Genomic DNA, 222,942 nt, shown 5'->3' on the forward strand with positions numbered 1-222,942 from the left:
AACAATGCCCTCGCCAGACATCTTAAAACTTCTTTGACCAAGACTTATGAGGAATTAATTACCTCAAAGAATATTCTTGATCCTCCTCTGATATCGGTAGGTAGTCCTTTTGAAAATCCGGTTGTTCTAAACAGAAACGACGCCGGTGGAGATAGAGGAATTTGGGATCAAGAAGAGGTATTTGGGAAATGGGCAGTTAGTATAGAAAAAGGGTCTTATATAGCACGTTTTAAATTTATTAAAGCTGTAGATGGGGGTGGTAAAATGATTTTACAAACTGGTAGTAGAATTTATCAGCAAAAAGTTAGTGATCAGGAAACCGATATGATAGTTATGGAAAAGCTAGATTTAGAAAACATGGAAGCCGATCTTATCCCTTTCTATTCAGTTAATAACAAACGAATCTTTCCTTTCTGGGTAAGTTTGGAGAGGATTCATTAGTTTCTTATTCTCTACCGAAGTACGCTTATAGTTCCAGTCCAAATTATATTATAATTAGTAAATAACTGATTCAAAAATACAATGAAAACTAGAAATATACTTGGGTTATTATTTTTTGCCATTGGACATTTTACTGTATTAAATGCCCAAGAAGATCCGGCCCCTGCAAATAACAATGAAGATATAGCTAAAAAATTGGCTAACCCCATTGCCAGTCTGGTTAGTGTTCCTTTTCAGAATAATACCGATATTGGTATAGGACCAAATAACGGAAGCAGGAATACAATGAATTTTCAACCTGTATTTCCAATAGCTTTGAATGAAAATATCAACCTAATTACACGTATGGTATTGCCGGTTATTGCACAATACAATATAACTAGTGTGGGTTCGTCAGAATTTGGTCTTGGAGATGCCGTAATCAGTGCATTTGTTAGTCCAAAAAACTCTAAAAATGGACTTACATGGGGCGCAGGCCCTGCCCTCCTAGTGCCAACCGGTACAAACGAATTTCTAAGTTCTCAGAAGTTTGGTATCGGACCCACCGCGGTGGCCCTTTATCAAATCAACGATATCACTTTTGGTGGTTTAGTAAATCAAATTTGGAGTGTCGCCGGAAATAGCAACAGAACTGATGTAAGCAGCCTATTTTTTCAACCCTTTTTTGTTTATAACTGGAAAAGTGGTGCCGGCGTTGGAGGTAATTTTGAATTAACACAGAATTGGTCCGGAAACAATACTACTCTGTGGTTTAATCCTACGATAAGTGGGATTACATCTCTTGGAACCCAAAAAACACAATTTGCCGTAGGACCACGATTTAATCTAATTGCTCCGAATAACGGTAGGGCCGATATTGGCTTTAGAGCCGTGGTTATTTTTGTTTTTCCTAAATAATACTATGTTTTATATGAAAAAACTACTTCATTCAAGATCCAAATTAACCTATTTGTCTACTTTTTCTTTAGTCTTTGTTTTTCTTGCCACTGTTGTTTTCGCTTCCGCACAGCAACCAAAAGATTGGATCGCAGAAAGCAATCAAAATACGGAAGTACTCTTAATGGTATTGGCTAAGCACAATCCAGAATCCGCAGCGAACTTCGGAATAGACGGCTTTGATGAGGAAATAAGTGACCTTACAAAGGGGTATAGGGAGAGAGCGCTCGCTGACGAAGAGAACACAAAAGTGCATTTACTTAAACAGTTAAAGGAAACCACAGATGTGAATGTCAAGGAGGATCTTCAGATACTACTTGGTAGCATCAATAGTTCCATAGAAGATTACGGATTACAGAATAAATACCTCTTACCCTACCACAATGTGGCAAATAATGTTTACGACGGCCTTCGAGGTTTATTGGAAGATAGGATTCCAACAGAAAGGAAAAAGGCTAGCCTTATTCGACTTAAGAAATATGTGGGAAACATGGACGGCTATCAACCAATGACGGAATTAGCAAAACAAGAAATGCAGCATGAATGGGATAGAGAGAATAATCGAGTAGCACCTTTTAAAACAGAAATAGAGCGCGACTTGCAAACTGCAGATGAGTATATCAAAGAGATTGAAGTTTTATTTAAAAAATACAATCTAAAAGGCTACGAAAAGGATTATCAAACACTTGTTTCTCAAATAGCAGATTACAACCAATATATTAAAGAAGAAATACTTCCCAAGGCCCGTATAGATTTTAAGCTACCTCCCGAAATTTATGCATTTAACTTAAAAGAGTATGGTATAGATATGCCTATTGAAGAATTGCAAAAAAGAGCCATGGTTTCTTTTAAAGAGCTTCAGACTCAATTACAGGTTTTGGCCAGACAAATTGCACTTCAGAAAAACTATGCCTCTAGTGATTATAGAGATGTGTTAGTTGAACTTAAAAAAGAACAACTGGATAGTTCAGTAATTTTAAGCGTATATCAGGATAAAATAAAGGAAATTGAAAAGATAATAAGAGATCAGAGCATTTTGAGTCTCCCAGATCGCGATATGGTTATTAGGTTGGCAACACCGGCAGAAAGTGCTGCAGCGCCGGCACCTTTCATGAGCCCACCTCGCCTCATTGGTAATACGGGGGAATATGGAGAATTTGTCCTGCCTCTAAAATCAACAGGAGGTAAGGCAGGTAATTCACTGAAAATTGATGATTTTACTCATATAGCCGCTTCCTGGGCACTCACTGCCCATGAAGGCCGACCAGGTCATGAATTACAGTTTACGGCCATGGTAGAACGAGGAGTCTCTCAAGCCCGAATGATATTCGCCGCAAATAGTGTAAATATCGAGGGTTGGGCTCTTTATGCAGAAGAAGTCATCCAGCCATATTTACCGCTTGAAGGACAATTTATGACCCTGTGGAGTAGGTTAGTTAGATCGGCAAGAGCCTTTTTAGACCCAGGCCTAAATTTAGGCATCATAAGTACTGAAGAAGCTCGCTATATTCTTCAAAAAGAAATTCAACTCTCCGAAGCCTTGGTACGCTCTGAACTGGAGCGTTATAGATTCAGGGCACCAGGGCAGGCAACATCTTATTTTAATGGCTATTTGAGAATGATGGAGCTAAGAAGTGCAACAGAATTGGTCTTGGGAGAAAAGTTTAACGAATTGGAATTTCATGATTTTGTCCTATCCCAAGGTCTTCTCCCCCCTTATTTAATAAAAAAAGCTGTAGAGGAAAGCTTTATTCCAAATTACATTGAATAATTAATTCTTATCTAAAATGCATCCGTTAGTTTCTGTCAATTGGCTTATTAAAAACTTAGATAACCCAAAACTCGTACTCCTTGAGGCTGGGATAGACGTAGGCAGCTATTATCAAAAGAAAGGAATTAAAGGCAGAAGGTATTTCGACTTGAAAGGTAGATTTCAAGATCCAATAAGTCTCTTGCCAAATACCATTCCAAATCCAAATGATTTTGAAGAAAATGCAAGGCTACTGGGTATTAACAAGGATAGTATTATTGTTGTTTATGACACCCAAGGGATTTATTTTAGTCCAAGAGTATGGTATTTATTTCGCATTATGGGACATAAAGAAGTGGCCGTATTAGACGGGGGACTACCAGAGTGGTTGCGGCAGAACCTACCCTTAGAAGAAATTACTAAAAAGAGCCAAAGTAAGGGGTCCTTTACCGCAAATTTCCAAAAAGACCTCCTAAGGTCCTATGCCGCCATTGCAGAAAATGTAACTTCCAAAAAAGAACTCTTAATAGATGCCCGATCTGAAGGAAGATTTAAAGGTACAGAAGAAGAACCTAGAAAAGGTCTGAGAAGTGGAAACATTCCTAACTCTTTTAATTTGCCATATACCAAAGTATTGCAAGATGGAAAGTACAAATCCATAAAAGAAATTAAACCACTTTTTACCAAATTTGAAAGTAAAGGTAAACCTTTGGTATTCACCTGTGGTTCTGGAATAACCGCCTGTATAATAATGCTAGCTGCCGAACTAGTAAACAATACCCCTAAATCCGTATTCGATGGTTCTTGGACGGAATGGGCAAGCAAAAAAGCAAACGGAAATTTATAATGAGAACAAACACATTTCTTTCTCTCCTAGTTTTACTACTGTGCTCTTATTTGGGATTACCCCAAAATTCCATGGAGGTTGAAGCAGATTCTAAGTCGTTACCGGCTAAAGTAGGATCCAAGCCTAGTCTTGTCATTTTGGGTAATGTACAAGACGCAGGATCTCCACATATTGGCTGTAAAAAGTCGTGCTGTGAGACATTATTTTTAAAACCAGACGCAAACAGAAAGGTAGTATCGCTTGGCCTTATAGACCCTATTAATAACAAAAAATTTCTATTTGATGCAACACCTGATATTACAGAGCAATTAAAACTTTTGAAGACTTATCTTCCCTTATCTGAAAAAGAAACTCCGGATGGTATTTTTCTTACGCATGCTCATATAGGGCATTATACCGGCCTGATGTATTTTGGTAGAGAAGCCCTTGGCGCAAAAGAAACGCTGGTATATTCCATGCCTAAAATGACGAGCTTTTTACAAAATAATGGACCATGGAGCCAATTGATAGATTTAAAGAACATTAAACTAAAAACAATTGCAGATCAGGAAGTGATAAAATTGAACTCTGAGCTAATAGTGATTCCCTTTCTCGTTCCTCACCGGGATGAATATTCCGAGACTGTAGGCTATAAAATAGTAGGACCAAACAAATCAGTTTTATTTATTCCCGATATTGACAAATGGTATAAATGGGAAAAGAACATTAGCAGCGAAATTAAGAAAGTAGACTATGCATTTTTAGATGCAGGATTCTACAGTGAAATGGAAATAGACAATAGAGATATCTCCGAAATTCCTCATCCAACAGTTTTAGAAAGCATGGAATTATTTGATAAACTACCCTTAAAAGAAAAAGATAAAATATGGTTTATACATATGAACCATACCAATCCTATGTTGAATTTGGAAAGCCCGCAAAGCAAAGTGGTTTTGGACAAGGGCTATCATATTGCTCGTATCAGAGACCGTTTTACCCTTTAGTACTTTGCCCTGTAGGTTTTAAGGAGGGTCTTAGACAATTCTGTTTAAAGCCTCTAACATAAGCTTATTCCCTGTATCTGGTTTTTCTGTAAGGAGTAATGGGGTAATTATACCAACAGCATCTTTCACCATTGTAAATGATTGGGTGACATTTTCTGTAGATACTTCTGCCTTAGCTATGCGTTGCTGCGTACCGTATCTAGCCATCCCTATGAAGTGATTTAACAATAGACTCTTGTCTTTGTTAAGTCCTGCCAGAATGGAACAGGTCTCTTCAGCATACTTGTCTCCCCTACTAATATATTCAAAGAAAGCCTTTCGAAGATCTGGATTATACACCACTCCGTATAGACCATCTGCCAAGATATTGGTAGTCTGAGTACCTAAATGCCTTGTGTTATAAAATTTCTCAATTGCCTTCCCCAATTTCCTTTTATTCGTAAAATCCGCAACATTCTTTAGATTGTCTATAAGACGTAACACATCATTAAAAGCAGCTGTCATTCCTCCTCCAGTTAAGGGGTGCCTCATATTTAGTGCATCTCCCAAAATAACTCCTCCAGCTTTTAAAACTGGTTTAGCCGGTAGTCTGTGGTTGGGAAAGGTCTTTATCTTCCCTTCTTCTAAAGCTTCTAAAAATGATTCTCTTGCACAAGGAGGTAGGGCTTCACAAAAGGTTTCTTTAAGATATTGCCGAAATAATTTGCCTGTACGTGGTGGTCTTTCTCCTTTAAAATCAATCAGAATCCTCCATTCATTTGAAGTTACAGGATACACTACAATAGGAGGATGATCGCCCATGATTAAATGGCCATGATTGGCGTACGGCATCTCACAATTTTTTAATAGCAAGCCCAAAAAATAACCATTCAATTTTTTGTTAGGAGTAGATAGGATCTCTCTTAAACTAGACAAGGGCCCATCAGTAACAACAGTCAAAGAAGCATATAATTCTTGTACCCTATCGCCTTTCTTCTGAATATACCTGGCACCAATAATTACGTTATTTTTTTCTATAAGTTCTGTTACTGAACCTTCAATTACGGTTACATCCTTCTGCTCCAGGATATGCCGTCGCATATTTTGTAGAAACGCTCCGTTTCTAAAACCATACCCACAGGGTTCTCCTGTATTTGTGGGATAAGGAATTACATAGTCCTGGCCCTCATAAATTATGTCATAACCATATACGGCTTGCGCATCTATATTGTCAATAAAATTAGTGAAACCCATTTCTTGGAGTTTGACTACTCCACCCGGTTGTAATAACTCTCCAATTATTACGTCTCTCTCACTTAAGTCTCTTTCAACAACAGCGATTCTTTTGCCTAACTTGGCCAAATTAGCCGCCATTGCAGAACCGGCAATACCAGCACCAACAATTAGTACATCGTAGTTTGCATCTGACTTTTGTTTGTGATTTTCCATTTGGTTTTCGGCTCTATTACTTATTCATAAATTCCTAAATAATTAAACAAGTTAAAGGCGTATTTTATGGTATAACAAAGATATCTCTTTCCCGTTAATTCTTGAAAAAATAGGGGTATTATTAATAACATCCAATATCTTAACTAAGATAGCTATTTGTTCGCATGCCTAAAACAAAACCTAAAAAGAAAAAGAAGTTTTAAGCTATATTTACCTTTTATAATGCTCTATATTACCTGGGTCTTGACGTATAATTCTCCGAATCATCGACAAACTCCTAAGAATAGTTTCTGTTTAATGAATGAATCCTTAATCTCAAAAATAAATAAGGGTATTGCGAAGTCTTTTCAGTGGATGAGGGAAAATCAGACCGAGGAAGGAACATGGCCCGTGCCCTATGATGGGCCAATGTTTCTATTGCCTCTGTATATTTTTGCCTTGAGAATTTGCAAGAAGCCCATTTCCAGTACCACTCAGAGAAAAATGAGCAATTATATTCTTAGACACCAACTAAGAGATGGAAGCTATGGAATGCATCAAGAATCCAAGTCGGGAACCTTATTTACTTCTATAATTAATTACATCGCCCTAAGATTTCTAGGTCTAGAACCTACAGATGCAGAAGTAAAATATACACTTCAATGGATTCATCAAAAAGGAGGGCCCTTGCAAGCTGCTTCTTGGTGTAAATTCATTTTATCCTTTTTAAATCTTTACTCTTATAAGGGTGTTGCCCCTGTACCTCCCGAATTGTACATGCTCCCCTCTTGGTTTCCTTTTCATCCCAGAAAAATTTCCGGATATGTCAGGATCATCTATTTACCTATGTCCTATTTTTACAGAGAAAAGCTTGCTATTGAAGCAGACAGTCTAATCTTAGCTTTAAGGGAAGAGTTGTATCAGACACCGTATGAATCTATCCATTTTGCCAAATACCGGGGAAATTTTGCAATAGAGGATGATATTGTTCCCGTAACAAAAATTTATAAAATTTCTGTTTGGTGGATTAAACGAATCGACCCACTAATCCCTAGGCACTTTAAAAAAAGGGCACTAGCCCTAGTATACAATCATATCCGCTATGAGGACGAGCATTCCAATTACATAAGACAGGCACCTGTCAATGCAGTCTATAACACCCTAATTCACCATTTTAGAGGAGATACGGTGGAATTAGAAAAGTCTTGGGAGAAACTTCCTCTTTATCTGTGGGAAAGTGAAGAAGAAATTTTAATGCAAGGGTTTACGAATACGTTTACTTGGGATTGCGATTTTTTTCTTCAAACCCTAATGGAAACTCCCAATGCAGAAGACTTAAAAAGAATGGCCTTAAAAACCAGAAAATTTCTTTTAAAAAATCAGGTGCATAAAGAATTACCCAGCGCTTTTAAGTACCATCGGTTACCAAGACAAGGTGGGTGGACCTTTAGCTATTTAGACAATGGCTGGGTAGTTTCCGATTGTACTGCAGAAGCAATAAAAGGACTTTTAGAAACAGAAAGTTATGGTGGTGAAATTCTTACAGATGCAAATTTAGAAATGGCCATCCAATTTGTATTACTACTTCAAGGAAAGGATGGTGGATGGACTAGTGTAGATAAGGCTATTGGAAGTCCAAAACTGGAATGGTTTAATGCCGCTAATGTCTTTGTAGATATTATGATAGATCATTCCTATGTAGAATGCACAGGAAGTATTCTACAATGCTTTGCCACTGTAAAAAAATATCGACCTCATCTTTATACCCCACAAATGGAGGAAGCCAGTGAAAATGCAATAAAATACCTCCTTAACTCACAAAATGCAGATGGGAGTTGGGAAGCCCTATGGGGTTTATGCTTCACCTATGGTATCTGCTTTGTTACTGAAGGACTGAGGATGGCAGGTTTAAAAGAGGATCATGTAGCAATTCAAAATGCCTGTGCTTTCCTTTGGGACTTCCAAAAAGAAGATGGAGGTTGGGGCGAAGCACAAGAATCTGCCTTAGCTAGAAGGTATATTCAAGCAGAGAATAGCGTTGTTGAACAAACAGCCTGGGCCATTATTGCCTTGATTAATGGCGGTTTTCAGAGCGATGAGCGATTGAAAAAAGCCATAAACTGGCTACTGCATCAGCAAGGAGAAAATGGCGATTGGCCAGTACAGCCGATGAGTGGTTTATTTTACAAAACCGTAATGATACATTACAGGAATTATAAGCGTTATTTTCCCTTACTAGCCTTACAAAAATATCGGAAAAATAGTTTCGACTCTTAAGTAAGCCTGAAAATCTAATACTAAGTTTTGCACTAAGGACTTTATACCGTGAAATTGATTATCTTATACTTCCTAAATCAATATTCACCTATACCGTATTAAATTAAAACCAACCCGGATGAAAACTATTTTAATTACAGGATCAAGTAAAGGAATTGGCCTATCGGCAGCTATCACTTTAGCCAGAGCAGGTAATAAGGTATTCGCTTCAATGAGAACTCCTTCGAACGCCTCGGCTTTTAAAAGTCTGATTGAAACAGAAGCCCTTCCAATTACTATTATTAAAATGGATGTAGATTCCGATGCTTCCGTAACAGAGGCTGTAAATCAGATTTTTAAGGAAACCGATAGAGTTGATGTATTGATAAACAATGCCGGTATTGAAAGACATGGCTCTATTGAAGAAATGCCCATAGGTGAAATTCAGGCCATAATGAACACCAACTATTTGGGTGTACTGCGTTGTACAAAGGCAGTATTGCCAAATATGAGAAAAAATAAAAGAGGTCTGATCATTAATGTAGCTTCAGTCGCAGGACATGTAGCCAGTTCCCCATTAGGCGCTTATGCCGCGAGTAAGTTTGCTTTAGAAGCCGTCAGTGAAGCCCTGGCACAAGAAGTGAAACCATTCAATATTAAAGTAAATATTGTAGAACCAGGTATTATTGATACCGATATGGCTAAAAATATCAGCCAACCGGGGGATTCTATTTATCCACAGTCTTTTCGTTTTGCAGGTTTATTCTCCGCCTCTTTAGAAACGCCCACCTCTCCTAGTCTGGTAGCGGATCTTATGTTAGATTTAGTAAACAAGGAAACAGATATCCTAAGACACCCCGTTGGCCCTGACGCTATACCCTTTATTGAATGGAGGGCTTCCATGAGTGACGAAGAATGGGTTAATTGGAATGCCGCAAACGATGACGAATGGTACCAATCTGTGGAAGAAGTCTTTGGTATTAATGCCAGAAGAAAGAACTAATTGCAATCTGTACCTGGTAAGTCAATATGATAAAAGAGAAGTCTCCTGGAATGGCTGTTATCGTTGGCATCGGAGTAGGAACGGCTCTTAGCATAGTTATTAATAAGATTCCCCTCGGTGTTGCAGTTGGTGCTGGTATTGGGGTAGCAATTATCGCCGGCCTCATTTCCTTCACAAAAGATAAAAAGCTGTTTCCGGCGATCGGTTAACTAAATAAGGTATTGCGATTACTCAGAGCAAGACAGTTATTTTGAACTAAAATAGTGTCGCGGTTCGTAATTAGGATATTGAAAGGAGCAGTCTACTTTAAATATTCATTTAGAACATAAGTACCTGCTTTTCTTAGAATCAAAAATACCAATTCGAGATTGGAATTCAATTAAAAGGGTTTTATCTTACTTCCCCATATACAGGTGGGCTTTAATCTACTTGTATAATCTAAAAATTAAATCTTAAGTCTTATGATAAAAACCCTTTCAACCTTACTTTTCACTGGTGTATTTCTAGTTTTTCAAAATGTAATTTCACAAGATTTTTCAGCACTAAAATACAGGGAACTTGGCCCTTACAGAGGTGGAAGAGTTACCACAGTAGCCGGAGTTACCAGCCAACCCAGTACATTTTATTTGGGGTCTACCGGTGGAGGTGTTTGGAAAACAGAAGATTATGGTACTTCATGGAAAAATGTTTCCGATGGATTTTTTAAGACGCCATCAATAGGATCTATCGCGGTTGCGCAAGATAATCCTAACATTATTTATATCGGAACAGGTACCGATGGATATCGAAGTAATCTAATTGAAGGAAAGGGAATGTATAAATCTATTGATGCTGGTAATAGCTGGACTGAAATTGGACTTTCTGATGTGGGGCAGATAGGTGCCGTACGCATAGATCCTAATGATAATAATACCGTTTATGTTGCCGCCATAGGACGGGCATTTACACCCAATAAAGAGAGGGGTGTTTATAAAACTACCGATGGGGGTGAAACATGGAAAAAAATTCTTTTTATTTCAGAGGAGGTTGGTATTTCTGATATTGAATTTATGTCCTCGGACTCTAATGTCCTCTACGCGGCAGCCTGGAAAGCACAAAGAAAACCCTGGACTATAATAAGTGGCGGCAGCTTGGAAGAAGGTGGTATTTATAAATCTATTGATGCCGGTAATTCCTGGACTAAAATTGAGAAAGGCCTGCCCCAAAATCTGATAGGAAAAATAGACCTAGAGGTGTGCCCTGCAGAAAATGAATTGGTCTACGCCTTAATTGAAGCACCTGGTGAGGAAGGAGGATTATTTATTTCTGATAATTCCGCAGAAAGCTTCACCTTAGTGTCTAGTAACAAGGGGATCCGTACAAGGCCATTTTATTATACGAACATAACAATTGACCCTAAAAACCCTGATAAGATTTACGCTATGGCCACAGGCTACTATCGCTCGGACGACCGTGGCAAAAACTGGACTAAGTTATCCGTGCCTCATGGGGACAACCATGATATGTGGATCAATCCAGACAATCCAGACTTGTTTATCCAGGCCAATGACGGGGGTGCCAATGTTACCCATAACGGTGGGAAGTCTTGGTCTACTCAATTCAATCAGCCGACTTCTGAGATTTATCAGGTAGCAGTTGATAATCAATATCCTTATTGGCTCTATGGTGGACAGCAAGACAACTATTCTACCGTATCGGTGCCAAGCATGGCCCCTTATGGGCATCAGTTACCCGGACAAGGATTTATTCTAAATACAGGAGGTTGCGAGACGGGCCCCGCAATACCGCATCCAACAAATCCTGATATAGTCTATTCTAATTGTAAGGGTCGGTTTACAGTGTATAACAAAAAAACTGGTACCGAGAAATCCTATTATGTTGGGGCCTCGAATATGTACGGACATAATCCAAAGGATTTAAAGTTCCGATTTCAGCGTGTTTCTCCCATACACATCTCTCCCCATGACTCAGGCACAATTTACCACACCTCACAATATGTACATAAAACTACAAATGAAGGACTGAGCTGGGAAATTATCTCGCCAGATCTCACGGCTTTTGAAGCCGATAAACAGGTTATATCAGGGAGTCCGATTACCAGGGACATTACCGGTGAGGAATTTTATAGCACCATCTACGCTATCAAAGAATCTTCTATTAAACCGGGTGTCATTTGGGTAGGTGCCAATGATGGTCCAATCCACCTTACAGTTGACGGAGGAAATACTTGGACCAACGTTACCCCAGAGAACCTTCCGCCGGGAGGACGAGTAGATGCCGTTGAACCTTCGCCTCATGACCCGGCTAAGGCATATGCCAGTATTCTCCTATACCAACTTGGAGACAGAAAACCCTATATCTACAAAACAGAAGACTACGGAGAGTCTTGGGTTCTGCTAACCGATGGAAATAATGGTATTCCTGAAGACTATCCGGTGCGTGTCATACGCGAAGATACTCAAAAGGAAGGTCTGCTATTTGCCGGAACAGAATATGGTGTATTTATGTCGATCAATGACGGTGAACTATGGATGCCGTTACAGAATAATATGCCTATAACACCTATAACCGACTTACAAATACACAGAAATGATCTAGTTCTTTCAACCATGGGCAGAGGGTTTTGGGTTTTAGATGACATACAGGTACTGCGGCAACTTACTTCTTATACCTTCAAGGAAACAAAATTGTTTAATTCTAGCCCAACAATAAGGTATAGGTATCCCTCGGGGGCTAAAAACAGTACAATGCCGACCTACCCAATACCCGAAGTACCCATAGATTTTTACTTAGATAAGGCCTCTGATACTCCTGTAGTTTTGGAAATCTTTAATAGTCAAAAAGAATTGGTAAATAGATTTAGCAGTGATAGCTCTTCAGTAAATAGTCCTGAGATACAAAGAAATATGAGTACCGAATTCATGGACGAGCCTATCTGGTACAATTTACAAAATGATCAAAACCTACATCGATTTGGGTGGAATATGAGGTCTAAAGGACCATGGAATATAGAGAAGGATGATCGTTTTAAGAATGGTCCTCTGGTGCCTCCCGGCATTTATTATGCAAAATTAAGTGTAAATGGGAATAGCTACGAAGAACCTTTTGAAATATGGATAGACCCTAAAGTAGCTTCTGCGGGTATTGATCAAGAAATTCTAGAGGAACAATATGCCTTTTTAATTGAAGTAAGATCACTTTTAAACGAAGCCCTGCGCTACGAATCGGAATTAGATTTAAAATTAAGCAACTTAAAAGAATCTGGACAAAGAAAGAATAGAAAAGAAATTGTTGCTATTGAAGATACATTGGGTAAACTAAAAACAAAGGATGGCATATATGAGCAACCCATGCTTTCTGATCAGATCAACTATTTATATAATATGAATAATAAGGCAGATCAAAAGATTGGTAAGGATGCCATAGATAGACTAGCTGAATTAAAACAACAGTTTGCTGATTTAAAACCATAGACTGTCTTTACGCTCTATACACATATATATAAAAAATAAAAACTGGAAAAAATGAAAAATAGAAGAGCTTTTTTAAAAGGATCAACACTGGCCGTTGCAGCCACGGTAGTAAGTCCTATAATTGGCCAGCAGAAAACTAATACAAGTACTTTACAGGAAGATAGCCTATATATGATTGGTCCAAAAAAAGGATATACCCCTGAAATTGGGACACTTCTATCTACTATGGAAATGATGCGTCATTGGCTTATTAGTAGTGTAAAAGATCTCACCGTTAAAGAGCTCGATTTTCAGCTAGATGATACTTCCAACTCTATTGGTGCTATGTTACTCCATTTGGCGGCTACAGAAAAGTATTACCAATTAAATACCTTCGATGAACTAAGTTGGGGTAGCTGGAGTGATACTATCAAAGAAGAATGGGACATCCCAATGAATTTAGGAGAAAATGCCCGAGAAATTATAAAAGGTAAGCCTATTGATTTCTATCTTAACAAATTAGAGGAAGTGAGAAACCATACCAAAGTTGAATTTGCCAAAAGAGATGATAGTTGGTTACAAAAGTCGGTGATTTTCTTTGAAGATAAGCCCACGAACAACTACTGTAAATGGTTTCATGTTTGTGAACACGAGTCTAATCACCGTGGACAAATTAAGTTTATTTCCAAAAGATTCAACGTATAGAAGAATTCCATATTAAGTCTATCTGAAATTTACGTGTGAAATAGAATGGCCTACAATTATAATTTTTTTAAGCATCTAATACTAGGGAGACGTCTGGTAAATGATCCTATTTATTTTAAGACCAAGGAACTTACTGCCATGGAGATCAGCAAAGAACCCAAACGTACCGAAGTCTTAAATTTTTTGTTAGCTTATCTAAAAAGGGACACTACATACCTAGAAATTGGCACCCGAAACACGGCCGATAACTATAAGCAGATTAAGGCTACAAAAAAATACAGTGTAGATCCAGGGGTGGAGTTTTTTGATCCCACAATTGATTTTAAATTAAGCAGTGATGCTTTTTTTAAGCAATTGGATGAAGGAAGTATTTTGTCTAATACAATTAAATTTGATCTGATTTTTATTGATGGACTTCATCTGGCGGAACAAGTACAAAAAGATATTGAAAATGCCTTGCGATACCTAAAAGACGATGGTTTTATTGCCCTACACGACTGTAATCCGCCTACGGAATGGCATGCCAGGGAAAATTATAACTACAGACAAACACCTGCCCATGGTTATTGGAATGGCACAACATGGAAAGCATTTCAGAAGGCTAGGTTTAACCCATCATTATTTTCCTGTTGTATTGATACCGATTGGGGGTTAGGGCTTATATCTAAAAAACATCCGCTTGGAAAAGCAATTGGTCCAAATAATCCTTTTTTTGAATACAACATTTTTGAAAAAAACAGAACGGTAAACTTAAATTTGATGAGTTTCGAGGATTTAAAGAATATACTCCAATAAAAAAAAAGGACGGAAAAAAATATAGTTGGTAACATTCTCTTTCATAGATCGTCTCACAATAAATAACCAGATGACTACACGAAACAAAACCGCTCGCCTTGCAGGATTCCTTTATCTACTGTTAATTCTCTTTGGAATATTCAACCTCATGATAGTTCCATCCAAACTAATTGTATGGAACGACGCCCCAACTACCATTACTAATTTAACCAATTCACTTTGGCTTTTTAAGCTTGGGATAACAGCAGGTATTATAACCTTTCTTTCCTTTTTGGCCTTGGTTTTAGTATTATACAAGCTCTTGCAATCTGTAAACAAAAACCAGGCAATGGTAATGTTGGTTCTGGTAGTGGTAAGCATTCCAATAAGCTTTGTTAATATGCTAAATAAGTTTTCAGTACTAACTCTATTAGAAAATCCATCCTATCTTTCTGGATATTCTTCAGTAGATACTCAAAATCAGATTATGCTGCAACTCAACTATTTTTACAACGGGGTTCAAATTTCTGAAATCTTTTGGGGGCTTTGGTTGTTTCCATTTGGATATTTAGTATATAAATCGGGCTTTCTGCCTAAACTTCTTGGAATTTTCTTAATGGCAGGTTGCTTTGGTTACCTAATTGATTTTTTTGGTGGTCTGTTGATAGATTCTTATTCGGAATATACCATAGCAAATATTATTAGTATTCCCGGTACCATTGGAGAATTTGGCATTTGCCTCTGGCTCTTGATTTTTGGAACCAACAAAATAAAAAGATAGACCCCTAAAATTGACCAATGAATAATTAGTCGATGAAAAGTAAAGGGCCGCCACAGCTGCTTCTATACTGAATATTCAGAAAGCCTTAAGTATATTAGTAGAAATAATCCTAACTATAATGAAATGAAGGGAGTTGTATATTATCAATACGGACCTCCTAAGGTCTTATCCATCGCCTCGGTACCAAAACCTAATCCTAAGTCTGACGAGCTATTGATTAAAGTAAAAGCAACTTCTGTTAACCGAACGGATTGCGCCAATCTTCGAGCCAAGCCAGATATTATGCGCTTAACCATGGGCCTGTTTCGGCCAAAAAATAATATTCTTGGCACAGAATTTTCTGGAGTAGTTGTCCAAAAAGGATCAAAGGTAAAAGGTTTCGATCTAAACGATAGAGTGTTTGGTTTTGATGATGCCGGGCTTTCCTCTTACGCCGAGTATCTTTGCATTGCAGAAAGTAAAGCAGTTGGAGTAATGCCCGATACCACAGATTTTCTGGAGATGGGCTGCTGTCTCGAAGGTGCCCATTACGCCTATAACTTTATCAATAAAGTAGCTTTAAAGTCAGGAGAAAAGGTTTTGGTTAATGGAGGAACTGGAGGAATAGGAACGGCAATGATTCAATTATTAAAACATTATGGGGCCCATATAACGGCAGTCGGAAATACTAAAAATTTAAGCCTTTTAAGACAGTTAGGGGCCTCTGAGGTATATGACTATAAGGTGGAGGATTTTACTAAAGCCAAAAAAAAATACCACTACATTTTCGACTGTGTTGGTAAAAGTTCCTTTGATGCCTGTAAACCCCTATTAAAGGAAGGAGGGGTATATATTTCCTCCGAATTAGGCAAAAATTCTATTAATTTGGGCTTAGCTCTGGTATCCAAGATATTTGGGAGTCTCCCCAATGAAAAGGGTAAAAAGGTAGTCTTCCCTTATCCGCCAAATAAGCGTAGGAGTCTGGAACTAATAAAAAATCTCATCACGGCAAAAAAATTTAGTCCGGTAATCGATAGGGTATATCCAATAGAGGAAATCAGGGATGCCTTTGAATATGTAGAAAAAGGCCTTAAAACAGGAAATGTAGCCATTCTCCTTAAAGAAAAATGAGAATAATTTATAGAAATTCATCTATATTCGGGCTACTATAGAGTTCCTTCAAAATTTAGTTTATACCCAGCTAATTTTCTTCAACAACTTTATCTATCTTTCCAATTAAGAACCAAGTAAAAATACTTTTCATTATTGTCAAGTTTTTTTAACAAACCAACCAGATGATAAAACCAACATCAAGAAAACGTATAGCTTCTATTGATATGCTCAGGGGGTTAGTGATAATTCTCATGGCATTAGACCACGTTAGAGATTATTTCCATGCCGATGCCTTTCTGTTTGAACCAAATGATCTAACACAAACTACAGGAGCCATTTTCTGGACCCGATTTATTACCCATTACTGCGCTCCGGTATTTGTTTTTCTAGCGGGGACATCCGCTTTTTTTGTCGGTCAAAAACGAGATAAACATTCCTTGGCAAAATGGCTTCTAAAAAGAGGTGTTTGGCTAATTATTGCTGAGTTTACGATAATTAAGTTCGCTTGGTTTTTTAAATTAGACTATCAGTTTTTGCATTTCTTGGTTATATGGATTCTGGGTGTCTGCATGATTTTTTTGGCTGGTTTTATTTACCTCCCTAGAAAACTAACTATAGCTCTGTGTCTTATAGGAATCTTTGGTCATAATTTATTAGACAATTATAGCCCTTCAGGAGAATTAGCTTCTATCTTTTGGAATTTTTTACATCAATTTGCCTTATTGGAATATCAAAACACAACTTATATGATAATCTACGTACTTATACCTTGGGTATTTGTGATGCCCCTGGGTTATTATATGGGAGAACTTTATTTACCAAAAGTTGAAACACCTGTAAGGAGGAAAAGACTTATGCAATGGGGTATTGGAATGGTGGTAGTCTTTCTTGCCGTAAGACTTGTAAATATTTATGGCGATCTAGTACCATGGTCAGCTCAGGATTCTTTAAGCCTCACCATCATGTCCTTTTTTAATGTTAGTAAGTATCCCCCATCTTTATTATATCTCCTAATTACCTTAGGACCATCTCTCGTATTTCTTTCTTTGGCAGAAAAATGGAAAGGTAGTTTTGTCGAAAGAATGGTCATTGTAGGACGAGTCCCGATGTTCTTCTATATAATCCATCTATATCTCATACATATATTGGCGCTTTTTGCGGCAATCGCAACAGGATTCAGTGCCTCGGATATGGTCATTGATTTGTGGATCAATATGAGTCCCAACCTTGAGGGGTATGGATTTGGACTAGGTGTAGTCTACCTTTTATGGCTAGTAATTATTATTGCACTCTATCCTCTATGCCGTAAGTACAATGACTACAAGAACAACAACAGAGATAAATGGTGGCTAAGCTACTTTTAAAAAAATTCGCTTATTTTAGTATGGTCTGGCGCAATAATTTTTAAATTCTGCCCCTGTTTCGAACTGTACTTAATTTGAAAAAGATTCTCAATGTAACGCACAACAGGGTCTGGAATTAACTTTAAAGTCAAAGCTATATACTGATGAAAAGCATAACATCCTTTATTAAAACAACGCTAATCGGAGGTATTTTCTTCGTGGTACCTTTAATACTTATAATTATTCTATTGGTTAAGGTAATAGATTTATTGAGATCCGTTGTTGCACCACTTGTTAGTAAAATTTCTATTGAAATAATCGATAGTATTACCTTAGCACGAATCGTATCTTTTATTTTTCTGGTCTTTTTATGTTTCTTGGCCGGGTTATTGGCTAAGACTGACAAAGCCAAACAACTGCAACACTGGATAGAGACAAATGTGCTATCTCTAATACCAGGCTATACCTTTTTTAAGGGCATGGGGGAAGAGGCAATTGGTATGAAATCTGCAAATCTTAGAAAGGTGGTTCTGGTAGATATTGAAGAGGTATGGCAGGTTGGTTTTCTTATGGACAAAATTGATGAGGATTTATACTCCGTTTTTGTTCCCGGCGCTCCAAACCCAAGCTCAGGAGATGTTTTTTTTGTTAGAAAGGAGCGCTTAAAAACGCTCGATATTACGGAGTTAGATGCTATGAAAATTTACAAAAGAATGGGAATAGATTCAAGTAAGATATTATCGGGTTATATAAACCACAATACCTTTTAATCAGCCATGATGTCATTTTCTTTTTTTTAGAAGTATTTATTAAAAACCACTTGTTGATTTATGGATACCTTTCTTTTTGACTCGCTTTCGGCCTACACTACTTTTTTTGCCATAACTTCTTTAATTCTTCTCTTTTATGAGTTAGGGTATCAAATTGCTATTCGACGTTATCTTAAAAAAAATATTAAAGAACCTAGTACGCTTGGTCAAATTTCCGGAGGATTACTTGGTATGTGGGCATTTGTATTGGCCTTTACTTTTTCTATTGTAGCAACCCAGTTTAGATTGCGCAAAGATTTAGTAATGGAAGAAGCAAATGCTGTAGGTACTGCTTTTTTAAGGGCCGATTTGATAAACCATGAGGATGGGACGGCAATAAAAAAAGATCTGGCTAAGTATATTGATATCAGATTGCAGGTTTTAAAAAGTCTAAATGTTAAGGATGCCATCGTACAATCTGTAGAGATTCACAAGAGTCTCTGGGCTAGAATTACATCGGTGGCCGTTGCGAATCCAAACACAAATACCTCCCTCTTAACTCAGGCCATAAATGAAGTAATTGACATCCATGAAAAAAGAGTAACCGCAGGAACTCGCACAAGAATTCCACATAGTATTTGGGTCACGCTTTTTATTATTTCTTTTTTAGCCATATTATCTATAGGGATGCAGGCAGGATTCAATAAGTCTAGAAGATTGCTAATGATTATTCCGCTTATTATGGCATTTGCTGCTCTTTCTACACTAATCGTAGACCTTAACAATCCACAAAGTGGATCCATAAAAGTAGACCAACAGCCTATGCAATCTCTTCAAAAAAGCATCCAAGAAGAGGGGTTTTAAAACAACAATAGTATATTTCTATGCCACCAAGAAGACACAAAAAACACTATATGATTTCAACTTTATTTTTTAGACTTAAAGCACTTATTTTTCTCTTTTTGTTTTGTGGTTCATTAGCCGCCCAGAAACCTCTAAAGGACAGTACCGAAGTTCCCGAACCTAAATCCTTTATCACCCAGCATAAAATCTCTGTCGGCTCTTCCCTGCTTAATTTTGTAGCCAATGCTTCAGAAACCTATCTAAAAGATGACGAAGGAAGTCCCGTCGCGTCTATCTGGACCGTCTCCTATACAAAAAGTAATGTTACCGATCTTACCAAAAGACCAGTAACCTTTGTTTTCAATGGAGGCCCAGGAAGCGCGTCTGTTTGGTTACATATGGGGCTTTTTGGACCACAATTGGTCAAAGTAGATTCTGATGCAAAACAAGACGATGGGGCCGCTCCTTATACTTTAGTACAAAATGAACAGTCCCTTTTAGATGTTTCGGACTTTGTTTTTATTGATCCTGTGGGTACAGGATTTAGTAAGGTAATTGGCAAAGGAGAAGTCTCAGACTATTGGGGTCTAAATGAAGATGCCAGTTCCATAGCTAAGTTTATACGCCTATGGGTTAGCGAGAACAATAGATGGTTATCTCCTAAATATCTTGCAGGTGAAAGCTTTGGTACAACAAGGGCGGCGGCAGTTGCCAACACTCTTGAAAATGACGGACAAAACATGTCATTAAATGGCTTAATTCTTATCTCACAGGCATTAGACTATGCAGGTTCTACCTCAATAGACGACAACATTACCTCGTACCTTACCTATCTGCCCAGTATGGCAGCTACCGCCTGGTACCATAAGAAAGCAGGAATGGGTAAAGATTTGGCTGCCTTTGTACAAGAGGCAAGAGAATTCACCTATAATGAATACGCCCCGGCTCTTCTGAAAGGCAACTATTTGCCCTTAGAAGATTCCAAAGTAATCGCTAATAAACTAAGTTACTTTATTGGACTTAAAGAAGACTATATCCTTCGGTCTAATCTGCGAATACTAATGGGTAGATTTCAAAGAAAACTGTTAGAAGAGGATGGCCTTAGTATTGGAAGATTGGATGGCCGGTTTATGGGAGATGAGGTAGATAAAATAGCAGAGACACCCCGATTAGGGGATCCGGCAAGTTATCAGATTTCTGGGGCATATACCGCTGGGATAAACCACCATTTGTTGAACTATCTTAAAGTGAAAATGGATAGGCCCTACCTGACATCGAATAATCAAATTGGAGAAAAATGGCGATGGAGAACGGTAGCGGACGGCCAATACTGGGAACCGACTCCGGTTAACGTTACCCGGAAATTAGCAGAAACTATGAAGAGAAATTCTGAAATGAAGGTGCTTGTTGCTAATGGTTATTATGATCTAATCTGTCCGTTTTTTGATGCCGAATATACTTTTTCCCGAAATGGAATAAGCTCGGCAAGGGTTAACTTAAGTTATTATGAGACCGGACATATGATGTATGTTCACGAACCGGATTTTATAAAACTTACTAAGGACATACGGGAGTTTTATACAAACCAATAAGCTATTTTGAATAAATACTAATCTTATCTCCGTTACATTATGATGCAAATCCGAAATTATTATCTTTTTATTAGCCTTTTTATCTCTTACCTCAGTTTCTCCCAAACTTCAGAAGCTGAAGTAGCTCAATTAAAGAAAGAAGTACAACAACTTGTTGCATCCAAGTCCAAGATGGCTCAGGTTATGGTAGATAAAGTATTCAGCTTTTCTGAATTAGGTTTCCAAGAAATAGAAACCTCTAAATACTTAACCAGTATTTTAGAAGAAAATGGTTTCGAAATCACCTATGGAATTTCAGGGGTACCCACTGCTTGGTGGGCAAAATGGGGCTCTGGTGGTCCTGTAATTGCCGTTGGAAGTGATCTGGATTGTATTCCTAAAGCATCTCAAAAACCCGGGGTCGCCTATCACGATCCCATTGTAGCTGGGGCACCTGGTCATGGAGAAGGTCATAATTCAGGAACGCCCCTAAATATTGTTGCGGTACTATCTGTCAAGGAAATTATGGAAAGAGAAAAAATCCCGGGAACTCTTATTATTTGGCCCGGAGTTGCCGAAGAACAACTGGGAACAAAAGCTTATTTCACAAGAGACGGCTATTTTGATGAGGTGGATTTATGCATTTTCACCCATGTCTCTAGCAATATGAACGTTTCGTACGGTGCAGCCAGTGGTACCGGTATGATTTCCGTGGAATATACATTTGAAGGAGAATCTGCACATTCAGCCGGTGCTCCCTGGAGGGGTCGAAGTGCTGCCGATGCCGTTGAATTGATGAATATTGGCTGGCAATATGCCCGTGAACATATTCATCCACTAGGAAGATCTCACTCGGTCATAAATAACGGAGGAGACCAGCCCAATGTGGTACCTTCACAGGCTTCTATCTGGTATTATTTCAGGGAAATTACCTATCCCAAAATCATGGAAGTATACGAAAGAGCTAATAAGATTGCAGAAGGTGCCGCCCTCATGACGCAAACCAAAATGACCAGCAAAATATTGGGTACCGCCTGGCCAAGACATTTTAATCAGCCTATGGCAGAAGCTATGTACTCTAATATAAAGGAAGTAGGTCTTCCGGAATGGAGCAAGGAGGATCAGGAACTTGCCAAAGCAGTACAAAGGGAGGTGAATTCTCCCAAAGACACTAATGGTTTGGCACTAAAACTAGACAGCATAAGAGCCCCTTTAAAAGAACCTAGAAGCGGTGGCTCCGATGATATTGGAGATATTTCTTGGAAAGTTCCTACTATAACCTTGAGATTCCCTTCAAATATTCCTGGTTTACAAGGCCATCATTGGTCTAATGCCATAGCTATGGCAACCCCAATAGCCCATAAGGGTGTTGTTGCAGGTGCCAAGGTAGAAGCCATGACCCTCTTAGATTTACTTTTGGTTCCAAGTATTAGAGAAGAAGCCAAAGACTATTTTATTAACAAACAACTAAAAGATCAGGAGTATATCCCCATGGTTGGCCCTGAGGATAAACCAGCAATTTACCTCAACAAGGAAATTATGGAAACCTATACCCCACAGCTCAAGCCATTTTACTATAATGAAAAAAAATACGACAGCTATTTGGAACAATTGGGGATAAGCTACCCCACCCTAAAAAAAGCAAACTAACGTCTAGAATAAATACTAAAAGAACTATTTTTAAATAAAGGAGCTAATGATAAGATCAACAAAATTTAAAATACTCGGCACACTGACCTTGCTTTTCTTTTCTCTTGCAGCATGTAAAGACAAGGCAACAGAAGAGAATACTATAAATTCTAAACTCCCAAAAATTGCCATTGCCGGACTTGCAATTGAGTCTAGCACCTTTTCCCCTGCTACAACAGATGAAGAGGCGTTTCACGCAAGAACGCTTGAGAATGTCTATAGCTTTTATCCATTTATGAGCCCCGATTCTGTAAACAGGAAAAGAGCAGAATGGGTGCCTACCTTAAGAGCCCATGCCCTCCCAGGAGGCATTGTGACACGAGAAGCCTACGAGTCTTTAGTAGAAAAAACATTGCAGATGTTAAGGGAAAACGTCCCCTATGATGGACTCTTTTTTGATATCCACGGGGCAATGAGCGTGGAGGGAATAGAAGACCCTGAAGGAGACTTTATAATAAGGATTAGAGAAGTAATTGGGCAAGAACCAATAATTTCTACCTCGATGGACCTACATGGTAACGTATCTAAACGGCTAGCCGAGCAGTCCGATCTAATTACCTGTTATCGGATGGCACCGCATGAAGATGCTCTCGAATCTAAAAAAAGAGCAGTAGATAATCTACTAGATCGCTTGGAAAAAGGAACTGGGAAACCTCAATATAAGGCTTGGGTTCCAGTGCCTATTTTGTTGCCAGGTGAAAAGACTAGTACAAGAATAGAACCAGGAAAAAGTTTATACGCCATGCTCCCCGCTATTACTGAAGAAAAAGAAATAGTTGATGCTGCCATTTGGATGGGCTATCCTTGGGCAGACGAGCCTAGAAACCATGGTGTGGTAATGGTTACCGGAGACGATAAAGAAAAAGTAGGGGCAGCGGCAGAAAAAATTGCACAGAGGTTCTGGGAAGTAAGGGAAGATTTTGAATTTGTGGCACCAACTGCAACCCTGGATGAGAGCTTTGCAATGGCCCTAAAAAACACCAAAAAACCTTTTATTATTAGTGATATGGGAGACAACCCAACCGCTGGAGGTGCTGGTGATGTTAGCTGGACCTTAAAAGAAATTTTGGCTAGAAATGAGTTCAAGCCTGAGGGAGGTCCTAGTCTTATATATGCCTCCATACCAGGGCCGGAACTTATTGCGAAGGCAGAAAACTTAAATGTCGGGGATCGAATTAAGGCCCCGGTTGGTGCCATGGTGGATAATAGATTTGCAGGGCCTGTTATGCTAGATGGGATTATTATGGCAAAAGAAACCGGCGATATTCACGCTGTAACAGAAATAGTAGTTAGAGTAGGAAGTGTAGATGTTATTGTTACGAAGAAAAGAAAGCCCTATCACAAGGAATCCGATTTTACACACTTGGGGTTAAAACCTCGTGAAGCAGATATTTTAGTAGTAAAAATCGGTTATCTGGTACCAGAATTGTACGATATGCGCGGGGGTTGGATTATGGCCCTTACCCCCGGTGGGGTAGATCAGGATTTGGAGCGGTTAGATTATAAAAACATTAAGAGACCAATGTATCCTCTAGATAAGGATATGGAAGAACCAGATTTAAGTGCACGATTCATTCCCTTATCCAATTAATAATAGGTCTTAAATTACAATTTAAACTATTCTTCAATCGAAATAGCTGGTTACATTTTTTTTGGAAATAAGAATTGTAATTGTAATCGCATTTGCCAATCTCCCCAACCATCTGGTTTCACTGCATTATAATACATTTGCGCATTTGCGTTTATTGGAAGTTTCCCTATTTTAAAAACTTTCCCCCCACCCCCACCAAAAGGTACGATCCATTGCTGACCGTTATCGGCCTTCCAATTGGCCGTTAAAATTGGTGCAGAAACGATGTACCATGCTTTAGGTAAATTATAGTTTACGAAATATTGAAATAAGAATTTATTTTCCCCAACATCTCCAAAGGTCCAGACATTATTAACTACAACTCCCGCAACCCACTTATCAATGGTTGTCAGCGCAACCACAGAAGGACCTAAGCCAAACTCCCCACTGCCGTAGATATCTCTAGACGCAGTAGGTATTTGAAAAGCAGGACCAACACCCCAAGTTATTTTCGAAGCCCTTGTGGGGGAGAGCCAAGCTGTGTAACTGATATCTCCAATCCCTGTTGAGGAACTTATCCCATCTTCCCCATAAGGTTGGGTTATTACAGGGAGAATAATACGATTTATTAAATTTATTCCCTCGCTCAAGCTCACTGGAATCACCGGCTGAATATTCAGGACGTTTTGTGTTCGATTCTCTGGACCAACATTGAAGGTTGTATTATTTTGGAAAGGTAAACTATACATTGCAGCCAATGGGTTTTGGGTTGCTTTTGCAAGCTTTGCTTCTTCAGATAATTCCTCTTCTTTTACTACAGTATCTTCTTGTGCAAAGATTGCTGAATTTATTAAAATACCTAGGATCAATAAAAGCGAACGTATCTTCATAGTTTATATAAATAAAATTAGCATCTTCTTCCTACTTAAGGTCCTTTTTCCTTAAGCTCCTATTTCAGAAGGATATAATATTAAAGAGCAAATAATCCCAGTTTTACTTTAGTATTATATATAATCCATGGATTCATTGCCTAAGAATTAATAGACAATTCCAAATATAATTAACCACTAAAAAAGGAGGTATCCGTGTAGAAGCCCCCTTTTTAGAACCAAAATAAAAATCTTTCTGTTACTTTTTCGAAGCCTTGATCAATTCTTCATTCTTCTTTTTTAATCTCCACTGTGCTCCCATACTTTGCTTTAAATTATCTGGTAAAGCATCCATAGGCACTACTAAATCTCCTTCTACAGGCCATTCATCTAACAACTCTGGCTTGTACCCGACTGGATAGTATTTATCCGGATCTATTTGTTGTTCTCTCACGAATGGTTCTTGGATTTCTTCTCTGGAAGTAGGTGGATGTGGCACTACCAATTGTCCATTGTCAAAATTAAACTGTGGGGCTCTACTATTAGGATAATCCGGTAAAATACCATCTCTTACCCAAACTTTATCTTTGGTCATATTAACCACCACCCCATCTGGCGCCCCAAAGTGATATGGTCCTTTCCAATGATGACGGACTTCCGCTACTGTTTCTTCATTTAAGAAAGGATCAAAATCCATATGGGTAGTCATAAACATTCTGGGCTTAATCTGATTAGCCAAATATCCCGCTGCATAACCCGGAGTATGATGCGTATCAATGGTATATCTGGCCAAGAATGGCGGAACTCCCTGTACTCCCGAATTAATTTCTACCACTTCTGGCTGTAATTCAGTAATATATAAATCCGCACCCTTGGCATATTTTACATCCAACTCACTGGGACGCCCGTCTCCGGTCCAAACTACACTCATACCATTCCAAGTAAGTTTATATCCTGAAGCACCGTCTTTTGCATGAGATCTTTGCCAATGGATAACTTTTACCCCATTCTCTTCATATACTACCCCTCCATTGTCTCTAAAATCAAATTCATTGACTTGAATATCATGTCCTTTCCCTACAGGAAATACACTAAAGGCATCCCTATGCCATCCCAGCATCTTTGCCATTCCGTCTACCATGGTTTTTGTACCGTATTCAGGGGTTCTCCCTGATGGGCCGTGAATTGTCAAGGGTTCGTGCCAACCTCCTGCCCAAGTCCCAAACATCCATAAATATGGTAAAGATCCAAAATGATCTACGTGCAGGTGGGTTATAAAGACGTGCTTAATTTGATTTAATGCAACTCTAGCCGCAACATAGTTAGAGACCGCTCCTTCACCCATATCAAAGACGAAACTATCGCCATTTCCTAGTTCTACAAAAATAGAGGTATTCATCTGTCCAGGTCTTATCATTGGGGCCGTTCCCATAAAGGTTACCCGAATTTCATCTGGCTGCACATCTTCTGTTCCCGGAAACCAGTTGGCTGCACTTTTTAACCAGGGCATAGGCGCCACTCCTTCGAATAAAAGTCCTTCTTTCCATCTTCCGTTGGGAACACCTCCTAAAAGTGCTTTTTGAATATCTTCCTTAGATGAGGGTGGCATAACCTCCTGAGCTTTTGAATTAAAGGATATTCCAAAAATCAAAATCCCTGCCAAAAGGATAAGTTTTACTTTTTTCATTTTCTTAATTTTGTGTTAATAATGTGTAAAGCAAATTTATTTATTAGTTAAAATTTACAACATCAAAAAATCGCAAAAAATTATTATTCGTACCTTATTAGACCATTAACTAACTAGTATGCAATTTGTTTCTGCAGATTTTACCAATTTTGAATTTTTTAGGGAAGCAGCCCTAAACTGGGAGTTAGACTTTCGTTTGCTTTCAAAAGGTGGATTTAAAGCTCATCTTAGCCTATATACCGGAGAATCAATTCAAATTGGGCGCACTTCATTAAATGGAAAAATAGAACAGCATGGGCTTATCCCTAAAGGTTATAGCACTATAGTTTTACCGGCAAATCCAAATATCTCCTATACTTGGTTGAATAAAAAAGTAAATGGGGACCATATTCTAATTTTTCCATACGATGGTGTTTTAGATTCCATTTCTTTTGATGGTTTTGATGTTTTCGTGATTTCCCTGGAATACGATTACTTAATGCGCAGACTAGAAGCCTTAGAATATAAAAATGCCATCGGTCTATTTGGAAAGGAAGAAAAGATTATTAGATCGAATCCTGAATATATTCAAAGTGTCGTAAAGGATTTGGACTGGTTTTTAAGAAACCAAGCACAACGGCCTCAAGAGAAGAAAGACATCCTACTCGAAAGACTTTTCCTGGAAGATTTACTAGATGTGATATACGCCAATTTAGAAAATGAGGACTCCCTCCTTTTCTCTCCCACCATCAAAAAAAGAGATCTAGCCGTTAATACGGCTATTGATATTATACAGTATAATTCAGAAAATACTCTAAACGTAAGAGAACTTAGCGCATTAACCAATGTTAGCCAGAGAACCTTGGAATACGGTTTTATGGAACGCTTTCGAATTACCCCAAAACAATATATCACAGCTCAAAGACATCACATGGTAAAAAAGGATCTAATTTCCGAAGAGTATAGAAATTTATCAATTTTTCAGGTAGCGGCTAAATACGGCTTTTGGCATATGGGACAATTTGCCGCAGATTTTAAAACTCAATTTGGAGTTCTTCCTTCTGTATTAAGAAAAAACTACTTTAAATAAAAAAAGCCTGATTTCTCAGGCTTTTCAGATCAATATAATACTTATTAGATTCCCCCTTTAAGCATGTCTTGCCATTTCTCTAGTTCTTCCCATTGCCCTGAATTGGCCAGGCTAGCCTGTGCAGCCCAGGTATAAGGTTTGTGCACTAAATACTGTGGCCCGGCATCGGACAGAATTTTTTGTAAGGTTTCCTGTGAGGCGGCCGAGAGATCTGCATAATTATTGATTTTGGCTTTATATAGAAGTCCTTGAATTTTCTCTCCTATCCCTTCTATTTTAGTTAAATCTTCCTTGTAAGTCTGTGCTGGTTCTGCGGCTGCAGCACCACCAAATATTTGCTTAAGAAGCCATCCCAAGATTAATCCAAGAATAAACGCTCCTAATAGCCATAGGATCCAGGTCCAAAACACATCAGATCCATCACATGCCATTGTATTCATTTGTAAAAGTTTCATAATTATAAATTTTTTTTAGTTTGTTTCAATTATCTGAATTTCTGCTCTTCTGTTCTGCTGTTGTCCTTCAGGCGTATCATTAGTACTGCGTGGTTCCGTCTCTCCTTTGGAAGCCACTTCAATTCTGCTTGGATCCACTCCTAAACTTACCAGATGATCTTTAAACTCATTTGCGCGTTTTAGGCCTAGTTTCATATTAAATTCTGATCCGCTCGTTGAGTCGGTATGTCCGGTAATAATAACTTTATCGTTAGTATCTTTTAAGAAGGTAGCCAGATCGTTAAAATAAGTTTGCAAGTTGGCATTGTAAACTTCTTCGGCCGTACCGTACTGATAAAATACTATAGTTCTGTCTAACTCTTCAATAATATCATCGTTGCGAGTTACCCACCTATACATAGAACCGTGCATGAGATTAGCTTTTGTGCTTTCACAATCACCTGCAGGTCTCGCATCAACTTCTATTACGTCTAACTCGAGATCATTAGCGAATAAAAGTTTTACCTTCTCTGCTCTTGCCAATCCTTGGCTTTCTGTCTCGCCATCATAGTAAGGGCCAATAATAATTAGGTTCTTACCCGCTTGCTTTAAAGCCAGAATTTCCATTTTCTTATCGGGCCATTGTTCGTTGGTAATTGGTTCATCTGTGGCGCAATCAAAGATTATTGGCCCATAAACCATTACTTCTTCTTCCACTACCGGACAGCAAACGACGGTATTTTTATACCAGTCCCAGCTTAACCAAGCCAGCAGCAAAAAGATTAGAAAAATGATAAAAGCTAGTGTTTTTTTCATTTTGGTTGATTTAAATTAATGTTAGTGTTTAAAATTTAATAGCCTCAGAATATACAAATATTTTGTTAAAATTACACAATGACAGATATAAGTTTTGACTGAAGATCAAGGTGATGCAAAAGATCCTTTGGGAAATAGAATTGGGTTTTCGAGATTTTTAAAAATATTTTTAATCTGAATTATCTCTTAGGTTCATCTCCAATTTATCTTAAAAGCCATCCAGGGATTTAACATATCTTCTTTCTTAAGCGAAGTGTTTTTAGTAATTTTAAGGTCTACTAAGACTTGCGGTATAACTTTTAAATGGGTGCATGGATTTCATAGATTATTATAAAGTACTTGGAGTATCTAAAAAGGCAACAGAAGCTGAGATAAAGAAGGCATATCGTAAATTGGCTCGTAAATATCATCCTGATGTTAACCCCAACGACAAAGAGGCTGAAAAGAAATTTAAAGAAATAAATGAGGCCAATGAGGTCCTGAGCAATGCAGAGAACAGGAAGAAATACGACAAGTATGGAAAAGACTGGAAGCATGCAGAAGAGTTTGAAAAAGCCGAACGCCAGCAGCAGCAATACCAGCAACAGGGCAGAAGCTACCAAAGAGCGGGAACAAACTTTACGGAAGAAGACTTTTCCGATTTTTTTGGGTCTATGTTTGGAGGAGCTGGAGGTGGTCGAAGAAGAGCTTCGTCATTCAGAGGGCAAGATTACAATGCAGAATTACAACTGAGTCTAAAAGACGTTTATAAGACACACAAAAGAACCCTAACGGTAAATGATAAAAACATAAGGCTAACTATTCCGGCGGGAGTGAAGAATGGACAAGTAATAAAAATAAAAGGCCATGGCGGTGAAGGAATACAAGGAGGTCCTAAAGGAGATTTGAATATCACCTTTATTATTCAAAATGATCCAAAATTTAGACGTGATGAGAATAACCTTTATACGACCGTCGATTTAGACCTTTATAAAGCAATGCTAGGGGGTGAAGAAATAATAAATACTTTTGATGGGAAAGTAAAGCTCAAAGTTAAACCCGAGACTTCGAATCTAACAAAAGTAAAGCTTAAAGGGAAGGGTTTCCCGCTCTATAAACAAGAAGGCAAGTTTGGAGATTTATTTATCACCTATAAAATAAAACTGCCTACAAACTTAAGTAACAAAGAAAAGGAGTTGTTTAAAGAACTTTCAAAACTACGATCCAAATGAAGCAGGAAAAATTAATTTCGATACGGCAATTATGCGATCATTATCAAATTGAAATGTCTTTCTTTGAAGCCTTACAGGAAGAGGGACTTCTAAGAATGACCTATGCTAGTAACAATTACTTTCTAGAACAGGATGCTATGCATCGGGCGGAAAAAATAATTAGAATTCACAAAGAATTAAACATTAATGTGGAGGGCATTGATGTTGTTTTTAATCTGCTTCAAAAGGTAGACAACTTACAACAAGAGATGCTTCAAATGCAAAATAAATTAAATCTATACGAAGGAGAGTCCTTCTTTTCCTAATACCTCTATACACAAAAAAATAGTCCTTGGGACTATTTAGTAATTCTTAAATATCACTACATGATCAGAAACAAGCTAAGTTTATTAATTCTAATGCTTACCGTAATTAGCCTGCAACAATTAGAAGCACAAAAATCAAGTATTTATTGGATAAATAGCATTAAAACAGAATGTAATCGAGGTGCTGGAAAGGATATGTGCCTTATGATTCAAAAATCTGAAAATCTTGATCCCGATAAATGGGAGCATTTTTATGCAGATATTGAAGGTTTTGACTACCAGCCTGGTTTTTTCCAAAAAATTGAAGTCCTCGAAGAAAATATTCCTGCAAACGAAGTTGCGCAAGACGTTTCTAGTATTAAGTTTACAGCGGTGCGTAAAATTGAAAAGATAGAAGATCTTATTTGGAAAATTGAAGGGAATTGGAAAGTAGAGAGACTATTAGATAAAAAAATAGACAAACAAGGGCAAGTTCCAAGCTTAGCAATCGATTTAAAAGAGATGACCGTTTCTGGAAGCAATGGATGTAATAATTATACCGGGAGTATTAAATTTATCTCTCCAGATACTTTTACCACAGGGCCGATTGCTTCTACACGAAAGATGTGCCTAGAAATGACCATTCCGGATCGTTTTGACAAATTGTTCTTTATGCCTTGGAACTATGTTTTAGAAGACAAACAGTTAGTAATAAAGGATAAAGAAGGGCAGCAATTAATGGTTTTAAAAAGGTCCTGATAAAGTAACTAAGAACTGCCCTCTATCCGTTGCCATAATTTAGTGCGAAAGAAATATGTTATCTTAGCTTTGAAAAGAATAAATTGTTCCTAACATGCGTTTCTACCCGAAAATCTGTCTTTCCCATATACTTCTATTACTACTTTTCTTAACATCTAACATCGGGTTTTCCCAGGCAGATATTAAAAAACAGGATTCTGCTTTGGTAAAAGAAATCATAGCAATTCCTGTAATAAAAGTTATTCCAAGCATCGAGGAGACTTATGCAGAAATAAAGTTAACGGAGAAGAAGATAATTCCAAAAAAGTCTATTGTTTTAATAGATTCCCTATTCCCCACTCAGGTTAGTCTAATTAAGAAACGTGAGATCGAGGCTAATGAGTTTATTAGTGCCAATCCAAACCGTCAAAAAGTTGAAAATTTAATTGATAAATGGATTGGTTATAGAGAATATTACAAGACATGGTCTAATTCCATTAACGAATACCTGGGTAGAAATGTAATTCTATTTGAGTCGATAATAAAAGAACAAAAAAAATGGGACCTTACTTATGAAAATGCTGTTGAACGCGAGGCTCCTCAGCAGCTTTTATCCAGTATAGAGGATGTAATTATTGACCTTGAACGCCTTAATGAGAAAATTAAAGATCAGAATAATTCATACCTAACCCTAGAGTCTGCAATTAATGATCAGATTGCACTTGTAGATGAGGTTACAGAAGATCTTTTGAGTTTAAAAAATTCTGAGATATACAATCTCTTTACACTGAGGCACCCTCCAATTTGGAAGGTCTCTTTTAAGGTGGCAGAGTCGGATGCCATAAAGGCTGGAGTAGAATCAGTGGGCGAAAACAGCTTACAAATTTGGGAATTAATTAAGACAGGAGAGCAAGACATCTATATTTACTTCTTAATTATTATACTTATCACCCTTGGCATACTCTATTTAAAAAAATCGTTTTTAAAATATGGGTATGAAGAAAATAATAAGGACCTTCTTAATGCAAGGGCAATAGTCGTTGACAATCCAATCTGGGCAATCGTGTTTTTGTCGCTTTTTAGTGCCCTAATATTCTTTAGTAATACGCCAAAACTATTTACGGACATTTTAGTTTTAATAACTCTTATAAGTGCTATTCCTTTAGTTCAGCCTTATATGCATCCGAAATTTAAGTCTATCACCTATTTTGTGGTTCTTACTTTTGTATTAGATTCTTTGAAAACTTATCTATGGTTTTCCTCGCCCCAATATAGACTATACTTACTGTTAGAATCTTTTGCGGTTTTTGCACTGTTATTCTATTATATCTATCCTTATTTAAAAACTAGAAAACTTCCCTTAAATAGATTTGGCACCTTTCTTGTCACCTTAACCCCCTTATTGTATTTTCTGTTAATTGTATCGGTAGTTTCCAATATACTAGGCTATAGTAATCTGGCAGACATTTCCTTAATTCTTTGTACACAGAGTAGCGTACTTACGCTACTGTTTTATGCACTTTTAATGGTCCTAGATGGCATTGGTATAGGTTTTATAAACGACCATTTTAACCAAAAGTCTTCTTTTGATAAAACCAAAAAAATTACCCTAGAGCTCAAAACTTTACAAGTTATACGCATTGTAATTTTTGGCTTTTGGTTGTTCTATTTTCTCAATATGGTGGATCTGTACCGTCCGCTTGCTGATTTTGTAACAGGCATCCTCTCAGAACCTTTTAAAGTAGGGACTATTACCTTTAATATTGGAATAATATTGACCTTTATTGGTATCCTTGCGGCTTCTTTTCTGATAACCAGTTTTGTTTCTTTCCTATTAGACGGAAATGAGGTAAAATTTAATTTCATAAAACTCCCAAAAGGCATTCCTGCAGCTGTTTCCCTGGTTATTCGATATTTTATATTGGCCTTTGGATTTATTTTGGCTTTGTCTGCATTGGGCATTGATTTAAGTAAGTTTAATCTGATGGCTGGGGCTCTTGGACTAGGTATTGGATTTGGTTTACAGACCATAGTATCTAATTTTATTTCAGGAATTATTTTGGTCTTTGAAAGACCCATACTTCCTGGAGATCGGGTTGAAGTGAACAACCTGATGGGTACCGTAAATAAAATAGGTGTCCGGGCATCACATATCACAACTTTTGACGGAGCAGAAGTAGTTGTCCCGAACAATAATTTAATCGCGAATGACCTAATTAATTGGACTCATACAGACAATATAAAACGAATTGAAATTATTGTTGGCACCTCATATAGTTCTGATCCAAATGAGGTACTTAAAGTTTTATTAGGAATAGCAACGGAAAATTCTCAGGTTCTTAAAACTCCTCCGCCCAGGGCATATTTTATAGAATTTGGGGAGAGTTCCTTAAATTTTAGATTGCTTTTCTGGGTGTATTTCGACAACGGTTTACAATGTAGAAGTGATATTTGTGTGGCCATATTTAATCGCTTTCTGGAATTGGGTATTGAAATTCCATTCCCTCAAAGAGTTTTACATATGACCTCTTCAAAGGAGCAAGCTTCTACAGAGCTGCCAATCCCTCCTCAAATTGAAAAAACTTCTTCCGATACAAATAAGCCAACGAAGGATAGTAATACTTCACATGAAGGAAGAGACAAGTCCTCCAATTGGTAAATACCGCAAAGTACTTTTTCTGAACTACCATTCGTAAAAGCAGCTCAGGACATAGTATATCAACGAATAAAAAATAGAAACAAATATATACCGCACGTTGCAGAAAACAGTAAATTTAAGGGATATTATTCGAGCTAAAAATTAAGCCAAACCTTATCCAAAAGAAAGTATTGGCAAATAATTACCAATAATTATTCGCAATGAATGATCAGGACATTTTAAACATTCCTAGTATATTACCACAAATAGAAAGTCTGGCAAAAGAAATAGGCTTTACTATGTCCAGTGATCTGCTCACTGGGAGCCTTTTAAAGGCTTTGGCAGCAAATAAAAAGGGGCCGAATATTTTAGAACTAGGCACAGGTTTAGGGTTTTCACTTTGTTGGCTTCTTGATGGGATGGATAAAAATGCACAGCTAATTAGCATTGATAATGATAATGTCCTAATAGAACATTTAAAGAATGTCTTGCCTAAAAATAATAGAGTAAATATAATATGTGCTGATGCTGCTGTATGGCTTAATGAAAATTCACAGCGTAAATTTGATTTGATATTTGCCGATGCTTGGCCAGGAAAATACAGTCAATTAGAAGAGGTTTTAGACATGTTAAACCCGGGTGGGCTTTATATAATTGATGATATGTTAGAACGAGCTACCTGGCCAGAGGCGCACAAGGCTAGGGCATTAAATCTGATCACAAGATTGGAGGAGAGAGACGACTTAATTGTGACCAAATTAAATTGGTCTACGGGAATAATAATTTGCACAAAAGTGGTGAACAATAATATGTAATATGGCAAGACTGCATCTATTTGAATTTGAAGATCAAAGCTGGTTTCCTAGTTTTCTTAGAAATTACATGACCGATTTTCTTCAATTTCTCTCCAATAAAGTCAAACTATATGGACCAATTATACCCGTACTTCAAAAAATATTAGAGGAAAGTAAGCAAAATTCGATCGTAGATCTGGGCTCGGGTGGAGGTGGTGGTCTAATATGGCTATGTGAAGAATTACAAAAAGATCGTCCAGAATTAAAAATTACACTTACTGATTACTATCCTAATATAAAGGCCTTTGAGTACACCAAAGGTAAAAATAAGGCCTTTGAGTATATCAAAGAACCTGTGGATGCTCGCAGTATTTCTAAAGAACCTTCGGGACTAAGAACTTTATTCTTGGCATTTCATCACTTTAAACCAAAGGATGCGAAACGTATTTTGGAGAATACCGTAATAAACAATACTACAATTGGAATTTTCGAAGCCCAGGAACGGAGTTTTCCGAGTCTCCTTGCCATGTTTTTTTCTCCTATCACTGTGCTATTTATGACCCCATTTATAAAACCATTTAATTTAGGAAGAATCCTTTTTACCTATTTAATACCAATAGTCCCAGTTTGTGTTTGGTGGGATGGTATTGTTTCCTCTCTTCGCACCTATTCGGTGCAAGAAATGAAGGAATTGGTTGCAAATGTTGAAAACCATGAAAGCTATGCCTGGAAGATAGATAGGATTAAATCGGGTCCCGGAATTATATTATATCTAACAGGAGTTCCAAAAGAGAGGTAGTATTATACTTTTCTAAATTAGGAGACCGTCATTTAAACTATGAAGATACACCAAATTAAGACTTCTGTAATAATCCTCTTTGTTGGATTAATGCTATCTGGCTGCTTTTATATAAATGCACAAGAGAAGAAACCAAAAATTGCCCTGGTGTTGAGTGGCGGCGGCGCAAAAGGTATAGCACATATCCCAGTACTTCAAACCTTAGATTCCTTGGGAATAGTCCCGGATATAGTTATTGGCACGAGCATGGGTAGTATTGTTGGAGGACTTTATGCAATGGGTTATTCGGGAGATAGTATTGCAGAAATTTCGAAAACGGCCGATTGGGGTTCCCTCCTAGGCGGCGGCATTTCACTTTCCGATGTTAGTATGGAGGAAAAAAGTGAATTTAATCGCTATTTAGTTAATTTAAATATAGATAAGGGGAAACCCAAGGTAAATGCATCGATCTTACAAGATCAAAATCTTAGAGAATTTATCTCCAATCTAGCTTTCCCTGCCTATAGAATTAATGATTTTGACAAACTTCCAATTCCATTTAGAGCGGTGGCTACTGATATTGTTAATGGTAAAGAAATTATCCTTAAAGAAGGGTCTCTGGCTATTGCAATGAGAGCCAGTATGTCTATTCCAACAATTTTTAAGCCGGTGCCCTATAACAATACCTTGTTAGTAGATGGTGGGGTAATGAATAACTTTCCGACAGACATAGCTAAAAACATGGGCTATGACATTATTATCGGAAGTGATGTAGGAGGAGGAATGGCATCCAAAGATGAACTAGATAATATGGCAACCATAATTTTTCAAACAGGTATGCTCACCAGTAATCTTAAAGTGCCACAAAATAGAGCCAACTGTGATATTCTTATAGACCACGTACCATTTTTAACCTACAGTACAGGAGACTTTAAAAACAGTAATGAAATTTATACCGAAGGAAACAAGGCGATTGCAAATAATCTTGACAATCTAGTAGAACTAGCAGAACGACTTAGTGGGCTCCCAAAGAAAAATATACAACTCCCTCCTAACAAAGGAACATTTACGCTTGACACCTTGATATATGAAAATTTAAGCAAAGAAAATACGGCCATTATTAAGGCCAGATCAAATCTCCAAATAGGAGAAGAATATTCTCCTCAGGATATCATAAATGGAATAAACAAAGCCATGGGTACTAACCTATTCGAAGAAATAAACTTTCGTTCTATAATTGAAAAGGATAAAACTGGGCTAGTCTTAGTAGTCAATGAAAAATCTAATCACCTTCTAAAGGGTTCTTTGCATTTTGATGACTATCGCGGAGTAGGCCTTATTGTGAATTACACCAATAGAAATAGCCTTGGTAAAGCCTCTAGGTTCCTGGTAACTCTAGATATTGCAGAACAACAAAGAGGCAGGGTTCAGTACCAAAAGAATTTTGGTGAAGTAAAAGAATGGTGGTGGAGATCGGAGGCCTATGGAGAACAACTAAAACAGAATATATATATTAACGGAGAGATTGCGGATAACATTAAATACAAGTACTTTCTATACGATAATCAGTTCAATAAAAATTTAAATTCTAACAGCAGTTTTGCAGGTGTTGGTATAAATTATAACTATACCGAAGTGACTCCCACCATAGATCCTGATATTAGTGAAAACATTTTGGCTTTACGGAATTACTTCCTAAACAATATAGAAACTTACGCTCACTTCACTTTCAACAATCTGAATAAGGTGTTTTTTAGTACTAATGGCCGAACAATTTATGCTTCAGCCGGCAGGTCTCTTGTTAATCATGTTAACCTGACTTACGTCGACCCGGAAATACCCAATATTAATGGGCCCACTAATGGATATTTCAAATTTAAACTGAATTACGAAGAAAGACTGCCATTTACGCCTAAACTCACGGGTATAATAGGTGCTAACGCAGGATTTATATTCGAGGATGACCTTAGTGGAGACGACAATTCATTTTCACAATTCGGATATGGGTCGAAATTCTTTTTGGGAGGGGTTAGTGTTAATCCTAATAAGAAAAGCTATTTATTTAATGGACTCCGGGAAGATGAATTAAATGTGAGTCAGTTTATGAAAATAAAAATGGCTGTACAATATTCCCCATTTAATAAGTTTTACCTAACCCCCCATATAGATGTGGCTACCGTTGGATTTGAAGATTTTGACATATTTATCAAAGATGCTTTTTCTCCAAACGGCAATTGGTCTGAAGGTCTCGATACCAGCGCTATTTTCACTACCGGTTTATTACTCTCTTACAATTCAATTTTAGGTCCTGTTCATTTTGACATGTCCTATATAAACGACGTGGATAAATTTAGACTTAGTTTCATTGTAGGAATTCCTCTAAACAGGTCTAATTAAATAGTGAACTGTGTAAAATTCATCAAAATAGGGTAACTTACTCATCGTTTTTTAAGACATTCCTATGAAGCAGCTCAACAGAAGAAATTTTATCAAAAAAACTACCTTATCTGCAGCTGCAGTGACTGCTGCAGGTCTACTTCCAACAAACTTAAATGCACACTCCAATAGACCCTCAACCTCAAAATATATGGGAGGCTTTAAAGCGCCACCTCTAGAGACAATAAAAATTGCGGTTATCGGCGTTGGGGCTAGAGGTCCGGGACATCTGACTCTTTCCGCCTCTCTGGAAGGAACAGAAATAGTTGCTATTTGTGACCTATATGAAGACCTCGTTGTAAAATGGTCCGAAGAAACCAAAAAAATTGGTGAGGGAGTAAGGCATCAGAATATCAAAGGCTACTATGGTGATGAGAATAAGTGGAAAGAAATGCTCTCGGAAACAAAGCCCGATATGGTATTTATTGCAACCAACTGGGCAAACCATGCACCTATGGCTATTGAAGTTATGAAACAAGGAGCCCACGCTTTCGTAGAAGTTCCTTTAGCACTTAATGTTTCAGAACTTTGGGAAGTCGTAGACACATCCGAAAAAATGCAGAAACACTGCATGATGATGGAAAATGTCAACTATGGAAGAGACGAATTACTCTTCCTTAATATGTGCAGACAAGGAGTCATTGGGGAGCTTTTACATGGAGAAGCCGCTTATATTCACGACTTGCGTTTCCAAATGGAAGAAGTAGATCGAGGAACTGGTTCATGGCGAACAGGTCATTATGCCAATAGAAATGGTAACTTGTATCCCACCCATGGCCTCGGACCTGTTGCGCAGTACATGAATCTTGCCAGGCAAGAAGATAATTTTAAAAGTCTGGTATCTTACTCTTCTCCGGCCAAAGGAAGAGCTCTATATGCCCAAAAGCATTTTCCGGAAGATCATAAATGGAATGCCTTAGACTACCAAGGAGGGGACATAAATACGGCTATTGTTAAAACCGATTTGGGAAGAACCATTCTGGTTCAATGGGATGAGACCAGTCCTAGACCTTATTCTCGACTCAATCTGATTCAAGGCACCAAGGGTACTTTAGCAGGTTTTCCTACCCGAGTAGCGCTGGAAGATGGCTTTGAAGAGATTAGTAAAGATCATCACCATTGGATTGAAGGTGAACATATGGCACGACTATATGAAAAATACGACCACCCCCTTTACAAACGTCTCTCGGCTTCCACTAATAATAGCGGGCACGGCGGGATGGATGGGATGATGATTTATAGAATCATCGAATGTTTACACAAAGGCGAGGCCTTAGACCAGAATGTTTACGAAGGTTGTTTCTGGAGTGCCGTATCTCCATTAAGTGAGACATCGGTAGCAGAAGATGGCATGCCTCAAAAATTTCCTGACTTTACCAGAGGCAAATGGAAAGATACACCTCCTTTAGGAATAATTACATAGTTCGTATTAAAGTAGAAAGAAAGCATGTCTAACAGACTAAATCAATTGTTAAAACAGTATAAGGATATTCAAAACGCTAAACTATGGATGGGCGAAAACTATGAACGTAAAATTAAAAAAATCGAGGAAGACAAAATGTTTATTAGGCCCTACCCTAGTCTTCACAGCGTTGCTGAGATTATTGCTCACCTCAATGCTTGGCGAAAGGATGCAATTCTTAAAATAACAAAAGGCGAAGGTGTATTAAAAGAAGAAATGACAGAAAATTGGCCCTCCATGGTGTCATTAAAAGAGAAAGGTTGGCCTGAATTGTGGAGAGAACACCTGCGAGGGAGAGAGGAATTTATACAAAGTTTACAAAATAAAGAAGATTCATTTTTAGAAGAAACCTATTACGATCAGGACTTTAAAGGCCGGTATCCCTATTCCTTCCTGATTGAGGGAACCCTCGCCCATGAAATATATCATTTGGGACAACTAGGAATAGTAATAAAATTAATAAAAGAAAGCGAGCCTTAGACTATGTCCACTGTCTAAAAAACGAAGACAAAAATGAAAATAGTTTTAGAAACAAAAAGATTATTGCTGAGAGAATTTGTATTGGATGATGCCCGGAACATGTTCAATCTCAATAGTGATCCGGAAGTCATTCGCTATACAGGAGATCAAGCGTTTAGATCGGTAGACGATGCGCGACTTTTTATTGAATCGTACAAGGAGTATTCAGATAATGGCTTCGGCAGATGGGCTGTAGTAGAAAAGAAAAGAAGTGTATTTATTGGGTGGTGTGGTTTTAAACGGAATGAGGAGGACTTAATAGACCTGGGCTTTCGTTTTTTTAAAAAGCAATGGAATAAAGGATTTGCCACCGAGGCTGCGAAAGCAACTTTGGCATATGGCTTTGGATCTCTAAATTTTGATAGAATTATTGGTAGAGCTGCAAAAGACAATGTTGCTTCTATAAAGGTCTTAAATAAAATAGGCATGCAGTATTACAAAGTGGACGAATGCCATGGTATACATGATGCCCACTATTATGTAATACATCGAGAAAACTATAAATTATTGGACACAAAATCATAAGTTCCATGAAAGAGGAAGAGGACTATATCAACATTAATAGAACTTCTTGGAATCTCAAAACCGAAGCACACTACCAATCCGAATTCTATGACATGGAGGGATTTCTTAACGGAAACTCTTCTTTAAACACTCTTGATCTAGAAATATTGGGTAGCCTCGCAGGAAAAAGTGTTCTGCATTTACAATGCCATTTTGGTCAGGATACGATTTCCTTAGAACGCTTAGGCGCCAGTGTTACCGGTGTGGACCTTTCTGAAGTTGCTATTGCCAAGGCAAAAGCTTTGGCTGCTTCATTAAACTCCAAGGCAAAATTTATTCAATGTGACCTTTATGACCTACCGCGGCATCTTAACCTAGAATTTGATATTGTGTTTACTTCCTATGGAACCATAGGCTGGCTTCCCGATTTACATAAATGGGCACAGATAATAAACTCCTTCCTAAAACCTAAGGGAAGACTGATTCTTATTGAATTTCATCCGGTGGTATGGATGTTTAATGATAGCTTTGACAAGCTTGCTTATTCTTATTTTAATAGAGGCCCTATCAAGGAAACGGAAAAAGGAACCTACGCGGATAGAGAGGCCGAGATTACCCTAGACTATATAATGTGGAATCATAACTTAGGAGAGGTATTTAGCAGTGTTTTGGCTAATAATATGGATATAGAATCATTTAGTGAGTACGATTACTCCCCATATAACATATTCGATAACATGGTAGAAATAGAAAAGAAAAAGTATGTAATTTCCTCCTTAGAAGAAAAACTCCCAATGGTATATTCATTGACTGCGAGAAAACGGCCTAATTAGGGATGGTTTTTTTTTTCAGTATTCGATGAAGGTCGACTTAGAAAAAATTTTTACGACCAAAAAGGCCTATTGAGATCTTGTAGGCAACATATTCCTTATGCCGGTAATTTTCCATCTACCTTCCCCATAGACAACGATAAAAGTGCTCCACATTTTCCGAATCTTTCCCTCGCTGTTCTCAATTTGGTATCGTGCATCCGCTATCGCCGTTTCTGGATTAATAAGTCGTATTCTTTCAATTTGCAATGTTCTAGTTCCGGGATTATTCGTAGAACTTCGCAGCATACCTTCCATCGATTCTTTTTTGTTAATTCTCCAGGTACCCGAAGAAACCAATTGATCTACCTCAGCAGTTAAAATACTTTCAAGTAAAACGGTATCATTCGTTTTTCTTGCCTGGGAATAGCTATCCACCAGGTCATAAATCGCTTGCCTGTGTTCATGGCTATCCAAAGTATCTTGTGGATATATGAAAGGCATAGTTACATAAGTACATAAAACAAAAAGGAAGCTATTTTTCATAACTGGAATTTATTTGAAGCTATTATCGATGGTCCTATCTTTAATAAAAGTACAACATAAAAAGACTTTTATGAGGTCGCCTAATTCTTATCGGGAAACTAGTCGTTCTTGTAAATAGCAAGTCTTCTATACTTATTCATCAATTCTGTAAAATCGATTCGATAAATATCGGTATCGATACTTTCCGGTGTAAGACTACTAGTGTAGTAGAGCAAACTGTCATTATTTACTAGATTAGGATAAAGGTCACTTCCCGTGGTATTCAATTCAGAAATGTTTAAAGGTTCAGACCAAGTTCTTCCATTGTTGAAACTAATATATAAATCCCCATATGGAGAGAGATTTTCTATTTTTTGAGAAGCTTCAAAAATTATTAGGTCACCCTTTCCGTTTACTTCCAAATTCCATTCGCCAAATTTTGAATTGATGGTATTACCAAGATTAATTGGTTGAACGAATTGCCCATTAAGTTGCTTTGCTATATATAAATCACCCTGACCAAATCCTCCAAGTCTATTAGAAGCAAAATATAAGTTTCCATAATTATCCGTTCGAGGGCTGTACTCCGCTGCCATAGAATTAATTGGTTCTTTCAAACGATAGGATTCTCCCCAACTTCCATTATCCTGTCTTTCGACTACCCAAATATCGGCCGAGGTTCCAACATCTTTCGAGGGCCTGCTCGAAATAAAATATATACTATTCCCGTCCTTGGTAATGTGTGGATCACTATCGTCATAGACACCTGAAAACTCGGCTAATTTTGGTTCTGACCATTTACCTTTGTGCTTAACAGAGGTGTAGATAAAACTTTTCATCTTTCCTTGACCCCATTTATCGCTACTTCTTGCGAAAAAAATTTCCTTTTGAGAGGTCGACATAGAAGAGGAAAATTCAACTTCATCAGTAGAAATATTGTCTTTCTCGAATAACCTTGATCCGATTTCTTCAAATCCCGTTTCTTGAGCTGATAAAATAGAAGCTTGCAAGAGGACTAAATTTACAGCTATCAAGACTCGAATTTTCATCATACAAAGTTGAAGAAGAGTTCTATAATAACACCAAGGACAAAACTTGCTGCGGTAACTATAGTTGATATTCGTTTTAATTTAAAGATATTTTTAAATGCCAGCCATAGACAAAATACGGCACAAATAGAGAGAATAAAATTCGCATAGACAGGCACTATACTTTCGAAAAGACCAATTTGGTCAAAAACAGGATCTAATAATGCCGTAAAGCCAAAAACCGCCAATGCAAAATTTGTCTTTTTATCTCCCACGAACAGATAGTAACCTGCTATTAACAGTTCTACGCTTATAGCTAAAGGCCCAAACTGGTTATAGTATTCTCTCTTAAAATACGGCTCGAAGCCCTGTGGGTATTCTACTTGCCACAAAAAAGCAGCACTCAAGACTAGTGCAACCACAAGAAGTATTAATGCTATTGTTTTTCTTTGTTTCAATAGAATTATTTTAACCGTAATTAAATTAATACTGCATTAAAATACTATTTTATAAAGCGAAATGAATAACAAATCATTAAAACATATAAACATCTCTTATGGTTCAATTTTGTTTTTTGGGAATATAAGCCAGTAATATTTAATACATTTAAGGAACTGTTTAACTGTAAGATGTATCTATATGATTCTAAAACTTGGTGCGGTATTTTCCGATTTGTTTGTTAGATACATGCCCAGTGCCTATGTCTTTGCTCTCATTCTAACACTTATTACAGCACTCTCGGCCTTCTTTTGGGCAGACGCCTCTTTTTTTACAATCCTCAATGCCTGGTATGACGGCTTTTGGACCTTATTGGCCTTTGGGATGCAGATAGTGCTTATTATCGTCACCGCCTCTTGCCTGGCGCAATCGAATATTTTTCGATACCTGATTGAAAAGTTAGTAATACATATTAAGACTCCCATTCAAGTATATTTAAGCGTCTTTATATTCGGGTCTTTGGTATGTCTTTTGAGTTTCGGTATGGCAGTTGTCTGCGCTATATTTGCCAGGGAATTGGCTAGCAGGGTAAAGGGAATAAATTATCCGTTCCTCATTGCCTGTGTATATGCCTCACTCGGAACTTGGGTAACCGGTGCTTCCAGTTCCATTGCTTTGTTACTAAATACTCCTGATAATTTTTTAATAAAAACCGGAGTTCTCACCCAAATCATTCCTACTGGCAAAACACTGGGTTCTACCTTAAATATTTCCATGCTATTAGTAATACTTCTTGTGACTCCAATAGTATTTCTAGTTCTAAGACCCAAATCTTCTAAAAGCAAAGAATTAAATGATTTGCTTATCGAAGAGAGTGCTCAGAAGATCATTTCTATTAAGGAAGAAGCGGAGTCTTATAAGCTTCCTTTCAAAGCAACCAGCGACCTCTTTAATAATACTAATTGGATCCAAGATTTGATCGCTCTATTCGGCCTGATTTATATAGTCAGTTATTTTTATAAGGGAGGATTTAACCTTAATTTTAATATTATAATTTTTGCTTTTCTAATGCTAGGTCTCCTGCTGCATCGCACCCCCATGCGGTATACTGTCGCGATGAAAAGGGCAAGTCAGAATATATCAGGAATCCTCTTTCAGTACCCTTTTTATGCAGGTATTATGGGAATTATTCTTTACTCCGGTCTGGGCAATAAAATTGGCGAAGTACAAAGTGCTATGGCAACATTAAATAACTACCCATTCATGGCCTATATTTCCGGGGGTATTGTAAATTTTGCGATTCCATCGGCAGGTGGGGAGTTCGCCGTAATTGGGCCAAACATTATTCAAGTAGTGCAAAGCCTAGGGACTGATTTACCAACGGAAGAAGTGCAAGCCATGATTGCCAAGGCATCTATGGCTATCGCCTATGGTGAAAGCCTGTCCAATATGCTTCAACCCTTCTATTTATTACTGATTTTACCAGTTATGGCGAAAGGAATAAGAATACAGGCGAGAGATATCATGGGGTATCTAGTGATTCCGTTTATTGTCTTTTTTATAATACAATCTGCGCTTATCTTATGGATTCCTTTATAAACATAGTTCACTATTATATACCTTATTTCAGCAAAATAAAGCTCTTCCTTGTCTTTTTTTTATTGCTGATATTCTTTCCTATTTCATCTCTCGCGTGTTCGGTATTGTATTATGTTGACAAAGAAACTGGGGAAATATATATTGCCAACCATGAAGATTATTGGTATGATACAAAAGCTTATATTCAAATAGAACCCCGCTCTTCCAAAGAACTTGCACGTTTGTGGTACGGTTGGGATGACTTTGCTCAAGGTGGTATTAATGAAGATGGGCTTTTTTTTGACGGGGCTGTAACACCTAAACAGAATCTTTCCTTTATACACAATAAACCAAAGGGTAATTTAGGGGACGATATTCTGGCCAACTGTAGAAACGTTAAAGAGGCACTAATCTATCTAGAAAAGAGAAATATTGCATTAGACAATGCGCATATTATGTTTGGTGACAAAAATGGAGAAGCGGTTGTTGTAGAATGGGTAGAGGGAAAAAGACGCCTTCTTTTTATTGAGAACAATAGACTTATTATGACCAACTTTCTTTTGTCTCATCCTGAAAAAGGTAATTATCCATGCCCGCGATATGCATCCATAGAAAGTAGACTTCAAAAACTTTCAGCCCTCGCACATCCCATTAAACTCCTAGATGTTGGAAATACCTTGGGGCAAGCAGCACAGACCCCACAAAAAGATAAAAATAATCGTATAGGAGGCACTCTTTATTCAACCTTTATACGCCTTTCTACTATGGAGTTTTTTTTGGTGAGTAAACTAGATAATTCTAAAATCACTAAACTCTATCTCGAAAATGAATTTCTAAAAAAGAAGTCACAAAAAATTAGACTTTATCAATAGCAAATGTTTAGCAGAAAGGATCTCCTTAGAACGACTCGCATTACTATTCTTATTTGATTTTGTTAACTTTAAGTTTTGTATAAACTATCATTTTAACTATGTGTTACGATATTAAGGCGAGTCTTGAAGCCCAATTAAAACGAGCACGGCACTACGGAAACGAGCAGGCTATTGAAGAAATAATCGAAAAGCTACTCCCATATTCGGACCTTCCTTCTTATCATGTTTCAGGTTTTAGTCACCCAAGGCTATTTATATATCCGGATAAAACTCCTTACCAACCTATTTTGGCCTATTGGGGCTTGATACCTTCTTGGATAAAAGATAGGTCTCAGGTAAAAAAATATTGGAACAATACTCTAAATGCTAGAGGGGAAACTATTTTCGAAAAACCTTCGTTTCGAGATGCCGCAAAAAAAAATAGATGTTTATTTATTATAGATGGTTTTTATGAGCATCATCATTACAAAGGAAAAACTTTCCCATTCTACGTTAGCAGAAGAGACAATGTGCCAATGAGCCTAGCCGGATTATGGAGTGAATGGATAGATAAAAGTACGGGAGAAGTAGTTACTACCTTTACCATAATTACCACAGAAGCAAATCCACTACTAAGAAAAATTCATAATAATCCAAAATTAAAAGGTCCCAGGATGCCAGTAATTTTGTCCGGGGAAGCAGCAGAAAATTGGTTAAAACCCCTAAATGAACAGGAAGATTCAACCAAGCTTAAAGATCTTTTAAAACCATATCCCGTGGAGGTTTTAAAAGCACATACAGTACAAAGACTCAGGGGACGGAATTATCCGGGAAATATAAAATCTATTACAGAAGAAGTAGAATATAAAGAATTAGATTTCTAACTTTGATTTTAGCTCCAATAAAGGTTTTTGTTCCTAATAGAATAGATAAACCATGCCCGTTAATCGACTTAAGTTAAGAAAATTCAATGGAATGTCTGTATACTTGGCAATGCGACGAGTTAAAGTAATTGCAAATTCAAGGGATCTCAACGCCTTAGAGCTGGTCACTAAGTAGTGATGACATCCGAAGTGTTTAATCCTATTCAATATAAACTACCGTAATTAAACATGCCAAATCACCACAAAAATAATACGGCTCTCTTACTAATTGACATTCAAAAGGGATTAGATGATCTTTCTTTTTACGGAGGAAAAAGGAACAATCCTGATGCCGAAGAAAAAGCGAAAAAAATTCTAGACTATTGGAGAGCCAAAGGGCACTTGATTATCCATATTAAGCATAATTCCACTTCAGTTGCATCTCCACTAGCGAAGGGTAAAAAGGGTAATGCTATAAAAGAAATTGTTAAACCACTACCAAAAGAGATTGTGATAGAAAAAGAAGTCAACAGTGCTTTTATTGAAACATCTTTGGAAAAAATTCTCCTTACAAATAGCATTGAGACACTTGTAATTGCCGGTTTAACCACGGAGCATTGCATCTCCTCTACTGTCCGAATGGGAGCTAACTTAGGCTTTAATTGTGTTGTAATATCCGATGCAACTGCCTCTTTTAATAAAACCAATAAGGAGGGAGAAGAGTTCAGTGCAGATCTTGTCCACAAAGTAAGTTTGGCAAGTTTACAAGGAGAATTTGCCGAGGTCATAAAGGCAGAAGAATTAGTTTCACGTTATAAGGAGTAAACGGTTGTATCTATTTTCTGTAGCTAAAACACATACATTTTAAGGACTACTGTTTTTAGAGGATACCCTGCTTGGGCATACGAAAACATAGTGCATAACGTTAGGATTTAATGAGATTGTTTCCTTTTTTTATGTTTTTCATCTGCGTCTTTAGTTGGGCACAGGATTGGCAAACAGATTTTAACAAGGCTAGGGAATTAGCAGCCGAGGAAAACAAGCCTATAATTTTAGTTTTTCAGGGCTCGGATTGGTGTGCACCTTGCATTAAACTAGATAGAGATATTTGGCAAGATGAGGACTTCATTAAATACGCAAAAAAGAACTATATCATGTTATTAGCCGATTTTCCGCGAAGAAAGAAGAATAAACTCTCTGCGGTACAACAGCTAAGGAACAATAAACTAGCAGAAATCTACAATAAAGATGGTAATTTCCCTCTAGTGGTTATTTTAGATCAAAAAGGTGACGTTTTTGGTAAAACCGCCTACAAAAAAAGTAGCCCAGAAGACTATATCTCACTAATAAACTCTTTTTTACAATAAACATGCGACTCGTCTATCTAGTTTGTTTCAGTCTTTTTGTTTTCCTCGGAAACAGCCAAATTACCTATCGCAAAGACTTTATGGCCATGGGGAGTGGCTTTCAAATTACCGTCATTGCAAAAGACTCCTTAGAAGCGTCCTCTGCAATTGATTTGGCAATACAGGAGATAAACCGAATTGAAAGATTAATTTCTTCTTGGGACCTAAATTCCGAGACCTCTGCAATTAATCATGAGGCAGGGCTTAGACCAACTGAGGTTAGTTCTGAACTTTTTTCACTTATAGAAAGGGCTAATAAAATATCGCTTCTTACCGATGGAGCTTTTGACATAAGCTATGCCTCCATGGATAAGATTTGGAAATTCGATGGGAGTGTCCAAGATATGCCTTCCAAAGAAGAGATTGCGGCTTCCATTTCAAAAGTAGGATTTACTAAAATAATTCTAAACCCTAGTGAAAGAACCGTCTGGTTAGGAGAAAAGGGGATGAAAATTGGTTTTGGCGCCATAGGAAAAGGCTATGCTGCGGATATGGCCAAAAGTCTATTGCAGAATCTTGGAATCTCTTCAGGAATAGTCAACGCCTCAGGAGATATGACCACTTGGGGAAAACAAGTAAATGGCAAAGCTTGGACTGTTGCTATTACAAATCCACTCAACAAAGACAAGGCATTTGCAACCCTACCAATTACCAACGGTGCAGTAGTGACCTCAGGAAACTATGAAAAGTACATATCTATCAATGGCAAACGATACACCCATATAATAGACCCCAGGACTGGTTATCCTTCGTCTGGTTTGCTCAGTGTTACCGTTTTTGCTCCTAAAGCGGAATTGGCAGACGCACTCGCCACCTCTGTATTCGTAATGGGTTTAGAGACGGGCATACACCGAATTAATCAAATCCCTGGAGTAGAATGCATTGTAATAGATGAGAAGGGGCAACTTCATAGCTCTAATAATATTAAAATTGATAAAACATGATAAAAAAGCTATTCATTCTTTTGTGTCTTGCGATGTGTCTTCATAGTTGTGTGGTCGTTAAAGGTTATGAAAAAGTTAATCTAAACGATCCCGATATGGTACTATCCGAAAAAACATCAGATAGAAATATTACCATTTTTCATTCGTATAGAGAAGGTGCCGTCGGTGCCAACGGAGGAAAAACTGGTGGCGGTTGTGGTTGCAACTAATACCATACTAAACAAAATTCAGGTGATTTTTAGACAAGCCCAATCTTACAATCTTTTAATTATAACCTTGTTCTTCTTAGGAGCTAAGGCCCATGCCCAAAATCTACCTGAAAATTCCACGGATTATACTCCTCGGGTTTTAGAGACTACTGAAATAGATTTTTTATCTAGTTATTATTCACAAGATGGTAATAATGCTGCTGTTACTGGAGGCTTGGGAACAGAAGAACTTACCGATGTAACTGCGGCATTTGTAATATCTATTCCACTTAGTGAAGACGATATTCTAACAATAGATACTGGAATTTCTGCCTATACCTCGGCCTCCTCAAGTAATATTAATCCATTTGACAAAAGGCCTGCTGACCCATTTACGGCCGCTACAGGAGCTTCCAGAGACGATACCTGGTACAATCTTACCGCAGCTTATAGCAAATCTTCGGACGATAGGAATACAATTTGGTCCGCAAAGGTCTCCTTTTCTACAGAATACGATTATTCATCTTTTGGATTCGGAGGTAGTTATAGTAAGCTTTTAAACGAAAAAAACACTGAGATATCTATTAACGCCAGTGTATTTTTAGACAAGTGGAATGCAATTTACCCCTATGAACTTCGTCCCTTTGCGCCGGGAGGCTTGGGATTGGATGACTTTCTTTTTAGAGAAAACACCATTACGGGTAATCCAGACTACGACCCTGATTTTACTGTTTTTTCTAATGAAAAAAGAAATTCCTACGCCCTGGGATTAAGTCTCTCTCAGATTATTACTAAAAATATTCAAGGAAGTTTTCTCGTAGATTTCGTTCAGCAAAACGGACTGTTGTCCACACCATTTCAAAGAGTTTATTTTGAAGACGTGGAAGACTCTTTTATTGATAACTTTCATCTAGCAGACGATGTTGAACGCTTGCCAGATAAAAGATTTAAAGTAGCCTTAGGTACTAGGCTTAACTTTTATATCAATGAATTTTTTGTATTGCGCTCGTTTTATCGATTTTATACCGACGATTGGGGGATTACTTCGCATACTGCCAGTCTGGAAATACCAATAAAAATAGTTGATAAATGGACTCTATATCCTGCATACAGGTTCTACTACCAAAGTTCCGTAGACTATTTTGCTTTTTATAACCAGCACAACTCGCAGCAAAGGTATTACACCTCTGATTTTGATCTCTCCCAATACGCTGCAAATCAATATGGAATTGGCGTGAATTATACCGATATATTTACCAAGCTAAGGCTTTGGAAAATAGCTCTAAAAAGTATAGATCTTAGGTACAATTACTACCACAGAAATACTGGTCTTTCCGCTGGAATTATCTCAGGAGGATTAACATTTCAGGTTCAGTAAATAACCCTTTGAGGCAATTGCGGTCTTCAATGCCCAGGAATTTATAAACAAAATCCTATTTCGCGACGTTTACAGAGCGTGTTTCTCTAATTACAGTTACCTTAACCTGTCCGGGATAGGTCATATCCGTTTGTATTTTTTGAGAAATTTCAAACGACAACTGTCCTGCCTTTTCATCACTCACTTTCTCACTTTCCACTATTACACGCAATTCTCTCCCTGCTTGTATGGCATAAGCCTTTTGGACGCCATTAAAAGCAAAGGCAATATCCTCTAAATCTTTTAGTCTTTGGATATACGAATCTAATACCTGTCTTCTAGCTCCTGGTCTGGCACCACTTATTGCATCACATACCTGAACAATTGGCGAAATAAGTGTTTTCATTTCTATTTCATCATGGTGCGCGCCTATTGCATTGCAGACATCCGGTTTCTCTCCGTATTTCTCGGCCCACTGCATGCCTAAAATTGCATGAGGTGTTTCTACTTCGGCTTCGGTATTTGGCACTTTTCCAATGTCGTGCAAGAGTCCGGCTCTTTTAGCTATTTTGGGGTTTAAACCTAATTCAGCAGACATAACGCCGCATAGTTTTGCAACTTCTCTGGAGTGCTGTAAAAGATTTTGGCCATAGGAAGAGCGATATTTCATTCTTCCAACCGCCTTGATGAGTTCTGGGTGCAATCCATGAATACCAAGGTCTATTACTGTTCGTTTACCAACCTCAACTATTTCCTGTTCTATTTGCTTTTCGGTCTTTCTTACAACCTCTTCTATTCTGGCCGGATGAATCCTACCATCTGTAACTAGTTTGTGAAGAGATAATCTGGCTACTTCCCTGCGAACAGAATCAAAACAAGATAGTATTATCGCTTCCGGGGTATCATCCACGATGATCTCTACCCCAGTGGCAGATTCTAAAGCTCTGATATTTCTTCCTTCTCTTCCAATTATTCGTCCTTTTACGTCGTCGGAATCCAGATTAAAAACAGAAACACAATTTTCAACAGCCTCCTCTGTTCCTATTCTTTGAATGGTGTTAATGACAATTTTTTTAGCTTCTTGTTGTGCGGTAAGCTTAGTTTCTTCCATGGTCGCTTGCAGATAGGCCATGGCATCAGATTTTGCTGTTTCTTTGAGAGACTCTAAGAGCTGACTCTTTGCATCTTCCGCCGATAGTCCGGAAATTACCTCCAGTTGTTTTACCTGACTATTGTGTAATTTTTCTAATTCTGATTGTTTTTTCTCGTATAGTTCCAGTTTATGACGGACGTCTTTTAATTTAGTTTCTAGTTGCTCATTAAGCTTTCTGTTTTTTGCCAATTCGCCACTCACTTGAGACTCTTTATCTCTGGTTCTTTTTTCTGATTCTGAGATTTTTTTATTTTTATTGACAATAACCTTCTCATGTTCAGCTTTTAGCTCTAAAAACTTCTCTTTGGCTTGAAAAATTTTATCTTTTTTAATGTTCTCCCCCTCGATTTTAGCCTCCTTCAAAACAGAAAGCGCCTCTTTTTTAGCATTAGAAACCGTCTTGGTGGCCTTTCCTTTTTCTAAGATCTTAGCAATTCCTATTCCAATTACCAAGCCAACAATTGCGGCTATGGCGATAGTAGTAATATCCATAATTTAATCCAATAATTAGTACTTCCTTTTTTGCTACCGTAGTAGCCTTAGTTTTCTTAATTCAATAGCTATCAGAACATCCAAATAAACTGACTACACAGAAGATTTACAAATCTTTCGTCTGTATTAGAACTATATAGAACGTTCATTAAACAAAAAAACCCACATTAGTGGAAGTTCTGTACAAACTCCTATGAACAGGTTTAGGGCTAACAGGTTGATCAAGGATCCTTTACTAGAAGGCCTGCTTTTACAACCTAAACTCACCCTTTTTAAACAAATTAATGTTGAGTTTGTCAAAATTATATACCAATGTGGGCAGTAACTTTATTTTATGTAAAAGAACTTATTTTATGCTAAGTTTAGAATTAACCAATTGATCTAAAGCTTTCAGCCGCTCTGTGACCTCTTTGGTATCTTCACTACTCTCTATGCCTTTTTGTTCAATTTTAGAGGCAAACTGCAAGGCACACATGGCCAAAACATCTTGTTTATCTCTAACGGCATAGTTTTGCTCAAATTTTTTAGCAAGCTGTTCAATATTCTTCGCAGCCTTTCGCAACCCTTCTTCCTGACTAGGGTCGATGGTCAAAGGGTATACTCTATCTGCGATAGAAAGTTTTATTTTTAGCCTTTCTCCCATACTAGTTTTACACTACTCAGCTAATTGCGCAATACAATAGTCCAATTCTCTGATTAATGTATTTATTTTGAGCTTTGCTTCTGTTTTATTGTTCTCACTGCCCAGCATAGAATTGGCAAGTTTTAGCGAATTATATCTCTCTTCCCATTCCGAAATGGAATCTCTGCTTGCTTCGTTGTCTCTTTTTAAATATTCAATCTCCTCCTCTAACTTTACCTTAGTTTTCCCAAGCAACTCAATTTTATGAAGAAGCTTGCTAATTTTGTTTTCCAAGGAGTCAACGATTTCAACCAATTCACTCATTTGTCAATCCAATGCTATTTACACAAAGTTAACATTCCTGAAACGACTGCACAAAAGTTTTAGCATTTATTCTTAAAGCTTCACTTTAAATAAAGGAATATACCCGAAATGGCCGTTGCAAAACCTTATATTTTTCTATTTGTTTGGCTTGCTTTTTTTTGTGTTAGTATCCTATTCTTTAAATTCGCAATAACTTATTAGCTATGAGAATAATTTTAATTGGCTTTCTGTTAATTAATCAGATATTGGTTTTTGGACAGGAAAAATATCCTCAAGACGTTTTTGGGTCCCCCTTAGAAATCCCTCTAATACTTGCTGGCACCTTTGGTGAACTCCGTTCTAATCATTTCCATGGGGGAATAGACATAAAAACCCAACAGCGAGAGGGTCTTCCAATTCAGTCTATTTATGAGGGCACGGTAACTAGAATTAAAGTTGGACTCTGGGGTTATGGAAAGGTAATTTATATTGCACATCCCAATGGCTTTACTTCTGTATATGGTCATCTGCAAAAATTTTCTCCCGAGATAGAGAACTATGTTAAAAACATTCAGTATCAAAAAAAGGCTTACGAAATAGAAGTTTTTCCAGAATATGGAGAACTAAAAGTGTCTAAAGGAGAATTAATAGCATATTCTGGGAATACGGGTGGTTCTTCCGGGCCACATCTACATTTTGAGATACGAAGCAGTATTTCCGAAAAACCTACCAATCCGCTGCTATATGGATACGAAGTTCGCGATGCAACGAATCCGACCCTCTTAGGCCTATATGCCTACCCCATTAGCAAAGGTGCGGTGGTAAACAGTCGAAATTCCAAAACCCAAATAAAGTTCAACAAACAACAAGATGGTTCTTATCTGGCCAATAAGGTAGTGGCTTTAGGAGAAATAGGTTTTGGGATTGAAACCTATGACAGACAGGATTTAGCAGCCAATAAGAATGGAATCTTTTCTGTAGAACAATTGGTAAATGGCAGAACCTATAGCAAATATGTATTCGAGGAATTTTCCTTTCGAGAAACGAGATATATTAATACGCTTATAGACTACGAACACTACAGCAAAACAAACAGGAGAATACAATATTGTTTTCTTCAGCCCGGAAACAAACTCGGTATTTATAAAGAAATATTTGAAGATGGTAAAATTACGGTTCGCCGAGGATTGTCTTATGAAGTGGAAATTGTTATCAAAGACTGGCACAATAATACCGTTAGAGTAAAAATTCCTGTAGAAGGGAAAGAACCCGAGGAGCAAGTGTATAATGAAGACTATAAAACAGCATATTATTTAACCTCCAGGCAGCCCAATAATTATGACTTAGGTGCGGCAAAAGTATATTTTCCACCAAATACGTTTTATGACAACTTCTATCTAGACTTAAAACAAGGAACAGATACTATTCAAATCCACAAGGGTACAGTGCCTGCCCATAAAAGATTTACGGTAACTTTCGATGTAAAAAAGTATTCTTTGAAGGAGAGAAAAAAGATGTTTATTGCCTGGCTAGATGCAAAAGGGAGGCCAAACTATATAAATACCTTTAAAAGAGAAGGTACTTTTTCAGTAAAAACAAGAAATCTTGGGAAATATACTTTGGCAACAGATACCATTCCACCTAAAATACGTCCCAAAAATTTCAAGGAAAAACAATGGTTAAATAACTACCGGTATTTGAGTATCCAAATCTCGGACGATCTGAGTGGAATAGATACGTATTCGGCCACATTAAATGGCGAATGGATTCTAATGGAATACGAGCCAAAAACCAATACACTCACCTATAATTTCGACGATAAAATATTAAATCACACGCAATGTGATCTTAAACTAATCGTTACTGATAACGTAGGAAACACAACTACTTTTAGTAGTAATTTTTTCAGAAAGTAAATATTTGAACTGGCCCAAACTGTTTTTAACTATTTCACTCCTAGGTTTTATAGGTCCTTTGTGGGGTCAAAAAGCTACAGTTACCGGTGTGGTATTAAATGAAAAAAAAGAACCCGTGGCCAATGTAAATATAGAATCCCAAGGGAAGGGGACTTCTACAGACGACACTGGTTTTTATCTTCTTGAGGTTCTTGCGGATATTGAGATTACAATTTCTTTCTCCCATATGGGACATAAAAATGTAATTCTAGAAAATCTAATTCTTACCACCAATGAGACTTTTGAGTTTAACCCGGTAATGAAAACCGATGTTCAACAAATAGATGGGGTAGAAGTTACTGCCACAGGGGAAAAAAGCGTAGAAGGAATTACTACAATCGCAGCCGATTTGGTCCGGAATATTCCCGGGGCCAATGCGGGGGTAGAGAACGTTCTTAAGCTTCTCCCAGGGGTTTCTTCGAATAATGAGCTAAGCACCCAATACGCAGTTAGGGGCGGGAATTATGATGAGAACCTTGTTTATATCAATGACATTGAAGTATATCGTCCTTTTTTAATTCGATCAGGTCAGCAGGAAGGTCTGAGTTTTGTAAACAGTACAATGGTGGAAAGCCTTGAATTTTCTTCGGGAGGATTTCAGGCAAACTATGGAGACAAACTATCTTCCGTACTTGATATAACCTACAAAAGACCATCAGAATTTGCTCTTAGTGTAGATGCCAGCCTTTTAGGAGCCTCCCTTACGGCCGAGACTATTTCTAAAAACAGGAACTTCACGAGCATTACTGGAGCTCGATACCGAAACAATAGTCTACTGGTAAACAGCCAGGACACCAACGCAAATTTTACTCCAATTTTTGCAGATGTACAAACTTTTTTGAGTTATCAATTTAGCTCTAAATTCAATCTTAGCTTTTTAGGTAACCTCTCTCTTAACGATTACCAAAATACCCCATTAACCAGAAGAACCAATTTTGGTACCATTAATAATCCACAGTCGCTTATCGTATTTTTTCAGGGAGAAGAAGATAATACATACGCCACAAGCATGGGCGCCTTCAAGGCAAGTTTTACTCCAAAAGACAATCTTTCCTTAAGCCTTATTAGCTCGGTTTACCATACGGTTGAAGAAGAATTTTCTGATGTTATTTCGCAATATGAACTAGGAGAAATTGATATAAACTTAGGGGACGACAATTCTGGGGATATCAGCTCTACACGAGGCATTGGAACGCAATTCAATCGAGCACGAAATATCTTGGATGCTTTAATTGTAAATGTGGGGCATAAAGGGCTGTACAATAAGGATAACTCCACCTGGGAATGGGGTTTAAAATATACCCACGAAGATATCCGAGATCAAATAAGAGAATCGGAATTTATTGATTCTCTTGGATTCTCCGTTAGACCACCTTTTGAGGAGTTTCAAAATAATCAGCCAGAAGAACCTTTTACTGCCGATATAGAGCCATATACGTCTATTTCTGCCTTGAATTTTGTTACCACAGATAGAGCATCTGCCTACCTGCAATACAGCCGGCGAGTGCAATGGAATTCTAGCAACATCTATTATAATTTGGGTGTTAGAGCGCAATACTGGGTTTTAAGCGGTCAAGGTTTTGATACTAATTCGCAGTTTATTTTTAGCCCAAGGGGACAGTTCGCATTGAAACCAAGCTGGAAAATTGATATGCTATTTAGGTTGGCTGCAGGAATCTATCAGCAACCACCTTTTTACAGAGAATTAAGAGATGAAACAGGCACTATCCAATCTGAAGTGGAAGCGCAAAAATCTGTCCACCTTGTCTTGGGAAATGAATATAGTTTTGAGTTGTGGAAACGCCCTTTTAAACTGGTAAGTGAAGTTTACTACAAAGACTTAACCAAGGTAAATCCATATACTTTAGAGGACGTCCGAATAAGATATGAGGCAAATAACAATGCAGTTGCTTACGCCTATGGCTTTGATTTCAGACTAAATGGGGCATTCGTTCCCGGCACAGAATCTTGGGTGAGTTTAGGTTTTTTAAAAACAGAAGAGAATATAGACAATAGAGGATATATTTCTAGACCATCTGACCAACGTTTTCAACTAGGTATTTTATGGCAAGACTATATCCCTTCTATCCCTAGGCTTAGGATGTATTTAAATCTGGTATATAACACAGGAGTTCCTGGCGGATCCCCAAATTATGCAGATCCTTATGAATTTCAGAGTAGATTAAGAGATTATAGGCGTGCAGATTTAGGTATTTCGTATATTTTTGCAAGCATTAACGATTCTTATCCAAAAGGACATTGGTTACATAGCTTTGAAGAGCTCAACTTAGGTTTTGAAATTTACAACCTATTTAATAATCAAAACGCCATAACAAATACCTGGGTGAGAGATGTGGATAGCAAACAAGAATTTGCCGTTCCAAATTTTATGACTTCGCGTGTTTTTAATATTAAACTGGGCATGCGCTTTTAGAACTAGAAAAATGAAGAAGCTTTTGGTAATTAGTAGTATGTTATTTTTATCCCTACTACAAGCACAGAAGAATGTATATGAAAGTAATAAGTTTGATCTGCTCAGTGCGGATCACAAAATTTTAGCGATTATACCTTTTTTTACCCATTTAGATTTAAAGGAGAATATTGAAAAGGGAGAGGTAAAACGACTAGAAGAAAAAGAAGGTTACGCAGTACAAAATGCTTTAGAAACCTATTTTGGTCTGGGAAAGAAAAAAAAGAAGTTTACGGTTGAATTTCAAAATATAAAAAATACAAATGCCCTTTTAGCTCAGGAAAATATTAGCTACGACAATATAGATACCTATACTATTCATGAGCTATGTGAAATTCTCAAGGTAGATGCCATTGTAAGCGGCAACCTAGATCTAAACATCCTTTTATCTAAAGGAATACCCACAGAATTTAGTTTTCTGGATTATATTCTAGGAGATGCAGATTACGGTCGAATTGGTATCAAAATAAGTGATGGGGACTCTGGTAAGCTTTTATGGAAATACGAAAATAAAATCACTAAAAAATCTGGCAAAAACACTTATGACCTGATTGATAAAATGATGAAAAAGCTAGTCCGAAAGTTTCCTTATGACAAAGAAAGATTGAAACCTAAAAAGGGAGTCTAATCACAAAACTCTTTTAAGGTTTCTAAGACATAGTCTATTTCCTCTTTTGTATTGTATTTTGAAAATGAAAACCTCAAAGAAGGTTTTTTTAAGTCCTCTTCTGAAAGAATGGCATTTAAAACGTGTGATGTACCTGAAGCACCAGACTGGCATGCACTTCCTTTAGAACAGGCAATCCCCTTTAAGTCTAAGTGAAAAAGTAACATCAGCGCTTTTTCCTCACTTATGTCAAGGCAAACATTCACCAAGGTATAAGTGCTCTTGTCTAAATCGCCCGAGTGTCCGTTAAATTGTGCATTCGGTATTTTATTCCCAATTTGCTCAATAAAATAGGTCTTTAAACCGCTTATATATGCCTTTTCTTCTTCCAAATCCTTGTAAGCAGAAACGAAGGCTTCTCTTAGGCCCACAATATTGTGCAAAGCCTCTGTTCCGGCTCTACTACCCCTCTCCTGCGACCCTCCAAGTATTAAAGGGTTTATGGGTAATCCCTTTCTAATATAAGCAAAACCAATGCCCTTTGGCCCATGAAATTTATGCGCCGCAGCAGCCATAAAATCTATAGAAGATTTTTGCACGTCCCATTGAAAGTGACCCACAGACTGAACCGTATCGGAATGTAACAGGGCTCCATGTTCTTTGCACAGCAATCCTACACGATCTATGTCTATCAAATTTCCAATCTCATTGTTTACGTGCATTAAGGAAACCAATTTCTTATGACCCTCTTCTTTTAATAGTTCCTCGAGATGATCCAATTTTGGGTTGCCAAAGCTATCAAGGGAAACATAGCACACTCTGATGCCATATTCTTCTTCCAAACTTTCTACTACATGAAGCACTGCATGATGTTCAATTTTTGATGTAATGATAGTTTTTACACCCAAATCCTTTACCGCCGATCTCAGAACCATATTATCTGCCTCGGTACCACCGGAAGTGAAAACAATTTCTGAAGGATGCGCATTTATAGTTTTCGCAATTTCCTTTCTGGTCTGTTCAATTTCTGTCTTTGCACTTCTGCCAAAGGCATGTGTTGAAGAAGGATTTCCAAAACAATCTGCAAGCGCCTCTTGCATCCTGGAAATTACTTCCCCTCTTAAAGGGGTAGTGGCTGCGTTGTCAAAATAAATCTTTCTCATGGCACAAACTCTATAGAAAATGGCTACAAAAATACTCTAAATAATAATAACCCAGATATAAAATCCCTTTAATAAACTAGGATAAAAGAACTAAATTCATGTAAATTTGACGCATGAAAAAAGTTGTTTTACTAGTCTTACTGAGTATTTCCTTATCCTGCGATGATGGGGATTTAACCATCGAAACTATTGATTTTGATGATGCTTCTATTATGTTTTGCGAATCAAGCACAACTATTGATTCTGACCTTTTTTTTAAACTCAATTCTACAGAATCCTTAATACTCAAATTACAAAGTGGAATTCTTAAGAATGAAGTCTCAGAAGATACAATTGTTAGCAGTGTCCCTTCTCAATCGCAGATAACCTATAGAACATTCTCGGGTACAGTAAGCAAAGATTATTTCTGTGATGATATTCCTCCCTTAGATCCTGTAGTTTTGCAAGAACTAGAAGCAGAGGGTGGAAGTGTAAAAATTTTTACTACACAAAGTGAGACAGACACTACCGTATTTGAACACAACATTAGACTAAGCGCCATTTCTCTGGTAAATGAAAAAGGGGAAAGGTTAACCGACTTACGAATAAATAATTTTGGAACCATTACTACCCAAGAATAATATCCCGGTTAGTTTTGAGTAATATGAATTTCTGTGGCACCCAGGCCATATTTTTGGTAGTCTGCATCATAATATCTCAGTTGCTCGTACCTTCTAAATAAGTAATATAATTCCTCCTTTAATACTCCCTCTCCAACCCCATGAATGAACACAATTTTTGGAATCCTTTTTGCAATGGCAAAATCTAATTGTCTTTTTGCAGTGTCTATTTGGATGTTTAGAATATCATAATTATTTAAACCTTTAGTTGCTGGTACAATTTTATGGATATGCAGATCTATAACCATAGTCGGGGCATTTCTCTCCTTCGGTTTTATTCTTTTGGCACTTTTCCTTTTAAAAGCTTTTTTCTCCTTAAGCGCATTTTTAACGGCATCTTTTCCAATGCCAAAAGAATCCCTATATGTCAGGAGCACTAATTCTTCAGGATTAAAGTGTATATCAAAGCCATCGGAGGTGCGGACTAGTATCTGCGCCTTACCAATTTCTTTTATTATTCCAGTAAGCTTCTCATCCAAGACCTCAACCTGGTCCCCTATCTGCCATAAATGCATGTTTTTGGTTTTAAAACGACTTATTCTTCTTAACTAACAGACCATATCTAATAAAATTATCTAGACCAACTAAATTTACCAAAATTAAGGGCATATTAGTTTTTCAAAGCCAAAAATAGTAGTATTTTACAGAGGAAAAATTTGTATTGGTGAAAATGTTCTATTCTTTGCGTTTTGTATTTTTTGAAGGCAAGATGTTACCTTGCATTAATAAACAAATTCTGGGTTTTGAATGTCCTGGTTGTGGCTTGCAAAGGGCTTTTGCATTCTTAATTGAAGGAGAATTTTTACAAGCCTTCTACATGTACCCTGCGATTTATCCATTAATGCTTTTAATGGCAGTTATTATTATGGATCAGTTTTTCTCCCTAAAATTTGCCAATAAGCTAATCATATTTTTAGCCATTACTGCCGTTGGCAGTATCCTTATTAATTATGCATTAAAATTTATTTAAAACTCTTTAGCCCATGGAACAAGAAAAACTACCAAATATTACACTGGCCATTGTATTGTCTATTCTTTCCTATATCTGTTGTTGTTTTGGAGGTTTACCCGGTGCCTTACTAGCCGGAGTCGGTTATTTTTTGGTAAGAAAGGATGAAAATAAATACATAGAAAATCCCGAAGGATATTCTAATTATAGCCAGCTGAAAACAGCCAAGGTTTTAGCTATTATAGGAATCGTCATTGGATTGCTTTATTTCGCTATTGCTACTTACAATATTTATAAAATGGGTGGTTGGGAAGCCTATATGGAACAAGTAAGAATAATGTCGGAACAATTTCAAGAATAGAATTATATGAGTCAACAACCATTACCCGGTGCCAGTACAGCGCTTACCATGGGAATAATTTCCATAATCGGCGCTATAAGTTGTTGTGGCCCTTTTGCCATAATCTTTAGTATCATAGGTTTAGTAAATGCCAAAAATGCCGATCAGTTATACAAGGAGAACCCACAGAACTATACTGGTTTTGAAAGCGTTAGAACAGGAAGAATCCTGTCTTATGTGGGCATGGCTCTAGCCCTAATCTATCTAGTATTTGCCATTCTTTATTTTGGCGTAATAGTTGCCTTTATAAGTTCGGGAAAAATCTAAAACTAGCTTCTATCGGAAATTAAGAAGGATGCCATGGGCATCCTTCTTAATTTCCAACAGTTATTTTCTTGTATTTTTAGTTGGCAACTTCACTCATGAACTTCAATCGGTATAATCTCAATTCTTCATCCTCATATTCCCCATCAAACTCTTTTTGAGCTTCTTCGATATTATCGGTTTCTGCTTCTAAAAAATAGTCATGTATTTCTTCTTGTTGATCTTCATCCAGGATTTCATCTATCCAATATCCGATATTGAGCTTTGTACCGCTAAAAACAATTTGTTCCATTTCTTTGACCAATTCTTCTATACCCAGACCCTTGGCAGAGGCGATATCATCTAATGGTAACTTTCTATCCACATTTTGTATGATATAGAGTTTTAAGGCAGAATTGGCCCCAGTACTCTTCACCACTAGGTCATCTGGCCGCATAATATCATTATCCTCTACATATTGGGTAATTAGGCTAATAAAGGGTTTTCCATATTTTTTGGCTTTTCCTTCTCCCACCCCATGAATATTCACTAGTTCTTCCATAGAGATTGGATACTTAAGAGCCATGTCATCCAAGGATGGATCTTGGAAAATCACAAATGGAGGCACATCTAATTTTTTTGCCTGTTGTTTTCTTAAATCCTTCAAAAACCTTAAAAGTTTATTGTCTGCGGAGCCTCCGGCATTCTTGGCAGCGGTTACAATAGCATCGTCATTTTCTGCGTTGTACACATGGTCTTTAGTCATCATAAATGCAATCGGTCTATCCAAATAACTAAGACCTTTAGGTGTGAGATGCAAAATTCCATATTGCTCAATTTCCTTTTTCAAATAACCTTCAACAAGGACTTGTCTTATAAGAGCCATCCAATAACCCTTATCTCTTTCGGCTCCAATTCCAAAAAACGGCTTTTCATTTGTTTTATGAGATGCTATCAAAGCATTAGAAGCTCCTGTGAGGGCTAAAACAATTTCCTTGGCCTTGAACTTCTCCTTGGTCCCTTGCACTACCTGAAGCAACTTAATTACGCTGTCTTTTGCCTCTTCTTTTGGTTTAGGATTCCTTGCATTATCATCCATATCGGCACCTTCTCCGGTAACAGCGTCGAATTCCTCTCCAAAGTAATGTAGAATAAACTTTCTTCTCGACATGGAAGTTTCTGCATAAGCCACAATTTCTTGGAGCAGAGCATTCCCTATTTCTTGCTCCGCCACAGGCTTCCCGGACATGAACTTTTCTAATTTTTCAATATCCTTATAAGAGTAGAATGCCAAACAATGGCCTTCGCCTCCATCTCTGCCAGCCCTACCTGTTTCCTGATAATAACTTTCAATACTTTTGGGTATATCATGATGTATTACATACCTAACGTCTGGCTTATCTATTCCCATCCCAAACGCAATGGTTGCTACTACCACATCTACATCTTCCATAAGAAACATATCCTGATACTTAGACCTAGTTTTTGCATCAAAACCGGCGTGATAGGGTACGGCACTAACCCCATTAACCTGTAAAACCTGGGCTAGTTCTTCTACCCTTTTTCTGCTTAGGCAATAAATAATTCCAGATTTACCACTATTCTTTTTTACAAATCGAATTATGTCGGCGTCTACATTTTTTGTTTTAGGTCTTATTTCATAAAACAAATTAGGTCTGTTAAAGGAAGCCTTGAATACGGTAGCATCGCCAATTCCCAAATTTTTAATAATATCTTCTTGTACCTTAGGAGTGGCAGTTGCAGTTAGTCCTATAATGGGGATTCCCTCTCCCAAACGATTAATTATCGCTCTTAGATTTCTATATTCTGGTCTAAAATCATGGCCCCATTCAGAAATACAATGTGCCTCATCTATAGCCACAAATGAAAGAGGTACTGTTTGTAAGAAACTAATATAATCTTCTTTGGTAAGAGACTCTGGAGCAACATATAAGAGTTTCGTTATGCCATCTTGTATATCCTGCTTTACCTCTTTAACCTGGGTTTTGGTCAGGGAAGAATTAAGAACATGCGCCACCCCGGGATGCGAGGATACACCCCTTATCGCATCGACCTGATTCTTCATTAATGCTATTAGGGGAGAGACAACTATGGCAGTGCCGTCTTTAATTAATGCCGGTAATTGGTAACAAAGAGATTTACCCCCACCCGTAGGCATAATTACGAATGTATTTCTATTCTTTAGTATATTTTTGATAACCGCCTCTTGGAGGCCCTTGAATTTGGAAAAACCAAAGTACTTCTTTAGCGCTGCGTGCAGCTCAATCTCATTTAATTCCATTAGATATTTTCGATATGGTTCTCGTTTTTAAGATAACCATTTTTATTGACTTCAATTTAAATATTTACGATTCTTCGGAAAGTAATTGTGCTAATTAATTTTGTTATAGTTTAGAAACTCCTATAAAATAACTTTGTGTAATTTTGTTTTCTTAAATATAATACATTCTTTTAAAAACTATTTCCTAAAGAAATAATAAAACTTTAGTTATAAACACTAAATTTCATTTTGAATTTGAGCAATTCTAAGACAATCTTGGCTAACGCCAAAAGTACGATTCTTTCAGAAAGTAACGCTATTGCTTCACTCGCCAATTACTTAGATGAGGATTTCGCTCAGGCAGTAAATTGTATATATAAGGGCAGGGGTCGTGTGGTAATAACTGGGATTGGAAAGAGTGCCATTATAGCTTCTAAAATTGTTGCTACCTTAAATTCTACGGGTACTCCCGCTATTTTTATGCATGCTGCAGATGCCATACATGGCGATCTGGGTACTATACAGAAAGACGATGTTGTAATATGCATTTCCAAAAGCGGAAATACTCCCGAGATTAAAATGTTGGTACCCCTGATTAAACTTGGAGATAATCCTTTGATAGCAATGACAGGTAATCCCGACTCGTATTTGGGCAAAAAGGCAGATTATATATTAAACACATATGTGGAAAAGGAAGCTTGTCCGCATAATCTTGCACCAACCACAAGTACTACTGCCCAATTAGTGCTTGGAGATGCTCTTGCCATTTGCCTTCTAGATCAAAGAGGCTTTAGTAGCAAAGACTTTGCAAAATATCATCCAGGGGGAACGCTGGGAAAAAAAATGTATTTGAGAGTATCGGACATTATAAACAGTAACCAAAAACCCGTGGTGAGCCCAGAGACAGATGTAAAAAATGTGATCGTAGAAATTTCAGAAAAAATGCTCGGAGTTACTGCGGTCTTAGAGAACGAAAAATTAGTAGGTATTGTTACAGATGGGGATATTAGAAGAATGCTAAATAAATACGATAATATTAATGGTTTAAAAGCTAAGGATATTATGACCCCAAATCCCAAAACCATAACTACAGATGTGTTGGCAATTAAGGCATTAAAAGAAATGCGCGCAAGAGGAATATCCCAGCTGTTGGCAGTAAATGAAAACTCTTATGAAGGCGTAGTTCATTTACACAATCTAATAAACGAAGGAATATTGTAATGGCAGAACTGAGCAAGGACCCAAACGAAATGTCCTTTTTGGACCATTTAGAAGAGCTTAGATGGCATCTAATAAGAGCAACTATGGCCATTGTTATAATTGGCTGTTTAGCCTTTATAATGAAGGACTTTATATTCGACACAGTTATTTTTGGTCCTAAGAAAATGGATTTTCCAACCTATCGTCTTTTTTGTAGAATTGCTACCTCCATAGGGATAGAATCTGCCTTTTGTGCTGATGAACTTCCTTTTACTATTCAAAGCAGAACTATGGCTGGCCAATTCTCTGCGCATATATGGACCTCTATTTGGGCTGGCTTTATAATTGGCTTCCCTTATGTCCTATATGAAATGTGGCAGTTTATCAGTCCTGGCCTCAAAGAGAACGAACGTAACAATTCCAGAGGCTTTATTCTAATAGCCTCCCTCCTTTTCTTTATGGGAGTTTTATTTGGTTATTATGTCGTTGCCCCATTGTCTATAAACTTTTTAGGCACCTATCAAGTAAGTAAGGAAGTCTTGAATGAGTTTGATATAGGCTCTTATATCTCTACAGTACGGGCTTCTGTGATTGCATGTGGGGTTCTTTTTGAATTACCCATAATCATCTTCTTTTTAACAAAAGTTGGTCTTGTTACTCCTGAAATATTAAAAAAGTATAGAAAAATAGCCCTAGTAATTGTACTTATTTTGTCTGCAGTTATTACACCTCCAGATGTTGCAAGTCAGATTATTGTGGCTGTCCCTGTGCTAATTCTTTATCAGGTTAGTATTTACATTTCTAAAATTGTGTTGCGGAAGGAGATGAAAAAAATGAAAAAAGATATTAAGCCACAGTAAAGAATTCTATAAAAATAATTTAAAATTAATCGGAGACATTTGTAATCATAGAAAACTGTTTTTGGTAAATGCATCATAGACCCTTGGTATCCGAAAAATTAATCACCCAATTAAGGCCAATGTATTTGAAGAAAATTTGCAGTTAGAAGTTGGTTAATTTTATTATAATTCTAAGGCAAGCCTAAAAGAATTCTATAGATTTGAAGAATAATATGACTTAATGAAACTAAGAGCAGATAATATAATGAAGGCCTACAGGGGTCGGAAGGTAGTCAAAGGAATTTCTTTAGAGGTTAATCAGGGAGAGATTGTTGGATTACTTGGACCCAATGGTGCTGGAAAAACTACCTGCTTTTATATGATTGTTGGTTTAATAAAACCCAACGGCGGGAAAATATTTCTGGACGAGACCGAAATTACTAACTTTCCTATGTACAAAAGGGCACAAAACGGTATTGGGTATCTTGCTCAGGAGGCATCTGTATTTAGAAAACTTAGTATTGAAAAAAATATTCTCAGTGTTTTGCAATTAACAAAATTGAGTAAAAAAGAGCAATTCATGAAGATGGAATCTCTTATTGAAGAATTTAGTCTGGGGCATATACGCAAAAACAGGGGAGACCTATTATCGGGTGGAGAAAGAAGACGAACAGAAATCGCCAGGGCTCTTGCAACAGATCCCAAATTCATTTTATTGGACGAGCCTTTTGCAGGAGTCGATCCTGTGGCAGTTGAAGACATTCAAAGAATCGTTGCTCAACTTAAGGATAAAAATATTGGCATCCTGATTACGGATCACAACGTCCAGGAAACGTTGGCCATAACGGAGCGGTCTTATCTGATGTTTGAAGGAGGTATTTTAAAATCTGGTATACCGGAAGATTTAGCCGAAGATGAAATGGTTAGAAAAGTATACTTAGGTCAGAACTTTGAACTTCGAAAAAAGAAACTCGACTTCTAATCTTCTACGTTTTTTGTTTCTGCTTTTCTCCAATATTGTATAAGACAGAGCTCAATATATACAGGAGAACAATTCCAGGAATGGCCATGTAGCTCATGGTCAAAAGAAGTACCAGACTTATTATTAAAAAAATATATCTATGCGCATTATCTTTAAAACTCCAGTTCTTAAATTTTAAGGCAAAAAGGGGGATGTGTGCATTGAGCAAATAACTGCTTAACAACGTAAGACCAGCCAAAAACCATGGGTTTAATAATATCCCATTTACATAGTCGTTACCCTGATTTAAGAGGATTAAAGGGATTGATAATATTAAAAGAGCATTTGCAGGTGTTGGTAATCCAATAAAGCTAGTGAGTTGGTCTTCGTCTATATTAAATTTAGCAAGCCTATATGCAGACGCCAGTGTAATAAGAAATCCAAAAAAAGGTAGTACGGATATACTAATGGCGTGGTGGGCCGAATCTGCCGACACCTCTCCCATTTCTAAATTCCATCCTCCGGTTTGGGACATCGCCAATAATTGAAACATGACAATTCCAGGCACAACTCCACTAGTTACCATATCCGCCAGAGAATCTAGCTGTACACCCAGTTCACTCTGTGCCTCTAGCATCCTGGCAGCCAAACCATCAAAGAAGTCGAAAACTATTCCCAAAAACACAAAAAAAGCAGCCCACTCTAACTTATTGAGTACAGCGAATACAACGGCTACACAACCACAGAAAAGATTTAAAAGAGTAATTATTTGAGGAATGTGCCTCTTCATAGTTGTCTATTTTAGTAAAAATAACATAATTTTTCTTCTGTGTCTTTCTTAAGATAATTTATTCAGATATTTGCGAGGTATAGCCTTATTAATGTGAAGAGATTTCTGAAAATTTATTGGAATTTATTGGTTCTGGCATTGATTGCCTTTTCACCAGAACTTAGTATTTCTCAGGGGAAGACGCTTTCTCAGGATGCAGAAATAAGCATTCTTACCTGTGGTCCGGGTACAGAGCTTTATTCTAGTTTCGGGCATAATGCAATTAGGGTCTTCGATCTGAGTAGTGGTATTGACGAGGTATATAATTATGGTACTTTTAATTTTAGCACCCCTAATTTCTATTATAAATTTGCCAGTGGAAAATTACTTTATTCCCTAAGTGTTTCTACTTATAACCGTTTTCTATTTACTTATGACATAGAAAAACGATGGGTAAAAGAACAGCTCTTAGATCTCAGCGAACCGGACAAACAAGACTTTTATAAATTTCTTCAAATAAATCGACTTCCGGAGAATAGAGATTATCAATACGACTTTTTATTCGACAATTGTGCTACAAAATTACCGGAAGTCCTTACTCAAGTCATGCCAAATAGATTGCAATTCTCCGATGAGCATTTAGAATCTAAAAAGTCTTTCCGCGATTTAATTCAAGAAAACTTAAGCTACAACACTTGGGCGAGCTTCGGTATAGACTTAGCTCTGGGAGCTGTAATTGATAGAGAGGCTAAGCCTTATGAATATATGTTTTTACCAAACTATGTTAGGCTACAATTAGAAAATACCACTTTAGATAACCGTCCTTTGGTAAGTAAATCTATCGATGTCCTTAAATTCCCTGAAAATCGTCCCGAGACTATTTTTAGTCTATCTCCCATCTTCTGGTTTGTTCTACTTTTAATTTTTAGTTGTTTTATTACTTACAAGGATTACAAAAAAGTATGTAGAAATAGATGGTTCGATTTTATACTCTTCCTAATAACCGGTTTAGCGGGATGTCTTATTTTTTTTCTATGGTTTATGACAGACCATTCTTCTACAGCACAAAATTATAATATCCTTTGGGCCATGCCTTTAAATCTCTTTATTGCTTTCCAGTTCCTAAAGAAAAAAAACATAGCCTCTTGGGTCTATAATTATCTCTTAATACTAATATTTTTGATATTCCTGGTTGTAGTTCTTTGGTTATTTAGATATCAGGTTTTCTCCCCCTTATTAGTTTTTATTTTAGCCATTTTAGTTCTGAGATACAGCTACCTTTACAGACTGAACAGGCATAAGCAATAAAACAATCCATGAATTATATTTCCGTTGAGAATATATCGAAATCTTTTGGTGAAAGAATCCTTTTCGAGGATTTGTCTTTCGGAATTAACAAAGACCAGAAAATTGCTTTAGTGGCAAGAAATGGCGAAGGTAAAACCTCCATTCTAAAAATTTTGGCAGGAAAAGACCGTCCAAATACCGGAGAGGTTAATTATAGAAATAACCTAAAAATAGGATATCTGGAACAGGAGCCAATAATTGCTTCTTCGCTCAGTATTGAAGAAGCAATCCTAAACTCAGACAACCCCATATTAAGAACCATAGCACAATATGAAAAAGCTCTTTTAGATCCAGAAAACTCTGAAAAGTACCAAAAAGCATTTGAGGCCATGGAACGCCTAAATGCCTGGGACTTTGAAACACAATACAAACAGATTCTTTCTAAACTAAAGTTAGAAGATGTAACTGCAAAAGTGGAGAAGTTGTCTGGGGGACAAAAAAAACGACTGGCACTTGCTATGGTGCTATTAAATGAGCCCGATCTTTTAATTTTAGACGAACCAACCAACCACCTCGACTTAGAAATGATTGAATGGTTGGAAGAATATTTTAAAAACAAAAAGATTACTCTTTTTATGGTTACCCATGACCGTTATTTCCTGGAAAGAGTCTGCAATGAAATTTTGGAATTGGATCAGGGTAAATTATACACCTATAAAGGTAATTATGCCTATTATTTAGACCAAAAAGAAGCCCGTCAGGATAGGGAATCCGTAGAATTACACAAGTCGAAACTATTATTTAAAAAAGAATTGGACTGGATGCGGAGGCAGCCAAAGGCCAGAACTACCAAATCAAAGTCGAGAATAGACGATTTTCATATTATAAAAGAGAAGGCGCATAAGAGAAGACAAGAGCATGAAGTGCAGTTAGAGATTAATATGGAGAGGATGGGGAGCAAAATTGTAGAACTTCACAAAATTTCAAAAAGCTTTAATGACTTAGTACTTTTAAACCAATTTAGCTACAACTTTCTAAAAGGAGAAAGAATTGGTATAATTGGCAAAAATGGCACTGGCAAAACCACTTTTCTGCGAATGATTACCGGAGCCTTGCCCCCGGATAATGGAAAAGTAGTAGTAGGAGAAACTATTAAGTTTGGGCATTACAATCAGATGGGCATTTCCCTTAAGGAAGGACAAAAAGTAATTGATGTAATTAGAGAATTTGGAGATTTTATTCCCTTAAAAAAGGGAAAACAGATTTCGGCCCAACAATTGCTGGAACGCTTTCTTTTTGACCGTAAAAAGCAATATGATTTTGTAGAAAAGCTCAGTGGAGGAGAACGCAAAAGACTTTATTTGTGCACCGTCTTAATACAAAATCCAAATTTTTTAATTCTCGATGAGCCAACTAACGATTTAGACATCATTACGCTTAATGTCTTAGAAAGCTTTTTATTAGACTTTCCAGGTTGTCTTATCGTAGTTTCTCATGACCGGTATTTTATGGATAAAATTGTAGACCATATGTTTATTTTCCAGGGCAATGGTATCGTAGAAGACTTTCCCGGCAATTATTCGGATTACAGAGCCTACGAAAATAGCAGCCCAAAGAAGGATAAAAATACAGACCAAAATATTAAAGGCTCAGAAGCAAAAAAAACACGCAGCTGGAGAGAAGAAATTAATGCTGGCAAACTTAGCTATGCCGAGCAGAAAGAATACAAAACTCTAGAAAAGAGTATTTTTTCCTTAGAAGAAAAAAAACTTCTATTACAGGATAAATTTGCAGATGCTTCCCTTACCGGAGAACAGATCGACAAGTATTCGGTGGAGTTAAAAGAAATGGAAAGCCTAATTGAAGTTAAAACAGATCGTTGGCTAGAACTATCTATGAAATTGGAAGGGTAATAGCTTAAAGTCTATCTAATTCGCAACTAAATATCTTGAAACCACTATCTTATATATCGTTTTACATCTCCGCCTCGAACGCCCATGGAATTCATTCGCCTTTTGTCTATGATTTTATCACCAAAGGGTTGTATGTAAAACGACGGTCTAAGCATAGCAAAACCACTGGCCTATTATTTAAGGTTCTAGATTATTTTAAGCCCAATACTATAACGGAATATGGCGCAACTGATAATTTAAAAAAAACAGTGCTGGCAGCATACAAAAAGCACGAGTTTAAAGAAAATCCTCATTTCACCTATTTTAATCTTAGTTCTAGGGAAGCCAGAAAGAGATTCCAATGGCCGCTTAATAATATGGAGGGAAATATTATTTATATAGACGAGCTTCGCAAGGATAAAAGCACTTATAAGCTTTGGTTAGAAATTTTAAATTCTCAGAGACATTTTATAAGCATTGATCTTTATTATTCCGGGATTATTTTTTTTCGCCCCAAGCAGGCGAAACAACATTTTAGAATTAGAATTTAATCCCTTAATTTTAAAAAGTAAAACTTGCGCTCTATGAACAATTCTATTCTTTATATTCTTGCGGCCGTAGCAGTGGTATACATCCTTATATCTATGTATAATAAAAAAAATTCAAGAAAAAGGAAATCTAGAAAATTCATGGATGGTTATAAACGCAAGGATAAAGAACAATCTTGAATTTAGTACTTAACTGATTAGCTATTAAATAGCGACATTTCCATATGAAAATTTATACCAAAACAGGTGATGAAGGACAAACCTCCCTTTTTGGGGGCACCAGAGTCCCCAAACACCACATACGAATTAACGCCTATGGCACTGTTGATGAATTAAATTCATGGCTAGGCTTGTTAAGAGACCAGGAAATGGATGCAGCACATCAACAAATCCTGATTAGTATACAGGATAAATTATTTACCCTTGGTGCTATCTTAGCAACGGACCCTGAAAAATGGACCCTAAAAAATGGCAAAGAACGCTTAGACATTCCCAAAATTTCTGAGAAAGACATAACACTTTTAGAAAGTCAGATAGATTTAATGAATACCTCCCTCCCTCCTATGACTCATTTTATACTGCCTGGAGGGCATACTACTGTGTCATACTGTCACATAAGCAGAACAATTTGTAGAAGAGCTGAACGAATGGCTACCCTTTTAAATGAAAATGAACCTTTTGACCCTCTGGTTATAAAATATTTAAACAGGCTGTCCGACTATCTTTTTGTCTTGGGCAGAAAATTGTCGCAAGACCTAAAGGCGGAAGAAATAAAATGGATTCCTGAGAAAAAAGGCTAATAATTCCGCGATTTCATCGTTATCAAATTGATGATTCCCAAATTTGTTAATAAATAAAGTGATTTTATCCGCTTTTTCCTTGGGAGTTTGCGTTTAAAAATTATTTTTGCAAAAATTTTAAAATCATAATTAAGCCATGTACTGGACATTAGAATTAGCATCTTATTTAAGTGATGCACCTTGGCCTGCCACTAAAGACGAACTAATAGATTACGCTATTAGAACTGGTGCTCCCTTAGAAGTCGTTGAAAATTTACAATCTATGGAAGAAGAAGGTGGAGAAATCTACGAGTCTATAGAAGAAATATGGCCCGACTACCCTACAGAAGAAGATTACCTCTGGAACGAGGACGAATATTAATACAAGTTTTCTAAATACCCTATAAAAGTCTCATTTGAGGCTTTTTTTTTATGTAATTTTGACATGTTTTTAAAGAATTCCGGTCATTTTTGATTCTGGAATAGCTTTTGTACAAAACAAGAGGAAGTTACATTTACCAAAACTCTACATATGCCAAGGCATCCTGGGGTTTAAAAGGTGTAATAGCACAAATAAAAGAATATATGAGTTTATTAAATTCCGTCATAAAGGCGTTTGTAGGAGACAAGGCGAAAAAAGATGTTAAAGAACTTCAGCCTATTTTAAAACAGATTAAGTCTTTTGAAGAATCCATAGAAAGTTTAGACTTGGACGAACTCCGCGAGAAGACAGTGAGTTTTAAAAAGATTCTTAGTGAAGCCTGCCTAGATAAGACAAAGCAGATTGAAGAGCTTAAAGAAGAAGTAAAGAATTCTATAGATATAGATAGAAACGAAGCAATCTACAGCGAGATAGATAAATTAGAAGAAGAAGCGTATAAAATTACTGAAGATACCCTAAACCAACTACTACCTGAGGCATTTGCTGTTATCAAGGAAACCGCTAAACGCTTTGTAAACAACACAACTTTAAAAGTAAAGGCAACCGAATTTGACCGTTTATTATCTGGATCAAAGGATTATGTAAGTCTGGAAGATGACTATGCACTTTGGAAAAACTCCTGGAACGCCGCTGGTAAAGAAGTAACCTGGGACATGGTACATTACGATGTTCAATTAATTGGAGGAATTGCTCTGCATCAAGGAAAAATTGCAGAAATGCAGACAGGAGAAGGTAAAACCTTAGTTGCTACTCTTCCCATGTATCTCAACGCTCTTACGGGTAAAGGAGCACACTTGGTAACTGTTAACGATTATCTCGCCAAGCGAGATAGTACGTGGATGGCTCCTATTTTTGAGTTTCATGGTATGTCTGTAGATTGTATAGATAATCACAGACCTAATTCAGAAGGAAGAAGAGCTGCTTATAACGCAGATATTACCTACGGTACCAATAACGAATTCGGTTTTGATTATCTAAGAGATAATATGGCCCATACCCCCGGAGACTTGGTACAAAGACCCCATCATTACGCCATAGTGGATGAGGTAGATTCGGTGCTAATTGATGATGCGAGAACTCCCCTGATTATTTCAGGCCCGGTACCAGAAGGCGACCGTCATGAATTTAATGAGTTAAAACCAAAAGTATCGGACATTGTCCAAAAACAGAAACAGTATCTAACTGGGGTCTTGGCGGAAGCTAAAAAAGAGATTGCTGCCGGCAATACCAAAGAAGGAGGGTTTCTTTTATTAAGAGTTTTCAGAGGCCTTCCAAAAAATAAGGCACTTATAAAGTTCTTAAGCGAAGAGGGTATAAAACAACTTCTTCAAAAAACAGAAAACTTCTACATGCAGGATAATAACAGGGAAATGCCGCAGGTAGATTTAGAGCTCCTTTTTGTAATTGACGAAAAGAATAACCAAATTGAATTGACAGACAAAGGAATAGAATATATTTCCGGAAATCAGGAGAACGATTTCTTTGTTATGCCCGATATAGGGGTTGAAATTGCCAAAATTGAAAACCAAAACCTTGAAATTGAAAAAGAAGCGGCAGAAAAAGATGCTCTTTTTAAAGATTTTGCGGTAAAAAGCGAACGTATTCATACCATGAGCCAACTGCTTAAAGCCTATACGCTTTTTGAAAAAGACGTTGAATATGTGGTGATGGATAATAAGGTGATGATTGTAGATGAGCAGACTGGGCGTATAATGGATGGTCGAAGATATTCAGACGGATTACACCAAGCTATTGAAGCTAAGGAAAATGTGAAAATAGAAGCGATGACACAGACCTTCGCTACAGTGACCCTACAAAACTATTTCCGAATGTATAAAAAGCTTGCGGGGATGACTGGTACTGCGGTAACAGAGGCTGGGGAGTTTTGGGAAATCTATAAACTGGATGTTATGGAAATCCCTACCAACAGACCAATAGCCAGAGATGATAGAAACGACCTGATATACAAAACAAAAAGAGAAAAATACAATGCTATCATAGACCAGGTTACGGAACTTTCACAACAACATAGACCTGTTCTTATCGGTACTACTTCCGTAGAAATCTCCGAACTTCTTTCCCGTATGCTTGGAATAAGAAAGATTCCACATAATGTTCTAAATGCCAAACTACATAAGAAAGAGGCAGATATTGTTGCGGAAGCAGGTAATGCCGGGATTGTTACTATTGCAACAAACATGGCAGGTAGAGGTACGGATATTAAATTGTCTGACGAAGTAAAGAAAGCCGGAGGATTGGCCATTGTTGGAACAGAAAGACATGACTCTAGACGTGTGGACAGACAGTTAAGAGGTAGATCTGGAAGACAGGGAGATCCCGGTAGCTCGCAATTTTATGTCTCTCTGGAAGATAACTTGATGCGCCTTTTTGGTTCGGATAAGGTGGCAAAGATGATGGATAGAATGGGATTGGAAGAAGGAGAAGTGATTCAGCATTCTATGATGACCAAATCTATTGAGAGAGCCCAGAAAAAGGTGGAAGAAAACAACTTTGGAATTCGTAAGAGACTTTTGGAATATGACGATGTAATGAACGCTCAGCGAGAAGTAGTGTACCGCAGAAGACGTCATGCGCTTCAAGGTGAACGCCTAAAAGTAGATATTGCCAATATGGTCTACGATACTTGTGAGGTAATTGCTGAAACGAACAAGGCAGCAAACGATTATAAGAATTTTGAGTTTGAACTTATAAAATACTTTTCTATTACTTCCCCTGTTTCGGAAGAAGAGTTCGCCAAATTAAACTTTCAGGAAATAGCCAATATTACCTATGATGCGGCTTATACCTATTATAAGGATAAGATGGAAAGAAGTGCGGCAACAGCCTTTCCAGTTATAAAACGAGTCTATGAAGATAACAGCAATTCGTTTGAACGCATTGTGGTTCCTTTTACGGATGGTATAAAATCTTTAAATGTAGTTACCAATCTTAAAAATGCCTACGATTCTAATGGTAAAGATCTGGTAACCGATTTTGAGAAGAATATCACCTTAGCAATTATCGACGATTCCTGGAAAACACATTTACGGAAAATGGACGAGCTTAAACAGTCTGTTCAATTAGCCGTACATGAGCAGAAAGATCCTCTTTTGATTTATAAATTCGAGGCATTTGAACTCTTTAAAACTATGATTGATAAGGTGAATAAAGAAGTTGTCTCTTTCTTATTTAAAGGAGAACTTCCATCTTCTGATACCAATGAAATACAGGAAGCAAGGAATGTTAAACGAAGTAAAGAGAACTTACAGACTTCAAAAGAAGAAATTCCAAATAGTGATGAACTAGCGGCGCAGAATAGGGCTGTGGGTCAGAATCAAGGTGGAAGACCAGCGGTTACGGAGACTATCACAAGAGTAAAACCAAAGATTGGTAGAAACGAAAGAGTCACCATTAAAAATGTGATGTCCGGAGAGAGCAAGCAGGTTAAATATAAGCAGGCAGAACCTCTTATAGACAGAGGAGAATGGGTCTTAATAGAAGAGTAAAACCCATTTAAAATCCCATAGGCACCTCTTGAAGGTGCCTTTTTTTTATTTAAAACTTCTATCTTTAAAGAGAATAAACTTCTCTTTATGAAAGCTAGTCGAAGAAAATTTCTAACCTCCATCAGCATGTTGGCGGCTGCCAGTGCCATGCCAATTAATCAGTTTAATTTCGGTAGCAAAGAAAAGCTTAAAATAGCCCTTGTTGGTACTGGAATAAGGGGCATTACGTTTTGGGGAAAAAGACTGGTAGACGAATATTCCGATATCTTGGAATTTGTAGGACTTTGTGATATCAATCCAGGCAGACTGGCCTATGGTTTAGCTTATACGGGAGCTGCTTGCGACACTTATACAGATTTTGAAAAGATGATAAGGGATAAACAACCTAATTTGGTTATTGTTACTACCAAAGACTCTAACCATCATCAATTTATAATTAAAGCCCTGGAAATGGACTGTGATGTGCTTACTGAAAAGCCTTTGACCACTGATGAAGATAAATGTGAGGCTATTTTAAAAGCAGAAAAAAAATCTGGGAGAAATCTAATCGTTGGTTTCAATTATCGCTGGAGTCCCTACAATACGAAAATCAAAGAGCTTCTAACCAACAACAGTATCGGCAAATTAACTTCTGTAGATTTTCACTGGTACTTAAATACATATCATGGAGCCAGCTATTTCAGACGATGGCACGGCCAAATGGAAAGCAGCGGTTCCTTGTGGGTACATAAGGCAACCCATCACTTTGATCTTTTAAATTGGTGGATAAATTCGGAACCCTCAGAGGTCTTCGCACTTGGGGATTTAGAATTCTATGGAAAAAACAGCTCCATTCGAGGGAAGAATTGTCGTAATTGTACACATAAAAACACCTGCGAATTCTATTGGGATATTAATAAAAATACTTTCTTAAAAAATCTTTATGCCGACCAAGAGAAGTATGACGACTATATCCGCGATAACTGTCTTTTTAGAGAGGAAATTAACATCTATGATAAAATGTCGGCCCAAGTCAAATATGCAAATAATGTTCAATTAAACTATTCCCTAACCACTTATTCCCCTTTTGAGGGTTGGCGAGTGGCCTTTAATGGGACGGAAGGGCGTATTGAAGCATTTATGGATATTCCATATTACAAAAACATGGATATAAGTCAGGCAGAGATGCATACTGCGGAAATGGATCAGTCCAGTGAAGACGCCAAAGAATACGAGCCCATTATTCTTCATAAATTATGGAAAGACTTTGAAACAATTGAAGTAGAAATGGAAAGAGGCGGACACGGAGGTGGAGACCAAAGATTGCAAGATAAAATGTTTAGAACCACTACTATACCGGATCCCTATGGAAGAACCGCAGGAAGCAGAGACGGAGCTATGTCTGTCTTAATTGGGATTGCAGCAAGAAAAAGCATTGAAAGTGGACAAGCAATTAAAATCAGCAACATCAGCAGTCTTAGCCCAAAAACATCAAGAAGCTAAGAATTAATTAGCTATTCTTCATCATTTTATGCCTTTGGTGTTGACTAGAACCTAAAACATATTTAGTTTTACAGCACAGAAAGTCTCAAGACAGTTATTTTTGGCATGACATTGCCGGTCTTGAAGCTATCAAAAACCAACCTAGAAAATATGGCAGAACTTATTAATTATGAGTTTAACAAAGAAGATAGGGCAAAGCTTACTTTAAAAATTAGCTTATATACTTCGGTCTTTTCTTTTGTCTTTGGAGTAGTATGCCTATTATTTTTGGATATCTATGAAGTAATACCACAGGTTCTTTTCTTGTTTGGCGGACTAAATCTAATAAATACTTTACTTTATAAATCGCATAAGAACTTAGCACTTACCTATAACATTATATCTATCTTAGGCCTTACCTGCGCTACTATTATCACCCTCTATTCCGGAGGAATAAACAGTGCCTTTATTTTTGTTCTGGCCATTGTTGTCTTTGCCGGTTATGCAACCACCAGAGCGTACGGGAAAGTCTATTTGTATTTGGCTGTATTAATTATTGGTTTAATATTCTTTCAAGGTAACTCGGACTTTAGTATTACTAAAAACGTAGTCCCGGAGGGTTCTCAGAATATATTCAGTTTTATTAGTGTACTTTTTGCGGTGTATCTGCTTGGTGGAGTATTGGGAAAGAATTTATTAAAACTTCACACAGATTTATTTAAAGCCAAAACTATAGTAGACGAAAGAATAAAAGAAAAAGAAACCCTACTTCAGGAAGTGCATCATCGTGTTAAAAACAACCTGCAAACTGTTTCTAGTTTACTTAGTCTTCAATCGCGCGGTATTGAAGACCAAAAGGTAAAAAACCTTATTAAGAGTAGTCAAAATAGAGTTATATCTATGGCGATGGTACACGAAATGCTTTATATGAGAGACGATCTATCAAAAATTGAATATAAGTCGTACGTAGAAGAACTCAGCGAGTATTTAGTGAAATCTGTAAAAGGAGCGGACAGTAAGGTACAGGTAAACATTAATATTCCACAGATAGAATTGGGAATCGATACGGCAATCCCCCTAGGACTGCTGATTAACGAAGCGCTTACCAACGCTCTTAAATACGGTATAAAAGACAATGATGAAGGAGTAATACATATTGAGCTCCAAAAAAAAGCCGATAAGAATTATGTGCTAAACATTGGAGATAACGGAGTAGGTTTCCCAGAAGAAGTTAATTTTAAGAATTCTAGGTCCCTAGGACTTAAATTAATACATAATTTGGCTCGCCAACTACAAGGGAGTATTAAGCGAGATCTTTCCAAAAAAGGCACCAACTACATTATCAAATTCCAAGAAATTGGGCAGACAGAATTTCATCCTACCGTTGCTTAAGGTCGAATTTTGAGGATTATACAAAATCCTTTCTTTACAACACAACTCCAAGACTTAGGCCCCTAGTCTTCGACTATTTATACTTATATTTAGGCGACTAATTCAAAAAGACATCCCTCATGAAGAAAATAGTATTTCTATGCACCATTCTATGGTCCTCTACCCTCTTAGCTCAAAACTACTTTTTCGAAAAATACCAACCTTTTAACAGTGCCATTCCCTCTCCTGAAGAATTTCTGGGATATGAAATTGGAGACAGACATACAAGGCACGATCTTATTGTGGCGTACTTAGATAAACTAGCTACCCTTTCAGAGAGGGCATCCTTGGTAGATTATGGCAAAACACACGAAGGAAGAAGGCTTGTCTTTCTAACCATTAGCAGTCCTGAAAACCTTGCCGATTTAGACAATATCCAGAAAAAGCATTTGGCTTATACAGATCCTAATCAATCCCCAGAGGTAGACTCCTCTTTACCTATCGTTATAAATTTGGCCTATAATGTACATGGAAATGAACCTTCTAGTTCGGAAGCTGCTTTATTAACTGCTTATACGCTGGTGGCTTCCCAAAGCAATGAAATAAACAAGTATTTAACTAATGCTGTTATTTTTATAGACCCTACTATCAACCCCGACGGTCGAGACAGGCATACGCAATGGGTTAATAGTTACCAGGGAAATCCTTTAGTGGCAGATCCTCAAGACGCAGAACATAGTGAGTACTGGCCAAGAGGAAGAACCAATCATTATTGGTTCGATTTAAACCGCGATTGGCTGCTTGGTATTAATCCAGAAAGTCGTGCTAAGGTTAGTTGGTATCATACATGGTATCCGAATGTGGTAACAGATTTTCATGAAATGGGAACCCAAAGTACTTATTTCTTTGAACCCATGAAACCGAATGGTTCCTTGGATCCAATTATGCCTAAAGAAAATTATGAAGATCTAAACAATCTGTTTGGAGATTATTTCGCCCAGGCATTAGACAGCATTGGTTCTTTCTATTTCACCAGGGAAGCCTTTGATGGCACCTATCCTGGTTATGGTTCCTCCTATCCGGATATTCAGGGAGGTCTTGGGTTGTTATTTGAACAAGCTAGTTCTAGAGGACATAAACAAACCACCGCTTTTGGAGAAATTACCTTCGCCTTTACCATTCGAAATCAATTTACTTCTAGTATAACTACAGTGAGAGCTGCAGTTGAGAATAAAGAATTTTTACGGCAGTATCAAAAAGACTTTTTTAAGTCGGCCATGTTAAATTCTGCTATTTCAGGAGTAAAAGCCTATCAGTTTGGGGATTCTTATGACAAGAATCGCACTAAAGCATTCATTGATAAACTCTTACTTCACGAAATAGAGGTCTATAAATCTAGTGACACCGATTTTGTTGTTCCAACTTCCCAGCCACAATATAGAATGGTGCAATCTTTCTTTGAAACCTATAATAAGTATAGAGACAGCGTATACTATGACGCCTCTGCCTGGTCCGTTGCTAATTTTTATAACATGAAATTCCAAGGACTAAAAAGGTTTAACAAGGGAGACAGAGTAAACAGCCTGGAAGGCCTTTTCCCGGTAGCAGCCGTGCAAAAATCTGCCTATGCCTATATCTTAGATTGGGACGATTACAATGCGGCGGCTGCCTTATATTTTTTACAGGATAAAGGTTTAGTAGTTTCTTCTTCTTTTAAGCCACTTAACCTCAAAAGCGGAGAAAATAATTTGTCTATGAACTATGGGACACTTGTAATACCGGTAAGTCTTCAGAAAAAGTCTCAGGAAGAAGTCTTTAAAATTGTTTCAGAAGCACAAAAAATATACGAGGTTCCCATTTTTGGAGTAAGCACAGGATATACCGCTAAAGGAATAGATCTGGGAAGCAGATTAGTTAAACCTATTAGCAAACCAAAAGCAGCAATGCTTATTGGGCATGGTACTCGTTCTTATGAAGCAGGAGAAGTATGGCATTTGTTAGACACCCGAGTTCATATGCCAATTACAAAAATTCCCTTACGTAATTTTGGAAGCGCCAAACTAGATACTTATAATACGCTGGTAATGGTCTCCGGAAACTATAAGTTAAGTGAAAAAGAACAAGAAAAAATTTCTAACTGGGTCAAAAATGGAAATACGCTAATCACTATCGGCACGGCATCTAAATGGGCCATTGATAAAAATCTGGTAAAGGAAAAACTAACGACCGTTGAAAAGGATAGTTCGGAAGTAAAAAGACTGCCCTATGTAGACTCTCCGGAAAACATGGGGAGAGAAGAGGTTGGCGGGGTTATTCTTAGAGCAGATTTGGATAGAACACATCCTCTGGGATTCGGTTATAGAGACCAGAGCATTCCTGTTTATAAAAATAATAATGTTTGGTTGTCTCCAAGCAAAAATGAATATTCTACGGTTCTCAGGTATTCTAAAAAACCTCATATCGATGGCTACATTAGTGAAACCAATACCGAAGACTATTTAAAACCATCTGCTTCCTTAATTGTTAGTCCCTTAGGTTCCGGGAGAGTAGTACTTTTCGCAGACAATCCAAACTTTAGGGGTTCCTGGTATGGCACCAACAGGCTATTTTTAAATGCTATTTTTCTGGGAGACAAGATTAGGGTTCCGCGGAATACCGATTAATTTCTGTCAGTTCATGAATAAAGAGGAGATAAGATAGAAATATACGCCCTAAGAGTGGGCACAATCGTAAATTTAGTAATGGCGTTAGCCGGATGATTGGCTTACTATTTCTCTAATTCGGAAGCACCACAGCTGTATAATAAAAGTATTAATCCCGATACTGCCGCGTTATAATTAATTTGTCTGATGTCGTTTTTTTTAAATATAGGAAATTTTACCTGTGAAAATGGATTCTTAAGGGCAATATTTTTTCTAGAAAATTGGTGTATAAAACAGGAAACATTATTCTCTTTTCATAGCCAATGTCTCGAAGGATTCCTATATTTTTACATTAGATTCCTTACTAAATTTAAGTCGTTATTATATGCGAAAAAGAAAACTTCATGTTATAATTATAATTCTATTCACCCTTAGTGTAAAGGCTCAAAACTCTCTTAGCGAAGGACCTTTTGAACAACTTATCATCCGAGGAGTTACCTTAATCAATGGCAATGGTGCCCCACCATTAGGACCGGTAGATATCGAAGTGGTTAACAATAGAATTAAGACCGTAGAAGTTGTTGGCTATCCGGGAGTGGCCATAAAAGATTCCGATAGACCACAGCTTAAAGATGGTGGAAAAGAACTGAATTGTGAAGGTATGTATTTACTCCCCGGTTTTGTAGATATGCACGGGCATATAGGGGGTATAGCCCAAGGAGCAGAACCCGAATATGTCTTCCGCCTTTGGATGGCCCATGGGATAACAACCGTCAGGGAACCTAGTGGGAGAGGGGTAGATTTTGCCCTAGATTTAAAGAAGAAAAGTGCTGAAAATACCATTGTTGCCCCTCGAATTTTGGCATATACAGGTTTTGGACAAGGTAGCGATGGTACCATAAATACACCAGAAAAAGCCAGGGAATGGGTTCGAAAGAATGCACAGAAAGGAGCCGATGGAGTTAAATTTTTCGGAGCTGAGCCAGAAATCATGGCCGCAGCTTTAGAGGAAAATAAAAAATTGGGCTTACGTTCTGCCTGCCATCATGCACAACTTAGTGTGGCGCGTTGGAATGTACTTAATTCGGCTCGGGCCGGATTAACAAGTATGGAACATTGGTACGGCCTTCCGGAGGCCTTGTTTGAAGACCGAACTGTTCAGGACTATCCCCTTAACTACAATTACAATAATGAGCAGGATAGATTTGAGGAAGCAGGTAAACTCTGGCAGCAGGCTGCAAAACCGTATTCGGATCACTGGAACAAAGTCATGGACGAACTAATTTCACTTGATTTTACCCTGGATCCTACCTTTAATATTTACGAGGCAAGCCGGGACTTGCAAAGAGCTAGAAGAGCAGAATGGCATGAAGAATATACCCTACCCTCTCTTTGGGATTTTTACCAACCAAGTATGGTAAGCCATGGTTCTTACTGGCATTATTGGGGCACGGAACAGGAAGTAGTCTGGAAAAAAAATTACGCGCTTTGGATGACCTTTGTAAACGAGTATAAAAACAGAGGAGGAAGAGTTACCACTGGGTCCGATTCTGGTTTTATTTTTCAACTTTATGGTTTCGCCTATATCAGGGAAATGGAATTGCTTAGGGAGGCGGGTTTTCATCCTTTAGAGATAATACAATCTGCTACCCTAAACGGAGCTGAAGCCTTAGGTATGGAAGACCAAATTGGTACGGTTACCGAAGGTAAATTAGCCGATTTTGTAATTCTTGAGGAAAACCCATTAGAAAACCTAAAAGTCCTCTATGGGACAGGGGCCATTAAACTTACAGAAAACAATGAAGTAGTCCGCGTAGGCGGTGTAAAATACACCATCAAAGATGGTATCATCTACGATGCCAAAGGATTACTTAAAGAAGTTAAGGAAATGGTTAAGGCCGAAAAAGTAAAGCGCAACTATGAAATAAAACAACCGGGAATCAAGTCCCGTTAGATGCGTTTGTTTCAGCGCAACTTCAATGGTCTTAGAATGCCTTTAGTTTTCGGAAAAATTAATAAATAGCTGAATAGCAGTGCAAAAAGCACAATGGATACAAATAAGATCATAAGTAGGTATTTATGTTAATTTGGGTCTGTCCTTGGCTGTAGTAAAAGACAAGGCTTTTTTTATTCTTGCATTTTTGAATTTGTATAATCTCGCATAGGAATCTTCTTTGGACTCCTTAACTTTTGTGAAAGTTGGAACATCAGTAATGCCAGGAAGCAAAACAACATCCATTTCAAAAGATTTAACTTTTTCATAGGAGAATGATTTTTGAGCCTGAGCCGATAAACTCATACAAACTAATAATACAAAGGGTAATAAGGTTTTCATTATGTTAAGATTGGGTACATTAAAATAACGATAGAATGTAAAATTGGGGTAGAAATAATCGTTGTAGAGCGCAATTAATCGGGTACTTCACGCGAATATCGATTAGGGGTCTTATATCTTCGATAAACAGATTTATTTCTCTTTACCACATATCGATTTTATTTGCCTTTTACCGCAATAATCTATCGCAAAAAAGAGACGAAGGTCTATTATTTAAAAGTAAAAGCAGTGTATTCGACCCTAGTCTCCTTCTTTTCTTAACACTTCAAGAGGTGGGCTTAATAAAACGGATCGGCTATTGGAAAGGCCTATGAGCAAAACAATTAAGGTTATACCGGGCATCAGCACTGCAAAAGGAATCCATGAAGGCACAAAGGGAGTTTTAAAAATAAAATTCGCCAGCATTTGGCTGCTAATTAAGGATAACAATATACCTATACCACTGCCAAGAGCGCCTAAATAAAAATACTCCAGAGCTGTAATTTGAAGTATTTGATTGCCCTTAGCCCCTAACGTCCTGAGCAAAACACTCTCTTTTATGCGCTGGTATTTGCTGGTTCTAACTGCTCCTATAAGTACAATTATCCCAGTAAGTATGCTAAAGAATGCCATAAAATTAATAACCCAGGAAATTTTTGTTAGCACTTCTTCTATTAAACTTACGATTTGTCGCAAATCCAAGACGGAAATATTTGGAAACTTTTGTACCAAGCTCTTTTGTAAACTAGCAGATGCGCTTACATCAGGTGCATTGGTGGTCATTACATGGAACTGGGGAGCTTTTTCTAGTACGGCCGTTGGAAAAACTATGGAAAAATTAGGCTGCATTCTGGCCCAATCTACTTCCCTAAAGCTAGATACCTGAGTTTCCATCAATACTCCTTGAACATTAAAAACAATCGTATCTCCTACCTTAAGCTGCGCGTCTCTGGCAATATTGTCGGCAACCGAAATGGGAATTGGACCAACATTGTCATAGTTTCCCACCCAGTCTCCCTCGGTAAGAACTTCAGAAGAAATAAGGGAATCTCGGTACGTTACCCTAAACTCATGATTTAAAACCCACTTGTTCATGGTAGTAACCGTATCATTTCTAAGTTCATTCACAGCTCTTCCCTTTAGGGTCTGAATACGCATGGTTACGATTGGAATATCATCGATTACCGATAGACCTTGCGGGGTAATATTATTACGAACTTCTTCTTTTTGTTCACTTTGTATGTCTAAAAGGATAATATTTGGACTGTCCGAACTACTTTCTAGTTGGGTCATTGCCAATAACATATCTTTGGTAAAATAAAGGTTACTGATTAAAAAAGCACCGACGCCAATAGCGACTAATAAAATTACGGTCTGATTGTTTGGACGAAAAAGGTTTAATAAACTTTGCCGACTTGTAAAACTCCATTTTTTAGGAAAATACTTTCTAATAAGGTGCATCAATAAACTTGCAATTCCCACGAGAATCGCAAAGGTAATTGCAACGCCCAGTACAAATCCCAGCGCAAATTTTGTATTATCTAATAACCAAAGGGAAAACAGAAATACGCTAAGGACAATTAAAGTAAGAACAACAATCCTCTCCTTATACCCTTTTCTTTTCTTTGACTCGTCTATTCGCAAGACTTGCAAAGGAGAAACATACCAGGTATTTAATAAGGGAAGTAATGCAAAAAGAACCGACATAAAAATTCCAAGAAGCAGCCCCATGACAATAGGCTGTACCGCCAAGGAAACTTCAATTTCAAAAGGCAAAAATCCTTTTAATACAGTCGGAAAACTCAGTTGCAACAAAACTCCTGCCAATGTTCCAGCGAGGCCTCCCAAGAAACCCATACCAACAATCTGTATTAAAAAAATACTGAAGGTTTGCTTTCTGGAAGCCCCCAAACACTTAAGAACTGCTATGGCCTTTAACTTTTCCCTGATATAAATTTGGATAGAACTGGCTATTCCTACACAACCTAATAGGAGCGCTATAAAAGCAACCAAGTTCAAAAACTTGCCCACGTTGGCATAAGAGCGTCCCATCCGTCTGCTTCCAGACAGATGTGTATCCATATCTGCCTTTTCATTATCTAGAATTGGATCAATCGTCTTGTCTAAAACATCGAGATCTGTAGTATCGGATATTTTAAAATAATAATTGTAGTCTAGTCTACTACCAATCTGTATTAATCCGGTTTCTTCTACAGAAGAATAGGGAATAATAACTGGCGGAGCTACCGAACTCGCAAAGGCACTATTGCCTGGTGCAGAGACCAAAGTTCCCATAATTGGGAAAAGTTTATCACCAATTTTTATCTGGTCCCCAACTTGTAATTCAAACTGCAGCATCACAGTTGCGTCTACCAAGGCACCTTTTTCCTGTAAATATTCGTTCGCAGCTTCAGAAGGTTCTGTTTCCAAGGTTCCATACAGAGGAAAGTCGCCTTCTATTCCCCTAATTCGAACTAGTTTGGTATTGCCATTTTTAGGAAAAGAAGCCATGGAAGCAAAATTAAGTTCCTTGGCCTTAAACCCTCCTAAAGAATCCATGATCTCCTTTACACGTTCATTAGGCAGCTGTTTGGTATCTATAATAAAATCGGCACCCATCAAGGCCTTAGACTGAATACCTATATTATCTGTTAGATTATCACTAAAAGACTGTATAGAAACAAGGGCCGCAATTCCCAAGATAATGGAGGCCATAAAAAGTATTAGTCTTCCCCCGCTGGCCCTACCATCTCGCCAGGCCATTTTGAACAGCCACTTAATTCCAGCTTTTTCTTTGTTCATATCTTTAGGTTAAAATCACCTTTTCATTCGCAATAATCTTACCTCCCTTAAGACGAAGAATATGCTGTGTTCTTTGTGCCAATTCCAAATCGTGTGTAACTATTACCAAGGTTGTTCCGGCTTCTTTATTGAGCTCAAACAGGAGTTTAATTACTTTTTCTCCCGTTTCTTCATCCAGATTTCCCGTAGGCTCATCCGCAAAAAGAATGCTTGGCTTATTACTAAAGGCTCTAGCCAGAGCTACTCTCTGTTGTTCTCCGCCAGAAAGTTGTGAAGGATAGTGGTCTAGTCTTTCTTCTAATCCCACTTTTTTTAGCAATCCAATGCTTCTCTCTTTGGCAGATGCATCCCCTTGTAATTCTAAGGGAACACTTACATTTTCTAATGCTGTCAAGGTGGGTAGTAATTGAAAGTCCTGAAATATAAAACCCACTTCCCGATTTCGAAGAAGGGCTCTTTCATCTTCATTTAGATTGCCGATATCGGATCCACATAATTCAACCTTACCTGTATCGGCAGTATCTAAGCCTGCACAAAGCCCAAGAAGGGTAGTTTTCCCACTACCTGAAGGCCCGACTATTGAAAAAGTATCTCCGGCTTCTATTGCGAAAGAAATCCCATCCAACACCTTAAGTTTTTTAGATCCGCTTTGGTAAGTCTTCGCTAGTTCATCAACGTTTAATATCTTTGGCATGGGCAAGGGTATATTTATTTAAGCCCAACAAAATAAGGAAATGATTTTGACTTATTGACCAAATTATGACGCGCACAATCTTAAAGTTTCGTTATTTTTTTTACCTGCTCTTATTATTGGGGTGTGGAGAAACGAACAGTTCAAAAGAAAAAGGGTCTTCCACAACGGAAAAGGAGGAGGTAGCCGAAGAAAAAGTTACACAGGAGAAAGTAATTGTCTTTTTTGGTGATAGTTTAACGGCAGGCTACGGACTTAGTACAGAAGAAGCCTTTCCTGCCTTAATACAACAATATCTAGATTCACTGAATTTAAACTACAGTGTAATAAATGCCGGATTAAGTGGTGAAACTACGGCCAGTGGTAAGAACCGCCTAGGATGGGTCTTAAATCAAGAAGCGGATGTTTTTGTACTGGAATTAGGAGCTAATGATGGCTTAAGGGGTATTCCTTTGTCTGAAACCAGACAAAACCTGCAAGACATACTAGATGCCGTTAAAGAACAAAACCCTGATACGAGAATAATTCTTGCAGGAATGCAAATCCCCCCGAACATGGGTCAGGAATACACCGAAGAATTCAGGAAGATTTTCCCGGAAATAACCCAAAAAAATGAAGCTGTATTAATTCCATTTCTGCTAGACGGGGTAGCTGGTATCTCTAGTCTAAATCTGGAAGATGGTATTCATCCCACAGCAGAGGGACATAAAATTGTGGCTGGCAATGTGTGGAAGGTATTGGCCCCAGTTTTAAATACCGACTATTAATAATACAACATCCGATACGCCATGAACATCGAAAATACTATAGACGCTTTATTCTGGATAGACCAAATAGCTGCCACTGTCTGGATAATCCTCTCGCTTATAATGTTCTGGATACTATACCAGTTATACGCCTTGGAGAGTAAGGAACATCCTGTTTTTAAGTTTGGTGTCTTCTTATTGGTCTTGGTTTGGTTATACCCAGTTTACACCTTTCTGTTTAATCAGATAGAAGTTGGTTTTGCTGGTAATTTATTAACCTTATGGGCTACTTCTCATTATATACTTAAACTAAAAAAACTCGCGTTTAAGCAGTATCTTTTGTTACTGCCACAGATAGTTTGGCTGCTTGTTGCTACTTTTTACGTGGGCTGCCTATTAGCAGAAAAGTATATGATGGCCTAACAAAATAGCCTGCAACCCATTAAATATTAAATAGTTGCGCTGGTCTTCGACAGGCGAAATAATTTTTTTTCAGCTTCTTTTTCTTTATTTTTAAGAGAATTCTTGCAAGACAGGAAAGCAGGTACCCGGCTTAAGTAAAAGTAAAAAGGGTCTATAAATGTTTTTTACGGTAGAGATTAATTGGAAATTATCTACAGTCCTTGGTCTTTTTATGCTTTTGCAGAGCTACATAACCTAGAATAAAACTCCGGTTACCCTGGATGAAACATTCCAATCAGAATTAATGACCAAAGTATACATGTCTATGGTTAAAATACAAACGTCTAAAAAAATTGAATTTGAAGAAGAAGTTTACCAAGGTTTGGATATGAAAAACGGAAATGTAATACGCTATGCCTTAAATCCCGACAATATAGAAAAGATTCGGACTAAGGATAAACAGAAATCAACTCTCTTAACTCTAGCGGTAGTTATGGTCCCTTCTACAATCTTAGCTGTGCCATTGGCTAAAGAAGAAATAGATGATGCCCATTGAACTATATATCTGGCTAATAATTAAGTATTTTTCACCACTGGCTATGCCATAGGATAATATAACGCTAATATGAATCTAAATTTATTCTCTAAGAAGCTATCCCTTTTTTTTCTAACCTTCTTAATTCTTTTACAAAGTTGTCAGGTATATGACAAAGGGTCTGTAAGCCTTGAAGAGGCCTCGAAAACAGAACTACGTGCAAAAATTAGTACGGTAGATGTTGCGAAAATTAAATATAAAAAGATTGTATTCGAGAATCAGGAATATTTCGGCCTCAAGAAGAAAAATGGGAATTGGGTTAAATTTCCGTTACGGCAACAAAATATTGAAACCCTAAGACTACAAAACAAAAAAAAGTCCACCTGGGCTACTGTGGGATTAGCACTCGGCTTTCCTATTTTCCTTATTCTACTCGCAGCATTGTATTGTGGGACGGAAGGATGTATTAAATTGTGGGACTGAAGGATGTATTAATTGGAACAACTAGGCGCTTATAGTAGGAAAAATAGAAAACATACCCTATTTAGTGGTACTAACCATACTGGAAATGAAAATTAAAAATAAATACAGGCAATACTTGTGCACCCTCTTAGTAGTGCTTTTGTTATTGCAAAGTTGTCAGGTTTATCATAAAACTTCTGTTAATTTAGAAGAGGCTTTACAAGCCCAACTTCCTGTTAAAATAATATCAAAAACACAAGAAAAGTCTGTCTACAAAAAAATTGTTTTCGAAAATCAAAACTATTTTGGTCTAGATAGGAAGAATGGCAATATTGTAAAATACCCTCTGGAACATGAATTTATTGAAAAAATACTAATAAAAGATAAAACCGCATCGACCTGGTTAACTATTGGTATTATTTTGATACCCTCTCTTGTTTTTACTTTTCTGATTGGAAATAATGTTGTTGAAAAAAGTATTAATACCTCATTCTTATAATGAAATTAATGGGGACAAATAAAACAGTATTTTTTATTTTGTCGCTCCTGGTTACCATTCCAGGCTGTCAGATATACCAACCAGTTCCTGTTAGCTTAGAGGAGGCCGCCAATTCCAGTTTAAAAACCAAAATTGTAACGCATAATGGGATAATTTACACTACAAAAAAATCATAGCTGAAAAGCAGCAGTTTTTTGGGTTGAAAAAAAAGAATGGCAACTTGGTTAAATTTCCTTTAGATGAGGAGGAGATAGCCGCTATTCTAGTTAAGGATAAAAAGAAATCTTCATGGGCAAATTTTCTTTTAATTGTAGGTATTCCTCTAGGAATCTCTTTTATATTGCTTATTATTATCCTTTTAACATGGGGCTATTAGCATAAATATCTAATGGGCACCCACACCTATGTTCAACCAGGTTTTTCTACGGTTACAATAATAATAATGGGTTTTCTATATTAATTTAGGCCTGTCTTTTTTTGTCAAAAACAATAAAGCCTGTTTGATCCGGCTGTTTTTATGTTTGTAGAGACGAACGAGGGTGTTTTGTTCTTGTACTGTTTGAACAATACCGATTTTTATCGTTTCTACTTTCACTTCTTTCTTTTTTTCCTGTCCATAAGTCATTAAACCTATTAATAGGAAGACTGGTAAAATTTTACTTGCTTTCATCATTTGGGGACGTTTTATACAATAAAACGCCCCCCAATGGCTCATCTTGTATTAGGAGCACCTAAAATTCACATATTCTCGGTCATTAGCACAAAGCTCGATGAAAAGTACAATTATATCGACAAACGGAAAGAGTACAAAGAACAATAGACCGATGTAAACGGTTTTTAATCGATTTTTACAGCATCAATTTTTAAAAGTAAATTAGGATTGGGACAGTTATTGGAATAAAACGGTATTTCAGCCGAAGAACAAACACCCGGATAGTCTCCCTTTTTTTGACCAATATGGTGAATGAGCTGAAAGTGCAAATGCGGGGCGTAATTAACATTAATCGCAGGTTCGCCCAATCTGCCTAAAACATTACCCTTTTTAAATTCTTTTCCTACGTACAAATCATTTAAGGAATCAATAGATAAATGTCCATACAAACTGTAAAAGACAATATCTTTCTTCTTATGTTCCAGAATAATGGTAGGTCCATAATCGCCCTTTACCGCATTATTCTTAAAACTGTGTATCTTCCCATCCATCGGACTAAGAACCTCTGTTCCTACCCTTGCCCATAAGTCTATTCCCAAGTGTATATTTCGTTCGTCTTTAACCGAAGTATTAAAAGCGCTGTGCACCTTGTATAAACTTCGTTTTTCTAAGTACCCGCCATAGGCAATTTTAGCATTTTTCCGGGAAAGGACTTTCTCGATATATGCCTGGCATTGATGGGGGTCAGAAATATTTATATGACTTAATTCCTTATTTACTGTGGATAAATCTATAGACACATAGTGCTTCAAATCTACAGTACCCTTTAAAAGAAATATGGGAGTCTGAGATGTTTGTATGAGTAAATCCTTTAGGTTCTTCATTGTGATAATACAATTTACAGCCTGTCAAAAATAGAACTAGAAATCATAATTAACAGCTTTTTAACCACGATTAAAAAAAGAATTAATGAATTTTGAGCAAAATAATTGCAATGAAAATTTTCACTACACTCCTCTTTGCAGGAATTTTTGTCACCTCTCTTGGCTGTCAGACAAAAATTAAGAATGAAAACAAAGCGGTCAATGAAATGGCTGTGGCAGAAAAATGGTCCGAACAGGATTTGGAAGGTTTTGAAACCGCATATTTCGCCAGTGGATGTTTCTGGTGCGTAGAAGCAATTTTTGAAAGCGTGAAAGGAGTTAAAGAGGTAGTTTCCGGCTATTCTGGGGGATTAGAAGAAAACCCAACTTATGAGCAGGTTGGTTATGGCAGAACCACTCATGCTGAGGCTGTAAAGGTCTATTACGATCCTGAAAAAATCAGTTTTATAGAATTGGTTCAGGTCTTCTTTGGATCTCACGATCCTACCAGTTTAAACAGACAAGGTCCGGATCGGGGTCCGCAATACCGTTCAATTGCCTTTTACAAAAATGCAGAAGAGCAAAAAATCATTGAATCCTATAAAAAAGCGCTAGAAGATAAGATGGTTTATGATAGGCCAATAGTGACAGAGGTAAAGGCCTTTGATGTATTTTATGATGCTGAGGATTACCATCAGGACTACGAAAGGAAAAATCCAAACAACTCTTATATTAGACAAGTATCTATTCCGCGTCTTAAACGATTCAAAAGCAATTTTCCAGAGTATTTAAAAGAAGAGTCTCATTAACGGTTTGTGTGTTTTAATAAATATAAGCGACTTTTAAAGGTCGCTTTTTTTATTTGCTAAATGTATCCCTATATTTAAGGATTACAAAAACAGAACTACTTCTAATGAAATTCCTAAAAAACAACCTGCCCCTCAGTCTATTTACAATTATTCTTCTTCTGGTATTCGGAGCCTGTGAAAACCAACCCAAAGATTTAACCCCATGGAAATCTATTTTTAATGGAACCTCTTTTGACGGATGGAGTATAAAGGGAGGAACTGCCGAATATGAAATTCGGGACGGTATCATCGTAGGCAAAACGGTGTATAATACTCCCAACACTTTTTTAACTACAGATATGCTTTATGGAGATTTTATTTTGGAATTAGATTATATGGTAGACTCTACGATGAACTCTGGTATACAAATAAGGAGTAATAGCCTCCCACACTATAGAAATGGCACGGTCCATGGGTATCAAATAGAAATAGATCCTTCCGAACGCGCATGGAGCGCCGGGATATACGATGAGCAAAGAAGGGGTTGGCTATGTACCTTAGAAGATAATCCTAAAGCGCAAAAAGCTTTTAAACAAAATAGCTGGAATCACTATAGAATCGAGGCCATTGGCGACACTTTAAAAACATGGATAAACGGTGTTTCTGCCGCACATTTAATAGACGACAAAACAGCAAAGGGATTTATTGGCCTTCAAGTACATAGCATTGGAAAAGACAAAAAGGAAGGCACGGAGATTAAATGGAAAAACGTAAATATACTAACGGATAGTTTATACAAATACAGTAAAAAGAGCGATCTAAAACCTGTAATAACGAAGAATGCTTTAACCATAAGTGAAAAAGAATCCGGATACCATATGCTTTGGGATGGTACAAGTACAGCAGGCTGGCGAGGCGCGCGTTTAGAAGAATTTCCTGAAGAGGGCTGGGTTATCAATAATGGCGAGCTTACGGTCTTGGCTTCAGGAGGAGAAGAATCATCTGCAGGTGGCGATATAGTAACCAAAGAAGTATTTGGAAATTTTGAATTGCAAGTCGATTTTAAGCTTACAAAAGGAGCTAATAGTGGTATAAAATACTATGTGAATACAGATATAAATAAAGGTCCTGGTTCATCCATCGGGTTAGAATACCAAATTTTAGATGATGCTGTACACCCGGATGCTAAACTTGGGAATCATGAAGGAAGCAGAACTATTGCCTCCTTGTACGACCTTATTATGGCCCATCCAGACAAACCCGTAAAGCCGATAGGAGAATGGAATCATGCAAGAATAGTCTCTGATTCTGCTCATGTGGAACACTGGTTAAATGGAATGAAGGTCTTAGAATATGAAAGAGGAAGTGCCATGTATAAAAAACTGGTCGCCGAGAGCAAATACAAGGTATGGCCCAATTTTGGTGAGGCTAAAGAAGGACATATTTTACTGCAGGATCACGGCGATCTGGTTTCCTTTAAAAATATTAAAATAAAACCTATCATAAATTAAAAATAATGACTACTAGACGCAATTTTATCAAAAAAACCACAGCTGGCAGTGCAGCGATAACCATAGGCGCTATGAGTATTCCAGGTATTTCTAATGCCAATCTTTTCTCCTCAAATGATCAGTTACAAGTGGCTGTAGTTGGTATAAGAAGCAGGGCAAAAGCGCTGACCATGGGAATCAACAAAAGCCCCAATGTTAAGATAATTTATAACTGCGACGTAGATGACAAAATAATAGAAGAGCACAATGCATGGAGTAAAAAAACCATTGGTTATGTACCTAAAGTAGAAAAGGATTTTAGAAAAATGCTAGAGGACAAAGATGTTGATGCGGTTTTTATCGCCACCCCGGAGCACTGGCACGCACCAATGGCAATACTAGCCCTTCAAGCGGGCAAACATGTTTATGTAGAAAAGCCCTGTAGTCATAATCCCTGGGAAAATGATTTATTAGTTGCTGCACAAAAAAAGTACGGAAAAAAAGTACAAATGGGAAATCAGCAACGCTCCGCAAAGACTTCTATCATGGCCATTCAGGATATTAGAAATGGTATTATTGGGGACGTTTATAAAGGGGAGGCTTATTATTCTAATAATAGAGGAAGTATTGGAGAGGGAAGACCTATAGATGTTCCTTCTACCTTAGACTGGGAACTCTGGCAAGGACCTGCTCCGAGAAAGGCTTATAAAGATAATGTACACCCCTATAATTGGCACTGGTTCCGTAACTGGGGTACCGGAGAGATTCATAATAATGGTACCCACGAAATTGATATTTGCCGATGGGCGCTTGGTGTAGATTTACCAGAGACCGTAACTTCCTTTGGCGGAAAATACACCTATCAGGACGATTGGGAATTTGTAGACAACCAGCAGGTTACTTATTCTTTTTCAGGAAATAAATTTATAACCTGGAATGGGCACAGTCGTGGGCAGATGAAACCAGCAAGACCTGGAAGAGGTGCAACGATCTATGGAAGTAAGGGTAGTATGGAACTGAGTAGAGAAAGTTACAAATTATATGGCCTGGACGGTAAGATTATAAAAACAGAATTAGAAAGTGGCAGCAGTGCAACTATTGATACTATGGGAGCCGGTGATCTGGATGGAATGCATATCGCTAACTTCTTTAATGCTATTAGAAAAGATGAGCCGCAGAATTCTCCAATAAGCGACGCAAGTATTACGACCATGCTTTGCCATCTGGGTAACATGGCACAAGATGCCGGCGAAACCTTAAAGATTGATACTACTACGGGTAAAGTACTAAACAATGAGAAGGCTATGGCCGGTTGGAAACGGGAGTACGAAAGTGGTTGGGAACCAAAATTATAGATCTATCAAAGCAATGAAAAGAAGAGATTTTGTATTAAAAACAGGAATGGCGGCCTCCGCCATAGGAGCAACTACTTCAGTTAACGCAGCTTTAAAATATAGAAAAAGCTTGGAATCATCTATTAATATAGGGGTAATTGGTACAGGAGATAGAGGAAGTGGTCTAATTTCCGTAATGAATAAAATCCCTGATTTAAATGTAGTAGCCTGTTGCGACGTCTTGCCTTTTCGATTAGAGAAAGGAATTGCGAATAGTGGTGGGAAGGCCCAAGGTTATGCGGACTATCGAAAGCTTCTGGAACATAAAAACCTAGACGCTGTTCTACTTGCTACGCCTTTTAGCACACATTCTCATATTGGTATAGACATTCTAGATGCGGATAAACATTTATATGCAGAAAAAACCCTTGCCAAGGGTTATAAAGGAATAACCGCTTTTTTGGAGAAAGCCACCGCATCCAATAAGATTATACAAACCGGGCATCAGTATCATAGTTCCAGACTGTACACGCATATAGTTAAACTTATTCACGAAGGAAAGGTAGGCAAGATTACTGCAATTGAATGCCAATGGAATAGAAATGGTAATTGGCGACGCCCGGTTCCGGATCCTTCCTTAGAAAGAGCCATTAATTGGAGAATGTACAAAGAATATTCCGGTGGTTTGGTCGCAGAACTCTGCTCGCATCAAATAGATTTTACCAATTGGGTATTACAGGCAACTCCGGATAAAGTAATGGGAATAGGAGGTATTGATTATTGGAAAGATGGAAGAGAAACTTTTGACAATATTCATCTGATCTACAATTATCCAGAAGGAGTTAAGGCCACATTCACCTGCCTTACCAGTAACGCTAAAGATGACTACCAAATAAAGGTAATGGGTGATAAGGGAACGATAATTCTAGACTATGTAAAAGCCTGGTTCTATCCAGAAGGAGATTATAAAAAAGAAATTACCGAAGTAGATGGTGTAGCCGGAGCTACTGTACGTTGGGATGAAGGAAAAGGCATTCCCCTTAATGTGGAACACGCCGATCCCAGTAAGCAAGCCCTTATAGATTTTAAGGATAGTATTCTAAACAATTCAATGCCCGTATCTAGTGTGGTGACTGGGGCCAGGGCTGCAATTTGTGTTCAGATGGGGCTGGATGCTATGCACGAAGACAGAATTGTATATTGGGATAAGAAAGAAAAATAATAGTGCAATCTTCCAGGTTCAGACTAGGTATTTGAAAACTGATAAAGTATTTAAATAATGGGTAGATGCTGAGAAGTTAAAATTGGGTTAAGCTGTTTATTTTTTTAGCACGATATCGCTGTATTTTGAGTCAATCACAATCTTCTTAGTAGACGAACTATTGTTTTTAAAACTAAATTCTCCGCCCTGTTTTGTGTTTTTTAAACTTAAATTTTCAGGTTTTTTAAGGGTTGAGTCATTACCATTTACCACGATCCCAAAATCATTAGCTGGCAGGCTGCATTCTAAGGCGCCATTCTTAAGTCTTATGGTTAAATCCTGAAAATTTCCATCAATAGCATTAATATGAAGTTGCCCAAAATCATTAGTAATTAGAGCGGACTTAGTTAGTCTTTCAATAGTAACCTCAGAAGAATTTGCATTCAATGTTAGGGATTGTACTTCTTTGAGATCTACACGATCCGAATAATTAGTGCTCAATTCGCCATAATTCCAATACTGCACTGCCACAGGAGAATAGGAAGCCACAATATTAGTTTTGGCTCCATCAATCGTAGAAGCCAGCAACCTTGCATAAGACAAGGTTGCATTTATGTTATTTGTATTTTCAGCTAGTTTAACCTCTCCATGGCGCACATTCATTTTTAATTTGGCCGATTTGGGCATTTTTACACGAATAACCTTCTTAATTTTATAGTTTCTTTTTTCCCCATCTGAGGTACCATAAAATACATTGGGAGTTTCCTTGCCATCTCTATATATAGTGACTTGGTGTTTAGACTTGTGGTACTCTTTAACAGCCTTGCGCTGTTCCTCCATTGCCCGCTGTCTGGCTTCCTGGGCTTCTTCCCTTGCTTCCTGCGCTTCACGCCTTATCTCCTCTCTCTCCCGCATAGCATCTTCTCTTTCTCGCATTATTTCTTCACGTGCTTCTTCTCTTTCGCGCATCATTTCTTCACGAGCTTCTTCTCGTTCCTGCACTCTGGCTTCCATTTCTTTACCCCAGTCTTCTAATTCTTTTTGATATTCTTTGTCAAAACTCTTTTCAAATTCTTTTGTCCACTCCTTTAAATAGGCCTCTCCGTCCCTTTGGTAGGCTTCATAGTCGAAGTTTTTAAAGTGCATAGGAGGCATAGGTGGCATTGGCATCTCCATAATAATTTCTGGAATATCGGGTAGATCGGGAATATGTAAGTCCAGAAATAGAGGTTCCATATCCGGAATATCAATGGCTATAGGTGGAATAGGTGGCATTGGTCCGTCGTGGCTAATAAAAAAGTTCTCCCGTCCTCCGGAAGTTCTTATTTTTATTTCCTTGCTATTGCCAAGAATTTCAATAACATCCTCTCCAAAATAAGCTTCTGCCTCTTCTTCCGTAGCACCTTCCAACGTAATTATGGCTTCGACTACAATCTGGTTCTTATTCCAGGTATCAAACTCAATATCGGCATAACTGGTGTTAATGTCAACGACAGTTTCTTCTCCTACGTTAAAAGTTTCCTTATATTCTTTTGAGTGTTTCTGGCCGTACGCAAAACTACCCAGTAAACAAAGTCCCAGAACAATTTTTTTAACTAATACTTGATGTAACTTGTTCATTTTTTGATGATTTTAATTCGTTTAATTTTTGTTTTAATTTATGTAATAACTGCAATCGCAATTGTAGATTCTTAATTAAGGCAGCAATGGTCTGATCGTTGGGACCTATTTCATTTAACTCCTTATTTAAATTGTTATACTCTTGGTTTAAATCGGAGAGCCTCAGCATAAAATCATCCACCAAAGCTTTATTTTCTCCGGAGACCTCCAATCGGGATAATTCTAAATTGATGTTACTTACATAGTAATTTTCTACCTTTTTTAGGTCTGGAGAAAGATCTCCAAATGAAATCCCCGTCTTCTGCTGTGTTTCATTGTCTTCCAGGACAATTTTCTCTTCAGGAACTTCCCCGGTCTGATTATTAAAGGTAAAAATTCCAATACTCAACAAAATAGCTATAGAGGCCGCAATTCTAAGATAGAAGATGCGCGACTTTTTAGATGAAGGCATCTCCTTTTCCAGACGATCCATAAAGCGTGCTTCATGCCCTATCCTAAGTGCCTTCTTTTCTTCAGGCTCATTTCTAAATAATTCTCTAAGATCCTGTGCCATATTTTTTATTTTTCAATATTTCTCTTAAATACCCTTTACCTCTTAATAATCTAGTTCTGGAACTCGTCTCCGATAATTCCAAAATCTGAGCAATTTCACTATGATCATAGCCTTCCATAAGATAGAGTTGAACAACTAATCTATATTTCTCTGACAATTGAGCCATTGCCTCTTTAATCTCCCCTATAGTTAGTCTATCATCTACTGTCCAGTTTTCATCCTCTACTATATGCATGGTATTTTCTTGTAATTCTACAAATTGTTGTTTCCTTGCTTTGATAAAATCTAAACACTTATTAATTACTATTTTTTTTAACCAAGCGCCAAAACTAACCTCTCCTTTAAACTGATCTATTCTTTGAAATGCTTTGATAAATGAATCCTGAAGTACATCCTCTGCATCATCCGGATCTCTAATATACCTGCAAGCAACACAATACATGCCTTCGCAGTATTTAGTGTAAAGTTCTAATTGCGCTCTGCGATCTTTGGCTTTACACCTTTCTACCAGTTCTGTCTGCAAAAAGTGGTTAGTCTTCAATTGTAATTTTTCGTTGTTGCTATTTTAAGGACGAGTGAAAAAAATGCATGTTGCAAAAAACAAGTATTTTTAAGGAAATAATTTTTACTCCTTGGAACAAGTTACAATTAAAAATACTCATTTAGAGCTCAAGGTATTAAGCTATGGCGCTATAATACAAGAGCTTTGGGTAATGAATAAAAAAGGAATAAAAGAAAACATTGTAGTTGGTTTAAAGAAGCCCAAAGACTATTTAAAGGATACTATTTTTTTGGGGGCATGTGTTGGACGTTTTGCCGGAAGGATAACAAAGGGTGGTTTTTTTATAAAGGGGAATCAGTACAAAGTGCATAGCGAAGATGGAATTCATCTGCATGGAGGGGAAAAAGGCTTTGGAAAAAGAAACTGGAAAATATCCCGTATTGGCAAAGGCCAAGAACCATTTGTTATTCTTGAGTATACCAGTGCTGACATGGAAGAAGGGTATCCCGGTACGCTTAAAGTAACCCTAACCTACAAACTTATAAACAACAGTCTACAGATTGTTCACCAAGCCGTTACAGATAAAACCACGGTGGTAAATCTTACCAACCACTCCTATTTCCGATTAGATAGAACGGAGAACCTAGGGGAGCACTATTTGAAGCTGAATTGTGATAAATATATCGAAACTGATTCCAGGGCTGTGCCAACCGGTAAAATTTTAAGCGTTGAAAATACAGTGTACGATTTTAGAGAAACCAGGTCATTAAAAGAGAAAGGCTTAGATACCCCGTTCATCTGCAGAGAAAAAGAGCTACCAGCGGCCATTTTCTACTCAAAAAACTCTGGAATAAGAATGCAGGTAAAATCTAACCAACCAGCAGTGGTAATTTATACCCCCCCCAGTTTCCCTGCAGTTTGTTTTGAAGTACAGAACTATCCGGATGCTCCAAATAATAAGAACTTTCCATCGTCACTGCTTCATCCTGGAGAAACCTACAAAAATGAAGCTCTATTTATATTCGATTTAGTACCTTAGAGTCTCTAATCAATCTGTTCTAGTTATGAAATTTCTTAAATGGTTTTTAATTGTTTTAGGTGCCTTGGCGCTGTTATTTTACTTCGTTGCCATGCCATATTTGAGAGAAGAAACAAAAAAAATAAGTCCACAAAAAACCGCAGTATACAATAAAAACGGTATGGATCTCCAGGTATCCTATAGCAGTCCTTTTAAGAAAGGTAGAGTTATTTTTGGAGAACTTGTTCCCTATGATAAAGTTTGGCGTACAGGTGCTAATGAACCAACCGTACTAGTTAACGGCTCTTCTGTAAACATCATGGGACAAGAATTGCCAGCAGGCACTTATTCTTTATGGACTATCCCCGGAAAAGAAAAATGGCAGGTGATTTTTAATAAGGAAGTTCCGGGCTGGGGTGTAACCATCCTAAGCGGGGGAAAAGAAACCACCAGAAACCCCGAGGAAGACCTTTTACAAATTGAACTTCCGGCCATAAAACTAATAGAAGAAGTAGAGAGTTTTACTATTTCCTTTGAAGAAACAGGAGCCTTGTACTTATGTTTAGATTGGGACAAAACAAAAATTAGGATTCCTATTACAAAATAAGCTTGGGTAATATAAAAAATACAGGAGAAAAAGGTGTTGCAAAAGTTAGAGCTCATCGCAAAAAAAAGATCTCCGTAAAAGAGCTTACTTCTAAAATTCTTGCGGGAGAAAAATCTGCATTAGCCAGAGCAATAACGCTTGTTGAAAGCAAGGCCGAAGAGGACCAAAAAAAAGCCAATCAGCTGATTGAAAATTGTTTAGCCGTTCCAAATAATAGTATTCGCATTGGTATTACAGGTGTTCCTGGCGTAGGTAAAAGCACCTTTATTGAAGCTCTTGGCAAGACTATTCTGGCAGCCAAGAAGAAAGTGGCAATACTCGCAGTAGACCCCAGCAGTAGTATAAGTAAAGGCAGTATTCTTGGCGATAAGACTAGGATGCAAGAACTGGTTAAGGAAAGCAATGTTTTTATTAGACCTTCTCCCTCAGGAGATTCTTTAGGAGGCGTAGCGAGAAAAACACGAGAATCAATTATTCTGTGCGAAGCAGCCGGATATAACTGTATTCTAATTGAAACCGTAGGCGTAGGCCAAAGTGAAATTGCAGTACACAGTATGGTTGATTTTTTCCTTCTGCTGAAACTGGCCGGTGCCGGGGATGAATTACAAGGAATGAAAAGAGGAATTATGGAAATGGCAGATGCCATTGTCATAAACAAGGCCGAAGGAGATAACTTAAAAAGAGCTTTAAAGGCAGAAGTTGAATTTGAACGCGCACTGCAATTATATCCTCCCAAAGAAAATGGCTGGCTTCCTAAGGTTAGTACCTGTTCTGCTTTAGACCAAACGGGTATAGAAGAGGTATGGGTAATGTTTCTCGAATATTTTAAACTAGTCCATGAAAATGGTTTTTGGTCTACCAATAGAGAAAAACAAAACCAATATTGGTTTCGACAAACGGTGGACGACCTATTAAAACAACACTTTTACCTCAGCCCGTCTATTAAAGAAGAACTAGCTCAGTATATGAGCAGAGTTTCCCAGAATAAAATCTCCCCCTTCAGAGCAGCAGAGGAACTCTTAGCATACTACAAACAAGAACTTAAATAAAAAACATAAATTTGCCCAAACCTTTAATAAACTAGATGACTCCAATTACCGACGCTTTACTATCTATTGTAATACCTCTCTATAACGAAGAGGACAACGTAGTGCTGCTTACAGAGAAAATTAGGGAAAGCCTTAAAGGTTATAACTATCAGATCATTTATGTAGATGATTTTTCCACGGATCAAACCAGATTTCGAATTAAGGCAATGAAAGATCCAAAGGTTTGTCTTATTGCACTTAAAAAGAATTACGGGCAAAGTTTGGCATTGGCGGCCGGTATAGACTATGCAGAAGGAGAGTTTATTATTACCATGGATGGTGACCTGCAAAATGATCCCTTAGATATTCCAGAAATGCTACCCTATGCACTAAGTGGAGAATATGACGTAGTTACCGGAATAAGACAAAAAAGAAAAGATTCTTTAATCAAAAAAATTCCTTCTAAAATAGCTAACTTTCTAGTTCGCAGAGTAACAAAATTAGACATTAAGGATAATGGATGTGCCCTTAAAGTTTTTACTAAGGACATAGCAAAAGAGTTAAACTTATACGGGGAGATGCATCGCTTTATAACCCTATTAGCCTTCTTAGAGGGGGCACAAATAAAGCAGGTACCGGTAAGACACCATGCCAGGAATGCAGGTGTTTCTAAATATGGTTTGGAGAGAGTATTTAAGGTAGTCGCAGATATGATGCTTCTTCTTTTTATTCGGAAGTATTTCCAAAGACCCATTCATTTATTTGGAATCCTAGGCGTTCTATTAGTGGCTTTAGGTCTTTTAATAAACGTTTACCTCCTTATAGTTAAATTAGGCTTTGGACAAGACATCGGGACCAGACCATTATTGATCTTCGGGATGATGTTTATCCTTGCCGGGATCCAACTTTTCACTATTGGTATTGTTATGGAGTTGCTAATCAGGACCTATTACGAATCCCAGAACAAAAGGCCATATAGGATTAAAAAAATCACTATAGGTGGAAAATCTGCGTAAAAAAGGAATAACTTTTCTCAAAATTATATTTAGTGTTATACTGCTATATTTTGTGTTTAACAAAATAGCACTAAAAGAAGTATTTGAGTTAATTAAAACAGCTAATCCGTACTTCTTAATACTTGCGGTTCTCTTTTTTGTTGGATCCAAAGTTTTTGCTGCACTAAGGCTTAACCTTTTTATTCATGCCCTAGATATTCCTCTTAGCCATCGCAGTAATTTTAAACTTTATCTACTGGGTATGTTTTATAACTTATTTCTTCCGGGAGGAATAGGCGGAGATGCCTATAAGGGTTATGTTTTAAAAAAAGAATTTCAATTAAAAACCAAGAGAATAGTATCTATCTTATTATTAGACAGACTTTCAGGTCTTCTATTAATATTTCAATTTGCCTGCCTTTTTAGTCTTTTCCTGAAGCAAGCAATCTTTGATAATTTTCAAGTGGTTCTAATCGCTGCTTTACTAATTAGTTTAGTAGTCTTTTGGTTTATTAATAAAAAGTATTTCTCTTATGTATACTCGGTATTCTGGAAGGCCGTAGGCTATTCTTTTTTAGTACAAGGCACACAGATAATATCTGTGATTTTTATCTTAAAAAGTCTCAGTATTGCGGCCAATTCTCTCGCCTATTTGTTTATATTCTTAGTTTCTTCAATAGTCTCGGTACTTCCGCTAACCATTGGAGGTATTGGTAGCAGAGAGGTAGTTTTTTATTATGGAGCCCTGTGGCTCGGTTTAGAGGAAAATGCCTCAATAAGCATCAGTATGCTCTTTTTTATTATAACTGCCTTTGTCTCTTTATTGGGTATTGTTTACCATTTTAAAAAACCCTCTCTCTTGGTGGCCAAATAAAATACTAGAACCTTAGGTGTACCAAATGCATCCTATTTAGAACCTCCAATCTAGAAGCGGGGTTTAAAAATTTAGCTTGAAGTCGGGTAATCCTAAACTGTTTTACGGTATAAGACTCTTCCCAAAATAGACCTTCATTTTTCAGAATGGCCAGTTCTTCATCGGTGGCGTAAACCCAATAATCTCCTTGAACTTTTAGGTTCTCAGTAGCGCTAATCTTTACAGGTTTTTGGTTATAAAAATCTAATGCCCAGGAGTATCGCTCCCCTATTTTATAGATTCTATCTACAGGAATATTGTTTGCTGCAACAATTCTAGCCATCTCCGAACCTGCCTGATATTTTAGCAAAGAAGGGTAAAAATGAGTATTTAAAACGGTATTTAGTAATAGAGCACTTCCGGCTGAAACATATACAAGTCTTTTAAAAAAAACCTTTTTTCTGAATATAAACAAAACTAACAGTATCCCAAGAATGAGGTATGCTGTATAAGACCAGAATGAAGCTAAGGGAAACACTACCACCACAACCAAAACAGCAAACACAATTACCAATAAAAAAATAAACTGCTGAAACCCTAGAATCCCCTTTTTTAGTCTTTCATTCTTTGAATGTATTAGTTCATAAACATAGGAGGCCGTTAAGACCGCAAAAAGTGGGATAGTAATATTTAAATAATGAGGTAGCTTAAACTGCGCAAAGCTTATAATTAAGAAAACCATGGTAATACCACCTAGAGTAAGTACCTCCAGGTCCTTTGTCTGTTTGAAATTTACCTTAATCAACTTTCTAGACCTACTTATATAAGCCAAAACTGCTAAAACAGTCCATGGCAGGAAGACCCATAAAAAGGTATGGAAAAAGAAAAAGTAATCGCTACTATTCTTACCTATTCCCTCTCCGCTTAGACGCTCAAAACTCTGTTCCCATAATATAAAAAAGACGCCGCTTCTATTTCCCCTTCCGCGAATTATCTTTTCCGGGTGAAGATCAAACTGCAGGTAGTAAGCATACAGGACAGGGCTTATGGTTAGAAAAAAAACAGCTACCGCTAGTAGTATCTTCCAACTAGCCAACACCTTCCATTTGTTGCGATAAATGGTATGGCATAGCAAGGGCAGACCAATAACCAATACGGCTATCTGACCTTTGGTAGAAAAAGCCAGTCCCATGGCTACAGCACCAGCTAACAAATTTTTCAGGTTCTCTTTTTCAAGAAAGCTTGCCAGTTGCCAAATAGCAAGAGCAACAAAACCTGTTAATACCCCATCTGTTCTAACATCTATAGCTGCCAAAACAATGGTTTGTGCAGTCATAAATATTAAGGCTGCAAGTCTTCCAACCTGCACAGAGTAAAGCAGTCTCCCCAAACCAAAACAGCTATAAGCAGCGAGAAAGGTGGCCATAATCCCAGGGATTCGATAGGCCCAATCATGTAATCCAAATATTTTAAAAGAGATAGCCGCTAACCAATAATGAAGATGAGGTTTATCTAAATACTCTTCCGGGCCTTTAAATAGACTTAAAAAATCGTTCTCTTGCAGCATTCTCATGGCCATAACTGCAAATTGAGCCGAATCATTCTCAAACAAGGTAACGAACATACCGGTAGCGTATACTGCACTAATCAAAACAAATAAAACCTTGTATTGTGCTTTAGAAATCATAAGCGCCATTTGTTAATCGAATGAAAAAATAGTCTTGAAAACAACCAGCCAAAAGTTAGTCCAACTAAGGCCCCCGTGAGAATATCCAGAGGATAATGTACGCCTATATAAATACGGCTATAAGCTACTAAGAAAGCCCAAAGTATTAAAAAGAGTCTAAATAACTTTGGAGAAGACCCAATTACCAAAACAAAATAAGTAACTACGGCAAAGGAGTTAGCAGCATGTGCAGAAAAATAACCATATTGACCCCCGCAGTAGTCCTTAACAAGCCGCATTATTCCTGAAATTTCAGGATCGTGACAAGGTCTTAAACGCCCAACACCATATTTAAAAAAATTAGATAGTTGATCGGTAACTAAAATCATTAAGGCAAGCATTAATAGAAACACTATAAATTTTTTAATTCCTAAAAATCTATAGCTAACTAAGGCCAAGACAAGGTATAGTGGAATGCCACTCCATTTATTGGTTAAGAAGAGCCAAAATCCGTCCCAGCTACTACTCCCTAGGCCATTGAGAAACAGAAAAAGATCCTTATCAAATGTGAGCAATTCTTCAATCATCTCAATCTTCGTATCGGGAAACTTCTCTGTCGTAAAAAAGCGTGGCTGCTTCAATTAAGTTCTCGGCTTCATCAGAAAGTTCCTTTTCATCCTCTTTGGTAAAGTCCTCAAGCCACTCTACCTCATCATTCTCAAGATTAATAATAAACCTGGGATACTCTGTATGCACTACGTAAATTCCATTTGGAAAATCTGTATTGTCTCCGAGCAAAAATTTAGGAAAATTCTCAATTGCCATCTCTTGTATCTTTTTAGTAGTATGCTTATTTATCTCGTCCTGATATATCGTTTGGTAAGGTAATTAAATCGAATATACAACATAATTGCAGACGCAGTTAGTCCTGATAAGAGACCAATCCAAATCCCTACACTTTTTAAGGGCGTGTATAAACCCAGATAATAACTTATCGGGAATCCAATAACCCAATACGCAATAAAAGTAATAAAAGTTGGTATTCTAACATCCTGCAGTCCCCTTAAAGCCCCTAATATCACAACCTGTAACCCATCCGATATTTGGAAAAATGCTGCTACCAAAAGCAGTTCAGCAGCCAGTGCTATTACCTCCATATTATCTGCCTGGTTGGCTAAGTCTCCGGTGTCCAAATAAATAGTAGGGAACCAATACCTTCCTAATAAAAATAAAGCTGCAAAAATTATTTCTACAAAAAGGGTCAGCAGAAAAATAGATTCGGCAATTCTTTTCAACTCTTTGAAGTTTTGCAATCCTTTCTGATTCCCTACACGAATCATACCGACAACTCCGAGACCCATGCCAAACATAAAAGTCATACTACTTAAATTAAGTGCAATTTGGTTTGCTGCCTGGGGGTTCTTACCCAGTACTCCACTTAACCATATGGCGGCAGTAAAAATTGCTACCTCGAAGAACATTTGTAAGGCAGATGGAAATCCAAGATTGGCTATTTTTTTAATTACCGTTTTTTCAATCTTCCTTAAATTAAATCCCGTAACATAGTCGTGAAACTTCTTCTTTTTCTTTAAGAGATACCATAATATAAAAAGCATAATAAAGCGAGATATCAGCGTTCCTATGGCTGCTCCAACAATACCGAGTTTAGGAAATCCAAAGCTGCCAAAAATTAGCAGGTAGTTTAAGACAATATTTACCACATTGGCTACAATAGTAGCATACATAGGGTATTTCGTTTGAGACAAGCCTTCAGAAAATTGCTTAAAAGATTGAAATATTACAAGGGGAACTAGTGAAAACGCAACTAAGTCTAAGTAGGGTAGAGATAGTTCAACCACGTCTGTTGGTTGGTCCATAAGTTGTAATAATGGTTTTGAAATCTGAATTAATCCAAAAAGGCCCAAACCAATAATGGTACATAATACTATTCCATGCTTAAGTGCACTTTTTGCAGCGACCTTATTCCCTGCCCCATCAGCTTCAGCAACCAAAGGTGTTATGGCCGTCGAAAATCCAATCCCTAAAGACATCGCAATAAATACAAAACTATTTCCCAACGACACAGCGGCTAATTCTGCGGTACCAAGCTGACCAACCATAATATTATCCGCAAAAGCAACAAAGGTATGTCCAAGCATCCCCATTATTACAGGAACAGCTAGTTTGCTATTATACTTGAATTCTCTGGTATATTGTTGCAACAAGTTGGCTTGGTTTTATATAGGTTCAAAGATAAGATTTCGCCCTATTAATGTGTAAGTATCTTAGAACAAACAAGCTTGTTCTTCAGTTTTTAGTAGTTATAGCTGTTTTGCCTGTTCCCAAAAAACATCCATTTCCGCCAAGGTCATATCTCTCAAGGCTTTATTCTGATTTTTTGCCATAGATTCTAGATATTTAAACCTCTTTATAAACTTTTTATTTGTTCTTTCTAAAGCATTTTCGGGATTAATATCTAGAAACCTAGCATAGTTAACCATGGAGAATAGTACATCCCCAAACTCTGCTTCCATAGCATCCGGGCTTCCCGATTTAACTTCTTCCTCAAGTTCTTCCAATTCTTCTTTTACTTTCGCGAATACTTGGCTTGGTTCCTCCCAATCAAAGCCAACACCAGCAACTTTATCTTGTATTCTATTCGCCTTTACTAAGGAAGGTAAGCTCATAGGTACCCCTTCCAGGACGCTATCTTTGCCCTCTTTTAGTTTTAGCTTCTCCCAATTCCTTTTTACTTCCTCCTCATCCTTAACTGCCACATCACCATAAATATGCGGGTGTCTATTTATCAATTTCTCCGATATGGTGTTGGCAACATCCGCTATAGTGAAGGCATTACTCTCTGAACCAATTTTAGCATAGAAAACAATATGAAGCAGAAGGTCTCCTAACTCTTTTTTAATCTCCTGCAGGTCGTTATCTAGAATGGCATCTCCCAGTTCATAGGTTTCTTCAATGGTAAGATGTCTAAGACTTTGAAATGTCTGCTTTCTATCCCATGGGCACTGTTCTCTTAATTCATCCATGATGGTTAATAAGCGATCAAATGCCTCTAATTCTTCTTCCCTTTTTTTCATAAAACTGGACTTTTGACAAAAGTACAAATACAGGACTATTCGTTGTCTGGAATTTTTAGATTAAATTAGAAGCAATCTAATCCCATCCAATAAACAATTCTTATGACCTCCCGAAGAAGCTTTATAGTCCAGGTTTCTGCATTTAGTGCAGCCAGTTTGCTATTACCCTCAGTGGTAAAGGCGTCGCCCCTAATAGGTAAAATGGGGGTGCAACTTTACTCTTTTCGCAAAGAAATGCTAAAAAACCCAGCGGAAACTTTAAAACAAATCGCTAGCCTTGGTATTACTGAAATTGAAACGGCAAGAAGCCAAAAAGGACACTATTATGGACTGCAACCAGAAAAAATGAAGCAAGTATGTGAAGATTTGGGTATGAATTTAAAAAGCGGGCATGTACACTTAGATGACTCATGGGAAAAAACCATGAATGAAGCCGTTCGTTCAGGACAAGAATATCTAATTTGTTCTTCTCTGCCCAGTAAAGGGCAAACTGTAGAAAATTACAAAAAGGTGGCAGAAGCCTTTAATAAAGCAGGAGAAGCCTGCAAATCCCTAGGTCTTAAGTTTGGGTATCACAACCATGATTATGAATTTGATTCTGACGGAGACAAGGTCCTTTATAATATATTATTAGAAAATACGGATGCCGATTTAGTACATATGGAACTAGATTTAGGATGGGTTATTACTGCGGGTAAAAATCCATTGGATTATTTTAAAAACTATCCGGGAAGATTCCCGTTATGGCATCTCAAGGACATGAATCTTTCTAAAAAAGAGAGTACAGAATTTGGCAAGGGCGGTTTAGATATTAAAGCTATGCTGGCGAATAAAAAATCTTCAGGAGTTAGACATATTTTTATAGAGCAAGAGGAATATGCTTCAACTCCCCTTGAAAGCATGAGATATAACATGAATTATTTAAAAAATATTTCTTAGTGTTTTCCTATGTCTCCAATAGAAGATCCTTATGCTTTTACTAAAGAAAAGATAAAGCAAGCACCTGCTACTTTTACCGAAAGACTTTCCTTTCTAGGACCAAGTTTTATTTTATCGGCCTCTATCGTCGGTTCTGGGGAATTAATTGCTACCACCACTCTTGGTGCACAGGCCGGATTTATTACTTTTTGGGTAATATTAGTGAGTTGTGTGGTGAAAGTGGCGGTTCAATTAGAATTTGGAAAGCACACAATTCTTACAGGAGAAACTGCTATGCAGGCCTTCAACAAACTTCCTGGCCCTGTATTTGGTAAGGCTAAATGGAGTGTCTGGATGGTATTAGCAGTTATTGTCGTAAAACTGTTACAAGTTGGCGGAATAGTAGGCGGGGTTGCAATTATTTTAAACATGGCTTTCCCCAATATTGCTATCCCTGTGTTTTGTCTTTTAATTGCAATTACAGTGGCCTTGATGGTTTATAGGGGTTATTATTCCTTTATAGAAAAATTCTCCTTAGGTATGATTGGTGTTTTCACCATTTTTACTTTTGCTACGCTTTACTTTCTACGTTACACCCCCTACTCTATTGGTTTTGACAATGTATTGGAAGGACTACAATTTAATTTACCTAAAGAGCTGGTAGCCGTTGCTATTGGTGCATTTGGAATTACAGGGGTTGGAGGCGATGAAATAATACACTATAACTATTGGTGCTTAGAGAAAGGCTATGCCTCCTTTACAGGAAAAAGAGATGATTCTAAAGCCTGGCGTAAAAGAGCAGAGGGATGGGTAAAAGTAATGAAATTAGATGCAGTTATAGCCATGTGTATTTATACTGCCGTGACCGCCGCTTTTTATCTATTGGGTGCGGCCGTTCTGCATACCCAGGGAGAGGTTCCTAAGGGTTATGAGATGATACAAACCCTATCTGGAATGTATACCGAATCTCTGGGACCGGATGCAAAAATGTTCTTCCTAATAGGTGCTTTTATCACATTGTTTTCTACCTTGTTTGCCGCTCTGGCTGCCTGGACCAGACAAACTACAGACATTTTTGGAGCTATTGGATGGATTGACTTCCAAAACCAAGCACAGCGCAAAAAAACTATTGCCATCTTGGCTTGGGCTTTTCCTATGCTCTGGGCGTTGCTTTTTATTTTTATAAAACTCCCGGTCCTAATGGTCTTAACAGGAGGAATTGTAGGCTCCGTTTTATTATTCTTAGTTGTTTTTGCGGTTATTCATTTTAAATATTACAGAGAAAGTGCACAATTTAAAACAGGGCCAATTTATAACATCGTTCTATGGATAAGCATAGGAAGTATCTTGGCTGTAGGGCTTTTGGGTATTTACAAACTATTTAGTTAAATTAGGATTATTTAATACTAACTTCCTGCATAAAATTCACAGTAATGAAGTTCTATATTCACTATACTTATTTGATACTTCTCGGCATTCTTTTTAGCTGTCAAGAAGACAAACCATTTGATCTTATTATTAGAAATGGATATATTATTGTAGGAGATAGATCCGCAGCATTTAAAGGAGATGTCGCCATAAATGCAGACACTATAGTATTTATAGGGAATCTGAATAATAAAAAGGCCTTAAAAGAAATTGACGCAAGCGGATTAACGGTAGCACCGGGCTTTATAAATATGCTTAGCTGGGCCAATGAATCGCTTATTGAAGATGGAAGATCACAAGGAGATATTAGGCAAGGTGTTACGCTGGAAGTTCTGGGAGAAGGAAGATCAATGGGGCCATTAAATGAGGAAATGAAAAACAGTATGCGGGAGGGGCAGCAAGGCATTAAATATGATATAAATTGGAATAGTTTAGGAGAGTATTTAGAGTTTTTAGAGAACAAAGGTGTTTCTACCAATATAGCATCCTTCGTTGGCAACGGCACTTTAAGACAATATGTGATGAATTTTGAAAACAGAACTCCCACCGAGAAAGAACTTTATAAAATGAAGGAGCTCACAAAACAAGCTATGGAAGAAGGCGCAATGGGACTTTCAACATCGCTGATATATGTTCCAAGTGGACATGCTTCTACAGAAGAAATAATAGAATTGGCCAAGATTGTTGGACAATACAATGGCCTTTATATTTCTCATATCAGAGACGAAGAAGAATACCTTTTAGAGGCTGTCAATGAATTAATCGAAATTTCCGAGAAAGCAGAAGTACCGGCCGAGATTTATCATTTTAAGGCATCGGGAATGGCTAACTGGAAATTGTTAGACAGTGCCATTGCTTTGATAAATAATGCGCGAAAAAAAGGTCTGGCTATTACAACAGATATGTATATGTACAATGCAAGTTCTACCGGACTTAATGTAGTTCTTCCTTCCTGGGCCAAGGAAGGAGGACATGCCATGACTGTTGAATTGATGGCCAATCCTGCACAGAGGAGCAAAATGATACAGGAAATTTATTTTCATGTTCCCCCGGAAAAAATTCTACTTGTCGGATTCCGTAACAAAGCTCTACGAAATCTAATAGGAAAATCCTTGGCTGAAGTAGCACAGGAAAGAAATTTAACCCCAAAAGAAACTGTGGTAGAACTAATAAAGGAGGACAATAGCAGAATTCAAGTGGTTTACTTTTCCATGTCGGAAGATAACGTCAAGAAAAAACTTACCCTCCCTTATATGTCTATTTGTTCAGATGCCGGTTCCTATACCAACCAGGGCGTGTTTTTGGAACAGAGCACCCATCCCAGAGCTTATGGATCTTTCGCGCGCTTGCTTGGTCATTTTGTCAGAGAAGAAAAGGTTATTTCCTTAGAGGAAGCAATATATAAACTTACTACGCTTCCAGCTACCAACTTAAAACTCAAAAAAAGAGGCACGCTTAAAAAAGGATATTTTGCGGATGTGGTAGTATTTGATGCTAACGAAATAAGAGCAAATGCCTCTTTTAAAGAACCTCATCAATATGCCGAAGGAATGAAACATGTTTTTGTTAATGGCACCCAAGTTATTGATAATGGGGAACATACTAATCAATTTCCAGGAAGAATAGTAAGAGGTCCGGGTTGGATCAACAATTAATTAAATGAAGCGTACACCTATGAAAAAAAATATTTTTATTCCAATAATTCTTGGCCTAATAATAACGATTAGTTCTGCACAGGAAACAGAAATTATCTATCCACAGGCTGAATTAACCTTAGTGGCCGATGGTTATAAATTTACCGAAGGACCCGCTATGGATTCAAATGGCGATGTATATTTCACAGACCAACCCAATAATAAAATTCTTCGCTGGAACGCTAATACCAATGAGGTTTCTGTTTTTATGGAAAATTCCGGGAGAGCAAATGGATTGTATTTTGACAACGAGGGTAGACTGTTAGCCTGCGCAGATGAAAAATTTGAACTTTGGCAGATTAACAAGGACAAGACTGTAACCGTATTGATAAAAGATGTTGAGGGGAAAAAACTAAATGGCCCCAACGATTTATGGGTGGATAAGAAAGGTGGAATCTACTTTACCGATCCATACTACCAAAGACCTTATTGGACAAGAACGAAAAAGGAGATTGACGGTCAGAAGGTGTATTATCTTACACCGGATAAAGACACTGTTTTGGTGATGGCAGATGATTTGGTACAACCTAATGGAATAATAGGAACTGCCGATGGTAAGACTTTATTTGTAGCAGATATTGGGGACAAGAAAACATATCGTTATACCATTGGTGAAAAAGGAACACTTATAGATAAAACACTTTTTATAGAAATGGGTTCCGATGGCATGACTTTAGACACTATGGGAAACTTATATTTAACCGGTGACGGAGTAACCATTTTTAACCAAAAGGGGGAAAAAATAGAGCATATAAAAGTACCGCAAAAATGGACTGCCAACGTAACTTTTGGAGGTGTTAATCAGGAGACTCTCTTTATAACTGCAATGAATTCTGTCTATACCCTAAAGATGAGCGTAAAAGGCATCCGTTAATCTCTAAAACTAGAGGGAAAGAAAAAATCCGACCATAACCTATAGAAATATACATTTTTGTTTTTTACTAACTTTACACTGCATTCATATTTTTAATCACTTCACTCTTCCGATATAAATAATCCTATAACCATGTATAAAATACTAACGTTTTTTAGCCTTTTCTTCTTCTTTTCGATATCTATGAATGCGCAAAGTGGGGTAGTCATGGACGAAGAAGTTCTGGATAGTAAAATACTTAAAGGAGAAAGGAAGTACGCAGTTTATCTTCCGCCAGATTACGAAGCTTCCAATAGGAGTTATCCCGTACTATACCTCTTGCATGGAGCAGGTGATGACCAAACCGGCTGGGTGCAATTTGGCGAAGTATTGCATATAACCGACAAAGCAATAAGAGAAGGTAAGGCCACCCCCATGATTATCATTATGCCCGATGCCAATACAGGAAAAAGAGGCTATTTTAATGTTGGTGACTGGCGATATGAAGACTTCTTTTTCGATGAATTAATTCCATTTGTAGAATCAAAATATAGAATAAAAAAGAATAAAAGATATCGGGCTGTTGCGGGGCTTTCCATGGGCGGGGGCGGCACCTTTATGTACGCGCTTCATCGACCCGACATGTTTTCCTCTGCTTGCCCATTAAGTGCTTATGTAGGTCCGTTGACAATAGAACAATTAGAAAAGAGGGCGCTTCAACAAGGAAACCTTTTTACCAAGGAAGAATTAAAGGCCTATTTTAATAGGCACAATGCCATAGCTCTAATAGAGAACCTCCCGGTGGATGATATAAAATCGGTTAAATGGTTTATTGATTGTGGGGATGACGACTTTCTATTTGAAGGAAATAGTTTGGTTCATATAGCGATGAAAAAAAGGGAGATTCCACATGAATATAGAGTTAGAGATGGGAGACACAGCTGGACCTACTGGCGTGCTTCGTTACCTACAGTATTAGCGTTTGTCTCCGATAGCTTTCATCAAAACTAAACTATTACTAAATGAAATTACTATATTACACTTTAGCTTTTTTTATCATGAGTCTTTCCTATTCTCAAAACGATCCATTAAAGGAGCTACCATACTCCAGTATCCCTGACTATCCGGAAGAATATACCCCGGGATCTGTGGTAGCAAGAATGATTGACGGTTTAGGGTTTCGATATTATTGGGCTACAAATGGATTAACATCTGACGACTTAATCTACAAACCTTCAGAAGACGGCAGAAGCTTAGATGAAACCTTAGACCATATATACGGCTTATCTTCTATGATATATCAGTCTGCAATAAAAGAGGCAAACGACAGAACTTCTGCACTAAACATCCCCTCAACTTTTAAAGAAAAAAGACAAGCAACATTGATTAATTTAAAGAAGGCAAGTGAAATTTTCCTGCTGTCAAATGATTTAAAATCACATCCAATTATTTTTAAATCCAATAAGGGGACCTCAGAAAGCCCCTTTTGGCATCAGATTAATGGACCAATCGAAGATGCGGTATGGCATAGTGGACAAATAGTAATTATGAGAAGAGCCGCGGGGAATCCTATAGACCCAAATGTAAATTTTTTTAGAGGTATCAGGACCTCAGAATAATTTACGTCCTTATTTGTAAGGAAAAGGACTAGGTATAGACTAAAAAAAACAGCCATTTCTTTTAGACCTGCATAACTAACCATTAAATAACACTGGTATGAAAAAATTTCTATCTCCTCTTGTATTGTTAGTCTTCTTAAGTTTTACTAATTACGATACCCAGCTAACTGATGAAGAACGCAAGCTTGGCGCGAATGAATTAAGTAAGTCAGAAAAGTTTCTGCTTAAAACCGTTAAGGGCCTTAGTGATGAACAGTTAAACTTTAAAAGTAGTCCGGAATCGTGGTCAATTGCCAATTGCGTAGAACACTTAACGATTTCTGAAAATGCCTTCGACATGATGGTAAAAGGTGCCTTGGAAAGTCCGGCAGATCCATCTAAAAGAAGCGAAGTAAAAATGACAGACGAGCAAATAGTAGCAATGATATCTAGTCGGGAGAAAAAAGTAAAGACCCCAGAATCATTTGAGCCCTCCGGAAAATTTGGCACCTATGAGGAGACTCTTGATGTCTTCAAAACCAAAAGAAAAGAACATATCAACTATATCAAGACCACAAAGGATGACTTAAGAAATCACTATGGAAGCTTTCCGTTTGGAACTTTAGATACTTATCAGGTGTTTTTGTTTATGTCGGGCCATACTGAAAGACACGTAAAACAAATGGAAGCCGTGATGGCAGATCCCAACTTTCCAAAAGAATAAAAAATATTCCGCCTGCGCCTGGGAATTTTTGTCCCTGGACGTCTTAGTTTACCCTCTAATGTTTACATTTAGGGGTGACCTTTTTTACATTCTTTTTATTTACTGCAGTCGTTGCCATAATTGCTGCATGGAAACTGCGCAAATCCAAGATTAATTCAAAAGATGGCTATTTTTTAGGAGGTAGGTCGTTAACCGGAATTGTGATTGCTGGCTCCCTGTTACTCACTAATATTTCCACCGAACATCTCGTAGGCATGAATGGTTCTTCCTATAAAAATGGGGCAATCATAGTTGCATGGGAAGTTACCTCGGCGCTAGCGCTGGTAGTTGCGGCCCTATTTTTTGCACCCAGATATTTAAAGATGGGGCTTACGACTATTCCGGAATTCCTTGAAAAAAGATACGATGGTCTAACAAGAACATTAGTAGCCCTACTTCTTATCATTTCCTTTGTAGCCACCTTGCTACCTATAGTATTATACACAGGGGCGCTGAACATTGAAGCCATCTTTAACTTGTCAGAACTCCTTGGTGTAAATCATAGCCAGGCGATGTGGATAACGATTGTCACAGTGGGTTGCATAGGCGCTGTTTATGCAATATTTGGTGGACTAAAAATGGTGGCCTTAACCGACACCATCAACGGGTTTGGGCTTTTAATTGCGGGATTATTGGTACCATTACTTGCCCTGTGGGAAATTGGTGATGGAGATATTAGTATAGGCTTGGCGAAAGTATTTCAAAAAAACCCGGAAAAGTTCAATGTAATAAGTTCGGAACCAGGCTTTGGGGCAAATGCAAGGGAGGCAATTTTGCCATTTGAAGTACTATTTACAGGCCTTATGGTTAACCAGATATACTTTTGGTGCATGCATCAATCTATAATACAAAGAGTATTAGGTGCTGTAAATCTTAAGGAGGCTCAGAAAGGTTTGTTATTTACGGGCCTGTTAAAAATATTAGTCCCTTTAATTATTGTCTTGCCAGGGCTCATAGGCTTTTACTATTTCGACAACCAGTTCTTTGATGATCCGGATGCCATATATCCAAGGTTGGTAAAAATGGTCTTACCCGATTGGTTAACAGGATTCTTTGTGGCCGTAATGATGGGTGCAATTCTTACCACTTTTAATAGTACTCTAAATAGCGCCGCTACCGTATTTAGTTTAGATATATACAAACGATATATACGTAAAAATGCCAGTGAAAAAAGTTTGGTGCGTTTAGGCCAGAGTAGTTCGGCTGTTTTAGCATTTTTTGCTATAGGTATCGCCCCATTTGTTGCCAGTGCACCAGAGGGTTTATACCAGCTTCTTCAACAATTGAACGGCATCTTTTTCATTCCCATTGCAACCGTAGTCATAGCTGGATTTATATTCCCAAAAGTATCTGCTCATGGTGCTAAAATTGGAATGCTATTTGGATTTATCTTTTATATAAGCACTTATTATATCCTTAAATTAGATATTCATTTTGTACATCTTTGGGGCATTGAATTTTTACTAAATATAGTTGTGATGCACCTTGCATCATTGAAATACCCCATGGTGACCAAATTTGTGCTAGTTGATAGCGGCAAAGTAAGTACTGTTCCCTGGCGTTTTGCAAAACACTTTAGCCTTTTTCTGGTTGCATTTACCATTATTTTGTACCTTCTACTTGGAAACATTTAAGATGGACAAGGTATTTAGAGATTATAGGGAAAGTAAAGCCAAGGCAGCTGTAAAAGAGCACTACCGAAAGATGCGCGCAAACCAGACGGTGAGTTATGTAGAAAAAATGAAGAAAAAATACCTCACCTATGACAAACCATTAATGCTATGGGATGCTTTAAAAAACTTAGACGATTTAATTGATGTTAGCGATCCCGACTTAGACCTACCAAATGTACAGCATTTAATACAGAGCGCAGAGGCTATTAGAAGAGATAAGAGAGCAGATTGGATGCAGCTTGTAGGATTAATTCATGATTTGGGAAAAATCATGTTTTTATGGGGTTCAGATGAAGACGGAACAAGCCAAAAAGAACAATGGGGCATGGTAGGCGATGTCTTTGTGGTTGGTTGCACCCTTCCCAATAGCTGTGTCTATCCGGAATTTAATTCATTAAACCCAGACATGTCCGATTCCCGATATAACTCTCTCACGGGTAAATACAAAAAGGGTTGTGGGCTAAAAAACCTAGAACTAGCTTGGGGACATGACGAGTATTTGTTCCAAGTTTTGGAGCATCATTCTACTAACAGACTGCCGGAAGAAGCTATGGCCATGATCCGATACCATTCTTTTTATCCTTGGCACAGTGGTAATAGTTATACGGAACTTTTACAGAGAGAGGATGAGAAATATTTGAATTGGATCCGCGATTTCAATAAATATGATTTATATACCAAATCTAACCAGACCTATGATTTAGATTCTTTAAAGAATTACTACCTTCCAATAGCTGAAAAATACTTGGGAAAAGGCCCAATTTATTGGTAACTTTTCTTAAAAAACTATGAAATAAAACAAGGTCTTATGCCTATTGATTAAAGTATGTGCTTCTGTAATGACGATATAGTCTACTAGTATGACACTGCTTATAAACATATGGCAGGCGCTGAAATATTATGAATTATTAACAATCTGTGATGATCTAAATCAGTAATTTAGATTAAAATCTGTTATACTTTAGCAGCACGCTATAAAAAATTAAGTTATGAAAGCTATTTCAAATTTCTTTACGCACAAGATTAAGGTGTTTCCTCTTTCCATTTGCCTTCTGTTTGCCCTAGGAATGCAGCAAAGTTTAAAGGCTGCAGTTTTTCAGGACAATATTGGAAACGAACAGACCGAATTTAGACAATATAAGGGTATGGTTATTTCACAGGAAAATAAAAAACCCTTGGTTTTTGCCACCCTCACTCTTGAGGGCACAAATATAAGTACGGTAACAAATACCGAGGGAAAGTTTATCCTAAAAATACCTAATTCGATTAGTTCAGGGAATGTACTTGTGGCCTTCTTAGGGTATAAAACTTCCTCAATTTCTTTAGGGCAATTAAAAGAAGAAAACAATAAAATATCCTTAGAAGTCTCTGTTACGGCCTTGGCAGAAGTAGATGTTGTTATTCCCAAGAATGCAAAAAATTTGGTCAAAGAAACATTCAGAAAAAGAGGAGATAATTATTTTGATGATCCCACCTTAATGACTGCCTTTTATAGGGAGACGATAAAAAAAAGAAAAAAGAACGTTTCGCTTTCCGAGGCGGTAGTTAATATTTATAAGACCCCCTATAACATTCCAAAAAGAGATGCTGTACAATTGTATAAAGCCAGAAAAAGTACTGATTATTCCAAATTAGATACCTTGGCCCTTAAACTACAAGGAGGACCATTTAATGCACTCTACGTAGATATGATCAAATATCCGGAATACATTTTTACAGAAAAATCTATTGACGACTATAACTTTAGTTTTGAGCGATCTACTAGAATTAATGACCAATTAATATTTGTAATATCCTTTAAGCAAAGACCAGAAATAAGAGAGCCACTATACCAGGGGCAACTCTTTATTAATGGAGAGAAAAAAATCCTCACTAGTGCTATTTACACTTTAAATATTACAGACAAAAACTTAGCCAGTAGAATGTTTGTTAGACGTAAACCGAGAAATGCAAATGTATATCCTACCGAAATTGCCTACAGGGTAGACTACAGGGAAAGAAATGGAAGGTGGTATTATGGTTATAGCAACGTTTTGATGGAGTTTAAAATAAACTGGGATAAAAAATTGTTCAATTCTGTCTATAGTATGACCTGTGAAATGGCTGTAACCGATTGGGAAAAAGGTATGGTCGAAGACGAGCCAAAAAGCAAAGAAAAGCTTAGGACCAATATCATCTTAAGTGATGAGGCAATAGGGTTTGCAGATCCGGATTTTTGGGGGGAGTATAATATAATTGAGCCCGAAAAATCTATCGAATCTGCAATCAAAAAGATACAGCGACAACTTAAACGAACTAGGTCGTCCGGTGCCGCCGCTCCTTAAGGCAAATCAAATTAGCTTTTTTTAGAATTATTATTAACAATTGTTGATAAGTTAGGTTTATAACTTGTTGATTTTAAAATGCTTAGATAGTTTTCATTTTTATAAAAAATAATTAAATTTAGGTATGATTTGAAAGTTTTATTTGTCGTAAGTAAAAAGTGATAATCAGTATAGAGTTAACGTTCTTTATATTATTATTTAGTCTAAAAGTAAGGGGATACAACTTGTTGTATGCTTTTAATTTAGGATGAGCACAGACGGAAGACGGTAGTTTTCATGAATTGTGTGGTTTGGGTTTAAGAATTCTAGAATCTTTGGTTGTAGAACTCCTAAAAACTAAATTAAAGTAATAAGAAGAAATAATGGATGAGTTGCTTGGTTGAAGAATTAAGAACAAATTGTTATTTCAAACGTGGAGATAGTGATTCAAATGCGACCAATGGTTGCCGTTATGTACTTCGTTGCATAACAAGAGTTTGCAAGCTATTTCTAAAAAGCCATATCAATGTACTTGTACAATGATATGGCTTTTGTTTTTTCAATTATCGGTTTTTTCTTATTGCCAATGTCTATGGCTAACTAAAGTTGGTTTGCACTAGTTTTATGACCTTATAAAATTGTATATTTGCTCCGCTTTTAACAAACCTTTATTGCTATATGCCAAGAATTATCTATACTAAAACCGACGAAGCACCAGCCCTAGCTACACAGTCATTCCTTCCTATCATACAAGCGTATACCAAGACTGCAGGAATCAACATCGAAGTGAAAGATATTTCTCTTGCCGGTAGAATTTTAGCTGTTTTTCCAGACTATATTCAAGCGGATCAACAAGTAGCAAATGACCTTACTGAACTTGGAAATTTGGCAAAAACTCCGGATGCAAATATTATTAAACTACCTAATATTAGTGCCTCTATTCCACAGTTAAAAGATGCCATATCGGAACTGCAAAGTAAAGGATATGCAATTCCAGATTATCCGGATGAACCGTCCAGTGATAGTGAGGCAAATATTAAGTCTAGGTATGATAAAATTAAAGGTAGTGCCGTTAACCCCGTTTTAAGAGAAGGGAATTCTGATAGAAGAGCACCCTTACCAATTAAGAATTATGCCAAAAAAAACCCGCATAGTATGGGAGCATGGAGTTCGGACTCCAAGACACATGTAGCTACCATGAAGGATGGGGATTTTAAATCTAACGAGCAGTCTCTAACGATTGAAAAAGCCTCAAAAGTGCGAGTGGTACTAAGAGATAATGAAGGAAAGACTACTGTTCTAAAAGATAACATTTCTCTCCTTGCCGGAGAGATCATTGATACCACAATAATGAACAAAAAGGCTCTTCTGCAATTCTTAAAACAGCAGCTAAAAGAAGCCAAAAAAAATGGCTTACTTTTTTCAGTTCATTTAAAAGCCACTATGATGAAGGTATCAGATCCTATTATTTTTGGTCATGTAGTTGAGGTTTTTTTCGAAAAACTATTTGCCAAGCATAAGGAAACCTTTGATTCCATTGGATTTCGCTCTAATGACGGTCTTGAAGTATTATCAGATAAATTACAAGACCTACCCGAAAGTAAGCGTAAGGAAATTGAAGCTGATCTTATGGAAGCCTTAGAAGAAGGTCCGGATTTAGCGATGGTTAATTCAGACAAAGGTATAACCAACTTACACGTTCCAAGCGACATCATCATAGATGCCTCTATGCCGGCAATGATTAGAAATTCTGGACAAATGTGGAATAGTAAGGGAAAGTCCCAAGATACAATGGCGATCATACCGGATAGTAGCTACGCCGGTATCTATGAAGCTACGATTGAATTCTGCAAAGTAAACGGAGCGTTTGATCCCACCACCATGGGTACGGTTCCAAATGTTGGGCTTATGGCACAAAAAGCGGAAGAATATGGTTCTCACGACAAGACCTTCGAAATTGAACAAGACGGAATTGTTGAGTTGGTGGATATAGACACTAAGACCGTTCTATTGAGCCATAAGGTAGAAGCGGGAGATATATGGCGTATGTGCCAAGTAAAAGATGCTCCAATTGAGGATTGGGTTAAATTGGCGGTAAACAGAGCACATGATTCAAATACACCGGCCGTATTCTGGCTCGATAAAAACAGAGCCCACGACGCTGAACTTATTAAAAAAGTAGAAACATACCTGCCCAAATACCAGCTACCTGGTGTAGACATTCAAATAATGTCACCCATAGATGCCACGAAATATACTTTACAAAGAATAAAAGATGGTAAGGATACTATCTCTGTTTCAGGGAATGTTCTTCGGGACTACCTAACAGATCTGTTTCCTATTCTTGAAGTGGGAACTAGTGCAAAAATGTTATCTATTGTTCCACTTATGAATGGCGGTGGTTTATTTGAAACAGGAGCAGGTGGCTCAGCACCTAAGCATGTAGAACAGTTTTTAGAAGAAGGACATTTGCGCTGGGATTCTCTCGGAGAGTTTTTGGCTTTAAGCGTTTCCCTTGATTTTTATGGGAATAAAAATCAAAATGAAAAAGCAAAAGTATTGGCAAAGGCTTTGGATGCTGCTACCGAAAAATTCCTCGACCAAGATAAGTCGCCCTCCAGAAAAGTAGGTGAAATTGATACTCGAGGAAGTCATTTTTATTTGTCTCTATATTGGGCAGAAGCCTTGGCGTCTCAGGACGAGAATACGGACTTAAAAGAGCAGTTTTCAAAACTATCTGAGGCTTTTAAAGAAAATGTTTCTCAGATTGAAAGAGAACTTTTAGATGCCCAAGGAAAACCTCAAGATATTGGAGGGTATTACAAACCAGAATCGGACTTAATTGCTTCGGCTATGAGACCTAGTAAAACACTGAATAAAGTTTTGGCAATACTTTAATTTAAGTTTAATGTTTTCGTCAAAATAATTTATCTGTTTCTCTGGTTTTTTTAACTCAAATTAACTTTTTAACGAAAGCCTTACTTAATTTTAATACATATTTTTGAAAAAAAATATTGCATGAATCAATTAAGCCGTTGTTACTTAGTTGGGCTTTTACTGTTTTGGTCAGCTTTTACTTTTTCGCAGGAAAAATTTACCCTAAGTGGGATAATTACAGAGGAAACAAGTAACGAGACTTTATTAGGAGTTACGCTGGCGGTACCTTCCCTGAAAACCGGGGTCACCACCAATGTCTATGGATTTTATTCCTTAACCCTTCCAGAAGGGGAATATCAAATACAAATTAGTTATCTCGGGTATCGAGATATTGTCCAGACCATTTCACTTACTGAAAATCTTCGCCTCGATTTTAAAATGGCTGAAATGGCCGAACAGTTAGACGAGGTTGTCGTAACCGAAGACGTAGAAAAAATAAGTATTCGCAACCCGCAAATGAGTGTGAATAGTTTCTCCGTTCAAACCATAAAAAAAATCCCGGTTGTTCTGGGGGAAGCAGATGTGATTAAGTCTTTACTTCTTCTGCCAGGTGTTACAAGTGCAGGGGAAGCCTCCTCTGGATTTAATGTCAGAGGTGGTGCTGCGGATCAAAACCTAATTCTTTTGGATGAAGCTGTCATCTTCAATTCTTCACATTTGTTCGGTTTTTTCTCTGTGTTTAATCCTGATGCAGTAAAAGACGTTAAGCTTTTTAAGGGGGCCATTCCGGCAATATATGGTGGTAGGGTATCTTCTGTACTGGATATCTATCAGAAGGAAGGCAACAGTAAGGAGTTTAAATTAACCGGCGGAATTGGAGCCGTTTCAAGTAGACTCCTGGCCGAGGGACCAATTGTTAAGGATAAATCTTCTTTCTTAATAGGAGGAAGGGCTTCCTATGCCCACTTATTTTTACGCTTAACAGATATAGATAATCAGGCGTATTTCTATGACCTCAACGCCAAATTTAACTACCGTTTCAACGATAAAAACAATATTTACTTATCTGGCTACTTTGGAAGAGATGTTTTCAGTATCGCAGATAGCTTTGAAAACACCTATGGAAATGCAGTTGGTAACCTGCGATGGAACCACTTGTTTTCAGACAAAGTGTTTTCGAATCTTTCATTAATATATTCGGACTACTACTATGGCCTTGAATTGGATTTTGTTGGCTTTGAGTGGAATTCTGGCATAAAAAACTTTAACATCAAATATGATCTGAAGCACTATGCCAGCGATAAGCTTCAGCTCAACTATGGGTTAAATAATATTTATTATGAATTTAATCCTGGTAAAATTGTTCCGAACGGACCGGATTCGGGCATTCTTGAACAACAACTTATTAAAAAATACGCCAATGAATTTGCCGCCTATGTTGATGTTGAGCAGAGTATTACCGAAGCTTTTAGTCTTCAATATGGTTTGAGGTTTAGTTATTTCATGCGATTGGGTCAGGAAGAACTTAATGTTTACGAAAACGATAATCCGGTTAATTTTAATCCCCTCCTTTTAGTTTATGAGGAAGCAGATCCTATTGGAACCATAAATCCTAGTAGAGGGGAGGTGTTGGCCTCATTTGCCAATCTGGAACCCCGCTTGTCGGCCTCTTACACTTTTAATCCGGACAACTCGGTTAAGGCGAGTTACATTCGAATGGCGCAATATTTACACCTGCTCTCGAATACGAACTCCCCTACTCCCCTTGACGTCTGGACCCCTAGCGGACCTTTCGTAAAACCTCAATTGCTAGATCAATATGCCCTGGGTTATTTTAGAAATTTAAATGATGGTGATTATTCCTTAGAAGTTGAAGGTTTCTATAAGGATATACAAAATCGTATAGATTATATTGATGGGGCCAATCTAATTGCGAATAACTCTATAGAGCAGGTGATTTTAAATGGACAGGCAAGGGCGTATGGATTTGAATTATTATTTCGAAAAAATTTAGGAAGATTTCAAGGCTGGCTAGCTTATACCTGGGCTGTATCGGAACAGAGAACTCCCGGACGTGGTACAGTTGAAGAAAATGGTCTGTCGGTAGAAGAAACAGGGATTAACTTTGGCGAATGGTATAACACCCCTTATGATAAAAGACATGACATTTCCCTTTTTGGAAGTTACGACCTAAACAAGAAATGGAATTTTAATGCAAATTTCGTATATCAGACCGGACAGCCAACAAATTATCCTGTCGGACAATTCGAATTTCAGGGTGTTAACGTTCCTTATTATGGACTTAGAAATTTGCAAAGACTTCCGGATTACCACAGACTAGATATAGCGGCTACCTTAACTCCTAAGAAAAACGTTGGTCGCAAATGGCAATCGGAGTGGGTATTTAGCATATATAATGTTTACAATCGTATGAATGCCGCCTCCGTTACTTTTAGACAAAATGAGGATACCGGTGTAAGCGAAGCTATACAAACTTCCATTTTTGGAATTGTTCCATCAGTTACCTATAATTTCAAATTTTAGACTCATGGCAAAAAAGATATTTCTTTTACTCTTTAGCATTATCCTTATAAGTTGTGAAAAGGTTATAGATGTGGATCTTCCTGAGGAAGAACCTCGTTTAGTGGTAGATGCCCTAATTAGACTAGACTTAAATGAACCAACAGTTAATGTGCAGGTGAAAGTAAGTGAGAGTAGTTCCTTTTTTGAATCAAATACACCGGTTACCTCTTTACCCGAGATTACTATTGTAAATTTGGGACAAGATTCTTTTGAATGTGGCAATTGCCTAATTCTTACCCAGGTAACCCCTGGATCGGGAATATATGAGACTGTGACCTCCCCCGATTTCTTCCTGAATGGCGATCTAATTATCCAACTTTCTTATCAGGGCAGGTCTTATGTTGGGCAGACAAGATTTGTCCCAACAGTACCATTAGACTCTGTAATACAAGGAACCGGGGTTTTGTTTGATGATGAGGAAACGGAAGTAATCGTTACATTTACGGATGAAGCCGACAGAGAAGACTACTATCTTTTTGATTTTGATTTTGCCGAGTTTCTAGTTACCAGAGATGAGTTTTATCAAGGGCAAGAGTTCAGTTTCTCCTATTTCTATGATCAGAGCTTTGAACCGGGCACTGAGATTGAAATCAGTCTAATGGGTGTGGACCGTTCTTTTTTCAACTATATGGACCTCCTAATTCAACAAAGTGACGCTGGTTTTGATTTATTTGCATCCCCTGTGGCCACGGTAAGAGGAAATATATTTGATGTGACGGATATTGACAATGAGGGGAACACAGACAATGTAGATCAATCCCAAAATTTTCCTTTGGGCTATTTTGCTGTAGTAGAGGTTTCCAAACAAACACTTATTATAGAGTAGACCAGACCAAACATTAGGAACAGTTGAAAGCTCTGTAATTTATTAAATAGAAACGGCTATTACAGTACGGCCTCCAATCCCCTTTTAAGCAAAACAGCTGCGTTATCTATGCTGTATTGTATAGGTTTTTCTCGATCACAAATCTCAACAATTTTGGATACCCCTCTGGGATACAATATGTTTTTGTCTATTTCTAATAGCCCGCAAATTAATATTATAGGTATCTGGTAAGAACTACCTAAATTAATTACCCCGTCGATTAACTTTCCCTGTAAACTCTGTGAATCTATCTTACCCTCTCCTGTAATGATAAAATCAATCTCTTCATTTTCTAACAGTCGTGGCACGCCTGCCTTTTGCAGAACAAAGTTAATCCCCCCTATAAAAGATGCCCCGAAAAAACACATTAGCCCGTAGGCAGATCCTCCTGCAGCACCTGCTCCTGGTACCTCAGCTACATGCATGTGCAATTCCTCAGCAACAATATTGTCCAAATTTATAAGACCCTTTTCTAAGACGTCTATTTCGTCTTTATTAACTCCCTTTTGCTTTCCATAAACAGCGGTAGCTCCATTAGATCCAAACAAGGGATTGGTAACGTCATTTACCGCAATAAATTTAGTGCTGGAAAGGTTTTTTAGCACCCTTGAACTATCTATGCTAGTTATTTTATTTAATGCATCCCCATTTGCTTCTAAACGCTGTCCTTTTTTATTTAAAAACTTATACCCTAAAGCACTTGCCATACCAATTCCACCATCATTAGTAGCACTCCCTCCTAAACCTATATATATATCTTTTGCCCCTCTTTCTAAAGCATCTTTTATCTGAATACCCAAACCATAGGTAGAGGCTTTCAGGGGGTTTAATTCTTCCCTATCCAAAAGAATAAGACCACAAGTATTTGCTAATTCTATATATGCTTTACATTGCTTAGCATTTAGTAAGTAATGTGAATTTATGGATCTTCCCAAGGCATCAACCGATGGCACGTCTATCCTATTCACTTGCTCAAACTGCAGAACAGAATCCAGAAAACCATCACCACCATCAGAAGCGATAATACTCCTGACATTTGCTGAGGGATATTTGTCTAATACCTCCTTTTCGGTTATTCTTATTATTTGAGAAGCGGTAAGAGAACCTTTAAATTTATCGGGAATCAATAAGAAATTCATCTGAAAACAGCTTTTTATAATCCATTAGGGAAGAAAGTGTTAAGGTAGTATCTTCCTCACATATATCCTTAGTAATATTAAGTTTTAGAGAATATACGTAATTTTATAATCTCTTTTTAAAATAACAATAGAATGGCGACAGACAAAAACTTGGTTATTAAAGGAATTAAATTTCTTGCCTATACAGTTGGTATAATGTTTTTGGCTCCATTTGTTTTGTATCAGGCATTTAAAAACACCGAACACGCCTTCTTTATTCCCGTATTAATCTTGGGTATTTTATTTGCTATACTGGCAATTGGCTTGGGGTTTTATAGTATTAAAATCCTAATGGACGGGTTTTTCTCTAAAAAGAATTAATCCCCTTAGGAAAAAAAGAGCAGTACAAACTCCTTTTAAAATCATAACAACATTAATTGTCAAGATAAGCTTAAGATACTATCTTTGGAGCCTTAAAGTTGTATTTTACTTATGATAAAAATATCCCTTCCCGATGGGTCTGTAAAAGAGTTTCCGAAAGGTTCTACCCCTTACGATGTTGCCAATAGTATTAGCAGTGGCCTGGCAAGAAATGTAATCTCCGCACAGTATAACAAAGAGGTTGTAGAAGTAGTTACCCCTTTACATGAGGATGGTTCCTTGATTCTTTATACCTGGAACGATGAGGAAGGAAAAAAAGCATTCTGGCATTCTTCCTCTCATATTTTAGCACAGGCTCTGGAAGAACTCTATCCTGGAATAAAACTAACCATCGGCCCGGCAATAGAAAATGGTTTTTATTATGATGTTGATTTTGGAGAACATGTCCTTTCAGAGAAGGATTTCCCATTAGTAGAAAAGAAGGCCATTGAAATTGCAAGAGGGAAACACGAATTTAAGATGAGACCGGTTTCCAAAAAAGAGGCATTAGATTTTTACACAAGTCAGCAGAATGAGTTCAAAGTAGAACTTATAGAGAATCTTGAGGATGGAGAGATTACTTTTTGTGATCACGATAGTTTTACCGATTTATGCCGTGGAGGACATATCCCAAATACGGGTATTGTAAAGGCGTTTAAAATTATGAACGTGGCCGGTGCATATTGGAGAGGTGATGAGAATAACAAACAACTGACCAGAGTATATGGAATTTCTTTTCCAAAGCAGAAGGAACTTACCGAATATCTCGCTCTTTTAGAAGAGGCTAAAAAAAGAGATCATAGAAAACTTGGAAGAGAATTAGAACTCTTTACTTTTTCAAAAAAGGTAGGACAGGGTTTACCACTTTGGCTTCCAAAAGGAGCAGCTTTAAGAGAGCGATTAGAAAATTTTCTGAAAAAGGCACAAAAAAAGGCAGGTTACGAAATGGTTATTTCTCCCCATATTGGGCAGAAAGAACTTTATGTAACCTCTGGTCACTATGCCAAATACGGAGAAGACAGTTTTCAGCCAATCCATACTCCCAAGGCCGATGAAGAGTTTCTTTTAAAACCAATGAACTGTCCCCATCATTGTGAAATATATAATGCAAAACCATTTAGCTACAAAGAATTGCCAAAGCGTTATGCAGAATTCGGAACCGTTTATCGTTACGAACAGAGTGGTGAACTTCATGGTTTAACCAGAGTTAGAGGATTTACACAAGACGATGCCCATATTTTTTGTACTCCGGATCAACTGCATCAGGAATTTCTAAATGTTATAGACCTTTCCCTCTATGTTTTAGGTTCTTTAGGGTTCGAAGATTTTACCGTTCAAGTTTCCATACGTGATCCGGAAAAACCAGAAAAGTATATCGGATCTCTTGATAACTGGGAAAAGGCAGAAAATGCCATACTAAATGCCGCCAAAGAAAAAGATCTAAATTATGTAATAGAAGAAGGGGAAGCAGCTTTTTACGGACCCAAGTTAGATTTCATGGTAAAAGATGCCCTTAACAGGCGTTGGCAATTGGGGACCATACAGGTAGACTACAATTTACCGGAACGATTTGATCTGACTTATAAGGGAAGTGACAACGAATCGCATCGCCCAGTTATGATTCATAGAGCACCCTTTGGCAGTATGGAGCGTTTTATTGCCATATTACTTGAGCATACTGGTGGTAATTTCCCACTTTGGTTAATCCCGGATCAGGCTATTATTCTACCAGTCAGCGAGAAACATGAAAAATATGCAGAAAAAGTTTTAAATTCCTTAGAAAATCACGAAATTCGCGCCCTCCTTGATGTGAGGAATGAAACGGTTGGAAAGAAGATACGAGAAGCAGAGATGAAAAAAATTCCATTTATGCTAATTGTAGGAGAAAAAGAAGAGCAGGAAAATTCTATTTCCGTCCGCAAACACGGGGGTGAAGACCTAGGAACAATTTCTATTGAAGGATTTGTAAACTTGGTCGAAAAAAAAATAAATAGTACCTTAAAGTCGTTTTAAGATAAATAATTGTTTAATTAAATTTAGAAACCATAGCAATAAGAAGAAGATTTAGGCCGCAGCCCAGGAGGGAAAATAAAAATCCTCATAAAATTAATGGAAATATTACTGTTCCCAACGTACGTTTGGTAGGGGACAATGTAGAAATGGGAGTTTATCCTTTAGCAAAAGCAATAGCTTTGGCAGAAGAACAAGGTTTAGATTTGGTGGAAATATCACCTAATGCAGCACCTCCTGTTTGTAAGATTATTGATTATAAAAAGTTCCTTTACGAGCAAAAGAAGCGAGAAAAGGTAATGAAGGCCAAAGCTTCGAAGGTAATTGTTAAGGAAATTAGATTTGGTCCTAATACGGACGATCATGACTACGACTTTAAGAAAAAACATGCGGAGAAATTCTTGAAAGAAGGCGCCAAACTAAAGGCCTATGTTTTTTTCAAGGGAAGATCCATTGTATACAAGGATAAAGGGGAAATCCTTTTATTAAGGTTGGCGCAAGAACTGGAAGAGTTAGGTAAAGTAGAACAAATGCCTAAGTTAGAAGGAAAACGTATGACAATGTTCATTGCTCCAAAGACAAAAAAGTAAACGAAGCGAGATTTAATTATAAAATAGGAGAAAATGCCTAAAATGAAAACAAAATCCAGTGCCAAAAAGCGATTTAAGCTGACAGGTTCTGGTAAGATCAAGAGAAAGCACGCTTTTAAAAGTCATATATTGACTAAAAAGTCGAAAAAGCGAAAGCTTAAGCTTACACATTCAACTTTAGTACATGATGCTGATGTTGATAATATTAAAGGTCAGTTGTGTCTTAAATAACATGCCTTTAGGTAATTAATATTAACCATGGAGTTGGGCCATAAAAGAGTTTAAAATAAATGTTTAAACCGCCTACTACAAAAAAAATTAAAAAATGCCAAGATCAGTAAATTCAGTAGCTTCAAGAGCCAGAAGAAAAAAGGTTATGAAGCAAGCCAAAGGATACTTTGGAAGACGTAAAAATGTTTGGACAGTAGCCAAAAATGCGGTTGAAAAAGCAATGCAATATGCTTACAGAGACCGTAGAAATAAGAAAAGAACTTTCCGCGCTTTATGGATAACACGTATAAATGCGGGTGCAAGACTACACGGAATGTCTTATTCTCAATTTATGGGTAAAGTAAAAGCAAATCAAATAGAATTGAACAGAAAAGTTCTTGCAGATTTAGCAATGAATCATCCTGAAGCTTTCAAAGCCATTGTGGATAAAGTAAAATAATCGATAATATCTCGCTAAAAACCCCAATGGACTCCATTGGGGTTTTTTTTATCCTATTCCCATACAACTAATTACCAATGATCTAGACGTAGCATAATTCCTGTGCTCACATAAATATATCCCTTGCCACAACCCTAAATTTAGCATCCCTTGGGTGATGGGGATTTGTATAGAACTTCCAAGCACTGAAGCCTTGATATGGGCCGGCATATCATCCGCACCTTCATAATCGTGTTTGTAATATGCCGCGTTTTCAGGTACCATTACATTCATATGAGACTCGAAGTCCGATCGAACTGTGGGATCAGCATTTTCATTGATAGTCAAACTGGCGGAAGTATGTTTAATAAAAACATGTAAAAAACCCGTTCTAATTTTTCTGATTTCCGGTAAGGCTTCGGAGACGATATTTGTAATTAAATGAAAGCCTCTGGGATAGGGCCTTAAGACTATTTCGTTTTGATATATACGCATAACCATTAAATTAAGGTAAAACTTATTAAAAGCTAATCATTATTTAAACATAAAAAATACCTTTGCCAACTACAACTATAAGTATGAATCTATCCAATATTAAAATGGTGGTCACCGATATGGACGGAACCCTGTTAAATTCTGCCCATGAAGTAAGCCCAGAGTTTTTTCAATTATATAAAGAACTCAAAAAAAAAGGTATCCTATTTGTAGCGGCAAGTGGAAGGCAATACGACAGTATTGCGCATAAACTTCAACCTATTCGCGAGGAAATAATCATCATTGCGGAGAATGGAGGATTTGCGATGGATAAGAATACGGAAATAGTCTTTACGCCATTAATGGAAGAGGGCAAAAGCAGCATTTTACAGATTGTAGATAAAATAAATGGTGCGCATCCTGTATTGTGCGGCAAGCACCACGCCTATGTAGACGGAAGTAATCCAAAATTTATAAAGACACTACAGGAATATTACTCGGAGTTTATAATAACAGATGCCTTAAACGAAATTCCCGAGAACATTATTAAAATTGCCGTCTATCACTATGAAGGTTCTGAGACTAATATTTATCCTGCCGTGGAACATTTACAAACAGAGTTTAAAGTAAAGGTGTCGGGTGAAAACTGGGTAGATATTTCGCATCCAAATGCGCATAAAGGATTTGCCTTAGACAAACTTCAAAAACATTATGGTATTGGGCCACATGAGACATTAGTTTTTGGGGATTACAATAATGATTTAGAAATGTTGGCTCTTTCTGACTATAGTTTTGCCATGGAGAATGCGCATGAAAATGTATTAAGAGCAGCAAAGTACAGGACGCTATCTAACGATCAATTGGGTGTAGAAAAAGTACTAGAACAACTATTAAAGGCTATTAACTAGGTCTTTTGTTTTTTCTTTCTCGCGGCAGGAAAAAGAACATTATTAAGAATGAGCCTATAACCAGGTGAATTGGGATGCAATTCAAGTTCCGTTTTTGGATCTCCCACTCTATGCTGATAGTCTTCAGGATCATGACCCCCATAAAAAGTAAAAAAGCCCTTGCCTTTGATACCGTGTATATAGCGTGCTTCTCCATTAATTTTATTCTCCCCCAATACTAAAACGGTTGGTTTCACTTCATCCTTATTAAACGCCGTGGTCTGCCCCATGAACCCTTTTACTAAAGAGGTGTGATTCTGACATAACATAGTGGGTACCGGGTCCCATTTAGCGGAAAAATCCATCAGGCTAAAATAGTCGGATTCCTTAGGCACATTACCCCTTTGGGTTGTCATGTCAATGGAGGAAAATTCATATCGCAAAGGATTGCGCTCTAAGGTAAAATCCTTAAAAGCAAAAGTCTTTGAGAAATTCAATTTACTTTGATAATTTGGATCGGAGGCATCCCCATCGAACATAGGTTCGCATATATCAACACCTTCCGCAGCCAAGGCAATATCAAAGCTATCCGTTGCACTACACATAGCAAACATAAAACCACCTCCAATTACATAATTTCTAATCTTTAATGCTACATCTCTCTTCTCTTCTGAAACCTTGTTATATCCCAATTGTACGGCAAGGGCCTCTGCGTCTTTCTTTCCTTGTATGTACCAAGGTGCAGCACGATAAGCCCCGTAGAATTTTCCATATTGTCCTGTAAAATCTTCATGATGTAAATGCAACCAGTCATAAAGTACCAGTTTATCTCCTAAAACCTCTTCATCATAGACGGTTATATAAGGAATTTCGGCATAGGTAAGTGCCATTGTTACCGCATCGTCCCAGGGTTGCTTATTCAGTGGGGAATAAACCGCAATTTTAGGAGCTTTTTCTAAAATTACAGCTTCCTGATTTCTAGCAGGACTACTTATCTCGTCTAATATAGCTTGGGTTTGTCCATCGGTTAAAACTTCAAAAGTAACCCCTCTAATCTGACATTCTCTGCGAATTACTTCTGCATCAGGCAGCAGAAAAGCACCGCCCCGATAATTAAGAAGCCATTGAACTTTTTGCTGTTTGGTTAGAATCCAATAGGTAATCCCATAGGCTTTTAAGTGGTTTTCCTGTGTATCAGCATCCATGGGAATGAGGATGGAAGAAGCCCTTAAAGACTGCGTAAAAACGGTAACTAGCAGAAGGGCAAGCAGAAAATAGTTAGCTAATCTATTTCTTTTTAATTCTTTTCCTTTAGAAAGGTACATCATTATCTTCTGGGTCAAAATCAGAATCCCCATTGATAGAGCTGCCAAAAGCCTGATTGGCATCAGGAAGATTTTTGGTGACAAATGGATTATCTCCATCCACATTCATTTTGGACTGAAACTCAAAAGGGGAGTCAAAGTCATCCAAGTTATCAAATTTCCCTAATTGAGCAATAAACTTTAACCTAATATTTTCTAATCCTCCATTTCTATGCTTGGCAACAATGAACTCTGCCTGCCCCTGAGTAGGAGTCCTTTCTTCGTCATCCCATTCATCAATTTTGTAGTATTCAGGACGATAGATAAAAGAAACAATATCGGCATCTTGTTCAATTGCACCAGATTCTCGTAGATCGGATAAGATAGGGCGCTTACTACCACCTCTTGTCTCCACCGCCCTAGATAATTGTGATAGCGCTATAACAGGTACGTTAAGTTCTTTTGCTAAAGCCTTGAGATTACGTGAAATCGTAGAAATTTCCTGTTCCCTATTTCCTCCTTTCTGGCTACCTCCGGCAGTCATCAACTGTAAATAATCAATTACAATTAATTTTATTCCGTGCTGTGATGCCAAGCGTCTTGCCTTTGCCCTAAGATCGAAAATAGAAAGAGATGGTGTATCGTCTATAAACAATGGGGCACTCTCCAAAGCTTTTACCTTTACATTAAGTTGCTCCCATTCGTGCTTTTCCAATCGTCCAGTTCTTAATTTCTCCGAGGATAGGCCTGTTTCAGAAGAAATCAATCTGGTAATCAACTGTACCGATGACATTTCTAAGGAAAAGAAGGCAACTGGAATACTTGAGTTAACAGCAATATTTCTGGCCATGGAAAGTGTAAGTGCTGTTTTACCCATTCCGGGACGTGCTGCTACGATAACTAAGTCACTTGGCTGCCAGCCGGAAGTAAGCTTGTCTAGTTTCTCAAAACCCGATGGCACGCCGCTAAGACCGTCCTGGTTAGAAATTTCTTCGATCTTTTTTTTCGCCAGAATTACTAAATTCTGTGCTGTTTCAGCAGAACGCTTAAGATTTCCTTGGGTAACCTCATATAATTTTGATTCTGCATTATCTAACAAATCAAAAACATCGGTAGTTTCTGAATAAGCCTCCTCAATAATTTCACTCGAAATTTTAATCAAGCTTCTCTGGATATACTTTTGAAGAATAATTCTTGCATGAAACTCTATATGTGCAGAAGAAGCTACTTTTTGCGTTAGTTTGACCAGGTAAAAATCCCCTCCTACAACCTCTAGTCTTTCATCCTTCCTTAATTGCATGGAAACGGTTAATAAATCTATCGGTTCCGAGCTTTCAAACAATTTAAAGATAGCCTCATAAATATATCTGTGAGAATCCTTGTAGAAAACATCTGGATGCAATATATCAATAACCTCATCTACGCCTTTCTTATCAATCATCATAGCTCCAAGCACAACTTCCTCTAAATCAATAGCTTGCGGCGGTATTTTACCCTTTTCTAAGTTTATAACTGAGGGTTTTCCAATTTTATGACCTATGATAGGGCGGGGTTTTTCCATGAATGTAAAAGTATGCAATTAACCTTTAGTTAACTTTAAAATAACCTAAATGGATATCAACGGTTCATTAACAATGTCCTTGTTGATAAGTTACAAATTAGTGTTGATAACCTAAAAAAACTTGGGAAAGATTTTTATTAAATAATAATAAAAATCCAAAAGCGTTGATTAACCGTTAAATACGCCCATATTGGCATACTTGTCCATGCGTGCAGCAACCAATTCTTTTGGTGATAACTTTTTTAATTCGTCGTAGTGCTTGGTTATTTTAGATTTAACTATTTCGAAAGTCTTTTCACGATTACTATGTGCTCCACCTGCCGGCTCTCTAATAATTTCATCTATCAACTTAAGTTTTTTCATGTCTGTCGCTGTTAGTTTTAGAGCTTCCGCCGCAATTTCTTTATACTCCCAACTTCTCCACAGAATAGAAGAACATGACTCTGGAGAAATTACCGAATACCATGTGTTTTCTAGCATTAACACCTTATCTCCAACTCCAATTCCCAAAGCACCACCAGAGGCACCTTCTCCAATAATTAATACAATTATAGGTACTTTTAGACGTGTCATTTCCAAAATATTCCTGGCAATAGCTTCTCCTTGACCTCGTTGTTCCGCCTCTATGCCTGGATAAGCTCCGGGAGTATCAATTAAAGCAATTACAGGAAGGTTAAACTTTTCTGCAGATTTCATCAATCGAAGCGCTTTTCGATAACCTTCAGGATTTGCCATCCCAAAATTACGATATTGTCTCGTTTTGGTATTGTATCCCTTTTGCTGCCCCACAAACATAAAACTCTGATCTCCAATCTTTCCTAACCCGCCAATCATAGCCTTATCATCTTTTACATTTCTATCCCCATGTAACTCTAGAAAAGTATCCCCGCAAATTGCATTGATGTAATCGAGAGTATATGGCCTATTTGGGTGTCTGGATAGCTGTACTCGCTGCCATGCCGTAAGGTTTTTATAAATGTCTTTTCGGGTTTCAGCTAATTTCTTTTCAATTTGTTTACAGGTCTCCGTAACATCTACATCACTCTCTTCTCCAATTATTTGGCATTTTTCTAATTGTTCTTCTAATTCCTTAATTGGTAGTTCAAATTCTAAATACTCCATGAAAAAATAATTTTTTATAAAAAGCTGAAGGTTCTATTTAAATATTCTGCTGACAAATATAAAATAATATAGCATCTTCTCGACAAAATAAAAAGAGATCAAAAACCTTTTTACTATCCTAAACCTTGTCTATTCTTTTTTGCTTGTTTTTTAAGAGACCATTGGCAATTACGGTAAAGACAATTATAAACGCTCCAGAGTAAAAAAGAGAGTTCATATTTTCACTCTCTCCAAAAATAAGTAGGGCGAGAAGAATGCCATAAACTGGCTCCAAATTAATGGTAAGCATCACTGTATATGGGCTTAAAAAACGCATAACCTTTACAGAGGCAATAAAGGCGTATGCCGTACAAACAGATGCCAAGATGAGCATAAAAAATATGTCCTGTTCGTTCAGGTGAAGTGCTTTCCAACTAATACTATCCGTAAATAAGATGTATATACTTAAAAAAACAAACCCTCCTAACAACTCATAAAAACCAATGACAGCGGGAGAATACTCCTTTATTAACTTGCCATTCATCAAGGTGAAAATTGCCGCCAAAAAAGCCGAAATTAGGGCTATTCCAATTCCCCTGCTATAAGATATATCACCAATAAATATAAGATACAATCCGAAGACAACCGATATTCCGAAAAACACTTCATACCAAATTATTTTTCTTCTATACCAAAAAGGTTCTAAAAAGGCTGTAAAAAAACTTCCGGTTGCCATGGTAGCCAAGGTGATTGACACATTGGAAACTTTTATGGCCTCAAAAAAAGTAACCCAATGCAAGGCAATAATTATACCTACAACCAACATAGACCACAATGCTTTCCTATTTAAACTTGGTATTCTCTTCTTAAAAAGAAAAAAGCATCCAATGAAAATAGCTGCGAGAAGCATTCTAAACCAAACAAGCGGAATTGCTTCTATAGAAATTAATTTCCCCAAAATTGCCGTAAACCCCCAGATGAATACAATAAGATGTAAATGAAGGTAATTTTTTAGTCTATCGTTTGGCATTCTTTAGCAAATAAAACCCGAGAACCCCAAAGGCTACATTCGGTATAATTACCGCCAAAAGGGGAGAAAAACCAGACTGCTCAGCCAATGTTCCAAATACCTTGTCGAAGAAAATATAAATAAAAGCCACGCCAATACCAAAAGCCAAATTTACTCCCATACCACCCCTTCTTTTTACAGAGGAAACAGCTACCCCAATAACCGTTAATATAAATGCCGTTAAAGGCAAAGCCCATCGCCTGTATTTTACGAGAATATAGGTGTTAATATTAGAAGCCCCCTTCTTTTTCTGTTCCTCGATAAACTCATTTAGCTCAAATAAATTTTTAGTTTCTGCCACATAAGAAACAGGTGTAAGATCTTCTATCTTAAAAACAAATAATGTATCTAACCTGCGCTTTAATTCAACCACTTCCTTTTCCCCGCGAAATTTTCGCTTTTTGTAAGAAGTTAGTCTATAAAGGCTATCTGCTGGTATCCACCTTATATTGGCAGCGGTAATCTTGTAATCTAATAGATTCTGATCATTGAAATGCTCAAATGTAAAGTTATAGCCAATTCTTCGTACAGGATCAAAACTACTCACGTAGATATAGTCCTTTTCATTAAGCTGATTGAATATATTACTGGTTATGCGGTCTTTATTACCCCTTTTAAGGTATTTATACTTAAATTCATTATATCCCACGCTTGCATTAGGAACAATAAACATGCCCATGAAAAACATAATGATAGCGATTATACTTGCCCCTATCCAATAAGGCCTTAAAAAGCGACTGTAAGAAACTCCGGAACTTAAAATGGCTACAATTTCCGTATTATTCGCTAGCTTCGAAGTAAAAAATATAATGGATAAAAAGAGAAATATGGGAAATAAAAGACTCCCTATATATATTGTGAAATTAAAATAATAAAATATTATTTCGTTTACTGGTGCTTCATTATCTATCATCTTCCCAATTTGTTCCGCCAAATTGAGCATTATGCCTATAGGTATGAATAGCAGAAGCATCATCCCAAAGGTGGCCAGATATCTTTTTAGGATATATCTGTCTATGATAGTCATACTTATAGTCGTTTATCCATTTGTTGAACCATACTATTCTTCCAAGATGCAAAATCTCCTTGAACAATCCGCTCCCTTGCTTCTCTCACAAGCCACATATAGAAGCCTAAGTTATGTATTGTAGCAATCTGTTTCCCTAAAAACTCATTGGCTACAAAAAGATGCCTTAGGTAAGCTTTGGAATACTCTTGGTCTACAAAGGTAGTTCCTTCCTTATCTATTGGGCTAAAATCATTTTCCCACTTTTTGTTCTTTATGTTGATCGTTCCATGACTGGTAAAAAGCATACCATTTCTAGCGTTTCTAGTAGGCATTACGCAATCAAACATATCTATACCAAGTGCTATGTTTTCTAATATGTTTATTGGTGTCCCTACGCCCATAAGGTATCTCGGCTTATCCTCGGGAAGAATATTACAAACTACTTCACTCATAGCGTACATTTCCTCAGCTGGCTCTCCTACAGACAAACCACCAATGGCATTTCCTTCAGCCCCTGCATTTGCAATATACTCCGCAGACTGTATTCGTAGATCTTTAAACGTCGATCCCTGTACAATAGGAAAGAAAGTCTGCTCATAATCATATTTAAAAGGTACTTTCTTTAAATGTGCCATGCATCTATCTAGCCAGCGATGTGTCATAAACATCGATCGTTTAGCGTACTGATATTCACAGGGATAGGGAGTGCATTCATCAAAGGCCATGATAATATCTGCCCCAATGGATCGTTGAATTTCCATCACATTCTCTGGAGTAAAAAGATGCAGTGATCCGTCAATATGAGATTTGAACTTAACTCCTTCTTCCTTTATTTTTCTATTGGCCGAAAGAGAATATACCTGGTAACCTCCACTATCCGTTAAAATATTCTTGTCCCACCCCATAAACTTATGAAGGCCCCCTGCCTGCTCTAAAATGTCTATTTTGGGTCGAAGAAATAAATGATAGGTGTTACCCAGAATAATATCGGGCTTAATATCCTCTCTTAGTTCTCTTTGATGTACCCCCTTAACAGATGCTGCTGTTCCTACGGGCATAAAAATAGGCGTGTTGATAACTCCATGGTCTGTAGTTAACTTCGCCGCTCTGGCCTTGGTGGCCTTATCTGTATGTTGTAATTTAAATTTCAAGACTCTGAATTCGGAGCAAATATACTCAAGTGTCTGGCAAAAAGTTCCCAACATAAAAATAAAGTTTACCGTAACTCCTGAACGTTAATAAAATATTATAACTAGGCTTGTGCAAGCAAAAGATTGCTAGTACTTTTGAACGCGTTAAAACAAATGACTATGCCAAGCACAAAGGAATTGGAAGACATGGTATCTCAAGTGAGAAGGGATATCGTTAGAATGGTACACAAAGTAAATTCTGGGCATCCCGGCGGATCCTTAGGTTGTACCGAATTTATGGTTGCTCTCTATAACGAAATTATGGATAGAAATCCAGGTTTTGACATGGATGGTAAAAATGAAGACTTGTTCTTTCTATCTAACGGACATATCTCCCCGGTATATTATAGTGTTTTGGCTAGGGCCGGATATTTCCCGGTAGAAGAGCTTAATACTTTTCGTCTTATTAATTCCAGACTTCAGGGACATCCAACTACCCATGAAGGCCTACCAGGTGTTAGAATAGCCTCAGGGTCATTAGGCCAAGGGATGTCTGTGGCCATCGGAGCTGCTCTGGCTAAGAAACTAAATAAGGATTCACATTTGGTATATAGCTTGCACGGAGATGGAGAATTACAAGAAGGGCAAAACTGGGAAGCCATAATGTATGCTGCGGGCAACAAGGTAGACAACTTGATCGCAACAATTGATAATAATGGCCAGCAAATTGATGGGGCAACTTCGGACGTTTTGCCAATGGGCGACATACAAGAGAAGTTCAATGCCTTCGGATGGGATACAATTAGAGTTAAAGAAGGAAATAAAATTGAATCGGTAATTGCAGGGTTAGAAGAAGCCAAAAAGAGAACCGGCAAAGGAAAACCCGTTTGTATGATTTTAGATACTATTATGGGTAATGGGGTAGATTTTATGATGTATACACATGCCTGGCACGGGAAAGCCCCTAACGACGAACAATTAGCCAATGCGCTAGGTCAAAATCCTGAAACCTTAGGTGATTATTAAACCAAATTCCAAGTAAACCATGAAAAAATATATAGATCAAGGCAAAAACGATACAAGAAGTGGATACGGCGCAGGAATGACCATTCTTGGAAGAACTAACCCTAAGGTAGTAGCGCTGTGTGCAGATTTAGTTGGGTCCTTAAAAATACAAGAGTTTATAGATGAGAATCCGGAACGCTTTTTCCAAGTTGGTATCGCAGAAGCCAATATGATGGGTATTGCAGCCGGACTTACCATTGGGGGTTATATCCCTTTTACTGGTACCTTTGCAAACTTTTCTACTGGAAGGGTATATGATCAAATAAGGCAATCTATTGCTTATTCAGGTAAGAATGTAAAAATTTGTGCTTCGCATGCTGGTATCACCTTGGGTGAAGATGGCGCAACACATCAAATTTTAGAAGATATAGGATTGATGAAAATGCTTCCTGGCATGACTGTTATTAATCCTTGCGATTATAATCAAACCAAGGCAGCGACTATTGCTATTGCCGAACACGAAGGTCCTGTATACCTAAGGTTTGGACGTCCTAAAGTTGCAAATTTCACTCCTGTCGACCAAAGCTTTGAAATAGGCAAAGCCCTTATGTTAAATGAGGGAAATGACGTAACAATAGTTGCTACAGGTCATTTAGTCTGGCCGTCTTTAATAGCCGCGGAAAATCTTGAAAATCAAGGTATTTCTGCCGAAGTTATTAATATTCATACCATAAAACCTTTAGATGAAAAAGCCATTTTAGAATCCGTAAAGAAAACAGGTGCTGTAGTGACCGCCGAAGAACACAATTTCTTAGGAGGTCTTGGAGAAAGTGTTGCTAGAACCTTAACTAGCCAATTCCCCTGCCCTCAGGAATTAGTTGCCACCCAAGATACTTTTGGTGAGAGCGGTACACCGGATCAGTTAATGGAAAAATACGGTCTAAATAATAAAGCCATAGAAAAGGCCGTTCTAAGAGTTTTAAAGCGTAAGGCATAGCCAGAATATTTTTTGGGTTTTCATTATGCCTTATAAAACAGAGACATTATGAAAAAAGCACTTCTTACCACCGTTTTCGCATGTATTTTCTTTACAGCATTTGGTCAAAAAAAATCAGGTTTTGGATTAAAGGCCGGTCTTAATTACAGTTCTAACGGCGATTATATTCAGGCAGTTAACGAGGCTATTCAAAATCCAGATGCGAATGTTGGCTACCATTTTGGAGTCTTCGGAAAGCTGGGAAATCGATTTTATTTAAGACCTGAAATAGTCTACACCCACACCCAGGCAGGCTACGCTGATGGAGATCTAAAAATAGACAAATTAGATGTCCCCGTTCTTGGGGGCTATAGTTTCTTAGGTTTTGTAAATGTATTTATAGGCCCTTCTTTTCAATACATCCTCAATTCTAAATTTAGTGGGATCTCTCTTGATAATATAGAAAGTAATTTTACCACTGGTCTAAACATTGGGGCAGGTATAAATCTAGGAAAGGTTGGTCTAGAGATAAGATACGAAAGAGGGTTTAGCTCTAATGAGGCACTATTTATTAATACCAATATTACCGATTTGCCTGTTAGCCGTGTAGATCTCCGGCCAGAACAAGTGATATTTAGTTTGTCTTACATGTTTTAAATATAAAGACTACAAAAGCAGAAACCCAGGTTGAACCTGGGTTTCTGCTTTTTAATTATTTGTTGAAATATTAAGAATTATCTCTGTCTAAATAGTCCGGTATTCCATCTCCATCTGTATCCGGAAAGGTAATTGTCCCATTGGCATCAATAATTATTTCGTCTCTCGTGGGGGTGCCATCCTGATCGTCATCGGAATCTATATGATTGGGCAGAAAACTAAAGCCTGTTGTTCTTTCTTGTTCCAAATCCGTATTATCATTAGCCAGAATACCATCGTTATTTAAATCCTCCATTATGGAAGGTATACCATCGTTATCGTAGTCTGTGTTTTCTTCATATAGGCCGGTGTTAACCTGGAAAATAAGAGGATCGTATAGATCAATACCACTTCCTATAGGGGGGTTATTAAAATATGCCAAACCAGAAGGAATAAATATTAATCCCACCCCACTACCTTCAATTTCAAATGTCCCATCAGGAAAAGTAGCTACATTTTCCCCTACATTAAATTTGGTTACACCTACCGCATAGCCTCTTAGAAAAAAGGGAAGATATTGCCAAGAATACGTAGTACTCCCGTCGAAAACCAAACCGTTTAACAAAGATCCTTCATAGGAAGTAAATGTAGAATCAGCTATCGTCGGACTCCCTCCTACTCCATCTCTGGCAGATAAATAATACAAAGTGTGATCTACCGTTACATCCTCTTCCAAATTGAAAAAAGAAGACTCCACGGCCAGGTTAACACTAGATACTTGCTCTATCATAGGAATGTTTCCATCTCCTTTGATCAAGGTATCCAGCACTATTTTATAGTCAAAACCTGCCGGAGGGTTCTGAAATTCTTCATAGTTGTAATAATGTGTTTCCAGATATTCTCTAATATCTGCATCATTCTCGGCTTCCACTTCAGCCATAGGCCGAGGAGGAACAACTGGTATTGTATTATCATCATCATCGCTACAAGACTGAGCGAACATTAGTACTAGAGTAAATACTAGGGCTACTCTTTCCTTCATAGAATTCATTTTAAAGGCCGCAAGATACAATTTTCCCCTATTTTTGTAGAAGTAGTTAACAAAGATTTACACTTGCTATGCGAATAGATAAGTATTTGTGGTGTACCCGCTATTACAAAACCAGAAATATGGCCACTGAAGCCTGCAAAAAAGGACAAGTGCAGGTTAATGGGAAAATAGCAAAGCCATCAAGAAATGTATTCCCCTTAGAAGAAATAAAAGTTCGTAAGAAGCAAATATTTTATGAACTTACGGTTATGGACATTCCTCCAAGTAGAGTGGGTGCTAAATTAGTAGACATTTACAGAAAAGATACTACTCCAAAAGAAGCTTTTGAAAATAAAGAATTACAGGACTTAAGTCAGGAATACTATAGAAAAAAAGGAGAAGGTAGACCTACCAAAAAGGACAGAAGGGATATAGAAGATTATTTGGATGAAGTTGAATAAAGACTATTGGGAAAGGCGCTACGAAGAAAATAAACTAGGCTGGGATATTGGAAAAATATCCAGTCCATTAAAAGAATATATTGATCAACTTAAAAACAAGGAGATCAAAATATTAATTCCTGGGGCGGGGAATGGATACGAAGTTGCTTATTTGGTCCAAAACGGTTTTAATAATGTATATATCGCCGATCTAGCCCGGCAACCTATAGAAAATCTACAAAACAGAGTCCCAACTCTTCCTGCGAATAATTTTTTTTATGGAGATTTCTTTGACTTACCAAACTGTAAGTTCGATTTAATATTGGAGCAGACCTTCTTTTGTGCACTACATCCTAAAGACAGGGAAGCTTACTCCCTTAAAATGTTAGAACTATTAAAAACTGGTGGAAAGTTGGTGGGACTTCTATTTGATTTTCCCTTAACGGAAGATGGCCCTCCTTTTGGTGGTTCTAAAGAAGAATATTTGGAATATTTTAAGAGTAGATTTACAATAAACGTGCTTCAAAGATCTTATAACTCTATTCCACCAAGAGCTGGTAAAGAACTGTTTTTTATCTTTACGAAATAAATCTGATTATCATGCAAAATAAAATTCTCTCCCACGAGCAAATTCAACATAAAATTAGAAGAATAGCCTATCAGATTTACGAATCAAATGTTACAGAAAAAAAGATTATAATAGCAGGAATAGTGGGTGGTGGCCTTAACTTTGCCACAAAATTAAAAGAGATATTGGAAGATATAACCGAGGCAGATATTATTTTATGTACCGTATTAATGGATAAAACAAACCCACTTAAAAGCGGTGTTACCACTTCTCTGGAAGAAAAGCAATATAAAAACAGGCCTGTAGTCTTAGTTGATGATGTCTTAAATTCGGGTACAACTTTAATTTACGGCGTTCATCATTTTCTGAGAACACCCTTAAAGCGACTTAAAACGGCTGTTTTAGTAAATAGAAATCATAAAAAATATCCGGTAAAGGCAGATTTTAAAGGTATTTCTCTGTCTACCTCCCTGCAAGAACAAATTATTGTAGAGTTTAAGAAGCAGAACGATGCTGTGTATTTAAACTAAAGAATTTTGCACTTCTGTACTTATCATTTGTACCGTTTTATCATCACAATTAATGGTTTTATGTGCTCTGGAATAAAAAGGACTTCTCTCAAAAAGATGTTTTCCAATAAACTCTGGCATTTCTTCTGTAGATAGATGAGCAATTAACGGACGAGATGCTTTCCCGATTGAAAGTCTTTTGACTAAGGTTGGAATAGAACATTTTAGATAAAAAACCCAGGGGGTTGCTTTAAGTATTATATCCATATTATTACCATAACAGGGTGTTCCACCACCAATAGAAAATACCATGTTGTCTAAACTATCAAAGGCTGATTGTAATAATTCTGATTCTTTCTTACGAAAGTAAATTTCTCCCTTCTCTTGAAAAATCTCAGGGATAGATATTCCTAAACTGGATTCGATATAAGAATCCAAATCTAAAGATTGAAGTTTTAAACTTTTTGCAAGAACACTACCAACGGTTGATTTACCACTGCCCATATATCCCAATAAAACAATTTTCATGGTGAAATTTTAGGCTAAAATCCATTAAATAAGCAGGAATTCAAAGAAATACTAAATTTATCTATCATTGGGCTTGAAAAATTAATTAATGATAGTATATTTGCAGCCGCTAAGGATGAAAAAATAGTTTTCATCTCTTATTGAAATTCTGACCTGGTAGCTCAGTTGGTAGAGCATCTCCCTTTTAAGGAGAGGGTCCTGGGTTCGAGCCCCAGCCAGGTCACTTTACGACCTTCATAATTATTCAAAAAGTCTGTAAATCGTTGATTTACAGACTTTTTTATTTTTTCTAGTATCATTTGATATCAAAAAGAAGCATTTATCGCGGTGCCCTATTCGGTGCCCCATTGCACTATTCGTAAATAGGGCACCGCGACAGTGTTAAAATAATTGATAGTCAATTGTTTACAATAAAATTTTAACATTTTAGAAAATAGAAAAAAGTAGTCTTATGGAAACAAATTCTTTCGCAATTCTCTGTTATATCAGAACAGGCAAACTAGACAAACTAGGTAATGCCCCTATTTACATTCGAATTACCGTAAATACCAAACGTGCTGAATTCAGCATAAAGCGCAAAGTACAACCAAAAAATTGGTGCTCAACTAGGGGCAGAGTAAAGGGTTCCAGCTCCAAAGCAAAATCATTAAATCATTTTATTGATGAGTTAGAGTCTAAAGCTTTTAATATTCATGCCAAGCTAATGACCAAAAAGAAACCTTTTGATGCCGAATTGATTAAGAGGAAACTATTGAATATCGAAGAAGCACATAGAACCCTGCTCCAAATTTATGATGAACATAATTCACAAATCGAAGAACTCATAGGTCTACATTATTCTTATGGTGCCTACAGAAGACATATACGAACCAGAAACCATCTTCAAGACTTTATCAAGCAGGAATACAAACGAGAAGACTATTTTGTAAAAGAAATCGATTTAAAGTTCATCAATCGGTTTCATCACTATTTGATAACAAAAAAGTTTGGCAATCAAAATACAACCACCAAATATGTTGTAAACTTCAAGAAAATCATGAGAATTGCCTTTGCCAATAACTGGGTCAACAAAGATCCTTTCTTTCATTGGAAAGCTAAGTGGAAGAAAGTAGAGCGAGAAGTATTGACCGAATTGGAACTCCGCACTATGATGGAAAAGGAGTTTAAAATAAAGAGGCTTGAACAGGTTCGAGACATTTTCGTTTTTTGTTGCTTTACAGGATTGGCCTATACGGATGTCCAAAAATTATCAAAAAATCATATCGTTTTGAAAATGAACGGAACTCGATGGATAAAAATCAACCGTTCTAAGACAGATTCTCGAAGCACTATTCCCCTACTCCCTGCTGCTGAAGAAATAATAAATAAGTATGCCGATCATCCCATTACCTTGCAAAATGGTTTGTTACTTCCAGTTATAAGTAATCAAAGAACAAATGCCTATTTAAAAGAGATTGCCGACCGCTGTGACATGGAAAAACATCTGACGTTTCATTTGGCCAGGCACACTTTTGCAACCACAGTAACCTTAGCCAATGGTATACCCATTGAATCCGTTAGTAAAATGCTAGGGCATCAATCATTAAAGACAACACAGATTTACGCAAAGGTCATTGACCATAAATTAAAACAGGATATGGACAAACTAAGAGGAAAATACTAAAATTCAATCGAAGTTTTAGCTAAATTTTGTAAGCGTATAGTTAAATCGTGGCAGAGAGCTGAAATCCTACCCTAATCCGTTATAAATCAATATTTTACAATTTAATATTCAATATAGGACACCTAAAAGGACACCTATCGCAGCGTTTTGACGCTTTCGTACTATAAAGATAGAAAAGAAGTACCATACAATTACAAATCATTTCAAATTTAATTGGTCGTTTAAGTGAAATGCCTTGGTCTCGTAAAAGGTGAATAAATGAAACTATTAAAAAAAACCAGAAATGGGACACTCCCATTCAAGTTTCTCCGTTCCAGGAAACGTCCTCGTAAAATGGCCGTTTTATAGAACTTTTTAGCTTGAGAAAACTATTGGACTAAATTGCATATTTTTATTGTACGTATAATAGATATATGTTCAATGATCATATACAATTGTTGTAGCACATTTGAAAAATGAAAGAAATACCAATAAAGAAATACGTTAGGTATTTATTTGGAATAATGATTCTTGTATTTGTTTTAAACAAATTTTACCTGAGACCATTTGTATTGGAAAATGAACTACCATTACCTTTTCAAATAGTTGTTCTTTCAATTCCGAATTTCATCGAAGCAATAGTAGGAACGTTTATCTTAACGGGAATTTTATTGCAACTGAAGGAACAGTTCAGTAAAACACTAGGTAATGTTAAGGACAAATATCTTCATCTAATAGCAGTTGGAATAGCCGCCATTTATGTTTTATCTCAGGAATTTAAATTTCATAATCTTGGAGGAAATAACGTCTATGACCTTTATGACGTAATTGCATCAATTATTGGATTATCACTAACTTTTGGATTAATTCAAGCTTTTGGGTTTGTAAAAGAATCAAAAGCTGAAAAATTAAACCCGTAAAATAAAAACGTGCTACAACACAACCTCCAATGAAAAGCCCTAGCACAGTTCTATAAGACCAACCATTCTTGGGACTTAGTTAATTTCCGAAGTACGTTTCATGAAGCGGCCGTTTTATGGACAGTTATTTTTCCGCCTCCAATTCTTTGAAAGTTAAATTGAACTATCATAGTTGGATAAAACACATATGTGTTTTATCCGCTATATTTGGTGTATAATGAACATATATTCATTATACCTACGATGTCATTAATATGAATAAAGTCCTGATTTTCTTTTTTATTCTTTCCTCAACTATAGGGTTTTCTCAAAATTCATTGATTCCCAAAATTGATTGGAATGGAACAACTGAAAACGAAAATCAATATGTGGATTTGCTAAAATTAAAAGACAGAGGTTCTTTAATTATAAAAATTGCTTACTCAAGTTATTGGACAAAAGAGGCTAGCGGAAAATATATTATCTTCAAACTAAGTATCAAACATACGAGCTAAACCGTTGTGCACAATTGACAAAAAATGAATGAAATACCCAACCTTATATCAGGACTTAAACAAAACAATTGACTTATCCATTGAGGCATATCAAGATGTGGAAAATAGATTGGTCTTAAAATCAATAGCGAAAAATGAATATGTTATAAGAGAGGGACAGGTAATTCGTTTTTTACCTTTTATAAATAAGGGCTTGATGGTAAACTATCGGCTAGATGATGAGGGAGAAAGGCATGTTATTCAAATACGTGGCACCGGAACCTGGTTAGGAGATATTTATAGTTTTTTCTCTGGTAATCCCAGTGCATTCAATATACGTGCTTATCAAGATACGGAGTTACTCATGATTAATCATCAAACTTTTGAATACATTACTAAAGAGTATCCTGTATTTGAAAGGTATTTTCGACTAGGGCTTCAACAGGCCTATGTAGAAACACTTGATAAAATTTATAACCTGCATAGTCTCAGTGCAGAGGAAAGGTATTTAGAGTTAATTGACAGTCATCCTTCTCTATTAGATGATGTGCCTCATTACCTCATAGCATCTTACCTTAGTATTAAACCACAATCTTTAAGTAGAATTAGAAAAAAAATCAGCGATTAACATAGGTGAATGGAAACCAGTTTTGAAGGTTTTTAATTTACTCATCAATTCTAAAAAAAAAAGAAACGATGAAGAAATTAAACCTATTCGTATTGGTTACATTGTTAACCTTTGGCATTAAAGGTGCCTATGCCCAATCTGTAGATGCACTTGGAGCGCTTGAATTTAGCCCAATGGGAATTTTATTTGCGGGAGATAATCTCTCTGGATCTATTCATGCATTTGATCTCAGTTCAGAAGCAAAATCTGATAAAAAATTTGAAATCAATGTTTACAACGTAGATGCCCAAATAGCTGCGATTTTAGGTACTGCACAAAACAATGTACAAATTAACGACATGGCTGTGCACCCAGTTAGCGGTGAAGTATATCTTTCGGTAACCCGAGGACACGGTATGGATGCCTTACCTGCTCTAGTAAAGGTGAATGCTGCTGATCTTGTTGAGAATGTTGACTTAGAAACTGTAAAAAAAACGACTCAAGCCCTCACCAATTTACCTGATGGCAATAAGCAATTTGTCTTAAGAGGTACAATGGCACCTCCTACTACCAAAGAAATTGCTAAATCGAAGCGCCCTATGCGCATGCTCTCTATTCTTGATATGGAGTATTTCAAAGGGGAACTATTTGTTGCCGGAATAAGCAATGAAGATTTTTGTTCTGTTCTGCGTAGAATGTCTTATCCATTTAATGGTAAAGAGAGCATTAGCAATATTGAAATGTATCATATCGCACATGACGAATATGAAACTCGGGCGCCAATTCGCTCTATGTTAGTAAAGAACATTGATGGTGTAGACCAAATGGTAGCTGCATACACCTGTAGCCCTGTAGTTTTAATTCCATTAACGGAGTTAAAGGATGGCGCTAAAGTAAAAGCCAATACTATAGGTGATATGGGAAATGGACAGCCTATAGACATGGTTTCATTTAACATGATGGGGAACGAAATGCTATTTGTGACGAATAATAGTAGAATGCCACAAGTCATTCCTTTAGGTGGTCTTAACAAAGCTAAAGTGGTGAACGAAAAGGATTTTGAGAGAGGGCAAAAAGCAGATTTAGGCCCAGAGCTACCTTATGGTCCTATGGGAAAAGCAGTCATGTTTGCTGGATCTTCGCTTCAAATTGATCTACTGAATGAAGGACAATTCGTTTCCCTTACAAGAGATGCACTAACGGGTAGTCTAGATTTGGAAACGACTTATACAATGTTTCCAAACAAGCTGAATAACCTGACTGCCGAGATGGATTTCCCAGGGTATAAACCACCTACAAATAATAAGTAAGCTAAAGCAAAGATGCGTTTCGGTTTATTATTCATTTTGTCAATATGGATAGGCTCAGGAGTTGTAGCACAAATTTCTTCTGAGCCTGCTATTAATGATAGTTTGGAAGAACCTCCTTATTACAAACTATTCAGAGCGGAAGAGAACTATCAGTATCTAAAGGACAAAGAAATCTCACAGTATAGAAAAGATTATCTAGACGCCGTTAAGTTCATTGGCCTAAACTCATCTAAATCGATTCATTTAAGGTTCGGAGGAAGTACGCGATTCAGATCAGAGTATTTTTCAAATAGGAATTGGGAAGATGAAGATCAATTGTTCTATTCACAGCGTTTGACATTGCACAGTAGTCTTTCTATTACAAAGCACGTCCGTTTGTTTGGAGAATTGTACCATGGACTAGTAAGTTTAGAAGAGGAGGAATTTACCCAGTCAGACCAACTGGATTGGCATCAGGGTTTTCTAGAAATTAAATTCCCAATTAAACAACATCAACTGGACTTTAGGTTTGGGAGACAGGAATTGGCTGTAGGTGCTAATCGGCTTATTGGAATACGTGAAGGTCCGAACATCCGAAGAAGTTTCGATATGGGAAAGATCTTGTTTCAAACGAAAAAAGTAAAAACAGAAGCATTTTTTGGTCATGAAGTACAACCATTGTTTGGTTTACTTGACAATGCATTTTCTCTATTTGATTCAGATGCACAAAATCCGAAGTTATGGGGAATTTACTCCCAATTTTTCCTGAATGAGAAATCTGGAAAAATTGAAGCTTACTATTTAGGCTTTGAGTCAGTGCAATCTTTTTTCAATGATGCCAGCGGAAAAGACACGCGTCACACATTGGGCATCAGAAGATTCGGAAAATTTAGAAAAAAACTTCGATATAACACCGAACTGATGATTCAATTTGGTGAAACCGGAGGTAAAACTGTCTTGGCCTGGGCTTTTGAATCTGACTGGCATTATCAATTTATAAACAAAAAATGGAAACCAGAGCTAGGCATTAAGTTGGATATAATTAGTGGTGATGATACAAATGGAGACGATAAAATTCAAACATTTAGCCCACTATTCACCAATCCTGGGTATTTCAGCCTCGCCGGAGTAGTGGCGCCTGTCAATTTAATTGAATTTCACCCTTCGGTTTTAATCCATCCCTCAGAAAAACTGAGCATTTATATTGAGTGGGCATCCTTTTATAGGTAAAGTGTTGCAGATGGTCTGTATTCTCCACCACGTTTTCTCAATAGAGAAGGACAGGGCCTCAATGAGCGTTTTATTGGGAACCAATTCGGTTGCAAAGGAGGATATGAAATAGACCGTCATTTGAGTTTCGATTTAGACTTCAGCTATTTTATAGCAGGTGATTTTTTAGAAGTCTCAGGTAGCCATTTAAATCTGCTACATGTAGCTCCTACCCTAACCTATAAATTTTAAAATCAAGCAGCTTATTTAAACAATGTACATGAAGGAAATTACTAGAAAAATCGGTATCTTTTTTAGCATATTATTCATGCAGCTAGGTAGTCTTGGCCTAAATGCACAAAGCACCGCTGGGCTTATCCTGCCAGATACGATTGGCGGAACAGTTCAACTCCAAATATCTGGTTATACTAAAGAAAATGTTGGAACTGAAACATTGGCTGTTTTTTTACAAAACCAAACAGGTGAATACAACACAAATGCCATACAGGGCAGTTACAAAACCGAAGGAAAATTTTTAATGTTCAAGCCCTATTTCCCTTTTGAAATTGGAACGGATTACATCGTCAAAACAAGAAGAGTGCGTACTGACAATGAATATCACTACCAAACTTTTAATCTAGGAGAAAAGAAGTCTGCAGGAGAATCAAAAGTCATGCGTATATTTCCAGAAGCCCATCAACTTCCTGATAACATCTTACGCTTCTATATCTATTTCAATACGCCAATGAAAAAAGGACAAGCATTGGATCATATAAAATTGATAGATGCCGAAGGAAACATTGACGAACATGCTTTTATGGAATTCAAACAAGAGTTGTGGAGTGCAGATGGCAAACGCTTAACCCTACTATTCGATCCAGGTCGTATTAAAAGAGGGGTTTCGACCAACTTAGAACGCGGTCCAGCTCTACTAGAAGGCAACCCATACACACTTAAGATTTCTTCCTCTTGGCAAGATGTTTATGGGCAACCCTTGAGTTCAACTCATAAAAAAGAAATTCAAGTAGTAAAAGGATATCGGCAACAGTTAGCATTGAATGATTGGAAACTTACTTTCCCTTTGGCAAATAGTCTGAATGCGTTGATCATTGATTTCGATCGGACTATGGATCATGCCTTGCTACAATCCATGCTTAAATTGGTTGATTCATTGGGTAATAATATTTCAGGGAAATGGGAAGTGTCAAAAGAGGCCGTGTCAGTGCAATTCATTCCTGAGAGTCAATGGAAAAAAGGAAATTATCAAATTATCATCGACAGTCGCTTGGAAGATGTGGCAGGGAACAATCTCCAAAATTTATTGGACTACAATAGCAAAACTGTGGAGAACAATAATCAGCTGTATGAGACTATTACCGTTGAACTTTAACTAGGCATTTGCAATTAAAATTTAAGAAGAAATAAAAATCAAATAACAAATAACATGAGTGATCAATTAAATGAAATAACTGCAAAGCAATGCAAAAATGCACCAGCAGCGTATAATGACTTAAAAGTTCTTTTTCTGAACTGCACGTTAAACAGAACTCCTATATTATCTCATACAGAGGGACTTATAAAAAAAGCACAAGCAATCTTTGAATCAGTTGGTGCGTCTACGAAAATCATGAGACCAGTAGATTATACGATCCCTGCAGGATTAGGATTAGACATGTCCAAAACGGATGAATGGGATAAGGATGACTGGCCTCTTATTCAAAAGGAAGTGGATGCCTGCGATATACTTATTCTATGTACTTCGGTTTGGCTTGGCGAAAAATCTTCTGTGTGTAACCGCACATTAGAGCGGATGTATGGATATACGCATCAATTCAATTCCAAAGGGCAATACAGAGATTATGACAAAGTTGGCGCAACATTAATTACTGGAAATGAAGATGGTGTAAAGCATTGTGCCATGAATATTCTATTTTCATTATCTCATATAGGTTATACTGTCCCACCTCAGGCTGATGCTGGATGGATGGGAGAAGCAGGTCCTGGTCCATCGTATATGGATGAAGGTTCTGGAGGGCCAGAGAACGATTTCACCAATCGAAACACTTCATTTTTAGTATGGAACTGTCTGCACTTAGCCAGAATGCTTAAAGACAATGGTGGAATACCTGCTTTTGGTAATCAACCTAATGAATGGCAAGCTGGATGCCAAGCAGGAATGGATAGTCCAGAACATAAAGGATAGATGATCTTTTAAACGTATTTTCTTTAGGCTTCAGATAAGACAGCGTGTAATTTTTTACCGCTGTCTTTTTATGTTGGCCGCAATTTGTCAGAATATAAATAATTTCAGTTATCTTGAAATTACTAAAAGTCATTAAGAAGAAAAGTGCACAACAAGGTGTAAAAATGCATTGAAACGCATTTTACACAAGACGTTGTAGCACATTCAGCTGAAGCTGACTTTAGGTGCTACGTGCTTCGCACTCCCACACCAAAAGAAATGTGCTACAATGACCTGCTAAACCAAATTGCTTGGCACTGACAGCTACATACAGCTTCTAGCTGTCCGCTCAAGCGGCTAACGTGCCACAACAGTAGCTAAAAGCAATTTGGTCCGTCAATTTTTATTCCCAATACCACAAAATCCAAAAGATACGACCGCTAACACGGTCTTCTTGGCAACTATCATTTGAAACCTCCAAACTTCCCTTAAGTCAGATTTTCAAACGATAGTTGGGGGATTTTGCTATATTTCCTTAAAAATCACCGAACTGCGTTTAGCAGGTCATTAAAATCTATTATTTCCATTAGCCCCATAAAACGAACGTTTTTCGTTACTACTTCTGTATTACTTGGGGTGTATTTAAGCCCACGATAATTTAGACTTTATCAAATACCGTTTACAATTAATCACAAAAGAGATTCACAAATCTGTGCTTTAAAAGGACTATCCAGTGAGTAAAATTTTTAAAGATTGAATAAATGCAGAGCCAATAGCTTGATAACTTATAGTGTGCAAGGCAATGAGCAGGGCAATCCCCCCAGACCCTAAGAAAGCTTCCCATCCAATGTCGATTTTATATGCAAAATCCTCTAATCAACGATTCATTAGATACCAACCGATAGGAATGGCGATGGCAGTTGAAATAAGAATTAGTTTCATAAAGTCCCAAGTCGATAGTTTGTAAATACTTCGAAAGGGCAGACCCAAAACAATACGTATGCTGATTTCCTTTTTCCTTTGCTCGACCATAAAGGCCGATAGTGCGAACAAACCCAAACAAGCCACGAAAATGGCGAATAGGGCAAAGTTGTTGAAGATCTTGCCCATAGTTCATACATCTTTCTGCATTTGTGCAAATCTTTGGTCTAAAAAACCATAACTTAAAGCCTGGTCGGGTACGTTACAGTCCCAATGGCGGCGATGGCCGACAATCCACATCTACGTTCCCCGAACTGATTTTTATTGCAACGGTTCCGATATCGTTTCCAATAGTAAAGGCAACGGGCGTAATGCCTTATATGGATTCTACAGTATTTATTATAAACATATTTGTAGCAAATTACCCGCAGATGGCCAATGATAGCCTATATCTTTCCATTTGGTATCAAAACCAAAAGTGTATCATTCCACTGTATTATCCGATTGAAAACCATTTACATTTAACCAGTGTGTAAAAGCATCGAACCAGCGATTACTTGTACGGTTTGGGTTTCCAAGACCAAAACCATGGCCGCCATTTTGATACAGATGGAATTCTACGGGAATACCGGCTTTATGCCATGAATCAACAACCCCGAACTGCCCCCTAAAAAGAAAGTCATCAGTAGCAATTACGTTGAACATGGGCGGAGCGTTTTCTGGTACCTCAACAGGTCCCATGCCCCCGTAAATAGGGCCTATAAAAGCTAATTTCATAGTTTTCGAATGAAGTGTTGAATGCATTGTAAGTCCTGCCCCAGCCGAAAAGCCGATCATTCCTATTCTATTGGTATCAACACCCCACTCCTCGGCACGATCGACAATCATCGCATAGGCCGCTTCAGCATCCTCAAGTTGGTTTGACAAGTCCCATTGTCTTGGGGGTACAGGTGCTTCTTCCTTTTCATCATCAGAAGTTTCGGCAGGTGCAGGGCGCGGGCGGTTCATCCATGCCGTAAAATCATCAAGTGAGTCTGCCGTAGGGTGCAGACGATATTTAAGTACAAACGCGGCATAACCTTTTTTTGCGAGTGCCTCAGCTACTTCCCACCCTTCGTTACCCATGGAGAGCCATCTGAAACCACCACCGGGTGCCACGATGACCGCTGCTCCGTTGGCCTTGCCGGGCTCTGGAAGGAAAGGCGTCAAAGTCGCTTTTGTAATATTTCTCGCCATAGGGTCGCCCCACTGTTTAAACCAGGATTCTGACGCGGGTTGGTCATCGACCCCACCAGTGTTGAGTGGGATGGCATTTGGCTCCGAAGGGGCTTCAAGCGGGTAGATGGTTCCGTCTTGTGCAAAGGCCGATATGGCAAAGAGCGATAACGTTCCGAAAATTGCGGATTTAAATTTGTGTAACATAGTGTGTCGCTATAATGATTTTAATTAAGTTATGTCTAATCTCCAGTTACGATTGAAAAAAGCTCTTTGTCCAATTGCGGTTTCACTTCACAAGTCGTATCAAAATGCATGGTTGCCGTGTTAGAAGGATTATAAGCTGGCCATTCGGGCAAACCGGAATGATTAGGATTGCCGGTCTTTGCAAAATTTATCCAAGCTCGGCTGACTTTTTCGGCCAATTCATGGGCTTCTAGTCCACCACCGGTCATGTGGTTCGCCCGTGCTACATTGTCAAATACAAAGGGGATTTCCATACAGTGCACGGACTTATATTTTCCATCAAAAACCGGGGACTGCCAATCGAAGATATACATATAGACCGGTGCGCCCCCCTCAAGCGCCGATTTGTCATTGGCCTGAGCCACAGCCCCTGGGCGGAACATCGTATCCACATCGATCAGATCTTTTGGCGAGCTATCGTTCGGGTAGGCCTTACGTACCGCTTTTATATAATCATCGGCTTTATCTTTCCATTGTTCTTTAATATGTGAAAGAATCTCTTCTTCGGAAGCTTTTGCGAAACGCATGTTGGCAAAGGGTGCAAATTCATTTTTGGTCGTGCCGATCAACAAAGGTATGTTCTTTGAAAGCTCAAAGGCCTCTTTTGAAAACAATTGATGGGGAAGGTCTTCGCCATCGACGCTCGGACCCCAACCCAAACCAAAGCCCGTGATCGGCTTTCCTTCAGCCTTCATTCTTTCTTCAATGGTTTTAAGTGCCTTCGTTCCTGCCGTCGCAAGTTTATCAAAGGGAACGTTCTGAAGGCTATCCACCTGATTTGCGGTAAGACCCAACTCGGCCAAAACTTGGGCCCCTATGGACTGAGTATCTTCCTTTTCAAGCATACCCGTACGGAAAGAACCACTTTGGTTAACCGCTTTGTGAAACAGGCCCTTAGCTTTGGGCATTGCCATCAAGGTGTTTACTTTGGCGCCGCCACCTGATTGGCCAAAAATCATCACATTATCGGGGTCGCCACCAAAATTCGAAATATTGGTTTTTACCCATTCAAGGGCTGCTACCATGTCTAGAATACTGTTATTCGCCGAATGTTTGTAATTTTCACCATAAGCGGAAAGGTCTAGGAAACCCAGAACATTCAAACGATGGTTGATCGATACCACGACCACATCACCTTTCTTACTCAAGTTCTTTCCGTCATAGGAAGGTAACTCTTGACTGGATCCTGCGGTAAATCCACCTCCATGGATCCAAAAAAGTACGGGTCTTTTTTTTCCATCATCGATACTTGGCGTCCAAATATTGAGACGTAGGCAATCTTCGTTCGTATATCCCCAATCGTGGTGGAAGACAAACTCGGGCTCGTCCTGTACTTGGGTAGTCGGAGTAACCAAAGGAGCAACAGGGCCGTAGGTGGTCGAACTTCGCACACCTTCCCATGACGCTGCTTTTTGGGGAGGCAGGAAGCGCTGGGCTTGTGCATAAGGTATGCCCTTGTATATATAAGTATCGTCTTCTATATAACCGCGCACTTTACCAGATTCGGTTTGGGTCACGGCCACGTTTTCCCCCGTTTTGATTTCTGATTGTGCCGAAAGGGTCGACAAGTTCCAGAGGATAAAAATTGTGATGAGAATGGTTAATTGATTTTTCATTTTCTTCTTTATATGGTTATTATATTTAGTAAACTACAGATTATTTATAGGTCAAGCCATGCCGAAATGCATATAACGGATCTTTAGAATCATGAGGTACGTCTTCCATTTGCGCTTCCACAGCTTCAACGCTAGAAGGTATTTCAATAGGCAACTTTCCGGTCGGTTTGAATTTTCCGAATAATAGCTCGATCAATATATCATCCTGACAATCAAAGTCGGCGATCATTGCTTTGCTCTCAGCATTGATTTCAGGAACAATAGAGGGACGGTTCATGGTCATGATTGAAATCGTAGGCTTGGTTTTTATCAAATCGAGCATTGCAGTTTTTTCATTTTCCGGAAAATCCAATCTCCCTTGATGAAAGATTTTTTCCAAAAAATAATCCGTGTCCGTAACGGGAGTAAATGGTGTTCCGAATTTCAAGATAATTACGTCGGCCTCTTCGGGGGTTTCGGCTATAGTGGCATATCCCTCGAACCCTTTGGTGTCCATGCCTTGGGCATATACTTTTATGTTCTGGGACAGTGGCAGAATGTTCTCGTCGTTTTTCAACAGCACCAATGATTTGCGCTGGGCTTCCCTTCCTTTCTCTTTAAAGGTTTCGTTCTCAAAGACTTTTAAGTTTTCCTCATTGCGGTACGGATCATCAAAAAGACCGATGACGAACTTATCGTGCAAAATCCTACGAACCGAGGCATCAAGTCGCTCCTCTGTGACACTTCCCTCTTTGACCAACTCTACCACGAGGTCGGCACAAGATTCTCCCCCTAACATATCAACGCCTGCATCAAGAATTTTTTTGATACGTTCTTTTGCAGAAAGTTCTTCAACACCCCATGCCGAAGCTTTCTTTGCCGGATTGTCGGTAACCAAGCCCCAATCGGTGGATATGACCCCCTTATAACCCAATGAATCGCGAAGCAAATCCGTAGTGATTTCCTTATTGTACCCAAATGCTACTTGCTCATCGGTAATACCAACTGGCACTCCATAATAGAGCATGATTTGAGCCGTTTTCGCAGGAAGGGCACCCTCAACGAAAGGTTTTAGGTGGTAATCGAACATCCCTCCTGGGTACACCTGTTCTTTCCCCGTTTCAAAATGGGCGTCCCACCCATCCTTTTGAGGGCCACCGCCGGGAAAGTGTTTGGTCATGCAAAGCACACTTTCTTTGCCTAAATTTTCGCCTTGGAAGCCTAAAATGTACGCCTTGGTCAGTTTGGCGCTCAAGTCGGCATCTTCACCAAAGGTGGTATAGGTTCTGAACCAACGTGGTTCCGTTGCCAGATCGGCCATGGGATGCAAGGCCAAACGAATACCCACAGCAGTATATTCTTGTCGGGAAATATCGCCGAACTCACGCACAATATCGGCATCTCCAATTGCTCCAAACCCTAATTCGGAGGGCCATCGGGAATGATATCGATTCTCTCCGGCGGCTTCGCTAAAACGGATGCTATGTCGCGGGTCGGAATAAAAGGTTATTGGAATTCCAAGGCGGGTACCTTCAGCAATTTTTTGCATACTATTATTTATTTCCAGTAGGTCTTTTGCTGATGGTGCCCCTGGCATATCGAGATGGTTGATCATCACTTTTGTAATCAGCGAATCGACCCTTCCCATGTTTTCGCCCATGTCAATTCCGGAGATGGCATTGAATAACATTCCCGCCTTTTCTTCAAGGTTCATTTGGCCAAGCAAGTCGTCAATTCTTTCTTCCACGGAAGCAGTACTATCTTCATACGCATCAAGCTGTCCATTCTTGTTAAGGTCTCTATAATTGCTGTTTTGGTCGGCCTTTTGGTTGCAGGATACAAAGGCTAACGCTATTAAAAGAAAGCTAGCCATGTTCCTATATTCCTTTGAAATATTCATGTGTTTCCGGTTTTTATTAAACATAGAAATGTAGCATTTTAAGGTTTTTTCTCTACTTAAAACCCGTCAACGTCAATTTTGGATGGGTCAACGGCATGCTTGTCGCAAAGAGGGAATTGTCGGTTATTCAAAGCCAATTTCCTTCAGCCCTTCGTGACTAATTTTGATGGCTTCCAGCGGTTCCAACCCATCAAGGGTCATGTCTTGTTCTACCATATAGTACAACATTCCTGATCTCTCTTTTTGGTCCAATATGCTGTTGAAGTCAATATTTCCTTGACCTACTGGGGCAAACCTACCTTGGTCATCCATGTCTTTTACATGCCAAATCTTAAATCTGCCTGGGTATTTATCAAAATATGCAACTGGATCGGCACCGGCTTTTGTTACCCAATATAGATCCATTTGAAAATTCACCAATTCTGGATTACAGTTCTCCAATAGATAATCTATAATTACCACTCCATTGTCATTTTTCATAAATTCAAAATCATGGTTATGGTACAATAATTTTAAACCTGCCTTATTGGCTTTTTCGCCTAAGGTGTCTAAAATTTCAGCTAACTCTGCAGCTGTACCTTTCATATTCATAGTCCTGTTTTCCATGTTAAAAGTAAACATGCCCATTGGTGGAACAGGAATGACAAAATATTCAAAACCTGCGGCTTTAACATCGGCCATCATTTGGTCCGCATTTTCCATAGTCACCGAACCTTGATGCGTGCTGACCGGACTCAGTCCAATTTCGTCCAAATAGGATTTGAATTCTTCTGGAGCCATTTCATAGAACTTTCCATCGGCATAGCTCGCGGCTTCTATATTTTCGTATCCGGCATCGGCCACAGCCCTCAAGGTTTCTTTGGCATTCTCGCCCATAGCATCGCGCACGGTATAGAGGGCCAGGCCCCCAAAATTTTCAACGGCAACTTCTTGTGCTTCCATAGCTTCTGAAGCCTCTTTTGATTTGTCCGCTTTTTCCTTGCACGAAACGAGAGCTCCACTTATCGCAAATACGAAAATTGAATTTAGGATTAATTTTTTCATAGGTTTAAATTGTATTTTTAATTGTTTGATGAGTAATTTCGCTCGAAGCCTTTTGGTCAGTTTGAACGGTTTTGAAACTATACAAATACGGTGCCTTGTGGGCCCCGCCTGCGAACAGCTTCTCATGGCGCACTAAAATATCCTTGCTCAACATTTTCCGCTGAAAGGTAGTTCGGCGCAGTTTCTTGCCAAGAATCTCCTCATACACTTTTTGCAATTCTTTCATGGTAAACTTTTGCGGTAAAAGCTTCATGCCGACCAATTTCTTGTCAAGGTTATCCCTTAAAATTTCCAATGCTTTTTCGGTTATTTCTTGATGGTCCATCATTAAAGGAGGCAACTGATCCAGAGGATACCAACTGATGGAATCGGAAAGTTCATCAGGTTTGGGTTCCACATTGTTAAAATTAATTAGAGCATAATAAGCGATGGAAACGAACCGGTCGAGCATCCAGTAATCATCTTCTACATCATAGTCGTTGGCCTCAAGAATCGTACGCATTATTTCAGGGGCAGACCGTGACGAACTACCAAAGGTGTGGAACTGTTCCAAATAAATATTATCCAGACCCGTTCGTTCCTTCAAACCCCTCATGACGGCGTCGTCAACATTCTCATTGCGTTTTACAAAACCTCCCGGCAGCGCAAAAAATCCGGTATTTTGGTATTCCAAAATAAGAATTTTAAGCTGTTGCCCATTAAAACCAAATATGACGGAGTCATAGGCCAAATGGGGCATAAACTCCTCAATTGAAGGTAATTGCTTTTTTTTATTTGGTGCCAAAAAGGATATTTTTTTCAAAAGAAATCTAAAAATCCGTAAAAACAAAGTATTATTGTAATAAAATGAGACAATAAAATAACGAAGAATTTGGTTTTTTACTTTTAATTACCTCAAATGAAAATATTTAATGATTAATGGCCATATGATTTCTCGAATATTCCGGATTGTAATCTCAGTAGTAGCTATTGGTTTCTGAGGTTCAACAAAAAATAATTATCTATGAACTATATCAAAATTGTAGCCACGATATTACTGGTTAGTTGTTCTATCCTTGTCGGCTATGGGCAGGAAAAAAAAGGTTCAATCGTTCTTGATTCCATTTATTCAGAAAATTTACAAAATAGGTTTGGTGAGAATTCGACCCGTGGGGTATCGGTATACCTTCCGCCAAACTATGATAAAACTACCGACCGATATCCGGTCATCTACTTTCTACATGGTTTTACGGCCGATCACACCCTTCTCGAATCGATGACGGAAATTCTTGATTATGCGATTACCGCAAATAAAATTAGACCGTTCATTATGGTAGTGCCGGACCAAAAAACTACATATGACGGTAGCTTCTACAGCAATTCAGAGCTTTTCGGAAATTGGGAGGACTTTACAACATTCGATCTTGTCTCTTATATAGACAAGAACTATCGTACCATTCCGAACAAGGAAAGTCGGGGCATTACCGGCCATAGTATGGGCGGTTATGGAGCACTTAAAATTGCAATGCACCATCCAGATATTTTTAGCACTGTCTATGCCATTAGTCCAGGTGCTTTGGCCATTGTGCGAGAATATGGCCCTAATAGTAACACTTTTAAAGAATTATCAACGATTAAAGATTATGATGCGCTGAACAAAACATACTTTGGAAAAGTCATGGTCGCATTCGGAAGGTCATGGTCTCCGAACCCTGATAAACCTCCCTTTTACTGTGATTTTCCCTTTGAGTATGATGATGATGACTTAACCGTTCACCAAGATGTACTAAAAAAATGGCAAGACAACATGCCTTTGCATATGATTGATGACCATATTGAAAACTTACAAAAACTCAAGGCCATTAAATTGGATTGGGGCAGAAATGCCGGCGATCGTTTTACCATTCAATGTAAAATGTTCAGTCAGCGCCTGGAGAATGTTGGCATTCAACATTTCGCAGAGGAGTATATTGGTACCCATGTAAGTGGAATTTATACGAAAGATGGTCGAATTCCACAGCAGGTACTCCCCTTTTTTGATATGTATTTACAATTTGAAACCAAAAACTAAATTGCAGTAATTGTGATATTAACGGTAAGTGTGTTAACCATTGTTCTTTTGCTTTTCTTGATTTTGAGCAAGAAGACTTCTGCTATTACGGCATTGGTGATTGTTCCTATTTTAGGAGCTTTGGTAGCTGGTTTTGGTCTTGAGACGGCCGATTTTGCCATCACGGGAATCAAGAACATTGCACCTGTGGTTGCCATGTTTGTTTTCGCCATTCTTTTTTTTGGTATCCTGACGGATGCCGGTATGTTCGATCCTATTATCGATAAGATTCTAAAATTGGTCGGTAACAATCCTACCAAAATAACCATAGGTGCTGCAGTTTTGGCCATGATCGTACATTTGGACGGCTCCGGTGCAGTAACCTTTTTAATCGCAATTCCTGCGATGCTTCCTTTGTTCGAAAAGTTACAAATGGACCGACGTGTTTTGGCATGCGTTGTCGCTTTGGGTGCTGGAACCATGAATTTGGTGCCATGGGGTGGACCTACCATTAGGGCTGCAACGGCCTTGCAGGTAGAAATCACCGATTTATATGTTCCTGTGATGATTCCCCAACTATTTGGATTGCTGTTTGTTATTTTGGTCGCTTGGTACCTAGGCAACAAAGAGTCTAAAAGACTTAAGGTAGCGTTAGAGAAACAGATCAATACAAATTATGCCAGAAAATTATCTGAAGAAGAAAAGAGTTTAAGACGGCCCAAATTATTTTGGTTCAATATTTTGTTGACCGTATCGGTTATTGCCGTGCTCATTTCTGGAACCATTGCCCCCGCATTGATATTTATGCTAGGTACCATCATTGCCCTTACTGTCAACTATAGGAAAATTTCAGAACAAAGACTGCGGATCGATGCCCATGCCAAAGCCGCATTGTTGATGGCAAGTATTTTGTTCGCAGCAGGGGTATTTACGGGTATTATGACCGAATCGGGAATGATTTCCGAGATGGCCAGCGCAGCTGCAGGTGCAATTCCTGCGTCGGCGGGTAGCCATATTCCCGTGATTATGGCGGTAACCAGTATGCCGTTGAGCTTTGTCTTTGATCCTGATTCTTTTTACTTTGGTTTCCTTCCCATCATTTCACAGGTTGCGGGAGAATTGGGCGTGGCTCCTATCGCTGTAGGTCAGGCCGCAATATTGGGTCAGATGACCACCGGATTTCCATTGAGCCCGCTCACGGCCACCACCTTTTTGTTGATTGGACTTACCAAAATAGATTTAGCGGATCATCAAAGGTTCACATTTAAATATGCCTTCATGACGACCATAGTAATGACCATAGTGGCGATTTTATTGAAAACCATACCCCTTTAATAAACCAATGGACCCAAGTTGATGGCAGTAAATTCAAAAAAAATAGTTCGTATAGGTTCTGGGGCCGGATATTCCGGAGATCGTATCGAGCCTGCAGTTGAACTTGCCAAAAAAGGCAAACTTGACTATTTGGTGTTCGAGTGTCTTGCTGAAAGAACGATTGCTCTTGCGCAACTGAGAAAACTCAATGACCCCTCAAAAGGATATGACCCCTTGTTGGAGGAAAGAATGCTAGCCTGTCTTTCTATTTGCACAAAAAACAATGTAAAGATCATTACCAATATGGGAGCGGCAAATCCGGAAGCAGCTATGTTGAAAGTTGTGGAGATTGCCAAATCCCTGCAGTTACCGCACTTAAAAATCGCTGCCATCCTAGGTGATGAGCTCACCGAAAAAATTAGGGACGACGAATACAGTTTATTGGAGACCGGCAAACCCTTATCGAGCATTAAGAAGCGGATGGTTTCTGCAAACGCATATCTTGGGGCTGAACCTATTGTTGAGGCCTTGGTAAATGGAGCTGATGTAGTCATCACAGGTAGGGTGGCCGACCCCTCGTTGTTTTTGGCCCCTTTAATCAAGGAGTTTAATTGGTCTTTGCAGGATTATAATTTGTTGGGAAAGGGAACCGCTCTCGGTCATCTGATGGAATGTGCGGGACATGTAACCGGAGGATATTTTGCAGACCCCGGATACAAGGATGTTCCAAATTTGGAAGATTTGGGCTTCCCAATCGTGGAGGCAAATACCGAAGGGGGCTTTTTTATCACAAAATTGAATGATTCCGGTGGAATGGTAACAATGGCTACCTGCAAAGAGCAATTGCTATATGAAATACACGATCCTGTTAAATATTTGACACCGGATGTCATCGCGGATTTTTCCAAGGTTAAAATCACCGAAATCGAAAAAGATAAAATCCTAATTGAAGGAGCAACAGGTCAAAAGAAGACAGGCAAATTAAAAGTTTCCATTGGGTACAGGGATGGGTTTATAGGAGAAGGTCAGTTGAGCTATGGAGGTCCTGGGGCTATGGATAGAGCTAGGCTAGGTCTTGAGATTGTTAGAAAAAGACTTGAAAAATACCAACCTGAAATCGAAGATGTTCGATACGATATTGTTGGGTTTAATTCACTTTACGGGAATCAAATTTCCCATGGTAAGCCCTATGAAGTAAGGATGAGGGTGGCGGCACGAACGAGTACAAAAGCAGCGGCCGTAAAAATCGGAAATGAAGTGGAAGCTTTATACACCAATGGCCCTGCAGGAGGTGGTGGTGCGAAAAAGTCCGTACAAGAGGTAATTGCCGTTCAATCCATTTTGATAGATGAAGAAAAGGTCGTGCCTTCAATAAAGTATAAAATCATTTAAATGAAGTTAAGGGAAATAGCACATTCAAGAACGGGAGACAAGGGGAACATGGTCAATATTTCCGTTATTGCCTATGAACGAAAAGACTATGAACTTTTACTTCGGGAGGTCACGGCCGAGTGTGTTCAAAGCTATTTTTCGGATAGGGTTACCGGCGAGGTAATACGCTATGAAATTCCTTCTATCGCAGCGCTTAATTTTGTGATGCAAGATGCGTTGGGTGGTGGTGTTACCCGTTCCTTATTTTTAGACAAACATGGAAAGTCGTTATCATCCGCACTTTTGGATATGGAACTAAATCCTTAAAAAAAGTATTCAATTATTATGAAAACATTGAAATGTAAACTTAAACATGCACGAAAATGAAAAAACACGTAACCTTATTGTCGTTTGCAATAACCATAATGATGAATCTAAATGCTCAGAACAACTCCTTTCCTGTCCAGGCAAAAACCGAAAACGGAATTATTGAGGGCAATTACAATACCCACACGGGAATCCAAACCTATTTCGGGGTTCCTTTTGCTAAATCGCCGATGGGTGAATTGCGATGGAAAGCTCCCCAGCCATTGGATAACTGGAAAGGAGTAAAGGAAACCAAAAGTTTTGGACCGCGTCCTATGCAGACCATGGTATTTGGCGATATGAAATCACGCTCCGAGGGAGTGAGCGAAGATTGTCTGTACCTTAACATTTGGACGCCTACTACCAGAAATATGAAGAATCTTCCCGTACTAGTTTATTTCTATGGTGGCGGTAATGTAGCCGGGGATGCCTCTGAGTACCGGTATGATGGGGAAAGCATGGCCAAGAAGGGTGTGGTGGTCGTTACAACCAATTACCGATTGAATGTCTTTGGCAATCTGGCGCATCCCGACCTCACTGCGGAGTCTCCCTACAAAGCCTCTGGCAACTATGGACAACTAGATCAAAACATGGCATTGCAATGGGTTCAGAAGAATATAAAAGTATTCGGGGGCGACCCTAAAAAGGTGACCATAGCGGGGGAATCTGCGGGATCCATCGGTGTTAGTGCCCAAATGGCCTCACCCTTGAGCAAAGATTTAATTGCGGGGGCAATCGGTGAAAGCGGTGCAGCGATACATCCGACTATGGCACCAATTACTTTGGAGGAAGCGGAAAAGCAGGGGAAGGAATTTTTAGAAAAAGCAGGGTTTAAAAACATTGAGGAATTCAGAAAGTTACCAACTCGCGACATTTATGAAATCTACAACAAGTCCCAACGTTTCGGATTTCCGATGGTCATTGATGGGTATTTTTTACCAAAATCGCTCCCTAAAATTTTTGAGGATAAGGAGCAGGCCCAAGTTCCTTTGTTGGTAGGATGGAATTCTGCTGAAATTCCCGGAATGGCTTTCACACAAGGACCTTATTCCAAAGAAAATTATATGGCCAAGGTCAAGGAGGCCTATCCAGAAAAACATGCCGAAATATTGAAATTATATCCGGGCGGCTCCGAAAAGGAAATCGAACGCTCTGCCACAGATTTGGCCTCCGATCGGTTTATAGCTTACAGCACTTGGAAATGGTTCGACCTTCATCGAAAGAACAGTGACCAACCCGTGTACCGTTATCTTTATAGCAAAAAAAGACCTCCACTTCGGGATGGAAACTTAACTTCCGGACTAGCGGGGGGTACTGTGAAAAAGGATGCTGATACGCCTACGATGCCCAAACCCATCGGTGCTCCACATGCCGCTGAAATCGAGTACGCCATGGGCAATCTTCATTTGGTGGATGATTATGCCTGGACGGACAATGATTTCAAGACCTCCGAAACGATGTTGAACTTTTTCGCAAATTTCGTGAAAACAGGCAATCCCAACGGCGAAAATCTACCGGAATGGCCGAGTGCCGAAGCTAATAATACCAATCCGTCTGTGATGGTCATTGATACCGAAAGTGGCTCAAAAGATGCAGAAAACGATGCCCGATATCTGTTTTTGGATAAGGCTTATAAAAATTGATTTCCCAGAAATTCCATCAGAAATGAAAAAAATAGGCTTCTATATTTTACTGCTAAGTGTCGGATTTTCGTCAATGGCCTATGCCCAGACAGTAACTGAAAAACCGAGAACCATTGTAACCACCGATGGCGAAATCGACGATGTGGATTCCTTTATTCGGATGCTACTCTATGCCAATGAATTTGAAATCGAAGGGCTGGTTTACAGTAGCTCCATGTGGCATTACAAGGGGGACGGAAAAGGCACAAAGTTCGTTTCCGAAATGGAAATGACCAAGAAAATGTACGGGGAAAAGACAGATCTGAGATGGCCGGGGACACAATGGATGCAAGACCTGATCGATGCTTATGAACAGATGCATCCGAATTTAAAACTACACGCCGAAGGATTTCCGACCGCCGACTATTTAAGAAGTCTTGTCAAGGTCGGGAATATTGATTTTGAAGGAGAAATGGACAAGGATACCGAGGGTTCCGAATTCATCAAGCAGAAATTATTGGATGATGACCTGACCCCATTATACCTTCAAGTCTGGGGCGGCACCAATACCATTGCGAGGGCCTTAAAATCCATTGAGGGTGAATTCAAGGACACCGATCAATGGAAGGAAGTCCAAAAGAAAGTCGGTACGAAGGCCATCCTGTTTACCATCATGGATCAAGATGCCACATACAAAAAGTACATCGAAAAGGCATGGCCAGACGTCAAGGTCTACTACAATTCGGAGCAGTTTTGGGCTTTGGCTTATAATTGGAAAAAAGCGATTCCAAAGGTTTGGCACCAATACCTGCAAGGTGGTTTTATGGGCGAGCATATCATCAAGGGCCATGGCCCGTTGACCAAGATGTATTACAGTTATGGCGACGGCCAAAAACAAGAGGGAGACAACGAGCACATCCATGGCGACCCGACCAAGCTCGATAATGCCCAATGGGGCACGTTCGGGAAATATGATTTTATTTCAGAGGGCGATTCCCCGGCATTCTTGCATCTGATCGATGTGGGGTTGGACAATTTGGAACATCCCGAATACGGTGGATGGGGAGGGAGATTACAGCAATCAAAGACAAATCCCAATCGATGGGAAGATGGCGAGGAAGTGGCGGAGTACAATTACCTTTTCCAAAAAATGGACAATGCCTTTCCACAGACCCGTTGGATCGAGGACCTACAACTCGATTTTGCGGCACGCGCCGATTGGGGCGTAAAATCGTTTGAGGATGCCAACCATGCCCCTGTCGTAAAATTGAACCATCCCCATCAAATAAATGTCAAGCCCAACGGTACCGTACAACTTAGTGGAAGTGCGACTGATCCCGATGGCGATGAACTGATGTATTCATGGTGGCAGTATATAGAAGCCGGTACCTACTCGGGAAAGGTTGAAATTGAAAATGACGATGCACCAGAAACGACGGTACAGATACCCACTGATATAGAAAAAGGCGAGACCATCCATTTTGTTCTGGAAGTGACGGACGACAAATTTCCGTATATGACCCGCTATCAGCGTGTGGTTTTGGTAGCGAAATAAACATTTCTCAAAAAGGATCCTTATTTATACGGTCTACTAAACTGGTCGGTATTCCTTTTTATAGGCCATTGGAGTCCTTTTCGTAATGGTTTTGAATTGTTTGTTGAAGTTGGATAGGGTCTGAAAACCGCTCGCATAACAAGCCTGTGAAGCGTTGATTCTCTTTTCTATGAGTAGTTTGCAGGCATGACCGATGCGTATCTCACTGACAAATTCAGAAAACGTTTTGTTGGCATGAACCTTAAAATATCTGCTAAAGGAAGTCGGGGTCATACTGGTGAGTTCGGCAAGTTCGGAAACCGTTATTTTACCTCTGAAATTTTGCATGACATATGCATAGACCTTGTTCATGCGCTCCGTATCCCCCTCTTTGAGACTATTGGTGTATCCGGGACTTGCCAAGGGTTCCAAATCATTGGTGTTCGAGAGCATATTCAAGATGTTGAGCAATTCCAAAACACCGGTGAATCCATTTAATTCGGGTAGTCCTGCAATCATTTGGTGTACTGTTTCCCGTGTTCTTCCCGTAACATCCAATCCGCGTAGACTTTTTTTGAACAGTTGACGTAGTCGTAGGGCTTCTTCAGTTTGTAAAAAGCTTTTGCCAATCAAGTTTTCATTGAAATAGACTACGATTCCTTCACAATGCTCCTCTCCTATTCCGAAATTTGTTAGCTCATCACTTCGCCACAAATGGGGTAGATTAGGGCCTGTAAAGGTAATATCGCCCGGTTTAAAGGGTGTTACATGATCACCGATAAACCGCGTTCCCGCTCCTTTTAACACCATAAAAATTTGGTATTCGGCATGAAAATGCCAATTGGGGTCAAAGTAGCGCTCCTTGAGATGACTTACTACGAAAGCATGGTTTTCAGGTATCGGTGATTTTTGTAATGCAGATTTCAAGTTGTCGAGATTAGCTTACTAATATATCTTATATTTTTGTAAATATAAATTTTAGAGATATAAAACAGTTAGTTATGGATACTTATCAGGATGTTTTTAGAATGACTTTTTAGTACTATTGAATAATTCATTACACCTCTTATTATGAAAACCAGCACGAAGTTTTTTGTACCTGTCTTATTTACTGCACTTTTTTTTATAAGCTGTGGGTCGGAGACCAAACAGGCAAAAGTTATTCCTGATGATCAACCCAGACGGATTGAACTCCTATTTCTAGGCCATGATGCGGAACACCATCCTTCTAGTGAATATATGCCCATTTTGGCTTCCGCGCTCACGAAAGACGGTATCAATATTACCTATACCGAAGATGTCAACGATTTGAATGCCGATAATTTAGCACTATTTGACGGTGTTATTCTCTACGCGAACTACGAGGGTCGAATGCCGGAACACGAGCAGGCCTTGATGGATTATGTTTCCGAAGGTCATGCCTTCATCCCACTTCATTGTGCCAGTTTCTGCTTTAAGGACAGCGATGCCTATATCGATATGGTCGGAGGTCGTTTCATGAGTCATGAAACTGGTGATTTTACCGCTGAAATAATTACCAAAGAGCACCCTATTATGGAAACGGTCACCCCTTTTGAAACTTGGGATGAAACGTATGTGCACGACAAGTTAGCCGACGACATAAACGTCCTAATGGAACGAGTGGAGGGAGAACATCGCGAACCTTGGACTTGGGTAAAGAATTATGGAAAAGGCAAGGTTTTTTATACGGCCTATGGACACGATGAGCGTACTTGGAACCAGCCCGGTTTCCAAAATTTGGTAAAGGAAGGTATTCTTTGGGCGGTCGATTCGGTCGCAAAAAAGAACTGGACCGATTTTATGGTCGATATACCGACATTGACCTACGAACCGAAAGATAATATTCCCAACTACGAGAAGAGGGATCCCCCACTTCAATATCAAATACCTTTGAGTCCCGAAGCTTCCGCAAAATTGATTCAAGTGCCGCCCGGATTCAGATTGGAGCTCTTTGCTTCTGAACCAGATATCGTAAATCCGATTGCTATGAATTGGGACGAACGCGGTCGTCTTTGGGCTATCGAAACCGTTGATTATCCGAACACCGTTCGCGAAGACAAAAGTTCGGGAGATGACGTCATCAAAATATTGGAGGATACCGATAATGATGGAAAAGCGGATAAGGTAACTGTATTTGCCGGAGGCCTCAACCTACCTACCAGTTTCGTATTTGTCAATGGTGGTATATTGGTTTCCCAAGCACCGCATTTTTTATTTTTAAAGGATACCGACGGGGATGATATGGCCGATATCCGGGAAGTGATCATCGATGGATGGGGTACCTTTGATACCCATGCCGGACCTTCCAATCTTCAAATGGGAATTGACAATAAAATTTATGGGGTCTTGGGCTATTCGGGGTTCAAGGGCGAAATCTTTGGCAAGCCTTTCGAATTTGGCCAAGGTCTTTATCGGTTTGATACCGACTATACCGAATTCGAGTACCTGACCAAAACGAGCAACAATACTTGGGGACTTGGATTTACCGAAGACAACTCTATTTTTGCTTCCACCGCCAACAACACCCATAGCGTTTATTTGGGCATCAACAATTCATATTTCGAAGGGGTCGAGGGTATCAGTAATGCGGGCAGTAAGAAAATCGATGGTCATTATTTTATGCAGCCCATCACACCCAATGTTCGCCAGGTAGATGTTTTCGGGGGATTCACGGCTGCGGCAGGACATCACTTCTATACTGCGCGTGAATACCCTAAAAGCTATTGGAACAAAGTGGCCTTCGTTTGTGAACCTACGGGTGGACTGGTGCATATTTCAAAAATTGTTGAAGATGGGGCAGGTTATGTCGAACAGGACGGTGGTAATCTATTCTCAAGTGCTGACGAGTGGGTATCCCCGGTCGAGGCCAAAGTTGGTCCTGATGGCGTGGTCTGGGTAGCCGACTGGTACAATTTCATAGTGCAGCACAACCCAACTCCCAGAAAAGAAAGAGGGGGGTACGATGCTGAAAACGGCGAGGGTAACGCCTACAAAAACCCGCTACGCGACAAGTCAAAGGGGCGCATTTGGCGCGTCGTCCCAAAAACGTATGAGGCAAGTGATTACCCTAAACTAACTACGGATGACCCAAGTACTTTAATTGCCGCTTTAGGTCATGACAACATGTTTTGGCGGTTGACCGCGCAACGTTTGCTTGTTGAGCGAAATAATGAGGACATTGTTGAAGATTTACTTCCATTAGTGGCCGATCAAACCGTTGCCGCTAATTTGAATTCTACTGCCCTGCATGCGATTTGGGCTCTTGAAGGTTTAGTTACTCTAGAAGAAAATTCAGAGGCCCTCAATGCGGTCGAAAAAGCGTTGGACCATTCTTCGGCCGAAGTTCGAAGAGCCGCCTTACAAATCCTTCCCAGAACGGATAGAACGGCCAGAGCGATTTCCAAGTCTAAATTACTTAACGACCAAGACCCTCAAGTAGTATTGCAGACACTATTAGTCCTTTCCGAATTGCAATCCTCGGAAAACCTCGGAAGCAAATTGTTCGTTATGAGTGAAACAGACCGTATCATGGATGATAATTGGCTGTCAAAAGCAGTTTATATCGCGGGCTCAAAACATAGTCCAGGATTCCTTACGGCATATAAGAAAGCACACCCTGATGTTGGTGAAGATTTTGCGCAGGAGGTGCTGCCCTATCAAGTAAGTTATAAAGATAGTAAGTGGAAGACCATGACACTGCCGCAAACCATTGAGGATGCAGGAGTGAATATCGATGGCACGCTCTGGTTCCGTAAAACGATTGCATTGCCTGAAAGTGTATCAGGAAAATCCGCCACCCTGTCCTTGGCACAGATCAATGACAATGATATTACTTATGTCAACGGACAACAGGTCGGGGCGACGAAAGGCTATCAAGAAACCAGAACCTATACTATCAAACCTGGCATTTTAAAAGCTGGAGAAAATACAATTGCCGTTTGGATGGAGGACGTCGGTGGAGGAGGTGGAATTTATGGCGATGTTCATCCGATGGAATTGAAGGTCGCGGGTCAAAGCCTTTCTCTGAAAGGTGAATGGAAATATGATGTGGAGAAAGATTACTCGGGTCAAACAAGTGAATTTTCAAAAAAGAGCATCGCCGAGATGCTATATGAGAATTACGGTGGCAAGCTTTCTTCGGAAGATGCTTTGGTCGAAGCCGATGTCGATCAGGTCATTACGATACGCACCATTAAGAATGAGATGAAATACGATATTCCTGAATTTACCGTAAAAGCGGGGGAGACCATAGAATTGGTTTTTGAGAATAACGATTTTATGCAACATAATTTGTTGGTATTAGCCAAGGGAAGTAAAGAATTGGTAGGGGCTGCAGCGGACAAAATGGCCCAAGACCCCAATGGTGCCGAGCGGGATTATATCCCGGATATGCCACAGGTTCTGGAAGCTACCCCCATGGTCGACCCTGAAAAAAAGGCTGTGTTGCGTTTTAAGGTTCCTGATGAACCTGGTGAGTATCCCTATATCTGCACATTTCCCGGTCACTGGCGTATCATGCAGGGCGTTATGAAAGTAGTGGCAAATCCAGCATAAGATGAACGAACGGTTAAGATTCGGGGTTAGTACCTGGTTGTGGCAATCACCTTTCACCACGGAGTCGATTGTACTTTTTCCTAAAATCAAGGCGATGGGTTTTGATGTTGTTGAGATTCCAGTGGAAAATCCAGATTTGATCGATGTGAAAATCGTCAAAGAGGCTTTAAGTGTCAATGGCCTAATACCGACGATTTGCATCGTTTTTGGTGATGACAAAGATTTAACCTCAGATGAGGTTTCCTTATATCAAAATTGTTTCGAGCATGCCGAAAAGTGTTTTGAGCTTGCCGCCTCACTGGGTGTCGGATTTGTTGCCGGACCGTTATATGCTGCGGTAGGCAAGGCGCGTTTGGCATCCGAAGAACAAAAGAAAGCGGAATGGGGCCGAGCGGTCAAAAATTTAAGAACGCTTTCCGATATCGCTAAAAAGCATGGGCTGGATATCGCTTTGGAGCCTTTGAATCGATTCGAGTCCGATCTGATCAATACTGCAGATGATGTGGTAAGGCTACTTAATGAAATCAATGAAGCCAACATGAAAATCATTTTGGACGGATTTCATATGACCATAGAAGAACAGGATATCCGCAAGGCTATCCAGACCGCGGGCGACAGGTTGATTCATGTTCAGGTTTCCGAGAACCATAGGGGTATACCGGGCACGGGATTGACCCCATGGGACGAATTTGCAAAAGGCTTGGCCGATGTGAACTATTCTGGGGCCGTCGTCATCGAAAGTTTCACTCCCGAAATACCTGAATTGGCAGCGGCTGTAAATATTTGGAAAAGACTCGCCATTAGTCAAGATGAGTTTGCTAAAAAAGGACTAAAATTTTTAAAATCAACATTTCAACAAAATATAAAATGAGCACAAAAAAGATTAAAATAGCCATTGTGGGCTTAGGGTTTGGCGCCGAATTTATTCCTATCTATAAAAAATATCCAAATGCGGAGCTGGTTGCCGTATGTCAGCGCAACGAGGAAAAGTTAAATGAAATTGCCGATGCTTTTGAGGTCGAAAAAAGATATACTTCATATGAAGAATTGTTGAAAGACCCGGATATCGATGCGGTGCACATCAATACTCCAATCCCCAATCACGGCGAGCAATCGATTCAAGCATTGAAGGCCGGTAAGCATGTGGCCTGTACCGTTCCCATGGCAACAACGGTTGAAGAATGTGAAGAAATCGTGAATCTGACCCAAGAAACCGGATTGACCTATATGATGATGGAAACAGTGGTATATGCGCGTGAATTTCTCTACATGAAAGAACTCTATGAAAATGGGGAGCTCGGCAAAGTGCAATTCCTGAAGGCGAGCCACCAACAAGACATGGACGGATGGCCCAACTATTGGCCCGGCCTGCCCCCTATGCATTATGCGACCCATTGTGTAGGGCCGGTTTTAGCATTAACGAGGGATGAAGCGCAATTTGTCTCCTGTTTTGGCTCAGGAACAATACGCGAAGAATTGATCAAAGAATACAATTCGCCATTTGCGGTTGAGACCACCCATATCAAATTCAGAAATTCAGATGTAAGCGCTCAGGTCTATCGTTCGCTTTTTGATGTGGCACGACAGTACCGAGAAAGTTTTGAAGTATATGGATCCAAGAAATCGGTAGAATGGCCTTTGATTGAAGGAAAACCTTTGGTGGTTCACACCGCCAAAAAACCAGAACCTGAAATTCCCGAAGAAGTAGATTGTCCTGATTTTGCAAAATTGTTACCTGAGGAAATTCAAGCATTTACTACCGGAGGGGTTTATGATACCGATGGCAATACCCATTTATCATTTACGCAAGGGGCAGGTCATGGCGGGTCACATCCGCATTTGGTGCATGCATTTGTTGATGCTTTATTGAAAGGCGAATCTCCATACCCAAATGCGAAACAATCGGCCAATATTACCTGTGTCGGTATCTTGGCGCATGAATCAGCTTTGAAGGGCGGAGAGATTATTAAGCTGCCTGAATTTACTTTTGTGAATTAAATTCTTTTAACGATTGTTAAATACAGTACCCAAGACTATTTTGCTTTATTGAGCCCTGATTGGCCTTAATTATGATACGAACTTTTTAAGTCTCAACATGACCTGTAATAAATATATTCTTTTACTAATTGTACTTTTTAGTAGTTTAACTTACGCACAATCACTTGATGGTTATGACCTTTGGCTTGGATATTCTAAAGTGGAAGATGTTCTTTTAGCTCAAGAATATAGCAACGCTACGAAATCTATTTATTTTCCGGAAGAAAGTGAAATGTTGATTGTGACTAAAAAAGAACTTAAAAGGGGGCTTGAAAATTTACTTGGTCAGTCACCAGATATTTCTAACTTACAAGGTTCGGGTACTACCTTGTTAATTTCCAAAAAAGATGATTTACCGCAAACAGTACTGGAAGTTTTAGATCAAAACCTCGAACAAGTAGGCAAAGAGGGTTTTGTGCTCAAGGAAATCCTATCGGATGGAAAAGAGATGCTCGTACTTTCCGCCAACAATGACCAAGGAATATTGTATGGTGTTTTTAGGTTGCTTTCTTTGATGCAGCAAGGAGAAACATTGGGAAGATTGGATATCATTGACGCGCCAAAAATCGATTTGCGCGTGCTCAACCATTGGGATAATCTCGACCGTACTGTAGAGCGAGGCTATGCTGGATTTTCACTTTGGAATTGGCAAAAATTACCTGAATACATTGACCCACGATACATCGATTATGCTCGTGCGAATGCATCTATTGGTATAAATGGTACCGCCGTGAGCAATGTAAATGCGAATTCATTGATTCTTACCCCAATGTATTTGGAAAAAGTGAAAGCATTAGCCGATACGTTTAGACCTTATGGCATTAAAGTCTATTTAACAGCAAGGTTCTCCTCACCTATTGAAATTGGAGGACTTGAGACGGCGGATCCATTGGATGCAAATGTTCAAGAATGGTGGAGGAAAAAAACAGATCAAATTTATGCCCTGATCCCAGATTTTGGAGGATACTTGGTTAAAGCGAATTCAGAAGGGCAACCCGGCCCCCAAAATTATGGAAGAACCCATGTAGATGGAGCCAACATGATGGCGAAGGTTTTAGAACCTCATGGCGGTATAGTGATGTGGCGGGCATTTGTATATTCTGAGCATGACAAGAACGATCGTGCAAAACAAGCGTATTCTGAATTTGTTCCATTTGATGGCAAGTTTATGGATAATGTATTGGTGCAGTCAAAGAATGGCGCCATAGATTTTCAACCTCGCGAGCCTTTCCACCCTATGTTTGGAGCCATGCCTCAGACCAATTTGATGATGGAATTTCAGATTACCAAAGAATACCTAGGGTTTAGTACCCATTTGGTTTATTTGCCAAAATTGTTTGAAGAGGTGCTAGACGCTGATACCTTTCAGAAAGGTAAAGGTTCAACTGTCGCTAAGGTTGTAGACGGTACATTGCACGGAACCAAGTTAACTGGAATCGCCGGAGTAGCCAATACGGGAACAGACCTGAATTGGACGGGCCATACTTTTGCACAAGCAGATTGGTACGGTTTCGGAAGATTGGCATGGAATCCATACTTGGGTGCAGAGAAAATTGCTGATGAATGGATAAAAGCTACATATTCCCGAAATCCAAAGTTTGTTGAACCTATAAAAAAAATGATGCTTGGCTCTAGGGAAGCAGTTGTCAACTATATGAATCCTTTAGGATTACATCATATTTTTGATACAGGTCATCACTACGGACCTGGGCCATGGGTTAGTGAACTGAGCAGGCCTGAATGGAATCCCACCTACTATCATAAAGCCGATGAGAACGGCATTGGGTTTGACCGTACCTCAACGGGAAGTGATGCTACTGCGCAATATGCTCCTGAACTGGCAAAGATTTTTAACGACCCAAAAACCACTCCAGAAGAATTGCTATTATGGTTTCACCACCTACCGTGGGATTATAAATTGAAAAACGGGTTAACACTTTGGAACGGAATGGCATTAAAGTACCAAGAAGGGGTCGATCAGGTGAAAGAGATGATCGAAACTTGGGAAAAATCTAAGCCCTATGTTTCAAAAGAACAGTTTGAAGAAATACAAATGAGTTTGAATATACAGCTCAAGGAAGCCAAATGGTGGCGAGATGCCTGTCTTCTTTATTTTCAAACTTTTTCGAAACAGGAACTTCCTCAAGGAGTAGAAAAACCGACAAAAACTTTAGAATATTTTAAATCTTTGAAATTTCCATTTGCTCCGGGTAGACGACCCCAATGGGATTGAAAAGAATAGTTCGCATTATGAACTCAACCACAAAAATCAAAATAGCACTTTTTTTTCTGATACTCGCCGTACAGGGTAATTTTTCTTGGGGACAAATAAGACTTCCAAAACTTATAAGCGATGGCGCAATTCTGCAAAGAGATACTGACTTGAAAATTTGGGGATGGGCTTCACCCAATGAAGCCATAGAGTTGCGATTTCAAAATAATTTATATGCCACAAGTGCCAATGGAGATGGGGAATGGGATATAATGATTCCATCTCAAAAAGCCGGTGGGCCCTATGAGATGAGCTTTAAGGGAAAGAACGAAATCACCTTGAAAAACATCCTTGTTGGAGAGGTGTGGATTTGTTCCGGGCAATCGAATATGGAACTCACCATGAAACGCCTTAGAGACCAATATCCGGAGGAAATCAAGAACTCCATAAACTCTGAAATACGACAGTTTTTGGTTCCCGATAATTATGATTTTAACAAAACACACACTGATTTACCGGATGGAAGTTGGAAAGAAGCATCGCCGGAAACCCTCTTTGAATTTTCTGGAGTAGCCTACTTTTTTGCAAAAGAACTCTATAAACAAAACAAAGTACCAATAGGACTTATCAATGCGGCAATGGGCGGCTCTCCAGTAGAGGCATGGATGAGCGAGGATGCTTTAAAACCTTTTCCCGAAGCTTATGACGAAATGCAAAAATTTAAGAATAAGGATTTAATAAATGAAATTGAGCAGAACGATAAGAAAAGGCAAAAGGACTGGTATACCAAACTGAACGAAACGGATGCGGGTTTCGTTAAAGGCTCAGAATGGTTTTTGAATTCTACCGATGACAGTCAATGGGCAACTATGAATGTGCCGGGTTTTTGGGCCGATGAAGGTCTTGCTGAAACCAATGGGGTTGTTTGGTTTCGAAAAACCGTAGAAATTGGACAAAATATGGTCGGCAAAAAGGCCAAAATATGGCTAGGTCGTATAGTTGATCAGGACCATGTTTATGTGAATGGAACGTTTGTGGGCACAACAGGTTATCAGTACCCACCTAGAAAATATGAAGTTCCGGAAGCTATTTTAAAATCTGGAAAAAATACTATCGCGGTACGACTTATCAATGAGAAGGGTAAAGGCGGGTTCATTTTGGATAAGCCTTATTTTATGGCTGTGGAAAAGGATACCGTGGATTTAAAAGGTGTATGGAAGTACAAATTGGGCGCTCAAATGGACCCTCTAAAAAGTCAGACGTTTATACGTTGGAAACCAGGCGGACTTTATAATCATATGATTGCCCCTTTGTTAAATTATCGTATAAAGGGAGTTATTTGGTATCAAGGGGAATCAAATGCAGCCAGGCCAAAATCATACAATGAAACTTTTCCCGCTTTAATCAATAATTGGCGCAACAAATGGAAATTAGGTAATTTTCCGTTTTTGTATGTGCAGTTAGCCAATTTTATGGAGGAAACCATGACGCCTACCGAGAGTAATTGGGCAGAGTTGCGACAGGCCCAATTGAATACCTTGAAAGTTTCGAATACAGGCATGGTCGTGACTACCGATTTAGGAGAGTGGAATGATATACACCCCTTGAACAAAAAAGATGTTGGTAAAAGATTGGCAAATCAGGCCTTTAAATTGGCTTACGACATGGCCAAGGTTGCGGTTAGTCCGATTCCTTCGAAGTATAAATTTTCAAGAAAGAAAGTTAAAATCACTTTTGATTATGTGTCAAGTGGTCTGATTTCCAATAACAATCAACCACTTTCAACTTTTGAAATTTCAAAAGATGGAAAAACGTTTTTTGAGGCGCAAGCTATTATAATTGGTAATGAAGTGATTGTTTGGCACAATGAAATTGATCGTCCAAAAAGCGTTCGATATGCTTGGTCAAACAATCCCATAAAAGCGAACTTATTCTCAACAGAAGGACTTCCGGTCTCACCTTTTGAAATCATAAAACCCAATACTAGATAGTCTGTTCCTAAATACAAAAATTGCAAGATTTTATTTTTAGAAAGCTTTAAATTTTATGAAATGAAAAGTATTATATCAATGATTCTTTTTCTACTAATTTTAATGGTACAGTCTGCCATTGCTCAGTCAATTACGAACAATAGAGTAATTGTCTTGACCGACATTGAAGCTGATCCTGATGACACCCAGTCCTTGGTGCGCTTGTTATTATATTCCAACCAAATCGAAATCAAAGGGTTGGTTGCAACAACTTCATGTTGGTTGCAAAACAAGATAAATCCTGAATCGATAGAACGGGTTATTCGCGCTTACGACAAAGTGCAACCGAACCTTTTGAAACATGAAGAGGCTTTCCCGAAGCAGAAAAATTGTTGGCGCTGATAAAAAAAGGACTTCCGGTTTTTGGGATGAAAGGCGTTGGCGATGATAAAGATTCCGAAGGTTCTGAATGGATTATTAAGGTCTTGGAAGAAAAAGACGACCGCCCTTTATGGATTTCGGTTTGGGGTGGGGTCAATACTTTAGCGCAATCTTTAGAAAAGATAAAAAGAACAAAAAGTAAGAAGGAAGCCAAAAGGCTAATCTCCAAATTACGGATTTATACCATTTCAGATCAAGATGATAGCGGCCTTTGGATTCGGAATAATTTCCCTGATCTTTTTTATATCGTTTCTCCAGGGGATTATTACGCGAATGCGACATGGACAGGGATTAATAGTTATATCAAAGGAATCGATAATAGTACCATTAGTAATCGTTGGATAGCCGAAAACATTCAGCAAAATCACGGACCCTTAGGTGCGGAATATCCTGATGTTGCATGGGGCGTTGAAGGAGATACGCCCGCGTTTTTGTCTTTGATACCAAATGGGCTCAATAATTCAGAACATCCTGAGTGGGGTGCCTGGGGTGGTCGATATGCACTATACAAACCTGAATTTGATAAAACCAAAAAAGGAGGTTCTATCGTAACCATTGCCCCTGAAACAAGAGCAATTTGGACAAACGTTAATGATGAGTATACCCCTTATGTTGCTAAAGAGTACGGCAGAACCGTGAAAAAAGACACCCTTACCTTCAATGATAACAAAGCCACCTTATGGCGTTGGCGAGACGATTTTCAAAATGATTTCGCCGCTCGTATGGACTGGTGTCTGATGACCTATGATGAGGCTAATCATCCGCCTGTTCCTGCATTGACACATGCCGAAGAATTTACCGTGAAATCTGGTGAGTCATTTAGTTTAGATGCTTTTAAATCAACCGACCCTGATGGTGATAACTTGAGCTATTTATGGTTTCACTATCCTGAGGAAAGTAGTTACAATAAAGAAATCAATATGGGTGCGGAGAACGTGCATATTGTAAATCTTACGGCTCCTAAAGTTGATAAAAAGGAGACCCTACACTTTATTTTGAAGTTATCAGATAAAGGCTCACCTTCATTGACCAGATACAAGCGGGTTATTGTTACTGTTCTGCCAAAATAGAGAATAGTGACGACCCAGAATATAGGTTTGCAATAGTTCTGTAAACGTTACTGCTCCCGAAACTCCCCAGGCGCAACCCCTACCCTCTTTTTAAATAGTCTATTGAAATAAGCAGGGTCGTTAAAATTTAAGAAATAGGCGACTTCGGCTCCTATATTTAGCCAGATCATTGACAGTATTTTTTCCTGGTCCAGTTAAACCAAGGTTTTTTGGAGCTAATTGATTGAGTTAAATTTAATCGAGTAAAACATTATGCGTTATACTTAATTCCACCATTATGTAGACTTTCAAAAATCTGAATCTCATTTATTGCAAATTTAAGAATTTGGTATACTATTGACTAGAGAAACCATTCAGTCAATATGCACCCCGTTCGGTCATACTCCATTTGGGGTCCAAGTAAATTGATAAATGGACTAGGATAAATAGCATTTTATTCCACTTCCAGTTGGGTCTATACTCTTCTAAATCAGTTTTAGCTCCACCTCCCGTTCTGCCACCCTCCCCTTTTTTTAGATAGCAAAAAAACAACATCATTTCTTGGACGACGGCATAAACCAGGACCCCGCTTAATGCGGGGTTCTCTTTTTTATACGCCTTACCAAGCCCGGATATTGTAGCGGGTACAGCATCAAAAAAAGGGAATCGCGACGGCCTTTAGTTTTGTTCTATAGATGAAATCTATTATGATGATGGTGTTGAAAAGAGGGGGTCTGGGGGAGACTCATAACTTACGATATTGTTGATAAGTCAAAAAGGATAGGGCGAACCATAGCGACGGTTAGGCACAAGGCTTTTGTAGAGTAATGGGCCCTATCTCTTTTTTTAAGCATATTGTGGATATTTATGTGTAAGAGATTCAAAAAGGGCGGGGTGAACTTTAGCGACGGCCAGGTTAACGGCCTTTATAGTGTAGCAGTCCTCGTCCTTATAACCAGGTTGTCAGAACCATATAGGATTTTAGCCCTTGCTAGTAAAGGTCTTAGTTTAAACAACCTAATTAAAACAAAGTAAAATATGGAAATCAAAGAAGTCATCGGCATCGATGTGAGCAAGTTGACATTGGATTGTTGTATCCACCAGATCCAAGAACTTAAAACGTTCAAGAACGATTCCGAGGGAATCACGAAAATGATACATTGGTCTTTAAGGAAAAGTGGGGCGGACAAGGAGAATATCCTTTTCGTATTGGAGCATACCGGACTGTATTCGGATCATCTGGTTCGATTGCTGGACCAAGACGATTACCTTATGAATATCGTTTCAGGTCTTGAGGTCAAACGTTCCCTTGGTATAATCAGGGGAAAGGACGATAGGACGGATGCAAAGAGGATAGCGCTTTACGGTTATCGTACAAGGGAGGAAGCCCTCCCAAGCAAGATTCCCGGTTCAACCCTGACAAGGCTGAAACGGTTGATGTCGATGCGGAAGAAACTGGTTGGTCAACGAGCTGGACATATGGCGACCCTTAGGGAACAAAAAAGAGTGCTTGAGGAAGATTCGCTCTTGTTCTGGGTTCAAGAGGATATTATCAACCTATTGAGTTGGAGGATAAACGACCTTGAACGAGAGATGGACAAATTGATACAAGGTGATATGGAGCTCAAACAGATGTTGGCCTTATTGACCGGTATTAAAGGTCTCGGTAAGGTAACTGCCCGCTTCATGATAGTATATACGGTAGGGTTCACATCGTTCGCCACTTGGCGGAAGTTTGCCTCATATTGTGGTATAGCGCCCTTTCCCCATACTTCGGGCACAAGTGTAAGGGGAAGGACCAAGGTCAGCCGATTGGCCAATAGGGAAGGTAAGGCCTTATTGCACCAATGTTCCCTATCGGCGGTAAAATGTAATCCGGAAATGAAGGCCTATTATGAGCGAAGGCTGGAAATCGGAAAGAGCAAGATGAGTACTTTGAACATCATCAGAAACAAACTGGTGGCACGGGCCTTTGCGGTGGTCGCACGCGGGACACCCTATGTAAATACCATGGGTCACTTGTCTTAATCGAACGACAACTATTTTCCAAGTTTAAGGATTCGTACCGCACCTTGGACCACTAATACAAAGACGATGGTCCCTATAATCAAGTCCGGTTTGTTGGAGCTGAGCCAATGTACCAGAAATCCAGCTATGATAACGCCTAGATTGATTATTACATCGTTCGAGGTAAAGATCATACTGGCCTGCATATGGGCTTCCTTGCTCTTGGATTTTTGGAGGAGGTACAAGCATATTCCGTTTGCGATAAGCGCAAAGATGGAAACGATTATCATTGTCGCGAAGTCGGGAAGTTTCTCCGCTCCGAAAAATCGCCTCAGCACTTCGACAAAACCGATGACCGCCAAGATAATCTGAAAGTACCCCGCTAGTTTTGCTATCCGTTTTTTCTTTGTCAATGTTCCCCCGACGGCAAAAAGACTGATTCCATAAACAAAGGAATCGGCCAACATATCAAGGCTATCGGCCACAAGCCCCATCGACCTTGAAATAACGCCTGTCGTCATTTCGATGAGAAAGAAGATAAAGTTGATGGCCAGTACCGTCAAGAGCAGTTTCCGTTGCCCCTTATCTTCTTCGAACTCCACATTTGAGGTATCCTCCGTCGATATTCGCTGTCCACCCAATTTGAGTTCATGTATCGACTTTTCTATTTGTTCGGGTGAACCGTTATGGTAGACCGATAGCACCCTGTTAGGGATGTCAAATTCCAGATGCTCAATACCCAAAATCCCTTCAAGCTTCATCCGTATCAGGTTCTCCTCGGAGGGGCAGTCCATTTTGGAAATCTTGAATATCGTTTTGTGCATTGTACCTAGCAACAAGGTTTATTCTGTTGGATCGGCGGACAGGCAACGGTACCATAAGAACAGTAGACACAGCAGTCCCCTTCCTTGGGTCTCAGCATGTCCCCACAGCCCTGGCATTCATAGAAGAACTGGCAGGAATCCGTAGGCATTTCCTCTTCTTTTCGGTGTCCACAGTTTGGACAGTTAATCGTCGATTTCAGTTTTGTTTCCGTCATTCCCCAATGGTATATCCCGTTCTTAAAATAGCCTTTTTTATTTCATCGGCAGATGTCTTGCTTGCATCGTATTTGACAAGGGTATTCGCCTTTTGATAATCGGACTTGACTACAATGATACCATCCAGTTTGTTCACCTCGCTCTCGATATGGGCCTCACATCCGGAGCAGGTCATCCCCTCTATGGAAAAGCTTACTTCGTCCACATCGTTCTCCGATACGTAGACCACTTCTTTGGCTTTACCGGTACTTGGATAGAAAATTTGGGCATAATATGGGAAAGCCAGCATGACGGTGGCAAACAAGGTTACCAAGGCAAGGAACTTTTTGGATTGCCAAAAAGAAGGTTTTTCATCTTCCTCACAGGCACAATCGATTTCTTCCTGTGTTCTAGGCCTTAGCTTTTGGTACCAAGCGAATACCAGTACCAAAATCGTAATCCCGACCAGATAGGGTCGAAAAGGCTCTATAAAAGAAAAAGTGGATGCGATTCCGCTCGTACCCGCAATAAATGCCAAAACCGGGGTTATACAGCAAAGAGATGCCGCTAATGCAGTAATGACCGTTGTCCCGATTAAACTTTTGTTGTTATCCATTTCCTGTTATCTCCTGAAGTTGGCTTTTGTCTATTGTCTCAAAAAACGGTGCAAGGATGGGTACTTTGTCCGCTACTATGGAATAGAAGATTACCTGTGCCTCCTTGCTCGATTCAATTAGGTTCCTATCCCTTAATTTTCTTAAATGTTGGGATATGGCCGATACATTCATTTCCAGAATATCGCTCAGGTCGCAAACGCACAATCGCTTTTCCTGGTTCAACAGGTAAAGGATTTTCAGCCGGACCGGATTCCCGGCCAAACTGAGTATACCAGAAAGGAAATCGAACGGACCATCCAATTTTTGGACGGTATCCCTACAATCCATGATTTGCTTGGCATCGGCTTCCAACCGGATGCAGATATTGTTTTTCATGGTACGAATATAATGCTATTGTCGTATTTAAGCAAATGCTAAAATAAATGTATTGTTGCGTTTAGTGCCGCTCCGTAGTTCTTGGTCCCTTTCAAGGGTATGGATTTGACTCGCCGACGAACCACCCCGTTCCTCTTTTTTGACAGCAAAACAACAACATCCATTCTTGGACGGCGGCATAAACCAGGCTCGTGCCTCGCTCTTTTTTATACGCCTTACCAAGCTTGGATATTGTGACCCGTCAAGCATCAAAAAAAGGTAACGGTGAAGGCTCTATGGGAAGTAAATCAAATCCGGCAATCATGAAAGCAAAATCAAAACTCAAAAACGAAACGGCACTAAAAAAATCAAAAAAGGAAAACGCTCAGGATATAATAAGTAAATCGATGGAATGGCTTTGCGGAAAAAAGTCCTTCACAATAGAAAATATTTATGATGGAAAATTTGGTTTTGCCATAGGATACACTATGGGAAGTAAATCAAAAACAAAAATCATGAAATCGTACAGAATCAACAAAAAGGAAGCGGAACAAAAGTTAAAAACTAAAAAAGGGGAAAGCGCTCTAGATATAATAAGTAAATCGATTTTAAAAGCTGTCCGAAGGGTTCGGGCAGGGTTATTCATTCATTCTAAATATTTTCAATTATGAGTACTCTTAGAAACAAAGTCCAATTGATTGGCAACGTGGGGAACGATCCCGAAATGACCGTTTTGGAAAGCGGTAAAAAAGTAATCCGTTTTTCATTGGCGACCAATGAGAATTACAAGAATGCCAATGGCGATAAAGTACAAAGTACGGACTGGCATAATATGGTGGCTTGGAACAAGACCGCCGAAATAATCGAACAATATGCAGCCAAGGGAAAGCAGATTGCGATCGAGGGCAAATTGACCTCCCGAAGCTATGAGACCAAGGAAGGCGAAAAAAGATACATCACCGAAGTGATTATCAGCGAGGTTTTGTTATTGGGTGCCAAGAACGAAAACAAGGCAGCCTAATGTATTGATCATTTAAAATTAAAGAGGGCATCTCTCGCAAAAGTTCTGCCCTCTTTTTTCATTACTAATAACGTTTAAATCAAAAGCAATGAAAGACAAAGTTAACGAAATACGAATAAGTTATAAGGAACGCATTCCCGCCACATTTTGGCAAAAGATAAATTCTTCCAAGGATGCTGCCGATTGCTTGTATCAGCATTGGGACAAACAGACCATTCAAGTACATGAATCCTTTAAGGTGGTGCTATTAAATAACAACAATAAGGTTAAGGGTATTTACCAATTGTCCAAAGGAGGAATTACCGCTACCATCATCGATATCCGAATCCTTTTTGCGGTGGTATTAAAATCCCTTTCAGTAGCGATTATTTTGACCCACAACCATCCTAGCGGAACGTTAAAAGCAAGCGAAGCGGATAGGGAAATCACGCAAAAAATAAAGAAGGCTGCAGATCTTCTTGATGTTCGATTGTTAGATCATATCCTGATCGTACCCAATGGAGAGTATTACAGTTTTGCCGATAACGGGCTGATTTAAATACACCGATTATGGACATCAATATCGATATACCGTTCCGTCTGAATTTCAATCATCTGGACGGAGATACACAAGAAAAACTTATGGAGCAATCCAAGAAAGAAGTTGAACAGAAATGCGGCTCCGAAATGAAAGCATACGCCCAAGAAAATCATTTGGACTATCAGGAAATTTTAGAAGAGGAAGCCATCAAGAACCTTTACAATTACAAATTCATGTTCACCATATAAGGAAAGGAGGTTTTAAACAATTGGGGCGACTTTAAAAAGTTGCCCTTTTCTTTTTAAGGAAATGCAATAGTATTCAGCATTCCGTATAGAATCCTTAAAAACAACCCTTTGACCTTCTTAAAAAGGTTGGATTCAATCGCTTTGGGAATAAGAGCCTTTACCTTGAGGGAAAGGTATTTATTTTTTCCCCTGCGGGGGAAAAAGGAATAGCAAGAGGATAACACGCTAAAGCGATGTTATGCTGTTTGATTTCACATTCAATGGCTTGAATATGAATTGATTAGCTCTGATTTAGGTCTGAATTCGGCCTAGGAATAGGTCAAAAGTTTGTTGCAAAACATTCGGAAGACCCCAAAAACATTGAAAAAGTTTGTTGCAAAATGAAGGTAAAAAACAAATATCGATATGACTATCTGGCCTTGAACTTACGGGCAAAGGTCGTTGTTCGTTTTCGTGCCTTTTCCAAAAAGGTGGCCCGTTCACATGCCGAAACACTTACGGCCATGATGGACTTTTTCGAGTGGCACAACTATTCTCCGCATCAACGTTTTGCGAAAGATTTAAGTGCTGGTCAAGAGCTCAACCGAAAAAGAATCGAGGCGCATATTGCCATTTCGAAGTCCATTGAAAAGGCTCATAATATTCCGCTGACCAATATTGAAACTATGCTTAAATCACTCTTTGAAGAAGAAAATAAAAAAATCGATTTAAAAGCAATTGAGGCTGAAATTTCAAAAGAAAAAACATCTAAAACTAAACAGAAAAACACTTCCGTTTCAAAAATAAAATACGATCGTACCAACAGAAAACTTTTAGAAATTAAAGAACGCTTGCAATATGTTCTTGATAAAATTGAACCTGTCAGCAATCGCTTTGGTAAGGACTTTTTAAAAATAGAAATCACTAGGGAAGAGCTCGCTAGATTCAAACAAATGGCAAAAGATTCCTAATATGTACATCGCTATAACACCGCAGAAATTAGGTCAAAACTATTCCAATAGTGTGGCAGATTATGTCGGGTATTTGGAAAAGGAAAATGAAGGTTTGGAACTCGAAAATCAAGAGCATTTTTTCAATCAGACTGAGGATAAAATTACCCCCGAAAAAGTGGTTTCAGAAATCGATTCCAATACTGCCAAACTCAAAAAAACAGAACCGAAATTTTATTCGCTTGTGGTCAGTCCAAGCCAAAGAGAACTCAAAAAAATAAACGATAATCCCGAGGCCTTAAAAGCCTATACAAGAGAACTAATGAAAGAGTATGCGAAGTCTTTTAATCGAGACAAACCTGTGACTGTAGACCAAATTAAATACTACGCCAAAATAGAACACGAACGCACCTATCGTGGCTTTGAAAAAGAGGTTATAGAAAACGCTCCTTACCGAAAGCAAATTGCCAAATTAGAGAACGAAATCAGAAAGGTGGCCCGAGGGGAAATGGAGGGAGATACCAAAAAATTGGAACGCAGCATCGAAAAGTTAAGGGAGGAAGCCCCGCATAAAATCAACGGACAAATGATTGTTGCAGGAATGAAAAAAGAAGGCAACCAATCACACATCCATATCATCGTAAGCCGTAAGGATGTGTCCAATACTTTTAGCCTTTCCCCTGGATCAAAATACAAGGCTTCCGAAGTAGAGATGCACGGAAAGAAAATACAAAGAGGTTTCCACCGAGATCGTTTCTATGAAAAATCAGAACAGGTTTTCGATAAACTCTTTGGCTACAACCGAAACTTTGTAGAGACCTATAAAGCGAAAAAAGTCTTGGTCAAAGACCCCATATTATTTCGGATGCTTTTCGGAAATCTACCCACCTCTGAAAAGGCAGTAGCACTAAAACTGCTTTCCAAAACAGGAATACGAGTACCCTCCATTCCCACCAATAAAGTACAACTAGCCCTAAAGGTCTTTCATCGCTTGAGACGTGGAATGAAACGAGCAATGGAAGCAGGGTCGATAGGAATATAAAATCAAAATTATGGAACACTTGAATTACAGTCTTATTATTGGAATGCTACTTTTTGGAAGTGGATTGAGCTTTGTACTGGTTAGATTTTTTAAACCAGGTTTTTATATCAATATCCTATGGATTGTATTTGGATTACTGTGGTTCTGGATACGTACCGAAGACTTACAACAATTTCTATTGGTTTTGTTGCTCATTGCCCTACCCCTACTCTTTATAAATATCCTATGGTTTGTATTTTTTCCTGAAGGTGGGAATGATATGCACGATGATAAGTATAAGGTCCGTTTTGTGGTATCAAAAGGCAAGCTACTTTTGGAAAATATCCGTCGAGGCATTGCTATTATAGGATCAGCAGGAAGCGGCAAAACAGAAAGCGTGGTTTATCCTTTATTAGGGCATTTTAGCAAATGGAATTTTAGTGGTGTAATCTATGACTACAAAGATTTTGAAATTACTGAAATGGCATATCCGCTTTTCAGCCAAGGAGACGTTCCCTTTCAAATTATTTCATTCGACACAATTTATGCGAAAGTCAATCCAATTGCACCAAAATACCTTCCTGATGAAGAGAGTGTGAATGAAGTTTCGCGTGTCTTAGTTGAAAACTTATTGGAGCAAAAGGACAACAATATGAACGCCACTACACGATTTTTTAATGATGTTGTTGAGGGATTAATTGGAGGAATGATATGGCGTCTCAAAACAGATTTCGCTGATACCTGTACCCTACCTCATTTGATTGCCCTCTATCAACACCTAGACACCAAAGGACTAATTAAATTTTTATCAGCAAACACGACTTCCAAGGCAATGGCAGATGCATTTATCAGCGGTATAGATTCAGAACGACAAACCGCAGGAGTCAAAAGCACCTTAGCCAATGCCTTTAAAAAGATTAGTACCCAACGTATCTTTATGGTATTATCAGAAGATGAAATCAATTTGAATATTAATCATCCCGATAGTTTGGCGGTGGTTTCTGTAGTGAACAACCCAAAAATTGAAACTTCACTTTCGCCAGTAATCGCTACTATCATACACACCATAACCAAACAAATGAGTGTTCGAAAAAGAAACTCTTCATTTTTGTTGATGGAGGAAGCCGCAACCTTACGACTACTTAATATGCACCGTATTCCTGCCACACTACGTAGCTATGATATCGCGACAGTTTATGTACTACAAGACAAAATTCAAAACGATATGATGTATGGTCCCATGGCGAGCAAAGCGATTTTGGCCAATTTATCGTATCAGTTTTTTGGCAAGGCCAACGACCCCGATACCGCCAAGTACTATGAACGCTTTTTTGAAATTGTAAAGAAGGAAACCAGAAGTGTGAACAAAGGGTACAACCTCAATTTTGATACTAGAGTGACCAAAGGGGAACGTGAAGTGGCTAAAACTCGCGCTGATGTGTTTTATGGCTTATCGCAAGGTGCTTTTGTGGTTTTGGCTGATGGAAAGGATAAAAAGGTGCAGTTTAAAGTGCCAAGAATCACTAGGCAATTACCGCCGCCCGAACGGAATTTACAAGAACAGCTTCAGGAGAATTTTGAGCGGATTCATCGGGAGGTTCAAGAGATGCTAAAAAAACAAAATCGATAATTCAAAATGTATACTCTTTACAAAAGGTGCGATCTGTAAAGAGTTTTATTATTTATTTGAACTTTAGTTTCAGCTCAGCTCTTTTTTGTAACACTTTTTATTTCGATTTACATTGATTGACAAAATAATTTCCAAAAGCTGTTAGATGAAAATCATCGGAACTTTGATAAAATGCTGTAATGTCCAAATCAAGTTCAACCGATTCTTCCTCTTTTTCTTCTTTATTTAAATCAGCACTTGTAGAGCCATTATCAATTTCTATTTCAGGTTCTTCATATCGCAATAAGCCCAAAGATTCTAAATTATCGATGTATATTTTAGTAAACTCCTCGCTAAGATTAAAATTCTTTTTTACAGCACTACTTAGAATTGTAACGTCATTTAATTTTACGTCCTCTTCTCTATACGTTTTACCCTCCCTTTTATAAGGGCTGTTCATAAGTCGAGCCAATTCTAGTTGACGCTTAACGTAAAATTCTTCGTGAATGAAATCCAAAATTTTTGCTTCTAAAGATGATAATGACGATAATGTATTTATTAATCTTGGTTCTAACCCATTTTCTGCGGTAGTTGCAATATTTGCTATAAGATTTACCCATTTGTCTTGTAATTCTTCTTCTTCTTCAATTGAAGATTTCTCTATTAATGGTACAAGGGTCTTAAGATTTAATTCTCTAGGTTCTAAACCATTTTTATCAAGTAATTCTCTTGTTTTATTAAAAATTTTAATTTGATTTTTTACTCTCCTAAATCGTACGTTATCGGCAAATAACTCACCCCATTCTTTTATTGAAGCCCCAAATAGCTTAGATACAAATTTTTCGGTTTTATCCAATATCTGTTTCGGTAAGTTTAGTCCTTCGATTATTTCTTTCATTTGCTCCAATGGTTGTCTTGTATTTGTTACAACTTGTTATATGAATCCCAAAAAATTACTAAGTCCGCAGAGGGTAAAGACACATTTGCATATTTTTTAGCAGTAATCATTCCCAATTCTTAATTTGAACTTTTTTTACGACTGTAATTAATTTATCTGAAAACTCGACTATTAGCATTATAAAGTATTATGTCAAGCTTGCCACTGTATACAAATCTTGAAAAATTCTTTTTCACCAAAGCCCGAATATTATCATCTCTAAAATCTTGTATTCTAAATTTAACATCGTACCCTTTTGCGGGTATTATCAAAGTAACAACTTCTTTATTCTTACCGTCACTACATTCCATATCTAACAGAAGAGCTCTAATACCTTTCATCAATAAATCTGAATTCTGTTTAAGGAGAATTTCAGATTTATGGTTTTTCCGAGGCCTACCTATTCTTACCATATCAAAATTAACTTCCATCCTTTATTTGTAATTTATTCGTGAAGAAAATCAAACTAAACTTCAATTTGGACTTCTGTTTGGTTTTGTACCCTAATCCTTTCGTAAATCTTAACATCCTTATTTACGGCCTCAAAGCTCACGGCTATGGCATAGGGGATTTCCTGTTTTAAGTCTTTGTTCCATCCTGAATGACCGACAACACCAATACCAAAACTCTCGGTCAGCACATTGGACTTCACAACGGCCCAGTCCTTTTGATGGATGTTATTGTTCAACTTGACCTCTTGGATTCCAGCATTTGACCGATTATTGATCGTCCATGGTATTTTTTCTTCATTTACATTTTGGACCCTTTGTCCATTGGCTTCGTCAACTAGAAGCCGTTGTTTAAATGCCTCAGCACTTTCCCCGAAATTTGAGGAATGCCAATCAGCCCATCCCGAAAGATATGACCGAAAACCTACTCGGGTCCTTCTTGGTTTTGCCTTGAAAACCAACGTAACCTCAATTAGTATATCATAGGCATCTCCAGGCTTTCTTAATTCTTCCGGCAATTTGACCTCATAAATATCAGCTTCCTTTGGAACGATTGTCCCTGTTCCTGTCAATGTGACCCTAAAATCGTTATTGGCCGTTGCTCTCCCTAAATCTGGCAATCCGTAACCGTAAAGCCTTAAAAAGTTTAATGTTGCGGGTTTATCAAACACTTCTTGGGGCCATCGTGCCGATTGTATGACCAAGGCTTTATATAGCAAGGTGGATTCGTCGGGGAATTGTGCCTCCAATTCAGAAAGAATACTGGATATTTTGGGCGCACTGAATGAAGAACCGATTCCATCGATTGCAGTGGCCGGTCCTCCGTGCATTGTAGACCTCACCAAATGCAAGGAGGTCTCCTTCCGCTGGGACAATAGTTTATCTTCACCATCCTTTTCAGCAACGTAATCGCCTCCATATTCCACTAATTCAGGTTTGATTGAGTCCCAAATCCCTAATCCAGTCCGCGAAAATGAGGAGGGATAATCTTCTTGGGCAATGGATATGACATCGTCATCTTCATAACTGCCATGACTTATTGACCCTACTGTAAGGGAAAGTAAACTCTGTGATGGATCGGCTATCCGGGATTTATTTTCCAACAAATAATCTGCATATTCAGTATCACTGCGCAAATAGTCTTGAATGGCTTCCTTTGTAAGGTTTCCTGCTGGAAGCACAAACACGATATCCTCTGCCCACTGTCTATGGTCAATGGATTCTGCCCATTTCGACATTCTTGTGGTGATATGACCCCGCTTGGAAGCAATGGACATATTAAAAATCCGTGTGCCATATTCACCAAAAAAACGTTCAACCACATTCTGTATAAGGTCAGGGGGATAGAGATAACTAGGCATTTTATTATCCTTATCCAAAACTCGGGCATTTTGTACCCATTTGGTCAATTGCACCGGATTATGTTCAATGGGTAGTTTGTTATGGAGAATGGTTCCCGCAACCCGAGTACCGTGCCCACCACTTTGCACATAATCCGCAGTATCATCTGGGTCACCTTTTAAATAGCTCAACGAGTGTGCAATGGCCACCCCAGGGTTCAATAGAACGTGGTTTTCCTGAATGCCGCTGTCAATAACACAGACATGGGGTTCTTCCTCTGTCGGAGGCAGGATTTTCAGCTGTGAGTGGTCTGTCAGCTCCTCTCCTAGGGCGATGGCCTGTCTTAAATCATCGTACTCTTCGACCTCAAAGAGAAATGGATAGTTAAGGACCAAATCCTTTAGACCTTTGCCGGATATTTCCAACCTACATGAAAAGCTATCTGACGATTCCACATAACTGCTAAGCAAAGTCGCTTGATAGTTGCTAACGAAAGCTTCAAACTCTTCTTGCCGCTTCATGGACAGTTCATCCTGTTCCCTTTGTCGGGCATCCCTTCTTTCCTCCCATCGTGCAACCCTTTCGTTGTATTGTTCCTCAGTGATTTTCTTCTTGTCCCATGGCGGATAGGCCGAAATATGTACGTAGCTGGCGATAGCTACATCGACAACCAGTACTTCGGCTACATCAATTTCTTCCCATTTCGATAGTAGTTCTTTGGATAGTATCCTATCAATGCGCCATTGTTTTCCTGTGACGATATCCCAAAGTTGGGCCGCTGTGTCCTTAAACTTTCCTTCTTCTTTGAGAAACTTCTCAATTTTTTCCGATAGGGTGGATAGGTTTAGGTCAGCGGAAGCTCCAATTAGAAATCCGTCCTCTTCCTCTGATATGACATCAATTCCGAATGAGCGTAACTTATCGGGGTCAAAAACATTTGAGTCTACTTGCAGGAAAAGGGGCAGGGCTTCCGGTAATTGTGGCAAACCTTCCTTTTTTCTTTCATCCAAAGCGGTCTGCCAATCTTGTATTATTTCAGTTGACTTTTGGTTTAATCCTTCACCATGTGCTTTACGATTCTCCCGATTCTTGATGGTCCGCTCATCTGGTTCAATAACCACAGGCTGTTTGCCGGGGCCATAAGGGGAGTTGTATAAGTCTCTTAGTCTAAAGGGTAGGGATAAATGATCGAATGCCATAGATATTCACTACTTGTTTTCATGAAATCTAATCGTTTCATTGATTATTCTATCGAAATCACTGCTTTCAATACGCTTGACACCATCAATCACCGTGGACTTTATAAGGTTTTCGGCAATCTTAACAATTTCCGCGGACGAAAACCCTTGTAACTTCTCTGCATATTTTGAAAAGTCGATATCATTGGCCAATGCTGTCGAAGAAAAGGTCATTTTTAAGAGGCTCTCAATTTCTTTGCCCCCTGGTTTGGTAATCTCTATCACTTCATCAAATCTTCTGAAGACCGCTTTGTCCAAAGAGGTTTCCAAATTGGTTGTGGCCACCAGTAGGCCAGGGGCGTTATACTCCTCCAAAAGGAAAAGCACCATATTCACCAATCGATGCATTTCCCCAACATCTTGCCCATAGTTCCTTGATTTTGCTATGATATCGAACTCGTCAAGTAAAAGAACGCATGGAAAGCTCTGAATGCTGTCGAACAGTTTTTTAAGGTTCACCAGCGATTCTCCTAGATATGAGGAAATGACTGCCTCAAAACGCACCTTATAAAAAGGTAGCCCAATATTCCATGCCAAGCGCTCCGCACCCATGCTCTTTCCGCATCCGGGTGGGCCAAAGAATAGAATTTTCTGCTTTGGCTTTAAGCCATGCTTGGCCAATCTCGCCCTGGCTACAAACTCCTTTTCAATACGCTGGAATTTACTCTCGATTTCCTTGGATAAAACCATGTGATGTCTCAGTTCCTCCCTCGGAATCTGTACTGCCAATGGAAAATCTTTTGCATTTCCCCTTGCATTGGAACCTGAAAATATGTCCTTGAGTTCTTTACCTAATTTCTTTGAGACTTGAACATTTTCATCCAATATTGCCCTTAACTGTTTGGACAGGACATGGTGCCCTTTTTCTTCTTCATCCTTGATGATGTCATAGGCCACCTTGACGATATCATCCTCAGGATTGCCGTCAATGCTCTTAAACAGTCTTTTTAAAATATCTTTGTTCAAATCAAGGAGTGTTTAAACAAAACTATAAAATAATAAGCTGTTTTACTCAGAAATTAGTAAGATACTCTTATTCATTTTTAAAAATTGATTGCCAAAAAATTAAAGACGCATTCAAATTCTTCTTTACTGAATGTTCAACTCCTTTTTCACAACTCTTTACAATTCGCCCGATGGAAGATTAATATAATTAGCTGTTGAACTCCCTAAAATATGATTCAAAGCATTAGAACTTTTTACTAAATCCGCTTTTTGTAAAGAGTGTTAATGACCATAACTCATTTCAATAAAACAAGAGTAATTTTCCGCGTTTTTCACCCGCGTTTAAATATAAATTTAGAATAAGTAGTTAGGATTACATACTAGTTCTTGACTTTCGAATAGAATTTACCGACATTTACATATAAATAAGTTTATTTAAAATAAAAGTGCAAACCGGTGCCCTATTCGGTGCGTACTTTGAAAAGACAGATTTTAACTTTTTGAATATCAAATGATTACAGCTGTGGTTCGAGCCCCAGCCAGGTCACCAGAGAGAGCAAAACCCACCAAATTGGTGGGTTTTTTGTTTAAGAGAATAAGAACCACGTATTATATTTCTGAATTGTCTCTTAAAACCCATTAAATGGGCTTTTTTACCATGTCGCTATAAGTCTGTAAAAAAGACTCTAGTTTTTATTCCATATTGTTCTCAGGAAGATTCTTCATAATTATATTACTTTTAGATTTATGGAGGCTCCTGTACATCTAGATATAATCGCTTTAATTATCTTCCTTGGGACATTTCTTGGCATTTTCATTTCATACTTCATTATAAAAAAATCAATTCATAGAAACTTGCCAAATCTCTTTATGGGAATACTTATTCTATCAATCTCCTTAGTAATGTTAGAAGGTTGGTTAAATTATACAGGATATATTTTCCACTTTTTATGGTTATCCAATTTTGCAGAGCCGTTAAATTTTTTGATAGCCGGCCTTCTTTTTTTATTCATTGACTCTCAATTAGAACCCGAAAAATCTAAACTATATTGGCTACATTTTCTACCTTTTCTTTTTTGGCTGAGTTATTGTCTCTTTTACTTTTTACAACCTGAGGCAGTTAAATACAATGACACTATCGAAACCATGCAATTAAACATTCCAAAGATTGAAGAAAGCCAGACATTTTCGGATGATCCTTTAAAAATTCGGGTGCATACCAATTTACTTACAGGGGCCTATTTTACAATCTATATTTTTTTAGGTTCAAGGAAACTTTTTAAGAAAGCCAAAACTCTTAGAGAGCCTATTTTAAAAACTTCCAATGAGACTTTGAAATCAGCACGCAATATTTCTGCTCATACCATAATTGTGACATTAATATTCATCCTAGTAAAACTCCTTTTTAAAAATGATGTTGGGGACCATTTTATTTACCTCTATTTGTCCTTTATGATCTTGATGACTGCCGCACAGATAATGAACCAATCTTCCTATTACAATAAGGTGTCTAACTTTTTGCAAGTCCCCTCCCTAAAGTACCAAAAATCTTCTTTAAACGAGGTAGAGAAAAGTAGAATCCTTAATGCGGTAATTTTGCAAATTGAGAAAGAAAAATATTTTTTAAATAGTACGGCTTCCTTAACCGGTTTGGCAAAAGCAATTCATGAATCTTCTCACCACGTTTCTCAAGTAATAAATGAGTCCTTGGAACAGTCATTTTTTGAGCTTTTGGCCTCATATAGGGTTAAAGAAGCTAAGGCTATTCTGCAGACAGATTTGGGTAAAAAACTAACCATTGAGGAGGTAGCCGAACGGGTAGGATATAACTCAAAGTCTGCCTTTAATTCTGCTTTCAAGAAGCATACTTCACAAACACCCTCCTTCTTCAGAGATTCTTAACCTTTTGATTACCAACACTTAATTGTCCTTGCCGATAGGGTCGAACAACGTACCTATAGGCTAAGTCGTTTAAAAGTATGATTTGCCAATAGCTTCGTTTAAAAATAAAAAAACAACTAAGCTATGCTAACACAAATCATACCTCAAAGAGAAAGAAAATATTTTATTGATTGGATAAGAATAGGGCTTATTATTAGTGTATTCTTTTTTCACGTTGGAATGATTTTCAGACCGGAACAGTGGCACATAAATAGTTCAGAGTCTTTTCCTTTTTTGGATCCTATTATGTGGTGGTTGCATCTATGGAGGATGCCTTTATTGTTTTTAGTCTCCGGTGTAGGAACGTATTATGCTATAGGACACCGTACCAGCTGGCAATATGCAAAAGAGCGATTCAGAAGATTATACATTCCCTTTACTTTTGGATTCTTTACACTTGTGCCTCTAATGGTTTATGTGGAACGAATAGACCTCTATGAATCCTTATGGGATTTTATACCCCATACTTTTGACGGTGGTCCATATCCAGAAGGAAACGTTTCATGGCATCACCTTTGGTTTATCCTCTATTTGTTTATTATTTCCCTCTTAATTTCTCCCTTTCTGAACTATACCCGAAGTAATTACTATAGAATAATCAGGGAAAGGTTGATAAAACTAGTCACAAAAAAAATGGGGTTGAATTGGTTGTTACCAATTATCATTTTGTCACAAGTTATTCTCAGACAATACTTTCCGAATAGTACGCATGCATTATATAATGATTGGGCGTATTTCGCCTACTATTTGCTCTATTTCATAGCAGGATTTATACTATTCACAAGTAATCAGGTTATTGCTTCCCTCAGCTCCTATAGGCGATTATATTTATATCAAACTGTAGTTTTCTCAGTGATTCTCTTTCGTTTACCATCCTTTTTCGGAACGCCTTCAATAATACAAGATTACGCAAGAGGCATTACCGAAATTATAATTTCCTTATCCTGTGGGTTAACAGCAATAGGATACTGTAAAAGATATTTCAATAAAGACCATAAGTATAGAAAAGTATTGAACGAAGCAATATATCCGTTTTATCTCTTGCACCAACCCGCCTTGATCTTTGTGGGTTATTTCATCTTGCAGTGGAATATATCATTCGCAATGCAGGCGATATTAATCGTCATACTCTCCTTATCCTTAATATATCTATGCTATTGGTTTCTCATAAGGAGAACAAACCTTTTACGACTCACTTTTGGAATGAAAAGAAAGTTTCCTAAGCCATCTAAAAAAAGCACCTCTAAAAAGTGGTTTTTTTATTCGACAAATAAACTAATAAAATAGACCCATCAAACTGTAGATAATGAAACTATTTAAAAAAATCAGACAATCCCATATTAGTCAAGGCGAGCTAAAAAAATACTTCCTCTATTCCCTTGGAGAAATACTTTTGGTTATGATTGGTATCAGTTTAGCATTTCAGGTAGATAATTGGAATGATAGACGGATAAAACAGGACGCAGAAGTTATTTATTACGAAAATCTTCAGGACCAAATTAGTGAGGACAAAAAACTCCTTCTTAGTCAGGTAGCTTTTAATAATCAATATAGGAATCAATTTAATTTTGCTAATGAAATTCTAAAGAAAAACGACCGCACAAAGATGGATACACTTGGATTAATCATTAGGAACTTTACCCAATATTCAGATTTTGATCGACAAGGAAATATTTACGAAACCTTGGTGAATAGTGGAGAGATTAAGATACTACGCAATTATCGGATCATAAATAAGATTAGAACTTTAGAAGAAAAATACCTTTATGTTAATAGAATAGAAAACATTCATTATGACGCCATGATGTCACATGTAATTATATCAATAAATAATATAATTAAGTTTTCAACAGGTGAAATTCAAAAGCCCGAGGTAGTCTATAATTATGAGTTTCAAAACCTACTGTTATCACTTTTACAAATCATGACTGAAAAAGACAAAGTATACCATGAGGCGTTGAAAGAGATTGGAATAATTACAAGCCTGATAGATGAAGAGTTAAAGTCCAAATGACGGTAAATAAAGGCATCATGATAGGACTAATTAAACACTACTACTACTTTAAAATCGCATGTGGCACTCTATTGTTACTAATTATATGGAGATAAACTTCAGCTTTAATTATCAATTCATTACAACTTCAGGGTTCGATCTGTTCAGGCCAATAACTTCCAGAAATAGCTTTCTAAGGTCAGGACCTTTTCTTCCTGAAAAGCACCTAGATCCCATCTTTTTTTTTTCAAACTTTATCTTGTGTGCCATAATAGGCCATAAAAACAAGAATAAATATTTGTAGGCCAAGGCATAAAACAGATCCTTCCATGCCAAAATCTCCTCCATTATATAGATTGTTTTCAAATCTATGCCAAACAATTATATTGTAAGTGTTTTCTCCACTTACGTTGAATCCAAAAAAGGACTGAAACAAATTCCAGCTGAAATGAAAAGCAATAGAAAACCAAAGGTTTTTTGTATAAATGTATCCCAGGCCTAAAATTATTCCGGAAAGAAAAATATTAAACAATCCAAGGATGGTAAAATGGGGGTTTAATACATGCATGAAAGCAAACAGACTGGAGGAGACAAGTAATGCCCAATATATATTTATAGATCCCAGTAACTTTCGAAGAACATAGCCTCTAAAAATAACTTCTTCCATTACAGAAACCATTAGATATAAAAGCAGGGTCAGTACAACTTCTTGGGTGGCAAATACTATTTTTGAAAAAACCACTTCATTTAATGCAAGTAATAGCACACTGCCAATTCCCATAAATAAAAGTCCTAAAGAAAATCCTAGACAAAGCTCTTTTGCCATTTTATTCCCCTGAAAACCTAATTTTACAATTGCCTCTCTATCTACAAACTTTAAGAAGAGGTACATTACCACAAATGTTCCCAAGAAGCTGCAGAAAATGAGTATTAACAATTCATAGGTCGTATGCTGCAGCCCATTATTTGTGAGATCAATATCTAAAAGATGCCCCCCAATATATTGAAACATCCCTCCAATACTAATATAGGCTATGATAATTGCACAAATACGCGCCCAAACGTTTGACTCTTTGTTATCCCTTATGCCCAAATCTTTCTTTTGTAAACACAACATATTTTCGTATCAAAATAGAGTTTGTTCCTAATTACGCTACTGATTTATCTGCAATTTAACCTCCTATACTTGGCTGTCTTTTATACTTTATGAAGTAAAGAATAAGAAAAGAAGGGCACCTGAGTGCCCTTTGTACCTTGCTTAATTCGTTCTAAGCTACAGTTAAAAAAATCCTTTGTTAAGACCTTTTTTGAATCCCTGCCAGATATAAGGCTCTTCAGCCATATATATTCTGTACAAGTCATAAATTATCCCACCACCATTGACTGCAAGGTTCTCTTCCGTATTTAGTTCTATTATATTATGTTTCATATCTATCTTTTATTACGTTAATTAAGATTCCTTCTATTTCATGGCTCTGCTCCTAGCGAAGTCCGTCACAAAATTAACACCCCCCATATAGCCTCCACCATATCTAATAAGCGAGCCTAAAACCACCCCTAGGGCTCTTCCAGCACCAGAACCGCCAACTACGGACCTTAAAGAGGATTTTTTCATCCTTTGAACACCATATTTTTTCAAATTTTTCATTTTTTTCGATTTAAATTAAACAGTTTTGATTGTGCGCTAAGCCAGAATATTCATTTGTGCACATCTTAGCAATACGATGTAAAAATGCTAGGAAAGAATCTCAAATATTGATAGTGCAACAAGTATTTGTGTTAAAATTTAGTATTCTGTTCATAAATACTCTTCCATAACCTCCAGTAAGTTCTTCTTTGGCCTCCACATCTAATTCTTCTATATAAAAACCACATTTGAAGGAGGTAATTTCCGTGTAAACATAACTCTGTCTATGTAGATCATACATAATGGGGGCATCTAGCGCCTTCATGGTCTCTATTATCCTAAAAACGGTGGCCACAGATACCTGTAGCCTTCTCGCCAATTGTTTTGGCTTACCCGTTGCCTTTAAACGTATTAGCTGATCTACACGTTCCAAAACTGCCAAGTGCTTTATTATTTGTCTCATACAGCTAGTTTTTTCAATTAAAAAGTGTCTGTTAGAATTTACACTGAGCCATACCTCCTAATCACCTACTCATGTGTTTTTCTAAAAACTTAAGAATACCAGACAAATGTTGAAACTGCTGCCTTAACAGAGCAAACATTTGCCTCTAATTCATTAGATGAATTTGATTATCCTATGAAAAGCCAATATTGCTCACTTCGGGGAAATAATTCTGCAGGGAATCTTAAAAAATAGGAGGAGTAGAAATATTATTGTATTCAATCTTGTGGACGCAGTGGAAGTTCAAGAGCATTTATTAGTCTTTCAACTTACTGTGAAAACACCTTAGTCTGACGCACGCGACTTAAGGCAACTGGGGGCCTAGTGTATTTAGTTTAGGCAGCGGGGTATTTTTCCAATAGTCGTTTTGCATTTCTTCCATAAAAACAGGCTGTTTAGGACTATACAGAGGCAATGTCTTTATTAATAATTGTGTTGTATCTTGAATAGCTTTATTGGCTTGAGTTTCTTGTGTAAAAAACTCCCTATACTGATGTACATACTCTAAATTTGTTCTATCTAACTTGTTCCCTTCTCTATCTTTTATATTTGTAAAGGAGTAGTTTATTTCAGAGACCTCTACCCTGTCTTTATGTTTAAAAAGATAATCCTTTGTTATTTTTGATTCTTCTATCTCTATATAAGGACATACTACAAAGGTTCTTTCATCCTCCAAAAAGTAAAAGTCTTCTATGGGTACTAGCCTATCCTTGTAGGTTATTTTAAAATCGGTCTTTTTTATCTTATTTAGCTTGGCGGGCATTTTATTTAGCCTAATTTTAAAAGACTTGTCATTTAAGTCAACAATAAACCTAGCCCGGAATGGCCCCGGTCTTTGAAGCATAATCTTGTTATAAAAAGAAATATAGTTTAAGAACATTTTTTCTCTATCTCCTCTAGCGTATTCCACTTGGATATGATATAGTAGTTCACTATTGGTTTTTTTAAACCCGTCGCTAAACCTCTCTTGCTCATTTACCGCGTAGGTGTTATCTCCTGGTTTTAATCGTTTAAATAGGCTATAGTCTAGTTGGTGAATAGAAAAATCATAAATATTTATATATACCTTACCTTCCGCTCTATAGTTATCGTCTATATAACTAAAATCAATCCTATAGACACTTTCTTTATTAAAATTAGTTTTGCCTACCAGCTTAAATCGATGCTTATCAATGAAGTCTGAAGCAATATCATCAATAAACGAAAATGATTCAAGACCATAATTCCTAACAGCATCGTGTAACCTTAACGTAAGAAATTCGTTCCCTTTATCATTTTCCAATTTGGCATAAGGTATTATCTTTTGAAAACGAGCATAATCGTATGGTTGCCTTGCAAATGAATCTACCTCAAAATTGGTGTTCCTGCTATAGGAATAGAGATGGTAATTATTATCTAAAATATCTTTTTTATTGAAGCCCACATCGGCAATTTCTATGATTGCCTCATTTAAATTAGTATAATCTCCATTTTTGACCTGATAATCTCTGTAGTATCCTGTTAGTCTAAAAGGATCTATTGGATAGTTTTTTGCAATACTATGAACCGCAATTCTTACTATTTGTTTTGCAGTGAGCTTTTTAAAGTTTGCAAAAACAATAGCTCCACTTAACTCAAATGCACCCGGCTTTATTAGTATAATATTGCTTTGGCCAACAAAAAGATCATCCAGAAGAACTTCTTGCGTTATATAGCCCATACACGAGATCTCCAGTGTTTCCCCTACCTCTTTAAACCTAATTGGAATCTTAAAAGTTCCATCTATATTCGTTATAACGCCCAGCGATTTATCCTTTACCTTAATTGTAGCAAAAGGAACTGCCTCGAGTTGTGTTACATCCACTAATTGCCCAAAAATATAATCGCTGTCTTGTGAAAAGCCCAAGACTGTAACGAAAAGAAATAGAAAAAGTACTTTCAACTTATACATTGTCCTTTTTTTAATTCACATGGTTCTGCAAAGGAGTATTCATCCAATACTCCTTGTAATCTTTTGGTTTTATAATTGGTTGATCTGTAAAAATAGGTTTGGACTTATCCATAAAAGAGTTATCAAACGGAGCTCTTGAATCTGGTTTTACCCGCTGTACAAAATATTCACGGAACTGAAAATACTGCTCTTCGGTCCACTGGTTAATTAAATTCCCCAAGGTGTCACGAACATTCTCAATTCTAATATCTAACAGTTCATTGAGGTTCTCACCTTTTTTAGCTTCCTCGACTATTTCACTCAACATACCCGATATTTCTTCTTCCTCCATCTTTGGATATAAAAAAACAATGTTTTGTAGTCTTTCTGCCCTTTCTAATTTCACTCTCTTATTTTGGAACTTTACGTCATAATTAGGCAGGTGATTAGCAGATTTGAATTCTGGAAGATTGTTATACTCAATTGCAAAACATCGGCGTTTCATGTCCACTGAAATATAATCGGTTGTAAAAACAGGTGGGATATAAAGGGTAAAACTATTATTAAATGAAATATAGTTTAAATACATTTTATCGTTTATTCTTCTATAATCTGTGGTGATATCAAAAATCACCTTCTGTTTATGTCCATGTTTATTCTTTTTTCGCGTCTCATTCCATCTTTTCTCGTCGTACATGGTATACTCTAGTTTGTGAATGGAATAATCCCATTTGGATATGTAAATGGTTCCATTTGCCCTATAATTAGGGTGAAACACTTTAAAAGTTATGGTGTACAGTTCTTCATTGTCTTTGCTAGTATCACTGCTTCTCAGGAAGAAATGATTTTTAACAAAATTGGTTTTTAGGGTTCCAATAAAATCATAGGAATCCACATTATAATTTCTAATGGCATCATGAACTCTTAAAATTCGAAATTCGTTACCACCATCAATATCCAAATAGGCTTTTTTAATAATTTTTCGATTAGAGTCATAGTCATAAGCAGACCGTGCCATAGAATCTTGTTTAAAATCTGTATTTAAATCGAAATTGAATATACTGATCTCAGACGTACTATCATCTAGTTGGTCAATCCCTTGATCAAAGACTTCCAAAATAGCTTCGTTAAGATTAATATATTCGTCATCTTTAAATTGATAATCTCGATAGTACCCTACAGTAGAGAAAGATGTGGAAGCAAAATTATTAGGAATTGCATCAATGGCTCTCTGAACGATTTGGGATGCATTAAGTTTTCTACGGTTTTTGTTTTTTGCGGTAACAACGGTTTCTTGCAAACTAATAACACCTGGTGCTAATGAAATTAAATTGAGTTGGTCCTGATTTAAGTCCGCTATTGAAATTTCTTTCGTCTGATATCCCATAGACGAAAACTCAATGATATTGCCATATTGTTTTAAGACTGAAGGAATTCTAAAACCGCCATCGGCATTGGTTATAACCCCTAAAGCCCTGCCCTTTATCCGAACACTTGCGAAGATTACTGGTTCATTAGTCTGCTGATCAATCAGCTTCCCTTCTATAAAGTCTTGCTGCTGAGAAAACGTAGTAGACGAAAACAGTAGAAGGACAAACAAAATTTTGTAAAAACAGAGATTAACCTTCATATTACATCATTTTCGAGAGGAATTATTGGTATGAGATGCTACTTTAAAGTAATAATTAATACTCCTGAGGCTCCTCTTGCTCCGTACAGAGCGGCACCCTCGCCCTTTATTAATTCTATATCCTTTAATTCGTCCACATTAATATTATCAATACTATCAACATAGTTTCCATCTACCACAAACAGAGGTGTCTGGTCCCCACTTACTGGACCTCTTACCACTATGGAGGTACCATTAACGCTGACCCCTGTGAATTTCTCTCGTATTACCTGATAAATATCTGAGTATTCAGAATAACTTTTTACCCCAATATTTCTATAGACATCGATGTCTAAAATATAGCCGTACTCTATAAGTTTACTTTGTTTAAAAGTTTCATTATTTGCAGAAAACTTAAAATCCAAAGTTGTCTGTCCATTGTAAACCTCGCTTTCAAGACCATATTCTTCCGAAAAGATGCTTATAATATCGGTCTCTTCTGGTATCCGAATTTTATACGCTCCTCTTTTATTGGTTCTAGATCCTGTCTTTAAGGAATCTACAAAGACGTACGCTTTGGGAATTGGCATACCCTCTGCGGTTGTAACACTTCCACTAATTCTAACCATCTTTATATTGCTTCGTTGTGCTTTTAGCACAGTAAAGGATAAAGACAATAGGACTACAGAAAACAATAGTTTTCTTTTCATTGGCAACTACTTCATTTAAATTAATTAAAATTATTAATCCTAAATACCAAGGTCTATATACTGGCAATCCTCCTTAAGATCGCAATTGTTTAATGGATTTCAAAAGAAGTGCCCTATTTTTCTGAATACATTAACAATATAAAAGTTGAGCAAACCCAGGACTGGTATAAAAAGTGAAAAGCGCCTATTTCCAAAATCAAGAAAGAATTTGAGCCTAAATAATGGCAAAGACAGCCAAGTCGCCTTTCCAAGGAAAACGTAAAAATTTTCTGTGCTTTCAGAAATTATTCTACGATTTGATCTTCTTCTTCAGATCTATTTGCATCTCGCTTTGCTTTAACTGCAGATTTAATTTTTTAACTTCTACCTCTATAAAACGACTAAACTCTAATTCTACTGCCCTAAGACGCTGGTTAAAAATTTGATATACTTCTCTTTGTTGATTAGTTGGCTTAAAATCTATCCCATTGCCACTAATATCACTAGCAAGTGCACTTAGCCTTCCATAGAGCTTCATGGGCGCTCTAAAAGCATCTTCCCTTGCGCCAGTAAGTTGAATATCATATAAGGCAGAGGCAATAGATTCTGATGTGTTTTGTAAGGCGATCGCCTTTTCTATATCACCTTCTTCTCTTAATTTAGGAATTATATCCGTAAGTTCAGCACGGATACCTTCCAAATCATTTATCATGCTAACAGCCTGGTTTATTGCATCCCGGAGTTCCAATGAGAAAGCAACTTGTTCCTGAATCTCTTCTATGCTTCCTTCGGTATTGGGATCTTTAAAAACCTCAACTTCTCTAATAATTTCTTCTTTTCCAACAAGGAGTTTTACTTTGTATTTAGAGGGAACTACTTTTGGACCGTACTGACCACGCATTAAATCGAGATCCCAGGTTACCAATGCTCTCCATCCTTCCCCATTAAGTTCAACCCAAGGTCTGCCAGGAGGTTTTACCTGTAATTTTGGCTTAAACGTAGGCTCGTATCGCAGATCCCACATAACTCTATGAAGTCCAGCCTTATTCTTAGCTTTTAAGGTACGTATCACTTCATCCTTCTCTGTTAAAATCTGAATTTCAACCTTCTGTTCAACACTGTCCTTTAAATAGTAATTTATATCCACACCATAGGACGGATTAGACCCTGAACTCATACTGGGACCATCTGTCTTTATACTCTGTACATCCTGAAAGCGATAGGCCTCTCGCAGGCTAAAGAGGTGTGCTTTTTTAGAATTTACATCCCTTCCAAATTCCCGAAGAGGAGAAATATTGTCCAAAATATAATATCCTCTGCCATAGGTCCCTACAACAAGATCATCAAAACGTTCCTGTATTTCTAACCAATAAACAGGTGCAGGTGGTAAATTATTCTTAAATCGCATCCAGGTTTCTCCATCATTTTTTGAAATATAAAGGCCATTGTCTACTCCTAAATACAGCATTCCCTTCTGCTTGGGATCTTCTTTGATAACATGGGCAAAACTATGCACGGATTTAGGTATTGTACTACTGATTAATTTCCAACTGTTGCCATAGTCTTCTGTTTTAAAAACATAGGGATCAAAATCTCCCATTTGGTGTAAGTCTACCGTTATGTATACTGTTCCCTCACCAAATCGCGAAGTTTCAATATTGGCAATAGTACCCCATTTAGGCAAGTCTGGAATATTTTTAGTGACATTAGTCCAGGTTTTTCCTCCGTCCCTAGTAAGCTGCACTTGTCCATCGTTACTTCCCGTCCAAATAAGTCCGGGTTCTAAACTAGACTCAACAATACTAAAAAGTACAGATCCATCAAAGGTCATAAGGTTATCGACAGCAATACCTCCAGAACTTAACTGATGCGATTTATCATTAAGGGTTAAGTCTGGACTTATTACCTGCCAACTCTGGCCATCGTCATCGCTCTTATGCACAAACTGACTCCCAACGTAAACCCGGTTTTGAATATGAGGAGAAAAAGCCAAGGGGAAATTCCAGTGCCAACGATATTTTAATTTGCCAGGTTCCCAGCCGTAGCCTGCCTCTGGCCAAACTCTTACATCTCTGGCATGACCGGTGGCTTTATTATAGCGCTGTAAGCCCCCGTCATAACAACCAGACCAAACAATATTGTTATTAAAAGGATCAGGTTGTGCAAACCCACTTTCGCAGCCTCCTACACCCCTCCATAGTCCCAAAGGAATATATCCTTGTCTGCTATTGCTTGGGCCCATATACGAGTAGCCATCCTGCCGATTTCCATAGACATTATAGGGGATTTGATCGTCTACTGATACATGATACATTTGGGCTATGGGCAAAACAACAGACCGGTAGCTTTTACCTCCGTTTAGTGTAATACTGGCGCAACCATCATGAGCTACCATCATGCGCTCAGAGTTTGTAGGATCTATCCAGATATCATGGTTATCCCCTCCACCGCTATAGTCCGCTTTAATAGTCTTACCTCCATCTTTTGAACTGCCAAATTTGACACTGGCAAAATACAATGTATTTGAGTCTGCTGGGGAAACGGCCATCCTCGTATAGTACGGAGCTCTTTCTGCTATATCATGGTTACGTGTTTGCAGGGTCCATGAATTACCAAAGTCTTCAGACTTATATAGGGCCGGGCTATCTATCTCTAATAAGGCATAGACAATATGCGGTTCTGAAGGGGAAATAGCTACCGCTGTCTTGCCAACCGGATTCGTTTCTCCTCCGGGCAATCCTTTACTGGACATAGCTTCCCATGAATCTCCCCCGTCCATGGAACGATAAATTCCTCCCCCCGGACCTCCACTATTAAGTCCCCAGGTATTTATATGAACAGACCACATGGCCACCATGAGACGATCAGGATTAATGGGGTCAAGTGCAAATTCTGCCGCGCCGGTATTCTCGTCAATGAAAAGGATTTGCTTCCATGATTTTCCGCCATCTTCCGTTTTATATAATCCCCGTTCCTGTTGCGGGCCATAGGTATGTCCCAAGGCAGCGGCATAAACCACATCAGGATTTTTGGGATGCACAATAATCCGGCCTATTCTTCCTGTTTTATCAAGTCCCATTTTTTTCCAAGTCTTCCCGGCATTTACAGACTTATAAATACCGTCGCCCATGGCATGGGCTGGCCTAATAAGGAATGTTTCCCCAGTACCTACCCATAGTACGTCTGGATTTGAAGGTGTAATAGCGATAGAACCTATAGAGGAAACGTCTTGCTGATCAAATATTGGGTCCCATTTTATGCCCCCATCCGAAGTTTTCCACAATCCACCGGAAGCAGCCCCTATATAATTTATCATAGGATCATCTGGCACTCCTGCAATGGCAATTGCTCTATTACCTTCAGGGCCAATAAACCTAAATTTAAGATTGCTAAAAACAGAAGAATCCGTTTGTGCATAGAAAACAGAAAAAAAACAAATAAAGAAGTAAGGAAAAAATAATCTTATTTTCATAGAAATAGAATTAATTGTCCCAAGATAAGTAAGAAATAAGGATTCTTAATTCTCTTTCTACTACTTTACTAACTCTTTTGTCTAAAGTTTTAAACATATTCTCATTTTCCATAGATTTTATCAGGTAAGCACTTTTTCTCAGTCTAATTTTAGCGGCTATTAAATACTGGATTAAAATTTAAACTGACGATGGCAATGCCATGTATAAAGAGATTGTTAGGGGTAATTTGTATTCCCTTTTAGAATAAAAAGCAGGATAATTTGTAATTTATTTACATTTTATTTACTATTAATTTACATTATTTCAAAACCTTATTTGCGACAGCCAATGCTTAAAAGAACATCTTTCTACATCTTATTGATAGTCTTGGCGGCAGCACTTTTTATTAATCCAAATTTTAAGACAATTGCTGCCGGAATTGCTATTTTACTCTTTGGGATGATAATGCTGGAAGAAGGATTTAAAGTATTTGCAAAAGGTTCTCTTCAAAACATCTTAAAAAAGTCTACCAGCAAATTATATAAGAGTATTTCCACAGGGGCAATCGCAACGGCACTAATACAATCTAGTTCTTTGGTAACCGTAATTACCATTTCCTTTATAAGTGCAGGTTTAATAAGCTTAGGTAGCGGAATGGGGCTCGTATTTGGAGCTAATATAGGTACCACAGCTACCACCTGGTTAGTAGCAGCTTTTGGGTTAAAATTAAATATTTCAGCGCTCGCAATGCCTATGTTAGTCTTTGGGATTATTTTCTCTTTACAGCAAAAAGCCAATCTAAAGGGCCTCGGAAGCGTTTTAGCCGGGCTCGGATTTTTCTTTTTGGGAATCTACTATATGAAAGAAGGATTTGAGGTGTTTAAGGACAATATAGATTTAACTACCTATGCCCTTTCTGGTTTTTTAGGGGTCATTGTTTATAGCGGTATCGGAATAGTTATTACCACTATCCTCCAATCGAGTAGCGCAAGCCTTGCCTTAATATTAACGGCTTTAGCTGCCGGACAGATTGAATATGAAAATGCTCTAGCGCTTTCGGTTGGCGCCAATATTGGAACAACTATTACGGCGGTCATAGGTTCTTTAAGTTCTAATGTTGCCGGTAAACGCCTGGCTGGAGCGCATTTAATATTTAACCTGCTGACAGGGATTATTGCATTAGCGCTGATCTATCCCTTGGCTAATTTAGTAAACTCTTTGTCGTATCGATTAGGAATTGAGGCATATGATTATACTTTAAAACTGGCCTTATTTCATACCATTTTTAATGTACTGGGAGTTATATTAATGCTCCCGCTAATTGGTTTTACCGAGAAACTTTTGATAAGGACCATAAAAGAGAAAAAAGACAAAGGAATAGAGGAACCAAAGTATTTAAATGAAAGTATTCTCAGGTTTCCTTCCACAGCTATTTCTTCCTTAACAAAGGAATCTAAACATTTGTATGAAAATGCCATTTTCGAAATTGTCACCCATGCCTTAAATATCCATAGAGAAGATATCAAATCGGGAATAAAGGCCGGAAGAATTGTTAAAAATTCCAAAGAAGATTTAAAAATTGACGTGCGATATCTATACTACAGCAAGGTAAAATCTATTTACAGTGAAATAATAAAATACGTCACCTTGGTTCAAAGCACTTTGAAAATGACAAAAGACCAAAGTAATAGTATCTCGGAAATTCTTGTTGCCAATAGAAAAATGGTACAAATAATAAAAACTGTTTTGGAGCTCAACCGTAACGTCTCTAAATACTCAGAATCCGATAATCTGCATATCGTTAAGGAGTATAATAAATTTCGAAAGAAACTAGTAAAGGTATTGCGCGTAATATATTTGTTTAGGACAGAGGAAGACAAGGAGTATTACTATTCTAAGTTACTTGCATTAAAGAAGGAAATGGACGCAGAGAAAAACCAGGCAACCATGTTTATTAATGTTCTGATAAATAAGAATCTAATAACCGCAGAAATGGCCTCCTCCTTGGTAAATGATAAGGACAACCTCAATGAGATTATTCAAAACCTAATCATGGTCGCCGAACTGCTTTATGGCCAGAAAGATTCTTTGTTAGAGAATGGGGAAAAGAATTCGGTTGTATCCTAAAATCTATTAAGCCTAGGATTTGTGCCACACTCTGTAGTACATATTAAGACTGCCTTTTAGCTATATAATTAAAACCAATAGCAAATTATCACCTTCGAGCTCAATAAAACCCTGCGAAGCTATGGCATATTCATGCAATCGATGTACGCCATAGCATTCCTTTGGTATTTTTGGATAATGTTAAAAGCAATAGACAAACGCCTAGAGTATACATCCATTTCTATGGATAGGAAAAATAGAACCTTCGTTTGTTCTCAATAGACTAGACTTAATTCCTGACATGCATCAAGTTCTACTGTTCTTTCTGGAAGTTCAGAGATACTATTACTACAGCGCATACCATTTTCAGAGCATACCGAAATTACTAATAAGGCCTTAAGACTGTGTTGCCCTGCTGGTAAAGTAATGCTAGCACTTTCGTTTGGAGGGATGTTTAAGGATGCATCGTTAAGACTTATTTGACCTGTTTCATTTAAGATGATGAAAACGGTAGCAGTACTTCTGGAATTTTCAGCATTGAGAATTCCTGTGTTATTATCTTCACAGGCTTCATTGTCTTTACTGCAAGAGATCGCAATTATTAGTAGTACTAAAATAACGACTTTTGATAGTTGCGCATTTCTGAAAATTAAAGTTTTCATATTTTTTTGGTTTTGTGGATTTATAAGATTGTTTGTATAATTTGCTCAAAATGGTTCGGTGAACCAAAGCGGGCAGGACTATAAAATGGTTGTCAGGTATTGGATATATTCCGTTTACAAGTCAAACATAGGGGAGTATTATTAGGAGTAAAAATGTAGAGGGGGTACAAAAGGGGTACAGCCCATTATCGCATTAAATACAGACAGTTTCCCAGTCATATTAAAGGGACTAAATATCTAAGACTGTGCTTTCTAGTGAGTCTTCCGGGCTTAGGTCCATTTTTTTTCGAAGCCTTTGCCTTGCCTTTTTTATACCATCTGGAGAAATATTAAGAATAGTAGCAATCTCTTTTGAAGACATATTCATTTTTAAGAGCGCCATAAAGCGAAGCTCGTTTTTACTCACATCTGGATATCTGGCTTTTACATTATAAGCAAAGTCCTTGTGTACCTGTTCAAAATATTGGGTAAAGTTCTCCCAATTTTTGTCGTCCTGCTGGTCAAAATTGATGGTTTGAATGAGTTGTTGATAACCCATGCCAGTTTCTATACGTTTTAGTTCCTTTACTTTTTGTTTTACCGTTTCTAAAACCTCATTTTTTTTAGCCAAATGAAGGGCATGAGTAGTGAGTTCTTTCTTTTTATAGGCAAGTTCTGCTTCTACTTTATCTCGTTCTAATTTATTTCGTTTCATTTTTTGTCGCAGGGCGTAAAAAACAATAAGTGCCGTTACAAGACCTATTCCCATTAACATTTTTTGAAGCTTGCTTATTTCTTGTTTTTGCTCTAATACTGTAATCTCCTTTTCCTGAAGTGCTATTTGTTGTTCTTTCTTTTCGGTATCATAAATCGTACGTAACTCTTCTATTTGGTTGGTTTTATTTGTATCAAAAATACTGTCATTAAGTGTTTTAAATTCCTTATAATCACGAAGAGCGTAATTGTATTTATTAATTAACTCCCAAGTTTTAGATCGCCCTTCATAAACTATAGCACCATTGGCAGTAGGTCTTTTTGACTCCAACAACTCAATTGCTTCATTAAAATATGGCAATCCTTCTTCTGGTTCTTTTATTTCATTATAGGCCTCTCCCATAAATGTAAGTGAACTGAAAAGCTCAATAGGGCTATCGGTATTTCTATGCAGTTCTACTGCTTCTTTAAGAAAAACAATTCCTTCATTAGGCTGCCCTAATTTAATATATACCCTACCCAAATTTCTGCGTATAACCCCTTCCAATCGGGGCAAACTAAGCTCCATACTGATAGTAAGGCTCTCTAATAAATACTTCAATGAAGTTCTATAATCCTCCAAATCCATATAAAGCTGCCCTATTCCGTTTAAGGCAACCATTTGGAAAACCTTTTGATCATTATCTTTATATATTACCAGGGCTTCTTCAGCATAGGAAATAGCTTTTCTATAGTTTTTAAATGTACTTTCTAGAGCAGTGAGTGCAAAAAGGGCATCAGCCTTCCACAAAGGTTGTTCTATTAGGTCATATATTTTGAGGGCCGAAATAAGATGGTCGTAGGCAATTTTAAAACTACCTTTTTTTTCATAAGATCGTGCCAAGCTAAGATGCGTACCCGCTATTCCAAGAGAATCGCCAACGGAAATACGATTTTGCAAATTAGATTCTGATAAGATGATAGCCTCTTTATAATTACCTTCGTTATGTTCCTGCACGGCAAGCGAATACCTTGAATTAAACTGTCCTTTTGAATTCTTTAGCAGGGTAAACATTTCCAGTGCCTTGTTGTGATAAAATTTTGCGGAATCTCCCTGCCCTATATTAAGGTAATAGTTTCCTATGTTAGAATAACCATTGGCTATGCCATTATCATAATTAAGATTTTTTGCCAATCCTAGTTGTTTCTGTGCATATACCACTGAACTGGCCATATCGCTATAGCGCATTTCGAAATATAATTTTCCCAAAACATTTACCTTTAAGGTATCATCTGGCAGTTGCTCGTACAGTTTTAAAAGACTATCTAATTTTTGGTTTTCCTGGGCCTGAACCAAAGTAAAGTGTAGCAATATTACTATTAAGTATAGTTGAGGAGGTTTCATGGTTATCGGTTTGCCTCTTAAAAGTAGGTATTTTATATAATCTTTTGAAATAGAATTGATTAGATTGAGGGAATACGTACTGAGGGCAATTTATTATTTTTTGGACCGGCAATTATTCGCAAAGAGTGCTATACTTTAATTTAAGCTAGCTTACTTTTGAAAATTATTAGCCTGGATTGCAAATTTATTCTAAACAGTAAGCGCTGGAATTATCGAAATTATTAAGATTTATAAATCCTTAATATTGTAGTAACTTTTCGGTCATTAATTTTACTCTTTATGAAAACACCATTTTTTAGTATTCTACTCTCTTTATTCCTGCTATGCGCTAATGCTCAAGCACCTTCTAGCTATAAAATATCTTTTGAGGAGGCCGTACATCATGAGGCTCAAATTGAAGCTACCTTTAGCAATCTAAAAAAGGATGAAGTAATTTTCCGAATGAGCAGGTCTTCTCCGGGGCGCTATGCTTTGCATGAATTTGCGAAAAATGTATTTGACGTAAAAGTTACGGACAGCAATGGAAATCCTCTGACCATTACTAGGCCTGACCCCTATTCCTGGAAGACCTCCGGACACGACGGCAGCATACAGGTATCTTATCGGCTCTTTGCAAATCATGGAGACGGGACATACGCGCAAGTGGATGAAACCCATGCTCACTTAAATATCCCTGCCACCTTTATGTACGTTCCAGAGCTAATGGATCAAGAAATTGAAGTGACCTTTATCCCAAGGGAAGATTTAAACTGGAAAATTGCTACCCAACTAAAACCTCTTGAGGAAAACACCTATTACGCAAAGGATCTGCAATACTTTATGGATAGTCCTACGGAGCTAAGTAATTTTAGCAGGCGTTCCTTCGTCCTAGACGGGGAAACAATTACGTTGGTATTGCATCATAGAGGCACCGAAGATGAAGTAGACCGGTACTTTGAGCAGGTAAAAAAAGTTGTTCTACAAGAAAAATACGTCTATGGCGAGTTACCGGAATTCGACTATGGGGAGTATACATTTTTGGCCTGCTATATGCCCCATGTTGACGGAGATGGAATGGAACACCGGAATTCTACCGTCTGTACTTCCACCAGCGATCTTAGTGACCAAAATTCTGTAGGCAAAATCAGTACCATAGCCCACGAATTTTTCCATGCCTGGAATATAGAACGCATCAGACCACAAGCCTTAGAACCGTTTAATTTTGAAAAGGCAAATATGAGTGGTGAACTGTGGTTTGGGGAAGGATTTACCAGTTATTATGCCGGTTTAATTCTGTGCAGGTCACAATTAATGGAAACCGAGACCTATGTAAATTGGCTTACAGGATCTTTTAATTATGTTTGGAATTCAAGTGGTCGCCTTTTTTATAGTCCTATTGAAATGAGTTATCAAGCCCCTTTTCAGGATGCTGCCGAAAGTGTAGATCAAACGAATAGTAGAAATACCTTTATTTCCTATTACAGCTATGGTCATATGTTAGGATTGGCATTAGATTTATCCCTTAGAGAAATGGGACTAAATCTAGATGACTTTATGAAACTTGTATGGAAAAAATATGGCAAGAAGGCGAAATATTATACGAACAAGGATTTACAGCAAGTATTAGGGGAATATGCCGGGGACAAATTCGGAGATTACTTTTTCAATAGTTTTATCTATAAGGCCGAAATGCCCGATTATGAAAAACTTTTTAATACTGTGGGCATAGTTTTAAATACCAATCCCACTACGCCTGTTTACGGGATTAACTTCACGGATACCATATTAAGAGGTTATCCGGCATTTGAGTCTCCGGCATATAAAGCGGGATTAACCAAAGGGGATAAAATTCTTAAAATAGATGATGTACCTATTATTTCGGATTCGCAATTAACTGAACTACTGAAAACGTATAAACCTGGTGACCTGCTTAGCATAGAATTTGAACGATATGAAAAAAGTTCAACCACAACTTTAGAAGTAGGCAGCAATCCTAACTTTCAACTTAGTTTATACGAAAAAGCAGGATTAATATTAGAGGATAGCACCAAGGTAAACAGAACAAATTGGCTGGCGCCAAAAGATCACTAGGCCTAGACAAATAGTAAAACCAAGGTGAGAATAATGCCCCCCAGAGTAAAGTAAATCCCTTTTTTGAATATAGGCGTACTTGGCCTGAACATCCAAAAAGCAGAGATTACAAAAAATAACAGTGCCACACCGAACAAAATATTTAGAAAAAACAAAGGCTGGCTCGACTTAGCTTTATGGATATGGGTCATTTGGTCTAATACAAAGGGTAATTTCTTAACGCTATAAGTTGCTACTCCTGTAGCCTTCTCATAGGAACCGTTGTTAAAAATTATTTGCCCACTATCTTCCTGCTCTACTTTAAACCCTTTTTGCTTTAGAACTTTAGCTAAAGAACTTGCTTCCAAATGTGGCTCCAATTCTTTTTGAATTTCTACCTTCTTCTTTAAAAAGTCGGTATCTCTAAATACCAAAACAATACCACTTATGGCATACATGGCCATAATCCCTGCAAAAAAGAATCCCAAATATCTATGCCAAATCCGCATGCGCAAACCCGTTGTTTTCTTCATTTTTGTCTACTAAAAAATTACTTTTTATTTCCTTTTTAAACGAAGTGCAAAAATGACAAAAATGAAACGAAGAATAGTTAAAAAAAAAAGAAATATTTATAAAAAAAGAAGCGGGGGAACTACCTTCTTATTTTGTTGTAAATTATCTTCTTCGGCCACCGGAATAAGTCATCGCCTGCCCTTTTCCAAAGCCATAGCTAATTCCCATGGTTATAAATCTTCCACGTTGGTTATAATTAACGGATGTAAAATTATTCTGAGCAATTGCCGTTTCAAATATTCTCGAGCTAAATACGTCTCTTACGCTTAGGTTTACCACAGCTTTTCCTTTAATGAACTTTTTGCGAATTCCAACATCCATAAAAGCTGTCTCAGATACTTCTCCCTGTACCACCAAATAACCAGATCTATAATTCCCGGTTAACTCTAGATCAATATCTGCCGGAAGGGACCATTTACTATTCAGACGTGCAGTCCATCGTTCCCCATCAAAGTCAAATACCTGATCCTCGAAACTTCCTTTTCTGATAAAGTAGCCAAAATTAAAGTCTCCGTTAAGAGTTAACCAATTAATGGGCACATACTTGCCATTAAACTCTATTCCTGTTACCTGATCCGTACCAATATTCATAGGCATGGTTACTCTAACATTGTCTTCGAAAGTAGATACTCGCTCTATTGCGTCTGTGGTTAGTCTATAATATAAAGAACTATTCAGGGAAACCTTTCCTACAGAGTAAATACTGGTAAGTTCAAATGAATCTGTATACTCTGGTAATAAATTAGGATTCCCGGTCCGTATATTAAAGTTATCTCTAATATTAAAAAATGGATTTAGATCCCAGAGTCTTGGGCGGTAGATTCTTTTGGAATAACCAGCCTGAAAAGACACCTTTTCTGTTAGTTTATACGTTGTGTGCAGACTAGGAAAAAAATCAGAATAGTTTCGGTCATTAGACTCATTTGTGTTTTCCAGTAGTGTGTTTAAACTGGTAAGTTCAATTCTAAGACCCGCCTTTATCCCCCATTTATCTGCCTCGTAAGATCCCGAACCGTAAAAGGCTAAAACATCCTGGTTAAAATCAAAATTATTAGTGAGGTCGTCGTTAGGTACCCAAATTCCATTTTCCAGATCACTCACAGAAAAATCGTTTCCAACATCGCTAATCAGGTACTGTGCTCCTGCCCCTATCTCATACTTCTCGCTTAATGGGTTAGCGTAGTCTAACTTAAAGGTGTAATTGGCCTGTTGAAATTCGGTGGTTGTTTGTTGGTCTGGCGGAATATCGGTACCAATAATTTCTGTATTGTTGAACTCTGAAGACTGATCTTTCCCAAAAAAGCTCCCAATAGCACTAAATCCTAAGGTATGGTCTTCATTATTTCGAAATTCCTTCTTATAGTTAAGCTCGTATTGCCACTTCGGATTGTTTGCATCAGTAACTTCTACTCTGCTCCACTGCGTATTCTCCCCTGTATTATTGTCTGTAAGGCTAAAAAAGGTCTCCGAAGGCTGGTCTTCAATCTCATAGGCAAAATTTCCAGAGAGGGTAATAACATTGAAATCATCTAAGTAATAATCAGATCCAAGGGTGATGTTGTTAAAAGTTTCATTTCTAAAGGAAGTTCCAACACTACTGGTGGTAATATTGTTTATAAGATCCTGATTCGTTGCTTCAGAATCTCTGGGAAGAGAACGGTAACCAGCACCTATTTGTGTAAATAGATTAAACTTTTCTGTTCTTCTATTAAGGCTAAATCCCAGACTATGATTGTCTGGAGCACCCGTATTTATAGAGACAGAACCATTAAGTCCTGTCTTTTCTTCTTTCTTTAGGATGATATTGATTATGCCGGTAGTTCCTTCGGCATCATATTTGGCAGAAGGATTTGTTATTACCTCTACACTTTCAATCATATCGGCTGTAACAGTTCCTAGAGCGTTACTAGGGTCATCTGCTAAAACAGACGGCTTACCATCAATTAATATTTGAACCCCGGCACTTCCCCTTAGGCTCACTTCCCCTTCAATACTTACATTAACCGAGGGAACATTGTTAAGAACTTCCAAAGCTCCCATTCCGGTGCTACTAATGTCTTTCCCAACATTAAAAACACGTTTGTCTAATTTAAACTCCATCTTTGAAACCTCCCCCTGTACGATTACTTCATCTAATTGTTCGGCATCTTCAACAAGAACAATTACACCCAGATTAATACTTTGAAGGCTAGTGTCAACTGTATCAAAAGTTTTAGATTGGTATCCGATAAAACTTACTTCAATATAGAAATTACTGGCGTTAAAGCTTAGCTCAAAACTACCGTCCTCTAGGGTTGTGGTACCTGTAATTGGCTGTTTGGTATCCGTGTCCGCAATAAGAACCGTTGCAAAGGCAATTTCTGTTCCAGAGTTAGCTTCTACAACTTTTCCGGATACAGTATGTTCTTTAGACTCCTGTGCCAGGAGACCCTGACAGACTAAGAGAAGTAAAAAAAAGAAAAGTAGTTTCCTAAACGACATTTTGCGGTTATTAATATGAGAGTAAAGATGCGCAAGAGTAGTAGTTAATAAAAGTAAAATCCCCTGAACGACATAACTATCCCAACGAACGACAAATCCCTGAGTTTTTGTCGTTCGGCATTTCAATTCGGTTGATGGCAGTAATAAAATTCATAACTTGTTTAAATAAGTTAATTTTAACTATGACCTATAAATTCTCAAAGACTATTGGATGGAATTGGAAAGAATTCTTCTTTCAGCTCTTGCTGAATATAGTTTTATTTATTTTCTACTCTTTTGATAGCAGACAACCGGGAATAGAAGAACATAAAGTATTTATTTTTTTAGCCTATGCCCTTGGTGCCATAATAATTAACTACGCCTTTATTCCTCATCTGTACTACAAGAAAAAATATGTGTTATTTTTTATAAGCTCTCTATTGGTTATTTCAATTGTGATATTTGTAGAGGAATTTATTATTGAACCTATATACTTTGCCAATACGGAAAGAGGAGAATTTAGAGGAGTCCTCTACAGTCTTTTAGACGTAATGCCAACCTTGATTATTCTTTCAGGATTTAAATTTGCATGGGATGCTTCTCTTAAACAAAACGAGCTTGAGGCCCTGCGCATTTCAGCTAATGAAAGTGAAATGCAGTTTTTAAAGTCTCAAATAAATCCACACTTCCTATTTAACAACCTCAACAATCTCTATTCGTACGCAATAGAAAACTCTCCTAAAACTCTTACAATTATCCTAGAATTATCGGCGGTACTGCGCTATATGTTATATGACTGTAAAGAAAAATATGTTTCCTTAAACAAGGAAATTGAACATCTGGAGAATTTCACAAAATTATATGAATTACAGATAGAAGAAAGAGGTAATGTTGTGTTTCACTCTAATAATGCCTCTAATGGCTACAAGATAGCACCGCTAATTTTGTCTGTTTTTTTAGAAAATGCCTTTAAGCATAGTACTGCTAGCCAGTCCAAGAATATCGATATCCGTGTAAATCTCACAATTGACCAAAGAGGCAAATTACAATTTGACTGTACAAATTCCTATGAAATAAGTACCAATACAGATGACATGCCCCACGGAATAGGCCTTCAAAATGTTAAAAAGCGCCTGGCAATTTTATATCCCAATGCGCATAAATTAAACATTGACACCAGTAAAAATAAATACGCTGTAACACTAGAAATGCAACTTAAAAGACTAGAACCATGAAGTGTGTTATAATAGAGGATCAACCCCCGGCACAGCGTATCCTGCAGAAATATATTAGTGAAATAGGTTATTTGAAATTGGAAGGGGTATTTTCTAATGCAATCGAGGCTCTAGCCTTCTTAAAAACCCATCCCGTAGATCTTATTTTCTTAGACATACACTTACCCAAGATTTCCGGAATTGAATTTCTTAAAGTATTAGACCCTAGACCCTCTGTAATCCTAACCACTGCTTTTTCTGAATATGCCTTAGAAAGTTATGACTACGGGGTAAAGGATTATTTGCTAAAACCCTTTTCCTTTGAACGTTTTGTAAAGGCCCTCGCTAAAATACCTGATCCTTCCGCAGGTCAAAAGGAAGAATTTGAAGCCAAGAATAAACCAGAAGCCAGAAAAGAGATTTTTATTAAATCGGGTTATGAGCATATACGTATTAAGGTCAAGGATATAATTTATATTAAATCAGACGGGGATTATACAGAAATAGTTCTTCAAGAAAAAAAGCATTTATCTTCAGAATCTTTGCGATTTTGGTTAGAGAACCTCAAGGATAAAGAATTTGTGCGAACTCATAAATCTTATATTATTAATACCTCAAAAATTCAAAAAATTGTAGGAAATCAATTAACTCTCGAAGGAGGTAAAAAGACGCCCATAGGCCGGGCTTATAAAGAACAGTTTATTAAAGGAATTATAAAATAGTAGCTATATGAAACCATTAAAAAAGAAACAGATTAAGCAAGAAGTATTCGATTTATACGATGCTTATGCACACAATAAACTATCGAGAAGGGATTTTATGGAAAAACTATCCATTTATGCAGTGGGAGGAGTTACCGTAGCATCATTAATGAGTTTTTTAATGCCTAATTACACGGATACACTGCTGGTAGCAAAAGATGATCCAAGATTAGATTCGTCATTTATAAATTATAGTTCCCCGAAAGGAGGAGGAAGCATTAAAGGGCTGCTTTCCAAACCAAAGAAGACTAAGAAATTACCAGGTATTGTTGTAGTTCATGAAAACAGAGGATTGAATCCCTATATTGAAGATACTGCTAGAATGGCAGCTTTAGAAGGTTTTATAACTCTGGCACCCGATGCGCTTACCCCTTTGGGAGGATATCCTGGAAATGATGATGAAGGTAGAACCATGCAACGACAGCGAGATCGGTATGAGATGTTAGAAGATTTTATTGCCGCCTACAATTATTTAAAAAACCATGAAGACTGCAATGGCCAAATAGGGGTTGTTGGTTTTTGTTTTGGCGGGTGGATTTCCAATATGATGGCCGTAAAAGTACCAACTTTATCCGCCGCAGTGCCATTTTATGGAGGGCAGCCTAAAGAAGATATAAATAAAATAAAAGCCCCTCTGATGCTTCAATTCGCAGGCTTAGACACAAGGGTTAATGAAGGTTGGCCCGCCTATGAAGCCGCATTAAAAGCGAATAACAAAGAATATGTGGCATATTTTTACCCTGATGTTAACCATGGGTTTCACAATACTTCTACACCACGATATGATGAAAATGCCGCAAAGTTGGCCTGGGGGAGAACCATAGAATTTTTTAAGAAAAAACTTTAAATAAGAGTAGGAGTCAAAAATATACATACTTGTTTTAAGCATAAAAAAACCTCCTTATTTGGAGGTTTTTTAAAATTCCATTAAAGGGTAAATACCAATTATAAAGGGAGGCCGCGGTGGCCTCCCTTTTATTTACATCTATGTTTTTATTTTAATTATACGTTTTAATTATTTCCGTATGAGTAGTGGTTGTGATAGTTCCAAATCTCCTGCGGTAACAATAACATAGTAGTAACCTGTGGTAAGACTACTTAAATTAATGGTCTCTTCGGAGGAATGACTATTATTAAAAGTATTCTGCCATACAACCTGATTTGCTGTGCTAACCACGATTACATTTACCTCTTGCCCATTGAAATCGGCCAAGTTCAAAGTAGTTATCCCGGATGTTGGGTTAGGATATACAGAGAAGCTATCTGCCTTAACTATTATATCGTCGGTTATACCACTCTCCGTTCCAGCCAAGGCACTGTCGGTTCCTTTAGCAGAAAGCGAACTCTGTATTACACTAACATTATCATAACTAGCTGTCGTAATTACTCCATCATCATGAGATGTTGTTGCCAATCCTACCTGAATGGTCTCATTCATCGCAATAGTTTTACTACCTACAATCTGCCAGTTACCATTGGTTGCTGATGCATATCCTGTAAAGGTATTTCCTTGTCTAACCAGTCGCACATAGTAAGGATAAGCTCCAACAGGAGTTGTACCGGTATTGTTGTTAGCCGGAATCATTACCGTACCAGCACTTGGTCTGTCTTGGAAATGATAGGATATACCTGTACTTAATGGTTGCGGGTTAGGCGATAAAGCCATTAGAACTAAGGCAGAGTTAGCAGCGTTCGTATTACGCATCATTACCCCGGCTTTTGCCCAATTATCCGTATCATCTAATGACAATACTCTTGCAATTATCTCTCCATCCCCAGTTAAAGACTGGTATACAAAATGGAATTCATCACTACCATCCCAGATATCTCTACCAGAAGCTTCCACTTCAAAGACACCTGTACTTGGATTATAACACGCACTTCCGTCAGCTGCCACATTTCCAATATCTGTGTTCGCCCAAGGTGCAGGAACTGGTCCACAACCTACAGTTGTGGTACTAATTATCTCCAAGGCAGATAGTTTAGGTTGGTCTATACCATCGCCACCTTGTGCATCAAAGGCCATGGTTAATTCGCCATCCGATACCACTACTTCAAATGTTTTGGTAACTACTGTTTCCGTTCCAACATCTTTAATGATATCATAGTCATTCAGCACAGTATTTCCTTCTATCTGAACATCAAATACTCTATTATTTTCCCCATCAGGACCTCCTCCGTTGGCACCCCAGTAGATTTCTGCGAAGTGTAAGGTCACCTGATATGTTCCATTGTCCAGGGGAATTTCATAACCGAAAGCAGGTGGTGAGGCACTACGTTCCGTCTGATAAAGGACAGGCACATCTGCATCTGTATTTGTGTATACTTTTCCTCCTACAAAGTTGGCGTCTGCTTCAAATACATTTCCTTGGTAGGTAAGCTGTGGTCCGCCTGCATTAATTCTTAAAGCGAAATCGCCTCCTGCCGGTTCTTCTACCGTGATCGTAATACTAGCCGTATCAAATGCACCCTCTGCATCCTCTACTCGTAAACTCACCTGGTAAACCCCGGCGGTATCGAAAGTATGCGATGGATCTTCTAAAGCACTGGTTGCACCATCATCATCGAAATCCCATAGGTAACTAGTAATAGCCTTGTCGTCC

The 222,942-nt window shown here is 38.1% G+C and carries 200 protein-coding genes, 1 tRNA gene, 1 other RNA gene and 1 pseudogene (1 of these 203 cut by a window edge); 135 read left to right on the forward strand and 68 right to left on the reverse strand.

Annotated features, from left to right (window positions below; translation table 11 throughout):
* From PXG98_RS11485 to PXG98_RS11505, 5 genes are all read left to right on the forward strand, one after another.
* Positions 1–441: the final stretch of an arylsulfatase gene (locus tag PXG98_RS11485; RefSeq protein ID WP_276391219.1), read on the forward strand. It extends 1,314 nt beyond the left edge of the window; 441 of the gene's 1,755 nt are visible here — the last part of the coding sequence; the start codon falls outside the window, past its left edge; the stop codon is at positions 439–441.
* Positions 442–522: 81 nt separating this feature from the next.
* Positions 523–1,338, forward strand: a complete 816-nt coding sequence (locus PXG98_RS11490) for a hypothetical protein (RefSeq protein WP_276391222.1) — start codon at positions 523–525, stop codon at positions 1,336–1,338.
* 13 nt (positions 1,339–1,351) lie between these two features.
* Positions 1,352–3,148 carry a DUF885 domain-containing protein gene (locus PXG98_RS11495; RefSeq protein WP_276391224.1) on the forward strand — a complete coding sequence of 599 codons (1,797 nt, stop codon included), beginning with the start codon at positions 1,352–1,354 and terminating at the stop codon, positions 3,146–3,148.
* A 16-nt stretch (positions 3,149–3,164) separates the two neighbouring features.
* Positions 3,165–3,974, forward strand: a complete 810-nt coding sequence (locus PXG98_RS11500) for a sulfurtransferase (RefSeq protein ID WP_276391226.1) — start codon at positions 3,165–3,167, stop codon at positions 3,972–3,974.
* Positions 3,974–4,957: an MBL fold metallo-hydrolase gene (locus tag PXG98_RS11505; RefSeq protein ID WP_276391227.1), complete on the forward strand. Its 984-nt coding sequence runs from the start codon at positions 3,974–3,976 to the stop codon at positions 4,955–4,957. The genes PXG98_RS11500 and PXG98_RS11505 overlap by 1 nt, the downstream gene beginning before the upstream one ends.
* 30 nt (positions 4,958–4,987) lie before the next feature.
* On the opposite strand, the gene PXG98_RS11510 is transcribed toward PXG98_RS11505, so the two are convergent.
* Positions 4,988–6,385 (reverse strand): FAD-dependent monooxygenase, encoded by a 1,398-nt coding sequence (locus PXG98_RS11510; RefSeq protein WP_276391228.1) that lies wholly within the window; start codon positions 6,383–6,385, stop codon positions 4,988–4,990.
* Positions 6,386–6,682: 297 nt separating this feature from the next.
* Here PXG98_RS11510 and PXG98_RS11515 point away from each other — a divergent pair, with 297 nt between their 5' ends.
* The 14 genes from PXG98_RS11515 (at position 6,683) to PXG98_RS11580 (ending at position 24,213) form a co-directional block, all read left to right on the forward strand.
* Positions 6,683–8,641 (forward strand): prenyltransferase/squalene oxidase repeat-containing protein, encoded by a 1,959-nt coding sequence (locus PXG98_RS11515; protein WP_276391229.1) that lies wholly within the window; start codon positions 6,683–6,685, stop codon positions 8,639–8,641.
* A 118-nt stretch (positions 8,642–8,759) separates the two neighbouring features.
* Positions 8,760–9,623 carry an SDR family oxidoreductase gene (locus tag PXG98_RS11520; RefSeq protein WP_276391231.1) on the forward strand — a complete coding sequence of 288 codons (864 nt, stop codon included), beginning with the start codon at positions 8,760–8,762 and terminating at the stop codon, positions 9,621–9,623.
* A gap of 26 nt (positions 9,624–9,649) precedes the next feature.
* The gene (locus tag PXG98_RS11525; protein ID WP_276391233.1) at positions 9,650–9,832 is read left to right on the forward strand and encodes a hypothetical protein; all 183 of its coding nucleotides are present in this window, start codon (positions 9,650–9,652) and stop codon (positions 9,830–9,832) included.
* 252 nt (positions 9,833–10,084) lie between these two features.
* Positions 10,085–13,096, forward strand: a complete 3,012-nt coding sequence (locus tag PXG98_RS11530) for a WD40/YVTN/BNR-like repeat-containing protein (protein WP_276391235.1) — start codon at positions 10,085–10,087, stop codon at positions 13,094–13,096.
* Positions 13,097–13,147: 51 nt separating this feature from the next.
* The gene (locus PXG98_RS11535) at positions 13,148–13,780 is read left to right on the forward strand and encodes a DinB family protein (protein WP_276391238.1); all 633 of its coding nucleotides are present in this window, start codon (positions 13,148–13,150) and stop codon (positions 13,778–13,780) included.
* Between the two features lie 45 nt (positions 13,781–13,825).
* A complete protein-coding gene (locus PXG98_RS11540) occupies positions 13,826–14,575 on the forward strand; it encodes a class I SAM-dependent methyltransferase (protein ID WP_276391239.1) in 750 nt (249 codons plus the stop codon).
* A gap of 70 nt (positions 14,576–14,645) precedes the next feature.
* Complete coding sequence (locus tag PXG98_RS11545; RefSeq protein WP_276391240.1) at positions 14,646–15,335, forward strand: DUF4386 domain-containing protein; 690 nt, start codon at positions 14,646–14,648, stop codon at positions 15,333–15,335.
* A 123-nt stretch (positions 15,336–15,458) separates the two neighbouring features.
* A complete protein-coding gene (locus PXG98_RS11550; RefSeq protein ID WP_276391241.1) occupies positions 15,459–16,445 on the forward strand; it encodes an NAD(P)-dependent alcohol dehydrogenase in 987 nt (328 codons plus the stop codon).
* Between the two features lie 164 nt (positions 16,446–16,609).
* Complete coding sequence (locus PXG98_RS11555) at positions 16,610–17,791, forward strand: acetyltransferase domain-containing protein (RefSeq protein WP_276391242.1); 1,182 nt, start codon at positions 16,610–16,612, stop codon at positions 17,789–17,791.
* Between the two features lie 143 nt (positions 17,792–17,934).
* Positions 17,935–18,540 (forward strand): DUF502 domain-containing protein, encoded by a 606-nt coding sequence (locus PXG98_RS11560; RefSeq protein ID WP_276391243.1) that lies wholly within the window; start codon positions 17,935–17,937, stop codon positions 18,538–18,540.
* Between the two features lie 60 nt (positions 18,541–18,600).
* Positions 18,601–19,383: a bestrophin-like domain gene (locus tag PXG98_RS11565; RefSeq protein ID WP_276391245.1), complete on the forward strand. Its 783-nt coding sequence runs from the start codon at positions 18,601–18,603 to the stop codon at positions 19,381–19,383.
* 50 nt (positions 19,384–19,433) lie between these two features.
* Entirely contained in the window at positions 19,434–20,954 is a 1,521-nt protein-coding gene (locus tag PXG98_RS11570; RefSeq protein ID WP_276391246.1) for a S10 family peptidase, read from the forward strand.
* A gap of 39 nt (positions 20,955–20,993) precedes the next feature.
* On the forward strand, positions 20,994–22,583 hold the full coding sequence (locus PXG98_RS11575; RefSeq protein ID WP_276391248.1) for an amidohydrolase: 1,590 nt from the start codon (positions 20,994–20,996) through the stop codon (positions 22,581–22,583).
* A 46-nt stretch (positions 22,584–22,629) separates the two neighbouring features.
* A complete protein-coding gene (locus PXG98_RS11580; RefSeq protein WP_276391250.1) occupies positions 22,630–24,213 on the forward strand; it encodes a M81 family metallopeptidase in 1,584 nt (527 codons plus the stop codon).
* Positions 24,214–24,263: 50 nt separating this feature from the next.
* On the opposite strand, the gene PXG98_RS11585 is transcribed toward PXG98_RS11580, so the two are convergent.
* Together PXG98_RS11585 and gntH are read right to left on the reverse strand one after the other, a co-directional pair.
* On the reverse strand, positions 24,264–25,082 hold the full coding sequence (locus PXG98_RS11585; protein ID WP_276391251.1) for a hypothetical protein: 819 nt from the start codon (positions 25,080–25,082) through the stop codon (positions 24,264–24,266).
* Between the two features lie 238 nt (positions 25,083–25,320).
* Entirely contained in the window at positions 25,321–26,748 is a 1,428-nt protein-coding gene (gntH, locus tag PXG98_RS11590) for a guanitoxin biosynthesis MBL fold metallo-hydrolase GntH (RefSeq protein ID WP_276391253.1), read from the reverse strand.
* A gap of 118 nt (positions 26,749–26,866) precedes the next feature.
* Between gntH and PXG98_RS11595 the strand changes: the two genes are divergently transcribed.
* Positions 26,867–27,817 (forward strand): AraC family transcriptional regulator, encoded by a 951-nt coding sequence (locus tag PXG98_RS11595; RefSeq protein ID WP_276391254.1) that lies wholly within the window; start codon positions 26,867–26,869, stop codon positions 27,815–27,817.
* A gap of 44 nt (positions 27,818–27,861) precedes the next feature.
* On the opposite strand, the gene PXG98_RS11600 is transcribed toward PXG98_RS11595, so the two are convergent.
* Positions 27,862–28,272 (reverse strand): hypothetical protein, encoded by a 411-nt coding sequence (locus PXG98_RS11600; protein ID WP_276391255.1) that lies wholly within the window; start codon positions 28,270–28,272, stop codon positions 27,862–27,864.
* 15 nt (positions 28,273–28,287) lie between these two features.
* Entirely contained in the window at positions 28,288–29,067 is a 780-nt protein-coding gene (locus PXG98_RS11605) for an OmpA family protein (protein ID WP_276391256.1), read from the reverse strand.
* Positions 29,068–29,378: 311 nt separating this feature from the next.
* Here PXG98_RS11605 and PXG98_RS11610 point away from each other — a divergent pair, with 311 nt between their 5' ends.
* From PXG98_RS11610 to PXG98_RS11660, 11 genes are all read left to right on the forward strand, one after another.
* The gene (locus tag PXG98_RS11610) at positions 29,379–30,278 is read left to right on the forward strand and encodes a DnaJ C-terminal domain-containing protein (RefSeq protein ID WP_276391258.1); all 900 of its coding nucleotides are present in this window, start codon (positions 29,379–29,381) and stop codon (positions 30,276–30,278) included.
* On the forward strand, positions 30,275–30,583 hold the full coding sequence (locus PXG98_RS11615; RefSeq protein ID WP_276391259.1) for a chaperone modulator CbpM: 309 nt from the start codon (positions 30,275–30,277) through the stop codon (positions 30,581–30,583). Before PXG98_RS11610 ends, PXG98_RS11615 begins: the two co-directional genes overlap by 4 nt.
* 60 nt (positions 30,584–30,643) lie before the next feature.
* On the forward strand, positions 30,644–31,321 hold the full coding sequence (locus PXG98_RS11620; RefSeq protein ID WP_276391261.1) for a DUF4377 domain-containing protein: 678 nt from the start codon (positions 30,644–30,646) through the stop codon (positions 31,319–31,321).
* Positions 31,322–31,415: 94 nt separating this feature from the next.
* Positions 31,416–33,959 carry a mechanosensitive ion channel family protein gene (locus PXG98_RS11625; RefSeq protein WP_276391262.1) on the forward strand — a complete coding sequence of 848 codons (2,544 nt, stop codon included), beginning with the start codon at positions 31,416–31,418 and terminating at the stop codon, positions 33,957–33,959.
* A 200-nt stretch (positions 33,960–34,159) separates the two neighbouring features.
* On the forward strand, positions 34,160–34,753 hold the full coding sequence (locus PXG98_RS11630; protein WP_276391263.1) for an O-methyltransferase: 594 nt from the start codon (positions 34,160–34,162) through the stop codon (positions 34,751–34,753).
* Between the two features lies 1 nt (position 34,754).
* Positions 34,755–35,531 carry a hypothetical protein gene (locus tag PXG98_RS11635; protein WP_276391265.1) on the forward strand — a complete coding sequence of 259 codons (777 nt, stop codon included), beginning with the start codon at positions 34,755–34,757 and terminating at the stop codon, positions 35,529–35,531.
* Between the two features lie 39 nt (positions 35,532–35,570).
* Positions 35,571–37,907 carry a patatin-like phospholipase family protein gene (locus PXG98_RS11640; protein ID WP_276391267.1) on the forward strand — a complete coding sequence of 779 codons (2,337 nt, stop codon included), beginning with the start codon at positions 35,571–35,573 and terminating at the stop codon, positions 37,905–37,907.
* A gap of 64 nt (positions 37,908–37,971) precedes the next feature.
* Positions 37,972–39,369 (forward strand): Gfo/Idh/MocA family protein, encoded by a 1,398-nt coding sequence (locus PXG98_RS11645; RefSeq protein ID WP_276391269.1) that lies wholly within the window; start codon positions 37,972–37,974, stop codon positions 39,367–39,369.
* A gap of 24 nt (positions 39,370–39,393) precedes the next feature.
* Positions 39,394–39,888, forward strand: coding sequence for a DinB family protein (locus PXG98_RS11650; protein ID WP_276391271.1), 495 nt, complete (start codon positions 39,394–39,396; stop codon positions 39,886–39,888).
* A 33-nt stretch (positions 39,889–39,921) separates the two neighbouring features.
* On the forward strand, positions 39,922–40,452 hold the full coding sequence (locus PXG98_RS11655; RefSeq protein ID WP_276391272.1) for a GNAT family N-acetyltransferase: 531 nt from the start codon (positions 39,922–39,924) through the stop codon (positions 40,450–40,452).
* 5 nt (positions 40,453–40,457) lie between these two features.
* Positions 40,458–41,264, forward strand: coding sequence for a class I SAM-dependent methyltransferase (locus PXG98_RS11660; RefSeq protein ID WP_276391273.1), 807 nt, complete (start codon positions 40,458–40,460; stop codon positions 41,262–41,264).
* A gap of 66 nt (positions 41,265–41,330) precedes the next feature.
* On the opposite strand, the gene PXG98_RS11665 is transcribed toward PXG98_RS11660, so the two are convergent.
* The 3 genes from PXG98_RS11665 to PXG98_RS11675 all read right to left on the reverse strand — a co-directional run bounded on the left by PXG98_RS11665 (position 41,331) and on the right by PXG98_RS11675 (position 43,251).
* On the reverse strand, positions 41,331–41,786 hold the full coding sequence (locus PXG98_RS11665) for a DUF4440 domain-containing protein (protein ID WP_276391274.1): 456 nt from the start codon (positions 41,784–41,786) through the stop codon (positions 41,331–41,333).
* Positions 41,787–41,884: 98 nt separating this feature from the next.
* Positions 41,885–42,817, reverse strand: coding sequence for a hypothetical protein (locus PXG98_RS11670; RefSeq protein ID WP_276391276.1), 933 nt, complete (start codon positions 42,815–42,817; stop codon positions 41,885–41,887).
* Positions 42,814–43,251, reverse strand: a complete 438-nt coding sequence (locus tag PXG98_RS11675; protein ID WP_276391278.1) for a hypothetical protein — start codon at positions 43,249–43,251, stop codon at positions 42,814–42,816. Before PXG98_RS11675 ends, PXG98_RS11670 begins: the two co-directional genes overlap by 4 nt.
* A gap of 181 nt (positions 43,252–43,432) precedes the next feature.
* Between PXG98_RS11675 and PXG98_RS11680 the strand changes: the two genes are divergently transcribed.
* From PXG98_RS11680 to PXG98_RS11715, 8 genes are all read left to right on the forward strand, one after another.
* Positions 43,433–44,830 carry a short-chain fatty acid transporter gene (locus PXG98_RS11680; RefSeq protein WP_276391280.1) on the forward strand — a complete coding sequence of 466 codons (1,398 nt, stop codon included), beginning with the start codon at positions 43,433–43,435 and terminating at the stop codon, positions 44,828–44,830.
* Positions 44,815–45,681, forward strand: coding sequence for a carcinine hydrolase/isopenicillin-N N-acyltransferase family protein (locus PXG98_RS11685; RefSeq protein ID WP_276391283.1), 867 nt, complete (start codon positions 44,815–44,817; stop codon positions 45,679–45,681). The genes PXG98_RS11680 and PXG98_RS11685 overlap by 16 nt, the downstream gene beginning before the upstream one ends.
* Positions 45,682–45,779: 98 nt before the next feature.
* Entirely contained in the window at positions 45,780–46,544 is a 765-nt protein-coding gene (locus PXG98_RS11690) for an SOS response-associated peptidase (protein ID WP_276391284.1), read from the forward strand.
* A 228-nt stretch (positions 46,545–46,772) separates the two neighbouring features.
* The gene (locus PXG98_RS11695; RefSeq protein WP_276391286.1) at positions 46,773–47,348 is read left to right on the forward strand and encodes a cysteine hydrolase family protein; all 576 of its coding nucleotides are present in this window, start codon (positions 46,773–46,775) and stop codon (positions 47,346–47,348) included.
* Positions 47,349–47,479: 131 nt separating this feature from the next.
* Entirely contained in the window at positions 47,480–47,890 is a 411-nt protein-coding gene (locus tag PXG98_RS11700; protein WP_276391287.1) for a thioredoxin family protein, read from the forward strand.
* Positions 47,891–47,892: 2 nt separating this feature from the next.
* Positions 47,893–48,873: an FAD:protein FMN transferase gene (locus PXG98_RS11705; protein WP_276391288.1), complete on the forward strand. Its 981-nt coding sequence runs from the start codon at positions 47,893–47,895 to the stop codon at positions 48,871–48,873.
* A complete protein-coding gene (locus tag PXG98_RS11710; RefSeq protein ID WP_276391290.1) occupies positions 48,870–49,082 on the forward strand; it encodes a DUF4266 domain-containing protein in 213 nt (70 codons plus the stop codon). The genes PXG98_RS11705 and PXG98_RS11710 overlap by 4 nt, the downstream gene beginning before the upstream one ends.
* Before the next feature lie 22 nt (positions 49,083–49,104).
* On the forward strand, positions 49,105–50,439 hold the full coding sequence (locus tag PXG98_RS11715; protein ID WP_276391291.1) for a DUF3570 domain-containing protein: 1,335 nt from the start codon (positions 49,105–49,107) through the stop codon (positions 50,437–50,439).
* 55 nt (positions 50,440–50,494) lie between these two features.
* Here the strand turns inward: PXG98_RS11715 and rny are convergent, their stop codons facing one another.
* The 4 genes from rny to PXG98_RS11735 all read right to left on the reverse strand — a co-directional run bounded on the left by rny (position 50,495) and on the right by PXG98_RS11735 (position 53,009).
* Positions 50,495–52,063 (reverse strand): ribonuclease Y, encoded by a 1,569-nt coding sequence (rny, locus tag PXG98_RS11720; protein WP_276391293.1) that lies wholly within the window; start codon positions 52,061–52,063, stop codon positions 50,495–50,497.
* Between the two features lie 185 nt (positions 52,064–52,248).
* Positions 52,249–52,356: non-coding RNA, 6S RNA (gene ssrS, locus PXG98_RS11725), on the reverse strand.
* Positions 52,357–52,409: 53 nt separating this feature from the next.
* Positions 52,410–52,706 (reverse strand): cell division protein ZapA, encoded by a 297-nt coding sequence (locus PXG98_RS11730; RefSeq protein WP_276391294.1) that lies wholly within the window; start codon positions 52,704–52,706, stop codon positions 52,410–52,412.
* Positions 52,707–52,718: 12 nt separating this feature from the next.
* The gene (locus tag PXG98_RS11735; RefSeq protein WP_276391296.1) at positions 52,719–53,009 is read right to left on the reverse strand and encodes a hypothetical protein; all 291 of its coding nucleotides are present in this window, start codon (positions 53,007–53,009) and stop codon (positions 52,719–52,721) included.
* A 203-nt stretch (positions 53,010–53,212) separates the two neighbouring features.
* Here PXG98_RS11735 and PXG98_RS11740 point away from each other — a divergent pair, with 203 nt between their 5' ends.
* From PXG98_RS11740 to PXG98_RS11750, 3 genes are read left to right on the forward strand one after another with little or no spacing between them, the layout of a single operon-like run.
* Positions 53,213–54,904, forward strand: coding sequence for a M23 family metallopeptidase (locus PXG98_RS11740; RefSeq protein WP_276391298.1), 1,692 nt, complete (start codon positions 53,213–53,215; stop codon positions 54,902–54,904).
* A gap of 4 nt (positions 54,905–54,908) precedes the next feature.
* Positions 54,909–57,377 carry a TonB-dependent receptor gene (locus PXG98_RS11745; RefSeq protein WP_276391300.1) on the forward strand — a complete coding sequence of 823 codons (2,469 nt, stop codon included), beginning with the start codon at positions 54,909–54,911 and terminating at the stop codon, positions 57,375–57,377.
* A gap of 10 nt (positions 57,378–57,387) precedes the next feature.
* Positions 57,388–58,041, forward strand: a complete 654-nt coding sequence (locus PXG98_RS11750; protein ID WP_276391302.1) for a hypothetical protein — start codon at positions 57,388–57,390, stop codon at positions 58,039–58,041.
* Here PXG98_RS11750 and PXG98_RS11755 read toward each other — a convergent pair.
* Positions 58,038–59,183: a cysteine desulfurase family protein gene (locus PXG98_RS11755; protein WP_276391304.1), complete on the reverse strand. Its 1,146-nt coding sequence runs from the start codon at positions 59,181–59,183 to the stop codon at positions 58,038–58,040. The two genes, PXG98_RS11750 and PXG98_RS11755, sit on opposite strands and share 4 nt — an antisense overlap.
* A gap of 113 nt (positions 59,184–59,296) precedes the next feature.
* On the opposite strand from PXG98_RS11755, the gene PXG98_RS11760 reads away from it, so the two are divergent.
* Positions 59,297–59,803, forward strand: coding sequence for a hypothetical protein (locus PXG98_RS11760; protein WP_276391306.1), 507 nt, complete (start codon positions 59,297–59,299; stop codon positions 59,801–59,803).
* Between the two features lie 8 nt (positions 59,804–59,811).
* On the opposite strand, the gene PXG98_RS11765 is transcribed toward PXG98_RS11760, so the two are convergent.
* Positions 59,812–60,357: a Smr/MutS family protein gene (locus PXG98_RS11765; protein WP_276391307.1), complete on the reverse strand. Its 546-nt coding sequence runs from the start codon at positions 60,355–60,357 to the stop codon at positions 59,812–59,814.
* A gap of 155 nt (positions 60,358–60,512) precedes the next feature.
* Here PXG98_RS11765 and PXG98_RS11770 point away from each other — a divergent pair, with 155 nt between their 5' ends.
* Genes PXG98_RS11770 through PXG98_RS11780 form a run of 3 tightly spaced genes read left to right on the forward strand, consistent with a single transcriptional unit; the run spans position 60,513 to position 61,458 of the window.
* A complete protein-coding gene (locus tag PXG98_RS11770; RefSeq protein WP_276391309.1) occupies positions 60,513–60,812 on the forward strand; it encodes a DUF2752 domain-containing protein in 300 nt (99 codons plus the stop codon).
* A gap of 13 nt (positions 60,813–60,825) precedes the next feature.
* Complete coding sequence (locus PXG98_RS11775) at positions 60,826–61,152, forward strand: CCC motif membrane protein (protein ID WP_276391311.1); 327 nt, start codon at positions 60,826–60,828, stop codon at positions 61,150–61,152.
* 6 nt (positions 61,153–61,158) lie between these two features.
* Positions 61,159–61,458: a CCC motif membrane protein gene (locus PXG98_RS11780; protein ID WP_276391312.1), complete on the forward strand. Its 300-nt coding sequence runs from the start codon at positions 61,159–61,161 to the stop codon at positions 61,456–61,458.
* A gap of 76 nt (positions 61,459–61,534) precedes the next feature.
* On the opposite strand, the gene PXG98_RS11785 is transcribed toward PXG98_RS11780, so the two are convergent.
* A complete protein-coding gene (locus PXG98_RS11785) occupies positions 61,535–63,736 on the reverse strand; it encodes a RecQ family ATP-dependent DNA helicase (RefSeq protein WP_276391313.1) in 2,202 nt (733 codons plus the stop codon).
* Positions 63,737–63,970: 234 nt separating this feature from the next.
* Between PXG98_RS11785 and PXG98_RS11790 the strand changes: the two genes are divergently transcribed.
* The 3 genes from PXG98_RS11790 to lptB all read left to right on the forward strand — a co-directional run bounded on the left by PXG98_RS11790 (position 63,971) and on the right by lptB (position 66,736).
* Positions 63,971–64,936 carry a KpsF/GutQ family sugar-phosphate isomerase gene (locus PXG98_RS11790; RefSeq protein WP_276391314.1) on the forward strand — a complete coding sequence of 322 codons (966 nt, stop codon included), beginning with the start codon at positions 63,971–63,973 and terminating at the stop codon, positions 64,934–64,936.
* The gene (gene tatC, locus PXG98_RS11795) at positions 64,936–65,775 is read left to right on the forward strand and encodes a twin-arginine translocase subunit TatC (protein WP_276391315.1); all 840 of its coding nucleotides are present in this window, start codon (positions 64,936–64,938) and stop codon (positions 65,773–65,775) included. The genes PXG98_RS11790 and tatC overlap by 1 nt, the downstream gene beginning before the upstream one ends.
* A gap of 220 nt (positions 65,776–65,995) precedes the next feature.
* Positions 65,996–66,736: an LPS export ABC transporter ATP-binding protein gene (gene lptB / locus PXG98_RS11800; protein WP_276391317.1), complete on the forward strand. Its 741-nt coding sequence runs from the start codon at positions 65,996–65,998 to the stop codon at positions 66,734–66,736.
* Positions 66,737–66,740: 4 nt separating this feature from the next.
* Here lptB and PXG98_RS11805 read toward each other — a convergent pair whose 3' ends face one another.
* Positions 66,741–67,505, reverse strand: a complete 765-nt coding sequence (locus PXG98_RS11805; protein ID WP_276391318.1) for a CDP-alcohol phosphatidyltransferase family protein — start codon at positions 67,503–67,505, stop codon at positions 66,741–66,743.
* Positions 67,506–67,598: 93 nt separating this feature from the next.
* On the opposite strand from PXG98_RS11805, the gene PXG98_RS11810 reads away from it, so the two are divergent.
* From PXG98_RS11810 to PXG98_RS11855, 10 genes are all read left to right on the forward strand, one after another.
* Entirely contained in the window at positions 67,599–68,792 is a 1,194-nt protein-coding gene (locus PXG98_RS11810; RefSeq protein WP_276391321.1) for a lipoprotein N-acyltransferase Lnb domain-containing protein, read from the forward strand.
* An 8-nt stretch (positions 68,793–68,800) separates the two neighbouring features.
* Positions 68,801–70,684: an ABC-F family ATP-binding cassette domain-containing protein gene (locus PXG98_RS11815; RefSeq protein WP_276391322.1), complete on the forward strand. Its 1,884-nt coding sequence runs from the start codon at positions 68,801–68,803 to the stop codon at positions 70,682–70,684.
* Positions 70,685–70,719: 35 nt separating this feature from the next.
* Entirely contained in the window at positions 70,720–71,214 is a 495-nt protein-coding gene (locus PXG98_RS11820; RefSeq protein ID WP_276391325.1) for a hypothetical protein, read from the forward strand.
* Between the two features lie 221 nt (positions 71,215–71,435).
* Positions 71,436–72,011, forward strand: a complete 576-nt coding sequence (locus PXG98_RS11825; protein WP_276391326.1) for a cob(I)yrinic acid a,c-diamide adenosyltransferase — start codon at positions 71,436–71,438, stop codon at positions 72,009–72,011.
* 136 nt (positions 72,012–72,147) lie between these two features.
* The gene (locus PXG98_RS11830) at positions 72,148–72,372 is read left to right on the forward strand and encodes a DUF2795 domain-containing protein (protein ID WP_013551418.1); all 225 of its coding nucleotides are present in this window, start codon (positions 72,148–72,150) and stop codon (positions 72,370–72,372) included.
* Positions 72,373–72,575: 203 nt separating this feature from the next.
* Positions 72,576–75,938 (forward strand): preprotein translocase subunit SecA, encoded by a 3,363-nt coding sequence (secA, locus tag PXG98_RS11835; protein ID WP_276391348.1) that lies wholly within the window; start codon positions 72,576–72,578, stop codon positions 75,936–75,938.
* 87 nt (positions 75,939–76,025) lie between these two features.
* Complete coding sequence (locus PXG98_RS11840; protein WP_276391349.1) at positions 76,026–77,420, forward strand: Gfo/Idh/MocA family protein; 1,395 nt, start codon at positions 76,026–76,028, stop codon at positions 77,418–77,420.
* Positions 77,421–77,570: 150 nt separating this feature from the next.
* Positions 77,571–78,791 carry a sensor histidine kinase gene (locus tag PXG98_RS11845; protein WP_276391350.1) on the forward strand — a complete coding sequence of 407 codons (1,221 nt, stop codon included), beginning with the start codon at positions 77,571–77,573 and terminating at the stop codon, positions 78,789–78,791.
* A gap of 119 nt (positions 78,792–78,910) precedes the next feature.
* Positions 78,911–81,433: a M14 metallopeptidase family protein gene (locus tag PXG98_RS11850; RefSeq protein WP_276391351.1), complete on the forward strand. Its 2,523-nt coding sequence runs from the start codon at positions 78,911–78,913 to the stop codon at positions 81,431–81,433.
* A 364-nt stretch (positions 81,434–81,797) separates the two neighbouring features.
* The gene (locus PXG98_RS11855; RefSeq protein WP_276391353.1) at positions 81,798–83,366 is read left to right on the forward strand and encodes an amidohydrolase family protein; all 1,569 of its coding nucleotides are present in this window, start codon (positions 81,798–81,800) and stop codon (positions 83,364–83,366) included.
* A 123-nt stretch (positions 83,367–83,489) separates the two neighbouring features.
* On the opposite strand, the gene PXG98_RS11860 is transcribed toward PXG98_RS11855, so the two are convergent.
* The 3 genes from PXG98_RS11860 to PXG98_RS11870 all read right to left on the reverse strand — a co-directional run bounded on the left by PXG98_RS11860 (position 83,490) and on the right by PXG98_RS11870 (position 87,222).
* Entirely contained in the window at positions 83,490–83,747 is a 258-nt protein-coding gene (locus PXG98_RS11860) for a hypothetical protein (protein ID WP_276391355.1), read from the reverse strand.
* Between the two features lie 240 nt (positions 83,748–83,987).
* Positions 83,988–86,528: an ABC transporter permease gene (locus PXG98_RS11865; RefSeq protein ID WP_276391357.1), complete on the reverse strand. Its 2,541-nt coding sequence runs from the start codon at positions 86,526–86,528 to the stop codon at positions 83,988–83,990.
* Between the two features lie 4 nt (positions 86,529–86,532).
* Positions 86,533–87,222 (reverse strand): ABC transporter ATP-binding protein, encoded by a 690-nt coding sequence (locus PXG98_RS11870; protein WP_276391359.1) that lies wholly within the window; start codon positions 87,220–87,222, stop codon positions 86,533–86,535.
* A gap of 65 nt (positions 87,223–87,287) precedes the next feature.
* Here PXG98_RS11870 and PXG98_RS11875 point away from each other — a divergent pair, with 65 nt between their 5' ends.
* The 5 genes from PXG98_RS11875 (at position 87,288) to PXG98_RS11895 (ending at position 89,863) form a co-directional block, all read left to right on the forward strand.
* A complete protein-coding gene (locus PXG98_RS11875) occupies positions 87,288–87,986 on the forward strand; it encodes an arylesterase (protein WP_276391360.1) in 699 nt (232 codons plus the stop codon).
* Positions 87,987–88,007: 21 nt separating this feature from the next.
* Positions 88,008–88,388: a hypothetical protein gene (locus PXG98_RS11880; RefSeq protein WP_276391361.1), complete on the forward strand. Its 381-nt coding sequence runs from the start codon at positions 88,008–88,010 to the stop codon at positions 88,386–88,388.
* A gap of 283 nt (positions 88,389–88,671) precedes the next feature.
* Positions 88,672–88,923, forward strand: a complete 252-nt coding sequence (locus tag PXG98_RS11885) for a hypothetical protein (protein WP_276391362.1) — start codon at positions 88,672–88,674, stop codon at positions 88,921–88,923.
* A gap of 69 nt (positions 88,924–88,992) precedes the next feature.
* Positions 88,993–89,385, forward strand: coding sequence for a hypothetical protein (locus PXG98_RS11890; RefSeq protein WP_276391363.1), 393 nt, complete (start codon positions 88,993–88,995; stop codon positions 89,383–89,385).
* Positions 89,386–89,470: 85 nt separating this feature from the next.
* Positions 89,471–89,863 (forward strand): hypothetical protein, encoded by a 393-nt coding sequence (locus PXG98_RS11895; protein WP_276391365.1) that lies wholly within the window; start codon positions 89,471–89,473, stop codon positions 89,861–89,863.
* Between the two features lie 451 nt (positions 89,864–90,314).
* On the opposite strand, the gene PXG98_RS11900 is transcribed toward PXG98_RS11895, so the two are convergent.
* Together PXG98_RS11900 and PXG98_RS11905 are read right to left on the reverse strand one after the other, a co-directional pair.
* Entirely contained in the window at positions 90,315–90,536 is a 222-nt protein-coding gene (locus PXG98_RS11900; protein WP_276391366.1) for a hypothetical protein, read from the reverse strand.
* Positions 90,537–90,700: 164 nt separating this feature from the next.
* Positions 90,701–91,399, reverse strand: coding sequence for a peptidoglycan DD-metalloendopeptidase family protein (locus tag PXG98_RS11905; protein WP_276391369.1), 699 nt, complete (start codon positions 91,397–91,399; stop codon positions 90,701–90,703).
* Positions 91,400–91,509: 110 nt separating this feature from the next.
* On the opposite strand from PXG98_RS11905, the gene msrA reads away from it, so the two are divergent.
* The 4 genes from msrA to PXG98_RS11925 all read left to right on the forward strand — a co-directional run bounded on the left by msrA (position 91,510) and on the right by PXG98_RS11925 (position 96,212).
* Positions 91,510–92,187, forward strand: coding sequence for a peptide-methionine (S)-S-oxide reductase MsrA (gene msrA, locus PXG98_RS11910; RefSeq protein WP_276391371.1), 678 nt, complete (start codon positions 91,510–91,512; stop codon positions 92,185–92,187).
* 104 nt (positions 92,188–92,291) lie between these two features.
* Positions 92,292–93,677 (forward strand): 3-keto-disaccharide hydrolase, encoded by a 1,386-nt coding sequence (locus PXG98_RS11915; RefSeq protein WP_276391373.1) that lies wholly within the window; start codon positions 92,292–92,294, stop codon positions 93,675–93,677.
* A 5-nt stretch (positions 93,678–93,682) separates the two neighbouring features.
* Positions 93,683–95,011: a Gfo/Idh/MocA family protein gene (locus PXG98_RS11920; protein ID WP_276391375.1), complete on the forward strand. Its 1,329-nt coding sequence runs from the start codon at positions 93,683–93,685 to the stop codon at positions 95,009–95,011.
* A 13-nt stretch (positions 95,012–95,024) separates the two neighbouring features.
* Positions 95,025–96,212, forward strand: a complete 1,188-nt coding sequence (locus PXG98_RS11925; RefSeq protein WP_276391377.1) for a Gfo/Idh/MocA family protein — start codon at positions 95,025–95,027, stop codon at positions 96,210–96,212.
* Between the two features lie 96 nt (positions 96,213–96,308).
* Here the strand turns inward: PXG98_RS11925 and PXG98_RS11930 are convergent, their stop codons facing one another.
* From PXG98_RS11930 to PXG98_RS11940, 3 genes are read right to left on the reverse strand one after another with little or no spacing between them, the layout of a single operon-like run.
* Positions 96,309–97,811, reverse strand: a complete 1,503-nt coding sequence (locus PXG98_RS11930; protein ID WP_276391379.1) for a DUF4097 family beta strand repeat-containing protein — start codon at positions 97,809–97,811, stop codon at positions 96,309–96,311.
* On the reverse strand, positions 97,783–98,364 hold the full coding sequence (locus PXG98_RS11935; RefSeq protein WP_276391380.1) for a hypothetical protein: 582 nt from the start codon (positions 98,362–98,364) through the stop codon (positions 97,783–97,785). Before PXG98_RS11935 ends, PXG98_RS11930 begins: the two co-directional genes overlap by 29 nt.
* On the reverse strand, positions 98,348–98,887 hold the full coding sequence (locus PXG98_RS11940; protein ID WP_276391381.1) for an RNA polymerase sigma factor: 540 nt from the start codon (positions 98,885–98,887) through the stop codon (positions 98,348–98,350). Before PXG98_RS11940 ends, PXG98_RS11935 begins: the two co-directional genes overlap by 17 nt.
* A gap of 109 nt (positions 98,888–98,996) precedes the next feature.
* On the opposite strand from PXG98_RS11940, the gene PXG98_RS11945 reads away from it, so the two are divergent.
* From PXG98_RS11945 to PXG98_RS11965, 5 genes are read left to right on the forward strand one after another with little or no spacing between them, the layout of a single operon-like run.
* Complete coding sequence (locus PXG98_RS11945; protein WP_276391382.1) at positions 98,997–99,905, forward strand: aldose epimerase family protein; 909 nt, start codon at positions 98,997–98,999, stop codon at positions 99,903–99,905.
* Between the two features lie 25 nt (positions 99,906–99,930).
* The gene (locus PXG98_RS11950; RefSeq protein ID WP_276391383.1) at positions 99,931–100,491 is read left to right on the forward strand and encodes a DUF2911 domain-containing protein; all 561 of its coding nucleotides are present in this window, start codon (positions 99,931–99,933) and stop codon (positions 100,489–100,491) included.
* Between the two features lie 2 nt (positions 100,492–100,493).
* Positions 100,494–101,540 (forward strand): methylmalonyl Co-A mutase-associated GTPase MeaB, encoded by a 1,047-nt coding sequence (gene meaB, locus PXG98_RS11955; protein WP_276391384.1) that lies wholly within the window; start codon positions 100,494–100,496, stop codon positions 101,538–101,540.
* A 35-nt stretch (positions 101,541–101,575) separates the two neighbouring features.
* On the forward strand, positions 101,576–102,535 hold the full coding sequence (locus PXG98_RS11960) for a glycosyltransferase family 2 protein (protein ID WP_276391385.1): 960 nt from the start codon (positions 101,576–101,578) through the stop codon (positions 102,533–102,535).
* Positions 102,519–103,388 (forward strand): lysylphosphatidylglycerol synthase transmembrane domain-containing protein, encoded by an 870-nt coding sequence (locus PXG98_RS11965; RefSeq protein WP_276391387.1) that lies wholly within the window; start codon positions 102,519–102,521, stop codon positions 103,386–103,388. Before PXG98_RS11960 ends, PXG98_RS11965 begins: the two co-directional genes overlap by 17 nt.
* Positions 103,389–103,392: 4 nt before the next feature.
* On the opposite strand, the gene PXG98_RS11970 is transcribed toward PXG98_RS11965, so the two are convergent.
* From PXG98_RS11970 to mazG, 5 genes are all read right to left on the reverse strand, one after another.
* The gene (locus PXG98_RS11970) at positions 103,393–105,054 is read right to left on the reverse strand and encodes an ArnT family glycosyltransferase (protein ID WP_276391388.1); all 1,662 of its coding nucleotides are present in this window, start codon (positions 105,052–105,054) and stop codon (positions 103,393–103,395) included.
* Complete coding sequence (locus tag PXG98_RS11975) at positions 105,051–105,620, reverse strand: phosphatase PAP2 family protein (RefSeq protein WP_276391389.1); 570 nt, start codon at positions 105,618–105,620, stop codon at positions 105,051–105,053. Before PXG98_RS11975 ends, PXG98_RS11970 begins: the two co-directional genes overlap by 4 nt.
* A 1-nt stretch (position 105,621) precedes the next feature.
* Positions 105,622–105,858, reverse strand: a complete 237-nt coding sequence (locus PXG98_RS11980; RefSeq protein WP_276391390.1) for a hypothetical protein — start codon at positions 105,856–105,858, stop codon at positions 105,622–105,624.
* A 29-nt stretch (positions 105,859–105,887) separates the two neighbouring features.
* Entirely contained in the window at positions 105,888–107,258 is a 1,371-nt protein-coding gene (locus PXG98_RS11985) for an MATE family efflux transporter (RefSeq protein ID WP_276391392.1), read from the reverse strand.
* A gap of 96 nt (positions 107,259–107,354) precedes the next feature.
* Positions 107,355–108,128, reverse strand: a complete 774-nt coding sequence (gene mazG / locus PXG98_RS11990) for a nucleoside triphosphate pyrophosphohydrolase (protein WP_276391394.1) — start codon at positions 108,126–108,128, stop codon at positions 107,355–107,357.
* A gap of 102 nt (positions 108,129–108,230) precedes the next feature.
* Here mazG and PXG98_RS11995 point away from each other — a divergent pair, with 102 nt between their 5' ends.
* The 13 genes from PXG98_RS11995 (at position 108,231) to PXG98_RS12055 (ending at position 125,644) form a co-directional block, all read left to right on the forward strand.
* On the forward strand, positions 108,231–109,067 hold the full coding sequence (locus PXG98_RS11995) for a sugar phosphate isomerase/epimerase family protein (protein ID WP_276391396.1): 837 nt from the start codon (positions 108,231–108,233) through the stop codon (positions 109,065–109,067).
* Positions 109,068–109,076: 9 nt separating this feature from the next.
* A complete protein-coding gene (locus tag PXG98_RS12000; protein ID WP_276391398.1) occupies positions 109,077–110,435 on the forward strand; it encodes an Nramp family divalent metal transporter in 1,359 nt (452 codons plus the stop codon).
* 44 nt (positions 110,436–110,479) lie between these two features.
* Positions 110,480–112,129, forward strand: a complete 1,650-nt coding sequence (locus tag PXG98_RS12005) for an N-acyl-D-amino-acid deacylase family protein (protein ID WP_276391400.1) — start codon at positions 110,480–110,482, stop codon at positions 112,127–112,129.
* Between the two features lie 19 nt (positions 112,130–112,148).
* A complete protein-coding gene (locus PXG98_RS12010) occupies positions 112,149–113,042 on the forward strand; it encodes an SMP-30/gluconolactonase/LRE family protein (protein WP_276391401.1) in 894 nt (297 codons plus the stop codon).
* A 132-nt stretch (positions 113,043–113,174) separates the two neighbouring features.
* Positions 113,175–114,032: an alpha/beta hydrolase gene (locus tag PXG98_RS12015; RefSeq protein WP_276391402.1), complete on the forward strand. Its 858-nt coding sequence runs from the start codon at positions 113,175–113,177 to the stop codon at positions 114,030–114,032.
* Positions 114,033–114,043: 11 nt separating this feature from the next.
* Positions 114,044–114,640: a DinB family protein gene (locus PXG98_RS12020; protein ID WP_276391404.1), complete on the forward strand. Its 597-nt coding sequence runs from the start codon at positions 114,044–114,046 to the stop codon at positions 114,638–114,640.
* Positions 114,641–114,737: 97 nt separating this feature from the next.
* A complete protein-coding gene (locus PXG98_RS12025; RefSeq protein ID WP_276391405.1) occupies positions 114,738–115,343 on the forward strand; it encodes a DinB family protein in 606 nt (201 codons plus the stop codon).
* A gap of 74 nt (positions 115,344–115,417) precedes the next feature.
* On the forward strand, positions 115,418–117,016 hold the full coding sequence (locus PXG98_RS12030) for a solute:sodium symporter family transporter (protein WP_276391406.1): 1,599 nt from the start codon (positions 115,418–115,420) through the stop codon (positions 117,014–117,016).
* Between the two features lies 1 nt (position 117,017).
* On the forward strand, positions 117,018–117,827 hold the full coding sequence (locus PXG98_RS12035) for an inositol oxygenase family protein (RefSeq protein ID WP_276391408.1): 810 nt from the start codon (positions 117,018–117,020) through the stop codon (positions 117,825–117,827).
* A gap of 217 nt (positions 117,828–118,044) precedes the next feature.
* Positions 118,045–119,379 (forward strand): carboxypeptidase-like regulatory domain-containing protein, encoded by a 1,335-nt coding sequence (locus PXG98_RS12040; protein WP_338150244.1) that lies wholly within the window; start codon positions 118,045–118,047, stop codon positions 119,377–119,379.
* Positions 119,380–120,036: 657 nt separating this feature from the next.
* Positions 120,037–122,256: an NADP-dependent isocitrate dehydrogenase gene (locus PXG98_RS12045; RefSeq protein WP_276391410.1), complete on the forward strand. Its 2,220-nt coding sequence runs from the start codon at positions 120,037–120,039 to the stop codon at positions 122,254–122,256.
* A gap of 120 nt (positions 122,257–122,376) precedes the next feature.
* Complete coding sequence (locus PXG98_RS12050) at positions 122,377–124,779, forward strand: TonB-dependent receptor (protein WP_276391411.1); 2,403 nt, start codon at positions 122,377–122,379, stop codon at positions 124,777–124,779.
* A 4-nt stretch (positions 124,780–124,783) separates the two neighbouring features.
* The gene (locus PXG98_RS12055) at positions 124,784–125,644 is read left to right on the forward strand and encodes a DUF4249 family protein (protein ID WP_276391412.1); all 861 of its coding nucleotides are present in this window, start codon (positions 124,784–124,786) and stop codon (positions 125,642–125,644) included.
* A 59-nt stretch (positions 125,645–125,703) separates the two neighbouring features.
* On the opposite strand, the gene PXG98_RS12060 is transcribed toward PXG98_RS12055, so the two are convergent.
* Entirely contained in the window at positions 125,704–126,822 is a 1,119-nt protein-coding gene (locus PXG98_RS12060; protein ID WP_276391413.1) for a glycerate kinase, read from the reverse strand.
* 132 nt (positions 126,823–126,954) lie between these two features.
* On the opposite strand from PXG98_RS12060, the gene PXG98_RS12065 reads away from it, so the two are divergent.
* From PXG98_RS12065 to rplT, 5 genes are all read left to right on the forward strand, one after another.
* Positions 126,955–127,182, forward strand: a complete 228-nt coding sequence (locus tag PXG98_RS12065; RefSeq protein ID WP_276391415.1) for a DUF6095 family protein — start codon at positions 126,955–126,957, stop codon at positions 127,180–127,182.
* A 111-nt stretch (positions 127,183–127,293) separates the two neighbouring features.
* Positions 127,294–129,234 carry a threonine--tRNA ligase gene (gene thrS / locus PXG98_RS12070; RefSeq protein ID WP_276391416.1) on the forward strand — a complete coding sequence of 647 codons (1,941 nt, stop codon included), beginning with the start codon at positions 127,294–127,296 and terminating at the stop codon, positions 129,232–129,234.
* Between the two features lie 38 nt (positions 129,235–129,272).
* Positions 129,273–129,821: a translation initiation factor IF-3 gene (infC, locus tag PXG98_RS12075; protein WP_276391549.1), complete on the forward strand. Its 549-nt coding sequence runs from the start codon at positions 129,273–129,275 to the stop codon at positions 129,819–129,821.
* A 33-nt stretch (positions 129,822–129,854) separates the two neighbouring features.
* Positions 129,855–130,052, forward strand: a complete 198-nt coding sequence (rpmI, locus tag PXG98_RS12080) for a 50S ribosomal protein L35 (protein ID WP_276391418.1) — start codon at positions 129,855–129,857, stop codon at positions 130,050–130,052.
* Positions 130,053–130,146: 94 nt separating this feature from the next.
* Positions 130,147–130,491 (forward strand): 50S ribosomal protein L20, encoded by a 345-nt coding sequence (gene rplT / locus PXG98_RS12085; protein WP_276391420.1) that lies wholly within the window; start codon positions 130,147–130,149, stop codon positions 130,489–130,491.
* A gap of 48 nt (positions 130,492–130,539) precedes the next feature.
* Here the strand turns inward: rplT and PXG98_RS12090 are convergent, their stop codons facing one another.
* Positions 130,540–130,965, reverse strand: a complete 426-nt coding sequence (locus PXG98_RS12090) for a secondary thiamine-phosphate synthase enzyme YjbQ (RefSeq protein WP_276391421.1) — start codon at positions 130,963–130,965, stop codon at positions 130,540–130,542.
* 83 nt (positions 130,966–131,048) lie between these two features.
* Between PXG98_RS12090 and PXG98_RS12095 the strand changes: the two genes are divergently transcribed.
* Complete coding sequence (locus PXG98_RS12095; RefSeq protein ID WP_276391424.1) at positions 131,049–131,852, forward strand: HAD family hydrolase; 804 nt, start codon at positions 131,049–131,051, stop codon at positions 131,850–131,852.
* On the opposite strand, the gene PXG98_RS12100 is transcribed toward PXG98_RS12095, so the two are convergent.
* The 6 genes from PXG98_RS12100 to tgt form a co-directional block, all read right to left on the reverse strand.
* Positions 131,849–133,156, reverse strand: a complete 1,308-nt coding sequence (locus tag PXG98_RS12100) for an asparagine synthetase B (protein WP_420909569.1) — start codon at positions 133,154–133,156, stop codon at positions 131,849–131,851. The two genes, PXG98_RS12095 and PXG98_RS12100, sit on opposite strands and share 4 nt — an antisense overlap.
* Positions 133,143–134,696: a replicative DNA helicase gene (gene dnaB / locus PXG98_RS12105; protein ID WP_276391426.1), complete on the reverse strand. Its 1,554-nt coding sequence runs from the start codon at positions 134,694–134,696 to the stop codon at positions 133,143–133,145. Before dnaB ends, PXG98_RS12100 begins: the two co-directional genes overlap by 14 nt.
* A 168-nt stretch (positions 134,697–134,864) precedes the next feature.
* Entirely contained in the window at positions 134,865–135,818 is a 954-nt protein-coding gene (locus tag PXG98_RS12110; protein ID WP_276391428.1) for an acetyl-CoA carboxylase carboxyltransferase subunit alpha, read from the reverse strand.
* A gap of 118 nt (positions 135,819–135,936) precedes the next feature.
* On the reverse strand, positions 135,937–136,827 hold the full coding sequence (locus PXG98_RS12115; protein WP_276391430.1) for a DMT family transporter: 891 nt from the start codon (positions 136,825–136,827) through the stop codon (positions 135,937–135,939).
* Positions 136,814–137,893: an LptF/LptG family permease gene (locus PXG98_RS12120; protein ID WP_276391431.1), complete on the reverse strand. Its 1,080-nt coding sequence runs from the start codon at positions 137,891–137,893 to the stop codon at positions 136,814–136,816. The genes PXG98_RS12115 and PXG98_RS12120 overlap by 14 nt, the downstream gene beginning before the upstream one ends.
* A gap of 2 nt (positions 137,894–137,895) precedes the next feature.
* Positions 137,896–139,026 (reverse strand): tRNA guanosine(34) transglycosylase Tgt, encoded by a 1,131-nt coding sequence (tgt, locus tag PXG98_RS12125; protein WP_276391433.1) that lies wholly within the window; start codon positions 139,024–139,026, stop codon positions 137,896–137,898.
* A gap of 153 nt (positions 139,027–139,179) precedes the next feature.
* Here tgt and PXG98_RS12130 point away from each other — a divergent pair, with 153 nt between their 5' ends.
* The 3 genes from PXG98_RS12130 to PXG98_RS12140 are packed head-to-tail and all read left to right on the forward strand — an operon-like array spanning position 139,180 to position 141,643.
* Positions 139,180–140,031 carry a transketolase gene (locus PXG98_RS12130; RefSeq protein ID WP_276391434.1) on the forward strand — a complete coding sequence of 284 codons (852 nt, stop codon included), beginning with the start codon at positions 139,180–139,182 and terminating at the stop codon, positions 140,029–140,031.
* A 19-nt stretch (positions 140,032–140,050) separates the two neighbouring features.
* Complete coding sequence (locus PXG98_RS12135; protein ID WP_276391435.1) at positions 140,051–141,007, forward strand: transketolase family protein; 957 nt, start codon at positions 140,051–140,053, stop codon at positions 141,005–141,007.
* A 48-nt stretch (positions 141,008–141,055) separates the two neighbouring features.
* Complete coding sequence (locus PXG98_RS12140) at positions 141,056–141,643, forward strand: porin family protein (RefSeq protein WP_276391437.1); 588 nt, start codon at positions 141,056–141,058, stop codon at positions 141,641–141,643.
* Positions 141,644–141,713: 70 nt separating this feature from the next.
* Here PXG98_RS12140 and PXG98_RS12145 read toward each other — a convergent pair whose 3' ends face one another.
* Positions 141,714–142,664, reverse strand: coding sequence for an FKBP-type peptidyl-prolyl cis-trans isomerase (locus PXG98_RS12145; RefSeq protein ID WP_276391439.1), 951 nt, complete (start codon positions 142,662–142,664; stop codon positions 141,714–141,716).
* 77 nt (positions 142,665–142,741) lie between these two features.
* Here PXG98_RS12145 and PXG98_RS12150 point away from each other — a divergent pair, with 77 nt between their 5' ends.
* From PXG98_RS12150 to PXG98_RS12160, 3 genes are read left to right on the forward strand one after another with little or no spacing between them, the layout of a single operon-like run.
* Positions 142,742–143,113: an RNA-binding S4 domain-containing protein gene (locus PXG98_RS12150; protein ID WP_276391440.1), complete on the forward strand. Its 372-nt coding sequence runs from the start codon at positions 142,742–142,744 to the stop codon at positions 143,111–143,113.
* Complete coding sequence (locus tag PXG98_RS12155) at positions 143,100–143,681, forward strand: methyltransferase domain-containing protein (RefSeq protein WP_276391441.1); 582 nt, start codon at positions 143,100–143,102, stop codon at positions 143,679–143,681. Before PXG98_RS12150 ends, PXG98_RS12155 begins: the two co-directional genes overlap by 14 nt.
* Before the next feature lie 11 nt (positions 143,682–143,692).
* Positions 143,693–144,190: a phosphoribosyltransferase family protein gene (locus PXG98_RS12160; RefSeq protein WP_276391443.1), complete on the forward strand. Its 498-nt coding sequence runs from the start codon at positions 143,693–143,695 to the stop codon at positions 144,188–144,190.
* Here PXG98_RS12160 and PXG98_RS12165 read toward each other — a convergent pair.
* Positions 144,182–144,697: a shikimate kinase gene (locus PXG98_RS12165; protein WP_276391445.1), complete on the reverse strand. Its 516-nt coding sequence runs from the start codon at positions 144,695–144,697 to the stop codon at positions 144,182–144,184. The two genes, PXG98_RS12160 and PXG98_RS12165, sit on opposite strands and share 9 nt — an antisense overlap.
* 150 nt (positions 144,698–144,847) lie before the next feature.
* On the opposite strand from PXG98_RS12165, the gene PXG98_RS12170 reads away from it, so the two are divergent.
* The 8 genes from PXG98_RS12170 (at position 144,848) to PXG98_RS12205 (ending at position 153,040) form a co-directional block, all read left to right on the forward strand.
* Positions 144,848–144,920 (forward strand) — tRNA-Lys (locus PXG98_RS12170).
* 228 nt (positions 144,921–145,148) lie between these two features.
* The gene (locus tag PXG98_RS12175; RefSeq protein WP_276391446.1) at positions 145,149–146,360 is read left to right on the forward strand and encodes a site-specific integrase; all 1,212 of its coding nucleotides are present in this window, start codon (positions 145,149–145,151) and stop codon (positions 146,358–146,360) included.
* Between the two features lie 455 nt (positions 146,361–146,815).
* Complete coding sequence (locus tag PXG98_RS12180; protein ID WP_276391447.1) at positions 146,816–147,259, forward strand: hypothetical protein; 444 nt, start codon at positions 146,816–146,818, stop codon at positions 147,257–147,259.
* A gap of 522 nt (positions 147,260–147,781) precedes the next feature.
* Positions 147,782–148,360, forward strand: a complete 579-nt coding sequence (locus tag PXG98_RS12185; RefSeq protein ID WP_276391449.1) for a Crp/Fnr family transcriptional regulator — start codon at positions 147,782–147,784, stop codon at positions 148,358–148,360.
* Positions 148,361–148,428: 68 nt separating this feature from the next.
* Entirely contained in the window at positions 148,429–149,649 is a 1,221-nt protein-coding gene (locus tag PXG98_RS12190; protein ID WP_276391451.1) for a hypothetical protein, read from the forward strand.
* A gap of 12 nt (positions 149,650–149,661) precedes the next feature.
* Positions 149,662–150,858 carry an alginate export family protein gene (locus PXG98_RS12195; RefSeq protein ID WP_276391452.1) on the forward strand — a complete coding sequence of 399 codons (1,197 nt, stop codon included), beginning with the start codon at positions 149,662–149,664 and terminating at the stop codon, positions 150,856–150,858.
* 259 nt (positions 150,859–151,117) lie between these two features.
* Positions 151,118–152,227, forward strand: a complete 1,110-nt coding sequence (locus PXG98_RS12200) for a hypothetical protein (protein WP_276391454.1) — start codon at positions 151,118–151,120, stop codon at positions 152,225–152,227.
* Between the two features lie 54 nt (positions 152,228–152,281).
* Positions 152,282–153,040 (forward strand): flavodoxin family protein, encoded by a 759-nt coding sequence (locus PXG98_RS12205; RefSeq protein WP_276391456.1) that lies wholly within the window; start codon positions 152,282–152,284, stop codon positions 153,038–153,040.
* 855 nt (positions 153,041–153,895) lie between these two features.
* On the opposite strand, the gene PXG98_RS12210 is transcribed toward PXG98_RS12205, so the two are convergent.
* From PXG98_RS12210 to PXG98_RS12235, 6 genes are all read right to left on the reverse strand, one after another.
* Positions 153,896–154,129, reverse strand: coding sequence for an ABC transporter permease (locus tag PXG98_RS12210; protein WP_276391459.1), 234 nt, complete (start codon positions 154,127–154,129; stop codon positions 153,896–153,898).
* Between the two features lie 294 nt (positions 154,130–154,423).
* Positions 154,424–155,362, reverse strand: a complete 939-nt coding sequence (locus PXG98_RS12215) for an alpha/beta hydrolase (protein ID WP_338150245.1) — start codon at positions 155,360–155,362, stop codon at positions 154,424–154,426.
* A 35-nt stretch (positions 155,363–155,397) separates the two neighbouring features.
* Positions 155,398–157,017: a carboxylesterase/lipase family protein gene (locus PXG98_RS12220; protein WP_276391461.1), complete on the reverse strand. Its 1,620-nt coding sequence runs from the start codon at positions 157,015–157,017 to the stop codon at positions 155,398–155,400.
* 40 nt (positions 157,018–157,057) lie between these two features.
* Positions 157,058–158,896, reverse strand: coding sequence for a glycoside hydrolase family 3 protein (locus tag PXG98_RS12225; protein WP_276391462.1), 1,839 nt, complete (start codon positions 158,894–158,896; stop codon positions 157,058–157,060).
* 123 nt (positions 158,897–159,019) lie between these two features.
* On the reverse strand, positions 159,020–159,940 hold the full coding sequence (locus PXG98_RS12230; RefSeq protein ID WP_276391463.1) for a sugar phosphate isomerase/epimerase family protein: 921 nt from the start codon (positions 159,938–159,940) through the stop codon (positions 159,020–159,022).
* Between the two features lie 4 nt (positions 159,941–159,944).
* The gene (locus PXG98_RS12235; RefSeq protein ID WP_276391464.1) at positions 159,945–160,724 is read right to left on the reverse strand and encodes an NUDIX hydrolase; all 780 of its coding nucleotides are present in this window, start codon (positions 160,722–160,724) and stop codon (positions 159,945–159,947) included.
* 219 nt (positions 160,725–160,943) lie between these two features.
* Between PXG98_RS12235 and PXG98_RS12240 the strand changes: the two genes are divergently transcribed.
* From PXG98_RS12240 to PXG98_RS12265, 6 genes are read left to right on the forward strand one after another with little or no spacing between them, the layout of a single operon-like run.
* Positions 160,944–161,990, forward strand: coding sequence for an alpha/beta hydrolase (locus tag PXG98_RS12240; protein WP_276391465.1), 1,047 nt, complete (start codon positions 160,944–160,946; stop codon positions 161,988–161,990).
* 12 nt (positions 161,991–162,002) lie between these two features.
* Positions 162,003–163,304 (forward strand): CitMHS family transporter, encoded by a 1,302-nt coding sequence (locus PXG98_RS12245; RefSeq protein ID WP_276391467.1) that lies wholly within the window; start codon positions 162,003–162,005, stop codon positions 163,302–163,304.
* Positions 163,305–163,325: 21 nt separating this feature from the next.
* Positions 163,326–164,675, forward strand: coding sequence for an acyclic terpene utilization AtuA family protein (locus PXG98_RS12250; RefSeq protein WP_276391468.1), 1,350 nt, complete (start codon positions 163,326–163,328; stop codon positions 164,673–164,675).
* Positions 164,676–164,981: an AtuA-related protein gene (locus PXG98_RS12255; protein WP_276391469.1), complete on the forward strand. Its 306-nt coding sequence runs from the start codon at positions 164,676–164,678 to the stop codon at positions 164,979–164,981.
* Between the two features lie 56 nt (positions 164,982–165,037).
* Positions 165,038–166,663: a carboxylesterase/lipase family protein gene (locus tag PXG98_RS12260; RefSeq protein WP_276391471.1), complete on the forward strand. Its 1,626-nt coding sequence runs from the start codon at positions 165,038–165,040 to the stop codon at positions 166,661–166,663.
* Positions 166,611–168,197 (forward strand): DUF1593 domain-containing protein, encoded by a 1,587-nt coding sequence (locus tag PXG98_RS12265; RefSeq protein ID WP_276391473.1) that lies wholly within the window; start codon positions 166,611–166,613, stop codon positions 168,195–168,197. Before PXG98_RS12260 ends, PXG98_RS12265 begins: the two co-directional genes overlap by 53 nt.
* A gap of 36 nt (positions 168,198–168,233) precedes the next feature.
* Here PXG98_RS12265 and PXG98_RS12270 read toward each other — a convergent pair whose 3' ends face one another.
* A complete protein-coding gene (locus tag PXG98_RS12270; protein WP_276391475.1) occupies positions 168,234–169,103 on the reverse strand; it encodes an AraC family transcriptional regulator in 870 nt (289 codons plus the stop codon).
* A 144-nt stretch (positions 169,104–169,247) separates the two neighbouring features.
* On the opposite strand from PXG98_RS12270, the gene PXG98_RS12275 reads away from it, so the two are divergent.
* The 7 genes and pseudogenes from PXG98_RS12275 to PXG98_RS16495 all read left to right on the forward strand — a co-directional run bounded on the left by PXG98_RS12275 (position 169,248) and on the right by PXG98_RS16495 (position 180,481).
* Positions 169,248–172,751 (forward strand): PVC-type heme-binding CxxCH protein, encoded by a 3,504-nt coding sequence (locus PXG98_RS12275; RefSeq protein ID WP_276391476.1) that lies wholly within the window; start codon positions 169,248–169,250, stop codon positions 172,749–172,751.
* Position 172,752: 1 nt separating this feature from the next.
* Positions 172,753–173,622: a sugar phosphate isomerase/epimerase family protein gene (locus PXG98_RS12280; RefSeq protein WP_276391478.1), complete on the forward strand. Its 870-nt coding sequence runs from the start codon at positions 172,753–172,755 to the stop codon at positions 173,620–173,622.
* Positions 173,619–174,749: a Gfo/Idh/MocA family protein gene (locus PXG98_RS12285; RefSeq protein ID WP_276391480.1), complete on the forward strand. Its 1,131-nt coding sequence runs from the start codon at positions 173,619–173,621 to the stop codon at positions 174,747–174,749. Before PXG98_RS12280 ends, PXG98_RS12285 begins: the two co-directional genes overlap by 4 nt.
* 97 nt (positions 174,750–174,846) lie before the next feature.
* Complete coding sequence (locus tag PXG98_RS12290; RefSeq protein WP_276391482.1) at positions 174,847–177,021, forward strand: alpha-glucuronidase family glycosyl hydrolase; 2,175 nt, start codon at positions 174,847–174,849, stop codon at positions 177,019–177,021.
* Between the two features lie 17 nt (positions 177,022–177,038).
* Complete coding sequence (locus PXG98_RS12295) at positions 177,039–178,991, forward strand: sialate O-acetylesterase (protein ID WP_276391484.1); 1,953 nt, start codon at positions 177,039–177,041, stop codon at positions 178,989–178,991.
* Positions 178,992–179,093: 102 nt separating this feature from the next.
* Positions 179,094–179,851, forward strand: a pseudogene (locus PXG98_RS16490) (DUF1593 domain-containing protein); the annotation flags it as partial.
* A gap of 297 nt (positions 179,852–180,148) precedes the next feature.
* Positions 180,149–180,481, forward strand: a complete 333-nt coding sequence (locus PXG98_RS16495) for a hypothetical protein (protein ID WP_338150246.1) — start codon at positions 180,149–180,151, stop codon at positions 180,479–180,481.
* A gap of 47 nt (positions 180,482–180,528) precedes the next feature.
* On the opposite strand, the gene PXG98_RS12305 is transcribed toward PXG98_RS16495, so the two are convergent.
* Positions 180,529–180,651, reverse strand: a complete 123-nt coding sequence (locus PXG98_RS12305) for an AraC family transcriptional regulator (protein ID WP_276391485.1) — start codon at positions 180,649–180,651, stop codon at positions 180,529–180,531.
* Between the two features lie 847 nt (positions 180,652–181,498).
* Between PXG98_RS12305 and PXG98_RS12310 the strand changes: the two genes are divergently transcribed.
* Entirely contained in the window at positions 181,499–182,488 is a 990-nt protein-coding gene (locus PXG98_RS12310; protein ID WP_276391486.1) for a transposase, read from the forward strand.
* A gap of 11 nt (positions 182,489–182,499) precedes the next feature.
* On the opposite strand, the gene PXG98_RS12315 is transcribed toward PXG98_RS12310, so the two are convergent.
* Genes PXG98_RS12315 through PXG98_RS12330 form a run of 4 tightly spaced genes read right to left on the reverse strand, consistent with a single transcriptional unit; the run spans position 182,500 to position 184,478 of the window.
* Entirely contained in the window at positions 182,500–183,291 is a 792-nt protein-coding gene (locus PXG98_RS12315; RefSeq protein WP_276391487.1) for a cation efflux transmembrane domain-containing protein, read from the reverse strand.
* Between the two features lie 5 nt (positions 183,292–183,296).
* Positions 183,297–183,506 (reverse strand): GDCCVxC domain-containing (seleno)protein, encoded by a 210-nt coding sequence (locus PXG98_RS12320; protein ID WP_276391488.1) that lies wholly within the window; start codon positions 183,504–183,506, stop codon positions 183,297–183,299.
* Positions 183,503–184,102, reverse strand: a complete 600-nt coding sequence (merTP, locus tag PXG98_RS12325) for a mercuric transport protein MerTP (protein ID WP_276391489.1) — start codon at positions 184,100–184,102, stop codon at positions 183,503–183,505. Before merTP ends, PXG98_RS12320 begins: the two co-directional genes overlap by 4 nt.
* A complete protein-coding gene (locus PXG98_RS12330; RefSeq protein WP_276391491.1) occupies positions 184,095–184,478 on the reverse strand; it encodes an ArsR/SmtB family transcription factor in 384 nt (127 codons plus the stop codon). The genes merTP and PXG98_RS12330 overlap by 8 nt, the downstream gene beginning before the upstream one ends.
* A gap of 191 nt (positions 184,479–184,669) precedes the next feature.
* Between PXG98_RS12330 and PXG98_RS12335 the strand changes: the two genes are divergently transcribed.
* The 7 genes from PXG98_RS12335 (at position 184,670) to PXG98_RS12365 (ending at position 189,826) form a co-directional block, all read left to right on the forward strand.
* Complete coding sequence (locus PXG98_RS12335) at positions 184,670–185,128, forward strand: hypothetical protein (protein ID WP_276391493.1); 459 nt, start codon at positions 184,670–184,672, stop codon at positions 185,126–185,128.
* Positions 185,125–185,478: a single-stranded DNA-binding protein gene (locus PXG98_RS12340; protein ID WP_276391495.1), complete on the forward strand. Its 354-nt coding sequence runs from the start codon at positions 185,125–185,127 to the stop codon at positions 185,476–185,478. Before PXG98_RS12335 ends, PXG98_RS12340 begins: the two co-directional genes overlap by 4 nt.
* 88 nt (positions 185,479–185,566) lie before the next feature.
* Complete coding sequence (locus PXG98_RS12345; RefSeq protein WP_276391497.1) at positions 185,567–186,016, forward strand: JAB domain-containing protein; 450 nt, start codon at positions 185,567–185,569, stop codon at positions 186,014–186,016.
* Between the two features lie 11 nt (positions 186,017–186,027).
* A complete protein-coding gene (locus PXG98_RS12350) occupies positions 186,028–186,246 on the forward strand; it encodes a hypothetical protein (RefSeq protein WP_276391498.1) in 219 nt (72 codons plus the stop codon).
* A 380-nt stretch (positions 186,247–186,626) separates the two neighbouring features.
* Entirely contained in the window at positions 186,627–187,196 is a 570-nt protein-coding gene (locus PXG98_RS12355; RefSeq protein WP_276391500.1) for a BfmA/BtgA family mobilization protein, read from the forward strand.
* 1 nt (position 187,197) lies between these two features.
* A complete protein-coding gene (gene mobB / locus PXG98_RS12360; protein WP_276391501.1) occupies positions 187,198–188,217 on the forward strand; it encodes a MobB family relaxase in 1,020 nt (339 codons plus the stop codon).
* Positions 188,218–188,227: 10 nt separating this feature from the next.
* A complete protein-coding gene (locus PXG98_RS12365; RefSeq protein WP_276391503.1) occupies positions 188,228–189,826 on the forward strand; it encodes a type IV secretory system conjugative DNA transfer family protein in 1,599 nt (532 codons plus the stop codon).
* Between the two features lie 97 nt (positions 189,827–189,923).
* Here the strand turns inward: PXG98_RS12365 and PXG98_RS12370 are convergent, their stop codons facing one another.
* The 4 genes from PXG98_RS12370 to PXG98_RS12385 all read right to left on the reverse strand — a co-directional run bounded on the left by PXG98_RS12370 (position 189,924) and on the right by PXG98_RS12385 (position 194,736).
* Positions 189,924–190,703, reverse strand: coding sequence for an Abi-alpha family protein (locus tag PXG98_RS12370; protein WP_276391505.1), 780 nt, complete (start codon positions 190,701–190,703; stop codon positions 189,924–189,926).
* Positions 190,704–190,855: 152 nt separating this feature from the next.
* Positions 190,856–191,173 (reverse strand): hypothetical protein, encoded by a 318-nt coding sequence (locus PXG98_RS12375; protein ID WP_276391507.1) that lies wholly within the window; start codon positions 191,171–191,173, stop codon positions 190,856–190,858.
* A gap of 35 nt (positions 191,174–191,208) precedes the next feature.
* Positions 191,209–193,731, reverse strand: a complete 2,523-nt coding sequence (locus PXG98_RS12380) for a S8 family peptidase (RefSeq protein WP_276391508.1) — start codon at positions 193,729–193,731, stop codon at positions 191,209–191,211.
* 9 nt (positions 193,732–193,740) lie between these two features.
* Entirely contained in the window at positions 193,741–194,736 is a 996-nt protein-coding gene (locus PXG98_RS12385; protein WP_276391509.1) for an AAA family ATPase, read from the reverse strand.
* A gap of 849 nt (positions 194,737–195,585) precedes the next feature.
* Here PXG98_RS12385 and PXG98_RS12390 point away from each other — a divergent pair.
* The 3 genes from PXG98_RS12390 to PXG98_RS12400 all read left to right on the forward strand — a co-directional run bounded on the left by PXG98_RS12390 (position 195,586) and on the right by PXG98_RS12400 (position 198,670).
* Positions 195,586–196,617, forward strand: a complete 1,032-nt coding sequence (locus PXG98_RS12390; protein WP_276391511.1) for a helix-turn-helix domain-containing protein — start codon at positions 195,586–195,588, stop codon at positions 196,615–196,617.
* Positions 196,618–196,740: 123 nt separating this feature from the next.
* Positions 196,741–197,943 (forward strand): acyltransferase family protein, encoded by a 1,203-nt coding sequence (locus tag PXG98_RS12395; protein WP_276391513.1) that lies wholly within the window; start codon positions 196,741–196,743, stop codon positions 197,941–197,943.
* A gap of 19 nt (positions 197,944–197,962) precedes the next feature.
* Complete coding sequence (locus PXG98_RS12400) at positions 197,963–198,670, forward strand: DUF6090 family protein (protein ID WP_276391515.1); 708 nt, start codon at positions 197,963–197,965, stop codon at positions 198,668–198,670.
* 226 nt (positions 198,671–198,896) lie between these two features.
* Here the strand turns inward: PXG98_RS12400 and PXG98_RS12405 are convergent, their stop codons facing one another.
* From PXG98_RS12405 to PXG98_RS12440, 8 genes are all read right to left on the reverse strand, one after another.
* Entirely contained in the window at positions 198,897–199,766 is an 870-nt protein-coding gene (locus PXG98_RS12405) for a CPBP family intramembrane glutamic endopeptidase (RefSeq protein ID WP_276391517.1), read from the reverse strand.
* A 162-nt stretch (positions 199,767–199,928) separates the two neighbouring features.
* Positions 199,929–200,078: a hypothetical protein gene (locus PXG98_RS12410; protein ID WP_276391519.1), complete on the reverse strand. Its 150-nt coding sequence runs from the start codon at positions 200,076–200,078 to the stop codon at positions 199,929–199,931.
* 33 nt (positions 200,079–200,111) lie between these two features.
* On the reverse strand, positions 200,112–200,297 hold the full coding sequence (locus PXG98_RS12415) for a hypothetical protein (RefSeq protein ID WP_276391521.1): 186 nt from the start codon (positions 200,295–200,297) through the stop codon (positions 200,112–200,114).
* 100 nt (positions 200,298–200,397) lie between these two features.
* Positions 200,398–200,739, reverse strand: a complete 342-nt coding sequence (locus PXG98_RS12420; protein WP_276391522.1) for a helix-turn-helix domain-containing protein — start codon at positions 200,737–200,739, stop codon at positions 200,398–200,400.
* A 343-nt stretch (positions 200,740–201,082) separates the two neighbouring features.
* Entirely contained in the window at positions 201,083–202,708 is a 1,626-nt protein-coding gene (locus PXG98_RS12425; protein WP_276391523.1) for a carboxypeptidase-like regulatory domain-containing protein, read from the reverse strand.
* Between the two features lie 10 nt (positions 202,709–202,718).
* Positions 202,719–204,317, reverse strand: a complete 1,599-nt coding sequence (locus PXG98_RS12430) for a carboxypeptidase-like regulatory domain-containing protein (RefSeq protein ID WP_276391524.1) — start codon at positions 204,315–204,317, stop codon at positions 202,719–202,721.
* A gap of 38 nt (positions 204,318–204,355) precedes the next feature.
* A complete protein-coding gene (locus tag PXG98_RS12435) occupies positions 204,356–205,006 on the reverse strand; it encodes a TonB-dependent receptor plug domain-containing protein (RefSeq protein WP_276391525.1) in 651 nt (216 codons plus the stop codon).
* A 289-nt stretch (positions 205,007–205,295) separates the two neighbouring features.
* Positions 205,296–208,457 carry a WD40/YVTN/BNR-like repeat-containing protein gene (locus tag PXG98_RS12440; protein WP_276391526.1) on the reverse strand — a complete coding sequence of 1,054 codons (3,162 nt, stop codon included), beginning with the start codon at positions 208,455–208,457 and terminating at the stop codon, positions 205,296–205,298.
* A gap of 328 nt (positions 208,458–208,785) precedes the next feature.
* Between PXG98_RS12440 and PXG98_RS12445 the strand changes: the two genes are divergently transcribed.
* Positions 208,786–210,564, forward strand: coding sequence for a Na/Pi cotransporter family protein (locus PXG98_RS12445; RefSeq protein WP_276391527.1), 1,779 nt, complete (start codon positions 208,786–208,788; stop codon positions 210,562–210,564).
* Between the two features lie 254 nt (positions 210,565–210,818).
* On the opposite strand, the gene PXG98_RS12450 is transcribed toward PXG98_RS12445, so the two are convergent.
* Both PXG98_RS12450 and PXG98_RS12455 read right to left on the reverse strand, forming a co-directional pair.
* A complete protein-coding gene (locus tag PXG98_RS12450) occupies positions 210,819–211,205 on the reverse strand; it encodes a hypothetical protein (protein WP_276391528.1) in 387 nt (128 codons plus the stop codon).
* A gap of 229 nt (positions 211,206–211,434) precedes the next feature.
* Positions 211,435–213,282, reverse strand: a complete 1,848-nt coding sequence (locus PXG98_RS12455; protein WP_276391529.1) for a tetratricopeptide repeat protein — start codon at positions 213,280–213,282, stop codon at positions 211,435–211,437.
* Positions 213,283–213,561: 279 nt separating this feature from the next.
* Here PXG98_RS12455 and PXG98_RS12460 point away from each other — a divergent pair, with 279 nt between their 5' ends.
* Positions 213,562–215,352 carry a M61 family metallopeptidase gene (locus PXG98_RS12460; RefSeq protein ID WP_276391530.1) on the forward strand — a complete coding sequence of 597 codons (1,791 nt, stop codon included), beginning with the start codon at positions 213,562–213,564 and terminating at the stop codon, positions 215,350–215,352.
* Positions 215,353–215,354: 2 nt separating this feature from the next.
* Here PXG98_RS12460 and PXG98_RS12465 read toward each other — a convergent pair whose 3' ends face one another.
* Both PXG98_RS12465 and PXG98_RS12470 read right to left on the reverse strand, forming a co-directional pair.
* Complete coding sequence (locus tag PXG98_RS12465) at positions 215,355–215,864, reverse strand: hypothetical protein (protein ID WP_276391531.1); 510 nt, start codon at positions 215,862–215,864, stop codon at positions 215,355–215,357.
* Between the two features lie 142 nt (positions 215,865–216,006).
* Positions 216,007–218,385, reverse strand: a complete 2,379-nt coding sequence (locus PXG98_RS12470; protein ID WP_276391533.1) for a TonB-dependent receptor — start codon at positions 218,383–218,385, stop codon at positions 216,007–216,009.
* 182 nt (positions 218,386–218,567) lie between these two features.
* Here PXG98_RS12470 and PXG98_RS12475 point away from each other — a divergent pair, with 182 nt between their 5' ends.
* Genes PXG98_RS12475 through PXG98_RS12485 form a run of 3 tightly spaced genes read left to right on the forward strand, consistent with a single transcriptional unit; the run spans position 218,568 to position 221,186 of the window.
* Positions 218,568–219,599 carry a sensor histidine kinase gene (locus PXG98_RS12475; protein WP_276391534.1) on the forward strand — a complete coding sequence of 344 codons (1,032 nt, stop codon included), beginning with the start codon at positions 218,568–218,570 and terminating at the stop codon, positions 219,597–219,599.
* Positions 219,596–220,300: a LytR/AlgR family response regulator transcription factor gene (locus tag PXG98_RS12480; protein WP_276391537.1), complete on the forward strand. Its 705-nt coding sequence runs from the start codon at positions 219,596–219,598 to the stop codon at positions 220,298–220,300. The genes PXG98_RS12475 and PXG98_RS12480 overlap by 4 nt, the downstream gene beginning before the upstream one ends.
* 7 nt (positions 220,301–220,307) lie before the next feature.
* Complete coding sequence (locus PXG98_RS12485) at positions 220,308–221,186, forward strand: dienelactone hydrolase family protein (protein ID WP_276391539.1); 879 nt, start codon at positions 220,308–220,310, stop codon at positions 221,184–221,186.
* A gap of 168 nt (positions 221,187–221,354) precedes the next feature.
* Here PXG98_RS12485 and PXG98_RS12490 read toward each other — a convergent pair.
* A partial coding sequence (locus PXG98_RS12490; RefSeq protein WP_276391542.1) for a malectin domain-containing carbohydrate-binding protein occupies positions 221,355–222,942 on the reverse strand: 1,588 nt, incomplete at its 5' end.

Source organism: Eudoraea chungangensis, from assembly GCF_029360665.1.
In the GTDB taxonomy this organism is placed as follows: domain Bacteria; phylum Bacteroidota; class Bacteroidia; order Flavobacteriales; family Flavobacteriaceae; genus Eudoraea; species Eudoraea chungangensis.

Coding starts and splice junctions, on each gene's coding strand:
- PXG98_RS11490 (WP_276391222.1), top strand. CDS start 523: ATGAAAACTAGAAATATACTTGGGTTATTATTTTTTGCCATTGGACAT.
- PXG98_RS11495 (WP_276391224.1), top strand. CDS start 1,352: ATGAAAAAACTACTTCATTCAAGATCCAAATTAACCTATTTGTCTACT.
- PXG98_RS11500 (WP_276391226.1), top strand. CDS start 3,165: ATGCATCCGTTAGTTTCTGTCAATTGGCTTATTAAAAACTTAGATAAC.
- PXG98_RS11505 (WP_276391227.1), top strand. CDS start 3,974: ATGAGAACAAACACATTTCTTTCTCTCCTAGTTTTACTACTGTGCTCT.
- PXG98_RS11510 (WP_276391228.1), bottom strand. CDS start 6,385: ATGGAAAATCACAAACAAAAGTCAGATGCAAACTACGATGTACTAATT.
- PXG98_RS11515 (WP_276391229.1), top strand. CDS start 6,683: ATGAATGAATCCTTAATCTCAAAAATAAATAAGGGTATTGCGAAGTCT.
- PXG98_RS11520 (WP_276391231.1), top strand. CDS start 8,760: ATGAAAACTATTTTAATTACAGGATCAAGTAAAGGAATTGGCCTATCG.
- PXG98_RS11525 (WP_276391233.1), top strand. CDS start 9,650: ATGATAAAAGAGAAGTCTCCTGGAATGGCTGTTATCGTTGGCATCGGA.
- PXG98_RS11530 (WP_276391235.1), top strand. CDS start 10,085: ATGATAAAAACCCTTTCAACCTTACTTTTCACTGGTGTATTTCTAGTT.
- PXG98_RS11535 (WP_276391238.1), top strand. CDS start 13,148: ATGAAAAATAGAAGAGCTTTTTTAAAAGGATCAACACTGGCCGTTGCA.
- PXG98_RS11540 (WP_276391239.1), top strand. CDS start 13,826: ATGGCCTACAATTATAATTTTTTTAAGCATCTAATACTAGGGAGACGT.
- PXG98_RS11545 (WP_276391240.1), top strand. CDS start 14,646: ATGACTACACGAAACAAAACCGCTCGCCTTGCAGGATTCCTTTATCTA.
- PXG98_RS11550 (WP_276391241.1), top strand. CDS start 15,459: ATGAAGGGAGTTGTATATTATCAATACGGACCTCCTAAGGTCTTATCC.
- PXG98_RS11555 (WP_276391242.1), top strand. CDS start 16,610: ATGATAAAACCAACATCAAGAAAACGTATAGCTTCTATTGATATGCTC.
- PXG98_RS11560 (WP_276391243.1), top strand. CDS start 17,935: ATGAAAAGCATAACATCCTTTATTAAAACAACGCTAATCGGAGGTATT.
- PXG98_RS11565 (WP_276391245.1), top strand. CDS start 18,601: ATGGATACCTTTCTTTTTGACTCGCTTTCGGCCTACACTACTTTTTTT.
- PXG98_RS11570 (WP_276391246.1), top strand. CDS start 19,434: ATGATTTCAACTTTATTTTTTAGACTTAAAGCACTTATTTTTCTCTTT.
- PXG98_RS11575 (WP_276391248.1), top strand. CDS start 20,994: ATGATGCAAATCCGAAATTATTATCTTTTTATTAGCCTTTTTATCTCT.
- PXG98_RS11580 (WP_276391250.1), top strand. CDS start 22,630: ATGATAAGATCAACAAAATTTAAAATACTCGGCACACTGACCTTGCTT.
- PXG98_RS11585 (WP_276391251.1), bottom strand. CDS start 25,082: ATGAAGATACGTTCGCTTTTATTGATCCTAGGTATTTTAATAAATTCA.
- gntH (WP_276391253.1), bottom strand. CDS start 26,748: ATGAAAAAAGTAAAACTTATCCTTTTGGCAGGGATTTTGATTTTTGGA.
- PXG98_RS11595 (WP_276391254.1), top strand. CDS start 26,867: ATGCAATTTGTTTCTGCAGATTTTACCAATTTTGAATTTTTTAGGGAA.
- PXG98_RS11600 (WP_276391255.1), bottom strand. CDS start 28,272: ATGAAACTTTTACAAATGAATACAATGGCATGTGATGGATCTGATGTG.
- PXG98_RS11605 (WP_276391256.1), bottom strand. CDS start 29,067: ATGAAAAAAACACTAGCTTTTATCATTTTTCTAATCTTTTTGCTGCTG.
- PXG98_RS11610 (WP_276391258.1), top strand. CDS start 29,379: ATGGATTTCATAGATTATTATAAAGTACTTGGAGTATCTAAAAAGGCA.
- PXG98_RS11615 (WP_276391259.1), top strand. CDS start 30,275: ATGAAGCAGGAAAAATTAATTTCGATACGGCAATTATGCGATCATTAT.
- PXG98_RS11620 (WP_276391261.1), top strand. CDS start 30,644: ATGATCAGAAACAAGCTAAGTTTATTAATTCTAATGCTTACCGTAATT.
- PXG98_RS11625 (WP_276391262.1), top strand. CDS start 31,416: ATGCGTTTCTACCCGAAAATCTGTCTTTCCCATATACTTCTATTACTA.
- PXG98_RS11630 (WP_276391263.1), top strand. CDS start 34,160: ATGAATGATCAGGACATTTTAAACATTCCTAGTATATTACCACAAATA.
- PXG98_RS11635 (WP_276391265.1), top strand. CDS start 34,755: ATGGCAAGACTGCATCTATTTGAATTTGAAGATCAAAGCTGGTTTCCT.
- PXG98_RS11640 (WP_276391267.1), top strand. CDS start 35,571: ATGAAGATACACCAAATTAAGACTTCTGTAATAATCCTCTTTGTTGGA.
- PXG98_RS11645 (WP_276391269.1), top strand. CDS start 37,972: ATGAAGCAGCTCAACAGAAGAAATTTTATCAAAAAAACTACCTTATCT.
- PXG98_RS11650 (WP_276391271.1), top strand. CDS start 39,394: ATGTCTAACAGACTAAATCAATTGTTAAAACAGTATAAGGATATTCAA.
- PXG98_RS11655 (WP_276391272.1), top strand. CDS start 39,922: ATGAAAATAGTTTTAGAAACAAAAAGATTATTGCTGAGAGAATTTGTA.
- PXG98_RS11660 (WP_276391273.1), top strand. CDS start 40,458: ATGAAAGAGGAAGAGGACTATATCAACATTAATAGAACTTCTTGGAAT.
- PXG98_RS11665 (WP_276391274.1), bottom strand. CDS start 41,786: ATGAAAAATAGCTTCCTTTTTGTTTTATGTACTTATGTAACTATGCCT.
- PXG98_RS11670 (WP_276391276.1), bottom strand. CDS start 42,817: ATGATGAAAATTCGAGTCTTGATAGCTGTAAATTTAGTCCTCTTGCAA.
- PXG98_RS11680 (WP_276391280.1), top strand. CDS start 43,433: ATGATTCTAAAACTTGGTGCGGTATTTTCCGATTTGTTTGTTAGATAC.
- PXG98_RS11685 (WP_276391283.1), top strand. CDS start 44,815: ATGGATTCCTTTATAAACATAGTTCACTATTATATACCTTATTTCAGC.
- PXG98_RS11690 (WP_276391284.1), top strand. CDS start 45,780: ATGTGTTACGATATTAAGGCGAGTCTTGAAGCCCAATTAAAACGAGCA.
- PXG98_RS11695 (WP_276391286.1), top strand. CDS start 46,773: ATGCCAAATCACCACAAAAATAATACGGCTCTCTTACTAATTGACATT.
- PXG98_RS11700 (WP_276391287.1), top strand. CDS start 47,480: ATGTTTTTCATCTGCGTCTTTAGTTGGGCACAGGATTGGCAAACAGAT.
- PXG98_RS11705 (WP_276391288.1), top strand. CDS start 47,893: ATGCGACTCGTCTATCTAGTTTGTTTCAGTCTTTTTGTTTTCCTCGGA.
- PXG98_RS11710 (WP_276391290.1), top strand. CDS start 48,870: ATGATAAAAAAGCTATTCATTCTTTTGTGTCTTGCGATGTGTCTTCAT.
- rny (WP_276391293.1), bottom strand. CDS start 52,063: ATGGATATTACTACTATCGCCATAGCCGCAATTGTTGGCTTGGTAATT.
- PXG98_RS11730 (WP_276391294.1), bottom strand. CDS start 52,706: ATGGGAGAAAGGCTAAAAATAAAACTTTCTATCGCAGATAGAGTATAC.
- PXG98_RS11735 (WP_276391296.1), bottom strand. CDS start 53,009: ATGAGTGAATTGGTTGAAATCGTTGACTCCTTGGAAAACAAAATTAGC.
- PXG98_RS11740 (WP_276391298.1), top strand. CDS start 53,213: ATGAGAATAATTTTAATTGGCTTTCTGTTAATTAATCAGATATTGGTT.
- PXG98_RS11750 (WP_276391302.1), top strand. CDS start 57,388: ATGAAGAAGCTTTTGGTAATTAGTAGTATGTTATTTTTATCCCTACTA.
- PXG98_RS11755 (WP_276391304.1), bottom strand. CDS start 59,183: ATGAGAAAGATTTATTTTGACAACGCAGCCACTACCCCTTTAAGAGGG.
- PXG98_RS11760 (WP_276391306.1), top strand. CDS start 59,297: ATGAAAAAAGTTGTTTTACTAGTCTTACTGAGTATTTCCTTATCCTGC.
- PXG98_RS11765 (WP_276391307.1), bottom strand. CDS start 60,357: ATGCATTTATGGCAGATAGGGGACCAGGTTGAGGTCTTGGATGAGAAG.
- PXG98_RS11770 (WP_276391309.1), top strand. CDS start 60,513: ATGTTCTATTCTTTGCGTTTTGTATTTTTTGAAGGCAAGATGTTACCT.
- PXG98_RS11775 (WP_276391311.1), top strand. CDS start 60,826: ATGGAACAAGAAAAACTACCAAATATTACACTGGCCATTGTATTGTCT.
- PXG98_RS11780 (WP_276391312.1), top strand. CDS start 61,159: ATGAGTCAACAACCATTACCCGGTGCCAGTACAGCGCTTACCATGGGA.
- PXG98_RS11785 (WP_276391313.1), bottom strand. CDS start 63,736: ATGGAATTAAATGAGATTGAGCTGCACGCAGCGCTAAAGAAGTACTTT.
- tatC (WP_276391315.1), top strand. CDS start 64,936: ATGGCAGAACTGAGCAAGGACCCAAACGAAATGTCCTTTTTGGACCAT.
- lptB (WP_276391317.1), top strand. CDS start 65,996: ATGAAACTAAGAGCAGATAATATAATGAAGGCCTACAGGGGTCGGAAG.
- PXG98_RS11805 (WP_276391318.1), bottom strand. CDS start 67,505: ATGAAGAGGCACATTCCTCAAATAATTACTCTTTTAAATCTTTTCTGT.
- PXG98_RS11815 (WP_276391322.1), top strand. CDS start 68,801: ATGAATTATATTTCCGTTGAGAATATATCGAAATCTTTTGGTGAAAGA.
- PXG98_RS11825 (WP_276391326.1), top strand. CDS start 71,436: ATGAAAATTTATACCAAAACAGGTGATGAAGGACAAACCTCCCTTTTT.
- PXG98_RS11830 (WP_013551418.1), top strand. CDS start 72,148: ATGTACTGGACATTAGAATTAGCATCTTATTTAAGTGATGCACCTTGG.
- secA (WP_276391348.1), top strand. CDS start 72,576: ATGAGTTTATTAAATTCCGTCATAAAGGCGTTTGTAGGAGACAAGGCG.
- PXG98_RS11840 (WP_276391349.1), top strand. CDS start 76,026: ATGAAAGCTAGTCGAAGAAAATTTCTAACCTCCATCAGCATGTTGGCG.
- PXG98_RS11845 (WP_276391350.1), top strand. CDS start 77,571: ATGGCAGAACTTATTAATTATGAGTTTAACAAAGAAGATAGGGCAAAG.
- PXG98_RS11850 (WP_276391351.1), top strand. CDS start 78,911: ATGAAGAAAATAGTATTTCTATGCACCATTCTATGGTCCTCTACCCTC.
- PXG98_RS11855 (WP_276391353.1), top strand. CDS start 81,798: ATGCGAAAAAGAAAACTTCATGTTATAATTATAATTCTATTCACCCTT.
- PXG98_RS11860 (WP_276391355.1), bottom strand. CDS start 83,747: ATGAAAACCTTATTACCCTTTGTATTATTAGTTTGTATGAGTTTATCG.
- PXG98_RS11865 (WP_276391357.1), bottom strand. CDS start 86,528: ATGAACAAAGAAAAAGCTGGAATTAAGTGGCTGTTCAAAATGGCCTGG.
- PXG98_RS11870 (WP_276391359.1), bottom strand. CDS start 87,222: ATGCCAAAGATATTAAACGTTGATGAACTAGCGAAGACTTACCAAAGC.
- PXG98_RS11875 (WP_276391360.1), top strand. CDS start 87,288: ATGACGCGCACAATCTTAAAGTTTCGTTATTTTTTTTACCTGCTCTTA.
- PXG98_RS11880 (WP_276391361.1), top strand. CDS start 88,008: ATGAACATCGAAAATACTATAGACGCTTTATTCTGGATAGACCAAATA.
- PXG98_RS11885 (WP_276391362.1), top strand. CDS start 88,672: ATGACCAAAGTATACATGTCTATGGTTAAAATACAAACGTCTAAAAAA.
- PXG98_RS11890 (WP_276391363.1), top strand. CDS start 88,993: ATGAATCTAAATTTATTCTCTAAGAAGCTATCCCTTTTTTTTCTAACC.
- PXG98_RS11895 (WP_276391365.1), top strand. CDS start 89,471: ATGAAAATTAAAAATAAATACAGGCAATACTTGTGCACCCTCTTAGTA.
- PXG98_RS11900 (WP_276391366.1), bottom strand. CDS start 90,536: ATGATGAAAGCAAGTAAAATTTTACCAGTCTTCCTATTAATAGGTTTA.
- PXG98_RS11905 (WP_276391369.1), bottom strand. CDS start 91,399: ATGAAGAACCTAAAGGATTTACTCATACAAACATCTCAGACTCCCATA.
- msrA (WP_276391371.1), top strand. CDS start 91,510: ATGAAAATTTTCACTACACTCCTCTTTGCAGGAATTTTTGTCACCTCT.
- PXG98_RS11915 (WP_276391373.1), top strand. CDS start 92,292: ATGAAATTCCTAAAAAACAACCTGCCCCTCAGTCTATTTACAATTATT.
- PXG98_RS11920 (WP_276391375.1), top strand. CDS start 93,683: ATGACTACTAGACGCAATTTTATCAAAAAAACCACAGCTGGCAGTGCA.
- PXG98_RS11925 (WP_276391377.1), top strand. CDS start 95,025: ATGAAAAGAAGAGATTTTGTATTAAAAACAGGAATGGCGGCCTCCGCC.
- PXG98_RS11930 (WP_276391379.1), bottom strand. CDS start 97,811: ATGAACAAGTTACATCAAGTATTAGTTAAAAAAATTGTTCTGGGACTT.
- PXG98_RS11935 (WP_276391380.1), bottom strand. CDS start 98,364: ATGGCACAGGATCTTAGAGAATTATTTAGAAATGAGCCTGAAGAAAAG.
- PXG98_RS11950 (WP_276391383.1), top strand. CDS start 99,931: ATGAAATTTCTTAAATGGTTTTTAATTGTTTTAGGTGCCTTGGCGCTG.
- PXG98_RS11960 (WP_276391385.1), top strand. CDS start 101,576: ATGACTCCAATTACCGACGCTTTACTATCTATTGTAATACCTCTCTAT.
- PXG98_RS11970 (WP_276391388.1), bottom strand. CDS start 105,054: ATGATTTCTAAAGCACAATACAAGGTTTTATTTGTTTTGATTAGTGCA.
- PXG98_RS11975 (WP_276391389.1), bottom strand. CDS start 105,620: ATGATTGAAGAATTGCTCACATTTGATAAGGATCTTTTTCTGTTTCTC.
- PXG98_RS11980 (WP_276391390.1), bottom strand. CDS start 105,858: ATGGCAATTGAGAATTTTCCTAAATTTTTGCTCGGAGACAATACAGAT.
- mazG (WP_276391394.1), bottom strand. CDS start 108,128: ATGAAAAAAAGGGAAGAAGAATTAGAGGCATTTGATCGCTTATTAACC.
- PXG98_RS11995 (WP_276391396.1), top strand. CDS start 108,231: ATGACCTCCCGAAGAAGCTTTATAGTCCAGGTTTCTGCATTTAGTGCA.
- PXG98_RS12000 (WP_276391398.1), top strand. CDS start 109,077: ATGTCTCCAATAGAAGATCCTTATGCTTTTACTAAAGAAAAGATAAAG.
- PXG98_RS12005 (WP_276391400.1), top strand. CDS start 110,480: ATGAAGTTCTATATTCACTATACTTATTTGATACTTCTCGGCATTCTT.
- PXG98_RS12010 (WP_276391401.1), top strand. CDS start 112,149: ATGAAAAAAAATATTTTTATTCCAATAATTCTTGGCCTAATAATAACG.
- PXG98_RS12015 (WP_276391402.1), top strand. CDS start 113,175: ATGTATAAAATACTAACGTTTTTTAGCCTTTTCTTCTTCTTTTCGATA.
- PXG98_RS12020 (WP_276391404.1), top strand. CDS start 114,044: ATGAAATTACTATATTACACTTTAGCTTTTTTTATCATGAGTCTTTCC.
- PXG98_RS12025 (WP_276391405.1), top strand. CDS start 114,738: ATGAAAAAATTTCTATCTCCTCTTGTATTGTTAGTCTTCTTAAGTTTT.
- PXG98_RS12035 (WP_276391408.1), top strand. CDS start 117,018: ATGGACAAGGTATTTAGAGATTATAGGGAAAGTAAAGCCAAGGCAGCT.
- PXG98_RS12040 (WP_338150244.1), top strand. CDS start 118,045: ATGAAAGCTATTTCAAATTTCTTTACGCACAAGATTAAGGTGTTTCCT.
- PXG98_RS12045 (WP_276391410.1), top strand. CDS start 120,037: ATGCCAAGAATTATCTATACTAAAACCGACGAAGCACCAGCCCTAGCT.
- PXG98_RS12050 (WP_276391411.1), top strand. CDS start 122,377: ATGAATCAATTAAGCCGTTGTTACTTAGTTGGGCTTTTACTGTTTTGG.
- PXG98_RS12055 (WP_276391412.1), top strand. CDS start 124,784: ATGGCAAAAAAGATATTTCTTTTACTCTTTAGCATTATCCTTATAAGT.
- PXG98_RS12060 (WP_276391413.1), bottom strand. CDS start 126,822: ATGAATTTCTTATTGATTCCCGATAAATTTAAAGGTTCTCTTACCGCT.
- PXG98_RS12065 (WP_276391415.1), top strand. CDS start 126,955: ATGGCGACAGACAAAAACTTGGTTATTAAAGGAATTAAATTTCTTGCC.
- thrS (WP_276391416.1), top strand. CDS start 127,294: ATGATAAAAATATCCCTTCCCGATGGGTCTGTAAAAGAGTTTCCGAAA.
- rpmI (WP_276391418.1), top strand. CDS start 129,855: ATGCCTAAAATGAAAACAAAATCCAGTGCCAAAAAGCGATTTAAGCTG.
- rplT (WP_276391420.1), top strand. CDS start 130,147: ATGCCAAGATCAGTAAATTCAGTAGCTTCAAGAGCCAGAAGAAAAAAG.
- PXG98_RS12090 (WP_276391421.1), bottom strand. CDS start 130,965: ATGCGTATATATCAAAACGAAATAGTCTTAAGGCCCTATCCCAGAGGC.
- PXG98_RS12095 (WP_276391424.1), top strand. CDS start 131,049: ATGAATCTATCCAATATTAAAATGGTGGTCACCGATATGGACGGAACC.
- PXG98_RS12100 (WP_420909569.1), bottom strand. CDS start 133,156: ATGTACCTTTCTAAAGGAAAAGAATTAAAAAGAAATAGATTAGCTAAC.
- dnaB (WP_276391426.1), bottom strand. CDS start 134,696: ATGGAAAAACCCCGCCCTATCATAGGTCATAAAATTGGAAAACCCTCA.
- PXG98_RS12110 (WP_276391428.1), bottom strand. CDS start 135,818: ATGGAGTATTTAGAATTTGAACTACCAATTAAGGAATTAGAAGAACAA.
- PXG98_RS12115 (WP_276391430.1), bottom strand. CDS start 136,827: ATGCCAAACGATAGACTAAAAAATTACCTTCATTTACATCTTATTGTA.
- PXG98_RS12120 (WP_276391431.1), bottom strand. CDS start 137,893: ATGACTATCATAGACAGATATATCCTAAAAAGATATCTGGCCACCTTT.
- PXG98_RS12130 (WP_276391434.1), top strand. CDS start 139,180: ATGACTATGCCAAGCACAAAGGAATTGGAAGACATGGTATCTCAAGTG.
- PXG98_RS12135 (WP_276391435.1), top strand. CDS start 140,051: ATGAAAAAATATATAGATCAAGGCAAAAACGATACAAGAAGTGGATAC.
- PXG98_RS12140 (WP_276391437.1), top strand. CDS start 141,056: ATGAAAAAAGCACTTCTTACCACCGTTTTCGCATGTATTTTCTTTACA.
- PXG98_RS12145 (WP_276391439.1), bottom strand. CDS start 142,664: ATGAAGGAAAGAGTAGCCCTAGTATTTACTCTAGTACTAATGTTCGCT.
- PXG98_RS12150 (WP_276391440.1), top strand. CDS start 142,742: ATGCGAATAGATAAGTATTTGTGGTGTACCCGCTATTACAAAACCAGA.
- PXG98_RS12155 (WP_276391441.1), top strand. CDS start 143,100: ATGAAGTTGAATAAAGACTATTGGGAAAGGCGCTACGAAGAAAATAAA.
- PXG98_RS12160 (WP_276391443.1), top strand. CDS start 143,693: ATGCAAAATAAAATTCTCTCCCACGAGCAAATTCAACATAAAATTAGA.
- PXG98_RS12165 (WP_276391445.1), bottom strand. CDS start 144,697: ATGAAAATTGTTTTATTGGGATATATGGGCAGTGGTAAATCAACCGTT.
- PXG98_RS12175 (WP_276391446.1), top strand. CDS start 145,149: ATGGAAACAAATTCTTTCGCAATTCTCTGTTATATCAGAACAGGCAAA.
- PXG98_RS12180 (WP_276391447.1), top strand. CDS start 146,816: ATGAAAGAAATACCAATAAAGAAATACGTTAGGTATTTATTTGGAATA.
- PXG98_RS12185 (WP_276391449.1), top strand. CDS start 147,782: ATGAAATACCCAACCTTATATCAGGACTTAAACAAAACAATTGACTTA.
- PXG98_RS12190 (WP_276391451.1), top strand. CDS start 148,429: ATGAAGAAATTAAACCTATTCGTATTGGTTACATTGTTAACCTTTGGC.
- PXG98_RS12195 (WP_276391452.1), top strand. CDS start 149,662: ATGCGTTTCGGTTTATTATTCATTTTGTCAATATGGATAGGCTCAGGA.
- PXG98_RS12200 (WP_276391454.1), top strand. CDS start 151,118: ATGAAGGAAATTACTAGAAAAATCGGTATCTTTTTTAGCATATTATTC.
- PXG98_RS12205 (WP_276391456.1), top strand. CDS start 152,282: ATGAGTGATCAATTAAATGAAATAACTGCAAAGCAATGCAAAAATGCA.
- PXG98_RS12210 (WP_276391459.1), bottom strand. CDS start 154,129: ATGGGCAAGATCTTCAACAACTTTGCCCTATTCGCCATTTTCGTGGCT.
- PXG98_RS12215 (WP_338150245.1), bottom strand. CDS start 155,362: ATGTTACACAAATTTAAATCCGCAATTTTCGGAACGTTATCGCTCTTT.
- PXG98_RS12220 (WP_276391461.1), bottom strand. CDS start 157,017: ATGAAAAATCAATTAACCATTCTCATCACAATTTTTATCCTCTGGAAC.
- PXG98_RS12225 (WP_276391462.1), bottom strand. CDS start 158,896: ATGAATATTTCAAAGGAATATAGGAACATGGCTAGCTTTCTTTTAATA.
- PXG98_RS12230 (WP_276391463.1), bottom strand. CDS start 159,940: ATGAAAAAATTAATCCTAAATTCAATTTTCGTATTTGCGATAAGTGGA.
- PXG98_RS12240 (WP_276391465.1), top strand. CDS start 160,944: ATGAACTATATCAAAATTGTAGCCACGATATTACTGGTTAGTTGTTCT.
- PXG98_RS12250 (WP_276391468.1), top strand. CDS start 163,326: ATGGCAGTAAATTCAAAAAAAATAGTTCGTATAGGTTCTGGGGCCGGA.
- PXG98_RS12255 (WP_276391469.1), top strand. CDS start 164,676: ATGAAGTTAAGGGAAATAGCACATTCAAGAACGGGAGACAAGGGGAAC.
- PXG98_RS12260 (WP_276391471.1), top strand. CDS start 165,038: ATGAAAAAACACGTAACCTTATTGTCGTTTGCAATAACCATAATGATG.
- PXG98_RS12265 (WP_276391473.1), top strand. CDS start 166,611: ATGCAGAAAACGATGCCCGATATCTGTTTTTGGATAAGGCTTATAAAA.
- PXG98_RS12275 (WP_276391476.1), top strand. CDS start 169,248: ATGAAAACCAGCACGAAGTTTTTTGTACCTGTCTTATTTACTGCACTT.
- PXG98_RS12280 (WP_276391478.1), top strand. CDS start 172,753: ATGAACGAACGGTTAAGATTCGGGGTTAGTACCTGGTTGTGGCAATCA.
- PXG98_RS12285 (WP_276391480.1), top strand. CDS start 173,619: ATGAGCACAAAAAAGATTAAAATAGCCATTGTGGGCTTAGGGTTTGGC.
- PXG98_RS12290 (WP_276391482.1), top strand. CDS start 174,847: ATGACCTGTAATAAATATATTCTTTTACTAATTGTACTTTTTAGTAGT.
- PXG98_RS12295 (WP_276391484.1), top strand. CDS start 177,039: ATGAACTCAACCACAAAAATCAAAATAGCACTTTTTTTTCTGATACTC.
- PXG98_RS16495 (WP_338150246.1), top strand. CDS start 180,149: ATGACCTATGATGAGGCTAATCATCCGCCTGTTCCTGCATTGACACAT.
- PXG98_RS12305 (WP_276391485.1), bottom strand. CDS start 180,651: ATGATCTGGCTAAATATAGGAGCCGAAGTCGCCTATTTCTTAAATTTT.
- PXG98_RS12310 (WP_276391486.1), top strand. CDS start 181,499: ATGGAAATCAAAGAAGTCATCGGCATCGATGTGAGCAAGTTGACATTG.
- PXG98_RS12315 (WP_276391487.1), bottom strand. CDS start 183,291: ATGCACAAAACGATATTCAAGATTTCCAAAATGGACTGCCCCTCCGAG.
- PXG98_RS12320 (WP_276391488.1), bottom strand. CDS start 183,506: ATGACGGAAACAAAACTGAAATCGACGATTAACTGTCCAAACTGTGGA.
- merTP (WP_276391489.1), bottom strand. CDS start 184,102: ATGGATAACAACAAAAGTTTAATCGGGACAACGGTCATTACTGCATTA.
- PXG98_RS12330 (WP_276391491.1), bottom strand. CDS start 184,478: ATGAAAAACAATATCTGCATCCGGTTGGAAGCCGATGCCAAGCAAATC.
- PXG98_RS12340 (WP_276391495.1), top strand. CDS start 185,125: ATGAGTACTCTTAGAAACAAAGTCCAATTGATTGGCAACGTGGGGAAC.
- PXG98_RS12345 (WP_276391497.1), top strand. CDS start 185,567: ATGAAAGACAAAGTTAACGAAATACGAATAAGTTATAAGGAACGCATT.
- PXG98_RS12350 (WP_276391498.1), top strand. CDS start 186,028: ATGGACATCAATATCGATATACCGTTCCGTCTGAATTTCAATCATCTG.
- PXG98_RS12355 (WP_276391500.1), top strand. CDS start 186,627: ATGAAGGTAAAAAACAAATATCGATATGACTATCTGGCCTTGAACTTA.
- mobB (WP_276391501.1), top strand. CDS start 187,198: ATGTACATCGCTATAACACCGCAGAAATTAGGTCAAAACTATTCCAAT.
- PXG98_RS12365 (WP_276391503.1), top strand. CDS start 188,228: ATGGAACACTTGAATTACAGTCTTATTATTGGAATGCTACTTTTTGGA.
- PXG98_RS12370 (WP_276391505.1), bottom strand. CDS start 190,703: ATGAAAGAAATAATCGAAGGACTAAACTTACCGAAACAGATATTGGAT.
- PXG98_RS12375 (WP_276391507.1), bottom strand. CDS start 191,173: ATGGAAGTTAATTTTGATATGGTAAGAATAGGTAGGCCTCGGAAAAAC.
- PXG98_RS12380 (WP_276391508.1), bottom strand. CDS start 193,731: ATGGCATTCGATCATTTATCCCTACCCTTTAGACTAAGAGACTTATAC.
- PXG98_RS12390 (WP_276391511.1), top strand. CDS start 195,586: ATGGGAATACTTATTCTATCAATCTCCTTAGTAATGTTAGAAGGTTGG.
- PXG98_RS12395 (WP_276391513.1), top strand. CDS start 196,741: ATGCTAACACAAATCATACCTCAAAGAGAAAGAAAATATTTTATTGAT.
- PXG98_RS12400 (WP_276391515.1), top strand. CDS start 197,963: ATGAAACTATTTAAAAAAATCAGACAATCCCATATTAGTCAAGGCGAG.
- PXG98_RS12405 (WP_276391517.1), bottom strand. CDS start 199,766: ATGTTGTGTTTACAAAAGAAAGATTTGGGCATAAGGGATAACAAAGAG.
- PXG98_RS12410 (WP_276391519.1), bottom strand. CDS start 200,078: ATGAAACATAATATAATAGAACTAAATACGGAAGAGAACCTTGCAGTC.
- PXG98_RS12415 (WP_276391521.1), bottom strand. CDS start 200,297: ATGAAAAATTTGAAAAAATATGGTGTTCAAAGGATGAAAAAATCCTCT.
- PXG98_RS12420 (WP_276391522.1), bottom strand. CDS start 200,739: ATGAGACAAATAATAAAGCACTTGGCAGTTTTGGAACGTGTAGATCAG.
- PXG98_RS12425 (WP_276391523.1), bottom strand. CDS start 202,708: ATGTATAAGTTGAAAGTACTTTTTCTATTTCTTTTCGTTACAGTCTTG.
- PXG98_RS12430 (WP_276391524.1), bottom strand. CDS start 204,317: ATGAAGGTTAATCTCTGTTTTTACAAAATTTTGTTTGTCCTTCTACTG.
- PXG98_RS12435 (WP_276391525.1), bottom strand. CDS start 205,006: ATGAAAAGAAAACTATTGTTTTCTGTAGTCCTATTGTCTTTATCCTTT.
- PXG98_RS12440 (WP_276391526.1), bottom strand. CDS start 208,457: ATGAAAATAAGATTATTTTTTCCTTACTTCTTTATTTGTTTTTTTTCT.
- PXG98_RS12445 (WP_276391527.1), top strand. CDS start 208,786: ATGCTTAAAAGAACATCTTTCTACATCTTATTGATAGTCTTGGCGGCA.
- PXG98_RS12450 (WP_276391528.1), bottom strand. CDS start 211,205: ATGAAAACTTTAATTTTCAGAAATGCGCAACTATCAAAAGTCGTTATT.
- PXG98_RS12455 (WP_276391529.1), bottom strand. CDS start 213,282: ATGAAACCTCCTCAACTATACTTAATAGTAATATTGCTACACTTTACT.
- PXG98_RS12460 (WP_276391530.1), top strand. CDS start 213,562: ATGAAAACACCATTTTTTAGTATTCTACTCTCTTTATTCCTGCTATGC.
- PXG98_RS12465 (WP_276391531.1), bottom strand. CDS start 215,864: ATGAAGAAAACAACGGGTTTGCGCATGCGGATTTGGCATAGATATTTG.
- PXG98_RS12470 (WP_276391533.1), bottom strand. CDS start 218,385: ATGTCGTTTAGGAAACTACTTTTCTTTTTTTTACTTCTCTTAGTCTGT.
- PXG98_RS12475 (WP_276391534.1), top strand. CDS start 218,568: ATGACCTATAAATTCTCAAAGACTATTGGATGGAATTGGAAAGAATTC.
- PXG98_RS12480 (WP_276391537.1), top strand. CDS start 219,596: ATGAAGTGTGTTATAATAGAGGATCAACCCCCGGCACAGCGTATCCTG.
- PXG98_RS12485 (WP_276391539.1), top strand. CDS start 220,308: ATGAAACCATTAAAAAAGAAACAGATTAAGCAAGAAGTATTCGATTTA.